Origin of the sequence: Pseudomonas sp. FJ2-5-13, assembly GCF_029201605.1 — a bacterium.
In the GTDB taxonomy this organism is placed as follows: Bacteria; Pseudomonadota; Gammaproteobacteria; order Pseudomonadales; family Pseudomonadaceae; genus Aquipseudomonas; species Aquipseudomonas lactis.
The window spans coordinates 5,339,138-5,566,911 of record NZ_CP104045.1 but is presented as its reverse complement, the minus strand read 5'-3'; the positions used below and the strand labels follow the sequence as shown (position 1 = coordinate 5,566,911).

The 227,774-nt window shown below is 59.4% G+C and carries 220 protein-coding genes, 7 tRNA genes, 3 rRNA genes and 1 pseudogene (1 of these 231 cut by a window edge); 143 read left to right on the top strand and 88 right to left on the bottom strand.

Features of this window, described 5'->3' with window-relative positions:
* Positions 1-8: 8 nt before the first annotated feature.
* Complete coding sequence (gene choX, locus N2A98_RS24740) at positions 9-953, bottom strand: choline ABC transporter substrate-binding protein (protein ID WP_275622760.1); 945 nt, start codon at positions 951-953, stop codon at positions 9-11.
* A gap of 195 nt (positions 954-1,148) precedes the next feature.
* Between choX and N2A98_RS24735 the strand changes: the two genes are divergently transcribed.
* A complete protein-coding gene (locus tag N2A98_RS24735) occupies positions 1,149-2,093 on the top strand; it encodes a GlxA family transcriptional regulator (protein ID WP_275622759.1) in 945 nt (314 codons plus the stop codon).
* 240 nt (positions 2,094-2,333) lie between these two features.
* Positions 2,334-2,762 carry a hypothetical protein gene (locus N2A98_RS24730; RefSeq protein ID WP_047711954.1) on the top strand — a complete coding sequence of 143 codons (429 nt, stop codon included), beginning with the start codon at positions 2,334-2,336 and terminating at the stop codon, positions 2,760-2,762.
* Positions 2,763-2,769: 7 nt separating this feature from the next.
* On the opposite strand, the gene N2A98_RS24725 is transcribed toward N2A98_RS24730, so the two are convergent.
* Both N2A98_RS24725 and N2A98_RS24720 read right to left on the bottom strand, forming a co-directional pair.
* Positions 2,770-3,186, bottom strand: coding sequence for a DUF3010 family protein (locus N2A98_RS24725; RefSeq protein WP_275622758.1), 417 nt, complete (start codon positions 3,184-3,186; stop codon positions 2,770-2,772).
* A 39-nt stretch (positions 3,187-3,225) separates the two neighbouring features.
* Complete coding sequence (locus N2A98_RS24720) at positions 3,226-3,627, bottom strand: lysozyme inhibitor LprI family protein (protein ID WP_014720247.1); 402 nt, start codon at positions 3,625-3,627, stop codon at positions 3,226-3,228.
* A gap of 218 nt (positions 3,628-3,845) precedes the next feature.
* On the opposite strand from N2A98_RS24720, the gene N2A98_RS24715 reads away from it, so the two are divergent.
* The 6 genes from N2A98_RS24715 (at position 3,846) to N2A98_RS24690 (ending at position 11,611) form a co-directional block, all read left to right on the top strand.
* Complete coding sequence (locus tag N2A98_RS24715) at positions 3,846-4,823, top strand: dipeptidase (RefSeq protein WP_014720245.1); 978 nt, start codon at positions 3,846-3,848, stop codon at positions 4,821-4,823.
* Between the two features lie 78 nt (positions 4,824-4,901).
* On the top strand, positions 4,902-5,432 hold the full coding sequence (locus N2A98_RS24710) for a DUF5943 domain-containing protein (RefSeq protein ID WP_008033249.1): 531 nt from the start codon (positions 4,902-4,904) through the stop codon (positions 5,430-5,432).
* A gap of 15 nt (positions 5,433-5,447) precedes the next feature.
* Positions 5,448-7,508 (top strand): dimethylglycine demethylation protein DgcA, encoded by a 2,061-nt coding sequence (gene dgcA, locus N2A98_RS24705; protein ID WP_032894946.1) that lies wholly within the window; start codon positions 5,448-5,450, stop codon positions 7,506-7,508.
* Positions 7,509-7,666: 158 nt separating this feature from the next.
* The gene (dgcB, locus tag N2A98_RS24700; protein WP_044271824.1) at positions 7,667-9,610 is read left to right on the top strand and encodes a dimethylglycine demethylation protein DgcB; all 1,944 of its coding nucleotides are present in this window, start codon (positions 7,667-7,669) and stop codon (positions 9,608-9,610) included.
* Entirely contained in the window at positions 9,610-10,830 is a 1,221-nt protein-coding gene (locus N2A98_RS24695) for an electron transfer flavoprotein subunit alpha/FixB family protein (protein WP_275622757.1), read from the top strand. The genes dgcB and N2A98_RS24695 overlap by 1 nt, the downstream gene beginning before the upstream one ends.
* 4 nt (positions 10,831-10,834) lie before the next feature.
* The gene (locus tag N2A98_RS24690) at positions 10,835-11,611 is read left to right on the top strand and encodes an electron transfer flavoprotein subunit beta (RefSeq protein WP_171905458.1); all 777 of its coding nucleotides are present in this window, start codon (positions 10,835-10,837) and stop codon (positions 11,609-11,611) included.
* Between the two features lie 841 nt (positions 11,612-12,452).
* Here the strand turns inward: N2A98_RS24690 and gbcA are convergent.
* Entirely contained in the window at positions 12,453-13,748 is a 1,296-nt protein-coding gene (gene gbcA / locus N2A98_RS24685; RefSeq protein WP_032894948.1) for a glycine-betaine demethylase subunit GbcA, read from the bottom strand.
* A 282-nt stretch (positions 13,749-14,030) separates the two neighbouring features.
* On the opposite strand from gbcA, the gene gbcB reads away from it, so the two are divergent.
* Positions 14,031-15,131, top strand: a complete 1,101-nt coding sequence (gene gbcB / locus N2A98_RS24680; protein WP_014720237.1) for a glycine-betaine demethylase subunit GbcB — start codon at positions 14,031-14,033, stop codon at positions 15,129-15,131.
* 3 nt (positions 15,132-15,134) lie between these two features.
* On the opposite strand, the gene N2A98_RS24675 is transcribed toward gbcB, so the two are convergent.
* The gene (locus N2A98_RS24675) at positions 15,135-15,950 is read right to left on the bottom strand and encodes a nitrilase-related carbon-nitrogen hydrolase (protein ID WP_057710280.1); all 816 of its coding nucleotides are present in this window, start codon (positions 15,948-15,950) and stop codon (positions 15,135-15,137) included.
* A 2-nt stretch (positions 15,951-15,952) separates the two neighbouring features.
* The gene (locus tag N2A98_RS24670) at positions 15,953-17,383 is read right to left on the bottom strand and encodes a cytosine permease (RefSeq protein WP_047712264.1); all 1,431 of its coding nucleotides are present in this window, start codon (positions 17,381-17,383) and stop codon (positions 15,953-15,955) included.
* A 282-nt stretch (positions 17,384-17,665) separates the two neighbouring features.
* Between N2A98_RS24670 and N2A98_RS24665 the strand changes: the two genes are divergently transcribed.
* A complete protein-coding gene (locus tag N2A98_RS24665) occupies positions 17,666-19,483 on the top strand; it encodes an FAD-dependent oxidoreductase (protein WP_047711949.1) in 1,818 nt (605 codons plus the stop codon).
* A 70-nt stretch (positions 19,484-19,553) separates the two neighbouring features.
* Here the strand turns inward: N2A98_RS24665 and N2A98_RS24660 are convergent, their stop codons facing one another.
* Positions 19,554-19,754: a hypothetical protein gene (locus N2A98_RS24660; RefSeq protein ID WP_044271814.1), complete on the bottom strand. Its 201-nt coding sequence runs from the start codon at positions 19,752-19,754 to the stop codon at positions 19,554-19,556.
* Between the two features lie 193 nt (positions 19,755-19,947).
* Entirely contained in the window at positions 19,948-20,988 is a 1,041-nt protein-coding gene (locus N2A98_RS24655) for a low specificity L-threonine aldolase (RefSeq protein ID WP_003194862.1), read from the bottom strand.
* 90 nt (positions 20,989-21,078) lie between these two features.
* On the opposite strand from N2A98_RS24655, the gene N2A98_RS24650 reads away from it, so the two are divergent.
* From N2A98_RS24650 to fdhA, 8 genes are all read left to right on the top strand, one after another.
* Positions 21,079-21,807, top strand: a complete 729-nt coding sequence (locus tag N2A98_RS24650; RefSeq protein WP_078803964.1) for a TraX family protein — start codon at positions 21,079-21,081, stop codon at positions 21,805-21,807.
* Positions 21,808-22,043: 236 nt separating this feature from the next.
* Positions 22,044-23,297 (top strand): serine hydroxymethyltransferase, encoded by a 1,254-nt coding sequence (glyA, locus tag N2A98_RS24645; RefSeq protein ID WP_003194857.1) that lies wholly within the window; start codon positions 22,044-22,046, stop codon positions 23,295-23,297.
* 22 nt (positions 23,298-23,319) lie between these two features.
* Entirely contained in the window at positions 23,320-24,570 is a 1,251-nt protein-coding gene (locus N2A98_RS24640; protein WP_003176546.1) for a sarcosine oxidase subunit beta, read from the top strand.
* 15 nt (positions 24,571-24,585) lie between these two features.
* Positions 24,586-24,888 (top strand): sarcosine oxidase subunit delta, encoded by a 303-nt coding sequence (locus N2A98_RS24635; protein ID WP_003194855.1) that lies wholly within the window; start codon positions 24,586-24,588, stop codon positions 24,886-24,888.
* Positions 24,885-27,902: a sarcosine oxidase subunit alpha gene (locus N2A98_RS24630; protein WP_078803962.1), complete on the top strand. Its 3,018-nt coding sequence runs from the start codon at positions 24,885-24,887 to the stop codon at positions 27,900-27,902. Before N2A98_RS24635 ends, N2A98_RS24630 begins: the two co-directional genes overlap by 4 nt.
* 124 nt (positions 27,903-28,026) lie before the next feature.
* Positions 28,027-28,659: a sarcosine oxidase subunit gamma family protein gene (soxG, locus tag N2A98_RS24625; RefSeq protein ID WP_047711947.1), complete on the top strand. Its 633-nt coding sequence runs from the start codon at positions 28,027-28,029 to the stop codon at positions 28,657-28,659.
* 161 nt (positions 28,660-28,820) lie between these two features.
* Positions 28,821-29,678 carry a formyltetrahydrofolate deformylase gene (gene purU, locus N2A98_RS24620; RefSeq protein ID WP_044271799.1) on the top strand — a complete coding sequence of 286 codons (858 nt, stop codon included), beginning with the start codon at positions 28,821-28,823 and terminating at the stop codon, positions 29,676-29,678.
* Positions 29,679-29,861: 183 nt separating this feature from the next.
* The gene (gene fdhA / locus N2A98_RS24615) at positions 29,862-31,061 is read left to right on the top strand and encodes a formaldehyde dehydrogenase, glutathione-independent (RefSeq protein ID WP_003194849.1); all 1,200 of its coding nucleotides are present in this window, start codon (positions 29,862-29,864) and stop codon (positions 31,059-31,061) included.
* Positions 31,062-31,197: 136 nt separating this feature from the next.
* On the opposite strand, the gene N2A98_RS24610 is transcribed toward fdhA, so the two are convergent.
* Both N2A98_RS24610 and N2A98_RS24605 read right to left on the bottom strand, forming a co-directional pair.
* Positions 31,198-31,701 (bottom strand): hypothetical protein, encoded by a 504-nt coding sequence (locus tag N2A98_RS24610; protein ID WP_125970773.1) that lies wholly within the window; start codon positions 31,699-31,701, stop codon positions 31,198-31,200.
* Positions 31,702-31,922: 221 nt separating this feature from the next.
* Entirely contained in the window at positions 31,923-32,381 is a 459-nt protein-coding gene (locus N2A98_RS24605; RefSeq protein ID WP_044271796.1) for an anti-sigma factor, read from the bottom strand.
* A 136-nt stretch (positions 32,382-32,517) separates the two neighbouring features.
* On the opposite strand from N2A98_RS24605, the gene N2A98_RS24600 reads away from it, so the two are divergent.
* Positions 32,518-33,090, top strand: a complete 573-nt coding sequence (locus tag N2A98_RS24600) for a DUF2780 domain-containing protein (protein WP_044271793.1) — start codon at positions 32,518-32,520, stop codon at positions 33,088-33,090.
* Here the strand turns inward: N2A98_RS24600 and N2A98_RS24595 are convergent.
* The gene (locus N2A98_RS24595; protein ID WP_044271786.1) at positions 33,087-33,974 is read right to left on the bottom strand and encodes an acyltransferase; all 888 of its coding nucleotides are present in this window, start codon (positions 33,972-33,974) and stop codon (positions 33,087-33,089) included. The two genes, N2A98_RS24600 and N2A98_RS24595, sit on opposite strands and share 4 nt — an antisense overlap.
* A gap of 171 nt (positions 33,975-34,145) precedes the next feature.
* On the opposite strand from N2A98_RS24595, the gene N2A98_RS24590 reads away from it, so the two are divergent.
* From N2A98_RS24590 to N2A98_RS27195, 5 genes are read left to right on the top strand one after another with little or no spacing between them, the layout of a single operon-like run.
* Positions 34,146-34,646, top strand: a complete 501-nt coding sequence (locus N2A98_RS24590) for an ATP-dependent zinc protease (protein ID WP_275622756.1) — start codon at positions 34,146-34,148, stop codon at positions 34,644-34,646.
* A gap of 8 nt (positions 34,647-34,654) precedes the next feature.
* Positions 34,655-35,323 carry a two-component system response regulator CreB gene (gene creB, locus N2A98_RS24585; RefSeq protein WP_078803961.1) on the top strand — a complete coding sequence of 223 codons (669 nt, stop codon included), beginning with the start codon at positions 34,655-34,657 and terminating at the stop codon, positions 35,321-35,323.
* Positions 35,323-36,762: a two-component system sensor histidine kinase CreC gene (gene creC, locus N2A98_RS24580; protein WP_275622755.1), complete on the top strand. Its 1,440-nt coding sequence runs from the start codon at positions 35,323-35,325 to the stop codon at positions 36,760-36,762. The genes creB and creC overlap by 1 nt, the downstream gene beginning before the upstream one ends.
* A gap of 51 nt (positions 36,763-36,813) precedes the next feature.
* Positions 36,814-38,163, top strand: coding sequence for a cell envelope integrity protein CreD (gene creD / locus N2A98_RS24575; RefSeq protein ID WP_044271781.1), 1,350 nt, complete (start codon positions 36,814-36,816; stop codon positions 38,161-38,163).
* On the top strand, positions 38,160-38,342 hold the full coding sequence (locus tag N2A98_RS27195) for a hypothetical protein (protein ID WP_044271779.1): 183 nt from the start codon (positions 38,160-38,162) through the stop codon (positions 38,340-38,342). Before creD ends, N2A98_RS27195 begins: the two co-directional genes overlap by 4 nt.
* On the opposite strand, the gene N2A98_RS24565 is transcribed toward N2A98_RS27195, so the two are convergent.
* The 8 genes from N2A98_RS24565 to N2A98_RS24530 all read right to left on the bottom strand — a co-directional run bounded on the left by N2A98_RS24565 (position 38,327) and on the right by N2A98_RS24530 (position 47,757).
* The gene (locus tag N2A98_RS24565; RefSeq protein WP_275622754.1) at positions 38,327-38,956 is read right to left on the bottom strand and encodes a glutathione S-transferase family protein; all 630 of its coding nucleotides are present in this window, start codon (positions 38,954-38,956) and stop codon (positions 38,327-38,329) included. The genes N2A98_RS27195 and N2A98_RS24565 overlap by 16 nt on opposite strands.
* A 106-nt stretch (positions 38,957-39,062) precedes the next feature.
* Positions 39,063-39,233, bottom strand: coding sequence for a hypothetical protein (locus N2A98_RS24560; RefSeq protein ID WP_177345144.1), 171 nt, complete (start codon positions 39,231-39,233; stop codon positions 39,063-39,065).
* A complete protein-coding gene (locus N2A98_RS24555; protein ID WP_047711941.1) occupies positions 39,230-40,333 on the bottom strand; it encodes a PepSY-associated TM helix domain-containing protein in 1,104 nt (367 codons plus the stop codon). Before N2A98_RS24555 ends, N2A98_RS24560 begins: the two co-directional genes overlap by 4 nt.
* 62 nt (positions 40,334-40,395) lie before the next feature.
* Positions 40,396-42,825: a TonB-dependent siderophore receptor gene (locus N2A98_RS24550; protein WP_275622753.1), complete on the bottom strand. Its 2,430-nt coding sequence runs from the start codon at positions 42,823-42,825 to the stop codon at positions 40,396-40,398.
* 721 nt (positions 42,826-43,546) lie between these two features.
* The gene (locus tag N2A98_RS24545; protein WP_275622752.1) at positions 43,547-44,515 is read right to left on the bottom strand and encodes a FecR family protein; all 969 of its coding nucleotides are present in this window, start codon (positions 44,513-44,515) and stop codon (positions 43,547-43,549) included.
* On the bottom strand, positions 44,512-45,030 hold the full coding sequence (locus tag N2A98_RS24540) for an RNA polymerase sigma factor (protein WP_003194824.1): 519 nt from the start codon (positions 45,028-45,030) through the stop codon (positions 44,512-44,514). Before N2A98_RS24540 ends, N2A98_RS24545 begins: the two co-directional genes overlap by 4 nt.
* Before the next feature lie 100 nt (positions 45,031-45,130).
* Positions 45,131-45,838: a 3'-5' exonuclease gene (locus N2A98_RS24535; protein ID WP_044271768.1), complete on the bottom strand. Its 708-nt coding sequence runs from the start codon at positions 45,836-45,838 to the stop codon at positions 45,131-45,133.
* Positions 45,835-47,757, bottom strand: a complete 1,923-nt coding sequence (locus N2A98_RS24530; protein ID WP_044272105.1) for a putative nucleotidyltransferase substrate binding domain-containing protein — start codon at positions 47,755-47,757, stop codon at positions 45,835-45,837. The genes N2A98_RS24535 and N2A98_RS24530 overlap by 4 nt, the downstream gene beginning before the upstream one ends.
* Positions 47,758-48,003: 246 nt before the next feature.
* Between N2A98_RS24530 and N2A98_RS24525 the strand changes: the two genes are divergently transcribed.
* Positions 48,004-48,450, top strand: coding sequence for a response regulator (locus N2A98_RS24525; protein ID WP_044271766.1), 447 nt, complete (start codon positions 48,004-48,006; stop codon positions 48,448-48,450).
* 172 nt (positions 48,451-48,622) lie between these two features.
* On the opposite strand, the gene N2A98_RS24520 is transcribed toward N2A98_RS24525, so the two are convergent.
* The gene (locus N2A98_RS24520) at positions 48,623-50,800 is read right to left on the bottom strand and encodes a malate synthase G (RefSeq protein WP_275622751.1); all 2,178 of its coding nucleotides are present in this window, start codon (positions 50,798-50,800) and stop codon (positions 48,623-48,625) included.
* Between the two features lie 139 nt (positions 50,801-50,939).
* Positions 50,940-51,164 carry a hypothetical protein gene (locus tag N2A98_RS24515; RefSeq protein WP_155717306.1) on the bottom strand — a complete coding sequence of 75 codons (225 nt, stop codon included), beginning with the start codon at positions 51,162-51,164 and terminating at the stop codon, positions 50,940-50,942.
* Here N2A98_RS24515 and N2A98_RS24510 point away from each other — a divergent pair.
* Positions 51,163-51,675 carry an ACT domain-containing protein gene (locus tag N2A98_RS24510; protein WP_044271762.1) on the top strand — a complete coding sequence of 171 codons (513 nt, stop codon included), beginning with the start codon at positions 51,163-51,165 and terminating at the stop codon, positions 51,673-51,675. The genes N2A98_RS24515 and N2A98_RS24510 overlap by 2 nt on opposite strands.
* A 222-nt stretch (positions 51,676-51,897) precedes the next feature.
* Here N2A98_RS24510 and rarD read toward each other — a convergent pair whose 3' ends face one another.
* Positions 51,898-52,782 (bottom strand): EamA family transporter RarD, encoded by an 885-nt coding sequence (gene rarD / locus N2A98_RS24505; RefSeq protein ID WP_153475052.1) that lies wholly within the window; start codon positions 52,780-52,782, stop codon positions 51,898-51,900.
* Positions 52,783-52,868: 86 nt separating this feature from the next.
* On the opposite strand from rarD, the pseudogene N2A98_RS24500 reads away from it, so the two are divergent.
* Positions 52,869-52,955, top strand: a pseudogene (locus tag N2A98_RS24500) (outer membrane lipoprotein carrier protein LolA); the annotation flags it as partial.
* 17 nt (positions 52,956-52,972) lie between these two features.
* Here N2A98_RS24500 and N2A98_RS24495 read toward each other — a convergent pair.
* The 4 genes from N2A98_RS24495 to N2A98_RS24480 all read right to left on the bottom strand — a co-directional run bounded on the left by N2A98_RS24495 (position 52,973) and on the right by N2A98_RS24480 (position 57,647).
* Positions 52,973-53,947, bottom strand: coding sequence for a serine/threonine protein kinase (locus N2A98_RS24495; protein ID WP_003194811.1), 975 nt, complete (start codon positions 53,945-53,947; stop codon positions 52,973-52,975).
* A gap of 161 nt (positions 53,948-54,108) precedes the next feature.
* A complete protein-coding gene (locus N2A98_RS24490) occupies positions 54,109-56,007 on the bottom strand; it encodes a PhoX family phosphatase (protein ID WP_275622750.1) in 1,899 nt (632 codons plus the stop codon).
* Between the two features lie 79 nt (positions 56,008-56,086).
* Positions 56,087-56,851: a TOBE domain-containing protein gene (locus N2A98_RS24485; RefSeq protein ID WP_069557414.1), complete on the bottom strand. Its 765-nt coding sequence runs from the start codon at positions 56,849-56,851 to the stop codon at positions 56,087-56,089.
* A gap of 58 nt (positions 56,852-56,909) precedes the next feature.
* Complete coding sequence (locus tag N2A98_RS24480) at positions 56,910-57,647, bottom strand: ComF family protein (protein WP_275622749.1); 738 nt, start codon at positions 57,645-57,647, stop codon at positions 56,910-56,912.
* Positions 57,648-57,739: 92 nt separating this feature from the next.
* Between N2A98_RS24480 and bioB the strand changes: the two genes are divergently transcribed.
* The 10 genes from bioB (at position 57,740) to N2A98_RS24430 (ending at position 70,246) form a co-directional block, all read left to right on the top strand.
* On the top strand, positions 57,740-58,795 hold the full coding sequence (gene bioB, locus N2A98_RS24475; protein WP_014720209.1) for a biotin synthase BioB: 1,056 nt from the start codon (positions 57,740-57,742) through the stop codon (positions 58,793-58,795).
* Positions 58,796-58,941: 146 nt separating this feature from the next.
* A complete protein-coding gene (gene bioF, locus N2A98_RS24470; RefSeq protein WP_275622748.1) occupies positions 58,942-60,123 on the top strand; it encodes an 8-amino-7-oxononanoate synthase in 1,182 nt (393 codons plus the stop codon).
* Complete coding sequence (locus tag N2A98_RS24465; RefSeq protein ID WP_032894997.1) at positions 60,116-60,847, top strand: alpha/beta fold hydrolase; 732 nt, start codon at positions 60,116-60,118, stop codon at positions 60,845-60,847. The genes bioF and N2A98_RS24465 overlap by 8 nt, the downstream gene beginning before the upstream one ends.
* Positions 60,840-61,652, top strand: coding sequence for a malonyl-ACP O-methyltransferase BioC (bioC, locus tag N2A98_RS24460; RefSeq protein WP_275622747.1), 813 nt, complete (start codon positions 60,840-60,842; stop codon positions 61,650-61,652). The genes N2A98_RS24465 and bioC overlap by 8 nt, the downstream gene beginning before the upstream one ends.
* Positions 61,649-62,329, top strand: coding sequence for a dethiobiotin synthase (gene bioD / locus N2A98_RS24455; RefSeq protein ID WP_275622746.1), 681 nt, complete (start codon positions 61,649-61,651; stop codon positions 62,327-62,329). Before bioC ends, bioD begins: the two co-directional genes overlap by 4 nt.
* A 107-nt stretch (positions 62,330-62,436) precedes the next feature.
* Complete coding sequence (locus N2A98_RS24450) at positions 62,437-62,718, top strand: hypothetical protein (protein ID WP_044271747.1); 282 nt, start codon at positions 62,437-62,439, stop codon at positions 62,716-62,718.
* A 323-nt stretch (positions 62,719-63,041) separates the two neighbouring features.
* Positions 63,042-64,847: a phenylacyl-CoA dehydrogenase gene (locus N2A98_RS24445; RefSeq protein WP_020302163.1), complete on the top strand. Its 1,806-nt coding sequence runs from the start codon at positions 63,042-63,044 to the stop codon at positions 64,845-64,847.
* 221 nt (positions 64,848-65,068) lie between these two features.
* Positions 65,069-66,358, top strand: coding sequence for a GGDEF domain-containing protein (locus N2A98_RS24440; protein ID WP_003194787.1), 1,290 nt, complete (start codon positions 65,069-65,071; stop codon positions 66,356-66,358).
* A 90-nt stretch (positions 66,359-66,448) separates the two neighbouring features.
* Positions 66,449-68,218 (top strand): acyl-CoA dehydrogenase C-terminal domain-containing protein, encoded by a 1,770-nt coding sequence (locus N2A98_RS24435; protein WP_275622745.1) that lies wholly within the window; start codon positions 66,449-66,451, stop codon positions 68,216-68,218.
* Positions 68,219-68,467: 249 nt separating this feature from the next.
* Positions 68,468-70,246 (top strand): acyl-CoA dehydrogenase C-terminal domain-containing protein, encoded by a 1,779-nt coding sequence (locus N2A98_RS24430; protein ID WP_044271741.1) that lies wholly within the window; start codon positions 68,468-68,470, stop codon positions 70,244-70,246.
* Positions 70,247-70,472: 226 nt separating this feature from the next.
* On the opposite strand, the gene N2A98_RS24425 is transcribed toward N2A98_RS24430, so the two are convergent.
* A complete protein-coding gene (locus tag N2A98_RS24425) occupies positions 70,473-71,372 on the bottom strand; it encodes a LysR family transcriptional regulator (protein ID WP_032895007.1) in 900 nt (299 codons plus the stop codon).
* Between the two features lie 209 nt (positions 71,373-71,581).
* Between N2A98_RS24425 and N2A98_RS24420 the strand changes: the two genes are divergently transcribed.
* From N2A98_RS24420 to N2A98_RS24410, 3 genes are all read left to right on the top strand, one after another.
* A complete protein-coding gene (locus N2A98_RS24420) occupies positions 71,582-72,844 on the top strand; it encodes an aminotransferase class III-fold pyridoxal phosphate-dependent enzyme (protein WP_275622744.1) in 1,263 nt (420 codons plus the stop codon).
* Between the two features lie 242 nt (positions 72,845-73,086).
* Positions 73,087-73,404 (top strand): DNA-binding transcriptional regulator, encoded by a 318-nt coding sequence (locus tag N2A98_RS24415; protein WP_275622743.1) that lies wholly within the window; start codon positions 73,087-73,089, stop codon positions 73,402-73,404.
* Positions 73,405-73,497: 93 nt separating this feature from the next.
* A complete protein-coding gene (locus N2A98_RS24410) occupies positions 73,498-73,656 on the top strand; it encodes a YqaE/Pmp3 family membrane protein (RefSeq protein WP_003194776.1) in 159 nt (52 codons plus the stop codon).
* 5 nt (positions 73,657-73,661) lie between these two features.
* Here the strand turns inward: N2A98_RS24410 and pqqE are convergent, their stop codons facing one another.
* From pqqE to rpsU, 14 genes are all read right to left on the bottom strand, one after another.
* Positions 73,662-74,813 (bottom strand): pyrroloquinoline quinone biosynthesis protein PqqE, encoded by a 1,152-nt coding sequence (gene pqqE / locus N2A98_RS24405; RefSeq protein ID WP_014720196.1) that lies wholly within the window; start codon positions 74,811-74,813, stop codon positions 73,662-73,664.
* A complete protein-coding gene (pqqD, locus tag N2A98_RS24400; RefSeq protein ID WP_044271736.1) occupies positions 74,785-75,060 on the bottom strand; it encodes a pyrroloquinoline quinone biosynthesis peptide chaperone PqqD in 276 nt (91 codons plus the stop codon). The genes pqqE and pqqD overlap by 29 nt, the downstream gene beginning before the upstream one ends.
* Positions 75,057-75,809 carry a pyrroloquinoline-quinone synthase PqqC gene (gene pqqC / locus N2A98_RS24395; RefSeq protein WP_003194770.1) on the bottom strand — a complete coding sequence of 251 codons (753 nt, stop codon included), beginning with the start codon at positions 75,807-75,809 and terminating at the stop codon, positions 75,057-75,059. Before pqqC ends, pqqD begins: the two co-directional genes overlap by 4 nt.
* An 11-nt stretch (positions 75,810-75,820) precedes the next feature.
* Complete coding sequence (gene pqqB, locus N2A98_RS24390) at positions 75,821-76,732, bottom strand: pyrroloquinoline quinone biosynthesis protein PqqB (RefSeq protein ID WP_014720194.1); 912 nt, start codon at positions 76,730-76,732, stop codon at positions 75,821-75,823.
* A gap of 71 nt (positions 76,733-76,803) precedes the next feature.
* Entirely contained in the window at positions 76,804-76,878 is a 75-nt protein-coding gene (pqqA, locus tag N2A98_RS24385; RefSeq protein WP_003194766.1) for a pyrroloquinoline quinone precursor peptide PqqA, read from the bottom strand.
* A gap of 158 nt (positions 76,879-77,036) precedes the next feature.
* A complete protein-coding gene (pqqF, locus tag N2A98_RS24380) occupies positions 77,037-79,406 on the bottom strand; it encodes a pyrroloquinoline quinone biosynthesis protein PqqF (protein WP_275622742.1) in 2,370 nt (789 codons plus the stop codon).
* A 48-nt stretch (positions 79,407-79,454) separates the two neighbouring features.
* The gene (locus N2A98_RS24375; RefSeq protein WP_047711926.1) at positions 79,455-80,249 is read right to left on the bottom strand and encodes a carbon-nitrogen hydrolase family protein; all 795 of its coding nucleotides are present in this window, start codon (positions 80,247-80,249) and stop codon (positions 79,455-79,457) included.
* Between the two features lie 10 nt (positions 80,250-80,259).
* The gene (locus tag N2A98_RS24370; RefSeq protein WP_047711925.1) at positions 80,260-81,963 is read right to left on the bottom strand and encodes an NAD(P)/FAD-dependent oxidoreductase; all 1,704 of its coding nucleotides are present in this window, start codon (positions 81,961-81,963) and stop codon (positions 80,260-80,262) included.
* Positions 81,964-82,110: 147 nt separating this feature from the next.
* Entirely contained in the window at positions 82,111-82,557 is a 447-nt protein-coding gene (locus tag N2A98_RS24365; protein WP_003194755.1) for an Lrp/AsnC family transcriptional regulator, read from the bottom strand.
* Positions 82,558-82,669: 112 nt separating this feature from the next.
* A tRNA-Ile gene (locus N2A98_RS24360) sits at positions 82,670-82,746 on the bottom strand.
* Positions 82,747-82,761: 15 nt separating this feature from the next.
* Entirely contained in the window at positions 82,762-86,505 is a 3,744-nt protein-coding gene (locus tag N2A98_RS24355) for a bifunctional diguanylate cyclase/phosphodiesterase (RefSeq protein ID WP_275622741.1), read from the bottom strand.
* 135 nt (positions 86,506-86,640) lie between these two features.
* Complete coding sequence (gene rpoD / locus N2A98_RS24350) at positions 86,641-88,488, bottom strand: RNA polymerase sigma factor RpoD (protein ID WP_003194751.1); 1,848 nt, start codon at positions 88,486-88,488, stop codon at positions 86,641-86,643.
* Positions 88,489-88,555: 67 nt separating this feature from the next.
* Positions 88,556-90,526, bottom strand: a complete 1,971-nt coding sequence (gene dnaG / locus N2A98_RS24345) for a DNA primase (protein WP_032895025.1) — start codon at positions 90,524-90,526, stop codon at positions 88,556-88,558.
* Between the two features lie 442 nt (positions 90,527-90,968).
* Entirely contained in the window at positions 90,969-91,184 is a 216-nt protein-coding gene (gene rpsU / locus N2A98_RS24340; protein WP_002551877.1) for a 30S ribosomal protein S21, read from the bottom strand.
* Positions 91,185-91,387: 203 nt separating this feature from the next.
* Here rpsU and tsaD point away from each other — a divergent pair, with 203 nt between their 5' ends.
* Complete coding sequence (gene tsaD / locus N2A98_RS24335; RefSeq protein ID WP_003194748.1) at positions 91,388-92,413, top strand: tRNA (adenosine(37)-N6)-threonylcarbamoyltransferase complex transferase subunit TsaD; 1,026 nt, start codon at positions 91,388-91,390, stop codon at positions 92,411-92,413.
* A gap of 31 nt (positions 92,414-92,444) precedes the next feature.
* Here the strand turns inward: tsaD and plsY are convergent, their stop codons facing one another.
* On the bottom strand, positions 92,445-93,014 hold the full coding sequence (gene plsY, locus N2A98_RS24330) for a glycerol-3-phosphate 1-O-acyltransferase PlsY (RefSeq protein ID WP_047711922.1): 570 nt from the start codon (positions 93,012-93,014) through the stop codon (positions 92,445-92,447).
* 74 nt (positions 93,015-93,088) lie between these two features.
* Here plsY and folB point away from each other — a divergent pair, with 74 nt between their 5' ends.
* Positions 93,089-93,442 (top strand): dihydroneopterin aldolase, encoded by a 354-nt coding sequence (gene folB / locus N2A98_RS24325; RefSeq protein WP_032895029.1) that lies wholly within the window; start codon positions 93,089-93,091, stop codon positions 93,440-93,442.
* Complete coding sequence (folK, locus tag N2A98_RS24320) at positions 93,433-93,951, top strand: 2-amino-4-hydroxy-6-hydroxymethyldihydropteridine diphosphokinase (RefSeq protein WP_044269459.1); 519 nt, start codon at positions 93,433-93,435, stop codon at positions 93,949-93,951. The genes folB and folK overlap by 10 nt, the downstream gene beginning before the upstream one ends.
* A gap of 72 nt (positions 93,952-94,023) precedes the next feature.
* On the opposite strand, the gene N2A98_RS24315 is transcribed toward folK, so the two are convergent.
* The 11 genes from N2A98_RS24315 to N2A98_RS24265 all read right to left on the bottom strand — a co-directional run bounded on the left by N2A98_RS24315 (position 94,024) and on the right by N2A98_RS24265 (position 108,145).
* A complete protein-coding gene (locus tag N2A98_RS24315) occupies positions 94,024-95,256 on the bottom strand; it encodes a multifunctional CCA addition/repair protein (RefSeq protein ID WP_044269457.1) in 1,233 nt (410 codons plus the stop codon).
* A gap of 63 nt (positions 95,257-95,319) precedes the next feature.
* Positions 95,320-96,885 (bottom strand): SpoVR family protein, encoded by a 1,566-nt coding sequence (locus tag N2A98_RS24310; RefSeq protein ID WP_003194736.1) that lies wholly within the window; start codon positions 96,883-96,885, stop codon positions 95,320-95,322.
* Positions 96,882-98,153, bottom strand: a complete 1,272-nt coding sequence (locus N2A98_RS24305) for a YeaH/YhbH family protein (protein ID WP_003194735.1) — start codon at positions 98,151-98,153, stop codon at positions 96,882-96,884. Before N2A98_RS24305 ends, N2A98_RS24310 begins: the two co-directional genes overlap by 4 nt.
* A 113-nt stretch (positions 98,154-98,266) precedes the next feature.
* The gene (locus N2A98_RS24300; protein ID WP_003194732.1) at positions 98,267-100,189 is read right to left on the bottom strand and encodes a PrkA family serine protein kinase; all 1,923 of its coding nucleotides are present in this window, start codon (positions 100,187-100,189) and stop codon (positions 98,267-98,269) included.
* A gap of 285 nt (positions 100,190-100,474) precedes the next feature.
* Positions 100,475-100,804 (bottom strand): thiosulfate sulfurtransferase GlpE, encoded by a 330-nt coding sequence (gene glpE / locus N2A98_RS24295; RefSeq protein ID WP_032895035.1) that lies wholly within the window; start codon positions 100,802-100,804, stop codon positions 100,475-100,477.
* A gap of 9 nt (positions 100,805-100,813) precedes the next feature.
* Entirely contained in the window at positions 100,814-101,665 is an 852-nt protein-coding gene (locus tag N2A98_RS24290) for a symmetrical bis(5'-nucleosyl)-tetraphosphatase (protein ID WP_057710300.1), read from the bottom strand.
* On the bottom strand, positions 101,665-102,045 hold the full coding sequence (apaG, locus tag N2A98_RS24285) for a Co2+/Mg2+ efflux protein ApaG (protein WP_044269452.1): 381 nt from the start codon (positions 102,043-102,045) through the stop codon (positions 101,665-101,667). The genes N2A98_RS24290 and apaG overlap by 1 nt, the downstream gene beginning before the upstream one ends.
* A 212-nt stretch (positions 102,046-102,257) precedes the next feature.
* A complete protein-coding gene (gene rsmA, locus N2A98_RS24280) occupies positions 102,258-103,070 on the bottom strand; it encodes a 16S rRNA (adenine(1518)-N(6)/adenine(1519)-N(6))-dimethyltransferase RsmA (RefSeq protein ID WP_003194724.1) in 813 nt (270 codons plus the stop codon).
* Positions 103,067-104,056: a 4-hydroxythreonine-4-phosphate dehydrogenase PdxA gene (pdxA, locus tag N2A98_RS24275; protein WP_003194722.1), complete on the bottom strand. Its 990-nt coding sequence runs from the start codon at positions 104,054-104,056 to the stop codon at positions 103,067-103,069. Before pdxA ends, rsmA begins: the two co-directional genes overlap by 4 nt.
* Entirely contained in the window at positions 104,053-105,387 is a 1,335-nt protein-coding gene (locus N2A98_RS24270; RefSeq protein ID WP_138762894.1) for a peptidylprolyl isomerase, read from the bottom strand. Before N2A98_RS24270 ends, pdxA begins: the two co-directional genes overlap by 4 nt.
* A complete protein-coding gene (locus N2A98_RS24265; RefSeq protein ID WP_137204218.1) occupies positions 105,368-108,145 on the bottom strand; it encodes an LPS-assembly protein LptD in 2,778 nt (925 codons plus the stop codon). The genes N2A98_RS24270 and N2A98_RS24265 overlap by 20 nt, the downstream gene beginning before the upstream one ends.
* Positions 108,146-108,275: 130 nt before the next feature.
* Between N2A98_RS24265 and N2A98_RS24260 the strand changes: the two genes are divergently transcribed.
* The 3 genes from N2A98_RS24260 to N2A98_RS24250 are packed head-to-tail and all read left to right on the top strand — an operon-like array spanning position 108,276 to position 110,741.
* Positions 108,276-109,301, top strand: a complete 1,026-nt coding sequence (locus N2A98_RS24260; protein ID WP_275622740.1) for a phosphotransferase — start codon at positions 108,276-108,278, stop codon at positions 109,299-109,301.
* Positions 109,298-109,972: an N-acetylmuramate alpha-1-phosphate uridylyltransferase MurU gene (gene murU / locus N2A98_RS24255; protein ID WP_275622739.1), complete on the top strand. Its 675-nt coding sequence runs from the start codon at positions 109,298-109,300 to the stop codon at positions 109,970-109,972. The genes N2A98_RS24260 and murU overlap by 4 nt, the downstream gene beginning before the upstream one ends.
* A gap of 1 nt (position 109,973) precedes the next feature.
* Positions 109,974-110,741: a TerB family tellurite resistance protein gene (locus N2A98_RS24250; protein WP_047711911.1), complete on the top strand. Its 768-nt coding sequence runs from the start codon at positions 109,974-109,976 to the stop codon at positions 110,739-110,741.
* Positions 110,742-110,817: 76 nt separating this feature from the next.
* Here the strand turns inward: N2A98_RS24250 and N2A98_RS24245 are convergent, their stop codons facing one another.
* Positions 110,818-111,792 carry an alpha/beta hydrolase family protein gene (locus tag N2A98_RS24245; protein ID WP_078803929.1) on the bottom strand — a complete coding sequence of 325 codons (975 nt, stop codon included), beginning with the start codon at positions 111,790-111,792 and terminating at the stop codon, positions 110,818-110,820.
* A gap of 213 nt (positions 111,793-112,005) precedes the next feature.
* On the opposite strand from N2A98_RS24245, the gene N2A98_RS24240 reads away from it, so the two are divergent.
* From N2A98_RS24240 to trpE, 4 genes are all read left to right on the top strand, one after another.
* Positions 112,006-113,154 carry an iron-containing alcohol dehydrogenase gene (locus tag N2A98_RS24240; protein ID WP_032895048.1) on the top strand — a complete coding sequence of 383 codons (1,149 nt, stop codon included), beginning with the start codon at positions 112,006-112,008 and terminating at the stop codon, positions 113,152-113,154.
* Between the two features lie 84 nt (positions 113,155-113,238).
* Complete coding sequence (rpe, locus tag N2A98_RS24235; RefSeq protein WP_003194703.1) at positions 113,239-113,913, top strand: ribulose-phosphate 3-epimerase; 675 nt, start codon at positions 113,239-113,241, stop codon at positions 113,911-113,913.
* On the top strand, positions 113,910-114,728 hold the full coding sequence (locus N2A98_RS24230; protein WP_044269436.1) for a phosphoglycolate phosphatase: 819 nt from the start codon (positions 113,910-113,912) through the stop codon (positions 114,726-114,728). Before rpe ends, N2A98_RS24230 begins: the two co-directional genes overlap by 4 nt.
* Before the next feature lie 69 nt (positions 114,729-114,797).
* Positions 114,798-116,279: an anthranilate synthase component I gene (gene trpE, locus N2A98_RS24225; protein WP_153475065.1), complete on the top strand. Its 1,482-nt coding sequence runs from the start codon at positions 114,798-114,800 to the stop codon at positions 116,277-116,279.
* 132 nt (positions 116,280-116,411) lie between these two features.
* Here the strand turns inward: trpE and estP are convergent, their stop codons facing one another.
* On the bottom strand, positions 116,412-118,334 hold the full coding sequence (estP, locus tag N2A98_RS24220; protein WP_275622738.1) for an esterase EstP: 1,923 nt from the start codon (positions 118,332-118,334) through the stop codon (positions 116,412-116,414).
* Between the two features lie 412 nt (positions 118,335-118,746).
* On the opposite strand from estP, the gene N2A98_RS24215 reads away from it, so the two are divergent.
* The 4 genes from N2A98_RS24215 to N2A98_RS24200 all read left to right on the top strand — a co-directional run bounded on the left by N2A98_RS24215 (position 118,747) and on the right by N2A98_RS24200 (position 122,064).
* Positions 118,747-119,340 carry an aminodeoxychorismate/anthranilate synthase component II gene (locus N2A98_RS24215; protein ID WP_044269431.1) on the top strand — a complete coding sequence of 198 codons (594 nt, stop codon included), beginning with the start codon at positions 118,747-118,749 and terminating at the stop codon, positions 119,338-119,340.
* Positions 119,341-119,349: 9 nt separating this feature from the next.
* Positions 119,350-120,399 carry an anthranilate phosphoribosyltransferase gene (gene trpD, locus N2A98_RS24210; protein ID WP_003194694.1) on the top strand — a complete coding sequence of 350 codons (1,050 nt, stop codon included), beginning with the start codon at positions 119,350-119,352 and terminating at the stop codon, positions 120,397-120,399.
* Positions 120,396-121,232 (top strand): indole-3-glycerol phosphate synthase TrpC, encoded by an 837-nt coding sequence (gene trpC, locus N2A98_RS24205; protein ID WP_275622737.1) that lies wholly within the window; start codon positions 120,396-120,398, stop codon positions 121,230-121,232. The genes trpD and trpC overlap by 4 nt, the downstream gene beginning before the upstream one ends.
* Positions 121,233-121,368: 136 nt before the next feature.
* Entirely contained in the window at positions 121,369-122,064 is a 696-nt protein-coding gene (locus N2A98_RS24200; RefSeq protein ID WP_044269428.1) for a lipoate--protein ligase family protein, read from the top strand.
* On the opposite strand, the gene crp is transcribed toward N2A98_RS24200, so the two are convergent.
* The gene (crp, locus tag N2A98_RS24195; protein ID WP_044269426.1) at positions 122,061-122,705 is read right to left on the bottom strand and encodes a cAMP-activated global transcriptional regulator CRP; all 645 of its coding nucleotides are present in this window, start codon (positions 122,703-122,705) and stop codon (positions 122,061-122,063) included. The genes N2A98_RS24200 and crp overlap by 4 nt on opposite strands.
* Positions 122,706-122,951: 246 nt before the next feature.
* Here crp and N2A98_RS24190 point away from each other — a divergent pair, with 246 nt between their 5' ends.
* The gene (locus tag N2A98_RS24190; RefSeq protein ID WP_003194686.1) at positions 122,952-123,374 is read left to right on the top strand and encodes an OsmC family protein; all 423 of its coding nucleotides are present in this window, start codon (positions 122,952-122,954) and stop codon (positions 123,372-123,374) included.
* Positions 123,375-123,420: 46 nt separating this feature from the next.
* On the opposite strand, the gene coq7 is transcribed toward N2A98_RS24190, so the two are convergent.
* The 6 genes from coq7 to hemJ form a co-directional block, all read right to left on the bottom strand.
* Complete coding sequence (gene coq7, locus N2A98_RS24185) at positions 123,421-124,068, bottom strand: 2-polyprenyl-3-methyl-6-methoxy-1,4-benzoquinone monooxygenase (RefSeq protein ID WP_003194684.1); 648 nt, start codon at positions 124,066-124,068, stop codon at positions 123,421-123,423.
* A gap of 85 nt (positions 124,069-124,153) precedes the next feature.
* A complete protein-coding gene (locus N2A98_RS24180; RefSeq protein ID WP_003194682.1) occupies positions 124,154-124,492 on the bottom strand; it encodes a histidine triad nucleotide-binding protein in 339 nt (112 codons plus the stop codon).
* A 44-nt stretch (positions 124,493-124,536) separates the two neighbouring features.
* On the bottom strand, positions 124,537-125,325 hold the full coding sequence (locus N2A98_RS24175) for an SDR family oxidoreductase (RefSeq protein ID WP_275622736.1): 789 nt from the start codon (positions 125,323-125,325) through the stop codon (positions 124,537-124,539).
* 61 nt (positions 125,326-125,386) lie between these two features.
* On the bottom strand, positions 125,387-126,343 hold the full coding sequence (locus tag N2A98_RS24170) for a DUF805 domain-containing protein (protein ID WP_044269424.1): 957 nt from the start codon (positions 126,341-126,343) through the stop codon (positions 125,387-125,389).
* A 68-nt stretch (positions 126,344-126,411) separates the two neighbouring features.
* Positions 126,412-127,374 (bottom strand): nitronate monooxygenase family protein, encoded by a 963-nt coding sequence (locus N2A98_RS24165; RefSeq protein ID WP_275622735.1) that lies wholly within the window; start codon positions 127,372-127,374, stop codon positions 126,412-126,414.
* Between the two features lie 24 nt (positions 127,375-127,398).
* Positions 127,399-127,827 carry a protoporphyrinogen oxidase HemJ gene (gene hemJ / locus N2A98_RS24160; RefSeq protein ID WP_003194674.1) on the bottom strand — a complete coding sequence of 143 codons (429 nt, stop codon included), beginning with the start codon at positions 127,825-127,827 and terminating at the stop codon, positions 127,399-127,401.
* A 134-nt stretch (positions 127,828-127,961) separates the two neighbouring features.
* Here hemJ and argC point away from each other — a divergent pair, with 134 nt between their 5' ends.
* Complete coding sequence (gene argC, locus N2A98_RS24155) at positions 127,962-128,996, top strand: N-acetyl-gamma-glutamyl-phosphate reductase (RefSeq protein WP_044269421.1); 1,035 nt, start codon at positions 127,962-127,964, stop codon at positions 128,994-128,996.
* Positions 128,997-129,161: 165 nt separating this feature from the next.
* Entirely contained in the window at positions 129,162-129,512 is a 351-nt protein-coding gene (erpA, locus tag N2A98_RS24150) for an iron-sulfur cluster insertion protein ErpA (protein ID WP_003176443.1), read from the top strand.
* Between the two features lie 64 nt (positions 129,513-129,576).
* Here erpA and N2A98_RS24145 read toward each other — a convergent pair whose 3' ends face one another.
* Positions 129,577-130,668, bottom strand: a complete 1,092-nt coding sequence (locus N2A98_RS24145) for an anhydro-N-acetylmuramic acid kinase (protein ID WP_275622734.1) — start codon at positions 130,666-130,668, stop codon at positions 129,577-129,579.
* 3 nt (positions 130,669-130,671) lie between these two features.
* Complete coding sequence (locus N2A98_RS24140; protein ID WP_044269419.1) at positions 130,672-132,084, bottom strand: peptidoglycan DD-metalloendopeptidase family protein; 1,413 nt, start codon at positions 132,082-132,084, stop codon at positions 130,672-130,674.
* A gap of 209 nt (positions 132,085-132,293) precedes the next feature.
* Between N2A98_RS24140 and tyrS the strand changes: the two genes are divergently transcribed.
* From tyrS to bfr, 55 genes are all read left to right on the top strand, one after another.
* A complete protein-coding gene (gene tyrS / locus N2A98_RS24135; protein ID WP_003194666.1) occupies positions 132,294-133,493 on the top strand; it encodes a tyrosine--tRNA ligase in 1,200 nt (399 codons plus the stop codon).
* Between the two features lie 495 nt (positions 133,494-133,988).
* Positions 133,989-135,525, top strand: a 16S ribosomal RNA gene (locus N2A98_RS24130).
* A gap of 81 nt (positions 135,526-135,606) precedes the next feature.
* Positions 135,607-135,683 (top strand) — tRNA-Ile (locus tag N2A98_RS24125).
* A gap of 30 nt (positions 135,684-135,713) precedes the next feature.
* A tRNA-Ala gene (locus N2A98_RS24120) sits at positions 135,714-135,789 on the top strand.
* A gap of 247 nt (positions 135,790-136,036) precedes the next feature.
* Positions 136,037-138,928, top strand: a 23S ribosomal RNA gene (locus N2A98_RS24115).
* 158 nt (positions 138,929-139,086) lie between these two features.
* Positions 139,087-139,202 (top strand): 5S ribosomal RNA (rrf, locus tag N2A98_RS24110).
* Together the 16S, 23S and 5S rRNA genes with 2 tRNA genes alongside form the textbook arrangement of a ribosomal RNA operon.
* A gap of 145 nt (positions 139,203-139,347) precedes the next feature.
* On the top strand, positions 139,348-140,307 hold the full coding sequence (gene birA, locus N2A98_RS24105; protein WP_078803924.1) for a bifunctional biotin--[acetyl-CoA-carboxylase] ligase/biotin operon repressor BirA: 960 nt from the start codon (positions 139,348-139,350) through the stop codon (positions 140,305-140,307).
* Positions 140,297-141,046, top strand: a complete 750-nt coding sequence (locus N2A98_RS24100) for a pantothenate kinase (protein WP_275622733.1) — start codon at positions 140,297-140,299, stop codon at positions 141,044-141,046. The genes birA and N2A98_RS24100 overlap by 11 nt, the downstream gene beginning before the upstream one ends.
* 7 nt (positions 141,047-141,053) lie before the next feature.
* Positions 141,054-141,500 carry a hypothetical protein gene (locus N2A98_RS24095; protein ID WP_044269400.1) on the top strand — a complete coding sequence of 149 codons (447 nt, stop codon included), beginning with the start codon at positions 141,054-141,056 and terminating at the stop codon, positions 141,498-141,500.
* A gap of 142 nt (positions 141,501-141,642) precedes the next feature.
* Positions 141,643-141,727: transfer RNA gene (locus tag N2A98_RS24090), tRNA-Tyr, on the top strand.
* Positions 141,728-141,751: 24 nt separating this feature from the next.
* Positions 141,752-141,825: transfer RNA gene (locus N2A98_RS24085), tRNA-Gly, on the top strand.
* 26 nt (positions 141,826-141,851) lie between these two features.
* Positions 141,852-141,927: transfer RNA gene (locus N2A98_RS24080), tRNA-Thr, on the top strand.
* A 143-nt stretch (positions 141,928-142,070) separates the two neighbouring features.
* Positions 142,071-142,146: transfer RNA gene (locus N2A98_RS24075), tRNA-Trp, on the top strand.
* Between the two features lie 45 nt (positions 142,147-142,191).
* Complete coding sequence (gene secE, locus N2A98_RS24070) at positions 142,192-142,560, top strand: preprotein translocase subunit SecE (protein ID WP_003194658.1); 369 nt, start codon at positions 142,192-142,194, stop codon at positions 142,558-142,560.
* 9 nt (positions 142,561-142,569) lie between these two features.
* Positions 142,570-143,103, top strand: a complete 534-nt coding sequence (gene nusG, locus N2A98_RS24065) for a transcription termination/antitermination protein NusG (protein ID WP_003176436.1) — start codon at positions 142,570-142,572, stop codon at positions 143,101-143,103.
* Positions 143,104-143,219: 116 nt separating this feature from the next.
* Positions 143,220-143,651, top strand: coding sequence for a 50S ribosomal protein L11 (rplK, locus tag N2A98_RS24060; protein ID WP_003176435.1), 432 nt, complete (start codon positions 143,220-143,222; stop codon positions 143,649-143,651).
* Positions 143,651-144,346 (top strand): 50S ribosomal protein L1, encoded by a 696-nt coding sequence (gene rplA, locus N2A98_RS24055; protein WP_003176434.1) that lies wholly within the window; start codon positions 143,651-143,653, stop codon positions 144,344-144,346. The genes rplK and rplA overlap by 1 nt, the downstream gene beginning before the upstream one ends.
* 199 nt (positions 144,347-144,545) lie before the next feature.
* Positions 144,546-145,046 carry a 50S ribosomal protein L10 gene (gene rplJ, locus N2A98_RS24050; RefSeq protein ID WP_003176433.1) on the top strand — a complete coding sequence of 167 codons (501 nt, stop codon included), beginning with the start codon at positions 144,546-144,548 and terminating at the stop codon, positions 145,044-145,046.
* A gap of 78 nt (positions 145,047-145,124) precedes the next feature.
* Positions 145,125-145,490: a 50S ribosomal protein L7/L12 gene (gene rplL / locus N2A98_RS24045; RefSeq protein WP_003176432.1), complete on the top strand. Its 366-nt coding sequence runs from the start codon at positions 145,125-145,127 to the stop codon at positions 145,488-145,490.
* A gap of 219 nt (positions 145,491-145,709) precedes the next feature.
* Complete coding sequence (rpoB, locus tag N2A98_RS24040; protein WP_010206926.1) at positions 145,710-149,783, top strand: DNA-directed RNA polymerase subunit beta; 4,074 nt, start codon at positions 145,710-145,712, stop codon at positions 149,781-149,783.
* A 64-nt stretch (positions 149,784-149,847) separates the two neighbouring features.
* The gene (gene rpoC, locus N2A98_RS24035; protein ID WP_003194653.1) at positions 149,848-154,047 is read left to right on the top strand and encodes a DNA-directed RNA polymerase subunit beta'; all 4,200 of its coding nucleotides are present in this window, start codon (positions 149,848-149,850) and stop codon (positions 154,045-154,047) included.
* Positions 154,048-154,263: 216 nt separating this feature from the next.
* Positions 154,264-154,635, top strand: a complete 372-nt coding sequence (gene rpsL, locus N2A98_RS24030; RefSeq protein WP_002555494.1) for a 30S ribosomal protein S12 — start codon at positions 154,264-154,266, stop codon at positions 154,633-154,635.
* A gap of 118 nt (positions 154,636-154,753) precedes the next feature.
* A complete protein-coding gene (gene rpsG, locus N2A98_RS24025) occupies positions 154,754-155,224 on the top strand; it encodes a 30S ribosomal protein S7 (protein WP_002555493.1) in 471 nt (156 codons plus the stop codon).
* Between the two features lie 30 nt (positions 155,225-155,254).
* Positions 155,255-157,360, top strand: coding sequence for an elongation factor G (fusA, locus tag N2A98_RS24020; protein WP_003194651.1), 2,106 nt, complete (start codon positions 155,255-155,257; stop codon positions 157,358-157,360).
* Positions 157,361-157,390: 30 nt separating this feature from the next.
* The gene (tuf, locus tag N2A98_RS24015) at positions 157,391-158,584 is read left to right on the top strand and encodes an elongation factor Tu (protein ID WP_003176426.1); all 1,194 of its coding nucleotides are present in this window, start codon (positions 157,391-157,393) and stop codon (positions 158,582-158,584) included.
* 157 nt (positions 158,585-158,741) lie between these two features.
* Complete coding sequence (gene rpsJ, locus N2A98_RS24010) at positions 158,742-159,053, top strand: 30S ribosomal protein S10 (protein WP_003186070.1); 312 nt, start codon at positions 158,742-158,744, stop codon at positions 159,051-159,053.
* 81 nt (positions 159,054-159,134) lie between these two features.
* Positions 159,135-159,770, top strand: coding sequence for a 50S ribosomal protein L3 (gene rplC, locus N2A98_RS24005; RefSeq protein ID WP_003194649.1), 636 nt, complete (start codon positions 159,135-159,137; stop codon positions 159,768-159,770).
* A 12-nt stretch (positions 159,771-159,782) separates the two neighbouring features.
* Positions 159,783-160,385 carry a 50S ribosomal protein L4 gene (gene rplD / locus N2A98_RS24000; RefSeq protein ID WP_003176424.1) on the top strand — a complete coding sequence of 201 codons (603 nt, stop codon included), beginning with the start codon at positions 159,783-159,785 and terminating at the stop codon, positions 160,383-160,385.
* Positions 160,382-160,681 carry a 50S ribosomal protein L23 gene (gene rplW / locus N2A98_RS23995; protein WP_002555488.1) on the top strand — a complete coding sequence of 100 codons (300 nt, stop codon included), beginning with the start codon at positions 160,382-160,384 and terminating at the stop codon, positions 160,679-160,681. Before rplD ends, rplW begins: the two co-directional genes overlap by 4 nt.
* A gap of 14 nt (positions 160,682-160,695) precedes the next feature.
* Positions 160,696-161,520 carry a 50S ribosomal protein L2 gene (gene rplB / locus N2A98_RS23990; protein ID WP_003186055.1) on the top strand — a complete coding sequence of 275 codons (825 nt, stop codon included), beginning with the start codon at positions 160,696-160,698 and terminating at the stop codon, positions 161,518-161,520.
* Positions 161,521-161,536: 16 nt separating this feature from the next.
* Positions 161,537-161,812 (top strand): 30S ribosomal protein S19, encoded by a 276-nt coding sequence (gene rpsS, locus N2A98_RS23985; RefSeq protein ID WP_002555486.1) that lies wholly within the window; start codon positions 161,537-161,539, stop codon positions 161,810-161,812.
* A gap of 11 nt (positions 161,813-161,823) precedes the next feature.
* Complete coding sequence (rplV, locus tag N2A98_RS23980; protein WP_003103908.1) at positions 161,824-162,156, top strand: 50S ribosomal protein L22; 333 nt, start codon at positions 161,824-161,826, stop codon at positions 162,154-162,156.
* 13 nt (positions 162,157-162,169) lie between these two features.
* Positions 162,170-162,856 carry a 30S ribosomal protein S3 gene (gene rpsC, locus N2A98_RS23975; protein WP_003176422.1) on the top strand — a complete coding sequence of 229 codons (687 nt, stop codon included), beginning with the start codon at positions 162,170-162,172 and terminating at the stop codon, positions 162,854-162,856.
* Positions 162,857-162,868: 12 nt separating this feature from the next.
* A complete protein-coding gene (gene rplP / locus N2A98_RS23970; RefSeq protein WP_003176421.1) occupies positions 162,869-163,282 on the top strand; it encodes a 50S ribosomal protein L16 in 414 nt (137 codons plus the stop codon).
* A complete protein-coding gene (gene rpmC, locus N2A98_RS23965) occupies positions 163,282-163,473 on the top strand; it encodes a 50S ribosomal protein L29 (protein ID WP_002555481.1) in 192 nt (63 codons plus the stop codon). The genes rplP and rpmC overlap by 1 nt, the downstream gene beginning before the upstream one ends.
* 2 nt (positions 163,474-163,475) lie before the next feature.
* Entirely contained in the window at positions 163,476-163,742 is a 267-nt protein-coding gene (gene rpsQ / locus N2A98_RS23960; protein WP_003194644.1) for a 30S ribosomal protein S17, read from the top strand.
* A 23-nt stretch (positions 163,743-163,765) separates the two neighbouring features.
* The gene (rplN, locus tag N2A98_RS23955; protein WP_002555479.1) at positions 163,766-164,134 is read left to right on the top strand and encodes a 50S ribosomal protein L14; all 369 of its coding nucleotides are present in this window, start codon (positions 163,766-163,768) and stop codon (positions 164,132-164,134) included.
* Positions 164,135-164,145: 11 nt separating this feature from the next.
* Positions 164,146-164,460 (top strand): 50S ribosomal protein L24, encoded by a 315-nt coding sequence (gene rplX / locus N2A98_RS23950; RefSeq protein WP_003176416.1) that lies wholly within the window; start codon positions 164,146-164,148, stop codon positions 164,458-164,460.
* Between the two features lie 22 nt (positions 164,461-164,482).
* Positions 164,483-165,022, top strand: coding sequence for a 50S ribosomal protein L5 (gene rplE / locus N2A98_RS23945; protein ID WP_003194642.1), 540 nt, complete (start codon positions 164,483-164,485; stop codon positions 165,020-165,022).
* Between the two features lie 13 nt (positions 165,023-165,035).
* Complete coding sequence (gene rpsN, locus N2A98_RS23940) at positions 165,036-165,341, top strand: 30S ribosomal protein S14 (protein WP_003176414.1); 306 nt, start codon at positions 165,036-165,038, stop codon at positions 165,339-165,341.
* A 208-nt stretch (positions 165,342-165,549) separates the two neighbouring features.
* The gene (gene rpsH, locus N2A98_RS23935; protein WP_003176413.1) at positions 165,550-165,942 is read left to right on the top strand and encodes a 30S ribosomal protein S8; all 393 of its coding nucleotides are present in this window, start codon (positions 165,550-165,552) and stop codon (positions 165,940-165,942) included.
* Positions 165,943-165,954: 12 nt separating this feature from the next.
* Positions 165,955-166,488: a 50S ribosomal protein L6 gene (rplF, locus tag N2A98_RS23930; protein WP_003194640.1), complete on the top strand. Its 534-nt coding sequence runs from the start codon at positions 165,955-165,957 to the stop codon at positions 166,486-166,488.
* Positions 166,489-166,498: 10 nt separating this feature from the next.
* Positions 166,499-166,849 carry a 50S ribosomal protein L18 gene (rplR, locus tag N2A98_RS23925; protein WP_003186037.1) on the top strand — a complete coding sequence of 117 codons (351 nt, stop codon included), beginning with the start codon at positions 166,499-166,501 and terminating at the stop codon, positions 166,847-166,849.
* Positions 166,850-166,852: 3 nt separating this feature from the next.
* Positions 166,853-167,353: a 30S ribosomal protein S5 gene (rpsE, locus tag N2A98_RS23920; protein ID WP_003176409.1), complete on the top strand. Its 501-nt coding sequence runs from the start codon at positions 166,853-166,855 to the stop codon at positions 167,351-167,353.
* A gap of 2 nt (positions 167,354-167,355) precedes the next feature.
* A complete protein-coding gene (rpmD, locus tag N2A98_RS23915) occupies positions 167,356-167,532 on the top strand; it encodes a 50S ribosomal protein L30 (RefSeq protein ID WP_003176408.1) in 177 nt (58 codons plus the stop codon).
* A gap of 3 nt (positions 167,533-167,535) precedes the next feature.
* The gene (gene rplO, locus N2A98_RS23910) at positions 167,536-167,973 is read left to right on the top strand and encodes a 50S ribosomal protein L15 (protein ID WP_003176407.1); all 438 of its coding nucleotides are present in this window, start codon (positions 167,536-167,538) and stop codon (positions 167,971-167,973) included.
* On the top strand, positions 167,974-169,302 hold the full coding sequence (gene secY / locus N2A98_RS23905) for a preprotein translocase subunit SecY (RefSeq protein ID WP_003194637.1): 1,329 nt from the start codon (positions 167,974-167,976) through the stop codon (positions 169,300-169,302). It begins immediately after the preceding gene.
* Between the two features lie 28 nt (positions 169,303-169,330).
* A complete protein-coding gene (rpmJ, locus tag N2A98_RS23900) occupies positions 169,331-169,447 on the top strand; it encodes a 50S ribosomal protein L36 (protein WP_002555468.1) in 117 nt (38 codons plus the stop codon).
* Positions 169,448-169,576: 129 nt separating this feature from the next.
* The gene (gene rpsM, locus N2A98_RS23895) at positions 169,577-169,933 is read left to right on the top strand and encodes a 30S ribosomal protein S13 (protein ID WP_003194635.1); all 357 of its coding nucleotides are present in this window, start codon (positions 169,577-169,579) and stop codon (positions 169,931-169,933) included.
* Positions 169,934-169,963: 30 nt separating this feature from the next.
* A complete protein-coding gene (rpsK, locus tag N2A98_RS23890; protein ID WP_002555466.1) occupies positions 169,964-170,353 on the top strand; it encodes a 30S ribosomal protein S11 in 390 nt (129 codons plus the stop codon).
* A gap of 18 nt (positions 170,354-170,371) precedes the next feature.
* Positions 170,372-170,992 carry a 30S ribosomal protein S4 gene (rpsD, locus tag N2A98_RS23885; RefSeq protein ID WP_003176404.1) on the top strand — a complete coding sequence of 207 codons (621 nt, stop codon included), beginning with the start codon at positions 170,372-170,374 and terminating at the stop codon, positions 170,990-170,992.
* 22 nt (positions 170,993-171,014) lie between these two features.
* The gene (gene rpoA, locus N2A98_RS23880) at positions 171,015-172,016 is read left to right on the top strand and encodes a DNA-directed RNA polymerase subunit alpha (protein ID WP_003176403.1); all 1,002 of its coding nucleotides are present in this window, start codon (positions 171,015-171,017) and stop codon (positions 172,014-172,016) included.
* Between the two features lie 41 nt (positions 172,017-172,057).
* Positions 172,058-172,444, top strand: coding sequence for a 50S ribosomal protein L17 (gene rplQ / locus N2A98_RS23875; RefSeq protein WP_003176402.1), 387 nt, complete (start codon positions 172,058-172,060; stop codon positions 172,442-172,444).
* Between the two features lie 237 nt (positions 172,445-172,681).
* Positions 172,682-174,130: a catalase gene (locus N2A98_RS23870; RefSeq protein WP_047711897.1), complete on the top strand. Its 1,449-nt coding sequence runs from the start codon at positions 172,682-172,684 to the stop codon at positions 174,128-174,130.
* Positions 174,131-174,285: 155 nt separating this feature from the next.
* Positions 174,286-174,750, top strand: a complete 465-nt coding sequence (gene bfr, locus N2A98_RS23865; RefSeq protein ID WP_003176400.1) for a bacterioferritin — start codon at positions 174,286-174,288, stop codon at positions 174,748-174,750.
* 65 nt (positions 174,751-174,815) lie between these two features.
* On the opposite strand, the gene uvrA is transcribed toward bfr, so the two are convergent.
* Entirely contained in the window at positions 174,816-177,650 is a 2,835-nt protein-coding gene (gene uvrA, locus N2A98_RS23860) for an excinuclease ABC subunit UvrA (RefSeq protein WP_003194630.1), read from the bottom strand.
* Positions 177,651-177,828: 178 nt separating this feature from the next.
* Here uvrA and N2A98_RS23855 point away from each other — a divergent pair, with 178 nt between their 5' ends.
* From N2A98_RS23855 to tam, 3 genes are all read left to right on the top strand, one after another.
* Positions 177,829-179,223 (top strand): MFS transporter, encoded by a 1,395-nt coding sequence (locus N2A98_RS23855; RefSeq protein WP_034133877.1) that lies wholly within the window; start codon positions 177,829-177,831, stop codon positions 179,221-179,223.
* Between the two features lie 9 nt (positions 179,224-179,232).
* Positions 179,233-179,748, top strand: coding sequence for a single-stranded DNA-binding protein (locus tag N2A98_RS23850; protein WP_003194626.1), 516 nt, complete (start codon positions 179,233-179,235; stop codon positions 179,746-179,748).
* A 185-nt stretch (positions 179,749-179,933) separates the two neighbouring features.
* On the top strand, positions 179,934-180,695 hold the full coding sequence (gene tam, locus N2A98_RS23845; protein ID WP_044269386.1) for a trans-aconitate 2-methyltransferase: 762 nt from the start codon (positions 179,934-179,936) through the stop codon (positions 180,693-180,695).
* Positions 180,696-180,716: 21 nt separating this feature from the next.
* Here the strand turns inward: tam and N2A98_RS23840 are convergent, their stop codons facing one another.
* Positions 180,717-181,280, bottom strand: a complete 564-nt coding sequence (locus N2A98_RS23840; protein WP_275622732.1) for a cysteine hydrolase family protein — start codon at positions 181,278-181,280, stop codon at positions 180,717-180,719.
* A gap of 96 nt (positions 181,281-181,376) precedes the next feature.
* Between N2A98_RS23840 and N2A98_RS23835 the strand changes: the two genes are divergently transcribed.
* From N2A98_RS23835 to N2A98_RS23825, 3 genes are all read left to right on the top strand, one after another.
* Positions 181,377-182,348: a GlxA family transcriptional regulator gene (locus tag N2A98_RS23835; protein ID WP_044269383.1), complete on the top strand. Its 972-nt coding sequence runs from the start codon at positions 181,377-181,379 to the stop codon at positions 182,346-182,348.
* 168 nt (positions 182,349-182,516) lie between these two features.
* Entirely contained in the window at positions 182,517-183,626 is a 1,110-nt protein-coding gene (locus N2A98_RS23830; RefSeq protein WP_044269381.1) for a DUF3182 family protein, read from the top strand.
* Positions 183,616-184,371, top strand: coding sequence for an alpha/beta fold hydrolase (locus tag N2A98_RS23825; RefSeq protein ID WP_003194616.1), 756 nt, complete (start codon positions 183,616-183,618; stop codon positions 184,369-184,371). The genes N2A98_RS23830 and N2A98_RS23825 overlap by 11 nt, the downstream gene beginning before the upstream one ends.
* Before the next feature lie 112 nt (positions 184,372-184,483).
* Here N2A98_RS23825 and N2A98_RS23820 read toward each other — a convergent pair whose 3' ends face one another.
* Genes N2A98_RS23820 through N2A98_RS23805 form a run of 4 tightly spaced genes read right to left on the bottom strand, consistent with a single transcriptional unit; the run spans position 184,484 to position 188,397 of the window.
* Positions 184,484-185,449, bottom strand: a complete 966-nt coding sequence (locus N2A98_RS23820) for a lysylphosphatidylglycerol synthase domain-containing protein (protein WP_003194614.1) — start codon at positions 185,447-185,449, stop codon at positions 184,484-184,486.
* Complete coding sequence (gene clsB, locus N2A98_RS23815; protein ID WP_078803921.1) at positions 185,439-186,701, bottom strand: cardiolipin synthase ClsB; 1,263 nt, start codon at positions 186,699-186,701, stop codon at positions 185,439-185,441. Before clsB ends, N2A98_RS23820 begins: the two co-directional genes overlap by 11 nt.
* A complete protein-coding gene (locus tag N2A98_RS23810; RefSeq protein ID WP_047711885.1) occupies positions 186,698-187,474 on the bottom strand; it encodes an endonuclease/exonuclease/phosphatase family protein in 777 nt (258 codons plus the stop codon). The genes clsB and N2A98_RS23810 overlap by 4 nt, the downstream gene beginning before the upstream one ends.
* Complete coding sequence (locus tag N2A98_RS23805; protein WP_275622731.1) at positions 187,471-188,397, bottom strand: DUF72 domain-containing protein; 927 nt, start codon at positions 188,395-188,397, stop codon at positions 187,471-187,473. Before N2A98_RS23805 ends, N2A98_RS23810 begins: the two co-directional genes overlap by 4 nt.
* A gap of 188 nt (positions 188,398-188,585) precedes the next feature.
* Between N2A98_RS23805 and N2A98_RS23800 the strand changes: the two genes are divergently transcribed.
* Positions 188,586-190,670, top strand: coding sequence for a mechanosensitive ion channel domain-containing protein (locus N2A98_RS23800; RefSeq protein ID WP_047711884.1), 2,085 nt, complete (start codon positions 188,586-188,588; stop codon positions 190,668-190,670).
* Positions 190,671-190,782: 112 nt separating this feature from the next.
* Positions 190,783-191,667, top strand: coding sequence for a sugar nucleotide-binding protein (locus N2A98_RS23795; protein ID WP_032897752.1), 885 nt, complete (start codon positions 190,783-190,785; stop codon positions 191,665-191,667).
* Positions 191,668-191,831: 164 nt separating this feature from the next.
* On the opposite strand, the gene N2A98_RS23790 is transcribed toward N2A98_RS23795, so the two are convergent.
* The 5 genes from N2A98_RS23790 to N2A98_RS23770 all read right to left on the bottom strand — a co-directional run bounded on the left by N2A98_RS23790 (position 191,832) and on the right by N2A98_RS23770 (position 196,488).
* On the bottom strand, positions 191,832-192,530 hold the full coding sequence (locus tag N2A98_RS23790; RefSeq protein WP_014720136.1) for an OmpW family outer membrane protein: 699 nt from the start codon (positions 192,528-192,530) through the stop codon (positions 191,832-191,834).
* A gap of 700 nt (positions 192,531-193,230) precedes the next feature.
* Positions 193,231-193,752 (bottom strand): DUF3299 domain-containing protein, encoded by a 522-nt coding sequence (locus tag N2A98_RS23785; protein WP_032895087.1) that lies wholly within the window; start codon positions 193,750-193,752, stop codon positions 193,231-193,233.
* 11 nt (positions 193,753-193,763) lie between these two features.
* A complete protein-coding gene (locus N2A98_RS23780; protein WP_044269071.1) occupies positions 193,764-195,029 on the bottom strand; it encodes an ABC transporter permease in 1,266 nt (421 codons plus the stop codon).
* A gap of 1 nt (position 195,030) precedes the next feature.
* Positions 195,031-195,741 (bottom strand): ABC transporter ATP-binding protein, encoded by a 711-nt coding sequence (locus tag N2A98_RS23775; RefSeq protein WP_044269070.1) that lies wholly within the window; start codon positions 195,739-195,741, stop codon positions 195,031-195,033.
* A 147-nt stretch (positions 195,742-195,888) separates the two neighbouring features.
* Positions 195,889-196,488, bottom strand: coding sequence for a DUF2796 domain-containing protein (locus tag N2A98_RS23770; RefSeq protein ID WP_078803919.1), 600 nt, complete (start codon positions 196,486-196,488; stop codon positions 195,889-195,891).
* Positions 196,489-196,617: 129 nt separating this feature from the next.
* Between N2A98_RS23770 and N2A98_RS23765 the strand changes: the two genes are divergently transcribed.
* Entirely contained in the window at positions 196,618-196,962 is a 345-nt protein-coding gene (locus tag N2A98_RS23765) for a hypothetical protein (RefSeq protein WP_044269065.1), read from the top strand.
* Positions 196,963-197,065: 103 nt separating this feature from the next.
* On the opposite strand, the gene trxA is transcribed toward N2A98_RS23765, so the two are convergent.
* The 3 genes from trxA to N2A98_RS23750 form a co-directional block, all read right to left on the bottom strand.
* A complete protein-coding gene (gene trxA / locus N2A98_RS23760; RefSeq protein ID WP_275622730.1) occupies positions 197,066-197,938 on the bottom strand; it encodes a thioredoxin in 873 nt (290 codons plus the stop codon).
* Positions 197,939-198,578: 640 nt separating this feature from the next.
* Complete coding sequence (locus tag N2A98_RS23755; RefSeq protein ID WP_044269058.1) at positions 198,579-199,235, bottom strand: 50S ribosomal protein L11 methyltransferase; 657 nt, start codon at positions 199,233-199,235, stop codon at positions 198,579-198,581.
* Positions 199,232-199,687, bottom strand: coding sequence for a YbaY family lipoprotein (locus N2A98_RS23750; RefSeq protein ID WP_003194586.1), 456 nt, complete (start codon positions 199,685-199,687; stop codon positions 199,232-199,234). Before N2A98_RS23750 ends, N2A98_RS23755 begins: the two co-directional genes overlap by 4 nt.
* Before the next feature lie 139 nt (positions 199,688-199,826).
* Here N2A98_RS23750 and nrdR point away from each other — a divergent pair, with 139 nt between their 5' ends.
* From nrdR to N2A98_RS23695, 11 genes are all read left to right on the top strand, one after another.
* Positions 199,827-200,291 carry a transcriptional regulator NrdR gene (gene nrdR / locus N2A98_RS23745; RefSeq protein ID WP_019818855.1) on the top strand — a complete coding sequence of 155 codons (465 nt, stop codon included), beginning with the start codon at positions 199,827-199,829 and terminating at the stop codon, positions 200,289-200,291.
* Positions 200,288-201,415, top strand: a complete 1,128-nt coding sequence (gene ribD, locus N2A98_RS23740) for a bifunctional diaminohydroxyphosphoribosylaminopyrimidine deaminase/5-amino-6-(5-phosphoribosylamino)uracil reductase RibD (protein WP_275622729.1) — start codon at positions 200,288-200,290, stop codon at positions 201,413-201,415. The genes nrdR and ribD overlap by 4 nt, the downstream gene beginning before the upstream one ends.
* A gap of 48 nt (positions 201,416-201,463) precedes the next feature.
* Positions 201,464-202,126 (top strand): riboflavin synthase, encoded by a 663-nt coding sequence (locus N2A98_RS23735; protein WP_044269053.1) that lies wholly within the window; start codon positions 201,464-201,466, stop codon positions 202,124-202,126.
* A gap of 15 nt (positions 202,127-202,141) precedes the next feature.
* Positions 202,142-203,233, top strand: a complete 1,092-nt coding sequence (gene ribBA / locus N2A98_RS23730) for a bifunctional 3,4-dihydroxy-2-butanone-4-phosphate synthase/GTP cyclohydrolase II (RefSeq protein WP_003194579.1) — start codon at positions 202,142-202,144, stop codon at positions 203,231-203,233.
* Positions 203,234-203,321: 88 nt separating this feature from the next.
* Positions 203,322-203,798 carry a 6,7-dimethyl-8-ribityllumazine synthase gene (gene ribE, locus N2A98_RS23725; protein ID WP_003194576.1) on the top strand — a complete coding sequence of 159 codons (477 nt, stop codon included), beginning with the start codon at positions 203,322-203,324 and terminating at the stop codon, positions 203,796-203,798.
* Positions 203,795-204,295 (top strand): transcription antitermination factor NusB, encoded by a 501-nt coding sequence (nusB, locus tag N2A98_RS23720; protein ID WP_275622728.1) that lies wholly within the window; start codon positions 203,795-203,797, stop codon positions 204,293-204,295. The genes ribE and nusB overlap by 4 nt, the downstream gene beginning before the upstream one ends.
* A gap of 18 nt (positions 204,296-204,313) precedes the next feature.
* Entirely contained in the window at positions 204,314-205,279 is a 966-nt protein-coding gene (thiL, locus tag N2A98_RS23715) for a thiamine-phosphate kinase (protein ID WP_078803915.1), read from the top strand.
* 54 nt (positions 205,280-205,333) lie between these two features.
* The gene (locus N2A98_RS23710; RefSeq protein WP_275622727.1) at positions 205,334-206,056 is read left to right on the top strand and encodes a transporter substrate-binding domain-containing protein; all 723 of its coding nucleotides are present in this window, start codon (positions 205,334-205,336) and stop codon (positions 206,054-206,056) included.
* A gap of 129 nt (positions 206,057-206,185) precedes the next feature.
* A complete protein-coding gene (gene ribA / locus N2A98_RS23705) occupies positions 206,186-206,803 on the top strand; it encodes a GTP cyclohydrolase II (RefSeq protein ID WP_003194569.1) in 618 nt (205 codons plus the stop codon).
* On the top strand, positions 206,800-207,219 hold the full coding sequence (locus N2A98_RS23700) for a hypothetical protein (protein ID WP_044269046.1): 420 nt from the start codon (positions 206,800-206,802) through the stop codon (positions 207,217-207,219). Before ribA ends, N2A98_RS23700 begins: the two co-directional genes overlap by 4 nt.
* Positions 207,216-208,001, top strand: coding sequence for a cobalamin-binding protein (locus N2A98_RS23695; RefSeq protein ID WP_047711877.1), 786 nt, complete (start codon positions 207,216-207,218; stop codon positions 207,999-208,001). Before N2A98_RS23700 ends, N2A98_RS23695 begins: the two co-directional genes overlap by 4 nt.
* A 90-nt stretch (positions 208,002-208,091) precedes the next feature.
* Here the strand turns inward: N2A98_RS23695 and N2A98_RS23690 are convergent, their stop codons facing one another.
* From N2A98_RS23690 to N2A98_RS23660, 7 genes are all read right to left on the bottom strand, one after another.
* A complete protein-coding gene (locus N2A98_RS23690) occupies positions 208,092-209,966 on the bottom strand; it encodes a TonB-dependent receptor (RefSeq protein ID WP_047711876.1) in 1,875 nt (624 codons plus the stop codon).
* 137 nt (positions 209,967-210,103) lie between these two features.
* Positions 210,104-212,002 carry a 1-deoxy-D-xylulose-5-phosphate synthase gene (dxs, locus tag N2A98_RS23685; RefSeq protein ID WP_275622726.1) on the bottom strand — a complete coding sequence of 633 codons (1,899 nt, stop codon included), beginning with the start codon at positions 212,000-212,002 and terminating at the stop codon, positions 210,104-210,106.
* Between the two features lie 110 nt (positions 212,003-212,112).
* Positions 212,113-213,000: a (2E,6E)-farnesyl diphosphate synthase gene (ispA, locus tag N2A98_RS23680; RefSeq protein ID WP_044269038.1), complete on the bottom strand. Its 888-nt coding sequence runs from the start codon at positions 212,998-213,000 to the stop codon at positions 212,113-212,115.
* Positions 212,997-213,239 carry an exodeoxyribonuclease VII small subunit gene (locus N2A98_RS23675; protein WP_003194556.1) on the bottom strand — a complete coding sequence of 81 codons (243 nt, stop codon included), beginning with the start codon at positions 213,237-213,239 and terminating at the stop codon, positions 212,997-212,999. The genes ispA and N2A98_RS23675 overlap by 4 nt, the downstream gene beginning before the upstream one ends.
* Positions 213,240-213,312: 73 nt before the next feature.
* Positions 213,313-214,452, bottom strand: coding sequence for a Fic family protein (locus N2A98_RS23670; RefSeq protein ID WP_044269036.1), 1,140 nt, complete (start codon positions 214,450-214,452; stop codon positions 213,313-213,315).
* A gap of 147 nt (positions 214,453-214,599) precedes the next feature.
* Positions 214,600-214,980 (bottom strand): MerR family transcriptional regulator, encoded by a 381-nt coding sequence (locus N2A98_RS23665; protein ID WP_078803910.1) that lies wholly within the window; start codon positions 214,978-214,980, stop codon positions 214,600-214,602.
* Positions 214,919-215,563 (bottom strand): NAD(P)H-dependent oxidoreductase, encoded by a 645-nt coding sequence (locus N2A98_RS23660; protein ID WP_275622725.1) that lies wholly within the window; start codon positions 215,561-215,563, stop codon positions 214,919-214,921. The genes N2A98_RS23665 and N2A98_RS23660 overlap by 62 nt, the downstream gene beginning before the upstream one ends.
* A gap of 172 nt (positions 215,564-215,735) precedes the next feature.
* Between N2A98_RS23660 and N2A98_RS23655 the strand changes: the two genes are divergently transcribed.
* The 10 genes from N2A98_RS23655 (at position 215,736) to N2A98_RS23610 (ending at position 224,078) form a co-directional block, all read left to right on the top strand.
* Positions 215,736-216,767: a PDDEXK nuclease domain-containing protein gene (locus tag N2A98_RS23655; protein ID WP_047711873.1), complete on the top strand. Its 1,032-nt coding sequence runs from the start codon at positions 215,736-215,738 to the stop codon at positions 216,765-216,767.
* Between the two features lie 228 nt (positions 216,768-216,995).
* On the top strand, positions 216,996-217,577 hold the full coding sequence (locus N2A98_RS23650; RefSeq protein WP_032895109.1) for a YjfI family protein: 582 nt from the start codon (positions 216,996-216,998) through the stop codon (positions 217,575-217,577).
* A gap of 17 nt (positions 217,578-217,594) precedes the next feature.
* Entirely contained in the window at positions 217,595-218,293 is a 699-nt protein-coding gene (locus N2A98_RS23645) for a PspA/IM30 family protein (RefSeq protein ID WP_057975573.1), read from the top strand.
* A gap of 169 nt (positions 218,294-218,462) precedes the next feature.
* A complete protein-coding gene (locus N2A98_RS23640) occupies positions 218,463-219,023 on the top strand; it encodes a rhomboid family intramembrane serine protease (RefSeq protein WP_044269027.1) in 561 nt (186 codons plus the stop codon).
* A 72-nt stretch (positions 219,024-219,095) separates the two neighbouring features.
* Positions 219,096-220,130 carry an ion channel gene (locus tag N2A98_RS23635; RefSeq protein WP_275622724.1) on the top strand — a complete coding sequence of 345 codons (1,035 nt, stop codon included), beginning with the start codon at positions 219,096-219,098 and terminating at the stop codon, positions 220,128-220,130.
* Positions 220,117-220,791 carry a DUF2491 family protein gene (locus N2A98_RS23630; protein WP_275622723.1) on the top strand — a complete coding sequence of 225 codons (675 nt, stop codon included), beginning with the start codon at positions 220,117-220,119 and terminating at the stop codon, positions 220,789-220,791. The genes N2A98_RS23635 and N2A98_RS23630 overlap by 14 nt, the downstream gene beginning before the upstream one ends.
* Before the next feature lie 15 nt (positions 220,792-220,806).
* Positions 220,807-221,235: a DUF350 domain-containing protein gene (locus tag N2A98_RS23625; RefSeq protein WP_003194539.1), complete on the top strand. Its 429-nt coding sequence runs from the start codon at positions 220,807-220,809 to the stop codon at positions 221,233-221,235.
* An 18-nt stretch (positions 221,236-221,253) separates the two neighbouring features.
* On the top strand, positions 221,254-221,964 hold the full coding sequence (locus tag N2A98_RS23620; protein ID WP_275622722.1) for a DUF1190 domain-containing protein: 711 nt from the start codon (positions 221,254-221,256) through the stop codon (positions 221,962-221,964).
* An 11-nt stretch (positions 221,965-221,975) separates the two neighbouring features.
* A complete protein-coding gene (locus tag N2A98_RS23615; RefSeq protein WP_078803906.1) occupies positions 221,976-223,133 on the top strand; it encodes a glutathionylspermidine synthase family protein in 1,158 nt (385 codons plus the stop codon).
* A 180-nt stretch (positions 223,134-223,313) separates the two neighbouring features.
* Positions 223,314-224,078: a type IV toxin-antitoxin system AbiEi family antitoxin gene (locus N2A98_RS23610; RefSeq protein ID WP_044269015.1), complete on the top strand. Its 765-nt coding sequence runs from the start codon at positions 223,314-223,316 to the stop codon at positions 224,076-224,078.
* Between the two features lie 192 nt (positions 224,079-224,270).
* On the opposite strand, the gene ycaC is transcribed toward N2A98_RS23610, so the two are convergent.
* A complete protein-coding gene (gene ycaC / locus N2A98_RS23605; protein ID WP_069557506.1) occupies positions 224,271-224,903 on the bottom strand; it encodes an isochorismate family cysteine hydrolase YcaC in 633 nt (210 codons plus the stop codon).
* A 505-nt stretch (positions 224,904-225,408) separates the two neighbouring features.
* Here ycaC and N2A98_RS23600 point away from each other — a divergent pair.
* Positions 225,409-225,645: a hypothetical protein gene (locus tag N2A98_RS23600; RefSeq protein WP_275622721.1), complete on the top strand. Its 237-nt coding sequence runs from the start codon at positions 225,409-225,411 to the stop codon at positions 225,643-225,645.
* Between the two features lie 64 nt (positions 225,646-225,709).
* Here N2A98_RS23600 and N2A98_RS23595 read toward each other — a convergent pair whose 3' ends face one another.
* Positions 225,710-226,831 carry a Fic family protein gene (locus N2A98_RS23595; RefSeq protein ID WP_047712259.1) on the bottom strand — a complete coding sequence of 374 codons (1,122 nt, stop codon included), beginning with the start codon at positions 226,829-226,831 and terminating at the stop codon, positions 225,710-225,712.
* A gap of 545 nt (positions 226,832-227,376) precedes the next feature.
* Positions 227,377-227,774: the 3' portion of a S24 family peptidase gene (locus N2A98_RS23590; RefSeq protein ID WP_044269006.1), read on the bottom strand. 373 nt of this gene lie beyond the right edge of the window; the window shows 398 of its 771 coding nt (coding positions 374-771); its start codon lies off the right edge, out of view — the gene reads right to left on this strand; it ends in the stop codon at positions 227,377-227,379.

The window sequence follows — 227,774 nt, the reverse complement described above, 5'->3', positions numbered from 1 at the left end:
GCAAAACGTTATTTGCTGGTCAGTTGCAGGTTGGTCGCGGCGGGTTTGCCGTCGAAAGTGGTGACGCCATCGAGCCAGCGCTGCCGGTCTTGAGGGTGATCCTTGAGCCACTGCCGTGCGGACTCCAAGGCGTCCTTGTGATCCAGCAGCGGCTGCATCATCCGGCTCTCGTCGGCGGCGGTGAATGTCAGGTTGGTCAATAGCTTATGCACGTTGGGGCACTGTTCGGCGTAGGCCGGCGCGGTCACGGTCCACACGGTGGCCATGCCTTCGTTCGGGCCCAGGGCGTCTTCGCTGCCGGAGAGGTAAGTCATCGCCACATTGACGTTCATCGGGTGCGGCGCCCAACCAAAGAACACCACGGCTTCCTTGCGGCGCACGGCACGGTCCACGGCCGCCAACATGCCGGCTTCGCTGGACTCCACCAACTGGAACTTGCCCAGGCCGAACTGGTTCTTGGCGATCATCGCCTTGATCTGGGTATTGGCGCCCGAGCCCGGCTCGATGCCATAAATCTTGCCGCCCAGCTCTTTCTCGAACCTGGCGATGTCGGCAAAGGTTTTCAGGCCCTTGTCGGCCAGGTAAGTCGGCACTGCGAGGGTGGCGCGGGCGTCTTTCAGGCTGGCTTTGTCGAGGACTTTGACTTGCTTGGCGTCGACGAACGGCGTGATGGTCTGGGTCATCAGCGGGTTCCAGTAACCCAGAAACAGGTCCAGGCGCTGGTCGCGGATGCCGGCAAAGATGATTTGCTGAGAGGCGCTGGTTTGTTTGGTCTTGTAGCCGAGGCCATCGAGCAGCACCTGGGCCATGGCGCTGGTGGCGATGACGTCAGTCCAGTTCACCACGCCCATGCGCACGTTCTGGCAAGCAGGGGCATCCGCTGCCATGACAGGGGTGCTCAAAATAGCGCTGGCGCTGAGTGCAAGTACGCAGCGGCTGATCAGTCGGTTCATGGGTGGAGCCCTCGGCAGGTCGTTATTGTGGGTGCCGGCGTCTTGGTGCGCCGTGGGATCACGTTACGCAGCTTGGCGCCCCGCAAAGCGCACGGCGGCGACTCGCTCTTGCACTGCAGCGACCTGTGCTCTTGAATGGCCGGTTGAACTGGCGTATCACAGTGACCACGCTGCCCGTCCGACGAGAGCGCCACCATGTCCCAGGATGTCTATTTCTTGCTGATGCCGGGTTTCTCGGCCCTCGGTTTTATCTCCGCACTGGAACCGTTGCGGGTGGCCAACCGCTTTCGCGGCGAGCTGTACCGCTGGCACATCTTGAGTGCCGATGGCGGCGCTGTGCTGGCGAGCAACGGCATGTCGGTCAACGCCGACGCCGCGCTTGAGCCGCTGAAAAAAGGCGCGACTTTACTGGTGGTGGCCGGCTTCGAGCCCCTGCAGTTCGCCACGCCCGCCCTGGAGCATTGGCTACGCCGCCTCGACCATGAGGGTGTGACGCTCGGTGCCATCGACACCGGCGCCTGCGTGCTGGCCGAGGCGGGCCTGCTTGACGGCCACCGCCTGACCTTGCACTGGGAAGCCATCGACGCCTTCAAGGAAGCCTATCCGCACCTGAGCGTGACCCAGGAACTGTTCGAAATCGACCGGCGCCGCATCACCTGCGCCGGCGGCACGGCTTCCATCGACCTGATGCTCGACCTCATCGCCCAGGCCCACGGCCCGGAGCTGGCTATCCAGGTTTCCGAGCAATTCGTACTAAGCCGCATCCGCCCACGCAAAGACCACCAGCGCATGCAGATCGTCACGCGCTACGGCATCAATAACAAGAAGCTGGTGCACGTGATCGGCGAAATGGAACAGCACACCGAACCGCCCCTGAGCACCTTGGCCCTGGCCGAAACAATCAAGGTCACCCGACGCCAACTGGAGCGGCTGTTTCGCCTGCACCTCAACGACACCCCCAGTAACTTCTACCTTGGCCTGCGCCTGGAAAAAGCTCGCAAACTGCTGCGCCAGAGCGACATGAGCGTGCTGGAAGTGAGTATTGCGTGCGGGTTTGAGTCACCGTCGTATTTCACGCGAAGTTATCGAGCCAGGTTCGCCAAATGCCCTAGGGAGGACCGGCGACGGGAGGTGGTTTAAGCGTTGGTGCAGATTCAAGGTGGGAGCTGGCTTGCCTGCGATGGCGGCGGGTCAGCACTGCATATGCCAACTGATACATCGCAATCGCAGGCAAGCCAGCTCCCACATGGATAAGTAGTTTTGTGTCAGAAAGCGCATGTGGTGGTGTGGGAATATTCTTGTTTTGCAAGGTTGCGGGCGATTACTGGAAACGGACTGCTAACGTTCAAAGGGTTCCTTACGTAACCATAAGAGGTTGGCATGCTGAAAAAACTAATCACTCTGATCGCACTCGCGTCCACCCCAGTGTGGGCCGCTCAGGCGCCAGCGCCTTTCACGGGCGCCGATTACAGCGGGCGTTATGAATGCACTGGCCAGGACAAACATATCGGCAACTTCAAAGGCGTTGTCGACATGAAACTCGACGCCAAGCAAAGCACTGGCAAATATGCGGCCTACACCTTCACTCTGACCCTGGAAGACAAGTCCCGCTATGAAGGCATGGCCGCCGGGACTGCCGATACCCTGGGTATCTACTTCGCCCATACCGACCCTGCCTTGAAAGACTTTGGTGTGGGTGTCGCCCAAGTAACACCCACCCCGGAAGGCAAGGTGTCCTTCGTCAAGTATTACTACGGCCCAGAATACGAAGGCGGCGGGCACGGCCTGGAGCACTGCGTCAAAAGCTGACGCGCAGTTATTTCTTCATCAGGCCTGAGCAGGCTGTTTTATAGGCTTCGTGCTGGTACTTGTTGAGCGTCGCGGGCAGATCAAAGGTGTGCTTCTTGTTCTGTGCATTGATGGTCTGCGGCGACAGCAGCGTCACCTCCACCCCTTCCAGCAATTGAAACACCCCTTCAATCTTGAACGTCGTCGGCCCACCGGCGAACTCGCCTTTTTTGCTGCGCTTCTTAATGGCAATGCGCGTGATGCCGTTGGCCTGGACGAATGCTTTTGCCTGGGCGGCAAAGGCTTTGACGTTGGCCGCTTCGTCGTCATCGTCGAGGGCGATTTTCTTGGTGGCCAGGGCGACGTGGGTCAGCGCCTGGTTGTCCAGGGAGGCGACGGCGATGATGGCTTCGCTGCCTTTGATTTCGATGCCGCAGAGAGTCATGAGTAGCCTTGATCAAAAGAGAAGTGGCGCGATTGTCGCTTATTCCTGGCCAATCGACTCCAAAAACTCCGACCGCTCATCACTCATCCGCGCCAGGCAGTCGTTGTGCGCAATGGCATAGGCCTTGGTGCCGGTTACCGCCGGGAAGGTGTCCACTGCACAATCGGCGTCGCGCAGTTTTTCCCATTTTTGCTGGGCATCCTTCAGACGGGCGGTAATGTCCGCCAGTTTGGTCTTGTCGCTGCCGTAGGTCGAACCCATGCGCTCCAGCAACCCCTGATAGTTATCCTTGAGCAATTGCTCGGCGGTGGTTTTGTTGTAGGTGGCGCATTCCAGGGTTTGCTGGTCGTTCTCGATGCCGTCGCACGGCGTGCTGTCGGTGTCTTCGGCCGCGTGGGCGGTGGTTGCGATGAGTGCCAAAGCCAGGAAAATCGATTTCATTGCGCCGTCTCATATCAGGTGATGAGGAATTCTGGCTCAAGCGTAAGACAAAGAACAGCCGACCGTGGGGCCTGTCTTCGCAGCCTTTGTCGCGGATTGACGCTTTCGGCAATTCCCCTGTCGTTTTTGCACCCGGCTCCGTCGGTGCCTGGGCATATGCTGGCCCCAAAGCGCCGGCAGACGATTCGGCGCATGAATCGCCAATAAGGGGACGCCTGATGAGCCCAGCCGAGTTGCACGCCGACAGCATCGTTATCGACGGTCTGATTATTGCCAAGTGGAACCGCGACCTGTTCGAAGACATGCGCAAAGGTGGCCTCACCGCCGCCAATTGCACGGTGTCGGTGTGGGAAGGCTTCCAGGCCACGATCAACAACATCGTTGCCAGCCAGACCCTGATCCGCGAAAACAGCGACTTGGTGATCCCGGTGAAAACCACCGCCGACATCCGCCGCGCCAAGGAGCAGGGCAAGACCGGCATCATCTTCGGCTTCCAGAATGCCCATGCCTTTGAGGACCAGCTCGGCTATGTCGAGATCTTCAAGCAGCTCGGCGTGGGCGTGGTGCAGATGTGCTACAACACCCAGAACCTGGTGGGCACCGGTTGCTATGAGCGCGATGGCGGCCTCTCGGGTTTCGGGCGTGAGATCGTCGGCGAGATGAACCGCGTCGGCATCATGTGCGACCTGTCCCACGTCGGCTCCAAGACCAGCGAAGAGGTCATCCTCGAATCGAAAAAGCCGGTGTGCTACTCCCACTGCCTGCCGTCCGGGCTTAAAGAGCACCCGCGCAACAAGTCCGATGAAGAGCTGAAGTTCATCGCCGACCATGGCGGTTTTGTCGGCGTGACCATGTTTGCGCCGTTCCTTGCCAAGGGCATCGACTCGACCATCGACGACTACGCCGAAGCCATCGAATACACCATGAACATCGTCGGCGAAGACGCGATCGGCATCGGCACCGACTTCACCCAGGGCCATGGCCAGGATTTCTTCGAAATGCTCACCCATGACAAGGGTTACGCCCGCCGCCTGACCAGCTTCGGCAAGATCATCAACCCGCTGGGCATCCGCACCGTGGGCGAGTTCCCCAACCTCACCGAGACCCTGCTCAAGCGCGGCCACAGCGAGCGCGTGGTGCGCAAGATCATGGGCGAGAACTGGGTCAACGTACTCAAGGACGTCTGGGGCGAATAAGCCACTGCTCGCTTAATCCTTCACCCGCCGCCATCCGCGCGGCGGGCATCAAAACGAATTTTCTGGAGTTAAGTTTCCATGGCCAAGATCGCCCCGCAATTGCCTATCGAAGTCGACAGCGAAACCGGTGTCTGGACCTCCGACGCCCTGCCGATGCTGTACGTGCCACGCCATTTCTTCGTCAACAACCATATGGGCATCGAAGAAGTGCTGGGCGCTGACGCCTACGCCGAGATCCTCTACAAGGCTGGCTACAAGTCCGCTTGGCACTGGTGTGAAAAAGAAGCTGAATGCCATGGCCTGGAAGGCGTTGCGGTGTTCGAACACTACATGAAGCGCCTGTCGCAACGCGGTTGGGGCCTGTTCAAGATCCAGGACATCGACCTGGATAAAGGCACCGCCAGCGTCAAGCTGGAACACTCGGCGTTCGTCTATGTGTACGGCAAGGTCGGTCGCAAGGTGGACTACATGTTCACCGGCTGGTTTGCCGGCGCCATGGACCAGATCCTGCAAGCGCGTGGCAGCAAGATCCGCACTGTCGCCGAACAAGTCTACGGAGGCTCCGAAGAGGGCCACGATGATGGTTTGTTCACCGTCAAACCGTTGTAAGCCGAGGACCGTGCCATGGCTTTCGAAGCAATGTTCCAGCCGATCCAGATCGGCAAACTGACCATCCGCAACCGCGTGCTCAGCACTGCGCATGCCGAGGTGTATGCCACCGACGGCGGCATGACGACCGACCGCTATGTGAAGTACTACGAAGAGAAAGCCAAGGGCGGTATTGGCCTGGCGATCTGCGGCGGCTCCTCGGTGGTGGCCATCGACAGCCCGCAGGAATGGTGGGCGTCGGTGAACCTGTCCACCGACCGCATCATCCCGCACTTTCAGAACCTGGCCGATGCCATGCACAAGCATGGCGCCAAGATCATGATCCAGATTACCCACATGGGCCGGCGCTCGCGGTGGGACGGCTTCAACTGGCCAACCCTGATGTCGCCGTCCGGCGTGCGTGAGCCGGTGCACCGTGCCACCTGCAAGACCATCGAGCCGGAAGAGATCTGGCGTGTGATTGGCAACTATGCCCAGGCTGCGCGCCGGGCCAAGGCCGGTGGCCTGGACGGGGTGGAATTGTCGGCCGTGCACCAGCACATGATCGACCAGTTCTGGAGCCCGCGGGTCAACAAGCGTACCGACGAATGGGGCGGCACTTTCGAGGGCCGCATGAAGTTCGGCCTGGAAGTGTTGAAGGCCGTGCGTGCCGAAGTGGGTGACGACTTCTGCGTGGGCATGCGCCTGTGCGGCGACGAGTTCCACCCGGACGGCTTGTCCCACGAGGACATGAAGCAGATCGCCAAGTACTACGACGACACTGGCATGCTCGATTTCATCGGTGTGGTGGGCTCGGGTTGCGACACCCACAACACCCTGGCCAACGTCATCCCGAACATGAGCTACCCGCCGGAGCCGTTCCTGCACCTGGCGGCCGGCATCAAGGAAGTGGTCAAGGTGCCGGTGCTGCACGCGCAGAACATCAAGGACCCGAACCAGGCCACGCGCATTCTGGAAGGCGGCTATGTGGACATGGTCGGCATGACCCGTGCGCACATCGCCGACCCGCACCTGATCGCCAAGATCAAGATGGGCCAGATCGACCAGATCAAGCAGTGCGTGGGCGCCAACTACTGCATCGACCGCCAGTACCAGGGCCTGGATGTGTTGTGCATCCAGAACGCTGCGACCTCCCGTGAATACATGGGCGTGCCGCACATCATCGAGAAGTCCACCGGGCCCAAGCGCAAGGTGGTTGTAGTGGGGGCCGGCCCGGCCGGGATGGAAGCCGCGCGCGTGGCGGCTGAACGTGGCCACGACGTGACGCTGTTCGAGAAAAAAGAGTTTATCGGCGGGCAAATCACCACGGCATCGAAAGCGCCGCAGCGTGACCAGATCGCCGGTATCACCCGTTGGTATCAACTGGAACTGGCACGTTTGAAAGTCGACCTGCGCCTGGGTGTTGCAGCCGATGCCGAGACCATCCTGGACGTGCGTCCGGACGTGGTGGTGCTGGCGGTGGGCGGGCACCCGTTCATCGAGCAGAACGAACACTGGGGCGCCGCCGAAGGCTTGGTAGTGAGCAGTTGGGACGTGCTCGACGGCAAGGTGGCGCCGGGCAAGAACGTGCTGGTGTACGACACCATCTGTGAATTCACCGGCATGTCGGTGGCCGACTTCTTGGCCGACAAAGGCAGCCAGGTGGAAATCGTCACCGACGACATCAAGCCGGGCGTGGCGATCGGCGGTACGTCGTTCCCCACGTACTACCGCAGCATGTACCCCAAGGAAGTGATCATGACCGGCGACATGATGCTGGAAAAGGTCTACCGCGAGGGCGACAAGCTGGTGGCCGTGCTGGAGAACGAATACACCGGCGCCAAAGAGGAGCGGGTGGTCGACCAGGTGGTGGTGGAGAACGGCGTGCGTCCGGACGAGGCCATTTACTACGGGCTCAAGGAAGGTTCGCGCAACAAGGGCCAGATCGACGTTGAAGCCTTGTTTGCGATCAAGCCGCAGCCCTGCTTGAGCGAAGCGGGCGAGGGGTACTTGCTGTTCCGCATTGGTGACTGTGTGGCCCAGCGCAATACCCACGCCGCCATCTATGACGCCCTGCGCTTGTGCAAGGATTTCTGACGAGGTGAACTCGGTCAAATGTGGGAGCGGGCTTGCTCGCGAAGGCGGTGTATCAGGCACTGGATGCATCGACTGACACGCCGTCTTCGCGAGCAAGCCCGCTCCCACATTCAGGGCCAGTTTCACAGTAGACCTGTGTGGTCTTCGGGAGCTTCACCATGCTGAATACCCTTCTTCCCATCCTGCTCTTTGCCGCCCTGGGCCTCGCCGTCCTCGGCGCACTGCGCCGGGTGAACATGTGGCGCCGTGGCCGAGCATCCAAAGTCGACCTGCTCGGTGGCCTGCTGGCCATGCCCAAGCGTTACATGGTCGACCTGCACCACGTGGTCGCCCGTGACAAATACATCGCCAACACCCACGTTGCGACGGCGCTGGGCTTTGTGCTGTCGGCGCTGCTGGCGATTGTGGTGCACGGCTTCGGCCTGCAGAGCCGCATCCTTGGCTATGCGCTGCTGCTGGCGTCGACATTGATGTTTGTCGGCGCGATCTTCATGTACCTGCGCCGCCGCAATCCGCCTGCGCGCCTGTCCAAAGGCCCGTGGATGCGCCTGCCGAAAAGCCTGATGGCCTTCTCGGTGAGCTTCTTCCTGGTGACCTTGCCGGTGGCCGGGATTCTGCCCGCTGACTTCGGCGGCTGGTTGCTCGCGGCATTGCTGAGCGTGGGCGTGTTGTGGGGCGTGTCCGAAATGTTCTTCGGCATGACCTGGGGCGGGCCGATGAAACACGCCTTCGCAGGTGCCCTGCACCTGGCCTGGCACCGCCGCGCCGAACGCTTTGGCGGTGGCCGCTCCACCGGGTTGAAACCGTTGGATCTGAGCGATAAAACCGCACCGCTGGGCGTGGAAAAGCCCAAGGACTTCACCTGGAACCAACTGCTTGGCTTTGACGCCTGCGTGCAGTGCGGCAAGTGCGAAGCGGCGTGCCCGGCGTTTGCCGCCGGCCAGCCATTGAACCCGAAAAAACTCATCCAGGACATGGTGGTCGGCCTGGCCGGTGGCACCGATGCCAAGTTCGCCGGCAGCCCGTACCCCGGCAAACCGGTGGGCGAACACGGCGGCAACCCGCACCAGCCGATCGTCAACGGCCTGGTGGACGCCGAGACCCTGTGGTCGTGCACCACCTGCCGCGCATGCGTGGAAGAGTGCCCGATGATGATCGAGCACGTGGACGCCATCGTCGACATGCGCCGCCATCTCACCCTGGAAAAAGGCGCTACGCCGAACAAGGGCGCCGAAGTCCTGGAAAACCTGATCGCTACTGACAACCCTGGCGGCTTTGCCCCCGGTGGTCGCCTGAACTGGGCGGCTGACCTGAACCTGCCGCTGCTCAGCGACAATGGCAGTTGCGATGTGCTGTTCTGGGTCGGCGATGGTGCCTTCGACATGCGTAACCAACGTACCCTGCGCGCGTTCGTCAAAGTGCTCAAGGCCGCCAAGGTCGACTTCGCCGTGCTTGGCCTGGAAGAACGCGACAGCGGTGACGTGGCGCGCCGCCTCGGCGATGAAGCGACATTCCAGCTGCTGGCCACGCGCAATATCCAGACCCTGGCCAAGTACAGCTTCAAGCGTATCGTCACCTGCGACCCGCACAGTTTCCATGTGCTGAAAAACGAATACGGTGCCTTCAACGGCAACTACCGGGTGCAGCACCACAGCACCTTCATGGCCGAGCTGATTGGCGAGGGCGCGCTGAACCTGGGCCAGCACAAAGGCAACAGCGTGACCTACCACGACCCGTGCTACCTAGGCCGCTACAACGGTGAATACGAGGCGCCGCGCCAAGTGCTGCGGGCGTTGGGTATCGAGGTCAAGGAAATGCAACGCTCGGGCTTCCGTTCACGCTGCTGCGGTGGCGGCGGCGGCGCGCCGATCACCGACATTCCCGGTAAGCAACGCATTCCCGATATGCGCATGGACGACATCCGCGAAACCGGTGCCGAACTGGTGGCCGTGGGTTGCCCGCAATGCACCGCGATGCTGGAAGGCGTGGTCGAACCACGGCCGTTGATCAAAGACATCGCCGAGCTGGTCGCCGACGCGTTGCTTGAAGACGCCGCGCCAGCCAAAGCCCCCCTCAAGCGTGAACCTGCGGAGGTGCACTGATGAGCGACATTATCCGCCGCGACCCACGGGCCGAATGGATCGCCCGTAACCGCCTGCACCCGTTGCACGCGGCCATGCAGCCGGTGCAACACAATTGGATGGGCCCCAACGGCATCATTCGCAAAAACGTGCATGGTGTCGGTTTTATCGGCCCCAACGGCATCAAGCGCATCGACCGCAGTGGTGCCCAGCAGGGCGGCGCGGCCAAGCGTACCGCGGCAGTGGAAGTGCAGTTGCCGCTGCATCAGGTGCCGGTCCCGGCGTTCTACATCAACGTGGTGCCAGACATGGTCGGCGGCCGCCTGAGCAGCCACGACCGCGACCTGCTTGGCCTGGCGCGCCAACTGGCCGGCAGTGACGGCGCGGTGTTGGCGGTGGTGTTCGGTGAACACAAGGAAAGCGCCTTTGCCACCGCCGGCGTCGACCGACTGCTGGTGCTGGAGGGGCATGAATTCGAAGGTTATGCACCGGAGCAACGCGTGCAGGGTTTGCGTGCTGTGGATAACCAATTCAGCCCGCGCCACTGGCTGCTGCCAGACAGCCGCAGCGGTGGTGGCGAACTGGGGCGACGTTTTGCCGCCAACCTCAAGGAACGCCCGGCAACGCGGGTGTGGCAGATCAAGGGTGATGAATGCATCGGCCGGGCCGGTGCCGGCCAGGAAGACCTGGCGCGACCGTTGCCCCGTATGATCCTCGCCGCCGCCGAATGTGCCGATCCGGTCAGCGAGACCCGCCACGAAGTCTTGCCCGTGGAGTTATCCACAGGCCTGGCGCGCAGTTTGCCGCGTATCGAAGACCTCGGCGCGGTGGCGGTCGACCCGGCAGCGATTCCGATGGCCGAGGCCGAGTTCATTTTCTCCGGTGGCAACGGTGTGAAGGACTGGGCGCTGTTCCACCAGACCGCTGCGGCTCTGGGCGCCACGGAAGGCGCCTCGCGGGTGGCGGTGGATGATGGCTTCATGGCGCGTGATCGCCAGGTCGGCGCCAGCGGTACCTGGGTCACTGCGCGGGTGTACGTAGCCGTCGGGATTTCCGGGGCGATCCAGCACCTGCAAGGCATTGGTGCCTGCGACAAGGTGGTGGCAATCAACCTCGACCCAGGGTGCGACATGATCAAGCGTGCCGACCTGTCGGTGATCGGCGAAAGCGCCGCGATACTCAACGCTTTGATCGCAGCGGTCGAAACCTACCGCAACGGCGCCAAGCGCGATGCAGCCTGAGGATATGACCATGACGAACACTGTATTCAGCCTGGTGTCCATCGGCGCTCACCCCACCTCCGGGCGCCCACGCCGCGCCGAGCAGGACGCGCGCGCGGTCGAGCTGGGGCTGCAACTGGCTGGGGATAGGTTGCAGGTACTGCACGCGGGTGATGTCAGCGAACCGACCCTGCGCAGCTACCTGGGCATGGGCCTGCCGCAACTGCAGGTACTCGAACAGCCGGCGGGCGCCGATGCGTTGCCGGTGCTCAGCGAGTATCTGCGCGACGCGGGCGCCCAAGTGGTACTGACCGGAAGCCAGGCAGAAACCGGCGAAGGTTCGGGGATGCTGCCGTTCCTGTTGGCCGAACAACTGGGCTGGCCGCTGATTGTGGGGCTGGCGCAGGTGGAGTCCATCGACGCCGGCGTAGCCCTGGTGCTGCAGGCGTTGCCTCGCGGCCAGCGGCGGCGCTTGAAGGTGCGCCTGCCGTTTCTCGCCACTGTGGATAACGCCGCGCCCAAGCCACGCCAGAGCGCCTACGGCCCGGCGCAACGGGGTGAACTGGCCGCCCATGACGTCGAGATTGAACAGGATGAGTTATTCACAGGCGCACTGCTGCAACCGGCCAAGCCACGGCCCAAGCGCCTCAAGGTGATCAAGGCCAAGAGTGGTGCCGACCGTATGAAGGCCGCAACGGCCAAGGCCAGTGGCGGCGGTGGGCAGGTGCTCAAGGGCGTGAGCGCTGAAGAGGGCGCGCAAGCGATTCTCAAGCTTCTGGTAGAAGAGGGCGTCGTACGCTGAACCCTGACCACCACCAAACCTTGTGGGAGCTGGCTTGCCTGCGATAGCGGTAGGTCAGCAACCCATGCATCCGTTGACGTATTGCAATCGCGGGCAAGCCGCTTCCACATTTTCCTGCTTTATCTTGGGCTTACCCACAATGCCTGTTGATCCGCCTGTGGATAACCTGTTCGCGGGTGTCCACAAGCCCGGCATATCAAGCTCTGCAGCCCTCTGTACGAAAAACAACCAACCTAACTTGCGGTTTTTGCTCGGGTTTTCACCGTCTTGAGGCCTCGACTTGCCCCCAAAGTCTGTTGGCGCTTTTGTGGATAAGATGTTCGCTATCCGCTACAAGCCTTATAAAACGTGGCTTTCGAGGGGTTGGTCAATAATTGATCAAATCTCACATATTCGCCGTTTAAACGGCTGGATATCCCCGATTCATGAGGGTTTCAAGGGCTTTTCCACAACCCGAACAAAGTTGCCCCCAAAGTCTGTTGGTGCATCTGTGGATAAGGTGTTCGCTTACCGCTACAAGCCACGCTAATCAAGGCTCTTGGAGGATTGATCAATAAATGAGCTGCTCAAGATAAAACCCGCAAGTTTGAATAAGTCACGGATTTTCTTGATTTAATTTGCGTGCGCGGCGCACTTGCCCACAATTGCTGTGGGTGGCTCTGTGGATAAGTTGTTGGGGAAAGGCTGGAGGGCAGGGCGCTAGCGCTCTGCGAGAAGGGTGATCAAATTTTGATCACTCTGAGGTCAGTGTGGGAGCGTGCTTGCTCGCGAATACGGTGTGTCAGCCACTACATGTGCAAGCTGATACACCGTATTCGCGAGCAAGCCCGCTCCCACATTTTTATTCGTGTGCTGCCACACCTTTGAGGTACGGCGCCGGAGCAGCGCCCAGGTTGCTCAACATGCGCTCGCTGTACCAATCCACAAAATTAACCACGCCAAACTCATAGGTCTTGGAGTAAGGGCCTGGCTGGTAGGCGGTAGAGTTGATCCCGCGCTGGTTCTCTTCGGCCAGGCGGCGGTCTTGGTCGTTGGTGGCGTCCCACACCTGGCGCATGCGCTCCACGTCGTAGTCCACGCCTTCCACGGCGTCCTTGTGCACGATCCACTTGGTGGTGACCATGGTTTCCTGGGCGCTGATCGGCCACACGGTGAACACAATGATGTGGTCGCCCATGCAGTGGTTCCAGGAGTGGGGCAGGTGCAGGATGCGCATCGAGCCCAGATCCGGGTTCTTGATGCGGCCCATGAGCTTGGCGCAGCCTTGTTTGCCATCCAGGGTCATCGACACAGTGCCCTTGAGCAGCGGCATGCGCACAATGCGGTTACGCAGGCCGAAGCTGGCGTGGGCGTAAGGGATCTTTTCGGCATCCCAGGCGGCAGCGGAAGCGGCCACGTGATCCTTGAACGCCTGGTCGGCGCGCGGGTCGGTAACGTCGTCCCACTCCAGCAGGGTTTTCAGCAGTTCGGGGTGTGACGCGTTGCAGTGGTAGCACTCGCGGTTGTTTTCCAGCACCAGCTTCCAGTTGGCTTTTTCGAACAAGGTGGTCTGGATCGCCACCTTGGTGTTCTCCATGTCGTAGGGTTCCATGTAATGGCTGAGCGTCGACAGGAAGTCATCGATGGCCGGTGGGTTTTCGGCCAGGCTGATAAAGATGTAGCCACCAGCAGTCTTCACGTTCACCGGCTTCAAACCGTACTGCTTCATGTCGAAATCGGCGCCCATCTCGGTGCCGGCGAACAGCAGGCGGCCGTCCAGCTCGTAGGTCCACTGGTGGTAGTGGCAGACCAATTTGGCGACCTTGCCCTTGTCGCTGGTGCACAAGCGTGAGCCACGGTGGCGGCAGACGTTGTGGAACGCATGCACCACGCCGTCGGCCCCCCGGATCACGATGATCGGGTTCTTGCCCACTTGCAGGGTGAGGTAGTTGCCCTTGGTGGGGATTTCGCAGGTCATGCCGGCGATCAACCACTCTTTCTGGAAGATCTCCTGCATATCGATATCGAACAGCCGCTCATCAGAGTAAAACGGCTGCGGCAGCGAAAAAGTGCGCTCGCGCTCTTGCAGCATTTGCGCGGTGGCCTTGCGTGCGGGTTCCAGCGGATCGCCCAAGCTTAAGGTTGCGGTGACGTCCATCGTGTGTGTCCTCATGGCCATTCTGTGTGGCCGGCGAATAGTGGCTACGGTTGGTGCTGTGCAAGGCGTAAAGAACGCGTCTTTGTTGGGAGCGAGTGTGGGCCCGGCGTCACGTCGAACCTTATCCATGGGCGACATGGCCCAATCTGATCCCGACGCGCAAGCCCCTGTCTTTGGGGGCTGGTCGCCGTAAGTATGTGAATGTCGCAGATAGGTAAATGGGTGGTTCTCGCGTTACGCAGAATCGCCACCATAAGGCCGACGTCGGCGGTGGAGAACAACATGTCCAATAATTTCCTGAATCCGGTAACCACCCAGACCTGGGCCAATGGTCGGCACATCGTCCGCTGCGTCAAAGTCATCCAGGAAACCTGGGATGTGCGCACCTTCTGCTTTATGGCCGATCAGCCGATCCTGTTCTTTTTCAAGCCGGGGCAATTCGTCACCCTGGAGCTGGAAATCGAAGGCCAGCCGATCATGCGCTCGTACACGATTTCCAGCTCACCGTCGGTGCCTTACAGCTTTTCGGTGACCATCAAGCGCGTACCCGGCGGCCGGGTTTCCAACTGGCTGCACGATACGTTGCACGAAGGCCAGGAGTTGGCCGTACACGGCCCGGTCGGGCTGTTCAATGCCATCGACTTCCCAAGCCCGAAAGTGCTGTACCTCAGCGGTGGGGTCGGGATTACGCCGGTGATGTCCATGGCACGCTGGTTCTACGACACCAACGCCAACGTCGACATGACCTTTATCCACAGCGCCCGCTCGCCCAAGGACATCATCTATCACCGCGAGCTGGAGCACATGGCGTCGCGGATCGACAACTTCAGCCTGCACCTGATTTGCGAAAAACACGGCCTGGGCGAGCCCTGGGCCGGGTATCGCGGCTACCTGAACCACAAGATGCTGGAGCTGATGGTGCCGGACTTCCTGGAGCGCGAAGTGTTCTGCTGCGGCCCTACGCCGTACATGAACGCAGTGAAGCGTTTGCTGGAAGTCGCCGGTTTCGACATGACCCGTTATCACGAAGAATCCTTTGGCGCGACGCCACCGGAAGCCCGTGCCGATGCGGTGGAGCAAGCCGAGCAAGCGGCGGATGCGCCGGAGATCGACCTGGCGGACCTGCATCAGGTGGAATTTATCGCGTCGGGCAAGAGCATTCGCGTGGCGCCGGGGGAAACCGTGCACGCCGCGGCCGCCAAGCTCGGCCTGCTGATCCCCAAGGCCTGCGGCATGGGCATCTGCGGTACGTGCAAGGTGATGAAGCTGGGCGGCGAGGTGGAGATGGAGCACAACGGCGGGATTACCGAAGAGGACGAAGCCGAAGGCTACATCCTATCGTGCTGCAGTGTGCCCAAGGGTGACGTGCGGATTGAGTTCTGAGGGTCAGTACAAGCCCGGTCGGCGGTCTTGGTGAACGTGGTTATGCTCGCTGATAAACTTGTTCCTGGCCTCTGCCAGTGGCAACTGAGCGACTAACCGCTGTTCGCGTTGGTGGGAGGCTGCGCCAGCCAATGGGTAGCCGTCGGCATCGACGATGGTCGAGCCGCCAACCCAGTTGACGCCGCGCTCCTCGCCGTAGCGGTCGCAGGCGGCAATGAACATGCGATTGACGGCAGCGTTGGCTTGGAGGCGGACAATTTCTCCCGGCCGCTCGCCAGCCGGACGCGGACCCTCTGGCCAGTTCACCGGAGCGCATAGCAGGTCGGCGCCGGCCAAGGCTGCAAGGCGGACCCACTCCGGCAGTTCGAGGTCGTAGCAAACCATTGTGGCGATCCGCCCGACTTGGGTGTCGACGACAGGAGGCGGTTCGGTGCCCGGCGTGAAGATCAGCTTTTCCCGATTCCATAAGTGGCCTTTGCGATACACCGTCAGCCGGCCTGCGGGTTGGACCAGCGCAACGCTATTGGCGACTCGCCCAGCGCTCAGACGCTCACAGAAACCGGCGACGATGATGATATCCAGTTCATTGGCCAGGGCACGCCATAGGCTCAGCGTTGGGCCGTCATCGGCCTCGGAGGCCGCATACGCCTCCTCGCGATTATCGAAGGCGTACCCGCTTTGCATCAGTTCCGGCAGAACGATGACTTGCACCGCGAGGGCGCTTGCGTCACGGATCGCGCTCTCACTGAGCGCCCTGTTGTAATCAAGGTCGCCAATACGGGGCGCCAGTTGATGGCAAGCAACCGTTGCCAATGTCATGGCTATTTCCTCTCTAACAGGCGTTCACTGGCCTTGATGGCACGGGCCTCGCGGGCGTGGTCGATGCCGCGGGCCATGATGCAGTAGGTGGTGGCCGACACGACCAGGCCCACCACGAATGCAATGTCAGCTCCGCCCAGCCACAGTGCCGCCGGCCCTTGGTAAAAGCCCAGGGACATGAACGGGATCATCGCCGCGATGCCCAGGAAATAAGCGGTGAGCCCTGTACTTGACCAGCGGCGGTAGATGCCGGCTGGGTTAAACAGATCGCTGATTGCGTAGCGCCCTTTTCGTACTGCGTAGAAATCCGCCAGGTTCACCGCCGTCCAGGGCACGAGGAAATACAACATCAGGAGTACGAAGTTATTGAAGCTGTGCAGATAGCTTTGCGGGATGCTCAGGGCGATTCCAAAAATCACGGCGGCCACTAGGCTGATGCCAATGATTCGACTTTTCAGGCGAGGCTTTATCGAGATGAACCCATCAATGGCACTGATCCCGGTGAGCATCGCGCCATAGCAGTTGACCGCCATGATGCCGACCAGCGCGGGTACTGCGATCAGCACGGTAAAGGTGCCAAATCCCGGAAGCAATTGATTGCCCACGGCCTGCACGCTGCCGATGGCATCGGGTGAGGGCAGCGCCGAGGCGAGAAAGGCTCCCAGCGACATCAGCCACAGCGCCGAGCCGGCAGCGCCCAGGTACGTCCAGCCAATGACACTGCGCGACGGCGTGTTATAGGGCAGGTAGCGCGAGTAGTCCGAGACGTAGACTGCATAGCTGATCTGGTAGCCCGCCGCGGCTGAAAGCTGAATCAGAAACGCCGACCAGGAAAAATGAGCGTCGACCACCGCCGTGTCGGCCTGCAAGGTCATCACGGCAGCCACCGTCAGGACCGCGAACACGCTGATCATCACGTAGGTCAGCCAGCGTTGCACGGTGTGCAACAGGTCATGGCCGATCACAGCGATCACCACGGCCAGGATGATCATCAAGGCATACCACGGTGTCCGATTGCCGGGCAGCACGGTATTAATGGCGTCGGTGGCGAGAATCACGTTGAACACGTTAAAACCGATGTACACGAAGACCACCGCGATAAAGGGCACGATTGCCCCGCGCAAGCCGAATTGCGCCCGCGACTGAATCATCTGCGGCAAGCCCATGCGCGGCCCCTGGTTGGCGTGGAAGGCCATCGCGAACGTGCCAAGGCACACGCCGATGACAATCGCCAGGATGGCGTAGACCAGGCTCAACCCCAAGGCTGCGCCGGTAAACCCGGTGACCATGGTAGTGAGTACGAAGTTACCGGTGAACCAGAACGGCGCTTGATGCCAGACTTTGCCGTGGCGTTCATTGCGCGGCACATAGTCAATGGAACGGGTTTCTATTTTCAGCGCGGGACGGGGAGCTGCCGCTTGGTCGCAGGGCATGTTCATAGGTTTCACGATCTGTTTTTATTGAGTGATCGATGAAGAGTCTTACAAGCAAATGTACGATTGAATCGGTATTTGCAAATAATCACTTCAGAAATCTCTGAACTGAGTGCGCAAAACCTTGCAGAAGTGAGGATTGGCTGATATCGGACTTTCTTATTCCCAAGCGATATAGAGACAATTCCTACAATCTTCTACGCTGATGAACGAACGCGTCGTTGTCGCCCTTCGTAATAGAGCAGTAGGTGGACGTCCTTTATCCAGCCAAGGATGCTCGACATGTCTGCTATCCCTTCTCGTAGTAAAGGCGCGGCGCGCTTACTGACCGATGATGTCACCGCGCTTATCCCCGATTTTCCTTTTCACTACGCCCGGTTCCTCAATCAGGCTGCCAGCAACGGGACGGCGTTGGCGCAGGTTTCCAACAGTGCCCACGGCAGCAAGGTCTTGATCGTGGGGGCTGGCGTCGCCGGCCTTGTCGCGGCTTATGAAGCCCTGCGCATGGGTTTGCATCCCGTGGTCGTGGAGGCCAGTCATCGCATGGGTGGGCGACTCTATTCCTATGTAGTGGGCGACCCACAAGACCCGGCCAACAGTGTTATCTGCGAAATGGGGGCCATGCGTTTTCCCGTTTCTGGCAAGGCGCTGATGCACTATTTCGACAAGGTCGGCATGACCGCCAACTCGGCGGATTTTCCCAACCCAGGCTCGGCTGCAACTCTCAGTACGGTGGTCGACTATCAACACAAACAGGTCTATTACGAAGGCAAGAATTTGCCCGATGAATACCTGGAAATCGAGCGTAAGTTGTTTGAGGTTTTTCTGGAACAGGCCCCGATCCATTTCACTGAAATGGAAGCGGCAATGTCCGAGGGCAGCCTTGACCAGGCGAAGATCAAGACGTTGTGGAATGCGATTCTGGATGCAGGTTGGGACAATCTCAGCTTTTTTGCCGCCATGGTGGAACAGGCCGGTTGGAGTCGGGAGGACATCGACCTGTTTGGCCAGATCGGGTTTGGGACGGGAGGGTGGAATACCGACTATCCGAACTGCTTTCTAGAGGTGTTACGGGTGTTGTACACCGGCCTGGATACCAACCACAAGTTGATGTACGACGGCTCTACCGAACTGCCTTGTCGGTTATGGGCGCGCAGCCCGGATGCGATGGGCGACAGCATGGCCCACTGGCCTTCGGGCACTACCGTCGCAAGCCTGAGCGCTCAAGTCATTCCCCAGGTTTTCGGGCAGGAGGTGCGGCAGATCATAAGGCGCCAAGACGGCGAGTTCGACGTGTACATCTTTGATCATAACCAGGGGGGCGAACGTCAATACACCTTCCCTGCCGTGATCTACACACCCCAGAAGCGGATTCTCGACAAATTTCGCTATATGAGCGGCATCGATCATTTCAACGCCATGAATAGCCTGCTGTCCGTCAAGGAATGGGAAGCGGTGATGTACACCCACTACATGCAGTCGGCCAAAATATTCGCCCAGACCAAGCGACCTTTCTGGACCGATATCGGGGTGGACCATCAGTACAAGATGAGTGTGACCTTGTCGGACCGGATTACCCGTGGCACTTACCTGTTGGATTACGCGGCGAGTCAAGGCGCCTACAAGGGCAGCGGAATGTTTTTGTCTTACACCTGGAACGACGACAGCCTCAAGTTCATGGGGGATCGCACGACGCCGTTGCCTTCCCATGCTGCACTATGTTCGACCTTGTTGGACTCGGTGTATGCCCACCACCAACTGGACCTTGCAGCGGAGTTCGGCATGACCGATCCCTTTGTGGAAATCAACTGGGAAGAGCAGCCGTTTTTTCTTTGTGCTTTCAAGATGAATCTGCCGGGGCAGTACGAATACCAGCGCCTGTTGTTTTCGCAGTTCATGAACGGTGTGCATAGTGGGAACCCGGATGGGTTCATTATTGCTGGAGATGATGTGTCTTTCACTGGCGGTTGGGCAGAGGGCGCGGTGACGACAGCCCTGAACGCGGTTAATAAACTGGCGGTAAGGTTCGGTGGCGGCACCTTTGTTGGTAACCGTGGCCCCATTGATGAATGGGTGGCGCTTCAGCCAAAGGCATTGTAGGAGCGAGCTGAGGGCTGCTTCGGTACCGCGCCGGAGGTCATGAGGCTCCGACGCGGTCCTCAGTTAATGATTACTGAGCGTAGACCTGCACCACAAAGTGTTGGCCAGATGCTGTCAGTTCATAGACTTTGTCGTAGATCCTGAGCGTCCTGGATGGCTCGCGGATGGTGTCGCCGACTTTGGCGCTTTTCCTGAACTCATCCCAGTCGATAACAGTGGTGGTGGTAGTACCATTGTTCAGCACGGTGTTCACGTTGCTTTGATATTCCATGATTAAGCTCTCCATTGATTTACCTTTGCCGCCGATTATTCGGCTGGCGGTGAAACCCGAAAGGGGGCAGATATCGCTGCGTTTTCCTTGCGGGTAACAAGAGGCTAGACAATAAAAACGAGCTGTATTGCTGTCAGAAATATCAAAAAACAGTCTCGGCGATCGGCCAGTACGGACTGGCCGAATTCGTACGTTAAGCGTTCATGACTTCCCGAATATCGGCAGCCAATTCCCTTACACGCTCTTCCTCGGTATCCCACGCACACATGAAGCGCGCACCGCCTTTGCCGATGAAGGTGTAGAAGCGCCAGCCCTTGGCGGTCAGCGCTGCAATCGCGGGTTCCGAGAGTTGCAGGAACACGCCGTTGGCCTGCACCGGGAACATCAATTCCACGCCGGGAATATCCGCCACCAGGCTGCTCAGCAATTGCGCGCAATGGTTGGCGTGGCGTGCATGCTTGAGCCAGGCGTCGTTTTCCAGCAGGCCCACCCATGGCGCCGAGAGAAAGCGCATTTTCGACGCCAACTGACCGGCCTGTTTGCAGCGGTAGTCAAAGTCTTCAGCCAGTTTGTGATTGAAGAACAGGATGGCTTCACCCACCGCCATGCCGTTTTTGGTACCGCCAAAGCACAGCACGTCCACGCCGGCTTTCCAGGTCAGGTCGGCCGGTGAGCAACCCAGGAATGCACAGGCATTGGCGAAGCGTGCGCCGTCCATGTGCAGGTTCAGGCCCAGCTCCTTGCAGGTGGCGCTGATGGCGCGGATTTCTTCGGGGGTGTACACGCTGCCGACTTCGGTGGCCTGGGTCAGGGTGACTACGCGGGGTTTGGGGTAGTGGATATCCTGGCGCTTGAGGGCGATCTCACGGATCGACTCCGGGGTCAGCTTGCCGTTTTCGGTGCGGGCGACGAGCAGTTTGGAGCCGTTGGAGAAAAACTCCGGCGCGCCGCATTCGTCGGTCTCGACGTGGGCGGTTTCCGAGCAAATCACGCTATGGTAGCTCTGGCACAACGAGGACAGCGCCAGGGAGTTGGCGGCCGTGCCGTTGAAGGCGAAGAACACCTCGCAGTCGGTCTCGAACAGATTGCGGAAACCGTCGGCGGCGCGGTGGGTCCATTCATCATCGCCGTAGGCGCGTTGATGGCCCTGGTTGGCTTGTTCCATGGCGGCCCAGGCTTCCGGGCAGATGCCGGAATAGTTGTCACTGGCAAATTGTTGGCTCTTGTCGGTCATGGCCCGTTCCTGTGGTCGATGTTGGTGCGCACTTTACCCAAGATTGCCGGGGGCGCGCACGCACTGTAAATGCAAAGTCGTTGGGGAATTATGCACGGTACTCAAACCCTGCCTGTCGGACCTGTCCGAGATGGCGCTTTGGATCTGCTCAAGTGGCTGGCGCTGTTGAGTATGGTGCTCGATCATCTGCGCTATGTGGGACTGAGCCTGGATGGGCTATACGTGCCGGGGCGCCTGGCGTTTCCGTGGTTTTGCCTGGCGATTGCGGCCAATTTGCATCGCGTCCGTTACGCCCCGGTGACCGGCCATTGGCGCTACTTGGGTTGGTTGCTGCTGTTCAGCGTGATCAGCGAGGTGCCGTATCGGCTATTTATCGAGGACGCCGATACGTTGAATGTGCTGCCGACCTTGGCGTTAGGTTTGCTGGTTGCCCGAGGATGGCAGCAAAAGGCGCTTTTTGATCGAGGATTAGCGCTGATAGCACTCAGTATCGCGGCGGTGTTTGCGACACATTTGATGTTCGGTTTTTTCGGCGTGTTACTGCCCTTGGCGATGTTGCTGGTGTTCAGTCGCCCTTGGTATTTCAGTGTGCTTCCAGGCTTGGTTTGTGTGGCTGCCAACCAATGGCAGATTTTGCTTGATCGCGGCACGCCGGTGGCGCTGTTGGGGTTGGCAGCATGCCTGATTGCGCCATTGGTGGGTTTGGTCTTGTTGCGACATGCCAAAAATGTCTCGCCACCAGCGATGCGGCGTTGGGCCTATGCCTTATATCCACTGCATTTCTTGCTGCTGCTACTTATCCGCCAGATCATCGCCTAACCCCTGTGGGAGCTGGCTTGCCTGCGATGCAGACACCTCGGTCTGCCAGTTGCACCGCAGCGATGCCATCGCAGGCAAGCCAGCTCCCACACAAGCGTTTGCACATTCTTCGGTCCATGTCGTAAACGCACCTTTGCGTGGCGTGCGCAGGCATTTGGCCCGCACGCGCCAGCCCTACCATCGCATCAAAGGGCCCTGCGAGGGCCTCAACAATACGAAAGGCTGGGAGAGACGCGATGTTCAGCAAACAAGACCAGATCCAGGGATATGACGACGCACTGCTGGCGGCGATGAATGCCGAGGAGCAGCGCCAGGAAGATCATATCGAGCTGATCGCGTCGGAGAACTACACCAGCAAGCGCGTGATGGAAGCTCAAGGCAGCGGCCTCACCAACAAATACGCCGAAGGCTACCCGGGCAAGCGCTACTACGGTGGCTGCGAGCATGTGGACAAGGTCGAAGCCCTGGCCATCGAACGCGCCAAGCAGCTGTTCGGTGCCGATTACGCCAACGTGCAGCCGCACTCCGGTTCCTCGGCCAACAGCGCCGTGTACCTGGCGCTGATCAATGCCGGCGACACCATCCTGGGCATGAGCCTGGCCCACGGCGGTCACCTGACCCACGGCGCTAAAGTGTCGTCCTCGGGCAAGCTGTACAACGCGGTGCAATACGGCATCAACACCGACACCGGCTTGATCGACTACGACGAAGTCGAGCGCCTGGCGGTCGAGCATAAGCCGAAGATGGTCGTGGCGGGCTTCTCGGCCTACTCCAAAACCCTGGATTTCCCACGCTTTCGTCAGATCGCCGACAAAGTAGGCGCGCTGTTGTTCGTCGACATGGCCCACGTTGCCGGCCTGGTTGCCGCTGGCCTGTACCCCAACCCGCTGCCCTACGCCGACGTGGTCACCACCACCACCCACAAAACCCTGCGCGGTCCACGGGGCGGCCTGATTCTGGCCAAGGCCAACGAAGAAATCGAAAAGAAACTCAACGCCGCGGTATTCCCCGGCGCCCAGGGCGGCCCGCTGATGCACGTGATCGCCGGCAAGGCCGTGTGCTTCAAGGAAGCGCTGGAGCCTGGCTTCAAGGCTTACCAGCAGCAAGTGATCGATAACGCCCAGGCCATGGCCGAAGTGTTCATCAAGCGTGGCTACGACGTGGTCTCCGGCGGCACCGACAACCACCTGTTCCTGGTCAGCCTGATCCGCCAGGGCCTCACCGGCAAAGAGGCGGATGCCGCTCTGGGGCGCGCCCACATCACCGTCAACAAGAACGCGGTGCCGAATGACCCGCAGTCGCCGTTCGTGACCTCGGGCCTGCGCATCGGTACCCCGGCGGTGACCACCCGTGGCTTCAAAGTGCCGCAGTGCGTAGAGCTGGCCGGCTGGATCTGCGACATCCTCGACAACCTCGGCGACGCCGATGTCGAGGCTAACGTGGCCAAGCACGTGTCTGCCCTGTGCGCTGATTTCCCGGTTTATCGCTGAGCGCGGTTTTGGAGTAATGACTATGCAACGCTACTCAGGCTTCGGCCTCTTCAAGCACTCCCTCAGCCATCACGAAAACTGGCAGAAGATGTGGCGCACGCCGACCCCTAAAAAGGTCTATGACGTAGTGATCGTCGGCGGCGGCGGGCATGGTCTAGCGACCGCCTATTACTTGGCCAAGGAGCACGGCATCACCAACGTGGCCGTGGTCGAGAAAGGCTGGCTGGGCGGCGGTAACACCGCGCGCAACACCACCATCGTGCGTTCCAACTACCTGTGGGACGAGTCGGCGCACCTGTACGAACACGCCATGAAACTCTGGGAAGGTTTGTCCCAGGACCTGAACTACAACGTGATGTTCTCCCAGCGTGGCGTGTACAACCTGTGCCACACCCTGCAGGACATCCGTGATTCCGAACGTCGTGTGAGCGCCAACCGCCTCAACGGCGTGGACGGCGAACTGCTGAATGCCCAGCAAGTGGCCGACGAAATCCCGTATTTGGATTGCTCGAAGAACACCCGTTACCCCGTACTCGGCGCCACCGTGCAACGGCGCGGCGGCGTGGCCCGTCACGATGCTGTGGCCTGGGGCTTTGCCCGTGCCGCCGATGCCTTGGGCGTGGACTTGATCCAGCAGACCGAAGTGATCGGTTTTCGCAAAGAAAACGGCGTGTGCATCGGTGTGGAAACCAACAAGGGCTTTATCGGCGCCAAGCGCGTCGGTGTGGTCACTGCCGGTAACTCCGGGCATATGGCCTCGCTGGCGGGCTTTCGCCTGCCGATCGAATCCCACCCGCTGCAAGCCCTGGTGTCGGAGCCGATCAAGCCGATTATCGACAGCGTGATCATGTCCAACGCCGTGCACGGTTACATCAGCCAGTCCGACAAGGGCGACCTGGTGATCGGCGCCGGTATCGACGGCTACAACGGCTACGGCCAGCGTGGCTCGTACCCGGTGATCGAACACACCATCCAGGCCATCGTCGAGATGTTCCCGGTGCTGTCGCGGGTGCGCATGAACCGCCAGTGGGGCGGCATCGTCGACACCACGCCGGATGCCTGCCCGATCATCTCCAAGACCCCGGTACCGAACATGTTCTTCAACTGCGGTTGGGGTACGGGCGGCTTCAAGGCCACCCCAGGCTCAGGCAACGTGTTTGCCGCCAGCCTGGCCAAGGGTGAAATGCACCCACTGGCCGCCCCTTTTTCCATCGACCGTTTCCACAACGGTGCGCTGATCGACGAACACGGCGCTGCGGCCGTCGCCCACTAACAGGAGAAATTCCCTATGTTGCATATCTTCTGTCCTCACTGTGGCGAACTGCGCTCCGAAGAGGAATTCCACGCGTCCGGCCAAGCGCACATCCCGCGCCCGTTGGATCCGAATGCCTGCACCGACGAGCAGTGGGGCGACTACATGTTCTTTCGCGACAACCCGCGCGGCCTGCACCACGAACTGTGGATCCATGCCGCCGGTTGCCGCCAGTATTTCAACGCCACCCGCGACACCGTCACCTACGAAATTCTTGAAACCTACAAGATCGGTGAGAAGCCTCAGTTCACCGCCAAGGCCTCTGGAGAGAAGGTATGAGCCAGATCAATCGCCTGTCCAACGGTGGCCGCATCGACCGTAATAAAGTCCTGACGTTTACGTTCAACGGTCAGAGCTACAAAGGCTTTGAAGGCGACACCCTGGCCGCAGCCCTGCTGGCCAACGGCGTCGACATCATTGGCCGCAGCTTCAAGTACTCGCGCCCACGGGGCATCTTTGCCGCAGGCGCCGAAGAGCCGAACGCGGTGCTGCAGATCGGCGCCACCGAAGCCACGCAGATCCCCAACGTGCGCGCCACCCAACAGGCGCTGTACCAGGGCTTGGTTGCTACCAGCACCAACGGCTGGCCGAGCGTGAACAACGACATGATGGGGATTCTCGGCAAGGTCGGCGGCAAGCTGATGCCGCCGGGTTTCTACTACAAAACCTTCATGTACCCGCAATCGTTCTGGATGACCTACGAGAAGTACATCCGCAAGGCGGCGGGCCTTGGCCGTTCGCCCACCGAGAACGATCCGGACACCTACGACAACTTCAACCGTCATTGCGACGTGCTGGTGGTCGGTGCAGGCCCATCCGGCCTGGCAGCGGCACTGGCGGCGGCGCGCAGCGGTGCCCGCGTGATCATCGCCGACGAGCAAGAGGAATTTGGTGGCTCGCTGCTTGATTCCCGTGAAAGCCTCGACGGCAAGCCCGCCACTGAATGGGTCGCCGGCGTCATTGCCGAATTGAAAGCCCTGCCGGACGTGGTGCTGCTGCCCCGCGCCACCGTCAACGGCTACCACGACCATAACTTCCTGACCATTCACGAACGCCTGACCGACCACCTGGGTGACCGTGCGCCGATTGGCGTGGTGCGTCAGCGTATCCACCGCGTACGTGCCAAGCGGGTGGTGCTGGCTACTGGTGCGTGCGAGCGTCCGCTGGTGTATGGCAACAACGATGTGCCGGGCAATATGCTCGCAGGTGCGGTGTCAACCTACGTGCGTCGTTATGGCGTGGCACCGGGTAAAAAGCTGGTGCTGTCGACCAACAACGACCATGCCTACCGCGTAGCGCTGGACTGGTTCGATGCGGGCCTCACCGTTGTCGCGGTGGCCGATGCGCGTCACAACCCACGCGGTGCACTGGTGGAAGAAGCCCGCGCCAAAGGCATTCGCATCCTCACCGGCAGTGCCGTGATCGAGGCCCGTGGCAGTAAGCACGTGACCGGCGCTCGCGTGGCAGCCATCGACGTCAAGGCGCATAAAGTCACCAGCCCCGGCGAGTGGCTGGACTGCGACCTGGTCGCCAGCTCCGGCGGTTACAGCCCGGTGGTGCACCTGGCCTCGCACCTGGGCGGCAAGCCGACCTGGCGTGAAGATATCCTCGGGTTTGTACCGGGCGAAGCACCGCAAAAACGCGTGTGCGTGGGCGGCATCAACGGTGTCTACGGCCTTGGCGATTCCCTCGCCGATGGCTTTGAAGGCGGCGTGCGTGCGGCCAGCGAAGCCGGTTTTGCCCCGGTTGAAGGCACGCTGCCAAAAGCCTTGAGCCGTCTGGAAGAACCAACCCTGGCGCTGTTCCAGGTGCCCCACGAAAAAGCCACTGCACGGGCGCCCAAGCAATTTGTCGACCTGCAGAACGACGTGACCGCCGCCGCCATCGAACTGGCCACCCGCGAAGGTTTCGAGTCGGTGGAGCACGTCAAACGCTATACCGCGCTGGGCTTCGGCACCGACCAGGGCAAGCTGGGTAACGTCAACGGCCTGGCCATCGCGGCCCGTTCGCTGAACGTGACTATCCCGCAGATGGGCACCACCATGTTCCGTCCCAACTACACGCCGGTGACGTTCGGCGCCGTAGCGGGCCGTCACTGTGGGCATATCTTCGAGCCGGTACGCTACACCGCGCTGCAAGCCTGGCACGTCAAGAACGGCGCCGAGTTTGAAGACGTCGGCCAGTGGAAACGCCCGTGGTATTTCCCGCGTAACGGTGAAGACCTGCACGCCGCGGTGAAACGCGAATGCCTGGCGGTGCGTGACAGCGTCGGCCTGCTGGACGCCTCCACCCTCGGCAAGATCGACATTCAGGGCCCGGATGCCCGCGAGTTCCTCAACCGTATCTACAGCAACGCCTGGACCAAGCTCGACGTGGGCAAGGCGCGCTACGGCCTGATGTGCAAGGAAGATGGCATGGTCTTCGACGACGGCGTGACTGCCTGTCTGGCCGACAACCACTTCCTGATGACCACCACCACTGGCGGTGCTGCCCGCGTGTTGCAGTGGCTGGAAATCTACCAGCAGACCGAATGGCCGGACCTCAAGGTGTACTTCACCTCGGTCACCGACCATTGGGCAACCATGACCTTGTCGGGCCCCAACAGCCGCAAGCTGCTCAGTGAAGTCACCGACATCGACCTGGACAAGGACGGCTTCCCGTTCATGACCTGGAAAGAAGGCCTGGTGGGCGGCGTGCCGGCGCGGGTGTTCCGTATCTCGTTTACCGGTGAGCTGTCGTATGAAGTCAACGTGCAAGCCGACTACGCCATGGGCGTGCTGGAAAAAATCGTCGAGGCCGGCAAAAAGTACAACCTGACCCCGTACGGCACCGAGACCATGCACGTACTGCGCGCCGAGAAGGGCTTCATCATCGTTGGGCAAGACACCGACGGCTCGATGACCCCGGACGACCTGAACATGGGCTGGTGCGTCGGCCGTACCAAACCGTTCTCGTGGATTGGCTGGCGCGGGATGAACCGTGAAGACTGTGTGCGCGAAGAGCGCAAGCAGTTGGTGGGGCTCAAGCCGATTGATCCGAATGTGTGGCTGCCGGAAGGCGCGCAGTTGGTGTTCGATCCGAAGCAGACGATCCCGATGAAGATGGTGGGTCACGTTACCTCAAGTTATGCGCATAACTCCCTGGGCTATTCGTTTGCCATGGGTGTGGTGAAGGGCGGCTTGAAGCGCATCGGCGAGCGGGTGTTCTCGCCGCAAGCGGATGGCAGCGTGATCGAGGCCGAGATTGTTTCATCGGTGTTCTTTGACCCGAAAGGCGATCGCCAGAACATCTGATCGACCGAGTCGCCTGCATCGCAGGCAAGCCGGCTCCCACATTTGGAATGTATTGTCCTGTGGGAACCGGGCTTGCCCGCGATGAGGCCAGAACAGTCACCACAGAATTCAGAACAGGTGCTTTATGACAGCAGCCAATGTTTACCAACAACGCCCCACCACCGGTGCCAAGGCCGAGTCGTCGCTGCACCATGCCGACCTCGCCAGCCTGGTGGGCAAGGGCCGCAAGAACGCCGGCGTGACCGTGCGTGAAAAGAAACTCCTCGGCCACCTGACTATTCGCGGTGATGGCCATGATGCTGCCTTCGCCGCTGGCGTACACAAGGCGGTTGGCATCGAACTGCCCGGCCCCTTGAGCGTGGTCGTCAACGGTGAAACCAGCCTGCAGTGGCTCGGCCCGGATGAGTGGCTGTTGATCGTGCCGAGCGGTGAAGAGTTTGCCGCCGAGCAAAATCTGCGCGCTGCCCTGGGCGACCTGCATATCCAGATCGTCAACGTCAGCGGCGGCCAGCAGATTCTTGAACTGAGCGGCCCGAATGTGCGCGACGTGCTGATGAAGTCCACCAGCTACGACGTGCACCCCAACAACTTCCCGGTCGGCAAGGCCGTGGGTACGGTGTTTGCCAAGTCGCAACTGGTGATCCGTCATACCAGCGACGACACCTGGGAGCTGCTGATCCGTCGCAGCTTCTCGGATTACTGGTGGTTGTGGCTGCAGGATGCCTCGGCCGAATTCGGCCTGAGCGTCCAAGCCTGACATGGCGCTCGCGCTGTCTCACCCCTTCACTGTAGGAGCGAGCTTGCTCGCGAAAAACTCAAAGACGCCGCGTTCATTCAGCATGCACGCATCATCGTTGGCGTTCTTCGCGAGCAAGCTCGCTCCTACAGTAGATAGCGTTGTTTGAGGAGTTATTCGTAATGAGCCGCGCCCCTGATACATGGATTTTGACCGCCGACTGCCCCAGCGTGCTCGGCACGGTGGACGCGGTCACCCGCTATCTGTTCGAACAGGGCTGCTACGTCACCGAGCACCATTCGTTCGATGACCGCCTTTCGGGCCGGTTTTTCATTCGTGTGGAGTTCCGCCAGCCCGATGGCTTCGACGAGCAAGCCTTTCGCGCAGGCCTGGCGAGCCGTGGCGAAGCGTTTGGCATGATCTTCGAACTGACGGCGCCGAACTACCGGCCCAAAGTGGTGATCATGGTCTCCAAGGCCGATCACTGCCTCAACGACCTGCTGTATCGCCAGCGCATCGGCCAGTTGTCGATGGATGTGGTCGCGGTGGTGTCCAACCACCCTGATCTGAAACCGTTGGCCGACTGGCACCAGATTCCCTACTACCATTTCCCCCTGGACCCCAACGACAAACCGTCCCAGGAGCGTCAGGTGTGGCAGGTGATTGAAGACACCGGCGCCGAATTGGTGATCCTTGCGCGCTACATGCAAGTGCTGTCACCGGAGCTGTGCCGCAAGCTGGACGGCAAGGCCATCAACATTCATCACTCGTTGCTGCCGGGCTTCAAGGGCGCCAAGCCGTATCACCAGGCGTACAACAAGGGCGTGAAACTGGTGGGCGCCACGGCGCATTACATCAACAACGATCTGGATGAAGGGCCGATCATCGCCCAAGGCGTGGAAGTGGTGGATCACAGCCACTATCCCGAAGACTTGATTGCCAAGGGGCGCGATATCGAAGGGCTCACATTGGCGCGGGCGGTGGGGTATCACATCGAGCGGCGGGTGTTTTTGAATGCCAATCGCACCGTCGTTCTCTAGATCGCTATCGCAGGCAAGCCAGCTCCCACATTCCTGGATGTGTGAACCCGATCCACGGTGGGAGCTGGCTTGCCTGCGATGAGGCCCTTACAAGCAACACAAGAAACAGCATCTGTACCCGAGCACTTAACGCGCTGCCCCAAGGGCAACGCAGTTCCATAAAAACAACAGCGAGGTGAAAGCATGTCTGGTAATCGTGGTGTCGTGTATCTCGGCAACGGCAAGGTCGAAGTACAGAAAATCGACTATCCCAAAATGCAGGACCCCCGTGGCAGGAAGATTGAGCACGGCGTCATCCTGCGCGTGGTCTCCACCAACATCTGCGGCTCCGACCAACACATGGTGCGCGGCCGCACCACGGCCCAGACCGGCCTGGTGCTGGGGCATGAAATCACCGGTGAAGTGATCGAGAAGGGCAGCGACGTCGAGAACCTGAAAATCGGTGACCTGGTGTCCGTGCCCTTCAATGTGGCGTGCGGCCGCTGCCGCTCCTGCAAGGAACAACACACCGGCGTCTGCCTGACCGTCAACCCGGCCCGTGCCGGTGGTGCCTACGGCTACGTGGACATGGGCGACTGGACCGGCGGCCAGGCCGAGTACGTGCTGGTGCCGTATGCCGACTTCAACCTGCTGAAACTGCCGGACCGCGACAAGGCCATGGAGAAAATCCGTGACCTGACCTGCCTCTCCGACATCCTGCCCACCGGCTATCACGGCGCCGTTACGGCCGGCGTTGGCCCAGGCAGCACCGTGTACATCGCTGGCGCCGGCCCGGTCGGCCTGGCCGCTGCCGCCTCCGCTCGTTTGCTGGGTGCAGCGGTGGTGATCATCGGTGACGTCAACTCAATCCGCCTGGCCCACGCCAAGGCCCAGGGTTTTGAAGTGGTCGACCTGTCCACCGACACCCCCCTGCACGAACAAATAGCCGCGCTATTGGGCGAGCCCGAAGTGGACTGCGCCGTTGACTGCGTGGGCTTTGAAGCACGCGGCCACGGCCACGATGGCGTCAAGGCCGAAGCCCCGGCCACGGTGCTCAACTCGCTGATGGGCGTGGTGCGCGTGGCGGGCAAGATCGGTATCCCAGGCCTGTATGTGACCGAGGACCCAGGTGCGGTCGATGCCGCCGCGAAAATGGGTAGCCTGAGCATTCGCTTTGGCTTGGGTTGGGCCAAATCCCACAGCTTCCACACCGGGCAGACGCCAGTGATGAAGTACAACCGCCAACTGATGCAGGCGATCATGTGGGACCGTATCAACATTGCCGAGATCGTCGGCGTGCAGGTGATCAGCCTGGATGACGCGCCACGCGGGTATGGCGAGTTCGATGCGGGTGTGCCGAAGAAGTTTGTGATTGATCCGCATAGTTTGTTTAGTGCAGCTTGAGTTCAAGATAAAAGGGCGGCCAATGGCCGCCCTGCTGCATTATTTGAAAGCTAGAACTTTCGTAGTGAGGTAAGGCGCGTTTAGCGGTTCTGAATTCTCCACGCATAACCCATGCTTAGAGGTCTGGTAGTCGTATTTATTTAAAAGAGCAACTTGTATGGGTGCAGTACTTGTTGATCGTGCCGGCTGTATTAGTGGTGGTTTCATTTTCCCAAGTGCCAGCATCCGGTTTAGGTAGCTCGCCGACACGTTTGACCAGTCGGATTCGAGCGTCATCTCCCGCGCCAACATAATCACATCTGATGTAGGCGACAGTTGTGCCCGGACTTTCTGTTTCATTGGGATCCTCCGATCCCTCTGTGCTTGAAATTACCCGTTGCGCCAGTGTGACCCTGTCAAAGTGTAGCCCTGCATTCAGGTAAGACTTATCTGCGTCGGGTGCGCCGGGCTGATTGGAGCCTTTCCAATTACCAAACTGGTATTTGTAGGTTCCGTTGTCCAGGGAGCCATTGACCTGACTTAGATCTGGACAGCTTTCCGCCGACGCGTAAGTGGTTCCAAGTAACGCAGCCAGCGATATAAAACCTGACAGGCAGAAGAGGCTCAGAGAAGGCTGTTTTTTGAATGTTGAAGGGTTCATCCTTGTTTGCTCCAGTGCTTGAAGGAGTCTCCATCATCAATATTTAATTTGATATGAGCTACTGTGAATGTTGACAGGTTTTTAGATTCATTTTTTATGCGGTCTATAATCAAATTGAATAAGTATTCAAGATGTCTGATCGTGTGGTGGGCGATTTACAGGTGACGTTGGAGCGGGCAAGCCCGCTCCGACAGTTTGATCCGAGTTTGCGTAGCCGAGGATTAGCGAATTGCCAGTGCCCCTTGATACACCGTAGGGCCGGTTGGCTGCTTACTCACTGAGCCACCTTTGGTTTCAGAACTTACCATCAACTCCACGGGTTGTTTGATGGTTTCCTGCTGGCGCGGATTCAGGCCAATGATACCTTTGCCATCCTCGGGCAACAGGCCAAGGGACACCGGTGTGCCGTCTTTGGGAATCGCCCAGAGTTCAAGGCTTTGGTCCGGTGCTGGCGCCGTGGAGGCAATCGGTTCTACTTCCAGGTAATCCTTGTGGGCCATGATCTGTGCGGCTGGCTGCTGGGTCGTGGTCACCAACGTTGCCGCGGATTTGACGCTGTCCTGGGTGTAGAGCGCGCCGCCGATACCGGCAACCACCACCACGCAGGCGCCGATGAACAGGCGAGGGCGGCTCCAGAACGCAGGCTTGTGCTCAATCACTGGGGGTTGGATCGCAGTCATAAGTCTCTTCTCGACAAATTTTGTAGTCAGTTCATGGACCCGCTTATCCTCGATGGGTTCCTGAGGGGCTCCGGAACAACCGACGGGTTACCCAGTCCAACGCCTGCGTTTACCCCTATACCCAGAGGTTGTTTCGATGAAGATTTCACGCGGTTTTGCCCTGTCCTGCCTGTTGACCGTGGCCGCCGGCCCGGTGTTCGCCGCGGGTTTCAGCCTTGGCGATGCAGCCAACGCCATTTCCGGCATGCAGGGTGGCAACAACAAGGCCGCTGCCGCCGCGCCTACCTCGGAGACGGCTGACCTGCTGACGGCCCTGACCTCGCAACTGAACATCACCCCCGAGCAAGCGGTGGGCGGCACGGGCGCCATGTTGGGCCTGGCAAAAAACAAACTCAGCGGCAACGACTTCTCGCAGCTCAGTAGCAGCGTGCCGGGCCTCGAGCAGTTGTCAGGTAATAACGCATTGGGCAGCCTCGGTGCCTTGAGCGGGATGCTCGGCCAAACCGGCGGCAGCAAGACCAGCGGCCTGGACGGCCTGTTGGGTAACGTGAAAAGCACCAACGACTTGAACACCGCCTTCAGTGCCCTGGGCATGGACAGCGGCATGATCGGCCAGTTTGCCCCGGTGATCCTGAAATATCTGGGCGGTGAGGGTGCCAGCAGCTCCGTGCTGGGCAAATTGGCTCAGGCCTGGGGCACGGGCAGCTAAAGAGGCTCCTCGCGCAGTTGTTCGATGCGCGCATCCTTTTCCATCCAGAGCTGGTTGACCCAGTTCTGGACGGTCTGGCGAAACGCGGGATCATTCTCGTAATCCCCTTGCCACAACGCCGGGTCCAGCTCGCGGGTGCGGATATCCACGATCACCGTCGGCACCGCGCCGCTGATCAAGTCCCAGAACCCCGGAATCTTTTGCTGCGGGTACACCACGGTCACGTCGAGGATCGCGTCCAACTGTTCGCCCATCGCCGCCAGCACAAAGGCCACGCCGCCCGCCTTGGGCTTGAGCAACCGGTTATACGGTGAAGCCTGTTGCGTGCGCTTGGCCTCGTTGAACCGCGTGCCCTCCAGGTAATTGACCACGGTGACCGGCTGGCGCTTGAACAGCTCGCACGCTTGCTTGGTGATCTTCAAATCCTGCCCCGCCAGCTCCGGGTGCTTGGCCAGGAACGCCTTGGTGTAGCGCTTCATGAAGGGGTAATCCAGCGCCCACCAGGCCAGGCCGAGGAAGGGCACCCAGATCAGTTCTTTTTTCAGGAAGAACTTGAAGAACGGTGTGCGCCGGTTCAATGCCTGGATCAGTGCGGGAATGTCGACCCAGGATTGGTGGTTGCTGATCACCAGGTAAGAGGTATCGCCGCGCAGGTCCTCGCCACCGCGAATATCCCATTGGGTGGGGATGCACGCGGCGAAGATCAGCTTGTCGATCTCGGCCCAGGTCTCGGCGATCCACATTACCGCCCAGGACGCATAGTCACGCGAGCGGCCCGGTGCCACCAGCTTGAGCAGGGCGAAGACCATCAAGGGGCCGATCAGGATCAGCGTGTTGAGTAACAGCAGCAGTGTAACCAAACAGCCGGTGAGCAGGCGGCGCATAAGCAACTCTTGGAATTCTGTGGGCGGGCCATGATAAGCAAGGTGAGTCTAGAGGCCAAATCGCAAAATGCCCGACGAATGTTTCACACTGCGCGCGATATGCTCGGTCATCCAACTAAGTGCCGTGTTTGCGGTCTAGACTCCGCCCACTTCTTTCGAGGAAATCCTGCCGTGAAATTACTCCTTGCCGCGTTCGCCCTGGTTGCTGTGCCTGTCATGGCGGCCGAGCCGACCCTTTACGGTCGCTACGAATACATCCAGTTGCCGGAGATCGGCCAGACCTTCAAGGCCAAGATGGACACCGGCGCACTGACCGCCTCGCTGTCGGCGCGTGACATCGAAACCTTTCAGCGCGACGGCGATGACTGGGTGCGCTTCCGCCTCGGCGGCGAAGACGCAGGTAACAAGGTGTATGAGCATATGGTGTCGCGCATCAGCAAGATCAAGAGCCGCGCCGACGAAGATGATGACAAGGACGAAGCCAGCGTGGCCAAGCGCCCGGTGATCGACCTGGAAATGTGCCTGGGCGACGTCAAGCGCACCGTCGAGGTCAACCTTACTGACCGCAGCAGTTTCAACTACCCACTGCTGATTGGCGCCAAGGCCCTGCGTGAGTTTGGTGCTGCGGTAAACCCGGCGCGTCGTTACACTGCCGACAAACCGGACTGCTGATTGAACCCATGCCGCACATCCTGATTGTCGAAGACGAAGCGGCGATAGCCGACACGCTGATCTTTGCCCTGCAAGGCGAAGGCTTCACCACCACCTGGCTGACGCTCGGCCAGGCGGCGCTGGAGCATCAGCGCCAGACCCCGGCCGATCTGATCATTCTCGACATCGGCCTGCCGGACATCACCGGCTTTGAAACCTGCAAGCAATTGCGCCGCTTCAGTGAAGTGCCGGTGATGTTCCTCAGCGCACGGGATGCGGAGATCGACCGGGTGGTAGGGCTGGAGATCGGTGCCGACGATTATGTGGTCAAGCCTTTCAGCCCGCGGGAAGTGGCGGCGAGGGTCAGGGCGATTCTCAAGCGGGTCGGCCCGGGTGTGGCGCCAACCCTGTTCCAAGTGGATCTGGAACGCATGCAGATTCTTTATCGCGGCCAACCCTTGAGCCTCACGCGGCATGAGTTCCGCCTGCTGCAAAGCCTGCTGGAACAACCCGAGCGTGTGCTCAGTCGCGAGCAACTGCTGGACGCGGTGGGCGTACCCTTTGATGCCGGTTACGAGCGCAATATCGACAGCCATATCAAAAGCCTGCGCAGCAAGCTTCGGAGTGTGGCGGCGGACGCCGAGCCGATCCAGACCCATCGTGGCCTTGGCTATAGCTACAGCCCGAGCCACAGCTGATGCGCCTGGGGCTGCGGATTTTCCTGGTGTATGCGCTGTTTATCGGCCTGACCGGCTACTTCGTGCTCAACACCGTGATGAAGGAAATCCGCCCCGGCGTGCGCCAGTCCACCGAAGAAACCCTGGTGGACACCGCCAACCTGTTGGCCGAGATCCTGCGCGAGGACGTGAAGAACGGCACCCTCGGCCAGAGTCATTGGCCAGCGCTGCTCAAGGCCTATGGCAACCGTCAACCGGGTGCGGTGATCTGGGGGTTGCCGAAAAACCAGGTCAACCATCGCATCTACGTGACCGACGCCAAGGGCAGGGTATTGCTCGACTCCAGCGGTGAAGCGGTGGGCCAGGACTATTCGAAATGGAACGACGTGTACCTGACCCTGCGTGGCGAATACGGTGCGCGCTCCACCCGCAGTGACGCGGACGACGCCACCTCATCGGTGATGCACGTGGGGGCGCCGATTCGCGATAACGGCCAGATCATCGGTGTGGTCACGGTGGCCAAGCCCAACAGTTCGTTGCAACCCTACGTGGATCGCACTGAGCGGCGCCTGCTGTGGTACGGCGCTGGGCTGGTCACCCTGGGGCTGCTGCTGGGCGCGCTATTGTCCTGGTGGCTGACGGCGGCCCTCAGACGCCTTACCGCCTATGCCGAAGCCGTGAGCGAGGGCCGCCGCGCCGAGTTGCCGCATTATCGCGGCGGCGAGCTCAAGCAGTTATCCACCGCCGTGGAACACATGCGCACGCAGCTGGAAGGCAAGGCTTACGTAGAGCGCTACGTGCACACCCTGACCCATGAATTGAAAAGCCCGTTGGCGGCGATTCGCGGCGCGGCGGAGCTGTTGCAGGGCGATATGAACCGCGAGCAGCAGCAGCGGTTTGTCGGCAATATCGACAGCGAAAGCGCGCGCCTGCAACAGTTGATCGAACGCCTGTTGAACCTGGCCCAGGTGGAGCAGCGCCAGGGTCTGGAAGAGCAGTCGAGCGTTCCTTTGGCAGCGCTGGTTGAGGATGTGCTCAAGGCTCAATGTGCACGGATCGAAGGCGCCGGCTTGCACGTCGAACAGGCCATCGCCGCTGATGTGAAGGTGTTTGGCGAACCCTTCCTGCTGCGCCAGGCCTTGGGTAACCTGCTCGACAACGCTCTGGATTTCACCCCGTCCGGCGGCACGCTGAGGTTCAGTGCCCAGGTGCGGCATCACGAGGTGCAGGTCAGCCTGTTCAACCAGGCGCAGGCGATTCCCGATTACGCCTTGCCGCGCCTGAGCGAGCGCTTCTACTCGCTGCCGCGCCCGGCCAGCGGGCGCAAAAGTACGGGCCTGGGGCTCAACTTTGTCGAAGAAGTGATGAAGCTGCACGGCGGTACCCTGCAAATCGGCAACGTACCCGGCGGCGTGCAAGCGGTGCTGCATCTCCACACAGTCTCCACATTGCCCACATAAATCCCCCATATCGGCTGGGCAGACTCTCCCCATCAAAACAGGGAGAGACCCATGAACCGCAACCTGCTTTTCAAACTGGGCGCGATTGCGCTGCTGATCCTGCTGTTGCTGATTCCATTGCTGATGATCAACGGCATCATCAGCGACCGCCAGCAACTGCGCGACGGCGTATTGATGGACATTGCCAGAAGCTCAAGCTTTGCCCAGCGCCTCACCGGGCCGGTGATGGTGGTGCCGTATCGCAAGACCGTGCGTGAGTGGAAGCTCAATGAGAAGCTCAACAAACGCTACGAAGAAACCCGTGAAGAACGCGGCCGTCTGTATTTCCTGCCGGACCGTTTTGAGCTCGACGGCAAGGTGCAAACCGAACTGCGCTCGCGGGGGATCTACCAGGCGCGGTTGTTCCATGCCGACAACCGTATCAGCGGGCGTTTCGAGTTGCCTGCGCAGTTGGGGATCACCGAAGACTTTGCAGACTACCGCTTTGAACCGGCGTTTCTGGCGGTGGGCATCAGTGATATTCGCGGCATTGAAAACGCACTGAAGCTGGAACTGGGTGAGCAGCGGCTGGAGTTCTCTCCGGGTTCCCAAGTCGATTGGCTGGGCGAGGGTGTGCATGTGACGCTGCCCGAGCAAGAGAGCAAGAAACCCGCCGTGGTGGAGTTCGCCTTCGATCTGCGCCTGCAAGGCACCGAGCAACTGCAAGTGGTGCCCGTGGGCAAGATCAGCCAGGTGTCACTGGCGTCCAACTGGCCGCACCCGAGCTTTATCGGCAACTTTCTGCCAGCTCAACGTGAGGTCACCGACGAGGGTTTCAGCGCCAATTGGCAGACGACATTCTTCTCCACCAACCTGGAACAAGCCCTGCAGAACTGCCTGGACGGGCAAGGCTGTGAAAACTTCAGCAACCGCAGCTTTGGCGTGAACTTCATCGACCCGGTAGACCAGTACCTCAAGAGCGACCGGGCGATCAAATATGCGCTGTTGTTTATCGCCCTGACCTTTGCCGGCTTCTTCCTCTTCGAGGTGCTCAAGAGTCTGGCGGTGCACCCGATCCAGTACGCCTTGGTGGGCGTCGCCCTGGCGTTCTTCTATCTGCTGTTGTTGTCGTTGTCCGAGCATCTGGGCTTTGCCCTGGCCTACCTGATATCCGCCAGCGCCTGTGTGCTGTTGATTGGCTTCTACGTGTGCCATGTGCTGCGCAGCGTTGCCCACGGCCTGGGGTTTTCGGCCGGGCTGGCAGCGTTGTATGGCTTGCTGTACGGGTTGCTCAGTGCCGAGGATTACGCGCTGTTGATGGGCTCGCTGTTGCTGTTTGGCCTGTTGGGCACCGTGATGGTGCTGACACGCAAGCTGGATTGGTATGGGGTCGGTAAACGCAAGGTGGAGCAAGGGCAATGATCGGACTGCGCGAAGACCAGCAAATGAAAGCGAAGATGGTCAACTTTCTCACCAACGCCACCTTCCACTGCAGGAGCGAGCTTGCTCGCGAAGAACGCAAGAACACCGCGTTTAACCAGACGACCCGCGTTATCGTTGACGATTTTCGCGAGCAACCGCGCTCCTACAGAGGCGGCTGAGTCTGCTGCATCGAAGGCCGCTGGCTGACCTCGGCGTACCAGGCGGCGAGCCTTGGGTTGTCGGTGCGCCATTGCAGATCCGGGTGGCGAAAGTCGATATAGCCCAGGGCACAGGCCACGCTGATGGCGGCGATGTCGAAGTGGCTGGCCAGTTCGGCAATGGCGTCCCGCTCCAGTTCGGCGAGGGCGCGGCGGATCTTGTTGCGCTGTTCATCTAGCCAGGGCGCCCAGTGTTTTTCTGGCGGGCGCATGGCGGTCTCGTAACGCACCAGCACGGCGGCATCCATGATGCCGTCAGCCATCGAGGCCAGGGTCAGGCGCCGCCAGCGGGCCGAGCCGTCTCGGGGGATCAGCGGGTTGCCGACATGCTGGTGGTCGAAGTAATCGAGGATCACCCGGCTGTCGTGCAGTACCGAACCGTCGGCCAGGCGCAGGGCCGGGATCTTGCCGGTGGGGTTGCCTTGCACCACCTCGGCGTCCGGGGTGACCGGTGTGGGCATGCAGGCGTGCAGGGCTACGCGGTCCTGTTGGCCGGTCTCGATCAGCAGCACGCGGACTTTGCGCACGAATGGCGAAGCGGAGTTGTGGAACAAGGTCATGCTGGGCGCGGACATGGGCATTCCTCTGTAGGAGCGAGCTTGCTCGCGAATAACGCCAACGATAACGCAGCTCACCGGGTTTAACGCGGTGCTCTCGGGTTTTTCGCGAGCAAGCTCGCTCCTACAGGAGTTTGTAGACGGCAATGGTCGCGGGTATGCCCAACCCGATCCAACTCAATGAATCCCACCACCCATCGCCCAGCAGCGCTGCAAATAACCCGGCGGCACTGAGCAGGCCAATCCCCAGGGGTATGGCAAACACCTTCCAGAAATTCGACTGCCGCGGCTTCATACCCTGGCCGCCTTGCGCCGTACGATCCATAAGTAAATGCCGCTCACCAGCACGATGATGGTCAACACATCCAGCACCGCCCACAGGACCTTCATCGGCATGCCGCCGTAATCACCAAAATGCAGGGGTTGGGACATGCCCATGGCGTCCATGTACCACGGCCGTTCGGCGATGGCGGTGACGGCAAGGGTGCTGGCGTCGATCAGTACCGGTGTCAGCAAATGGGAGGTCAAGTGGGTGCTGCCCTTCATGAACACAGCGTAGTGATGTTCGCTGGAAAAGCGCGTGCCGGGGAAGGCGATAAAGTCTGGCTCCATACCCGGTGCGGCCTTGGCGGCAATGCTCAACAGCTCGGTGGCGGGTGCGCGCTGGGTCAGCGGCGGGGCGTTCTTGTAGGGTTCGATCATGGCGCTGAGGCTGTCCTGGCGCCAGGCGGCGATGATCAGGTCGGCGCAGGCGCTGATCACGCCGGTAACACCCACCACCAGCGCCCAGGTCAAGGTGACCACGCCGATCAGGTTGTGCAGGTCGAGCCAGCGCAGGCGAGTGGACTTGTCCTGGCGCACGGTGGCGAACTTCAAGCGGCGCATGAACGGCAGGTACAACACCGTGCCCGAGATAATCGCCAGCACAAACAGAATGCCCATGAACGCCAGCAACAACTTGCCCGCCAGCCCGGCAAACATATCCACATGCAGGCGCAGCAGGAACAGGGTGAAGCCCCCATTGGCAGACGGCATTTCGACGGTTTCGCCAGTGCGGGCATCGAGCATGAAGGTGTGCGACGAGTTCGGCTCCGTGCCGGCGGTGGCCGCCATGATCGCGATCACGCCGTTGTTGTCGTCTTCGTCCCAGGCCAGGTACTGCATGGCCTCGCCGGGGCGATGGGCCTGGGCTTTGGCTACAAGCTGCTCGAGGTTGAGCCGGGGCGTATCGGCAGGCATCTGTGCCAGTTCGGGCTCATTGCCCAGCAGGTGGTCGATCTCGTGGTGAAACACCAACGGCAGGCCGGTGAGAGCGAGCAGTAGCAGGAATACGGTGCAGATCAGGCTGGTCCAGGTGTGGATGAAGGACCAGCGGCGGATGGTTTTGCTTTTCATTGTCTAGCCTTCAGATGCACCAAAGCCGCCCTGTTGGGCGGCCTGGTGGTTAGCTCAGCTGATTACCACTGGTAGGTGGCGCTGGCGACTACGCTGCGTTGGTCGCCGAAGTAGCAATAGGAGCCATCACAGGTGGAAATGTAGTCCTTGTTGAACAGGTTGGTCGCGTTCACTTTTACCGAGGCGCCCTTGAGGCTGTTGTCCAGGCGGCCGAGGTCGTAGTGCACCGCGCCGTCGAAGACGGTGTAGGCGTTGGCCTTGCCGGCCCAGGTATTGGCCTGGTCGCCGTAGGTGTTGCCGGTGTAGCGGGCGCCGAAGCCGATACCGAAACCGTCGAGCGCGCCGGTGTGCCAGGTGTAGTCGGTCCACAAGGACGCTTGTTGGTTAGGCATCAGTTGCAGGCGGTTGCCTTTGAACTCGCCTTTTTGCACTTCGGATTTGGCCAACGTGTAGGCGGCGATCACTTTGAGGTTTTCGGTCACGTCAGATACGGCTTCCAGCTCCAGGCCTTTGACTTTCACTTCGCCGGTCTGGTCGGTGACAGACACACCACCGGACTGGAAGCTGCTGACCAGAACGTTCTTCTGGGTCAGGTCATACAGCGCGGCACTGAGTAGCGTGTTCGAACCCGGCGGTTGGTACTTGATCCCCAATTCCCACTGCTCGCCTTCGGTGGGTTTATAGGACTCTGTAGGAGAGGCACTGGCGTTGCTCGCCGGCTGGAAAGATTCGGCGTAGGAGATATACGGTACGAAGCCCGAGTCGAACACATAGCTCAGTGCCGCGTTCCCGCTGAAATTCTTGCTGCGGTCAGTATTGGTCGCGTCGCTTTTGTTGAAGTACGTGGTGCCCTGGTGCACCCAGTCTTCACGGCCCCCCAGGGTCAGGCGCCAGTTATCAAGAGCCATCTGGTCCTGGACGTAGAGACCGGTCTGGACGGTTTTCTGATTGTAGTCGTAGAAAGCGCCGGAGCGTGCGGGGCGTTCAACTGGCGTGGTGTTGACCGGGTTGAAGATGTTGACTCGTCCGGCCTGCCCGTAAATCGACAGGTACGAGGTATCGGTACGCTGGTGGTCAAGCCCGAGTAGAAGGGTGTGGGTGACGTCGCCGGTGGAGAAGTCGGCCTGAAAGTTGTTATCTACCGCCAATTGTCCGATGTTCTCGTCCACGTTGGTCGAAGAACGGTCCATATTGCCTTCGGCGTCGACCGGTGCCCAGCCAAAGGCGCCCACGGTCAATTGTTGGAACGACAATTCTGATTTGGTGTAACGCAGATTCTGTTTGAACTGCCAGGTATCGTTGAAGCGGTGCTCGAATGCGTAGCCGAGTGCGTAATAGGTACGGTCGTAGAACTCGTAGTCTGGATCGCCCAGGTTTTTATGATGCGAAACGTCACCCAGTGGCGACTTGATCTTGGTGCCGACTATCGGCAGGAATTGGCTGGTCGCCCCGGTATCGTCACGGGTGAACTGTGACAGCAAGGTCAGCTTGGTATCGGTGTCGATATTCCAGGTCAAGCTCGGTGCGATGTTGTAGCGCTTGTTGTCGATGTGATCGACCTGGGTACCGGCATCGCGCACGACACCGCCAACGCTGTAGAGAAACTGGCCCTCATCATCGATCTTGCCAGTGCTTTCGAAATTGATCTGGCGGTGGTTGTCACTGCCGTATTGCACCTGGATAGCACTGCTCTGTTCGGCGCTGGGACGGCGGCTGACCATGTCCAGCAAGCCACCAGGTGGAGTTTGACCATAAACCGATGAAGCCGGGCCGCGCAGCAGGGCGAGGCGATCGAGGTTCCAGGTTTCGGCTTTTGGGTTGGCGTACACGCCACGGGGCAGTGGCAGGCCGTCGAGGAATTGGGTGGGTTCAAAGCCGCGCACACGCATCCAGTCGTAACGGGTGTCGCTGCCGTAGCTGGCGGACACAATGCCGGGCATGTACTTGACCGCATCGTCGAGGTTCTGCACGTTACGGTCCTGCATCTGCTCGCGGGTGGCAACCGAGATCGAGCGTGGTGCCTCAACCAGCGCGGTATCGGTTTTGGTGCCGGCGGCGGTGCGCTTTGCTACATATCCTTCCACCGGCCCCCAAGCGCTTTCATAGCTGCCTTGGCCGGTGATGTTGGTGGTCGGCAAGGCAACGACGCCCTCCGGAACCGGCATCAGGGTGTAAGTGCCCGCACTGCTTTGTTCCAACTGCAACCCCGTTCCCCGCAAGGCCTCACGCAACGCGCCCTGCGCATCGAACTGGCCTTTGACCGGCGCCGAGGTCTTGCCGGCGGCGAGTGCGGGGTTGAGGGTCAGCGCCAGGCCGGCCTGGCTGGCGATCTGGTTCAGTGTGCTGGCCAGGGGCGCAGCCGGCAGGTTGTAGGCGCGCACGCTGGACGCTTGTTCTGCGGCATACAGCGTGGTGCTGGCGAGCGGGGCGCTGAGGGCGATCGCCACGGCTAACAGGCTGGGGCGCAACAAGGTGTCTAGCGTGCGGGACATACGGGCGGCTCCTGAATGGAAATATTTCTCAATTGCCTAGGTGCCGAGCGAGAATCGAAAAGTGATAGGGCCAAGTGAAAAAATTTTACTGAGGTGTGCTTGAGGGCCTCATCGCAGCATAGGTATCTACACAACTTCGGCACGACGCTATTGCTCCCTTGAGGATTAGACAGCCGACGCCTATCTACCTGACACACCACGATCAAACTGTGGGAGCGGGCTTGCTCGCGAAGGCGGCCTGACAGCCGACACAGTTATACCGAGTACATATCCATTTCTGCGGTAACGGCCACTTAGGGTTCCGCCCTGACGGCGGCTCACTTTTGAAAAGAGCCCAAAAGTAAGCAAAAGGCTCTTGCCCCACCACTCGGCACCTCGCTTAGGCTCGGTGTGCCCGTAATCCGACAGCGATTTGGGGGGCCGCCGCCACGCGCCATCCATGGCGCGGGGCGGCTAAACCGGCATCCCTGCCGGTTTACCCCCCAAATCCCTGTCGAATTCCGGCCAGCGTGGTTTAACGGGGCGCCTAAGATCAAAAGCAGATCAAGATCAAGAGCGACTCGCTTCGCATCGTGGTTACCGTCGGCAGCTACAGGCTACAAAGTTGTGTAGATACCTATGCTCATCGCAGGCAAGCCAGCTCCCACAGTTGATGGTGTTCGCAGTTCAAAATGTGGGAGCTGGCTTGCCTGCGATAGCAATCGCCCAGGCACTGCAGGACCTAAGGCTTACCCTTGACGGTCACCCACCACGGCGTGTGCTGCGCGATCTGCACCGGCAAGGTCGGCAACAGCGCATTCAATGCCAACGTGGTGTCGTGCAGCGGGAAACTGCCGGTGATGCGCAGGTCGGCCACGGACTTATCCACACCCAGGTAGCCGGTGCGATAGCGCGCCAATTCCTCGATCACATCCCCCAGCCGGGCGTTGTCGACCACCAGCATGCCGCGGGTCCAGGCATCGGTTGCCGGGGTGACGGCCAGCAGCGGGCCAAGGCCGTCGCTGCGCATCAGCACCTGCTGGCCCGCCTTGAACACCTGTTCCTGGTGCAACGCCTCGGGCTGGGCGGCCACGGCTGACTGCAACACACTCAGGCGCGTGGCATCGTCTTCGCGTTTGACGATAAACCGAGTGCCCAGCGCCCGCAGGCTGCCGTCGCGGGTTTGCACGTAGAACGGGCGCGAATCGTCGTGGCCGGTCTCGACGAGAATTTCGCCTGCCTGCAACACGATCAAGCGGCGTGTTTCGTCGAAGCGCACATCAATGGCGCTGTGGGTGTTGAGGTTTATTCGCGTGCCGTCCGCCAGCTTCAGCGTGCGCTGCTCACCGGTAGCAGTGCGCTGGTCGGCCAGCCAATAGTGGATAGGTACGTAACGCTCACCGGCAAACAGCGCCAGGCCGCACACCAGCACGATACTGGCCAGGCCCCGGCCCAGTTTGCGCACGCGCTGGCGAATGCCGTGGCGCGACTGCAGCAGCGCCGCCCGGGCCGGGCCCGAGGCCACGCTGAAACGCTGGTCGAGCATGCCCAACTGGCGCCAGGCGCGCGCATGTTCCTCATCGCTGGCCAGCCACTTGCTGAACTCTTCCCGTTCCACCGCGCTGCTGTCGCCCGAGTCGAGGGACAGTTGCCAGGCAATCGCGGCATCCAGCACGCGCGACGACACCGGTTTGGAGCCGATGGCGGTCACGACGGCTCGCCATACAGTGCGATGTAGCACTGGCGAATGCCCTGGGCCAGGTATTGGCGCACGCGGGGCACTGACACGCCCAGGCGCTGGGCGATTTCAGCGTGGCCCAGGCCGTCGAGGCGGTTATAGAGGAACGCGGCGCGGGCCTTGCTCGACAGTTTGCCGAGCAGGCGGTCGATGGCCTTGAGGTCTTCGAGGATCAGTTGCTGGGCTTCCGGCGAAGGCTGCTCGCTTTCCGGGATCAGCATCAATTCGGTGAGGTAGGCCTGCTCCAAAGCTGCACGACGGAAGTAGTCGAACAGCAAACCCTTGGCGATGGCCACCAGGAACGCCCGCGGTTCGCGGGGCTCGCGCAACTCATCACGGCCCAGCAGGCGCATGAAGGTGTCCTGGCTCAGGTCTTCGGCACGACTCGGGCACGCCACATTGCGTCGCAGCCAAGCCAACAGCCAGCCACGGTGGTCGCGATATAACGCACCAACAAGCTCACTGCGTGGGGTCTGGACCGACGACAAGGCATCACCGAATAAACAAGAGGTTTAAACTAACGAGAATTATTCGCGATTGTCGCAGAGGCGTGGGGTGGGCGCAATTGGCGTCTGTCGGGAGATGAGATTAAAACGATGGCGCCTGTTTGCGCCGTTTCCATTGGGCCAAACGCGCTTGCAGCGCCTGGGGCGTGTCGATCTGTTGCTGCCGCGCACGGCTGAACAGGATCAGCATCAGCTCCGCCGTCGCCAATGCATCGGCGCTGGCGTGATGGCGTTCGCCGGCCTGTAGCCTGAAGTGGTTGAGCCAATCATCCAGGCCGGCCTCGCGGATATGCGCCTCTGGGCACAACAACGGGGCCAGGTCAGCCACATCCAGGAATGGATGGGCCAGGCGATACCCCAGGCTGTCCTTGAGCGCCCGGCACAGCATGTGTTGATCAAACGGGGCATGAAAAGCCAGCAGAGGGCTGTCGCCCACGAACGCCATGAAATCCAGCAACGCTTCGGCCGGGTCGCTGCCGGCGGCGATTGCACTGGGCCCCAGCCCGTGGATCAGCACACTGGGGCTGAGCTTGGTGTCGGTGCGTTGCAGCGTGCGTTCGAACAGCTGGGAAAAATCCACCGCACCGTCTTCGATGACCACGGCGCCGATCGACAGCACCTGGTCGCGGTGAAGGTTCAGGCCGCTGGTTTCCAGGTCCACCACCACCCAGCGCTGGCTGCGCATTGGGCCGTTGCCCAGCTCGGCGGGCTTGGGTAACTGCTCCAGGCGCTGCTGTTGCGCAGCGTTGAGCCCAGGCTTTTTGGCGCGCAGCCAGCCAAACAAACTCACAGCTGATACCGCAAGCTCAGGCTGCTTTGCAGGCGTTGGGCCTGGCGCAGGGACTCACGCAGGATGCGCCTGTCCAGGTGGTTGAGGCTGTCGGGGTCGACGCGGTTGGAATAGGGCAGGTTCTCGCGGGTCTGCAATTGATGCTGCTGCATGCGGGTCTGCTGGATAAAGTGGTAGGCCTCTTCATAGGCGGCGCCATCCAGGGGCTCGATCACGGCCTTGTCCACCAATTGGCGCAGGCGTTCCAGGGTGTTGTTGGCGTGGATGCCATGGGCCAGGGCCAACAGGCGCGCGCCGTCTACAAAGGGCGTGAGGCCCTGCACCTTGAGGTCGAGGGTGGCTTTTTCGCCATTTTTGCGGGTCAGCACGAACTCGCGGAAACGCCCCACCGGCGGGCGGCGCAGCAGTGCGTTCTCGGCCAACATACGTTGGAACAAGCGGTTATCCGCCACCTGATCGAGAATGCCCTGGCGCAGTTGTTCGCAACCGCGCTCGTCGCCCCACACCACGCGCAAGTCAAAATAGATGCTTGAGCCCAGCAGGTTTTCTGGCGTCGCCTCACGAATGAACGCGCCGAAGCGCCGCGCCCACTCCACGCGGGACAAGCACAGCTCGGGGTTGCCGGCCATGATATTGCCCTTGCACAGGCTGAAGCCGCACAGCGCCAGGCTTTGGTTGATGTGCTGCGCCAGAGGCAGCAAGCGGCCACGAAAGTCGGCGGCTTCGACGGCGTCCTTGGCCTCGAACAGGATGCCGTTGTCCTGGTCGGTGTACAGCGTTTGTTCGCGGCGGCCTTCGCTGCCAAAACACAGCCAACTGAAAGGCACGCCGGGGTCGCCTTTTTCCGCGAGGGTCAGCTCGATCACCCGGCACACGGTGTGGTCGTTGAGCAGCGTGATGATGTGGGTGATCTGGGTGGACGACGCGCCATGGGCGAGCATGCGCTCCACCAACTGGCCGATTTCACCGCGAATCGCCACCAGGTTTTCCACCCGGGGAGCGTTGCGGATGGTGCGGGCCAGGTGCACCAGGTCCACGCGCTGCAAGGAGAACAAGTCACGCTCGGAGACCACGCCACACAGGCGCTGGTCTTGCACCAGGCACACATGGGCGATATGCCGCTCGGTCATGGCGATAGCTGCGTCGAATGCGCTGTGCTCCGGGCTCAAGTAAAACGGTGCCTGGGTCATGTGCCCGGCAATGCTCTGGCTGAAGTCGCTGGTGCCATCGGCGACCACCTGGCGCAGATCGCGCAGGGTGAAGATGCCCAGGGGCGCCTTGTGTTCGTTGACGATCACAATGCTGCCGACCTGCTGTTCGTGCATCAAGGTCACCGCTTCGCGCAACGGCGTGTGCGGGCTGCAGGTGACCGGGTGGCGCATGGCCAATTCACCCAGGCGGGTATTCAAGGAGTATTGGGTGCCGAGGGTTTCCACGGCTTTTTGCTGTACCTGCTGGTTGACCTGGTCGAGCAGGCTGCTGACCCCGCGCAAGGCGAAATCACGAAACGGGCTGGACAGCGCGAACAGCTTGATAAAGGCCGGCTTGTTCAGTTGCAGGCAAAAGGTGTCTTCAGCGGCTTTGTGTTCTGTGCGGGTCGCGCGTTCACCCAGCAAGGCGGCGAGGGGGAAGCATTCGCCGGTGGCGATTTCAAAGGTGGTGTCCGCCGAGTCTGGGCGCTCGCCCACGACCCGCCCCTGTTTGACGATATAAAAATGCTCGACCGGGCCACCCGACGGTTTGAGGATGCTGTCGCCAGGGCCGTAGAAACGCAGCTGGCACTGTTCCACCAGGAAGGCCAGGTGCGCCTGTTCCATCTGGTTGAACGGCGGGAAGCGTTGCAGGAATTGCAGGGTGCCGTGGATGTTCTGCAACACCGCGGTTTTACCCGCCTGTGCGAATGCATCAGCTTTACTCATAACAGTGACCGCAGTGTTTTTGTCGTTATCGTGCTGCATGGTCGACTCCTGCGCGGTGGGTGCCCATTGGACGTAAGTCTAGGTCGAGGAATACCGCGCAAAACTAGGGAAAAACCTTACATGACAATCGTCCAAAACCCGTAGAACGCCCACTAGGCAAACTTTCCGACGAAGTGCACATTGATCGCCCTTCCGCAGATGTCTGACGAGTGTGCTGGGAGATTGATGAGAACTGCTGAGAAACGTATGTCCGACCACGATATTTTGAGTGATGCCGAGCGCGAGGCGCTGAGCGCCGTGATGCTGGAGCCCGACTTACCCCCCCAACGCGTATTGATCGTGGACGACGACAAGGACGCGCGTGAACTGTTGGCGGAAATCCTTGGGCTCGACGGTATTCGCTGCATGACAGCCGAAAGTGGCGAGGCAGCGTGGGAGTTGTTGAAGACGCACAGTTCCATCGGTTTGTTGATCACCGACCTGCGCATGGCGCCCAGCAATGGCCTGGAATTGATCCGCCAGGTGCGTGAGTCCACCCGTGCGGCGTTGCCGATCATCATCATGTCGGGGGACGCGGAAGCGCCGGATGTGATTGATGCGATGCATTTGAGCGTGGTGGATTTCTTGCTCAAGCCGATTGATAGCGTGAAGTTGGCGAAGTTGGTGAAGCGGGAGTTGGGGATGGTTGCCTGATTCTTGTGGTGAGTGTGATGGCCTCTTCGCGAGCAAGCCCGCTCCCACATTCGACCGCATTCTTACCCGACTGAATGCAGTCGAATGTGGGAGCGGGCTTGCTCGCGAAGGCGTCAGTACATTCGACCTAAGAACTAAAAAGCCCCGATCTTTCGATCAGGGCTTTTTTCATTTACAGGCCGTTCTTGGCCTTGAACTCCCGACGCCTGCGATGCAATACCGGCTCGGTATAGCCATTAGGCTGCTTGGTCCCTTCAATCACCAACTCCACCGCTGCCTGGAACGCGATGTTGCTGTCGAAATCCGGAGCCAGTGGGCGGTACAACGCATCCCCGGCATTCTGACGGTCTACCACCGGCGCCATGCGCTTGAGGCTTTCCATCACTTGGGCTTCGTTGACGATGCCGTGGCGCAGCCAGTTGGCGATGTGCTGGCTGGAAATACGCAGGGTGGCGCGGTCTTCCATCAGGCCGACATCGTTGATGTCCGGCACTTTGGAGCAGCCCACACCCTGGTCGATCCAGCGCACCACATAGCCAAGGATGCCCTGGGCGTTGTTGTCCAGTTCGTTGCGGATCTCTTCTTCGGACCAATCGGTATTGCTGGCCAAAGGAATGGTGAGAATATCGTCCACCGAAGCGCGCTCGCGCTTGGCCAGTTCGGCCTGGCGGGCAAACACATCGACCTTGTGGTAGTGCAACGCATGCAAGGCCGCGGCGGTTGGCGAAGGTACCCAGGCGGTGTTGGCGCCGGCCAGTGGGTGAGCGATTTTCTGTTCGAGCATCGCCGCCATCAGGTCGGGCATGGCCCACATGCCCTTACCGATCTGTGCACGACCTTGCAGGCCAGTGCTCAGGCCGATATCGACGTTCCAGTTCTCATAGGCGCCGATCCATTTTTCTGCCTTCATGGCCGCCTTGCGCACCATCGCGCCGGCTTCCATGGAGGTGTGGATTTCATCGCCGGTGCGGTCGAGGAAACCGGTGTTGATAAACACCACACGCTCGCTGGCCGCCTTGATGCAGGCCTTGAGGTTGACCGTGGTGCGGCGCTCCTCGTCCATGATCCCGACCTTGAGGGTGTTGCGCGCCAGGTTCAGCACCTCTTCGATGCGACCGAACAGTTCGTTGGTGAACGCGGCTTCTTCCGGGCCGTGCATCTTCGGTTTCACGATGTACACAGAACCGGTGCGGCTGTTCTTGCGGGTGTTGTTGCCGTTGAGGCTGTGGATCGCCGCCAGGCTGGTGATCAGGCCGTCGAGGATGCCTTCGGGCACTTCGTTGCCGTCTTTATCGAGGATCGCATCGATGGTCATCAAGTGGCCAACGTTGCGCACGAACAACAGCGAACGGCCGTGCAGGGTCACGTCGCTGCCATCCACGCCGGTGTAGACGCGGTCAGGGTTCATGGTGCGGGTGAAGGTCTGGCCACCCTTGGCCACTTCTTCGGCCAGGTCGCCCTTCATCAGGCCGAGCCAGTTGCGGTAGATCACCACTTTGTCGTCGGCGTCCACAGCGGCCACGGAGTCTTCGCAGTCCATGATGGTGGTCAGCGCGGCTTCCATCAGCACGTCTTTGACGCCGGCAGCGTCGGTCTGGCCGACTGGGGTGCTGGCGTCGATCTGGATTTCGAAGTGCAGGCCATTGTGCTTGAGCAAGATTGCAATCGGCTCGGCCGCAGGGCCCTGGAAACCGATCAACTGGGCATCGTCACGCAGGCCGCTGTTGCTGCCGCCTTTGAGGCTGACGATCAGCTTGCCATCGACGATCTTGTAGCCGGTGGAATCGACGTGGCTGCCGGCGCTGAGCGGTGCGGCTTCGTCGAGGAAGGCGCGGGCGAAGGCAATGACCTTGTCGCCACGTACTTTGTTGTAGCCCTTGCCCTTCTCGGCGCCGTTGGCTTCGCTGATGGCGTCGGTGCCATACAGCGCGTCGTACAGCGAGCCCCAGCGCGCATTCGAGGCATTGAGGGCGAAACGGGCATTCATCACCGGCACGACCAGCTGTGGGCCGGCCATGCGTGCGATCTCGTCATCGACGTTTTGGGTCGAGGCCTGGAAGTCTGCGGCTTCTGGCAGCAGGTAGCCGATGTCTTGCAGGAAGGCTTTGTAGGCCACCAGGTCATGGGCCTGGCCTGCGTGGGTCTGGTGCCAGGTATCGATCCGCGCCTGGAAGTCGTCGCGTTTGGCGAGTAGGGCTTTGTTCTTCGGGGCCAGGTCATGGATGACCTTGTCGGCACCGGCCCAGAACTGGTCGGCAGTGATGCCGGTACCGGGAATGGCTTCGTTGTTCACGAAGTCGAACAGGACTTTGGCGACCTGCAGGCCACCGACTTGAACGTGTTCAGTCATTGCTTGCCTCACTCTGCGGAGCTTATGCGCTTTTTCAGATTTTCATTATGTAGTGCACGGTTGGGCATACTACATGATGACTTGCGGTTGTGAAAATTAGACTAAATACGTCGTTTAGCGACCCACTTTGGTCGTACGGTCACAGCGGAGAACCGGATGTTCTCAAAAAACTATTAGATTGTTCCAGATAAATATCAAAATGGTACACGATTTGTCTTCCAGCGACCGCGCGTCCACTTTGTAGGAGCGAGCTTGCTCGCGAAAAACCTGAGAGCACCGCAAGTGTCAGTTTTTTCGCGTTATCGTTGACGACCTTCGCGAGCAAGCTCGCTCCTACAGGAATAGCACCGAGGTATTTCGCCATGGACCATCTTGTACTCACTATTATCGCCGCCGACAAACCCGGCCTGGTTGAACGCATCGCGCAGAACATTGCCAGCCATGGTGGTAACTGGCTGGAAAGCCGCATGGCGCACATGGCCGGGCAGTTTGCCGGGATTCTGCGGGTCAGTGTGCCGAGCGAGCAGCGCCAGGCATTGGTGGGATCGTTGGAGGATTTATCCACCCACGGCATTCGCGTGTTGGTGGGTGAGGGCAGCAGCGGCCAGGCATCGGCGTCCAAGCCTATCCTGATGACCCTGGTGGGCAATGATCGCTCGGGCATCGTGCGCGAGATCACCGCGCTGTTGAGCCAGCAGGGTGTCAACCTGGAACGCCTGAGCACCGATGTGCGCCCGGCGCCCATGAGTGGTGATCCGCTGTTCAACGCCGAGGCGTTGTTGCAAGTGCCGGCCACGCTGTCGTTGGAAACCTTGCAAGAGGCTTTGGAAACCTTGGCCGATGACTTGATGGTGGAGTTACGTCAGGAGGAGTAACGATCCACAGGGTTATGCATCGAAATCTTGCATGGGCCTGTGGATAACCTGTAGAGACCCGACGCCAGGCCACGCCCGCCGGGCATCTGCGCAAGTTGAGCAAAAAACGAGCAGTTTCAAGGGCTTGTGCACAAATGGCGGGGATCAGGTTGTGGATAACCTTGGGGTGGAACGCTGCAAGCCACGAATGCTGTGGCTTGCAGAGGTTTGTACGTTATTTGATCAGCGTTTGCGCACGGTCATCCAGGCATCCAGGCTGTACACCACCAGCCCGGCCCAGATAAAGGCGAAGGCGATCAACGTGCTCGGCGCCAGGTGTTCACCGAACAACAGCACGGCTTCGAGCAACACCAGCGTCGGCGCCACGTACTGCAAAAAGCCCAGGGCGGTGTAGGGCAAATGCCGTGCAGCGGCGTTGAAGCACACCAGGGGAATCAGCGTCACCGGGCCTGCGGCCACCAGCCACCAGGCCTCGGAGGTGCTCCAGAACGCCAGTTGCGCGCTGTGGGCGGTCGGGTTGAACAGCAACCAGGCGATGGCAATGGGTACCAGCATCCAGGTTTCCACCACCAGCCCTGGCAGCGCCTTGACCGGCGCCTGCTTGCGGATCAAACCGTAGAAACCGAACGTCAGCGCCAGCGCCAGCGACACCCACGGCAGGCTACCAACCTGCCACACCTGCTGCGCCACACCCGCCGCAGCCAACCCGACAGCCACCCATTGCAAACGGCGCAGGCGCTCGCCGAGGATCAGCATGCCCAGCAGCACATTTACCAGCGGGTTGATGTAGTAACCCAGGCTCGCTTCGAGCATGCGCCCGGTGTTTACCGACCACACATAGGTCAGCCAGTTAGCGGCGATCAACGAACCACTGAGGGCCAGGATCGCCAGGCGCTGGGGGTTGTCGCGCAGCTCGCGAAACCAGCCGGGGTGTTTCCACACCATCAGCAACAGCCCACCGAACAGTGCCGACCACAACACACGGTGCACGATGATCTCGGCGGCAGGCACGCTGGCGATGGCTTTGAAGTAGAGCGGGAACAGACCCCAGATGACATAGGCGCTCAGGCCCAGGATGTACCCCTTGCGAGGGTTGGCGGCTTGCATTGCAGAATCCTTGCTTAGGCAGCTAACAAAGCGCAATTGTAAGGATATTTGTCAGACAATGGGCGCCGCTTTTTGTAGGAGCGCGCTTGCTCGCGAAGATCGTCAACGATAATGCGGCAGGCCTGTCACCCAATGGCGCTCTCGGGTTTTTCGCGAGCAAGCTCGCTCCTACAGGAGAGCGTCGTGTTGCTCAGAAGAGCTTCAGCGGTTCTTCATTGAGCGCCGACAGTTGTTCGCGCAATGCCAGCACCTGATCACCCCAATACCGCTCGCTGCCAAACCACGGAAAGCTATGGGGGAATGCGGGGTCGTCCCAGCGTCGCGCCAGCCAGGCACTGTAGTGCATCAGGCGCAGGGCGCGCAGCGGTTCGATCAGCGCCAGTTCGCGCGGGTCGAAGTCGTGGAATTCCTGGTAGCCATCCATCAGCTCCGAGAGCTGGCCCAGGCATTCCTGGCGGTCGCCAGCCAGCATCATCCACAGGTCTTGCACCGCCGGGCCCATGCGGCAGTCATCCAGGTCGACGATATGGAACATTTCGTCGCGGCACATCATGTTGCCGGGGTGGCAGTCACCGTGCATGCGGATGTTCTTGTGCGGCGTGGCCTTGTAAACCTCTTCCACACGCTTGAGCAGGTCGCGGGCTACGGACTCATAGGCCGGCAACAGGCTTTTGGGAATGAAGTTGCCTTCAAGCAGGGTGGTAAGGGAGTCGTGACCGAAATTCTTCACCCCCAGGGCTTCGCGGTGTTCGAACGGGCGGGTGGAGCCCACCGCGTGCAAACGACCGAGCAGTTGCCCAAGCCGATAAAGCTGATCGAGGTTGCCAGGCTCCGGCGCGCGGCCGCCACGGCGGGGGAACAGGGTGAAGCGGAAACCTGCGTGTTCGAACAGGCTCTCGCCGTTGTGGACCAACGGGGCGACCACCGGTACATCGCACTCGGCCAGTTCGAAGGTGAAGCGGTGTTCTTCCAGGATCGCCTCGTTGGTCCAGCGCTGGGGGCGATAGAACTTGGCGATCAGTGGTTCGGCGTCTTCAATGCCCACTTGGTACACGCGGTTTTCGTAGCTGTTGAGCGCCAGAACTCGCGCGTCGCTGAGGAAACCGATGCTTTCGACGGCGTCGAGCACCAGGTCTGGGGTGAGTGTTTCAAACGGGTGGGCCATGCGAACTCCTGCGCGCAGCAGGGCGCCGCGTCCGGCCGGGTATGGTAACAGCATAGATAGGCGGTGGCTGTGCGGACGCCTTCGCAGGCAAGCCAGCTCCCACACTGGCATGTATTTACACATCGAGATGTGGGAGCTGGCTTGCCTGCGATAGCGGCCTATCAGGCGCCTACGATCCCGCCGTCATCCCGCCGAATCGCCATCACCGAGGAGCGCGGCTTGCCGTTGGGCAGGTGTTCCGGCCAGGTCGAACCACCGGTTTCCCCTGGGTGCTGAATGCCCACGAACAGCGTCTTCTGGTCCGGCGAAAAACTGATCCCCGTCACTTCACACGCCACCGGCCCCACCATGAAACGACGGATTTCACCGGTGCTCGGGTCGCCACACAGCATCTGGTTATTGCCCATGCCCGCAAAGTCGCCGGCGTTGCTGTAGTCGCCATCGGTGAGGATCCACAGGCGCCCGGCTTTGTCGAAGCCCAGGCCGTCGGGGCTGTTGAACATGTTTTGCGGGTTGATGTTGGACGAGCCGCCCTTGGGGTTGCCGGCATGTACGCCGGGGTTGCCGGCCACCACGAACAGGTCCCAAGTGAAGTCCGTGGCACCGTGGTTATCGGCGTCGGCTTTCCAGCGCAGGATCTGGCCGTAGACGTTCTTCTCCCGTGGGTTGGGGCCGCCCACCGGCTGGCCCTCTTCGCCGCGCTTGGCGTTGTTGGTCAGGGTGCAGTAGACCTGGCCGTCGGTGGGGCTGACCACGATCCATTCCGGGCGGTCCATGCGTGTGGCTTTCACCACGCTGGCGGCCAGGCGCGCGTGAATCAGCACCTCGGCCTGGTTGGCGAACCCGCTGCTGGCGTCGATGCCGTTTTTGCCATGGGTGAGTTCAACCCACTGGCCTTTGCCCTTGGGGTGGTCGGCGTTACCGTCGCCCGCGTCGAAGATCGCCACGTACAAGGTGCCGTGGTCGAGCAGGTCTTTGTTGGCCTTGGGGTTGTTGTGGTTGATCTGGTCGCGGCTGACGAACTTGTAGATGAATTCACCACGCTCATCGTCGCCCATGTACACCACGGCGCGGCCGTCACGGGTTTCGGCGAGGGCTGCGTTCTCGTGCTTGAAGCGGCCCAGGGCCGTGCGCTTGACCGGGGTGGATTGCGGATCGAACGGGTCGATTTCCACCACCCAGCCATGGCGATTGAGTTCGTTGGGGTTCTTGGCCATGTCAAAGCGCGGGTCGTGCTGATGCCAGTTGATGTCCTTGCTGGCGGCCACCACGCCGTAGCGCTTCTGCCCGGCGTCGAAGGTTTGCTGCGGGTTGCTGCTGCCAAAGCAATCGGTGAAGTTTTCTTCGCAGGTCAGGTAAGTGCCCCACGGCGTCTTGCCGTTAGCGCAGTTCTGGAACGTGCCGAGGACTTTTTTGCCGGTCTTGTCGGCGCTGGTTTTCAGCCAATTATGGCCGGCAGCAGGGCCACTCAAGCGGAGCGGTGAATTGCCGTGGATGCGTCGGTTGTAGCGCGAGTCCTGGACGAACTGCCAAGTGTCACCCTGGCGGCGTACTTCGATCACCGACACGCCTTCGCTGGCCAGGGCCTTGCGCACGTCTTCGGCCGATTGCGGCGCGCCGCCGTGGGCGTAGAGGTAGCGGTAGTTGGTGTATTCGTTGTTGATCGCCATCAGCGCGCGGTTGTCGTCGCCGGAGAATGGAAACAGGCTCATGCCGTCGTTGTTGTCGCCGAACTGTTGTTCCTGGGCCTTGGCGGTGCCATGGCCGGACGGGTCGAAGGCTGGGGCGTGCTTGTGCAGGGGCTGGCCCCAACTGATCAGCACCGAAGCGCTGTAGCCCGGTGGCAGGGTGATGGTGTCGCTGGTGGCGGCGGCGATGCTGGTGAACCCCAGCAGCGGGCTGGCGGAAGCGGCATTCACCGCCAGGGCGCTACGGCTCAGCAGGTTACCGCCAAGGAACATCGCGGCGCCGCACAAGGCGCCTGCGCCGATAAAGCGACGGCGGGTCAGGCCCACCATCTGTTCAAGGTCGGTGGCTTGGTTTTCTTCTAATAGGCTCATCACAGGCTCCTTAAGGTTTTTGCAGACACCTTAAGCAGCGCTTGTGACCGAATTGTTGCAGCTTGAAGACGTGGGCCCGTTACACCGGGGTGCCGAGCAATACATGGCTGGGTGCAAACTGCACGCGGATCGGCTGGCCCTGCGCTGCGTCGATGGCCTTGAGTGCGACGGGCTGCGCCAGTGCGCACAACACTTGGCCGTTGGGCAGGGCGATACGCACCTCGCTGGGGCCGTCTTCGGCGGCGAGAATGGTCTCGATCACACCGCTCATGCAATTGTGTCCAAGTGTTTCGGTTTGCCCCTCCGCCAATAATTCAAGCCATCCGGCCTTGATCAGTGCGACCACTTCCACACCAGTCTGCAGTTCCAGGCGCAGGGTGCTGTCGTGGGTGATCTGTGCATCCAGATGCAGGCCGCCAGCCAATTGCAGGCGGATCATGTCGTTGTGGCCATGGCTCTCTATGGCGCTGACTTGGCCGTGCAACTGGTTGCGCGCGCTGGTGCGCAGCATCAAGCGGCCCAGCAGGTTGAAGTCGCTGGCCGCTTCGTCCGAGCCAAGGATCTCGGCCTGAAGCAGTTGCAGACGCTGATAAAGGCGCAGCACCCGCTCTCCTTCTTGCGTCAGTTTGGCGCCGCCACCGCCCTTGCCACCGACGCTGCGTTGCACCAGCGGTTTTTGCGCCAGATTGTTCAGCTCGTCAATGGCGTCCCAGGCGGCCTTGTAACTCAACCCGGCACTCTTGGCCGCACGGGTGATGGAACCCTGCTCGGCGATGTGCCCCAGCAAGGCAATACGCTGAGGGCGGCGGATGATGTGTTGGTTGAGAGGGCTGGGCACAGACATGGCAGATACGCTTGGGTGAGATGCGCCGACGTTGCCGCGCTGGCGCGGGGGAGTCAAGTCAGCTGCCGGGCTTGGGCGTACGGGCCAGGCAATACACGTCCACCTGGCGGGCGCCGGCGTTTATCAACAAGCGCGCCAGGCTGTGGGCCGTGGCGCCGGTGGTGAGGACGTCGTCTACCAGCGCCAGATGTTGCCCGGCAACCTGGATGCCGGGGGCCAGGGCGAAGGCGTTGAGCAGGTTGCGTTTGCGGGTCTTGGCATCGAGGTCTTGCTGCGCCACGGTTTCATGGGGGCGCAGCAGCGCATGTTCATCAACGGGAATATCTAGGGCGTGACTGAGCCAGCGGGCCAGCATCAACGCTTGATTAAAGCCGCGTTCGCGCAGGCGTTTACGCGCCATGGGCACGGGCAGCAGGCAGTCGGGGCGCTCCAGTTCGGCGTTATCGAGGCGATGTTGCAAGTGCTGCCCCAGCAGGCGCGCCAACAGATGCCCCAGCGGCCAACGCGCCTGATGCTTGAAGCGGCTGACCAGGGTATCCACGGGAAAACTGTAGGTCCATGGCGCGACCACTTGGTGAAAGGCCGGAGGCTGTTTTTGGCACTGGCCGCAGATCAACCCATCCATGGGCAAGGGCAGTGCGCAGCGCTCGCATTGGTCCATCAGCCATGGCAACTCTGTTTCGCAGGCGCTGCACACGGCCCCGGCTGATTCGGTGCTCTCATCGCAAATCAGACAGGGTTGTATGCTTTTTAACCAGATGTAAACTTGGTGATTGTACTCAGGTTGACAGTGCATGAATCTTCCTTAAATATGCCGAGCATCCGTGTCGTGCCTGTGGGTATTGCCCTACCCACAGCGCTTGCCAAAGCATAATCAAGGAATCGCCCATGAGCGCCAGCACCTCTGCCACCCTGCGTCACGATTGGTCTTTAGCTGAAGTCAAAGCCCTGTTCGTGCAGCCCTTCAACGACCTGTTGTTCCAGGCGCAGACCGTGCACCGCGCGCATTTCGACGCCAACCGCGTGCAGGTCTCGACCCTGCTGTCGATCAAGACCGGCGCCTGCCCGGAAGATTGCAAATATTGTCCGCAGTCAGGCCACTACAACACTGGCCTGGAAAAAGAGAAGCTGATGGAGGTGCAGAAGGTCCTCGAGGAGGCCGCTCGCGCCAAGGCCATCGGTTCGACGCGTTTCTGCATGGGCGCGGCGTGGAAACACCCATCGGCCAAAGACATGCCCTATGTGCTGGAAATGGTCAAAGGCGTGAAGGCCATGGGCCTGGAAACTTGCATGACCCTCGGTCGCCTCGACCAGGACCAGACCGAAGCCCTGGCCCAGGCCGGCCTGGACTACTACAACCACAACCTCGACACGTCGCCGGAGTTCTACGGCTCGATCATCACTACCCGCACCTACAGCGAGCGCCTGCAAACCCTGGCGTATGTGCGTGATTCGGGGATGAAGATCTGCTCGGGCGGCATCCTCGGCATGGGCGAATCTCTCGATGACCGCGCCAACTTGCTGATCCAACTGGCCAACCTGCCGGAGCATCCGGAATCGGTACCGATCAACATGCTGGTGAAGGTAGCGGGTACGCCGTTGGAAAACGCCGATGACATCGACCCCTTCGATTTCATCCGCATGCTGGCGGTGGCGCGCATCCTGATGCCGCAGTCCCACGTGCGCCTGTCGGCCGGCCGCGAAGCCATGAACGAGCAGATGCAGGCCCTGGCGTTTTTTGCCGGCGCCAACTCGATCTTCTACGGCGACAAACTGCTGACCACCGCCAACCCCCAGGCTGACAAAGACATGCAACTGTTCGCACGCCTGGGCATCTTGCCCGAAGCCCGTGAAGAGCATGCCGACGAAGTGCACCAGGCGGCGATCGAGCAGGCGTTGGTGGAGCAAAAGAGCAGCGAGCAGTTCTACAACGCTGTGGTGTAACCACCTTTGGAATGCATCCCAGTGTAGGAGCTGGCTTGCCTGCGGTGACGGCGGCACTTTCAGCGTAGAAGTGTCAGAAGGACCGCTATCGCAGGCAAGCCAGCTCCCACATTGGACGCAGTTGAACCTGTTAAATCGAGGCCAGCATGTCTTTCGATCTCGCCGCGCGCCTCGCTGCCCGCCGTGCCGACCATCTTTACCGCCAGCGCCCCTTGCTGCAGAGCCCCCAAGGCCCGCAGGTGGTGGTGGACGGGCAACCGTTGTTGGCCTTCTGCAATAACGATTACCTGGGCCTTGCCAATCACCCGCAAGTGATCGAAGCCTGGCGCGCCGGTGCGTCCCGTTGGGGCGTGGGCGGTGGCGCTTCGCATTTGGTGGTGGGCCACGCCACGCCGCACCATGAGCTGGAAGAAGCCCTGGCTGACTTGACCGGTCGCCCGCGTGCCTTGCTGTTCACCACCGGCTACATGGCCAACCTCGGCGCGGTCACGGCGCTGGTGGGGCAGGGCGATACGGTACTGGAAGACCGGCTTAACCACGCGTCTTTGCTGGATGCCGGCTTGCTGTCCGGTGCGCGTTTCAACCGCTACTTGCATAACGACGTGGGCAGCCTGGCCAAGCGCCTGGAGAAAGCCACCGGCAATACCTTGGTGGTCACCGACGGTGTGTTCAGCATGGACGGCGACCTTGCCGACCTGCCCGCGCTGGCCCGTGAAACCCGGGCCAAAGGGGCCTGGCTGATGGTGGATGACGCCCATGGCTTCGGCCCGCTGGGCGCCAATGGCGGCGGTATCGTCGAGCATTTCGGCTTGAGCCAGGACGACGTGCCCGTGCTGGTTGGCACCTTGGGCAAAGCGTTCGGCACTGCCGGGGCCTTCGTGGCCGGCAGTGAGGACTTGATCGAGAGCCTGATCCAATTCGCCCGTCCGTATATCTACACCACCAGCCAGCCACCGGCACTGGCCTGCGCCACCCTCAAAAGCCTGGAACTGCTGCGCAGCGAACAGTGGCGACGCGAGCACCTCAACGCGTTGATCCGCCAGTTCCGTCGCGGCGCCGAGCAGATAGGCCTGGCGTTGATGGACAGCTTTACGCCGATCCAACCGATCCTGATTGGCGACAGCGCCCGGGCACTGCGCCTGTCGCAGATGCTGCGCGAGCGCGGCCTGATGGTGACTGCCATTCGCCCACCGACCGTGCCGGCCGGCAGTGCCCGTCTGCGGGTGACATTGACGGCGGCCCACAGCGAAGCGCAGGTGCAGCTACTGTTAGAAGGGTTGCAAGCGTGTTTTCGCTCATTAGGCGACTCGGAGTCTGGCCATGCGTAATCGACTGATCCTGCTACCGGGCTGGGGCCTGGGTGTGTCACCGCTGGAACCGTTGGCCGCCGCGTTGCATGGCCTGAACGAGCACTTGCAGGTACAGATCGAACCCTTGCCGGCGCTTGAGGCCAGCGAACTCGGTGAATGGCTCGACGAACTCGATGCGACGCTGCCGGACAACGCCTGGCTTGGGGGCTGGTCGCTGGGCGGCATGCTCGCGTCCGAGTTGGCGGCGCGCCGTGGCGAGCGGTGCTGCGGTTTGCTGACCCTGGCGAGCAACCCGTGTTTCGTCGCCCATGATGGCTGGCCTCACGGGATGCCTGCCGAAACCTTCGATGCATTTCTGGCCGGCTGTCACGCTGATTCCCAAGTCACGCTCAAGCGTTTTGGCCTGTTGTGTGCCAAGGGGGCCGAGGACCCACGCGGTTTGTCGCGCTTATTGGTCAGCGGTGCGCCGAATACCTCCCCCAGCGTCTTGATGCCCGGCCTGGAACTGCTGGCCCAACTGGATACGCGGGCGGCCTTGCAGGCTTTTCGCGGCCCACAGTTGCACCTGTTTGCCGGCCTGGATGAGCTGGTGCCTGCCGAAGCCGCCAGCGACCTGCTGGCCTTGCTTCCCGATGTGGAAATCGGCCTGATTGAACAGGCCGGTCACGCGTTTCTTCTGGAGGACCCTCACGGAGTAGCCGGGGCTATCCAGGCTTTTTTGCATGAGTGTGTTGATGACTGACCTATCCCACCCGCCCTTGCCTGGGGGCTTGCCGGACAAGCGCCAGGTCGCGGCCTCGTTCTCCCGTGCGGCGGCCAGTTACGACAGCGTCGCCGAGTTGCAGCGTGCGGTCGGGCATGAACTGCTCGGCCGCTTGCCGCACGGTCTGGTGCCCCAGCGTTGGCTGGACATGGGCTGCGGCACGGGTTACTTCAGCCGCGTATTGGGCGAGCGTTTGCCCGGGAGCCAAGGTGTGGCGCTGGACATTGCCGAGGGCATGCTCAACCACGCGCGTCCGCTGGGTGGCGCCGCGCACTTTATAGCCGGTGATGCAGAACGCTTGCCGCTTGTAGCTGACGGCTTCGAGCTGCTCTTCTCCAGCCTCGCGGTGCAGTGGTGTGCCCATTTTGATGCGGTGCTCAGCGAAGCCCAGCGTGTGCTGCGACCAGGTGGCGTGCTGGCCTTTGCCAGCCTGTGCGTGGGCACCCTGGATGAGTTACGCGAAAGTTGGCGGGCGGCGGACGGCCTGGTCCACGTCAATCGCTTCCGCACCTTCGAGGCTTATCAGCAACTGTGTGCAGCCAGTGGTTTGCGCGTGATCAGCCTGGAGCGACAGCCCCATGTGTTGCATTACCCGGATGTGCGCAGCCTGACCCATGAGCTCAAGGCATTGGGCGCCCACAACCTCAACCCAGGCCGCCCGGGAGGGTTGACGGGCCGTGCGCGGATTGTCGCGCTGGTAGAGGCCTACGAGCAGTTCCGCCAGGCCCAGGGCCTGCCCGCCACTTACCAAGTGGTGTATGCCGTACTGGAGAAACCGCTATGAGCGCCGCGTACTTCATCACCGGTACAGACACCGATGTTGGCAAGACCACCATCGCCGCCGGCCTGTTGCATGCCGCCAGGCTCGCCGGCAAAAGCACGGCCGCCGGAAAGCCGGTGGCGTCGGGCTGCCAACTGACGGCCAAGGGGTTGCGCAATGCCGATGCGTTGGCGCTGCTGGCCGAGTGTTCCGTGCCGCTCAGTTATGCCGAGGTCAACCCGGTGGCCTTCGAGCCGGCTATCGCGCCGCATCTGGCGGCGCGCGAGGCGGGCGTCGGGCTCACGGTGCAATCGCTGCTCAAACCGATGCAGCAGATCCTGGCACGGGGCGCGGACTTCACTTTGATCGAAGGGGCGGGCGGTTGGTGCGTGCCCTTGGCCGACCAGGCCAACCTGTCGGACCTGGCCATGGCGCTCAAACTGCCTGTGATCCTGGTGGTAGGCGTGCGCCTGGGGTGCATCAGCCACGCGTTGCTCACCGCCGAAGCCATCGCACGGGATGGCTTGCCGCTGGCGGGCTGGGTGGCAAATATCATCGACCCCAAGACCTCCCGTCTGGAAGAAAACCTCGCCACCCTGGCTGAGCGCCTGCCCGCGCCTTGCCTGGGGCGAGTGCCGAAACTCAAACATGCCGGGGCCGCCGCAGTGGCCGAGTATCTGGAGCTGGACCTGCTTGACTGATTTTGGCTATCGCTAAGGCAATATGCCATTAGTGTTTTTGACGGGCCTTTTGCCAGGATGTCTGGTTCAATCGGGCTTCACGATTTTCTCAAAGGCAGGCTTACGCCATGGACATCTCTGGAAGCAGCGCGTTTTATTCGGGCCTGAGCAGCATTCAGACCGGGCAGAACCGTGTCGACCAGGCGGCCGGCAAGATTGCCAGCGCCGCGACCACCCAGCCATCGGCCGCGCAAAGCGACCGTCTGCAAGCCAATGACCGCGCCCAAGCGTCCAACTCGGCAAGCAACATGGTGGAAATGGCCCAGGGCAAGTTTCAAGTCGAGCTGGGGGCGAAAGTCGCCAAGGCTTCGGATGAAATGCTCGGTACGTTGATCGATACCTACGCTTAACGTCTCTATCGCACGCCCGCTCTCCTGTGGGAGCTGGCTTGCCTGCGATAGCATCAACGCGTACTGCCTGATACACCCTGGCGCCTGCATCGCAGGCAAGCCAGCTCCCACAATCGTTCTGCGACATTCTGTTCGTCCTTAAAACATGAGGCATCTCGCCTCAGGCCTTACCGCGCCTGACGCTGACCCGCGTCAAGACAAACGGCATCTGGCCGACGCTTGACAACCCTGGGTCGTAAACGTATGTTTCAAACACCTGTTTGACCGCCATAACAAATCCACGCGGTTGTTCATCCCAGTTACATCAGCAGAGGTTTATCGCTATGCCTGACTACAAGGCCCCCTTGCGTGATATTCGCTTCGTTCGTGACGAACTGCTCGGTTATGAAGCGCACTATCAGAGCCTGCCGGCTTGCCAGGACGCTACCCCGGACATGGTCGACGCCATCCTCGAAGAAGGCGCCAAGTTCTGTGAGCAAGTACTGGCACCGTTGAACCGCGTGGGCGACATCGAAGGGTGTACCTGGAGTGAGTCAGGCGTTAAGACCCCAGCAGGTTTCAAAGAAGCCTACAAACAATTCGTCGAAGGCGGCTGGCCAAGCCTGGCCCACGACGTGGAGCACGGTGGCCAAGGCCTGCCGGAATCCCTGGGCCTGGCTGTGAGCGAAATGGTCGGCGAAGCCAACTGGTCGTGGGGCATGTACCCTGGCCTGTCCCATGGCGCGATGAACACCATTTCCGAGCACGGCACCCCCGAGCAGCAAGACGCTTACCTGACCAAGCTGGTGTCGGGCGAATGGACCGGCACCATGTGCCTGACCGAGCCACACTGCGGCACCGACCTGGGCATGCTGCGCACCAAGGCCGAGCCTCAGGCTGACGGTTCCTACAAAGTCTCCGGTACCAAGATCTTCATCTCGGCCGGCGAACACGACATGGCCGACAACATCGTCCACATCGTACTGGCCCGTCTGCCGGACGCACCGGCTGGCACCAAAGGCATCTCGCTGTTTATCGTGCCCAAGTTCCTGCCCAATGCCGATGGCTCGGTGGGCGAGCGCAACGCGGTCACCTGTGGTTCCCTGGAACACAAGATGGGCATCCACGGCAACGCCACCTGCGTGATGAACTTCGACGCGGCCACCGGTTTCCTGATCGGCCCGGCGAACAAAGGCCTGAACTGCATGTTCACCTTTATGAACACCGCTCGCCTGGGCACCGCGCTGCAAGGCCTGGCCCACGCCGAGATCGGCTTCCAGGGCGGCTTGAAATATGCGCGTGATCGCCTGCAAATGCGCTCCCTGACCGGCCCGAAAGCACCGGACAAAGCCGCTGACCCGATCATCGTGCACCCTGACGTACGCCGCATGCTGCTGACCATGAAAGCCTTCGCCGAAGGTAACCGTGCGATGGTGTACTTCACCGCCAAGCAAGTGGACATCGTCAAGTACGGCACCGACGACGAAGCCAAGAAGCAGGCCGATGCCCTGTTGGCCTTCATGACCCCGATCGCCAAGGCGTTCATGACCGAAGTCGGTTTTGAATCGGCCAACCACGGCGTGCAGATCTACGGTGGCCACGGCTTTATCGCTGAGTGGGGCATGGAGCAGAACGTTCGCGACAGCCGCATTTCGATGCTGTACGAAGGCACCACCGGCATTCAGGCGCTGGACCTGCTCGGCCGTAAAGTGCTGATGACCCAAGGCGAAGCGCTCAAGGGCTTCACCAAGATCGTGCACAAGTTCTGCCAGGCCAACGAAGGCAACGAAGCGGTCAAAGAGTTCGTTGCACCGCTGGCGGCACTGAACAAAGAGTGGGGCGAGTTGACCATGAAGGTCGGCATGGCCGCGATGAAAGACCGTGAAGAAGTCGGCGCCGCTTCGGTGGACTACCTGATGTACTCCGGTTACGCGTGCCTGGCTTACTTCTGGGCCGACATGGCACGCCTGGCCGCCGAGAAACTGGCCGCTGGCACCAGCGAAGAGGCGTTCTACACCGCCAAGTTGCAGACGGCGCGCTTCTACTTCCAGCGCATCCTGCCGCGTACCCGCACCCACGTGGCGACCATGCTGTCGGGCGCCAACAACCTGATGGACATGAAAGAAGAAGACTTCGGCCTGGCTTACTAAGCCTTACCGGGCTCTTCTAAAAACCGCCGCCTCCTTCGGGACGCGGCGGTTTTTTTGCGCTCCTACAAAAGGCGCGCATAAAAAACCGCAGTGATGCACTCAGGGATTGCGGTGAGCTGCCGTTACAGTGATGGCAATGTGATACATGCCCGGTCGGTTGTGCTTAACTGACCGCTTAGAGGCACAGTGCCATTATTTGTTTGCGGGTCGGAGTTTTACCCTTGTCACGCGTGTCCGCTGTACGTTTCAGCCATTTCCTACCTTCGCTGCTGCTGTTGCTGGCCGGGCTTTCGGCTGCGTACGTCAAGGACCTCAGCGTCTTCTTCACCTCGCTGTTCAACGTGCTGCCCACCCTGGTCCTGTTGCTTGGCGGTGCCTATTGCGCGGTGTATCGACGCCAGCGTGAGCTGTTCCTGATGGTCACGGTGTACGTCGCCTATTTCCTGCTGGATACCCAGACCGACTTCTACCGTGACAACGGCCGCGTGCGTGAAGACGCTGCGGTGGTGTTCCACCTGTGCTGCCTGCTGTTGCCCTTGCTGTTCAGCATCTATGCGCTATGGCAGGAAAAGACCCATCTGTTCCGTGACTTCGTCGCCCGCTGCGCGGTGCTGCTGGCGGTGGGCAGTGTGGCGCTGGCCTTGGAGCAGAGTTTTCCCCAGGCCTTGCTGGGCTGGTTGGCGGAGATTCGCTGGCCGATGCTGCACGGCGCGTGGATGAGCCTGATCCAACTCTCGTACCCGATGTTCCTGATCGGCTTTCTCACTCTGGCCGCCCAATACTGGTACCAGCCGCGCCCGCTGCACGCCGCACAACTGGTGGGGCTGCTGGGGATGTTCTGGATGTTGCCGCAAACGTTCATCTTGCCGTTCACCCTCAACATCATGTGCAGCCAGGTGATGCTGATGATCGCTGCGGGGGTGGCGCACGAGGCGTATCAAATGGCGTTCCGTGATGAACTCACCGGCTTGCCGGGGCGACGTGCGCTCAACGAGCGCATGCAGCGGCTGGGGCGTAACTATGTGCTGGCGATGAGCGACGTCGATCACTTCAAGCGTTTCAATGACACCCACGGCCACGACGTGGGCGACCAGGTGCTGCGCCTGGTGGCGAGCAAGCTGTCCAAGGTCAACGGTGGTGGGCGGGCCTACCGTTACGGCGGTGAAGAGTTTGCCGTGGTGTTTGCCGGCAAGACTTTGGATGAGTGCATGCCGCACCTGGAGGAGATCCGCGAGATCATCGCCAGCTACGACATCAAGTTGCGCAACCCGGACCGCCCCCAGGACGACCATCAAGGCCGCCAACGCCGTGCGGGCAGCGGAGCATCCAGTGTGTCGGTGACGGTAAGCATCGGCGTGGCCGAGCGCCAGGCCGAGCAGCGTAGCCCCGACGAGGTGCTCAAGTCCGCCGACCAGGCGCTGTATGCCGCCAAGGGGGCGGGGCGTAATTGTGTGGTCGCGGCCGGGCAAACCCGCCGTGGCGCGGTGCGCATGCAAAGCGCTGCCGGTTGAGTAATGGCGCTGTATTCAGCAGCGCTACAGTGATTGTCCACGGCCATGGCCGGCAGTAGGTTAACCCTATCTGCTGCCGGAGACATTGCCATGCCTGAGTACAAAGCTCCCCTGCGCGACATGCGCTTTCTGATCGACACCGTATTCGATTTCCACGGCCACTATGCGGCCCTGGGTGCCACGGATGCCAGCCCGGACATGGTCAGTGCGATCCTCGAAGAAGGCGCCAGATTCTGCGAAAACGTACTCGCGCCGCTCAATCGCAGCGGCGATGAAGAGGGCTGCCATTTCGATAATGGCGTGGTGACCACGCCCAAAGGCTTCAAGCAAGCCTTTGCCCAGTATGTTGAGGGTGGCTGGCATGGCGTGGCGGCAGACCCGGCCTACGGGGGCCAGGGCCTGCCCCATTCCCTGGGCCTGGTGCTGAGCGAGATGATCGGCTCCAGCAACACCTCCTGGGGCATGTACCCGGGCCTGACCCACGGCGCGATGTCGGCCATCCACGCTCACGGCACCGACGAACAGAAAGCCACCTACCTGAGCAAACTCACCGCCGGCGAATGGACCGGCACCATGTGCCTGACCGAAGCCCACTGCGGCACCGACCTGGGCTTGATCAAGACCCGCGCCGTGCCACAGGCGGACGGCAGTTACGCGGTCACCGGCAGCAAGATCTTCATCTCGGCCGGCGAGCACGACATGAGCGCCAATATCATCCACCTGGTGCTGGCCAAGCTGCCGGGCGCGCCGGCGGGCACCAAGGGCATCTCATTGTTTATCGTGCCCAAGTTCCATGCCGACTCCGGCGAGCGCAATGCGGTGCACTGCGGCTCCATCGAACACAAGATGGGCATCAAGGCCTCGGCCACCTGCGTGTTGAACTTCGATGGCGCCAAGGGCTTTTTGATTGGCGAGGCGAACAAGGGCCTCAACTGCATGTTCACGATGATGAACCACGCGCGCCTGGGCACCGGCATGCAGGGCCTGTGCAACGGCGAGGCGAGCTTCCAGGGCGCGATCAAGTACGCCAACGACCGTTTGCAGATGCGCTCGCTGACCGGTGCCAAGGCCCCGGAGAAAGCCGCCGACCCGATCATCGTGCACGCCGATGTCCGTCGCATGTTGCTGACCATGAAAGCCTTCAACGAAGGCAACCGCGCCTTGACCTATTTCACCGCGCAACTGCTCGATACCGCGCACCTGGGCAGCGACGCCGGCCAACGCCAGGAAGCCGAGGACCTGTTGGCCTTCCTCACGCCGATCTGCAAAGCCTTCATGACCGAAACCGGCCTGGAGGTGACCAACCACGGCATGCAGGTATTCGGTGGCCATGGCTATATTCGTGAGTGGGGCATGGAGCAACTGGCCCGTGACGCACGGATTGCCCCGATCTATGAAGGCACCAACGGCATCCAGGCTCTGGACCTGCTCGGACGCAAGGTGCTGGGCAGCCAGGGCAAGTTGCTGCGTGGGTTTACCAAAATTGTGCATAAGTTCTGCGCGGCCAATGCCGAGCATGCGCAGCTCAAGGCCCATGTGGCGCAACTCAATGAGCTGAACCAGCAATGGGGCGAACTGACCCTGAAGGTCGGCACGGCGGCGATGAAAAACCCTGATGAAGTGGGCGCGGCGGCGGTGGATTACCTGATGTACAGCGGTTACATCATCCTTGCCTACTTGTGGTTGCGCATGGCGATCGCAGCGCAAGCCCAGGATGACCCAGGGTTTGCCCAGGCGAAGCTTGCGACCTGCGACTTTTATTTCAAGCGCCTGTTGCCGCGTACGGCCATGCACCGTGCTGCGGTGGAGGCGGGGAGCGAATGCCTGATGAGCTTACCGGCGCAGGCCTTTGCACTGTAGAGGTCACTGATTGCTCGGGGTCAAAATGTGGGAGCGGGCTTGCTCGCGAATGCGCTGGTACAGTCAAAGATGTAGCGACTGACACGCCGCATTCGCGAGCAAGCCCGCTCCCACAATGGTTTGTATGTGACTTATAAGTACTTAATGGTCACGAACGGACCCTATGTGTCTTAAAAGTTGTTCGGGTACACTCGACGGCTGTAAAACCGATCCTATCGAATCACTTTTCACGTTCTCACGAGGTTTGCCATGGCTGATTACAAAGCGCCGTTGCGTGATATGCGCTTCGTCCTCAACGAAGTTTTTGAGGTCGCTAATACTTGGGCCCAGTTACCGGCATTGGCAGACAGCGTTGACGCCGAAACCGTCGAGGCGATCCTGGAGGAGGCCGGCAAAGTCACCGCCAAATCCATCGCCCCACTCAGCCGCGGCGGCGATGAGCAAGGCTGCCATTGGGCAGGCGGCGCCGTCACGACGCCCGACGGTTTCCCCCAAGCCTATAGCACCTATGCCGAAGGCGGCTGGGTAGGCGTGGGCGGCGACCCGACCTACGGCGGCATGGGCATGCCCAAGGCGGTGTCGGCGCAGGTTGAAGAAATGATCAACTCGTCGAGCCTGGCCTTCGGCCTGTACCCGATGTTGACCTCCGGCGCCTGTGTCTCCATCAACACCCACGCCAGTGAAGCACTCAAGGCCACCTACCTGCCGAAGATGTATTCCGGTGAGTGGGCCGGTTCCATGTGCCTGACGGAAGCCCATGCCGGTACCGACCTGGGGATGATCCGCACCAAGGCCGAGCCTCAGGCGGACGGCTCCTACAAGGTCAGCGGCACCAAGATCTTCATCACCGGCGGCGAGCACGACCTCACCGACAACATCATCCACCTGGTGCTGGCCAAACTGCCGGACGCACCGGCCGGGCCCAAGGGCATCTCGTTGTTCCTGGTACCGAAGTTTTTGGTGAATGCCGATGGCAGCCTGGGCGCGCGTAACCCGGTGAACTGCGGTTCCATTGAGCACAAGATGGGTATCCAGGCCTCCGCCACCTGTGTGATGAACTTCGACGAAGCCGTGGGCTACTTGGTTGGTGAGCCCAACCGTGGCTTGGCGGCGATGTTCACCATGATGAACTATGAGCGACTGGGTGTTGGCATTCAGGGCTTGGCATCGGGCGAGCGCTCCTATCAGAACGCGATTGAATATGCCCGCGACCGTCTGCAAAGCCGTTCCCCGCTAGGCGCGCAGGCCAAGGACAAGCCGGCAGACCCGATCATCGTGCATCCGGATGTGCGTCGCATGTTGCTGACCATGAAGGCGGCGAACGAAGGCGGCCGGGCGTTCTCCACCTACGTGGCGACGCAGTTGGACATTGCCAAGTTCAGTGACGATGCCCAGGCCCGCGAACGTGCCGATAACCTGGTGGCGTTGCTGACCCCGGTTGCCAAGGCGTTCCTCACCGACCTGGGCCTGGAAACCACCGTACTCGGCCAGCAGGTGTTTGGTGGCCACGGTTACATCCGCGAGTGGGGCCAGGAGCAACTGGTGCGTGACGTGCGCATCACGCAGATCTACGAAGGCACCAACGGCATTCAGGCCCTGGACCTGATGGGCCGCAAGATCGTCGGTAGCGGCGGTGCGTTCTATACCTTGTTCGCCGATGAGATCCGCCAGTTCATCGCCGCATCGGGCCCTGAGTTGGCCGAGTTCACCACGCCGCTGAGTGCGGCTGTGGATAACCTGGATGAGCTGACGGCCTGGGTGCTGGACCGCGCCAAGAGCAACGCCAATGAAATCGGCGCGGCCTCGGTGGAATACCTGCATGCGTTCGGCTACATGGCCTATGCCTATATGTGGGCGCGCATGGCCAAGGCGGCGTTGGGCAAAGAGGGTGAGGAGGATTTCTACGCCAGCAAACTGGGAACTGCACGCTTCTACTTTGCCCGTCTGTTGCCGCGTATCCACTCGTTGAGTGCGTCGGTAAAAGCCGGTAGCGAATCACTGTTCCTGATGGATGAAGCCCTGTTTTAAGGGCGCGGAGGGCGTGTAAGCATTCTCTTACATGACGTGCTGCTAATCGTCCTCTATCGCCACATTGGATCCACGGCTAATCTACTTCACATGGACGTCGCGCAGGAAGCGCAAAGCAACAACACGGACACGTAGGATTCTGCCAGGATGGCGGAGTGAAATGGATGTCAGGGAAACAGTCTGCAAAGCCCCGCTTCGGCGGGGTTTTCTTTTGCCCGCGAAAAAGTCAGGCGCTTGCCGGCGGGGCATTCATCACGTCTTCCAGCAGGGTGCGCAGCAACGCCACCGTCGCCTGCTGGCGTTGCACATCGCGGCATACCAGCCCGACTTTCAGCGCTACCCTGGGCTCGCTCAAGGGTTTCCACAGCAGCGCCTTGCTGTTGTGTTCGTCCTGGGAGCGCCCAGGCAGCACCGTCGCCAAGCGGGTGTGAGGCAGGCTGTCGAGAATGCCCACCATGGTATTGAGCTCCGCCTGCACTTGCGGGCGCCGCCCGAGGTTGGACAGTTGGCCTTGCCAGATCTGCCGAACCTGAAACTCTTCCCCCAGCAGCAACATCGGTAATTCGGCGGCTTGTTTGAGCGAGACTTTCTTGAACTCGCGCAAGGGGTGGTCTTCAGGAATCACTACCTTCAACTCGTCTTCATACAGCAGCACGCCATGCAGGCCTGGCTGGCGGGGTGGCAGGTAGCTGATGCCAATATCGAGTGAGCCATTGAGCAACCGCCGCTCAATCTCAAGCCCGGTCAGCTCGTAGATCTGCACCACTAGATGGGGCTGGGCTTTGCGCACGCGCTCAAGCATCTGTGGTACCAGGCTGGTGTGCACGGTTTGCAGCACGCCGATGGCCAGGGTGCGCATGGCTTGGCCCTTGAAATTGCGCAGCGCCTCCACGGCTTGCTGCATGCCATCAATCAGCGGCAATGCGTGGTTGTATAAGGTGTGGGCCGCCAGGGTCGGCAACAGGCGCTTGCTGCTGCGTTCGAACAGGCTGACGTCGAGGTTCTGTTCCAGTTGGCGAATCTGTTGCGACAACGCTGGCTGGGAGATGGACAGACGCTCCGCGGCACGGCCTACGTGGCCTTCCTCATACACCGCGACGAAATAACGCAGTTGCTTGAAATCCATAAGGTTTGCTTATCGAAAAAGCTGGAAAATCGAAATGGCCGCTGGCCCCCGAGGCGCCTAGTCTAGCGCCTATTCGCAGGGCTTACAGGGCCGGATCGGACAATGAACAGCGTTTTTGTTGATAGCGTTTACATAGGCAAGGCAAAAAATCTGAAGGCCTCATTGGCAGGCGGCATCGACCAAGGTCAGGTTGCCAACGGAGGTGAAGTGTGAACTTGTTCCGTCGCTCTGCGCCGAGTCTGGATGACCTGGTTGTGCATGCCCCGCGTGCAGAGGTTTCCAGCCAGTGCCTGATGCCCACTGTGGCGCGCCCGCCCCAAGTATTTGTGCAGGGGCACGGCTCCTGGCTTTCGGACGCTGACGACCGCGCCTATCTGGATTTCAGTCAAGGCGGCGGCGCCAACAGCCTGGGCCACAGTCCCCAGGCCGTGCGCGACGCCATTGCCGAACAGATGCTCACCGTGATCAACCCCGGCCTGGGCTTGCACAACCGCGCGCAACTGGACCTCGTCGACCGTCTGTGCCACCACACCGGCAGCGACCAGGCCTATTTGCTCAACAGCGGTGCCGAAGCCTGTGAAGCGGCCATCAGGTTGGCACGCAAGTGGGGCCAACTGCATCGCGGTGGCGCTTACCACATCATCACCGTAAGCAACGGCTGTCATGGCCGTAGCTTGGGGGCGATGTCGGCGTCGGATGTGGCCTGCGAAAACCGTTTCGAACCGCAGTTGCCAGGTTTCAGCCAGGTGCCGTTCAACGATCTGCCGGCCCTGCATGCAGCGGTGGATGCGCAGACCGTCGCTATCATGCTGGAGCCGATACAAAGCGGCGGCGGTGTCATCCCCGCGACCGAACATTACCTCAAGGGCGTCGAACGCCTGTGTCGTGAGCTGGGGATCCTGCTGATCTTCGACGAAGTGCAAACCGGCGTGGGCCGCTGCGGCAGCTTGCTGGCCGAACAGCAATACGGCGTGCGCGCCGACATCATTGCCCTTGGCAAAGGCCTCGGCGGTGGCGTGCCCCTGGCGGCGCTGCTGGCGCGTGGCACGGCCTGTTGCTTCGAACCGGGCGAGCTGGACGGTACGCATCATGGCAATGCGCTGATGGCATCTGCGGGTATCGCGGTACTCGACGCTGTATTGGCGAACGGCTTTCTCGAGCACCTACGCGAATCCGGCTTGTACCTCGCAGAAGGCCTTGCCCGGCTGGCCTACCGTTACGGCCATGGGCCCTTGCGCGGCAACGGGCTGCTTTGGGGCCTGACACTGTCGGACGATTGCGCCGCAGCAGTGGTCAAGGCCGCGCTGCACGAAGGTCTGATTCTCACCGCCTCACAACCTGACTGCCTGCGCTTTACCCCTGCGCTGAACATCAGCAAAACCCACATCGACGAAATGCTGCTGCGGCTTGCCCGTGCTTTTTCTCGGGTGCGTACCGCCCAAGTGCAATGCCGCAAGGGCATCGCTGTTTGACCCCAGTTTCCTGAACCGTCTCGCGGCATACGCGGCGCCTCCAGCCTGATTCTTTTGGCTGGGGGCGTTTTTTTGTCTGGGTAATTTCTAGTGTGAAAACGTTGATTGAGTCTCTCTGGAAACAGTGTTTTTTTAGCGGGCGTCGGCAAGGACTGCCGATGGGGTACGACGTGCTCGACTTTCAATCTATACCACTGGGTGGTATGTTTTTATGAGACTCAAGGAGTTTGTGAAGATACATCATGACCAAAAAGTATAAAAGCGAGGCGTTTGAGTCCATTCACGAGTCAGCCAAAGCGCTTCATGCTATCGGAGCCATCAGCAAAACCACTCTACGAGAATATGATGAGGCATGTTTATCCATACCAGACCAAATCCCTGCCGAACAGATCAAGCAACTACGGGAAAGCAGCCATGTCAGCCAACCTGTATTCGCCCGCTACCTGAACACCAGCGCGTCCACGGTCAAAAAATGGGAGTCGGGAGAGAAACGGCCCAGTGGCATGGCGCTCAAGTTATTGAGCATCGTGCAAAAACATGGCCTGGAGATCCTGGCCTGAGATGGCCCAACGCCAGAATCCACTGAACCCTCACGAACCGCCAAGGTCGATTAGCTACACGGCTCACACGAGCCGATTTTCTGGAGCTGACCCATGGACATCATTCGTATCATCATCGCCATTCTGCTGCCGCCATTGGGTGTGTTCCTGCAAGTAGGCTTCGGCGGTGCCTTCTGGCTGAATATCCTGCTGACCCTGTGCGGTTACTTCCCTGGCATCATCCACGCGGTGTACATCATCGCCAAGCGTTGAGGCCCTCAGCCTTTTGCAATGAGCCTTGAGTTGCGCTCATTGCGAAAGGCCAGTTGCTCAATGGTCTGGGTGGCCTGTTCGGCCTCTTCCCGCGCCTGAAGGATGATGCCGTGCTGCTCGGATTTGCTGCATACCGGGTCGGCGTTGCTGGCGTCACCGGTGAGCATGAAGGCCTGGCAACGGCAGCCGCCGAAGTCCTTTTCTTTTTCGTCGCATGAACGGCACGGCTCGGGCATCCAGTCGTAGCCACGAAAGCGATTGAAGCCAAACGAGTCGTACCAGATGTGCTGCATGCTGTGGTCGCGCACATTGGGAAACTGCACCGGCATCTGCCTTGCGCCGTGACAAGGCAGGGCGGTGCCGTCCGGTGTGACGGTCAGGAAGATGCTGCCCCAGCCGTTCATGCAGGCTTTGGGGCGCTCTTCGTAATAGTCCGGTGTCACGAAGATCAGCTTGCACGGGTGGCCTTCGGCTTCCAGCTTGGCGCGGTATTCATTGGTGATGCGTTCGGCGCGCACCAACTGCTCGCGGGTGGGCAGCAAGCCGACGCGATTGAGCTGCGCCCAACCGTAGAACTGGCAGGTGGCGAGCTCGACGAAATCCGCTTCCAGCGCAATGCACAGTTCGATGATGCGGTCGATCTTGTCGATATTGTGCCGATGGGTCACGAAGTTCAGCACCATCGGGTAGCCGTGGGCTTTTACCGCTCGGGCCATTTCCAGTTTTTGCGCGAAGGCTTTTTTCGAGCCGGCCAGCAGGTTGTTTACCTGCTCGTCACTGGCCTGGAAGCTGATCTGGATATGGTCCAGGCCGGCTTTCTTGAAGTCGCTGATTTTTTGCTCGGTGAGGCCAATGCCAGAGGTGATCAGGTTGGTGTAGAAACCCAGCTTGCGCGCCTCACCGATCAGTTCGGCCAGGTCCTGGCGCACCAGCGGCTCACCGCCGGAAAATCCCAACTGTGCAGCACCCATTTCACGGGCTTCGCGAAATACCTTGATCCATTGTTCGGTGCTCAGCTCCTTGCCCTGCTCGGCGAAATCCAGTGGGTTGGAGCAATACGGGCACTGCAGCGGGCAGCGATAGGTCAACTCGGCCAGCAGCCACAGCGGCAGGCCGATGGCTGGCTTTTCAGGCAAGGGTGATCCAGTGCTCAGCACGGGCGACCTCCATGAATTGCTCGATGTCTTCACCCAGCTCTGGCACACCGGGGAACTGCTTGTCCAGCTCGGCAATGATGGCCGCCACGTCGCGCTCTCCGTCGATCAGGCCACCGATCAAGGCGGCGCTGTCGTTGAGCTTGATCATGCCTTCGGGGTAGAGCAACACGTGGCCTTTTTGCGCCGGCTCGTATTGGAAGCGGTAGCCCGGGCGCCAGTTCGGGGTGTTGCTGCGATCAAAGCTCATAGGGTGATCCCTTTATGCCATACCCGCTGCTCGGTCACGCTGTGATAGGGCGGGCGTTTGAGTTCGTAGGCCATGCTCATGGCGTCCAGCATGCTCCACAGGATGTCCAGTTTGAACTGGAGGATTTCCAGCATGCGCTCCTGCCCCTCGCGGGTGGTGTAGTGCTGCAGGGTGATCGCCAAGCCGTGTTCCACATCGCGACGGGCCTGGCCCAGGCGTGTGCGGAAGTACTCGTAACCGGCCGGGTCGATCCACGGGTAATGCTGGGGCCAGCTGTCGAGGCGCGACTGGTGGATTTGCGGCGCGAACAGCTCGGTCAGCGAGCTGCTGGCGGCTTCTTGCCAACTGGCGCGGCGGGCGAAGTTGACATAGGCGTCCACGGCGAAGCGTACGCCGGGCAGCACTAACTCCTGGGAACGCAATTGGTCGGGGTCCAGACCCACAGCCTGGCCCAGGCGCAGCCAGGCTTCGATACCGCCGTCTTCACCGGGCGCGCCGTCATGGTCGAGCAGGCGCTGAATCCATTCGCGACGGATTTCACGGTCTGGGCAGTTGGCCAGGATCGCCGCGTCTTTCAGCGGGATATTCACCTGATAGTAGAAGCGATTGGCGACCCAGCCCTGGATCTGCTCACGGCTGGCGCGGCCTTCGTACATCGCCACATGGTAGGGGTGATGGATATGGTAGAAGGCGCCCTTGGCGCGCAGGGCCGCTTCGAACTCAGCCTTGCTCAACGGTGTGTCGGTCATTTCGATCGCTCCTACAATTCAATGCTCATGCCGTCGTAAGCCACTTCGACATTGCGCCGCACCAGCTCCGCTCGCTCGGGAGAGTCTTCATCGAGGATCGGGTTAGTGTTGTTGATGTGGATAAGCACTTTGCGCTGCTTGGGCAGTTGCTCGAGCACTTCAAGCATGCCGCCGGGGCCGTTCTGGGCCAGGTGGCCCATCTCACGCCCGGTGCGGGTGCCGACCCCACGGCGCTGCATCTCATCGTCGTCCCACATCGTGCCGTCGACCAGCAGGCAGTCACTGCCGGCCATGATATCCAACAGCGGCGCGTCGACCTTGCCCAGCCCAGGGGCGTAGAACAGTTTGCCGCCGGTACGCAGGTCTTCGACGATCAGGCCGATGTTGTCACCGGGGTGCGGGTCGAAGCGGTGCGGCGAATAGGGCGGTGCGGCGCTGCGCAACGGCAGCGGGGTGAAGCGCAGGTTGGGGCAGGCCGGGATGGTGAAGCTGGCGTCCAGCTCGATGCGGTTCCAGGCCAGGCCACCATTCCAGTGGGTCAGCATGGTGAACAACGGGAAGCCTGTGCTCAGGTCTTCGTGGACCATGTCGGTGCACCACACTTGATGCGGGCAGCCTTCGCGCAGACTCAGCAGGCCGGTGGTGTGGTCGATCTGACTGTCCATCAGGATGATTGCGCTGATGCCGGTATCGCGCAGGGCGCGGCCCGGTTGCATGGGCGCAAAGCCCTGGAGTTGCGCGCGGATATCCGGCGAGGCATTGCAGAGCACCCAGTTCACGCCGTCGTCGGAGATCGCGATGGACGACTGGGTACGCGCGTGGGCCCGCAGGCTGCCATCACGAAAACCTGCGCAGTTCACGCAGTTGCAGTTCCACTGCGGGAAGCCACCGCCGGCGGCGGAACCTAGAATCTGGACAAACATGATCGCTCCATCAAGCACAGCTCAAAACAAAAACGCCCCGGGCGAACCGAGGCGTTGTATCACTCAGCCAATCAACGGCTGGCGAAGTACATGGTGACTTCGAAACCAATACGCAGATCAGTGTAAGCAGGTTTGGACCAGGTCATATTCTTACTCCTATCAAGGGATGGGACGTTCACTACCAAGTAATACATATAGTCCACCTCCCATTGGAGATGTTCAGATATTGCTGCGCAATGTTACGCAATTTTATTCAAGTTAGCGCTGTCTCGGTGGAGAAAGCCTGTTGCAGGGTTGGCAATGATCACGGCGCTGCTTGCCAGTCGTCGTTGATACGCGGCCCGTTGGCCACGCAGCGCCAGCCGCCTGCTGCGTCATTGAGTTGGTGCGCGGCGTGCTGCACATCCTCGCGTGTGCGCTGTTGAATCAACTGTTGAAGCTGATCCAGATAACCCGACGAATGACCTGCCAGGTGCGCATGCCAGAGCAACTCGGCAGCTTCGTTGATGGGCAGCGTCTGGGCCGAGAACTGCTGCGCGAGGGCCTGGTTACCCAAGTCGGGGCAGCGCTCGATCAACGACGGCAGTTGCCTCAGGAAGGCCTGCAACTGTTCGACGATGCCGTCCAGGGAAGTGCTGGGCGATTGCACCCCAAACAGCAGGCCGGTTTGGCCGTTGATTGGTCGGATGCCGCTGAACACGGCGTAGCCGATTTGCAATTCGACTCTCAGGCGCTGGTAGAACGGCCCCTGGAGCACATGCGCGAGCAAGCGCCAGTTGGCTTCATCGGCGAGAGATCGCGTCGGTGCTGGGCAAAATAGCAGTAGCGCCGCCTCGCTGGATTCGGTGTTGACTGCGTGCCAGCGCTTTTGTCCGTCAAGGGCCTGAGGTGTGAAAGGCTGAGTTGCCGGTTGCCCAGGCAACCGGGTCGCTGCGGCTTTGATCGCCGCTTCACAGGCGGCGGGCAGACCTGCGCCCAGCCCCTGCCAGCGTGCTGTGGCCCAGGACGCTGTCGTCCCCTGAGGCTCGGGTTGAACACCGGCACAGCAAGCAGGCAACGCCTTGAGCAGTTCCCGGATGGCGATCATCGGCGCGGGAGCGGGCGACGGTTCATCCGAGCCACTCAGGCACCGGGCCAACGCTTCGAGCACCGCCGGCATGGGCTCGTGGAGGCCGTGCATCTTCACCTGCCAGTCAGTGGCGATCGTTTCGCAAGACAACTCGACGCCCGCCTGCCGTGCCTGTTCGCACAACGGCCGCAACAGGCTTTCCAGCCCGGTGGGTACCGCCGAGTCAAACCGCCAGTGCAGGTACAGCGCGCCTTCGCCCGTGTCATCCGCCAACGCCTGGCTGAAGGTCAGCGCCGACAGCTCCCGTCGGCCCCGTGAGCGATCCTGGGCAAAGGTACGCAAGCCACGATGGGCGCTGGTTTGGCCGCGAATCAGGCCGGCGCGTTCTTCCTTGGCGGGCGCACGAAGCAAAGGATTGTTAGGCGGCAGTTGCCAAGGGTGCCGGGAGGCGGGCAGGTGCAGTGAATCGAGCATGGCCTTGAGGGCAGCGGTGCCTTGTTCCGACAGGTCGTGGGCGTCGTTGCGCGCCAAGGCCAGGGCGCCTTGGACCTGTTGCTGGCGAGCATTGAGCAAGGCGAATTCTTCGCGTAACGCTGTCCAGTCGCTGTGTGCGAAGAAACTCAGCCAGTCGTGCAGTAACTCTTCGATCTGCGTGGCCGGTTCGCGCTCGCTGCCGAGAGTGAAGTGGATATCCAGCACGGCTTGATCCGCAAACTGGTACAGCACGGACGCCTGCAGCGCGATGGCCAGTCGTTGTGCTTGCAGTTCGGCGAACAGCCCGCCGGGGGCCGAGGCGTTGAGCCAGGTGCAGAGAAACGCCAGCGCTTCCCGTGGCGCGTTACAGGTAATGACTTGATGCAGGTGTTGGCCGGCGACGTGTTGATAGCGGCGTGCCGAGCCTTGCATCAAGGCCGGTGGAGCGGCCTGCGGGTGCAATGGCCCGGGTGTCAGTTGGTCACTGAACTGCTGGGCCATGGCCTGCAGGTCTGTCAGCGATTGTGGGCCGGCAAGGCTCAAAGTCATCTGCCCGCTTTGATAAAAGTGTGCGTGGAACCCGCGCAAGGCTTGCTGAAAGGCCTCGCTTTCCACCGGCAGGCTGTCGCGGTTGCCGGCATGAAAACCGCGCAACGGATGATCCGCTGCCAAGCCTTGCAGCAGCGCCACTTGTTGTTGGGCCTGGGCATCCTGGGACCAGGCGATGAACTCCGCGTCGAGCACTTCGCGCTCACGCTGTTGATCGTCGAGGTTCAGGCGTGGGTGTGTCAGCATATCCGCCAACCGCATCAGCCCGTCTGCAAATACCGGCACCGGCAGTTCAAAGAAAAACTCGGTGATGCGCTCACGGGTGCTGGCATTGATCTGCCCACCGTGTCGCTGCACGTAGGCCATCAGCCCTTCGCCGGCTGGAAAACGCTCGGTACCGAGAAACAACAAGTGCTCAAGAAAGTGCGCCAGCCCAGGCCAAGCCAATGGCACGTCATGGCTGCCGGCAGCCACCTGTAAAACGGCGGCGCAGCGCTTCAAGCGTGGCGCATGGCGCAGGCAAACCCGCAGGCCATTGGCGAGGGTCAGGTGAACGGGATGAGGGTGAACCGGCGCAGGCATGGGCACTTCCGAGGCGTGGGAAGTGCCTATGCTAGCAAACCCAATGGGTCAGGGCTTGTGCAGTGCGCCGTAGAGTTCGGCGCGACGGTCTTGCAGGTAGTGGTTGGCGGCTCGGGCGTCGAATATCGATTGGCGCTCCAGGGTGCCGACGATCAAGGCTTCATCCAGGCCGGCCTGGGCAATTCGCTGGCCGTCCGGCGCGGCAATGCTGCTTTGCCCGCAGTAGTGAATCTCGCCTTCGTGCCCGCAGTAGTTGGCATAGGCCACGAAACATTGGTTTTCAAAGGCTCGCGCCCGTACGGTGACGTCGGCAACAAAGTCGAACGGCACCATATTGGCGGTGGGCACCAGGATCAGTTCGGCACCGGCCAGGGCCAGGCGCCGGGTGTTTTCCGGAAACTCCAGGTCGTAGCAAATCAGCATGCCCACCTTCCACCCGTTCAATTCCACCACCGGGAAATCATCGGGGCCGGCGCTGAACATCGAGTGATCAAGATCGCCAAACAGGTGGGTCTTACGGTAGTTGCACAGGCGCTTGCCGTGGGCGTCGATCAACTGCACGGCGTTGTAGATCTGGCCGTCCTCGGCCCGCTCCGGGTAGCCATACAGAATCGCCAGCCCGGCACCCTGCGCCAGTTCGGCAATTGCCTGCGCCGACGGCCCATCCTGTGCCTCGGCCAGTGCGCCAACGGCTTCGGCGCCAATGTTATAGCCGCTGAGGAACATCTCTGGCAGCACCAGCACATCGGCGCCGTGTGCCTCATGGGCCAACCGGTGCAGGCGCTGCAGGTTAGCGGCCACATCCAGCGGCAGTGGCGGGCATTGGTACAAGGCGACACGCATGCTCAACTCCTTATTCTGCCAGGGCAATGGGCCCTATTTCATCGAACACGTCGCCCGGGCCTGGGTTCTGCGGGTGGGTGCTGCCTCCAAAGTGGTTCATGATCCCCCACACCGCGTTGAGCGAGGTTTGTACCGCGCCTTCGACCCAGGCAGGCGTCCACGATACATCATCACCGGCGATGAAGATCCCGCGTTGTTCGGCAGGCATATCCTTTTGCATGAAGTGCGCATACATCCGCTGGTTGTAGCGATAGTGGCCGGGCAAGGCGCCTTTGAAAGCCCCGAGGAAATGCGGATCGGCCTCCCAGGATACGGTGATCGGGTCGCCGATGATGCGCGCCTTGATGTCGACTTTGGGGTAGATCTTCTTCAGTGCATCCAGGGCCAGTTTCACCCGCTTGTCGATAGGCTGGGGCAGCATCTTCAGCGCGTCGCTCATCCACGAGTAGGACAGGCAGATCACCCCCGGCTTGTCGTCGCCGTTATCGAACAGGTAGGTGCCACGGGTCAGGCGGTCGGTGAGGGTCATGCTCATCAGGTCGCGACCGGTTTGTGGGTCTTTGTCTTTCCAGAATGGGCGGTCAACCATCACGAAGGTTTTCGAGGACTGCATGTAGCGAGTACGATCCAGGGCCATCCACATTTTTTGTGAGAACAGGGTTTCATCGCATTCGATCTGGGTGGTCAGCAGCCAGCTTTGGCAGGTGGTCAGCACCGCCGCGTATTCGCGGGTGTCGCCGTAGTTGTCGGTAACGGCGAAACGGCCATCGGCGGCGTGGGCGATGCGCTTCACGCCGGCCCGTGGCGCACCTCTATGCAGCGAGCTCAGGCTGGTACCGGCCGGCCAGTGGGCGCAGCGTTCCGGCACATGGCGCCAGATGCCCATGGGCACTTGGGCCACGCCACCGACGATCAGATGTTGATGATCATCGCAGTTGGTCATCACCACACGGAAGATTTCCAGCATGGAGTTGGGGAAGTCAGAGTCCCAGCCGCCGGTACCGAAACCGACCTGGCCAAACACCTCGCGGTGGTGGAACGACAATTTGGCGAAGGCTTTGGAGGTGGCGACGAAGTCGTAGAAGGTACGGTCATCCCACAGCGGCACGAGCTTGTTCCACAGCTCCTTGAGCCGCGGCACGTCGCGGTCGCGGATCGCCTGCTGGATATCGCCGAACTGTGAACCGGCTTCCAGAGCGTCGGCCCAGGCATCGGCCACTTCCTGAAACAGTGCAGGTAAATCGGAGAGTTTTTGCGCGTAGTGAGTCTGGCCTTCCAGATCGATCACAGTGCTGCCGGACGCCGGCGTCAGCGGGTTGGGAAAGGGCTTGGTCTCCAGTCCCAGTTTGTCCACGTAATGGTAGAACGCCGTGGACGACACCGGGAACCGCATGCCGCCCAGCTCGGCGATGATGCCTTCGGCGCCTTCAAAGGCCTGCGAGCGCAAGCGACCGCCCATCTTCGAGGCTTCGTACACAACGGGCTTGAGCCCCAGCTTCATCAACTCGTAGGCCGCAACCAGGCCCGCGATCCCGGCACCGACGATCGCCACTTCGGCGCCATGGTTAACCGCAGGAATACTGCCCAGCCCGGCGGGGTGTTCGATCCAGTCATCAAAGGCAAACGGGAAATCGGGGCCGAAGATAGTGATGGGTTTCTTGCCGTCGCCCGGGTGGCGATTGGGCTTGCTGAGGGTGCTGGACGGAATGCTCATGGCTGACCTTACTGACGGCTCGGCGGGAGGAGGGCCCGTTGAGTATAGGAAAAGATGGCAGCCAGTTTAGGGAGCGTTGCGCTCGTTAATAAGACGCAATGTGTCGTCGTATTGCGTTAGTTTTAGTCAATATGACGAGAATCGCGATCAGATTGGTTGTCCGCGATCCAATTTGTTACTGAGGATGATCGAGGTGGTGGTTTTCTCCACACCGTCGACACTGCCGATCTGGTCCAGCAATTGGTCCAGTTGCTCCGGCGAATCGGTGCGCAGCCAAGCCACGTAATCGAACTCCCCGCTCACCGCGCACAACTGCTGCACTTGCGCCATGGCGCTCAGCCTGCGCAACACCTCTTTGCCCGAACGGGGTTGCACGGTAATGCCCACGTAAGCCTGCAACCCACCATCCGCAACGCGCTGGCCCAGGCGCACGCCGTAACCGGTGATGACCTGGGTTTTCTCCAGGCGTGCCAGACGCGACGTGACGGTGGTACGCGCGATGCCCAACTGCCGGGCGAGCATGGCCACGCTTTCACGGGCGTTGAGCTGCAGGGCGGCGATCAGTTGGCGGTCGATTTCGTCTAGGGCGGGCAAGGGGGAGCTCCAGTGCGAGAGGGCAGTGAGCAGGCATGTTACAGGCTTGGCCCTGCGGAAAAAATCAATCGGCCAGATACGCAAAAGCCGCGCAATGCGCGGCTTTCTTGTGTGGTGGGCCCAGTAGGACTCGAACCTACGACCAAGGGATTATGAGTCCCCTGCTCTAACCAACTGAGCTATAGGCCCTCAGTAGGTCGCGGATTATAACGATGGTTTGTTCACTGTGCCATCCGAAAAATCCTCATGCCGTGTACGAAGGAAGCTGGCGGCAAAAAGCTCCGGCGGCAGGGGCAGGCTGACGATGTAGCCTTGCATCTGTTCACACCCCTCGCTTGCGAGGAATGCTTGTTGTGCCGGGGTCTCCACGCCTTCGGCGATGATGGTGAATTGCATGCTGTGGCCCAGGGCGATGATGGCGCGCACGATGGCTGCATCGTGAGGGTCGTCGGGCAAGCCGCGGACGAAGGATTGGTCGATCTTGAGGAAGTCCAGAGGCAGGCGTTTGAGGTAGCTGAGGGATGAATAACCGGTGCCGAAATCATCGATCGCCAATTGGACGCCCAGGCGCTTGAGTTGGTGCAACACCGCCAGTGCCTCTTCGGCTTGGCTCATGATGAAGTTTTCGGTGATTTCCAGTTGCAGGCAGCCGGGTTCGAGGCGGTAATCGCGCAGCAGTTGTTCGATGCGTGACAGCAGGTTGGGGTGACGCAGTTGCGCGCCTGCGAGGTTGACCGACAGGGGGCCGAAGTCCTCGAAAGCCGCTTGCCAGGCGTGCAGTTGTCGGCAGGCCTGTTCCAGTACCCAGTCGCCGATTTGCAGGATCGTGCCGTTCTCTTCGGCCAGGGCGATAAAGTGCTCGGGCGGGACCTCGCCCAGCGTCGGGTGATGCCAGCGGATCAAGGCTTCGGCGCCGATCAGTTGTTGGGTGATCAGGCTGCGTTTGGGTTGGTAATACAGACTCAACTCTTCACGTTCGATGGCGCGGCGCAGTTCGTGCTCCAGCGCTACGCGTTCATTGGCTTGGGCAGTCAGGTCGCGGGTATAGCGCTCGACCCGGTTACGCCCCTTGGCTTTGGAGCGATACATTGCGGCGTCGGCATTTTTGACCAGGGTCGCCACGTCGGTGCCGTCCTGTGGATACAGGCTGGTGCCGATACTGGCGCTGATAAAGAACTCATGCTCGCCGGCCTGGAAGGGCGGGGTAAAGCAATCGAGCAGTTTGTTCGCCAAGTGCTGAGCGTCGCTGGCCTGTTGCAAACCGGGCAGCAGGATGATGAATTCGTCGCCGCCCAAGCGAGCAACGGTGTCCACGTCCCGCAACTGCTCCTTGAGGCGTACGGCGATGTCTTTGAGCAGCAGGTCGCCGACCGGGTGGCCGAGGCTGTCGTTGATGTGTTTGAACCGGTCGAGGTCGAGAAACAGCACCGCGCCCTGCTTGCCACTTTCCTGCTGGCCGTTGAGGGCGGCTTGCAGCCGGTTTTCGAACAGCGTGCGATTGGGCAGGCCGGTCAATGGGTCGTGGTGGGCCTGATAGTCGAGGCGTGCCTGGGCCAGCTTGAGGCTGGAGATGTCGGCGAACACGGCAACGAAGTGCGTGACCAATTGTTCGCGGTTACGCACGGCGCTGATGGTCAGCCAACTCGGATACACCTCGCCGTTCTTGCGGCGGTTGGAGATTTCGCCTTGCCAGTGGCCGTGGGTCGTCAACTGGTGCCACATCGCCGCATAGAACGCGCTGTCATGCAGGCCGGAGGCAAGCAGGCGCGGGGTATGACCAAGGGCTTCACCCTCGCTATAGCCGGTTATCTCAGTGAAGGCGCGGTTGACGGCGCTGATGTTCTGCCGTGTGTCGGTGATCAAGACACCTTCGGCGGTACTTTCGAACACCGTGGCGGCCTGCTGCAGTTTTTCCTGCATCAACTGGCGTTCGGTGATGTCCCGGGCGATGGTCAGCATGCAATCTTCGTCGCCAATCGGCAGCGGGCGGCTGGACACTTCGCACAGGCGAATCTGGCCGTCGGCACGACGGATATGGCAGATGAAATCGCGGACAAAACCGTCGCGCTGCATCAATTCGAGCATGTGCTTGCGTTCGTTGAGGTCGACCCAGATGCCCAGGTCCAGGGCTGATTGGTCGAGTGAAGAGGCGCTGGTGAAGCCGGTCAGGTGGCTGAAACCCTCGTTTACTTCGATCAGCAGGCCGTCGCTCTGGCGGCTCAGCAGCAAGCCATCTGGGGAGGCATGGAAGGCTTTGGCAAACTTTTCTTCGGAGGTTTGCAGTCGCTGTTGGGTTTCCTTGAGCTGGGTGATGTCCCGCACCACCACCACCAAGGCTTCGGTGGTGTCGAGTTGGAACGGCTCGGCTGAGATCAGCCCGGTAAAGGCCTGGCCATTGCTGCGCAGAAAGGGCATTTCCAGGTTGCGGATGCTGGTGGTCTGTACCCGTTGCAGCAAATCCGGGCCGCCCCCTTGAATGCCCCATATATTCAGGTCGGGGGCGGTTTTGCCCACCACCTCGTCGGCGCGTAGACCAATCTGGTCCTCGAATGCCTTGTTGACCTCCAGCAAGCAGCCATCAGACAACCGGGCAATCACCAGAATGTCGGGGCACTGCTGAAACACCGAGGCAAATTTCTGCTCGGACAGTTGCAGGGCTTCTTCGGTGCGCTTGGCTTCGCTGATGTCGATCATCAGGCCGCGCAGCACCGGCTCATGGCCGTGTTCGATCAGGCTGACAATGTCACGTACCCACAGGCAGCGGCCATCAGCGGTGATGACTCGGTAATCAATACTGTGATCGCGGTTTGCACGGGTTTCCCGATAGCAATAGGCCTCGGCGCGAGTCAGGTCGGCGGGGTGGATGATGTTGCGCCAGAAACCTGGAATCAGCCAATGAGCGCGGGGATAGCCGAGCAGGTCTTCGGCATGGGGTGACACGTAGCTGTAGGTGAAATCGCTGATGCTTGCTTCCCAGGCGATGGCGGACAAGCTCTCCACCAGGCCGCGATAGTGGTACTCGCTGCTTCGCAGTTCTTGCTCAAGGGCGACCCGGCGGGAAATTTCCGAGCTGAGCCGGCGATTGATCCGAATGACGATTGCCAGCACCGTACTCAATAGCAGCACCGCTGGCAGGCCGTACGTGAGCAGGTCAGCCCAGAAGGTGCGGTGATCGGTGAAACTACCGACCCAGTGTTGCTGGATCGCATCAGTTTCGGCTGAGCTGAGGTCGGCGAGGACTTTGTCCAGGATGCCCACCAGGATTTTTTCATCCCGCGGCACGCCCATTGCCAGTTGGTAGCGGTAGGGCGTTTCGCCGCTGACGTACAGGCCGTCGAGCTTGAGTTGGCGCAGGCTCCAGACGCTGGAGGCCAGGTCGCCGACTACGGCATCCACTTCATCGGTGGCCAGGGCTTGCAGCGTCGAACTGACGTTGGGCATCGCCACCAGATTCAGGTCCGGATGGTGGGTACGCAGCAGTTCATGGGGCGCGTAGTTTTCCACTACGGCAATTTTCAGCCCGTACAAATCCTTGAGGCTGCGTGGTTTTGCGCCGCCTTCATGGGCCAGGATGACAATGGGGAAGTCGAGATAGGGGCGTGTAAAGGCCAGGAAATTCTGGCGTTCGGGGGTGGACATGATGCCAGGCAGCAGGTCGAGCTGGTTATTGCGGGCTTGTTCAAGCACCGCGGTCCAGTTAACTGGTTCGATCAGTTTGATTCGAACGCCCAGACGGTCTTGGAGTAAGCGTACGTAATCGGCAGCCAGGCCCTCATATCGGCCATTTTCATCGCGATATTCAAACGGTGGCCAGGACGCGTCCACGCCGAGGCGCAGCTCCTGATGGTCCGCCAACCAGCTACGCTCATCATCCGTAAGAGTCAACGCGCCAGCCGTTGCGGTCCAGGTCAGCAGCGACAGCAGTATCACGGTCGGCAATCTGGGCATAACGGTCTCGTTATGGCACGGGGAATGTCTCGAGTGTAGACGGGCATTGCGGGGGCGGGGTGATGCGGGGCAGTTAATCTGTGGAAAGCGGTCGGTAGAAAGCAAAACCCCCGGCCTGGGCCGGGGGTTCTGGTATCACTCGTCGAGGAAGGAGCGCAGATGCTCGCTTCGCGTCGGGTGGCGCAACTTGCGCAGCGCCTTGGCTTCGATCTGGCGGATCCGCTCGCGGGTCACGTCAAACTGCTTACCGACTTCCTCAAGGGTGTGGTCGGTATTCATGTCGATGCCGAAACGCATGCGCAGTACCTTGGCTTCACGGGCAGTGAGGCCGGACAGTACGTCGCGAGTCGCTTCTTTCAAGCTCTCAACAGTGGCGACATCGATTGGCGACTGCATGGTCGAGTCTTCGATGAAGTCACCCAGATGGGAGTCTTCGTCATCACCAATCGGCGTTTCCATGGAGATCGGCTCTTTAGCGATCTTCAATACCTTGCGGATTTTATCCTCAGGCATTTCCATGCGTTCGCCCAGCTCTTCCGGGGTCGGTTCGCGACCCATTTCCTGCAACATCTGCCGGGAAATGCGGTTGAGCTTGTTGATGGTCTCGATCATGTGCACCGGAATACGGATGGTGCGGGCCTGGTCGGCGATCGAGCGAGTGATCGCCTGACGGATCCACCAGGTGGCATAAGTCGAGAACTTGTAGCCGCGACGGTATTCGAACTTGTCCACCGCCTTCATCAAGCCGATGTTGCCTTCCTGGATCAGATCAAGGAATTGCAGGCCACGGTTGGTGTACTTCTTGGCGATGGAGATCACCAGACGCAAGTTCGCTTCAACCATCTCTTTCTTCGCGCGGCGGGCCTTGGCCTCACCGATCGACATGCGACGGTTGATGTCTTTGATTTCCGCAATCGTCAGGCCAGTTTCGGTCTCAAGCGCGGTCAGCTTCTGTTGGCAACGGATGATATCGGGCTGCAGGCGGCCGATGGCTTCGGCGTATTTCGCCTTGCCCTTGGCCAGTGCGTCGCTCCAGCTTTCGTCAACTTCGTTGCCCGGGAACTGGCGCAGGAAATCGGTACGCGGCATGCGCGCATCACGCACACAGAGCTGCATGATCGCACGCTCTTGGGCACGCAGGCGCTCAAGGGCACTGCGAACACGCTCAACCAGGCCTTCGAACTGCTTGGGCACCAGCTTGATCGGCATGAACAGCTCAGCCAGGGCCACCAGCTCGGCAATCGCCTGCTTGTTGCCACGACCGTGCTTTTTCAGGGCCTTGCGGGTGATTTCCATTTGATCGGAAACCGCACCGAAGCGCTGGGCAGCGATAACCGGGTCTGGACCGCTTTCGGCTTCTTCTTCGTCGTCGCTGCTTTCAGCTTCGTCGTCGTCGGTGTCGTCGTCCGCTTTTGCGGCTTTCGCATCAACAGGCGGCGGCACTTCGGCGGCAGGCGGCGCAATGCCGTCGTCCGGGTCGATATAACCGCTCAGGACGTCGGACAGGCGGCCACCTTCGGTGGTGACGCGGGTGTACTCGGAGAGAATGTGGTCAACCGTGCCAGGGAAGTGCGCAATAGCGCCCATCACTTCACGGATGCCCTCTTCGATACGCTTGGCGATTTCGATTTCGCCTTCGCGTGTCAGCAGCTCGACGGTACCCATTTCGCGCATATACATGCGCACCGGGTCTGTCGTGCGGCCGATATCGGTCTCTACTGCAGCCAGCGCGGCAGCAGCTTCCTCAGCGGCGGCCTCGTCGGTATCAGCGTCGGCCAGCATAAGGGAATCCTTATCTGGCGCGACTTCGAATACGTTGATCCCCATGTCGTTAATCATGCGGATGATGTCTTCCACCTGCTCAGGATCTGAAATATCCTCAGGCAGGTGGTCGTTGACCTCCGCGTAAGTCAGGTAACCCTGCTCACGACCAAGAAGTATCAACTCTTTGATACGAGACTGCTGTTGCGCTTTTCCGGACATAACACCCTATCCACTGAAGGTCTTGGCGGGCAAAAAACAAGCCGAGGATTATACCCGAGCTATGACCTCACACGCCAGCTGAGGTCGGGTTTGATGCGTAAACATTCTGTTTTAAGAGGTCGCGCATCTGTTTTGCTATCTGAATTTGCTCTTCAGCCGATAATCCCGGCTGCCTCGCTCTCTTGATAAGTTCATCGAGGGTCTGAGTGTGTTGACCCGCGGATAACCTATTAATGGTGTCTAAAAACTGTTGTTCAAGGTTGTCGCCGTCAATTAGCCACTCCTTTTCCGCCAGTGCCCGCAATAAACGGCCCTGTTCCGTGCCATGCCAGCGAGCCATCAACTGAATTGAGTTTAGCTTAGGGTTTTTCTGCACGGCTTCGATCAGTGCGATAAGTACCTGAGCGTAGGTGTTGCTCTCGTTGGCAAAGTGGTCGGCACTTTCAACCTTGCCGGCCAATTGCGGGTGGTGAATCAGTGTGCGCAGTGCAATCAGTGTGGGGGCTTCCACCGCTACGGGTGTGCGTGGCGCGTAGGCTTCATCGCGATCACCGCGTTTGCCGTTTTTGCTCCAGGGCTTTTTGTCCCACTTCTTGCCGCCGGCGCCCGGCTTCTTCGGCGTCCATTCCTGCTGGGGCGCGAAGGCCTCCTGAGGTTGATGAAAGTCAGCGTAGTCCGGCATGGCGTCGTAATCCATGCCGGGGTCGTAGGCTGGCGGCGCATCCTGCGGGGCGCTGTGCACCAGCTGGCTTACGGCTTCGCCGCTCAAACCGGTGATCTCCAGCAGGCGCTGGCGCATCAGTGTGCGCAAGTTGGCGCCCGGGACTTTATCGATCAGGGGCGCCGCGAGGGTGGCCATATGGGCCTTGCCTTCGAGGGAGCGCGGGTCGGCCTCTTCGGTCAGTTGCTGAAAAAAATAATCCGCCAGCGGCTGCGCATGTTGATTGATGCGTGCGCGGAACGCGTCGGTACCTTCCGAACGCACCAGGGTGTCCGGGTCTTCGCCTTCGGGCAGGAACAGGAAGCGAGCGCGACGCCCATCCTGCAGGCTCGACAGCGTGGCTTCGAGCGCGCGCCAGGCGGCGTTGCGGCCAGCCTGGTCGCCGTCGAAGCAAAACAGCACGCTGGGCACGACGCGAAACAGGCGCTTCAAATGTTCTTCGCTGGTGGCGGTGCCGAGGGTGGCGACCGCGTTGCGCAGGCCTTGTTGGGCGAGGGCGATCACGTCCATATAGCCTTCAACCACGATGATCTCGTCGAGGTTGCGGTTGTTCTTGCGCGCTTCGAACAGGCCGTAGAGTTCCTGGCCCTTGTGGAATACCGGGGTCTCCGGAGAGTTCAGGTACTTGGGCTTGTCGTCCCCGAGTACGCGGCCGCCAAAGGCGATGATACGGCCACGGCTGTCGCGTATCGGGAACATCACGCGGTCGCGGAAGCGGTCATAGCGCTTGCCGGTCTCGGCGTTTTCCACCAGCAGGCCGGCATCGATCATGGCCTTTTGCTGGAGGGTGTCGCTGCTCAGGTGCTTATACAGGTTGTCCCAGCCCGGCGGGGCGAAGCCGAGACCAAAATCCCGAGCGATTTCGCCGGTGAGGCCGCGCCCTTTGAGGTAATCGACAGCGGCCTTGCGCTGCGGATGGCTCTTGAGTGCCTGGCGGTAAAAGTCGGCAGCGGCGGTCAGTAGCGGGTACAGCGGCGAATCGGTGGGTTGCCGGGGTTTGTGCGGGCGACCACTTTCTTCGCGGGGCACTTCCATGCCGGCGGCTTTCGCCAGGTCCTCGACAGCCTGGGGGAAGTCCAGGTTGTCGTGGTCCATCAGGAAGCCCAGGGCGTTCCCGCCTGCGCCGCAACCGAAGCAGTAATAAAACTGTTTGTCGGGGCTGACGCTGAACGATGGGGTTTTTTCTTTATGGAACGGGCAGCAGGCGGTGTAGTTTTTGCCGGCTTTTTTCAGCTGTACGCGTGAGCTGACAACATCGACGATGTCGGTGCGGTTCAGAAGGTCGTCAATAAAGCTCTGGGGAATCAGCCCGGCCATGGCGTTCTCGTCATCACTGCGTGTAAATGAGGGCCCGTGACGTGTTCAAGCGCACGTATGGCGTGCTTGATCATCATCGTCTGCATGGGTCATCAGGAAGTGTATCTGCCGAATATTCACTGAGGGTAGTTTCTGATCAGTCTTCGGCATGGAAATGTTGCCCGGGCGTCCGGTCTTGGCCAATGGCGGCCTCGGAAACGCATCGATGGGCACAGCCGACACGGTTGATCGTCTGTTTGAAGAATAGGTGTGCTCGTCAGTAGCCTTGTTAGGCTCGTCAGAAGAGACGTGCACCGCTGGCAAAAGAGCCAGCCCTGACGTGTGAAGCAGTGTCTCGGTCGCGTGTGCGGCGTCGACGGTGAAGCATCAAGCGATATCCGCAAATGCCAACAGCCCGGCTGAGGGCCGGGCTTGGCAGAAGCTTGCTACGAACGTCTGTGTATTAGTACAGACGAACGGCGCGGCGCTGTTCGCGCTGAACTTTCTTAGCGTGACGCTTAACAGCGGCTGCTGCTTTGCGCTTACGCTCAGAAGTTGGCTTCTCATAAAATTCGCGGCTACGAACTTCAGCCAGAACACCGGCTTTTTCGCAGGAGCGCTTGAAACGACGCAGAGCTACGTCGAAGGGTTCGTTCTCTTTTACTTTGACGGCTGGCATCCAGAGCTACCTTCTTTCATTACCGGGAATCAACGTTCTCGTCGCAAAAAATTCGCGGCTGAGGTCGTCGGTTTTTAAGGGTTGCGGATGTTAACCCCTCATTGCCCGGAATGCAAAGCCTCTGATCGAAAACCGCTAGTCGGGAGGGGGAGTGGCGACTATTATGCGCGCCTTCGAATTCAGCCTCTACAAGGCGCAAACCCATGCTAGTACTGGGACTTGAAACCTCCTGCGACGAAACCGGAGTCGCACTATACGACAGTGAACGCGGGCTTTTGGCCGATGCACTGTTCAGTCAGATCGACCTGCATCGCGCCTATGGCGGCGTGGTGCCGGAGCTTGCCAGCCGCGATCACGTCAAGCGCATGCTGCCGCTGATCCGCCAGGTGCTGGATGAGGCCGGCTGTGTGGCAACCGAGATCGATGCCATCGCCTACACGGCAGGGCCCGGATTGGTCGGAGCCCTGCTGGTTGGGGCCTCTTGCGCCCAGGCGCTGGCCTTTGCCTGGGGCATTCCTGCCCTCGGCGTGCACCATATGGAAGGCCATTTATTGGCGCCCATGCTGGAAAAAACACCGCCAGAGTTCCCGTTCGTCGCTTTGTTGGTTTCGGGGGGGCATACGCAGCTGGTTCAGGTGGATGGGATCGGCCAATACACGCTGTTGGGCGAGTCGCTGGACGATGCTGCCGGCGAAGCGTTCGACAAAACCGCGAAGATGATGGGGCTTAATTATCCTGGCGGTCCGGAAATCGCTCGCCTGGCTGAGAACGGCGTTGCCGGTCGCTACACCTTCCCGCGGCCGATGTGTGATCGTCCTGGCTTGATGTTCAGTTTCAGCGGCTTGAAAACCTCTGCCTTGAACACCTGGCAGCAGAGCGTCAGCGCCGGGGACGACGGCCAACAAGCCCGTTGCGACATCGCGCTGGCGTTCCAGCAGGCTGTGGTGGAGACTTTGACCATCAAGTGCAAGCGCGCCCTGAAACAGGCGGGCATGAAGCGGCTGGTGATCGCAGGTGGCGTCAGTGCCAACAAGGCGTTGCGCAGTTCCCTGGAAAAGATGCTCGGCGACATGAATGGCAATGTGTTCTACGCACGCCCTGAGTTCTGCACTGACAACGGCGCGATGATCGCCTACGCCGGTTGCCAGCGCTTGCAGGCCGGGCAGCACGAAAGCCTGGCGATCAGCGTGCAGGCGCGCTGGCCGATGGAGCAATTGCCGCCGTTGTAAGGTTCAAGGGCGCCGGGCCCAGGCGGGGTATTTAAAAATGCCGTTCGCGCCCGGCAAACAGGTCGCGTAGATTGCCGCGGTGACGCCAGACGATCAGCAGTGTCAGTACGCTCATCGGCACCAGTGCTTGCGGTTCCTGCCAGGCCAGCAGCGGTAGGGTCAGTGGCGTAGCAATCAGCGCGGCCAGCGAGCTGGTGCGGGTCAGGTAGAACGTCAGTAGCCAGGCGAGCATGGCCAGTAACGCCGCAGGGAGGTAAATGCCCAGCAGCATGCCGGCCGCCGTGGCGACGCCCTTGCCGCCGCGAAAGCGGAAGTACAACGGGAACAGGTGGCCCAAGACGGCACATAGGCCCACCCAGGCTTGCTGTTGCAAGCTAAGGCCGACGAGGCTGGCGATCAGCACGGGCAGCAGGCCCTTGCACAGGTCGCCCAGCAAGGTCAGGACGGCGAGTTTCTTGCCGGCCAGGCGCAACATATTGGTGGCGCCGGCATTGCCTGAGCCACTCATTCGCGGGTCGGGATTTCCCGTCAAGCGGCTGAGCAAAATGGCGAAGGACAGCGAGCCGAGCAGGTAGGCGAAAATCGCCAGTGACCAAAACATGCTAACTATTCCGGGCGAGGACGCCCTGATTCTAACGGGGCATCGCGCCCTTGTCGTGCTGCGGAGAAAAGTGCTTGGACAGAGTGTTTATCGAAGGCCTGGAAGTCGACACCGTGATCGGGGCTTACGACTGGGAGCGCGGAATCCGGCAATGCCTGCGCTTGGACCTGAGCTTCGCCTGGGATAATCGCCCAGCCGCGGCCGGTGATGACCTGACCCTGGCACTGGATTACGCCAGGGTGTCTGCGCGTATCCAGGCCTTTGCCGAGCAGTCCCAGTACCAGTTGGTGGAAACCTTTGCCGAGCGCCTGGCCGAAGTGCTGATGAGTGAATTCCAGATTCCCTGGCTGCACCTCAAGTTGACCAAGCCCGGCGCGGTACCGGCTGCCAAGGGCGTGGGCGTGGAGATCGAGCGCGGATGTCGTTGACTCAGGTTTACCTCGGGCTTGGCAGCAATATCGAGCGCGAGGCTCGTTTATGCGCCGGCTTGGATGCGTTGGCGGGCTTTTTGACGGATATGCGCTGTTCAGCGGTGTTCGAAAGCCAGCCGGTGGGTATCAAGAGCGGGCCGTTTTTCAATCTGGTGGTGTCGGCTTATACCGACCTGCCGTTGATGGAATTGGATCGCCGCTTGAAATCCATCGAGGCCGACAATGGCCGCTACGCGCCCGACCGCAAAGGCCTGCCGCTGGATATCGATGTGTTGTTGTATGGCGATCTGGTGGGCGATTTTGATGGCTTGGTCCTGCCGCGAGCCGAAATTCTGAAAAACGCCTTTGTGTTGTGGCCGCTGTCGATGATGGCGCCGCAGCGTATGCATCCTGAGGCCGGCAAGACGATGGCCCAGTTGTGGCGAGACGCGCAGATTGATCAGGTGCTGGCACCTGTGGCGTTCGAGTGGCAGGGGCAGCCACTCACGCCGCTAGCTCTTTTGTAGGCGCCGAGCTTGCTCGCGAAAAACCTGAGGGCGCTACGTCATCGTTGAGGTTCTTCGCGAGCAAGCTCGCTCCTACAGGGGCTTTTGCTGTTCCTTGTAGGCTTTCAATGCGTTTAGTCGTTCGCGCTTGAGCGCCTCGCCCAGTTCGGGGCCTTTGAAGCCTTTTTCCAGCAGTGGCGCTACCGGCACTTCGCGTGCGGCCTTTGCCGCTGCGCGCAAATAATCGGCCTGTGGATAACTGCGTTGCTCAAAACCCTGGCGGCCCCGAGCGTCCATTTCGCAGGCCGCCACGAACTCTTCAAAGCGTTGCGGCCGACGGTACACGTCGAAGCTTTGCAGCAACTCCAGCAATGTCGAGGCCTTGAGCTCCAGCGCACGATGCCCATGGGTATGATATTGCCCCACCAGCAGGGCCAACTCCTGGCAATCCTTCGGCACCTTGAAACGCTCGTTCACCGCTTTGATCAGCTTCAGGCCGCGTTGCTCGTGGGCAATATGCTGCGGCAACTTATCCACAGGCGTCAGGCCTTTGCCCAAATCATGCAGCAGGCAGGCCCAGCGCACGCTCAGCGGTTGCTTGTGCAGGGCGGCCTGCTCCAGCACGCTCAAGGTGTGCACGCCGGTGTCTATTTCCGGGTGATGCGCTGCGGGCTGCGGCACGCCGAACAGCGCATTCACTTCCGGCATCAAGGTTTTCAGCGCGTCGCAGTCACGCAGCACTTGGATGAATACCTGGGGTTGAGCTTCCATCAGCGCCCGTGAGATTTCCTTCCAGCTGCGCTCGGGGGTAAGGGCCTCCAGCTCGCCGGACTCACTGAGTTGGCGCATTAACGCCAGGGTCTCAGGGGCGACTGTGAAGCCCAGAGGCGCATAGCGCGCGGCGAAGCGTGCAACGCGCAAGACGCGGAGGGGATCTTCGGCGAACGCGGGAGAAACATGCCGCAATATACGCGCTTCAAGGTCGCGTTGGCCGTGGTAAGGGTCAGTCAGATTACCTTCGTCGTCCTCCGCCATGGCATTGATGGTCAGGTCACGCCGGATCAGGTCTTCTTCCAGCGTAACGTCGGGGCTCGCATGGAATATAAAGCCGCCGTAACCCCGGCCATTCTTGCGTTCGGTGCGAGCGAGGGCGTATTCGTCACCGTTCTTCGGGTCGAGAAATACCGGGAAATCAGCGCCCACCGGTTTATAACCTTTGGCGAGCATCTCTTCGGCCGTCGCGCCAACGACGACGCGGTCTATATCGGTGACCTCGATGCCCAGAAGGCGATCACGTACGGCGCCGCCGACTTTGTAGATTTTCATGAAAAAGCCTCCATTAGCGGCACAGGATAACGCCTGAGCCTGGCCAATGGAGGCTTTGCTGTTTCAGAGATGAACGACGGCCATGTCCAAGCGGCCGTAGTCGTTGTCGTTATGATCGCTGCGCGGTGGCACATGGTGGGTTTTCATCACCTGGTCGCCCTGCAGGGTTTCCAGATGAATATCAAAACCCCAGAGCCGATGCAGGTGCTTGAGCACTTCCTCGGTGGATTCGCCCAAGGGTTTGCGGTCGTGCTGCTGGTGACGCAGGGTCAGCGAACGGTCGCCACGCACGTCGATGCTGTAGATCTGCACGTTAGGCTCGCGGTTACCCAGGTTGTATTGCGCGGCCAGGGTTTCGCGAATGATGCGGTAGCCGGGTTCGTCGTGGATGGCAGGCACCACCAGGTCATCCTTGAGGTCGTCGTCCAGGATGCTGAACAGCTTGAGGTCGCGAATCACCTGGGGCGACAGGTACTGCAGGATAAAACTCTCATCCTTGAAGCTGCTCATGGCGAACTTGATGGTCGATAGCCAGTCGCTGCCGGCGATTTCCGGGAACCAGCGGCGGTCTTCCTCTGTGGGGTGCTCGCACATACGGCGAATATCGCGATACATGGCAAAACCCAGCGCATAGGGGTTGATGCCGTTGTAATACGGGCTATCGAAGCCTGGTTGGAAGACCACGCTGGTGTGGGACGTGAGGAACTCCATCATAAAGCCGTCAGTGACCAGGCCTTCGTCGTACAGGTCGTTCATCAGGGTGTAATGCCAGAAGGTAGCCCAGCCTTCGTTCATCACCTGGGTTTGGCGCTGGGGATAAAAATATTGCGCGATCTTGCGTACGATGCGCACGATTTCACGCTGCCAGGGTTCCAGCAGCGGTGCGTGTTTTTCCAGGAAGTACAGGATGTTTTCCTGCGGTTCGGCGGGGAAGCGTGCATTGTCCTTGTCGCTGTTCTTGTCGGCGCGCTTGGGGATGGTGCGCCACAGGTCGTTGATCTGTTTCTGCAGGTGCTCCTCGCGTTCCTTCTGGCGCAGGCGCTCCTCTTCGGCGGAAATAGGATAGGGGCGCTTATAGCGATCGACCCCGTAATTCATCAGCGCATGGCAGGAGTCCAACAGGTCTTCCACCGCATCGATACCGTGGCGCTCCTCGCACTGCATGATGTATTGCTTGGCGAACACCAGGTAATCGATGATCGAACTGGCATCGGTCCAGGTGCGAAACAGGTAGTTGCCCTTGAAGAAACTGTTATGCCCATAGCAGGCATGGGCCACTACCAGCGCCTGCATGCAGATGGTGTTTTCTTCCATCAGGTACGCGATGCACGGGTCGGAGTTGATCACGATCTCGTAGGCCAGGCCCATCTGGCCACGGGTGTAGGACTTCTCGGTGCTGAGGAAGTGTTTCCCGTAGGACCAATGGTGATAGCCCAGCGGCATGCCCACCGAGGCATAGGCATCCATCATCTGTTCAGCGGTGATGACTTCTATCTGGTTGGGGTAGGTGTCCAGGGCATAACCTGCCGCGATGCGGCTGATTTCCCGGTCATAGGCCTGGATCAGTTCAAAGGTCCACTCGGAGCCGGTGGAAATGGGTTGGCGCTTGTTCTCTTTTTTGGCGGTCATGTCACTAACCTGCGCTGGAAGAGTTCACGGAAGACCGGGTAGATATCGCCGGCCGAGACCAGTTGCTGCTGGGCGAACGTATCGGCAAAGGCTTCGCCGATGCGCTCGTATTCGAACCACAGGGCCTGGTGCTCACGGGGGGTGATTTCGACGTAAGTGTAGTACTGCACGAACGGCATGATCTGGTTGATCAAAATATCCCGGCAGATCGGCGAGTCGTCGTTCCAGTTATCGCCGTCTGAGGCTTGGGCGGCGTAGATGTTCCACTCGTTGGCGGGGTAGCGCTCGGCCATGATCTCCTGCATCAGCTTCAGTGCACTGGAAACGATGGTGCCGCCGGTCTCCCGCGAGTAGAAAAACTCCTCTTCGTCCACTTCCCGGGCGCTGGTGTGATGGCGGATGAACACTACGTCAATCTTGTCGTAGTTCCGTTTCAGAAACAGGTAAAGCAGGATAAAGAAGCGCTTGGCGATGTCCTTGGTGGCCTGGGTCATGGAGCCGGAAACGTCCATCAGGCAGAACATCACCGCCTTGGAGCTGGGGTTGGGTTGCTTGACCAGCAGGTTGTACTTCAAGTCAAAGGTATCGAGGAACGGCACGCGGTGAATGCGCGCGCTGAGTTTTTCGATTTCGGCCTCAATTTCCTGGATATCGCCGAAGTTGTCCGGTTCTTCGCGCTTCAAGCGTGCCAACTCTTCCTTGGCCTGCTTGAGTTTGGCGCGGCTGCTACCGGACAGGGCGATGCGCCGGGCATGGGCTGAACGCAGGGTACGGATGATATTGATGCGCGAAGGGTTGCCCTCGTTGCTGATGCCTGCGCGTACGGTCTTGAAGGTGTCGGTGCCGGTGAGGTTGCGCTTGACCAGGTTGGGCAGTTCCAGGTCTTCGAACATGAATTCGAGAAATTCTTCCTGGGTGATCTGGAACACGAATTCATCCATGCCTTCGCCAGAGTTGCCGGCCTTGCCCGGGCCTTTGCCACCGCCGCCGCCTTGTGGGCGCTGGATATGTTCGCCGGTGGTGAATTCCTTGTTGCCGGGGTGTACCACGGTCTGTTTGCCGCCGCGACCATGGTGAAGCACCGGTTCATCGATGTCCCTGCCGGGAATGCTGATTTGTTCGCCATGCTCCATGTCGGTGATGGAACGGCGGCTGACGGCCTCTTCTACCGCCTTTTTGATGTGGTCACGGTAACGCCGCAGGAAACGCTGACGGTTTACCGTGCTCTTGTTCTTGCCATTGAGGCGTCGGTCGATCACATAGCTCATAGGGAGCCCTCCGGGCAGCTTCACGTTACAAGCTTCAAGCCGCGAGCTGGAAGCTTAGGGACAAGCGGTCGCATGCCAGGCCGGATGCCTGGCAGTGCGCGCTTGCCGCTGCCTTACTGCGATTTGCGAACCCGCAGGTACCACTCGGAGAGCAGCCGTACCTGTTTGTCGGTGTAGCCTCGCTCGACCATGCGTGTGACGAAGTCGTTGTGTTTTTGCTGATCCTCCTTGCTGGCCTTGGCGTTGAAGCTGATAACGGGCAGCAGGTCCTCGGTGTTGGAGAACATTTTCTTCTCGATGACCACCCGCAGCTTCTCGTAGCTGAGCCAAGTGGGGTTCTTGCCGTTGTTGTTGGCACGGGCACGCAGTACGAAGTTGACGATTTCGTTGCGGAAATCCTTCGGATTGCTGATGCCGGCGGGTTTCTCGATCTTTTCCAGCTCTTCGTTGAGGGCCACGCGGTTGAGGATTTCGCCGGTTTCCGGGTCGCGGTATTCCTGGTCCTGAATCCAGAAGTCGGCGTACAGCACGTAGCGGTCGAAGATGTTCTGGCCGTACTCGCTGTAAGACTCCAGGTAAGCGGTCTGGATTTCCTTGCCGATGAACTCGATGTAGCGCGGCGCCAGGTATTCCTTGAGGAAGCGCAGGTAGCGCTCACGGGTTTCGGCTTGGAACTGCTCCTGTTCAATCTGCTGCTCAAGCACATAGAGCAAGTGCACCGGGTTGGCGGCGATCTCGTGAGGGTCGAAGTTGAAAACTTTGGACAGGATCTTGAACGCAAAGCGCGTCGACAGACCGTTCATGCCCTCGTCCACACCGGCTGTGTCACGGTACTCCTGGATCGACTTGGCCTTGGGATCGGTGTCCTTGAGGTTTTCGCCATCGTAGACGCGCATCTTCGAATAGATATTGGAGTTCTCCGGCTCCTTGAGGCGCGACAGCACGGTGAACTGGGCAAGCATCTTCAAGGTGTCGGGCGCGCAATGGGCCTTGGCCAGGGAACTGTTGAACAGCAGTTTGTCGTAGATCTTGATTTCGTCGCTGACCCGCAGGCAGTACGGCACCTTGACGATATAGATCCGGTCGATGAAGGCTTCGTTGTTCTTGTTGTTGCGGAAGGTATGCCATTCCGATTCGTTGGAGTGGGCCAGCAGGATCCCGGTAAACGGAATCGCCCCCAGGCCTTCAGTACTGTTGTAGTTGCCTTCCTGGGTAGCGGTGAGCAGTGGGTGCAGCACCTTGATCGGTGCCTTGAACATCTCCACGAACTCCATCAGGCCCTGGTTGGCCCGGCACAATGCGCCCGAATAGCTGTAGGCATCGGCATCGTTCTGCGGGAATTCTTCCAGTTTGCGGATATCGACCTTACCCACCAGTGCCGAAATGTCCTGGTTGTTTTCATCGCCGGGTTCGGTCTTGGCCACGCCGATCTGGTTGAGGATCGACGGGTAGAGTTTCACCACGCGGAACTGGCTGATATCACCACCGAACTCGGCCAGGCGCTTGGTGGCCCAGGGCGACATGATGGTGTTGAGGTAGCGCCGCGGTATGCCAAAGTCTTCCTCCAGGATTGCGCCATCTTCCGTGGCGTTGAACAGGCCCAGGGGCGACTCGAAGACGGGCGAGCCCTTGATCGCATAGAAGGGCACCTTCTCGATCAATTGCTTGAGCTTTTCCGCCAGGGACGACTTGCCGCCGCCGACCGGGCCGAGCAGATAGAGGATCTGCTTCTTCTCTTCCAGGCCTTGGGCGGCATGGCGGAAGTAGGAAACGATCTGGTCGATGCATTCTTCCATCCCATGGAAGTCTTCAAAGGCCGGATAGCGGCGGATCACCTTGTTGGAAAATATCCGCGACAGGCGCGAATTATTGGCGGTTTCCACCAGTTCTGGCTCGCCAATCGCCAGTAGCAGGCGTTCGGCGGCAGAGGCGTAGGTGCTGCGGTCCTGTTTGCACAGCTCGAGATACTCCTGAAGCGTGAGTTCTTCCTGCTGTGTGGACGCGAAGCGTTGTTGGAAGTGGCTAAAGATACTCATGACGTCGTCACCTCGCTCGATACGTGGAGCCGACGCCGGATCAATCAGTCGATGCTGGCAGTCATTGACGCACGCCAATGGCTGTTTTCCCCCCAGAACACCCTGAAACGCTACCGATGACCCGTACGCCGGTGTACCGGCTCTCCCCTGATTCGGATGGCCTGCGCTTAAGGATAGTTCGGAATCCGGGAGGTCAAGGCGCGATGCGCAATTAGTTTGGCTGCGCCGTTCGTCAGAAACGGCGCAAGCCCAAGCGTCACGCGGGGTAGCGGGGTGTGAAAAAAATTATTGCGAATCGCCTGAAGAAATTTCCGCAGGAAAGGTCGCACGCCACAGCTCAAACCCGCCGTCCAGGCTATAGACGTCGGAGAAACCCTGGCTGATCAGATACGCGGCTGCGCTCTGGCTGGAATTGCCGTGGTAGCAGGCGACGATCAGCGGCGCATCGAGGTCAGCGGCGCGGATGAAGTCGGCGATGTTGACGTTGTCCAAATGCTGGGCGCCGGTGATGTGAGCGGCGGCATAAGTAGGCTGGTCGCGGATGTCGACGACTACAGCACCTTGCTCACGCAGGGCCTGGGCTTCTTGGGGAGGGATACGTTTGAATTCGGTCATGGCGGGCTCCTAGGGCTTGGCGGCGGCCGTCTGGGTAATGGAAAGGGGCGATTCGCACTGGCAGTCGAGACGTTCGCCCGTGTCGATGTTCATCAGGGTCATGGCACCGCCCCACACGCAACCGGTGTCGAGGGCGAACACGCCGGGCTCATCGCATTTGCCTTCCAGCGCGGCCCAGTGGCCAAAGATGATCTTTGTGTCACGGGTCTTGCGTTCCTTGTAGGCGAACCAGGGCTTGTAGCCGGGAAGGGCGGTGTCGGCGCCTTCCTTGCTCTTGAGGTCCAGTTTGCCTTCGGCCGTGCAGAAGCGCATCCGCGTAAAGTAGTTGGTGATGACTCGCAGGCGGGCCACGCCCGTGAGGTCGTTGTCCCACTTCACCGGGTCGTTGCCGTACATGCCGTCGAGGTAAGCGGTGTACAGGTTGTCATCGGCCAACGCAGTTTCAACTTCGGCAGCGCATTTGAGGGCTTTTTTCAACGTCCACTGGGGCGGGATACCGGCATGCACCAAGGCCATGTTGCGGCCTTCATCGTAGTGCATGAGTTTTTGCCGGCGCAGCCAGTCGAGCAATTGAGCACGGTCTGGGGCTTCGAGGATTTCCCGCAGGGTGTCGCCTTTTTTGAGGCGCTCGATATTGTTGCCGGCCGCAAGCAAGTGCAGGTCATGGTTGCCCAGCACGCAGACCAGAGAATCACGCAGGCTATAGAGGTAGCGCAGGGTTTCCAGGGACTGCGGGCCGCGGTTGACCAAGTCGCCTACCAGCCACAGGCGATCATTTGCCGGGTCGAAGGCTACGCGCTCCAGCAGGCGCTTGAGAGGGTCCAGGCAGCCTTGCAGGTCGCCGACCGCGTACGTCGCCATCAGTGCAGGGCTCCTGGTACGGCCAGGCGGAAGGGCTTGATGATTGCATCGAACAGTTGGCCGTCGGTGGCCTTCATCTGATACGAGCCTTGCATGGTGCCGACCTTGGAAGTCATCACCGTGCCGCTGCTATAAGTGTGGCTGGTGCCGGCGTCGATCAACGGCTGTTGGCCGACAACGCCTGCCCCGCGCACTTCCTCAACCTGGCCGTCGCCATCGGTGATGATCCAGTGGCGCGACAGCAGCTTGGCCGGCACCAGCCCGTTGTTCTTCACTGTAATGGTGTAGGCAAAGGCGAAGCGGTTATGTTCGGGTTGCGATTGGTCCGCCAGGAAGCGGGTGACGACGCTGACGTCGATCTGATAACGAGGATCGGACATGCAAGAGGCCTTAAAAGCGAAGGACAGCAGATGCGGGTCAGTCTAGGCCAAGAGGAGGGCACTAGGCCAGACATGCTGTCTGGGCTCTTGAAACGCGGTTAAAACCTGTGGGAGCGGGCTTGCTCGCGAATGCGGTGTATCAGTGACGAAAATGTTGACTGACACACCGCATTCGCGAGCAAGCCCGCTCCCACATTGGAGGGTGTTGAACCTTATTCCGCTGTTGGCGCTGGCTGGATGGCAAGCTGGTCAGCCAGGCGCACGAACGCGGCCAGGTCCAGTTGCTCGGGGCGCAGGCCGCCGTCGACGCCGGCGGCTTCGATCTCGGCGTTGCTCAGCAGGGCCTTGAGGGTGTTACGCAGGGTCTTGCGGCGTTGGTTAAACGCTTCGCGTACCACACGCTCCAGCAGTTTGTGATCCTTGGCCGGGTGCGGCAGCACGGCATGCGGCACCAGGCGCACGATGGCTGAATCGACCTTCGGCGGTGGGTTGAACGCGCCCGGGCCGACGTTGAACAGGTGCTCTACGCGGCAGTGATACTGGACCATGATCGACAAGCGGCCCCAGTCACCACCGCCAGGGCCCGCGGCCAGGCGCTCCACCACTTCCTTTTGCAGCATGAAGTGCATGTCGCGGATGATCCCTGCGTTGTTCAGCAGGTGGAAAATCAGCGGCGTGGAAATGTTGTAGGGCAGGTTGCCGACTACCCGCAGGCTGTTAGGCGCAGCGTTAAGGCTATTGAAGTCGAACTTCAGCGCGTCGCCCTGGTGCAGGTTGAAGTTGGCTTTGCCAGCGAACTGCTGGTTGAGGATCGGGATCAAGTCCTTGTCCAGTTCCACCACGTCCAGTTGCCCACCGCTGGCCAGCAAGCCTTGGGTCAGCGCGCCCTGGCCCGGACCGATTTCCAGCAGGCGGTCTTCAGGCTTGGCATGAATGGAGCGCAGGATGCGATCGATCACGCCAGCGTCGTGCAGGAAGTTTTGCCCGAAGCGCTTGCGCGCCCGGTGTTGGTAATGCTCAGTCATATACGGGTCTCGGCCATCTGATAGGCGGTTTCCAGGGCCACGTGCAGGCTGCCGGTATCGATCTTGCCGCTGCCTGCGAGGTCCAGGGCAGTGCCATGGTCGACGGAGGTGCGGATAATCGGCAGGCCCAGTGTCACGTTGACTGCGGCGCCGAAGCCTTTGTATTTCAGCACGGGCAGCCCCTGGTCGTGGTACATCGCCAGCACTGCGTCGCAGTGCTCCAGATATTTGGGGGTAAACAGAGTGTCTGCAGGCAATGGGCCGCGTAGGTCCATGCCTTCTTGGCGCAGGCGCTCTAATGTCGGTTCAATGATGTCGATTTCTTCATGGCCCAAGTGGCCGCCTTCACCGGCGTGGGGGTTGAGCCCACAGACCAGGATGCGCGGTTGGGCAATGCCGAATTTGTGTTGCAGGTCGCTGTGCAGGATGCGCGTGACACGCTCCACACGCTCGGCAGTGATGGCATCGGCGATTTCACGCAGCGGCAAGTGGGTGGTCACCAGGGCCACGCGCAGGCCGCGGGTGGCGAGCATCATCACTACTTGGGCGGTATGGGTCAGTTCGGCGAGGAATTCGGTATGGCCGGAAAAGGCAATGCCGGATTCGTTGATCACGCCTTTGTGCACGGGGGCGGTGATCATGCCGGCAAAGTCGCCGTCGATGCAGCCTTGGCCCGCACGGGTCAGCGTCTCTAGCACAAATGCCGCGTTGGCCGTGTTCAACTGCCCGGCCACCACCTTGGCCTGCAGCGGGGTGTCCCACACATACAGGCTACCGGCGGGGGCCGGCAGGTCGGGCCAGTTGCCCGGCGCCACGTCCAGCAGGTTGACGGCCACACCCAGCTGCGCGGCCCGCTCAAGGAGCAGGTCGCGGCTGGTAATGGCAATCAGGGGGTGTGGCTGGGGTTGCGAGGCGAGCAGCAGGCACAGGTCTGGACCAATGCCGGCTGGCTCGCCGGGTGTCACCGCGAAACGCTGGGGTTTCACTGGGGTGCCTGGTCGGTGCCTGTTTGCTCGGCGCCTGGCAGCTTGTTCTCTACATACGCTTCGTCACGGATCTGACGCAGCCAGGTTTGCAGCTCTTCGTCGTATTTGCGGTTACGCAACACGGTCAGGGCTTGTTGCTCGCGGGCCTGGGTGGTGTTGTCCGTGGCGCGACGGCCAAGCACTTCCAGGACATGCCAGCCGTACTGAGTCTTGAAGGGCTTGGACAATACGCCTTGTGGCGTCTCGGCCATAACCTGCTGGAACTCAGGCACCAGGGCTTTCGGGTCGATCCAGTTCAGGTCGCCACCGTTAAGGGCAGAACCTGGATCTTCCGAGAAGCTTTTGGCCAGGGTGGCGAAGTCTTCACCGCTTTCAATGCGGTCATAGATCTTCTGTGCCAGTTCCTTGGTTTGGGCCTCGGTGCGGATTTCGCTCGGTTTGACCAGGATGTGACGAACATGGACTTCGTCTTTCAACGAAGTTTCGCCGCCGCGGCGTTCCAGCAACTTCAGGATGATGAAACCACCCGGAGTGCGTGCTGGCTGGGTAATGCCGCCGACTTCCATAGCGCTCAATTCGCGATCAAACGGAGGTGGCAATTGAGCGGCTTTACGCCAGCCCATGTCACCGCCTTCAAGGGCGTTGTCGCTGCCGGACTGAGCAATAGCCATCTGGGCAAAGTCTGCACCCGCTTTCAGACGCTCGTAGATCGCCTGGGTTTTAGCGGCGGCAGCATTGAGCTGCTCAGAGTTGGCTGCGTCCGGGGTAGGAATCAGGATATTGGCCAAGTGCAGTTCTTCGGAGAGCTGCATCTTGCCCAGGTCCGAGGCCAGGAAGTTCTTCACTTCCTGCTCGGACACCTGAACCCGCTCGGCCACACGGCGCTGGCGCACACGGCTGATGATCATTTCACGCTTGATCTGGTCACGGGCGTCCTCATAGGACAAGCCATCGTGAGCCAGGGCGGCGCGGAACTGATCAATGCTCATGTTGTTACGCTGAGCAATGGTGCCAACGGCCTGGTTCAGTTCTTCGTCCGAAATACGGATGCCGGAACGGTCGCCAATCTGCAATTGCAGGTTTTCGACGATCAGACGCTCCAGCACCTGGGGTTCCAGGACGCTGCTCGGTGGCACACCACCGCCACGCTTGGCGATGGTTTGCTGAACTTCCTTGACCCGTTGGTCCAGCTGGCTCTGCATGATCACGTCGTTGTCGACGATGGCCGCGACTTTATCCAGCTGTTGAACCGCGGCGTGTGCCGAAACAGTACCCAGGAACAGCGCGCCCAGCACTAGCGGGCGCAAACACTCAGAAAGCTTTGTCTTCACGTTCACGATAACCTTCAATGCCTTTGTCGAGGAAGCTCTCTACCTTGGCGCCGGTCAGGCCGCCGAGTCCTTTAAGGACGATCTGGAAGAAGAGCCCGTGGTCACCCTTTTCGTTCTGAGGGGCGATCTGCGTATATTCGTCGTTGGAAACCCAGTAACGGTTGATGACGCGCAGTTTCCAGCAGCAGTTGTCGTACTCGAAACCGCCGAAGGCTTCCAGGGTGCGGTTGCGGGCATAGTCGTACTGCCAGCGGGTGATCAGGTTCCACTGGGGAATGATCGGCCACATCATCGAGAAGTCGTGTTGTTGGATTTTGTAGTAATCCTTCACGTAGTTCTCTTGGCCCGGGCTGCCAAAGTCACCGCCGAACTGCCATTTGCCGGTCAGCTGGTTGTAGACAACCTGGTCGTTGCGATAGCGGTAGCCCAGGTTGACGACCTTGTTCGGGTTGTCTTCCGGCTGATAGTGGAACATCGCGCTGCCGGAGCGAGGGCTATGGCTTTCGGTATCCCAGTTGTAGTCGGCCGTGGCGCGCCAGTCGCGGTTGAAGCGGAACTCGTACTCCAGTGCGACAGGAGATACGTTCGAGTGAGCGTCATCACGTGTCTTGGCGTCGATGCCAGGCAATTGAACTTCACGATCCTTGAAGTACACCGCTTGGCCGATGGAAGCGCGTTGACGTTCGAAACCGTTCTCTTCAATCCATCGGCTGGTGAGACCAAAGGACAGCTTGTTCTCGTCGCCGATACGGTCGGAGCCGCTGAAGCGGTTATCCCGGAACAGCGAGGAGTAGCTGAACGAGTTCTCGCTGGTGTCGAAGACAGGAATCTCGGTCTGGTCTTTATTCGGTACGTAGAGGTAGAACGCACGAGGTTCGAGGGTCTGGTTGTAGTCTTTACCGAACCAATTGGTTTTACGGTCGAAGTACAGGCCGCTGTCGATGCTGGCGATAGGTACTGCACGATCCTGTGAGCTTTCGAAGGTTTGACCTCCGGCAGCCATTTGGCTCTTGCCCGTACCATCAAGGTCAAGATCGTACTTGGTATAAACGTACTTCAACTTCGGCGTCAAGAAGCCGTAGGACCAGTTCATCGGATAAGAAACAGCTGGCGCAAGGTTCAGACGAGTGCCGTTTGCACGGGTCAAGCCAGTAACGTTGGTATCGAGGCGACGCGAAACCAAGCCGTTTTCGTCGGTAAAGTTACCGTTCTCCAAGTCTCGATCAAAGCGTACGGCTTCGGTTTCATAACTGAAGTCCAGGCCGCCCGGATGAAATGGCAGTTGGCCATTCAGCGTGAGCTGCGGCAACCGGTCATACGGTGTGATTTGAGTGATTGTCGCCAGCTGATAAGCCTGGACATTCAAGCGGGCTTGATAAGAGTCGCCCCGATACGTCAAAGATCCCTGCTGGTTCAGAGCATCCTGGCTCTCAACCCCTTCCTCAAACGACTTCAAATCCTGGAAGTAATAAGGATCGCTGATCCGGGTGTAATCCACCTGCGACGTCAGACGCGAATCCAACCCACCCTTATGCTGCCAATTGAGCATATAGCGGGTCTTTTCGTAATCGGTCTGGTTCTTCCGCTCATCGTTATCATCGTTGAGGTAAGCCCCACCAAACTGCCCTTCACTCGACTTGGTCAGATAGCGGAATTCGCCCTCCATCAACAAGCCACGCTTGGTCATGTATTGCGGGTACAACGTGGCATCGTAGTTCGGTGCCAGGTTGAAGTAGTACGGCGTTACCAGCGTAAAGCCAGTCTCGCTACCGGTGCTGAAGCTCGGCGGCAGGAAACCGGATTGGCGACGGTCGTCGATCGGGAAGTAGATGTACGGGGTGTACAGGATCGGGATGTTCTTGACCCGCAACGTCGCGTTGGTCGCCGTACCGAAACCGGTGGCCGGGTTCAACGTGATGTTGTTGCCCTTGAGCTGCCAGGCGTTGCTGTCCGGCTCGCAGGTGGTGTACGTACCGTCCTTGAGACGGATGATCGCGTTCTCTGCACGCTTGGCGTACAGCGCGTTACCGCGAATGCGCGACTTATGCATCACGTATTCGGCGTTGTCGATCTGGGCAGCACCGGTGTCGAGCTGGACCTGGGCGTGGTCACCCACGATCAGGGCGCCGTTGTCGCGCAGGCGCACTTTGCCGTTCAGTTCGCCACGGTTCTCGGCCTGGTACAGGCTGGCTTCGTCCGCCTCCAGTTGCATGCTGCCTTGGCGCATGACCACGTCACCGGCCAGGGTAGCGACCTGCTGCTCCTGCTCGTAACGCGAGGCCTTGGCGCCGATGAAGGTCGGTGCATCGCTCTTGTTCGTCTTGTCGTTCATGCCAGGACGAGTCGGCTCGATGTACGCGCCGCCGCAGTAAGGGCCGGTTTCGGCCAACTGTGCTGCAGTCAGCTTGTCGCGAGGTACCCAGTCCAGGTGGCTGTAGTCGGCACTGCGCGAACGCAGGCCACGGCCCTTGGACTCGGTGACCAGCATGGTCTTGGGCTCGGCGTCGACGCTGCCGCCAGCTTTGCCTTGCGGCGTGCTGTTGGCCGAGCTGACGGCAGCGCCGTCATGCACCGGGCGCGGTGGCAATGGGGCGGCGGCCGTCTTCGGCGCGCAATCCCAGGCACCCGAAGCAGAGACTGAGCAGTCATACTGTTCCGCGGCGACCACGAATGAGGTGGCGAAAGGTTGCAAGGCCAGCAGACTGCCGGTTACCAGCAACGGAAATTTTCTACGAAACGCGGGGGATTTCAATGCCATCTTATTAGTCCGGGCTTCCTGCGTGCCATCTGCCCGCGGTTTGGGCCGCACGCCTCTCGATGGTCTGAAAAAGATGCGTGATAATAAAGCATGCCCCGCTTGACGGCTAGCGCCGTCGGAGACCCTTGTAATGCCCGAGCACGATCTACGTTTACAACAGCTGGAAGTCTGGCTGGATGAGCAGTTGCCGATCCTCTTCAACGCTCAGGACTGGGGCCCCGTGCCCCCGGCCACATTGACCGCGGCCAGCAGCGACGCGAGTTTCAGGCGTTACTTCCGATGGGAGGGCGGTGCCCATACGTTCGTCGTCATGGACGCGCCACCCCCCCAGGAAAACTGCAAACCTTTCGTCGATATCGCGCATTTGCTCGCGAAATCGGGAATAAATGTGCCAAAAATTTATGCAGAAGATTTGCCCCGAGGCTTTCTTTTGCTCAATGACCTGGGCACAAAAACCTATTTGGACGTGATTGACGGTGAAAACGCCGACCAATTATTTGCCGATGCTATCGACGCGCTGTTGGCTTTCCAGCAATTGCCGATGGATGCGCCGTTGCCCAGCTATGACGTGGCCTTATTGCGTCGCGAGCTGGAATTGTTCCCGGAATGGTACGTGCGTCGTCACCTGGGCATCGACCTCGATGCTGAGCAACAGGCCCTTTGGCAACGCGCCAGCCAGCAGTTGATCGACAGCGCCCTGGCCCAGCCCAAGGTGCTGGTGCACCGCGACTACATGCCGCGCAACCTGATGATCAGTGAGCCGAGCCCTGGCGTGCTGGATTTCCAGGACGCGGTCTACGGGCCGGTGACCTACGACATTACCTGCCTGTTCAAGGACGCCTTCCTCAGTTGGCCCCAGGCCCGCGTGCGCGAATGGCAGCGTGGCTATTGGCAGCGTGCCGGGCAGCTGGGGATTCCCGTGCAGGACGGCTTTGAAGAGTTCCTGCGTGCCAGCGACCTGATGGGCGTGCAGCGTCACCTCAAGGTCATCGGCATCTTTTCGCGTATCTGCCATCGCGACGGCAAGCCACGCTACCTGGCCGACGTGCCGCGTTTCTTTGCTTATATAGAAGCGGTGCTGGCCGACCGACCTGAGTTGAGTGACCTGGGCGAGTTACTCGCCAGCCTGCGCGAACCTGTCGAGGCCAGCGTATGAAGGCGATGATCCTGGCGGCGGGAAAGGGCGAACGCATGCGTCCGCTCACCCTGCATACGCCCAAGCCGCTGGTGCAAGCCGGCGGCAAGCGGCTGATCGAGTATCACCTTGAAGCCTTGGCGAAGGCCGGCTTTACCGAGATCGTGATCAACCACGCATGGCTTGGTCAGCAGATTGAAAACTACTTGGGCGACGGCGCCCAGTTTGGTCTGCGCATCAGCTACTCGCCAGAGGGTGAACCGCTGGAAACGGGGGGCGGGATATTCCAGGCGTTGCCGCTGCTGGGTGACGAACCGTTTCTGGTGGTCAATGGCGATATCTGGACGGACTACGATTTCACCCAGCTCAAGCAGCCGATCCGGGGCCTGGCGCACTTGGTGATGGTCGACAACCCTGCGCACCACCCGTCGGGCGGGGATTTCTACCTGGATCACGGCGTGCTTCATGATGCCGCGCCCGGTGCCGATAACCTGACCTTCAGTGGCATTTCAGTGCTCGACCCTAAATTGTTCGCGGGTTGCAGCGCCGGTGCCTTCAAACTGGCCCCGCTGTTGCGCGAGGCCATGGCCAAAGGTTTGGTAACGGGGGAGCACATGGCAGGACGCTGGGTGGATGTAGGGACACTGGAGCGACTGGCCCAGGTCGAAACCTTGCTGACAGCGGGGCAGTAGGATGTTGTGGCCAGGGACGCTGATCGGCGCCGGGGCTGGCTTTGCCATTGCCAGTATTCCGGGGGCTTTGTTGGGGGCATTGCTGGGGCAGGCGCTGGACCGCCGCCTGCAATTGCACAGTTGGGCGCAACTGCGTGAACGCCTGGGTGGGCGCCCGGCCTTGCGCAACGATGAACTGTTGTTTGTGCTGCTGGGGCGCTTGGCCAAGAGTAATGGCCGGGTAGTCGATGGGCATATCCAGCAAGCGCGCCAGGAAATGCGCGCACTGGACATGACTGAGCCGGCCCAGCGCCGCGCGATCAGCGCCTTCAACCGTGGCAAGTCCGGCAGCGACCGGGTGCGCAGTTACCTGCGGGTGCTCAAGACGCAGCCCCATGCGGCGGAAGGCGTGCTGCGCGCCTGTTGGCGCATGGCGTGGGCGGACGGTCGGGCGGATGCTGCCGAGCGCGACTTGATCGACCAGTGGGGCAAGTGGTTGGGCTGGACGCCGCAACAGCTACAGGCATTGGCGAGCGATTACGCACCGGAGCGCAAGCCACTGGCCAATCGTGGCGGTGCCTATCAGGAGGCATTGCGTATTTTGGGGGTGACGGCAACCACTGAGCCTTCGGTGATCAAGCGCGCCTACCGCCGCCTGCTCAGCCGCCACCATCCGGACAAGATCGCCGGCACGGGTGCCAGCCCCGCGCAAGTGCGTGAGGCGACCGAGCGAACCCGTGAATTGCATAACGCCTATGCGTTGATTCGTGAGCGTCGGGATTTTCGCTGAGGCCATCGCCACTCAACTTTATGTGGCAGTGGCAAGCCCTAATTGTAGGAGCGATGTTGCCCCCGATAGCGGAGTGTCAGTCTGCGCCGCCCTGCGGGCTCAACCACCCGCGAACCCTGCGGTACAACTGCTCTTGCTGCGCCGCGCTATTACCGGGCAACGCCGTGAGCGACACCTGCTTATAGCCGTCATTCTTCGAGCGCTTGGCTGCCTGAAGTCGTTCCTGAGCGTTTTTGCGATCCTGAGCGCCCTCTTGATAGAACACATCCGCCGTGGGCACCTTCAAAGCCGGCGCCAGTTGCTGCAGGTCCGGTTGGCGAGCCGCAGGCGTCTTGCCGGCTACCATCACCAACCTCTGCACTTGAGAAGGTTGTTTCTCGCTCAGGTAGCGTGCCGCCCACCAGGCGCCGGTGCCATGGCCGAGCAACACCACGCTGCGGGCGTTTTGGGTCTGGGCGAAGGCGACGGCGGCGTCGATACGGTCGAAGATGCGCTTGGCGTCGGTCTTGTCCTGCTCATCCGCCCCTGGCACCACCGCCGGGTCAGTGCCTTCGGCCTCGGCACTGGCGGCCTGTTCGACCGGCTTGGCTGCGGTGCTGCCTTCCTTGCTGCTGGTATCGACCGTCGCTGTCGGCGGTTCGATGACCCGTGGCGGCAGGGTGTCCACACTGACATCAGGCAGTGACAGGCTGAGGCTGCCCCAGGCGGCGTTCGGCAGCTTGCGCCGCAGAGGCGCGATGGCCTGCGGCCAGTCCGCGTTCTCCCCAGCACCTGGTATGAGGATCACCACACCCTCGGCTTCGGCGCTGTTGGCAGGTTTCCACAGCGCCAGGAACGAATCGCTACCCGCCTGCAATTGCTGTTGCTCCTGCTGCGGCACCTGGCGCTCGAGCGCATTGGCTTCTTGCTGGCTACGCTCGGGTAAGGGCTGGCGTTCAGCCGGCTTTTCGATGGCAGGCGAGGGCGCATCCTCGGCCTGGACAGGCAGTGCGCTGGTAAACAGAAGTGACAGGCACCATGCTGGCAGTGCCGAACGGTGAAGAAAAAGCATCGTTGATTCCCGGCCAGAAGTGATTCCAGCAGCCTAATGGGTTGGTCGGTATTTGTCAGGGGTATGAGGCGCGGTTCTCGCTACCAACAGGCTATCGGCGGTTTGCACGCTGCCTTGATGGGCGTGGCGCGACCATTCAACCAATGAATGGCAGACAACACGCCAGGGGCGGCTATTCTTGTGCCAGCCCATCATTCATAAGAGGCCGCGCACATGAGTACTTCCTCATTCAAGATCGCCCACAAACTGCTGACCGGCGCAGGTGCCATAGAACAACTGGCTGCCGAACTCACGCGCCTGGATGTGGATAACCCGCTGATCGTCACCGACGCCGCGTTGGTCCAGTCCGGCACCGTGGCGCTGGCCCTGGAGCACCTGGGCGATCGAGCCTACGAAATTTTCGACCGCGTGCTGCCCGACCCGGAGATTGCCATCGTCGAAGACTGCATGCGTGCTTACCGCGAAGGCGGGCATGACGGCCTGATCGGTGTGGGTGGCGGTAGTGCCATCGACATCGCCAAGAGCGTGGCGGCCTATGCCGGTTATCACGGCGCGCTGGCGGACCTGTTCGGCGTTGATCAGGTGCCGCGCAAAGGCCCGCCGTTGATCGCCATCCCCACCACGGCCGGCACCGGCTCGGAGGTGACCAATGTAGCGATACTGTCCGACAAGGCGGCACAGCTGAAAAAAGGCATCGTCAGCGATTACTTGCTGCCGGATGTCGCGCTGATCAGCCCGCAAATGACCCTGACCTGCCCACGCGGTGTCACGGCCGCCAGTGGCGTGGACGCCTTGGTGCATGCCATCGAGTCCTACCTGTCGCTGAATGCTTCGCCGATTACCGACGCCTTGGCCATCGGTGCGATCAAATTGATTGCCAGCGCGTTGCCCAAGGCTTACGCCAACCCGGCGAACCTGCAGGCCCGTGACGACATGGCCACCGCCAGCCTGATGGCCGGCATGGCCTTTGGCAACGCGGGCGTCGGTGCCGTGCATGCGCTGGCGTACCCGTTGGGTGGGCGCTTCAACATTGCCCATGGCGTAAGCAACGCGCTGTTGTTGCCGTATGTCATGCACTGGAACAAGTTGGCCTGCGTCGAGCGCATGCAGGACATTGCCCAGGCCATGGGCGTCAATATCGCCGGGCTGAGCGTGAATGACGCTGCCGACCAGGCGGTAGAGGCGATGACACGACTGTGTGCGGCAGTGGAGATCCCGTCCGGCCTGCGCAGTTTCGGCGTGCCCGAGGACGCCATCCCGGCCATGGCCAGCGAAGCTGCAGGCATTGAACGCTTGATGCGCAACAACCCGCGCAAGCTCAGCGCCGCCGATATCGAAAAAATCTACCGGGCAGCTTACTAACCGTTGAGATAGGTCACGGTGCGCGCAGCAAAGCATGAGGTATACAATGCGCGCCATCGTGATTTAGCTCAAAAAAGGTGCGTCATGCAGCCCTTCGTCATTGCTCCATCGATTCTCTCTGCCGACTTCGCCCGCCTGGGTGAGGAAGTGGACAAGGTGTTGGCCGCCGGTGCCGACTTCGTGCACTTCGATGTCATGGACAACCACTACGTACCCAACCTGACCATCGGCCCGATGGTGTGCGCCGCATTGCGCAAGTACGGCATCACCGCGCCGATTGATGCGCACCTGATGGTCAGCCCCGTGGACCGTATCGTCGGTGACTTCATCGAGGCGGGTGCGACTTACATCACCTTCCACCCGGAAGCCACATTGCACGTTGACCGCACCTTGCAACTGATCCGCGAAGGCGGCTGCAAGGCAGGCCTGGTATTCAACCCGGCCACGCCGCTGAGCGTGCTTGAGTACGTGATGGACAAGGTCGACATGGTCTTGCTGATGAGCGTCAACCCAGGTTTCGGCGGGCAGAAGTTTATCCCTGGCACCTTGAACAAGCTGCGTGAGGCCCGTGCGCTGATCGATGCGTCGGGGCGTGACATCCGCCTGGAGATCGACGGCGGGGTCAACGTCAACAATATCCGTGAGATCGCCGCAGCGGGTGCCGATACTTTCGTGGCCGGCTCGGCGATCTTCAACGCCCCGGACTACCAGGCCGTCATCGACAAGATGCGTGCCGAACTGGCGCTGGCGCGTCCATGAGCGGTTTTGAGCAGTTGTTCCCCGGCAAATTGCCACGGCTGGTGATGTTCGATCTGGACGGTACCTTGATCGACTCGGTACCCGACCTGGCGGCCGCGGTGGACCAGATGCTGCTCAAACTGGGGCGCAAGCCGGCGGGGATCGAGTCGGTGCGCGAATGGGTTGGCAATGGCGCGCCGATGTTGGTGCGCCGGGCCTTGGCCAACGACATCGATGCCACGGGCGTGGATGAGGTTGAGGCGGAACATGCCTTGGAGCTGTTCAATGCCGCTTATGAAAGCAGCCACGAACTGACCGTGGTTTACCCCGGTGTGCGCGACACCCTCAAGTGGTTGAGCAAGCAGGGCGTGGAAATGGCCCTGATCACCAACAAGCCGGAGCGCTTCGTTGCGCCGTTGTTGGACCAGATGAAAATCGGTCGCTACTTCCGCTGGATCATCGGCGGCGATACCTTGCCGCAGAAAAAGCCCGACCCGGCGGCCCTGTTTTTCGTGATGAAAATGGCCAATATCCCGGCGTCTCAATCGCTGTTTGTCGGCGATTCGCGCAGTGATGTGCTGGCGGCGAAAGCGGCGGGCGTGCAATGCGTGGCCTTGAGTTATGGTTACAACCATGGCCGGCCGATTGCGGAAGAGTCCCCCGCGCTGGTCATTGATGACCTGCGACTGCTAATCCCCGGTTGCTTGGGCGCTGGCGCTGAGATAACGTTGCCCGACATTGATTCGTCCCCTTCTGGAAATTCCATCGTGGTGGTCACTCGCAAACTCTGGATGAAAGTCATCAAGGCCCTGGCCCGCTGGCGTTGGCGCGCCTGACTGATCCTGGCCGCGTGTGCGGCACGTTTGCCTACCTGACCGTTTGACCCTCACACCACGAGGCACCTCATGACCCGCGAAGAATTCCTGCGTTTGGCCGCTGCCGGCTATAACCGTATCCCCATGGCTTGCGAAACCCTGGCCGACTTCGATACGCCGCTGTCGATCTACCTGAAGCTGGCCGACGAGCCCAACTCTTACCTGCTCGAGTCGGTACAGGGTGGGGAGAAGTGGGGCCGTTACTCGATCATTGGCCTGCCATGCCGCACGGTGCTGCGGGTACACGACCATCATGTGAGCATCACCCATGATGGCGTGGAGATCGAAAGCCACGATGTAGAAGACCCGCTGGCCTTTGTCGAAACCTTCAAGGCGCGCTACAACGTGCCGACCATCGCTGGCCTGCCGCGCTTCAATGGCGGCCTGGTGGGGTACTTCGGCTATGACTGCGTGCGCTATGTGGAGAAGCGCCTGGGCAAATGCCCGAACCCGGACCCGCTGGGCGTGCCGGATATTTTGCTGATGGTGTCCGACGCGGTGGTGGTGTTCGACAACCTCGCCGGCAAGATGCATGCGATTGTCCTCGCCGACCCCGCCCAGGCTGATGCCTTCGAACAAGGCCAGGCCAACCTGGAAGCGTTGCTGGAAAAACTCCGCCAGCCGATCACCCCGCGTCGCGGCCTCGACCTCAGCCGTCCACCGGCGACCGACCCGGTGTTCCGCTCAAGCTTTACCCAGGATGACTACGAGCGCGCCGTCGATACCATCAAGGAATACATCCTTGCCGGTGATTGCATGCAAGTGGTGCCGTCGCAACGCATGTCCATCGACTTCAAGGCGGCGCCGATTGACCTGTACCGCGCACTGCGTTGCTTCAACCCCACGCCCTATATGTACTTCTTCAACTTCGGCGACTTCCACGTCGTGGGCAGTTCGCCGGAAGTGCTGGTGCGGGTTGAAGACAACCTGATCACCGTGCGCCCGATTGCCGGTACGCGCCCCCGTGGCGCGACCGAAGAAGCCGACGTGGCGCTGGAAGAAGACCTGCTCAGCGACGAAAAGGAAATCGCCGAACACCTGATGCTGATCGACTTGGGGCGCAACGACACCGGACGTGTTTCGGAAATCGGCTCGGTGAAACTGACTGAGAAGATGGTCATCGAGCGGTATTCCAATGTGATGCATATCGTGTCCAACGTCACCGGCGAGCTGAAGGCCGGGCTGACGGCGATGGACGCCCTGCGGGCGATTTTGCCGGCGGGCACCTTGTCGGGGGCGCCGAAGATCCGTGCGATGGAAATCATCGACGAACTGGAGCCGGTCAAGCGTGGTGTCTATGGCGGCGCCGTCGGGTATTTCGCCTGGAACGGTAATATGGACACCGCCATTGCGATCCGTACGGCGGTGATCAAGGATGGCGAACTGCATGTGCAGGCGGGTGGCGGGATTGTGGCGGACTCGGTGCCGGCCCTTGAGTGGGAAGAAACCCTGAACAAGCGTCGGGCGATGTTCCGTGCCGTGGCACTGGCAGAGCAAACCCCACAAGACTAAAGCTGGAATAAAAAATGTGGGAGCGGGCTTGCTCGCGAATACAGAGTGTCAGTCGATACATGTGTGACTGATACACCGTATTCGCGAGCAAGCCCGCTCCCACATTAGTTTTTCACCGGTCTTGGGATTTGTTTAGAAATCCAGACTGACCCCGACATTGACCCCTTGCTGGGTCAAATTGTCGTCCTTCCTCAGGTTATACGCCGCCCGCAACGCCAGGTCCTGAGTCAGCTTGTGGCTGACACCCAGGCTCAAACGGTCAGAGTTGCTGCGAGGCGTATACCCGTCCAGCTTGAAGTCGATTCCCTGCACGCTGTTGAGCGAAATGTTCACCTTCTGGGTGTCATTTTCAAACTCATGCTCGTGGGCCACTTCGCCAAAAACTTGAGTTTGTGGCGTGATGCGGTAGTTGCCTTGCAGGCCGATGCCCAGGCGCTTGGAGTCGCGTTGTTGATCATCAAAGGTCAGGGCGGTGGAGCGGCTGCTTTTCTCAGAGTAGCCATTGACTTCAACCCGCGCGTAGTCGGCGCTGATGAAGGGCGACAGGTGCCAGTCGCTGCCCGGTGCGGCGATGTCATACCCCACGCGGCCGCTCAGGGCCCAGAGCCAACCATCGGTATCACCTTTCTCCGAACCTTCGCTGACGCCCAGGGCGAACTTGCGCTTGAGGCTGTCGAAGTCCAGCTTGCCGCCGGTCAATGCAGCATCGGCCCACCAGTGATTTTGCTGGTACTGAGCGAAAGCCGTGCCCATATAGCTGTTGAGCTTGTAGTCCGAATCATTGGCACCGGCTTCGAGTGTCTGCCGATACAGGCCGGCGGCAACGCCCACGCGCCAGTTTTCATCGAGCCGGTAGCTGCCACCGATATTCAGGTTATAGCCGCTGCCGTCGCCACTGGCCGAGCTGCTTTGATCATCGAAATCCAGGCGTTGGCCGCCACCGGCGACTATGGCGCGCCATTGGCCGACGGCTTGCCAACCGCCGTTGTCTGCTTGCCATTGGTTGCGCAGCTCGTCTTGGTGGGCGCGCAAGGTGCCTTGGGCCATTTCCGGCAGCAAGGTCAGCTCCCACGGCGCGGCGAGTAGCGAATAGGCGTAGTCGGCAATCAAGCGTTGCCCGGCCACGGTAGGGTGGACCGAGTCGTTGTAGATCAATTTGGTCGGGTCCGGGTTGGTGCCACCGATGCCGTAGGTAGGGTTGGCGGTGCAACTGTTACCGCTGAAGCAGGTGCCCGTCAGATTCTGCCCGGTGGCGAGGCCGAAGCGGGCCGGATCGGCGAAAGCCTCGTTCAACAACAGCGGGATGTTCAGCGGGATAACCTGCGCATCCACTTGTGACAGGCGCTGTACCAGGGACTGGTTGAAAATATTACTCAGGGCCGAAGTCGCTGCTTGCTGTGGGGTGCCATTGATGGCCGGCGTCAGCCCCAGGTCGGGTAGCATCCAGACCATGATGTAGCGCGCGCCGGCTTGTTGCAGGGCCTGGGCGCTGTCCGCCAGCCTGCCACCGGCGGCGACCGCTTGAGCGGGGCTGAGGACCCGGCCCTGCAGGAAGTCATTGCCGCCCCCGGAAAGAAAGTAAAGCGCGTTCGGGTCGGCTCTCCCGCCATTAGCCGGCAGATAGCCCTGCCGGCTGCGCAATACAGTTCCGCCCCCGGGGTTGCCTGGGGGAATCGCAGCATTGGAGACTGAGGTAATGGAGTCGAGGATATTGTCGGTGCGGTAGCCACCCACTGCCCAGTTGTTTCCGTCTGGCAAACCCTGGGCTGCGCGAACCGGTGAGGTGGAGGCATTCAGGTCGTTGGGAGCGACGCCCAGTTTTGCGCCCAGCAGGGTCGAGGAGACCAGGCCATATTCGCCCTGGAAGTTCGCCCCGGTTCGGTTGGTAAAACGTAATGTGGCGCCGGCCGAACCGTCGGGAAACTGGCCCGCATCCGCCAGGCTGTCACCGAAAACCACCATGGTTGAATAAGGTGACGGGGCTGCGAACGCCTGGGCGCAGGCCAATGACAGGAGGCAGCCGGCAAGGGGCGCGTAAAACGCTGGTCTGAGCATGCAAGATTCCATTCGGTTGTTTTTATGTTGGAGGTGAAACACTAGCAAAATTTTTGGCATTTTTTGTAAGGAAAACCGGAATCCGCCTACGTTGCGCCCCCGTATTTGCGGCTCCATATTGCACCGCTGGCGAGCCTACGTTACTGTGCCTGAACGTATGAATGAGACCCTCCCCGTGTTGATCATCAGCAAACTCTTGATGCGAGTAGTCAAGGCACACGCCCGTTGGCGTTGGCGCGCCTGACATTTTTCTCTGCCGGCCTGGCCGGACCTGTACCGATTTGCCTTCTTCACCCGTTATCTGACGCCCCTTGCCAACTCCCCCTGGCAACCGGAACGTGCGTCTGGCAGCGGGTCACGCTCTTGGAAGGTGGTCATTTGAAATCAGTGAATTCAAGAGGTTTGAACCCACATGTTGCTGATGATTGATAACTACGACTCCTTTACCTACAACGTTGTGCAGTACCTGGGAGAACTGGGTGCCGAGGTCAAGGTGGTGCGCAACGATGAACTTACTGTTGCCGAAATCGCCGCGTTGAACCCCGAGCGCATCGTCGTCTCACCTGGCCCATGCACGCCGACCGAGGCGGGTATCTCTCTGGAAGCCATCCAGTATTTCGCCGGCAAGCTGCCGATCCTGGGCGTCTGCCTGGGCCATCAGTCCATCGGACAGGCGTTTGGCGGTGATGTGGTGCGCGCGCGCGAGGTCATGCACGGCAAGACCAGCCCGGTGTTCCATCGCGACCTGGGTGTGTTCCAAGGCCTGAACCTGCCGGTGACCGTGACCCGTTACCACTCACTGGTGGTCAAGCGTGAGACCTTGCCCGAATGCCTGGAGCTGACCGCCTGGACCCAACTGGAAGACGGCTCGGTCGACGAGATCATGGGCCTGCGTCACAAGACACTGAACATCGAAGGGGTGCAATTTCACCCTGAATCAATCCTGACCGAGCAGGGCTACGAGCTGTTCGCCAACTTTCTCAAGCAGAGCGGCGGCACGCGCTAAGGACTTTTCATGGATATCAAGACTGCCCTGAGCCGTATCGTCGGCCATCTGGACCTGAGCACCGCGGAAATGAGCGATGTGATGCGCGAGATCATGACCGGTCAATGCACCGATGCTCAGATCGGCGCTTTTATGATGGCGATGCGCATGAAGAGCGAAAGCATCGACGAAATCGTCGGTGCGGTGTCGGTGATGCGTGAGCTGGCGGACAAGGTCGAACTCAAGACCCTCGACGGCGTCGTCGATGTAGTGGGCACCGGCGGTGACGGTGCGAATATTTTCAACGTATCGACCGCCTCATCCTTTGTGGTGGCCGCCGCTGGTTGCACCGTCGCCAAGCACGGTAACCGTGCAGTGTCTGGCAAGAGCGGCAGTGCCGACTTGCTGGAAGCGGCCGGTATTTACCTGAACCTCACGCCGGTGCAAGTAGCGCGCTGCATTGACAGCGTTGGCATCGGCTTCATGTTTGCCCAGTCCCATCACGGCGCGATGAAGCACGCTGCCGGCCCGCGCAAGGACCTTGGCCTGCGTACCCTGTTCAACATGCTCGGCCCGCTTACGAATCCGGCCGGTGTGAAGCATCAGGTGGTAGGGGTGTTCAGCCAGGCGCTGTGCCGGCCGCTGGCCGAAGTCTTGCAGCGTTTGGGCAGCAAGCATGTGCTGGTAGTGCATTCCAAGGATGGCCTCGACGAATTCAGCCTGGCGGCGCCGACCTTCGTGGCGGAGCTGAAGAATGACGAGGTCACCGAATATTGGGTCGAACCCGAAGACCTGGGCATGAAAAGCCAGAGCCTACACGGCCTGGCGGTGGAAAGCCCGGCGGCTTCGTTGGAGTTGATTCGTGATGCCCTGGGGCGTCGCAAGACCGAAAACGGTCAGAAAGCTGCGGAAATGATTGTGCTCAATGCTGGCGCAGCCCTTTACGCCGCCGACCATGCCTATAGTCTCAAGGAAGGTGTCGCCTTGGCCCACGATGCGCTGCACACCGGCCTGGCTCGCGAGAAGCTCGAAGAGCTGGGAGCATTCACCGCCGTATTCAAGATGGAGAATGAAGGATGAGTGTGCCAACCGTTCTGGAAAAGATCCTGGCCCGCAAGGCTGAAGAAGTGGCCGAGCGCCGCGCCCGTGTGAGCCTGGCCGAGTTGGAAGCGCAGGTGAAAGCCGCCGATACGCCACGCGGCTTTGCCAATGCCTTGATCGCTCAGGCCAAGCTCAAGCAGCCGGCCGTGATCGCCGAGGTCAAAAAGGCTTCGCCGAGCAAAGGGGTGATTCGCGAACACTTCGTACCTGCTGAAATCGCCGCCAGTTACGAGAAGGGTGGAGCGACCTGCCTGTCTGTGCTGACCGATATCGACTACTTCCAGGGTTCCGACCTGTTCCTGCAACAGGCTCGCGCCGCGTGCAAGTTGCCGGTGATCCGCAAGGATTTCATGGTTGACCCATACCAAATCGTCGAAGCCCGAGCCTTGGGTGCCGACTGCGTGTTGCTGATTGTTTCCGCGTTGGATGACGTGAAGATGGTCGAGCTGGCGGCCGTGGCCAAAAGCGTCGGCTTGGATGTATTGGTCGAAGTGCACGACGGCGACGAGTTGGAGCGCGCATTGAAGACTCTCGACACACCGCTGGTGGGCGTCAACAACCGTAACCTGCATACCTTCGACGTCAGCCTGGAAACCACTCTGGACCTGCTGCCGCGTATCCCTCGCGATCGTCTGGTGATTACCGAAAGTGGCATCGTCAACCGCGCCGATGTGGAACTGATGGAAATCAGTGGCGTGTACTCGTTCCTGGTGGGCGAGACGTTTATGCGCGCCGAGAACCCAGGGGCGGAATTGCAGCGCTTGTTCTTCCCGGAGCGCGGTACGACGATCAGCGGTTCGACACTAGACTGATTTGAAATACGCTCGGAACTGTAGGAGCTGGCCTGCGATAGCGGCGGGTCAGCCAACCTCTGTGTAGCTGACCCACCGCTATCGCAGGCAAGCCAGCTCCCACATTGGGTTTTGTGTTTATTCAGGTAGGTGTTCGATGCTCCAGCCCGTGATCATGACTGTCGAAGCTGGCCTTGCCGCCGAGCAAGACCTATTGGCAGCCGTTTGCGCGGGTGAGCAGGCGTTCGGATTGCTGTTCTGGCAGCCCAGTGACCAAGCGCTGGTCATGCCGCGCCGTTTGAGCCGATTGCCGGCATTCGAGGCGGCGAGCCAGGTCTCGGCCGATGCGGGTTGGCCGGTGTTGCTGCGTGAAACCGGCGGTGAGCCGGTGCCGCAGTCCGGCGCCACGGTCAATATCGCCCTGGTCTATGCCCCGCCGCGCAGTGAAGGCGACCAAGGGCGTATCGAAACCGGCTATCAGCGCTTGTGCCAACCGATCTGTGATCTGTTGATCGAGTTGGGCGGTAATGCGTCCGTCGGCGAAATTGACGGTGCCTTTTGCGACGGTCGTTACAACGTCAACCTTGATGGCCGCAAAATGGTGGGCACTGCCCAGCGTTGGCGACAAAGCGGTGGCCGCCCGGTCGGATTGGTGCATGGGGCGATGTTGCTGGAGAACGATCGTGAGCAACTGATTGCGGCGGTCAATCGCTTCAATCAAGCCTGCGGCTTGGAGCAGCGAGTTCGCGCCGACAGCCATATCGCACTGCACGAAGCGTTTCCCGCGCCGGATGCTATCAGTCGGCTCGACACGCTGTACCGTCAGATGCTGGCTGGTTTCCTGCCGGTTTAACGGGTGCCGAACACCACCATCGTCTTGCCTTTGACGTGCACCAGATTGCGTTCTTCCAAGTCCTTGAGCACGCGGCCGACCATTTCCCGCGAACACCCGACAATACGTCCGATCTCCTGGCGCGTGACTTTGATCTGCATGCCGTCGGGATGGGTCATGGCATCGGGTTGCTTGCATAACTCCAGCAGGCAGCGAGCGACGCGACCGGTGACATCAAAGAACGCCAGGTCGCCGACCTTGCGCGTGGTATCGCGCAAGCGCTGGGCAATCTGACCGCTCAGGGCATACAAGATATCCGGATCATGCTGGGCCAGTTCGCGAAATTTCGAATAGCTGATCTCGGCCACTTCGCACTCAACTTTGGCCCTTACCCAAGCGCTGCGTTCCTGCTCTTTGCCTGCTTGTTCAAACAGGCCCAGCTCCCCGAAGAAATCCCCGGTGTTGAGGTAGGCAATGATCATCTCACGGCCATCTTCATCCTCGATCAGGATGGTGACCGAGCCCTTGATAATGAAGAACAGGGTTTCTGAACGCTCGCCAGCGCAGATGATGTTGTGCTTGGCCGGATGACGCCGGCGCTGGCAATGCAACAGCAGTTTGTCGAGGTTCTTGATCTTGGGTGTGGGAGTAAGAGCAACCATGGTTGTATCCCGAAAAGACTGCGCGGTGTAGTTGGCGTTGTTTTTATCCAGCGGCCTCTCATTGATAGACGCTGTACAAGTCATGGCAATGCGCCATTCATTTGGCGCCAGCTTACCAGACACCTTCTGTCACGATTAGCCAATTTATCGGGCAAACGCTGTCATTTATCGAATTTATGCAGGGCGCTGCTGTTTCAAAGCCCTGTGCTAAGCTGGCGACCCTTTTTTAGCAGTGGAGTCTGGGCGATGAAGGCACGCATCCAATGGGCGGGCGAAGCCATGTTCCTCGGTGAGTCGGGCAGCGGCCATGTGGTGGTCATGGACGGTCCGCCGGAAGCCGGCGGGCGTAACCTGGGTGTACGCCCGATGGAAATGTTACTGCTGGGTGTGGGCGGTTGCAGCAACTTCGATGTGGTCAGCATCTTGAAGAAGTCGCGCCAGGCCGTGGAAAGCTGCGAAGCCTTCCTGGAAGCCGAGCGCGCCACTGAAGACCCCAAGGTTTTTACCAAGATCCATATGCATTTCGTGGTCAAGGGCCGGGCGCTGAAAGAAGCCCAGGTCAAGCGTGCCATCGAGCTGTCGGCCGAGAAGTACTGCTCAGCATCGATCATGCTGGGGGCGGCGGGCGTAGTCATTACCCACGACTACGAAATCATCGAGTTGGGTTGATTGCAGCAGGCAAAAGAAAGGGCGCTTTGGGCGCCCTTTTTTCGGTTCAGATTCGATAGGTGCTTTTGGTCATGACCTTGGCCAACAGGCTCATGCCGAACCGTACCGGGGCTGGAAAGCGGAAGCCGCCCGCGTCCAGCGCGCTTTCTGCATGGTGTTCTTCATCGATGCGCATCTGCTCAAGAATGGCCCGGGACTTTTCGTCTTCGGCCGGCAGTTGCTCCAGGTGTTCATCCAGGTGTTTGCACACCTGATGTTCTGTCGCGGCCACAAACCCCAGGCTGACTTTGTCGCTGATCAGCCCGGCAGCCGCGCCGATACCAAACGACAAGCCATAGAACAGTGGGTTGAGCACGCTGGGATGGCTGCCCAACTGGCGGATGCGTTGTTCGCACCAGGCCAGGTGGTCGATCTCTTCCTCGGCAGCGTGCTCCATCGCCGTGCGTACCTGTGGCAACTTGGCGGTCAGCGCCTGGCCCTGGTACAGCGCCTGGGCACAGACTTCACCGGTATGGTTGATGCGCATCAGGCCGGCCACGTGACGGGTGTCGGTCTCGCTCAGCTGTACATCCGGCTGCACGATGGCGGGCGATGGACGGTAAGGTTGGCCGCTGAACGGCAGCAGGGTGCGCATGGCCATGTCGGCTTGCAGCAACAGACGGTCAATCGGCGAGTAGTGACGTTGGGTAGTCATGCTGACCTCCGGGAAGAATCTCGGCGGCCAGTTTACCGCAAGAGAGCGTCCAGCGTTTGTGCTGAGTCAATTTGCCCTTGTGCACTCAGCCTGGTGGCCAGTTCATCTGGCGCTGACCCAGCACGTGCATATGGATGTGATAAACGGTTTGCCCGCCGTCTTCATTGCAATTCATCACCACGCGAAAGCCTTTTTCGCAGCCTTGTTCCACGGCCAGGCGTTGAGCAGTGAACAGGATATGGCCGGCCAGCGCCTTATCGTCCTCGGTCAGGTCATTGAGGGTACGAATGGGCTTTTTCGGGATAACCAGAAAATGCACCGGCGCCTGTGGGGCGATATCGTGAAAAGCCAGGACCTGGTCATCTTCATAGATGATCTTCGCCGGTATTTCTCTGTTGATGATCTTGGTGAACAGAGTATCCACAGCTGTATCTCCATTGTGAACGTGAGGTGAGTGTACGCAGGCCATCAGCGTGGGCAATAGGCCTTGTTGATGGCGCCGGCAATTCTGCGGGTCAGCCAGCGCGGGCTCAGGCGTGGGCTGAACGTCAGCCAACGGTTGCGGCGCCCGGGAATGATGATGGCTTTGTTCTTTTCCAGTGCGCGTACGGTGTAGAGCGCGACTTCTTCCGGGCTCATCAGTTGCTGGCTGCGGTCGAGTTTCGCCGTATCCATCTGTGCGGTGCCGAAGAATGCGGTGCGCGTGGGGCCGGGGCACAGCACTGAAACCTTGATGCCGCAGGTTTTCAATTCTTCGCGCAACCCTTCGGAAAAGTGCAGCACGTAGGCTTTGCTGGCGTAGTAGCTGCTCATCCACGGCCCAGGCTGGAAGGCGGCGACCGAGGCCACATTGAGGATTTGCCCGCCGCCATGCAGGGCCATGGCATTGCCCAGTGCGTGGCACATGCGGGTCAGGGCCAGGATGTTGACTTCGATGAGATCCTGCTCGGTCATCCAGTCCTGGGCCAGGAACGGCCCGCTGGTGCCGATGCCGGCGCAGTTGACCAGCAGGTCGATCTGCCGCTCACCCTCTTCGAGCTCCAGCAAAAAGCCGGACAAACGCAGCGGTTCGCCCAGGTCACAGGCACGAAACAGCACCTCGACGCCGAAGCGTTGGGTCAATTCCAATGCAATGCTTTCCAACTGATCACGCTGGCGGGCCACCAGAATCAAGCTGCGGCCGCGCCGTGCCAAGGCTTCGGCCAATGCCAGGCCGATGCCGCTGGAGGCGCCGGTGATCAGAGCGTAACGGGTCATGCCTTTCTCCATCGCAACGCCACCGGCCTATGACAGTGCGTCACAGGCGGCGGGCGTTTCTTCACTGTTCTGGAGAGTCTACAGGTTCGGCTGCGTCGTCAGCACTTTGCGCTGCGGCTTCATCAACGATAACGCTTTGATCGGCGTCTGCATCGGAGGTGATGGAGCTGCTTTCGTAGCTGCTGTCCATGTTGGCTTCAAGCTGGTCCAGATAGCCGTTCATGCCCAGGGTGACGACAATGATGAGCATCAAAGGGATAAACGCCAGCCACAGCGAGGCCAGTATTTTCACCGCAGTGGAGTTGCGTGGTGGTGGCGCGCCGTATTGGTTGGCGCCCGTGTTGCCTGGCAATACCAGCAACAGCAGAGGGAACACACTGTTCACCAGCGGAACCAGGTTGAGCAGGTACAGCCAGCCAGACCAGCCCAGGTCATGCAGGCGCTGCACGCCGATTTGCACGCTCACCACTACCAGTGCCACAAACAGCGCGAAACCCAGCAGTGAGCCAATAATGATGGCGATGGTTGGCGAGGCTGTCGCCACCGCGAAGCCCACCGTACTGATGATGCCCGCGGCCACCAACATCGCGACGGTCAGCGCCAGCGTCCAGGCCAGGTAGCGCAGGCGCCCGATGCGCCCGTGGATGGTGAACACCTTTAGAGTGGCGAACTCCGGCAGGTCGTCGCCAACGGCAGCGCGTGGTGGTGCATAAGGTGACGCGGCGGCGCGGTCAGCGGTTGACGAGCCTGTCTCGTGGGTTTCTGCCAGGCTGAATGCCACGGGTTGTTCGGCTTCGATGCGTGCGTCCACCCCGGCATTGTGCAGTGCCGTGAGGTAGGTTTCAGCGTCGGAGTGGGACAGGTCGCGTTTGAGCGCGACGGGGCGGCCGGTGAAGAGCTTTTCGATTGCGTCAACATCGCTTTTGAATAACTCGGCGAGGTTCAGCTTGGCGGTGGTGCTTTCGACACCTGGGCGCAAGGCTCCGTCAAACACAATCTTGAAACGGCTGTCGCTCATGCGGGCATCCTTGTCACTTAATCAGGGGGAGTATGCAGGCCTGTCCAATTGGCAGGCCCGGCAGTGGGTCAGCGTGGCCAGCGCAGTTGCGCGGCATGCTCGCGTGCTTTGCGGTATTCGGCATCCAGGCGCGCTATGAGCTCATCCACACTGGGCACATCATTGATCTCACCGACGCCTTGGCCGGCAGACCATACAGTTTTCCACGCTTTGGCCTCATCGCTCAATGGCTTGAGCTTGGAACCGAAGTTGACTTCCCCTTTGCCTTGAAGCGCAGCGAGGTCAAAACCGGCATTTTCCAGGCTCTGGCGCATGAAGCTCGCAGGTACGCCGGAGACAGCAGGAGTGTGCACGATGTCGGCGGCGCGCGATGTGAGCAGCATCTCCTTATAGGCATCCGGTGCCTGGCTTTCGGTGGTGCCGATAAAGCGCGTGCCGAAATAAGCGAGGTCTGCCCCCAGCACCTGGGCGGCAAAAATTTCGTGCCCATGGTTAAGGCAGCCCGCCAGCAGCAGGGTTTTGTCGAAGAACTGGCGAATCTCGGCAATCAGCGAAAAGGGGCTCCAGGTGCCAGCGTGGCCTCCCGCGCCAGCGGCTACGGCAATCAGGCCGTCGACGCCGGCTTCAGCGGCTTTCTCGGCATGGCGTCGGGTAGTGACGTCATGAAATACCAGGCCGCCGTAGCTGTGAACGGCATCTACCAATTCCTTTACCGCACCGAGGCTGGTGATGACGATGGGCACCTTGTGCTCGACGCAGATCGCCAGGTCGGCCTCCAGCCGCGGGTTGCTGTTGTGCACGATCAGGTTCACAGCATAGGGCGCAGGGTTGTCCAACTGCGCCAAGCCCGCTTCGATTTCTTCCAACCAGGCCTTGAATCCACTGCTTTCGCGTTGGTTGAGCGCCGGGAAACTGCCAACTACGCCGTTGCGGCAGCAGGCCAGGACCAGTTGCGGATTGGAGATCAGAAACATCGGCGCGGCCACCACGGGCAGGCGCAGACGTTGTTCCAGCAGAGCGGGCAGCGACATTGGAGGTTCCCCGAGTAATTGAAGTTAGAACGGTTTGACCACGACCAAAATTACGATAGCCAGCAATATCAGAACCGGGACTTCATTGAACCAGCGATAAAAGACATGGCTGCGGGTGTTCTCGCCACGGGCGAAGCGCTTTACCTGTGCGCCGCACATGTGATGGTAGCCAATCAGCAGGACGACCAGGGTCAGCTTGGCGTGGATCCAGGCGCCCGACTGGAAAATGCCGGGGTTGAGGGCCAGCATCCAGATGCCGAAGACCAGTGTGGCAACCATCGCCGGGCCCATGATGCCCCGGTACAACTTGCGCTCCATGATGCTGAAGCGTTCCTTGCTGACGGTGTCTTCGCTTTGGGCGTGGTAGACGAACAGGCGCGGCAGGTAGAACAGCCCGGCAAACCAGCAAACGATGCTGACGATGTGGAAGGCTTTGACCCATAGATAGAGCATTTTAGTTATTCCCAGGTTCACGGTAGCGAAGATAGTAGTGGCTCATGCGCCCGTACGTCACGTTGACGGTTGTCGCAGGACGATACGGCCCCTATTATCGACGGCTTTCCAGTGGGTTCGTTGAGGGCAGGTTTATGGTCAAGGTCGGTATCGTCGGCGGCACGGGTTACACCGGTGTCGAATTGCTGCGTCTGTTGGCTCAGCATCCGCAAGCTGAGGTGGTGGTTATCACTTCCCGATCCGAAGCCGGGCTGGCCGTGGCCGATATGTACCCGAACCTGCGAGGCCACTATGACGGCCTGGCGTTCAGTGTGCCGGACACCAAGACCCTGGGTGCCTGCGACGTGGTGTTCTTCGCCACGCCTCACGGTGTAGCCCATGCGTTGGCCGGTGAGCTGTTGGCGGCCGGTACCAAGGTTATCGACTTGTCGGCAGACTTCCGCCTGCAAGACGCCGATGAGTGGGCCAAGTGGTACGGCCAGCCTCATGGGGCGCCGCAGTTGTTGGAGGAGGCGGTGTACGGCCTGCCGGAAGTCAATCGCGAGCAGATCAAGCAAGCACGCCTGATTGCGGTGCCGGGTTGCTATCCAACAGCCACGCAATTGGGCTTCCTGCCATTGCTGGAAGCTGGTCTGGCGGATGCGTCGCGCCTGATCGCCGACTGCAAGTCGGGCGTCAGTGGTGCGGGCCGTGGCGCAGCGGTCGGTTCTCTGTACTCCGAAACGTCGGAAAGCATGAAAGCCTATGCGGTAAAAGGTCATCGTCACTTGCCGGAAATCCGCCAAGGCCTGCGCCGCGCTGCCGGCCAGGAGGTGGGGCTGACCTTCGTGCCGCACCTGACGCCAATGATCCGCGGGATTCACTCCACGCTGTATGCGACTGTCACCGATCGCTCGGTAGACCTGCAGGCGTTGTTTGAAAAGCGTTATGCCAATGAGCCGTTCGTCGATGTGATGCCGGCCGGCAGCCATCCGGAAACGCGCAGCGTGCGAGGCGCCAATGTGTGCCGTATTGCGGTGCATCGTCCGCAGGATGGCGACCTGGTGGTGGTGTTGTCGGTCATCGATAACCTGGTCAAGGGCGCGTCGGGCCAGGCGGTGCAGAACATGAACATCCTGTTCGGTCTGGACGAGAAGTTGGGCCTGTCCCACGCGGGCATGCTGCCTTAACGCGGGCTTACCGTTGCACAAAAGGCCCGTTGATCGGGCCTTTTGCATTTTTAATGGTCGCTGGGCAGATTGATATACCGTAACAATAGTTGACCGCTTTTCTAGGAGAAGCGGATAATGCCGGTCATTACGCATATGGCGGCGCTACGCCGGGAGATTATCAGCATGAGCGTTGAATCCTTCACCCCCACGGCTTTGCAATTCACCCACGGTGCTGCGCACAAGGTGAAGAGCCTGGTCGATGAAGAGGGTAATGATCGCTTGAAGCTGCGCGTATTTGTTACGGGCGGCGGTTGTTCAGGGTTTCAGTACGGTTTTACCTTCGATGAAGATGTGGCCGATGACGACACCATCGTTGAGCGCGAGGGTGTGAGCCTGGTCGTGGATCCGATGAGCTTCCAATACCTGGCGGGTGCCGAGGTGGATTATCAGGAAGGTCTGGAAGGCTCGCGCTTCGTGATCAAGAACCCTAATGCCACCACGACGTGTGGTTGCGGGTCCTCGTTCTCGATCTGACCGGTAGCAGATACAAAAACGCCGCTTGGCTTTACGGGCCAAGCGGCGTTTTGCTGTCTGGGATTCAGGCGGGGTAGATCGCGCCAAGCACTCGAAGCCCGCGAGCGCCAGTGACGCTGGGGCGATTGGCGGCAATTCCCTCAAGGCAGCAATGGGCCAGCCAGGCGAAGGCCATTGCCTCTACCCAGTCAGGGTCTACGCCGTAGGCCGCTGTAGTGCTGACATGGGTGGAAGGCAGTAGCGCGGTCAGCCGGCTCATCAGTGCCCCGTTATGGGCGCCGCCGCCACAGATCAGCAAGGTTGTTGTGTCAGTTTGGGCGCTTTGCAGGGACTCGACGACGGTCAGGGCCGTCAGCTCCAGCAGGGTGGCCTGTACGTCTTGGGGGTCAAAGGCGGGCAAGCGGCCAAGGTGCTGCTGCAGCCAGGCCAGGTTGAACACCTCTCGGCCCGTGCTTTTCGGGCCTTTGGTCAAGAAAAACGGATCGCTGAGCAACGTGGTGAGCAACTGGGGCTGTACCTTTCCGCTGGTCGCCCATTGCCCGTCCTGATCGAAGTGTTCGCCGCGCTGCAAATGAATCCAGGCATCGAGCAGCACGTTCCCTGGGCCGCAGTCGAAACCGGCGACAGGCTTGCCCGTCTCGATCAGGCTGAGGTTGCTGAACCCGCCGACATTCAATACCGCGCGATTGCCCGTCTGCTCGCCGAACAAGGCTTCATGAAAGGCTGGAACCAATGGGGCGCCTTGGCCGCCGGCAGCGACATCGCGGCTGCGGAAGTCGCTGACGACGGTGATATCTGTCAGTTCGGTGAGAAGGGCAGGGTTGCCGATCTGAACGGTAAAGCCTCGGGCGGGTTCATGGCGAATCGTCTGGCCATGGCTGCCAATCGCCCGAATGTCCTGAGGCCTGAGGTTCTGTTGATCCAGCAGGGTGTGGATGCCTTGAGCGGCAAGCGTTACCCACTGTTGCTGAGCAATTGCTGAGCGGGCGATTTCATCCGGGCCGCTCGCGCATAGGCTCAGCAGCTCTGTGCGCAAGGCGTCAGGCATTGGGATATAGCGGGTGGCGATCAGATTGATCGCCGCACCTTGTTCGATAAGGGCGATATCCAGGCCGTCGAGGCTGGTCCCGGACATCACACCGATATAGAGCGGCATACCTTAACGCTTCGCCGAAGCCAGCAAGGTGGAGCGCTCTTGGTCCATCCGTGCCATCAGCGGCTGGCTCTGCTGCATGAAGCGCGCGCGTTCGGCCTTGGCAATCGGGTCGGCCATCGGCAGCTTCTGGCCCAATGGGTCGACGTGTACGCCGTTGACCTGGAACTCGTAGTGCAAGTGCGGGCCGGTGGAGAGGCCGGTGGTACCGATGTAGCCGATCACTTGGCCTTGTTTCACGTTGCCGCCAGTCTTGACGCCCTTGGCGAACCCTTGCATGTGGCCGTACAGCGTGCGGTAAGTGTTGCCGTGCTGGATGATCACCGTATTGCCGTAACCACCACGGCGCCCCGCCAACAAGACCTTGCCGTCGCCCGCCGCCTTGATTGGCGTGCCACGCGGCGCGGCATAGTCGACGCCCTTGTGTGCGCGAATTTTATTCAGAATTGGATGCTTGCGGCCCATGGAGAAACGCGAGCTAATACGGGCAAAGTCAACGGGTGTACGGATGAAGGCCTTGCGCATGCTGTTGCCATCAGCCGTGTAGTAGCTGCTGTTGCCTTGTTTGTTGGTGTAGCGCACGGCGGTGTAGGTTTTGCCACGGTTTGTGAAGCGTGCAGACAGAATGTTGCCAGTGCCGACTACTTTTCCGTTGGCTACTTTCTGCTCGTAGATCACGTCGAATTCGTCGCCTTGACGGATGTCCTGAGCGAAGTCGATGTCGTAGCCAAATACGCTGGCCATGTCCATGGTCATGCTATGCGACAGGCCCGCACGCGCGGCCGATTGCGACAGGGAGCTGTTGATCACGCCATGTACGTAGGCGGAACGCATGACGGGTTTGGTGGTGATTCGGTTGAATGCGAAGCCTTTGGCGCCTTTGCTCAGGCTGATGCTTTCCAAGTCACTGATGCTGGTGTGCAGGTTGTTCAACTGGCCGTCTGGCGTCAGCTCAAATTCAAGCTTTTGGCCACGTTTGAGCTGAGTGAATTGCTTGGCTTGCTTATCGCTGGCGAGCACGTCATTTACAGCGGCGGCAGGCAACCCAACCTTTTCGAACAGGGTAGAGAGAGTGTCGCCTTTGCCCACGATGACTTCGCGATGCTGGGGATTCTTGGCTGTGGCGGCCGCAGGTGCTTCCTGGGCGGCTTGCTGGGTGTCTTCGGGAGTGCTTTCGATCTGTGCGAAAGGTGATTCAGTTGCAGTGTTTGTGGCTTGTTGTGCGTCGGAAGCGTCTTGATCTTGTGTCAGTTGTTCAACTGGGCTTTCCAGATCAAGGCTCAGGGATGTTCGTTTGGCTTCAACGTCACTGGAAGGGAATACCAGCAGCGCCAGGCTGAGAAGGGCGGCGATACCACTTGCGGCGAGCAGGTGGGTCTTCGGGTAAAGCGGCGGCGCTTTAGACGGTTCAGTGGTCATAGGTAATTTTGACTTTGAAGATGAAATGGAAAAGATGAATGACATGATGAAGATGAAATAACTGTATAAAATATAACCAAATCATCTGTGGCGCAAGCTCGCGAACGCTGGGCTTGCTGAACGGTGTCCGTGCGCAGGGCAAAACTTGTAATTAGTCCCTGATCTTGTATGGTTGGTTCCCTTTTGAATCTGAGCCTTGCGGGTCTGTTATGAAGTCGGTTGAAGAGCAGCTAGCGCTGATAAAACGTGGTGCGGAAGAACTGTTGGTCGAGTCCGAGCTGATCGAAAAGCTCAAGCGTGGCCAGCCCCTGCGTATCAAGGCTGGCTTTGATCCGACTGCGCCGGATCTGCACTTGGGTCATACCGTGCTTATTAATAAGCTGCGTCAGTTCCAGGAACTGGGCCATCAGGTCATCTTCCTTATAGGTGACTTCACCGGGATGATCGGTGATCCAAGCGGCAAGAGCGCTACGCGCCCGCCGCTGACTCGCGAGCAGGTGCTCGATAATGCCGAGACCTATAAAACCCAGGTATTCAAGATCCTTGACCCAGCCAAGACAGAGGTGGCGTTCAACTCCACTTGGATGGACAAAATGGGGCCGGCAGATTTCATTCGCCTGACGTCCCAGTACACCGTGGCGCGCATGCTTGAGCGCGATGACTTCGACAAGCGTTACTCGACCAATCAGCCAATCGCCATCCATGAGTTCCTTTACCCGCTGGTTCAAGGGTACGACTCGGTGGCGCTGCGTGCGGACGTTGAGTTGGGTGGCACTGATCAGAAGTTCAATCTGTTGATGGGGCGTGAATTGCAGCGCGCCTATGGTCAGGAGGCTCAGTGCATTCTGACCATGCCATTGCTGGAAGGCTTGGATGGCGTCAAGAAGATGTCCAAGTCCTTGGGTAACTATGTCGGTATCCAGGAAGCGCCGGGTGTGATGTACGGCAAGCTGGTGTCTATTCCGGACGCGCTGATGTGGCGTTACTTCGAACTGTTGAGCTTCCGCTCGATGGACGAAATCAATGCGCTGCGTGCGGATGTCGAGGCGGGCGCTAATCCTCGGGATGTGAAGATTAAGCTGGCTGAAGAAATCGTTGCACGCTTCCATGGTGAGGAGGCTGCGGCCAGCGCTCACCGTGCGGCAGGTAATCGCATGAAAGATGGCGAGTTGCCTGACGATCTGCCGGAGATTGAGCTGACTGCTGCCGAGGCTATGCCGATTGCGGCTGTGCTTAATAAGGCTGGCCTGGTGAAGAATTCGGCGGTAGCGCGTGATCTCTTGGGTTCGGGCGGTGTGCGTATAGATGGTGAGGTGGTTGATCGCACCTTTATATACGAGCTGGGCGCCACTCACGTTTGTCAGGCGGGTAAGAAGGCATTTGCGCGTATTACGCTCAAATCCGAATAAGTCTGAAATAGGTGTTGACGGCGAATTATATCTGTCTATAATTCGCCCCACTTCCGGCGCAGTCGAAACGGAAAACTCCTTGGTAAACAATGAGTTACGCAGTTATCGACAGCAAGTTGCTTCAGTTCATCGAAGCCAAAAGGAAGTTGAAAAAGAGGTGTTGACAGCAGCGTGTAACGCTGTAGAATTCGCCTCCCGCTTACGAGAGATCGCAAGCGCAAGTGGTTGAAGTTGTTGAAGAATTCTTCGAAAACTTCTGAAAATAACCACTTGACAGCAAATGAGGCTGCTGTAGAATGCGCGCCTCGGTTGAGACGAAAGATCTTAACCAACCGCTCTTTAACAACTGAATCAAGCAATTCGTGTGGGTGCTTGTGGAGTCAGACTGATAGTCAACAAGATTATCAGCATCACAAGTTACTCCGCGAGAAATCAAAGATGTAACCAACGATTGCTGAGCCAAGTTTAGGGTTTCTTAAAAACCCAAAGATGTTTGAACTGAAGAGTTTGATCATGGCTCAGATTGAACGCTGGCGGCAGGCCTAACACATGCAAGTCGAGCGGTAGAGAGAAGCTTGCTTCTCTTGAGAGCGGCGGACGGGTGAGTAATGCCTAGGAATCTGCCTGGTAGTGGGGGATAACGTTCGGAAACGGACGCTAATACCGCATACGTCCTACGGGAGAAAGCAGGGGACCTTCGGGCCTTGCGCTATCAGATGAGCCTAGGTCGGATTAGCTAGTTGGTGAGGTAATGGCTCACCAAGGCGACGATCCGTAACTGGTCTGAGAGGATGATCAGTCACACTGGAACTGAGACACGGTCCAGACTCCTACGGGAGGCAGCAGTGGGGAATATTGGACAATGGGCGAAAGCCTGATCCAGCCATGCCGCGTGTGTGAAGAAGGTCTTCGGATTGTAAAGCACTTTAAGTTGGGAGGAAGGGTTGTAGATTAATACTCTACAATTTTGACGTTACCGACAGAATAAGCACCGGCTAACTCTGTGCCAGCAGCCGCGGTAATACAGAGGGTGCAAGCGTTAATCGGAATTACTGGGCGTAAAGCGCGCGTAGGTGGTTTGTTAAGTTGGATGTGAAATCCCCGGGCTCAACCTGGGAGCTGCATTCAAAACTGACTGACTAGAGTATGGTAGAGGGTGGTGGAATTTCCTGTGTAGCGGTGAAATGCGTAGATATAGGAAGGAACACCAGTGGCGAAGGCGACCACCTGGACTAATACTGACACTGAGGTGCGAAAGCGTGGGGAGCAAACAGGATTAGATACCCTGGTAGTCCACGCCGTAAACGATGTCAACTAGCCGTTGGAAGCCTTGAGCTTTTAGTGGCGCAGCTAACGCATTAAGTTGACCGCCTGGGGAGTACGGCCGCAAGGTTAAAACTCAAATGAATTGACGGGGGCCCGCACAAGCGGTGGAGCATGTGGTTTAATTCGAAGCAACGCGAAGAACCTTACCAGGCCTTGACATCCAATGAACTTTCTAGAGATAGATTGGTGCCTTCGGGAACATTGAGACAGGTGCTGCATGGCTGTCGTCAGCTCGTGTCGTGAGATGTTGGGTTAAGTCCCGTAACGAGCGCAACCCTTGTCCTTAGTTACCAGCACGTAATGGTGGGCACTCTAAGGAGACTGCCGGTGACAAACCGGAGGAAGGTGGGGATGACGTCAAGTCATCATGGCCCTTACGGCCTGGGCTACACACGTGCTACAATGGTCGGTACAGAGGGTTGCCAAGCCGCGAGGTGGAGCTAATCCCATAAAACCGATCGTAGTCCGGATCGCAGTCTGCAACTCGACTGCGTGAAGTCGGAATCGCTAGTAATCGCGAATCAGAATGTCGCGGTGAATACGTTCCCGGGCCTTGTACACACCGCCCGTCACACCATGGGAGTGGGTTGCACCAGAAGTAGCTAGTCTAACCTTCGGGAGGACGGTTACCACGGTGTGATTCATGACTGGGGTGAAGTCGTAACAAGGTAGCCGTAGGGGAACCTGCGGCTGGATCACCTCCTTAATCGACGACATCAGCTGCTCCATAAGTTCCCACACGAATTGCTTGATTCATTGAAGAAGACGAAAGAAGCAGCCCGAAATTGGGTCTGTAGCTCAGTTGGTTAGAGCGCACCCCTGATAAGGGTGAGGTCGGCAGTTCGAATCTGCCCAGACCCACCAATTTTGTGTGGGAAACGCCTGTAGAAATACGGGGCCATAGCTCAGCTGGGAGAGCGCCTGCCTTGCACGCAGGAGGTCAACGGTTCGATCCCGTTTGGCTCCACCACTACTGCTTCTGTTTGTATAAAGCTTAGAAATGAGCATTCCATCGTGGTGATGGTGAATGTTGATTTCTAGTCTTTGACTAGTTCGTTCTTTAAAAATTTGGGTATGTGATAGAAAGATAGACTGAACGTTACTTTCACTGGTAACGGATCAGGCTAAGGTAAAATTTGTGAGTTCTCTTAACTGAGAAATTCGAATTTTCGGCGAATGTCGTCTTCACAGTATAACCAGATTGCTTGGGGTTATATGGTCAAGTGAAGAAGCGCATACGGTGGATGCCTTGGCAGTCAGAGGCGATGAAAGACGTGGTAGCCTGCGAAAAGCTTCGGGGAGTCGGCAAACAGACTTTGATCCGGAGATGTCTGAATGGGGGAACCCAGCCATCATAAGATGGTTATCTTGTACTGAATACATAGGTGCAAGAGGCGAACCAGGGGAACTGAAACATCTAAGTACCCTGAGGAAAAGAAATCAACCGAGATTCCCTTAGTAGTGGCGAGCGAACGGGGACTAGCCCTTAAGTGGCTTTGAGATTAGCGGAACGCTCTGGAAAGTGCGGCCATAGTGGGTGATAGCCCTGTACGCGAAAATCTCTTAGTCATGAAATCGAGTAGGACGGAGCACGAGAAACTTTGTCTGAATATGGGGGGACCATCCTCCAAGGCTAAATACTACTGACTGACCGATAGTGAACTAGTACCGTGAGGGAAAGGCGAAAAGAACCCCGGAGAGGGGAGTGAAATAGATCCTGAAACCGTATGCGTACAAGCAGTGGGAGCCCACTTTGTTGGGTGACTGCGTACCTTTTGTATAATGGGTCAGCGACTTATTTTCAGTGGCGAGCTTAACCGAATAGGGGAGGCGTAGCGAAAGCGAGTCTTAATAGGGCGTCTAGTCGCTGGGAATAGACCCGAAACCGGGCGATCTATCCATGGGCAGGTTGAAGGTTGGGTAACACTAACTGGAGGACCGAACCGACTACCGTTGAAAAGTTAGCGGATGACCTGTGGATCGGAGTGAAAGGCTAATCAAGCTCGGAGATAGCTGGTTCTCCTCGAAAGCTATTTAGGTAGCGCCTCATGTATCACTGTAGGGGGTAGAGCACTGTTTCGGCTAGGGGGTCATCCCGACTTACCAAACCGATGCAAACTCCGAATACCTACAAGTGCCGAGCATGGGAGACACACGGCGGGTGCTAACGTCCGTCGTGAAAAGGGAAACAACCCAGACCGTCAGCTAAGGTCCCAAAGTTATGGTTAAGTGGGAAACGATGTGGGAAGGCTTAGACAGCTAGGAGGTTGGCTTAGAAGCAGCCACCCTTTAAAGAAAGCGTAATAGCTCACTAGTCGAGTCGGCCTGCGCGGAAGATGTAACGGGGCTCAAACCATACACCGAAGCTACGGGTATCACGTAAGTGATGCGGTAGAGGAGCGTTCTGTAAGCCTGTGAAGGTGAGTTGAGAAGCTTGCTGGAGGTATCAGAAGTGCGAATGCTGACATGAGTAACGATAATGGGTGTGAAAAACACCCACGCCGAAAGACCAAGGTTTCCTGCGCAACGTTAATCGACGCAGGGTTAGTCGGTCCCTAAGGCGAGGCTGAAAAGCGTAGTCGATGGAAAACAGGTTAATATTCCTGTACTTCTGGTTATTGCGATGGAGGGACGGAGAAGGCTAGGCCAGCTTGGCGTTGGTTGTCCAAGTTTAAGGTGGTAGGCTGGAATCTTAGGTAAATCCGGGATTCTAAGGCCGAGAGCTGATGACGAGTTAACTTTTAGTTAACGAAGTGGTTGATGCCATGCTTCCAAGAAAAGCTTCTAAGCTTCAGGTAACCAGGAACCGTACCCCAAACCGACACAGGTGGTTGGGTAGAGAATACCAAGGCGCTTGAGAGAACTCGGGTGAAGGAACTAGGCAAAATGGCACCGTAACTTCGGGAGAAGGTGCGCCGGTGAGGGTGAAGGACTTGCTCCGTAAGCTCATGCCGGTCGAAGATACCAGGCCGCTGCGACTGTTTATTAAAAACACAGCACTCTGCAAACACGAAAGTGGACGTATAGGGTGTGACGCCTGCCCGGTGCCGGAAGGTTAATTGATGGGGTTAGCTAACGCGAAGCTCTTGATCGAAGCCCCGGTAAACGGCGGCCGTAACTATAACGGTCCTAAGGTAGCGAAATTCCTTGTCGGGTAAGTTCCGACCTGCACGAATGGCGTAACGATGGCGGCGCTGTCTCCACCCGAGACTCAGTGAAATTGAAATCGCTGTGAAGATGCAGTGTATCCGCGGCTAGACGGAAAGACCCCGTGAACCTTTACTATAGCTTTGCACTGGACTTTGAATTTGCTTGTGTAGGATAGGTGGGAGGCTTTGAAGCGTGGACGCCAGTCTGCGTGGAGCCATCCTTGAAATACCACCCTGGCAACTTTGAGGTTCTAACTCAGGTCCGTTATCCGGATCGAGGACAGTGTATGGTGGGTAGTTTGACTGGGGCGGTCTCCTCCTAAAGAGTAACGGAGGAGTACGAAGGTGCGCTCAGACCGGTCGGAAATCGGTCGTAGAGTATAAAGGCAAAAGCGCGCTTGACTGCGAGACAGACACGTCGAGCAGGTACGAAAGTAGGTCTTAGTGATCCGGTGGTTCTGTATGGAAGGGCCATCGCTCAACGGATAAAAGGTACTCCGGGGATAACAGGCTGATACCGCCCAAGAGTTCATATCGACGGCGGTGTTTGGCACCTCGATGTCGGCTCATCACATCCTGGGGCTGAAGCCGGTCCCAAGGGTATGGCTGTTCGCCATTTAAAGTGGTACGCGAGCTGGGTTTAGAACGTCGTGAGACAGTTCGGTCCCTATCTGCCGTGGACGTTTGAGATTTGAGAGGGGCTGCTCCTAGTACGAGAGGACCGGAGTGGACGAACCTCTGGTGTTCCGGTTGTCACGCCAGTGGCATTGCCGGGTAGCTATGTTCGGAATAGATAACCGCTGAAAGCATCTAAGCGGGAAACTAGCCTCAAGATGAGATCTCACTGGAACCTTGAGTTCCCTGAAGGGCCGTCGAAGACTACGACGTTGATAGGTTGGGTGTGTAAGCGCTGTGAGGCGTTGAGCTAACCAATACTAATTGCCCGTGAGGCTTGACCATATAACACCCAAGCAATTTGACTACTCTAACGAGCATCAGATTGCGGTGTGTGAAGACGAAGATGAACCGAAAGTTCGACGCTCACAAAGCACCGAAAGCTGTCACATACCCAATTTGCTGAAGCGAGGCCAGCTGGCCGCGACTCAGTACCCGAATTTCTTGACGACCATAGAGCATTGGAACCACCTGATCCCATCCCGAACTCAGCAGTGAAACGATGCATCGCCGATGGTAGTGTGGGGTTTCCCCATGTGAGAGTAGGTCATCGTCAAGATTAAATTCCGAAACCCCAATTGCGAAAGCAGTTGGGGTTTTGTTTTGGGCGCTCGAAAATCTCGATCCAGACTGATATCTAGCCTTTCTATGCAATGACCCTGCGCATGGCTATCATGCGTGCCTCATTCTGAGGCGATATGTGCATGCTGACGTTGTTGAAACTTCTGAAAGATGGTCAGTTCCATTCTGGAGAAGCGCTTGGCGCTGCCTTGGGCGTTAGTCGCAGTGCCGTGTGGAAGCAGCTTCAGCATCTTGAGGCAGAATTGAATCTCCCCATTCATAAGGTGCGGGGCCGCGGATATAGATTGGCTGCGCCATTGGTGTTTTTGAATGCGCAGGAGATTTCTTTGGGCGCGGCTTCCTTGGCTTGGCCCGTTCACATTTTCGACTCCATTGATTCCACTAATGCTGAGGCTTTACGTCTTATCGGTGCGGGCAGTGCGGCTCCTTTTGTTGTGCTGGCGGAGCAACAGACGGCGGGTAGGGGGCGACGAGGCCGCAAATGGGTCAGCCCATTTGCGCAAAACGTTTACTACAGCCTTGTATTGCGTATTGAGGGCGGTTTGCGGCAACTGGAAGGGCTGAGTCTGGTGGTGGGGCTGGCAGTCCTGCAGGCTCTGCGTGAGTCGGGTGTGCGGGGCGCAGCTTTGAAGTGGCCAAACGATGTCCTGGTTGGGCAAAAGAAAATCTCAGGCATCTTGCTTGAGTTGGTGGGAGATCCCGCCGATATCTGTCACGTTGTGCTAGGGATAGGTATCAATGTGAATATGCAGAAGGCTGTAGAGGTTGATCAGCAATGGACTTCGATGCAGCTCGAGGCTGGCTCTCCTGTGGATCGTAATCACCTGGTGGCGCGTCTGGGTTTGCAACTACAAGCCTACCTAGATCGACACAAGGCTGCGGGTTTTGCAGGGTTGCAAGACGAATGGGAACAGCATCACGCCTGGCAGGGGAGGTCCGTGTCGCTTATCGCGGGCGTCAATCAGATCGATGGGGTTGTGCTGGGCGTGGATCGTCAGGGCGCCTTGCGTTTGGATGTCGGTGGCGTTGAGAAAATATACAGCGGTGGTGAGTTAAGCCTGAGGTTGCGTGATGATTCTTGAGCTCGACTGTGGAAATAGCTTTATCAAATGGCGTGTTCTTGAGTCGAGTGAGGCAACTGTTCGCGCGGAAGGCATCGCAGGTTCGGATATCGCGCTGATCGATAGTTTGGTGGCTTTGCCTGGTCTATTGCTCACGCGTTGTCGGTTGGTGAGTGTTCGCGCGCTTGAGGAGACCGATAAGCTGATAGCTGCCTTGGTAGCGGCATTTGGCGTTGCTGTTTCCTGCGCCACCTCTGCTCAAGAAATGGGCGGAGTGCGCAATGGCTACGACGACTTCCAGCGCCTGGGGATGGATCGATGGCTGGCCATGCTAGGCGCGTTCAAATTGGCGTCAGGTGCATGCTTGGTACTCGACTTTGGTACAGCGGCGACAGCAGATTTTATTGGTCCGGACGGTGGCCACCTGGGTGGGTTTATTTGCCCGGGTATGCCGCTTATGCGTAATCAACTGCGAACCCATACCCGCAAGATACGCTATGACGACGCGGCCGCTGAGCGGGCGCTGGAGCGTCTCTCTCCTGGTCGAACAACCGTAGAGGCTGTCGAGCGTGGTTGTACCCTCATGCTTAGAGGGTTCGTGCTGACCCAGCTCGAGTTGGCGCGAGGCTATTGGGGGGAGGATTTCACGGTCTTCCTCACTGGAGGCGATGCCGAACTGGTCAGGGATGCCGCGCCTCAGGCTCGGCTGGTCCCGGACCTGGTGTTTGTTGGTTTGGCGATGGCGTGTCCTTTGTCTTGAGGTGATTATGCGCTGGCTGTTTTTGCTTTTACTGGTTCTCAATGTTTTCTATTACGTCTGGCATCAGCAAGAGGCGCCATTGCGGGCCAAGGATGTCACGCCCTTGAGTCTCCATCGGGGAGCGCAGCAAGACATTCGCCTCTTGAGTGAGTCGGCAGACACGGTGGCTCGGCGCGATCGAGCGAGGCCGGCCGAGGCGCAAAATACCTGCTTATACATCGGTGGCTTCTCGGATCGACGCCAAGCCTCCTCTCTCGAGCAGAGGCTCACGAGCCTTGATATCAAGGTCAAGGTCCAGTCGCTGAACGCACCGGACGCCTCGGGTTATTGGTTGCGCGTAGCCCCTGAAAGCCGTCGCCTGGCTGACGATCTGCCCTTTGAAAGCCTTGCTAATGAATTCAATGAGTTAAAACATAAAATAATGCTGTGTGAAGGCATTGCAACTCTCGAATAGTTTGCATAGAATGGCGCCCGCTTCGCAGTGAAGACCTTTAAGGGCTACAGTGCAAAGCTACCGTCAATGCAGCTAACCTCATAATTTAAATGAGAAAATGCTTGACAGAAGGTCGGCGTGATGTAAAATGCCGGCTCGCTTAGGAGGGGTTCCCGAGCGGCCAAAGGGATCAGACTGTAAATCTGACGTCTACGACTTCGAAGGTTCGAATCCTTCCCCCTCCACCATTTTTAGCGTGAGCTGCAAGCTCCGCGGGTATAGTTTAGTGGTAGAACCTCAGCCTTCCAAGCTGATGATGCGGGTTCGATTCCCGCTACCCGCTCCAAGTTTGCAGGTTGTGCAAGGTGTTTCGCTCTTGTAGCTCAGTTGGTAGAGCACACCCTTGGTAAGGGTGAGGTCAGCGGTTCAAATCCGCTCAAGAGCTCCATATAACAAGGCAGATATGAAAATATCTGCCTTTGTTTTAACAGCTGCCTCGGCTTGAATGTTGTTCGATGTTTCAGGTCTTGTGGGGTTGGTTGTTGTAAAGTCTTTTTCAGGCCTGCATAATGGTCGGCCTGATTTTGTTTTAGGTCAGTAGCTCAATTGGCAGAGCGACGGTCTCCAAAACCGTAGGTTGGGGGTTCGATTCCCTCCTGACCTGCCAGATTCACGTGGTGTGTCTGGCTTTCTTTTCACAGGATCTTCATAGATGACTCCTAAGGCTGAAGCTCAAAGCTCTCGTTTCGATCTGGTAAAGTGGCTCGCTGTAGTCGCCTTGGTGGTCGTAGGCGTTGTTGGCAATCAGTACTATTCTGCTTCGCCGATCCTGTACCGTGTACTCGCTTTGCTTGCCCTTGCTGCTGTAGCTGCCTTTGTAGGTCTGCAGACTGCCAAAGGCAAGTCCTTCGCGGTACTGGTTAAGGAAGCTCGCACCGAAATCCGTAAAGTCGTTTGGCCGACTCGCCAAGAAACCACGCAGACCACATTGATTGTCGTGGCTGTTGTTCTGGTTATGGCGTTGCTGTTGTGGGGGCTTGATTCCCTGCTCGGCTGGCTTGTTTCCTTGATTGTTGGCTAAGGGTGTCCCGTGGCTAAGCGTTGGTACGTTGTGCATGCTTACTCGGGTTACGAGAAGCATGTTATGCGCTCTTTGCTGGAGCGCGTAAAGCTGGCAGGCATGGAAGATGGCTTCGGCGAAATTCTGGTTCCCACTGAAGAAGTGGTTGAAATGCGGAATGGGCAGAAGCGCAAAAGCGAACGCAAGTTCTTCCCTGGCTACGTGCTGGTACAGATGGACATGAACGAAGGTACTTGGCACTTGGTCAAGGATACCCCTCGCGTCATGGGCTTCATTGGCGGTACTGCCGATAAGCCTGCTCCGATCACCGATAAAGAGGCGGAAGCAATTCTGCGTCGTGTCGCTGACGGTAGCGACAAGCCCAAGCCGAAGACGTTGTTCGAGCCGGGTGAGGTTGTTCGCGTTACAGATGGTCCGTTTGCTGATTTCAACGGTACGGTCGAAGAAGTTAACTACGAAAAGAGCCGGATCCAAGTGGCAGTGCTCATTTTCGGTCGCTCTACTCCGGTAGAGTTGGAGTTCAGCCAGGTCGAGAAGGTCTAGCTGGGCAAGCATCCCAACCCCGCAGCTTCGGCTGTGGGGTTTTGTCGTCACTGGGATAAACGCGCAAGTAACCGGGGAGCCTTTCGAGGCGTTTGAACCCGTAATTGGAGTGCCTCATGGCCAAGAAGATTACCGCTTACATCAAGCTGCAAGTGAAGGCCGCTCAGGCCAACCCTAGCCCACCCGTCGGTCCAGCTCTGGGTCAGCACGGCGTGAACATCATGGAATTCTGCAAGGCCTTCAACGCCCGTACTCAGGGTCTTGAGCCAGGTCTGCCGACTCCAGTGATCATCACTGTATACAGCGACCGTAGCTTCACCTTCGAAACCAAGTCGACCCCGGCTTCGGTTTTGCTGAAGAAAGCTGCCGGTCTGACTAGCGGTTCCGCTCGTCCTAACACCGTTAAGGTTGGCACCGTGACCCGTGCTCAGCTGGAAGAAATCGCGAAAACCAAAAACGCGGATCTGACTGCAGCTGATATGGATGCAGCCGTGCGTACCATCGCCGGTTCTGCTCGTAGCATGGGCCTTAACGTGGAGGGTGTGTAATGGCTAAGCTGACCAAGCGCCAAAAGGCTATCGCCGGCAAAATCGAAGCGGGCAAGTCCTACAACTTCGTAGACGCTGCTGCCCTGCTGACCGAGCTGTCGACTGTCAAGTTCAGCGAGTCTGTTGACGTTGCTGTAAACCTGGGCGTTGACCCACGTAAATCTGACCAGGTCGTTCGTAGCGCTACTGTGCTGCCACACGGTACTGGCAAGACTGTACGTGTTGCTGTCTTCACCCAAGGCCCAGCTGCTGAAGCTGCTCTGGCCGCTGGTGCTGATCGCGTTGGCATGGACGACCTGGCTGCCGAAATGAAAGGCGGCGACCTGAACTATGACGTCGTAATTGCTTCCCCGGATGCAATGCGCGTTGTAGGTCAGTTGGGTCAGATCCTCGGTCCACGTGGCCTGATGCCTAACCCTAAAGTCGGCACCGTAACGCCAGACGTAGCTACCGCGGTTAAAAACGCCAAGGCTGGTCAGGTTCGTTATCGCACCGACAAAAACGGCATCATTCACACCTCCGTTGGCAAAGTCGGCTTCGATGCCGTCAAGCTGAAGGAAAACGTTGAAGCCCTGATCGCTGATCTGAAGCGTATCAAGCCTGCTTCCTCGAAAGGTATCTACGTCAAGCGCGTTACCCTGAGCACCACTATGGGCCCAGGTCTGGTCATCGACCAAGGCTCGCTGGACGTATAAGACATAAATTGGCGCAAGTAATTGCGCCAATTGAAAGATTGGGGTCCCTGCCTGGCGGGGGCTATCCAAGACCGTAGGCGACGCAAGTCTTAAACCAACAAGCCTACGCAGATGGTGCTCCCGGTTCCTTACCGAATCAGACACCAAAACGACATCAGGCCTAGGCCAGATGAAACGGTAACAAGCAGGAGTTAAACCCGTGGCAATTAATCTCGAAGACAAGAAGGCCATCGTCGCTGAAGTCAACGAGGCTGCCAAAGCTGCTCTGTCCGCTGTCGTGGCTGATGCCCGTGGTGTGACAGTAGGCGCTATGACCGGACTCCGTAAAGAGGCTCGTGAAGCTGGCGTATACGTACGTGTTGTACGTAACACCCTGCTCAAGCGCGCCGTTGCTGACACTGAATACAGTGTTCTCAACGACGTGTTCACCGGCCCGACTCTGATCGCGTTCTCTAAAGATCATCCAGGCGCTGCTGCCCGTTTGTTCAAAGAATTCGCCAAGAGTCAGGATAAGTTCGAGATCAAGGCAGCTGCGTTCGAGGGCAAGTTCCTCGCAGCTAACCAAATCGACGTACTGGCAACACTGCCGACCCGTAACGAAGCTATTTCGCAGCTGATGAGCGTGATTCAAGGCGCTACCAGCAAGCTGGCTCGTACTCTGGCTGCAGTTCGCGAGCAAAAAGAAGCTGCCGCAGCCTAAGGCTGAGCAAATTCTCTCGCGTATTTTTGTTTATTTCGATGGCCGCGTAGGCCGTCCCCCAATTCAGGAAATACAGCAATGTCTATCTCCCAAGACGATATCCTCAACGCCGTAGCTGAAATGTCGGTTCTGCAGGTTGTTGAGCTGATCAAAGCTTTCGAAGAAAAATTCGGCGTTTCCGCTGCCGCTGCTTCCGCTGGCCCAGCTGTTGCTGCTGTCGCTGCTGAAGAGCAAACCGAATTCAACGTCATGCTGCTGGAAGCTGGCGAGAAGAAAGTAAACGTGATCAAGGCAGTACGTGAACTGACCGGTCTGGGCCTGAAAGAAGCCAAGGCTGTAGTTGACGGCGCTCCTGCCCAGGTTCTGGAAGCTGTGTCGAAAGACGCCGCTGACAAAGCCAAAGCTACTCTGGAAGAAGCAGGCGCTAAAGTCGAGCTGAAGTAAGCATCGACCTTGCGTCTCCAGCCCAAGCGTTAAGCTGAAGGCTGATGGCTGGTGGCTCTTGCCACCGGCCTTTTTCCGTTCTTGGCTGTCGACTCGGTCGCCGCCATTAACGCGCTGTAGCCACCCGAAGCGGTGGTGCAAACCATGGGGTTTGCAAGATTTTCTGGCTGCTCCCGTCGGAGGGGCCAAACAAGCAGGTGACCAAGCTGGGGAACGCTGATGGCTTACTCATATACTGAGAAAAAACGTATCCGCAAGGACTTTAGCAAGTTGCCGGACGTCATGGATGTCCCGTACCTTCTGGCTATCCAGCTGGATTCGTATCGTGAATTCTTGCAGGCGGGAGCGACCAAAGATCAGTTCCGCGACGTGGGCCTGCATGCGGCCTTCAAATCCGTTTTCCCGATCATCAGCTACTCCGGCAATGCTGCGCTGGAGTACGTCGGTTATCGCCTGGGCGAACCGGCATTTGATGTCAAAGAATGCGTGTTGCGTGGCGTTACGTACGCCGTACCTTTGCGGGTAAAAGTCCGTCTGATCATTTTCGACAAAGAATCGTCGAACAAAGCGATCAAGGACATCAAAGAGCAAGAAGTCTACATGGGCGAAATCCCACTGATGACTGAAAACGGTACCTTCGTAATCAACGGTACCGAGCGTGTAATCGTTTCCCAGCTGCACCGTTCCCCGGGCGTGTTCTTCGACCACGACCGCGGCAAGACGCACAGCTCCGGCAAACTCCTGTACTCCGCGCGGATCATTCCGTACCGCGGTTCGTGGTTGGACTTCGAGTTCGACCCGAAAGACTGCGTGTTCGTGCGTATCGACCGTCGTCGCAAGCTGCCGGCCTCGGTATTGCTGCGCGCGCTCGGTTACACCACTGAGCAGGTGCTGGACGCTTTCTACACCACCAACGTATTCAGCCTGAAGGATGAAACCCTCAAGCTGGAGCTGATCGCTTCGCGTCTGCGTGGTGAAATTGCTGTCCTGGACATCCAGGACGAAAAAGGCAAGGTCATCGTTGAGGCTGGTCGTCGTATCACTGCGCGCCACATCAACCAGATCGAAAAAGCCGGTATCAAAGAGCTGGAAGTGCCACTGGACTACGTCCTGGGTCGTACTACCGCCAAGGTCATCGTTCACCCGGCTACAGGCGAAATCCTGGCTGAGTGCAACACCGAGCTGAACACCGAGATCCTGGCCAAGATCGCCAAGGCCCAGGTTGTTCGCATCGAGACCCTGTACACCAACGATATCGACTGCGGTCCGTTCATCTCCGACACACTGAAGATCGACTCCACCAGCAACCAATTGGAAGCGCTGGTCGAGATCTATCGCATGATGCGTCCTGGTGAGCCACCAACCAAAGACGCTGCCGAAACCCTGTTCAACAACCTGTTCTTCAGCCCTGAGCGCTATGACCTGTCTGCGGTCGGCCGGATGAAGTTCAACCGTCGTATCGGTCGTACCGAGATCGAAGGTTCGGGCGTGCTGTGCAAGGAAGACATCGTCGCGGTATTGAAGACCCTGGTCGACATCCGTAACGGCAAAGGCATCGTCGATGACATCGACCACCTGGGTAACCGTCGTGTTCGCTGCGTAGGCGAAATGGCCGAGAACCAGTTCCGCGTTGGCCTGGTACGTGTTGAGCGTGCGGTCAAAGAGCGTCTGTCGATGGCTGAAAGCGAAGGCCTGATGCCGCAAGACCTGATCAACGCCAAGCCAGTGGCTGCTGCGGTGAAAGAGTTCTTCGGTTCCAGCCAGCTTTCGCAGTTCATGGACCAGAACAACCCGCTCTCCGAGATCACCCACAAGCGCCGTGTTTCTGCACTGGGCCCGGGCGGTCTGACCCGTGAGCGTGCTGGCTTTGAAGTCCGTGACGTACACCCGACGCACTACGGTCGTGTTTGCCCGATCGAAACGCCGGAAGGTCCGAACATCGGTCTGATCAACTCCCTGGCTGCCTATGCGCGCACCAACCAGTACGGCTTCCTCGAAAGCCCGTACCGTGTGGTGAAAGACGCCCTGGTCACCGACGAGATCGTATTCCTGTCCGCCATCGAAGAAGCTGATCACGTGATCGCTCAGGCTTCGGCCACGATGAACGACAAGAAAGTCCTGGTCGACGAGCTGGTAGCTGTTCGTCACTTGAACGAGTTCACCGTCAAGGCGCCGGAAGACGTCACCTTGATGGACGTTTCTCCGAAGCAGGTAGTTTCGGTTGCAGCGTCGCTGATCCCGTTCCTGGAGCACGATGACGCCAACCGTGCGTTGATGGGTTCCAACATGCAGCGTCAAGCTGTACCGACCCTGCGTGCTGACAAGCCGCTGGTGGGTACCGGCATGGAGCGCAACGTAGCGCGTGACTCCGGCGTTTGCGTCGTGGCTCGTCGTGGCGGTGTGATCGACTCCGTTGATGCCAGCCGCATCGTGGTTCGTGTTGCCGATGACGAAGTAGAAACTGGCGAAGCCGGTGTCGACATCTACAACCTGACCAAATACACCCGCTCGAACCAGAATACCTGCATCAACCAGCGTCCGCTGGTGAGCAAGGGTGATCGCGTTCAGCGTAGCGACATCATGGCCGACGGCCCGTCCACCGACATGGGTGAACTGGCTCTGGGTCAGAACATGCGCATCGCGTTCATGGCATGGAACGGCTTCAACTTCGAAGACTCCATCTGCCTGTCCGAGCGTGTGGTTCAAGAAGACCGCTTCACTACGATCCACATTCAGGAACTGACCTGTGTGGCACGTGATACCAAGCTTGGGCCTGAGGAAATCACTGCAGACATCCCGAACGTGGGTGAAGCTGCACTGAACAAGCTGGACGAAGCCGGTATCGTTTATGTAGGTGCTGAAGTTGGCGCTGGCGACATCCTGGTCGGTAAGGTCACTCCGAAAGGCGAGACCCAGCTGACGCCGGAAGAGAAGCTGCTGCGTGCCATCTTCGGTGAAAAAGCCAGCGACGTTAAAGACACCTCCCTGCGTGTACCTACCGGTACCAAGGGTACTGTCATCGACGTACAGGTCTTCACCCGTGACGGCGTTGAGCGTGATGCTCGTGCGCTGTCCATCGAGAAGACCCAGCTCGACGAGATCCGCAAGGACCTGAACGAAGAGTTCCGTATCGTTGAAGGCGCGACTTTCGAACGTCTGCGTTCCGCTCTGGTAGGCCACAAGGCTGAAGGCGGCGCAGGCCTGAAGAAAGGTCAGGACATCACCGACGAAATCCTCGACGGTCTTGAGCACGGCCAGTGGTTCAAACTGCGTATGGCTGAAGACGCTCTGAACGAGCAGCTCGAGAAGGCCCAGGCCTATATCGTTGATCGCCGCCGTCTGCTGGACGACAAGTTCGAAGACAAGAAGCGCAAACTGCAGCAGGGCGATGACCTGGCTCCAGGCGTGCTGAAAATCGTCAAGGTTTACCTGGCAATCCGTCGCCGCATCCAACCGGGCGACAAGATGGCCGGTCGTCACGGTAACAAGGGTGTGGTCTCTGTGATCATGCCGGTTGAAGACATGCCGCACGATGCCAATGGCACCCCGGTCGACGTGGTCCTCAACCCGTTGGGCGTACCTTCGCGTATGAACGTTGGTCAGATCCTTGAAACCCACCTGGGCCTCGCGGCCAAAGGTCTGGGCGAGAAGATCAACCGTATGATCGAAGAGCAGCGCAAGGTCGCAGACCTTCGTAAGTTCCTGCACGAGATCTACAACGAGATCGGCGGTCGCAACGAAGAGCTGGACACCTTCTCCGACCAGGAAATCCTGGATCTGGCGAAGAACCTGCGCGGCGGCGTTCCAATGGCTACCCCGGTGTTCGACGGTGCCAAGGAAAGCGAAATCAAGGCCATGCTGAAACTGGCAGACCTGCCAGAAAGCGGCCAGATGCAGCTGTTCGACGGCCGTACCGGCAACAAGTTCGAGCGCCCGGTTACTGTTGGCTACATGTACATGCTGAAGCTGAACCACTTGGTAGACGACAAGATGCACGCTCGTTCTACCGGTTCGTACAGCCTGGTTACCCAGCAGCCGCTGGGTGGTAAGGCTCAGTTCGGTGGTCAGCGTTTCGGGGAGATGGAGGTCTGGGCACTGGAAGCATACGGTGCTGCATACACTCTGCAAGAAATGCTCACAGTGAAGTCGGACGATGTGAACGGTCGTACCAAGATGTACAAAAACATCGTGGACGGCGATCACCGTATGGAGCCGGGCATGCCCGAGTCCTTCAACGTGTTGATCAAAGAAATTCGTTCCCTCGGCATCGATATCGATCTGGAAACCGAATAACACGTGACGCGAATCGAGAGCGGGGCTGTTTAGCCCGCTCTCTGCTCCGCCAGGAGGAAAGGCCTTGAAAGACCTACTGAATTTGCTGAAAAACCAGGGTCAAGTCGAAGAGTTCGACGCCATCCGTATTGGATTGGCATCGCCTGAGATGATCCGTTCGTGGTCGTTCGGTGAAGTTAAAAAGCCGGAAACCATCAACTACCGTACGTTCAAACCTGAACGTGACGGCCTGTTCTGCGCCAAGATCTTTGGCCCGGTAAAGGATTACGAGTGCCTGTGCGGTAAGTACAAGCGCTTGAAGCACCGTGGTGTGATCTGCGAGAAGTGTGGCGTTGAAGTCGCGCTGGCCAAGGTTCGTCGTGAGCGCATGGCGCACATCGAACTGGCTTCGCCGGTTGCCCACATCTGGTTCCTGAAATCGCTGCCGTCCCGTATCGGCTTGCTGATGGACATGACCCTGCGTGATATCGAACGTGTTCTCTACTTCGAGAGCTATGTCGTTATCGACCCAGGCATGACCACCCTTGAAAAAGGTCAGCTGCTGAACGACGAGCAGTACTTCGAGGCGCTGGAAGAGTTCGGCGACGATTTCGATGCCCGCATGGGTGCCGAAGCTGTCCGCGAACTGCTGCACGCTATCGACCTGGAGCACGAGATTGGTCGTCTGCGCGAAGAGATTCCGCAAACCAACTCCGAAACCAAGATCAAGAAGCTGTCCAAGCGTCTGAAGTTGATGGAAGCCTTCCAGGGTTCCGGCAACTTGCCAGAGTGGATGGTGCTGACCGTTCTGCCGGTTCTGCCGCCAGACCTGCGTCCGCTGGTACCGTTGGACGGTGGTCGTTTCGCGACGTCCGACCTCAACGACCTGTACCGCCGCGTGATCAACCGTAACAACCGCTTGAAGCGCCTGCTTGATCTGTCCGCTCCGGACATCATCGTGCGCAACGAAAAGCGTATGTTGCAAGAAGCGGTCGATGCCCTGCTCGACAACGGTCGTCGTGGCCGCGCTATCACAGGTTCCAACAAGCGTCCTCTGAAATCCCTGGCTGACATGATCAAGGGTAAGCAAGGTCGTTTCCGTCAGAACTTGCTCGGTAAGCGTGTTGACTACTCCGGTCGTTCGGTAATTACCGTAGGCCCGACCCTGCGTCTGCACCAGTGCGGTCTGCCTAAGAAGATGGCACTCGAGCTGTTCAAGCCGTTCATCTTCGGCAAGCTGGAAATGCGCGGTCTCGCGACCACCATCAAAGCGGCCAAGAAAATGGTCGAGCGCGAACTGCCAGAGGTTTGGGACGTTCTTGCTGAAGTGATCCGCGAACACCCGGTTCTCCTCAACCGTGCACCGACCCTTCACCGTCTGGGTATCCAGGCGTTTGAACCTGTACTGATCGAAGGTAAGGCTATCCAGCTGCACCCTCTGGTCTGTGCTGCGTACAACGCCGACTTCGACGGCGACCAAATGGCCGTGCACGTACCGCTGACACTGGAAGCTCAGTTGGAAGCGCGTGCGTTGATGATGTCGACCAACAACATCCTGTCGCCAGCCAACGGTGAGCCAATCATCGTTCCGTCGCAGGACGTTGTATTGGGTCTGTACTACATGACCCGTGAAGCGATCAACGCCAAGGGCGAAGGTCGTGTGTTCGCTGACCTGCAAGAAGTTGACCGTGTGTTCCGTGCCGGCGAAGCCGCACTGCACGCCAAGGTCAAAGTGCGGATCCACGAAACCGTCAACGACCGTGACGGCGGCAGCGTGAGCAACACCCGTATCGTCGACACCACTGTCGGCCGTGCGCTGTTGTACCAGGTTGTGCCAAAAGGTCTGTCGTACGACGTCGTCAACCTGCCGATGAAGAAAAAGGCGATCTCCAAGCTGATCAACCAGTGCTACCGCGTGGTTGGTTTGAAAGAGACCGTTATCTTCGCTGACCAGTTGATGTACACAGGTTTCGCTTACTCGACTATCTCCGGCGTTTCCATCGGCGTTAACGACTTCGTTATCCCGGATGAAAAAGCTCGCATCATCAGTGCTGCCACTGACGAAGTGAAAGAGATCGAGAGCCAGTACGCCTCCGGCCTGGTAACCCAGGGCGAGAAGTACAACAAGGTGATCGACCTTTGGTCCAAGGCGAACGACGAAGTTTCCAAGGCGATGATGGCCAACCTCTCGAAAGAGAAAGTCATCGACCGTCACGGCGACGAAGTTGACCAGGAATCCTTCAACTCGATGTACATGATGGCCGACTCGGGCGCGCGGGGTTCTGCTGCGCAGATCCGTCAGCTCGCCGGTATGCGTGGCCTGATGGCCAAGCCGGACGGTTCCATCATCGAAACGCCGATCACTGCGAACTTCCGTGAAGGTTTGAGCGTACTTCAGTACTTCATCTCCACTCACGGTGCTCGTAAGGGTCTTGCGGATACCGCGTTGAAAACCGCTAACTCCGGTTACCTGACTCGTCGTCTGGTAGACGTTGCACAAGATCTGGTTGTAACCGAGATCGATTGCGGCACCGAGCACGGCCTGCTGATGACTCCGCACATTGAAGGCGGTGACGTTGTAGAGCCACTGGGTGAACGTGTATTGGGTCGTGTTATTGCCCGTGACGTGTTCAAGCCGGGTACCGAGGAAGTTATCGTTCCTGCCGGCACCCTGGTTGACGAGAAGTGGGTCGAGTTCATCGAACTCAACAGCATCGACGAAGTGATCGTTCGCTCGCCGATCAGCTGCGAAACCCGCTACGGCATCTGCGCCAAGTGCTACGGCCGTGACTTGGCTCGTGGTCACCAGGTGAACATCGGTGAAGCGGTCGGCGTTATCGCTGCCCAGTCTATCGGTGAGCCGGGTACCCAGCTGACCATGCGTACGTTCCACATCGGTGGTGCGGCAAGCCGGACCTCCGCAGCCGACAGCGTTCAGGTGAAGAATGGCGGTACCGTCCGCCTGCACAACCTCAAGCATGTTGAGCGAGTGGATGGCCACTTGGTTGCTGTGTCCCGTTCCGGTGAGCTGGCCATCGCTGATGACTACGGTCGTGAGCGTGAGCGTTACAAGCTGCCGTACGGTGCTGTGATTTCGGTTAAAGAAGGTGACAAGGTCGACGCTGGCGCAATCGTGGCCAAGTGGGATCCGCACACTCACCCAATCGTTACCGAAATGAAAGGTACCGTGACCTACGTGGGCATGGAAGAAGGCATCACGATCAAGCGTCAGACTGACGAATTGACCGGTATGACCAACATTGAAGTACTCGACGCCAAAGATCGTCCAGCTGCCGGTAAGGACATCCGTCCTGCCGTGAAGATGGTCGATGACAACGGCAAGGATCTGTTGCTGCCAGGTACTGACGTAATCGCTCAGTACTTCCTGCCAGCCAACGCCCTGGTCGGTGTAGCGGATGGTGCGAAGATCGCGATCGGTGATGTTATCGCGCGTATCCCGCAAGAAACTTCGAAGACCCGTGACATCACCGGTGGTCTGCCGCGTGTTGCCGACTTGTTCGAAGCTCGTCGTCCGAAAGAAGCGTCGATTCTGGCTGAAGTCAGCGGCACCATCGCGTTCGGTAAAGAGACCAAGGGCAAGCGCCGTCTGGTCATTACCCCGAACGACGGTAGCGATCCGTATGAAGAGCTGATTCCGAAGTGGCGTCACCTGAACGTGTTCGAAGGCGAACAGGTAAACCGCGGCGAAGTTATCTCCGACGGTCCGAGCGATCCACACGACATCCTGCGTCTGCTGGGTGTGAGTGCGCTGGCCAAGTACATCGTTAACGAGATCCAGGACGTTTACCGTCTGCAAGGCGTGAAGATCAACGACAAGCACATCGAGACCATCCTGCGTCAGATGCTGCGTAAAGTTGAAATCGCTGAATCCGGCGATTCCAGTTTCATCAAGGGCGACCAGATGGAACTGACTCACGTACTGGTAGAAAACGAGCGCCTGGCGAACGAAGAGAAATTTGTCTCCAAGTTCACTCGCGTGTTGCTGGGTATCACCAAGGCGTCGTTGTCCACTGAGTCGTTCATCTCGGCGGCCTCCTTCCAGGAGACCACTCGCGTACTGACCGAAGCAGCGGTAACCGGCAAGCGCGATTACCTGCGCGGCCTGAAAGAAAACGTAGTCGTGGGTCGTCTGATCCCGGCGGGTACCGGTTTGGCTTATCACAGCGAGCGTAAGCGTCGCCGTGATGCTGACAAGCCGCTGCGCGTAAGCGCCAGTGAAGTGGAAGCTGCACTGACCGAAGCGCTGAACTCAAGCGGTAACTGAGTTCTGCGATAGATGAGTCTGGGCCCTGACACTCCCATTCGTCGGATCGAGGCATTTTTGCCCCGGTTCGACGCGAGGGGAGGTCGGGGCCTTGCCTTGACTGGGGGCAAGATCCTCTTTAGACTCTTGTACCCCTAAATTTGGCGGGAATTCGTTCCTGCCATTTTGCTTTTCTTGCAAGACAATAGCGTCGCAAGACAACAGTGGAGCTAGTAGATGGCAACTATCAACCAGCTGGTACGTCAGCCGCGTAAGCGTATCGTCGAGAAATCCGACGTACCTGCGCTGCAGAACTGCCCGCAACGTCGTGGCGTATGCACCCGTGTGTATACCACCACGCCGAAAAAACCTAACTCGGCACTGCGTAAAGTATGCCGTGTGCGTCTGACCAACGGTTTCGAGGTTTCCTCGTACATCGGCGGTGAAGGCCACAACCTGCAAGAGCACAGCGTGGTACTGATCCGCGGCGGTCGTGTAAAAGACTTGCCAGGTGTTCGTTATCACACCGTACGCGGTTCTTTGGATACTTCCGGCGTTAAAGGTCGTAACCAGGGTCGTTCGAAGTACGGTACCAAGAAGCCTAAGTAGTAGCGGCTTTTTGTAAACCTGAATCATCTTATTTTCTGAGTCGATAAGAGTAAGGTCGGAGGCGTCCCGAAAGGGCACCGATTCCGAGCGAACCTGAAGACCGTTTGAGGGCTTATCCATGCCAAGAAGACGCGTAGCAGCCAAGCGCGAAGTGCTTGACGATCCAAAATACGGAAGCCAAATTCTGGCCAAGTTCATGAACCACGTGATGGAAAGCGGCAAGAAAGCCGTTGCCGAGCGTATCGTTTATGGCGCGCTGGAAAAGGTTAAAGAACGCAAGAACAGCGACCCCCTGGAAATCTTCGAGAAAGCTCTCGACGCCATCGCTCCGCTGGTCGAAGTGAAGTCGCGCCGTGTAGGCGGTGCTACTTACCAGGTTCCGGTTGAAGTTCGCCCGTCCCGTCGTAACGCTCTGGCAATGCGCTGGTTGGTAGACTTCGCCCGTAAGCGCGGCGAGAAGTCTATGGCTCTGCGTTTGGCCGGCGAACTGTTGGACGCTGCTGAAGGTAAAGGTGCTGCTGTTAAGAAGCGTGAAGACGTGCACCGTATGGCTGAAGCCAACAAAGCTTTCTCGCACTACCGCTTCTAATTTTAGCTTCACTAATTTTGCGAGGGCTTTATGGCTCGTACTACTCCGATTAGCCGCTACCGTAACATCGGTATCGTCGCTCACGTGGATGCTGGTAAAACCACCACCACCGAGCGCGTACTGTTTTACACCGGCAAAAGTCACAAAATGGGCGAGGTGCATGACGGCGCCGCGACCACAGACTGGATGGTTCAGGAGCAGGAGCGTGGTATTACCATTACTTCTGCTGCTATTACCGCGTTCTGGAAAGGTTCCGAGAAGCAGTACAAGGACGAGCATCGCTTCAACGTAATCGATACCCCGGGCCACGTAGACTTCACCATTGAAGTTGAGCGTTCCCTGCGCGTACTCGACGGCGCTGTCGTTGTGTTCTGCGGCACCTCGGGTGTTGAGCCTCAGTCGGAAACCGTATGGCGTCAAGCCAACAAGTACGGTGTTCCACGTCTTGTTTATGTAAACAAGATGGACCGTGCTGGTGCCAACTTCCTGCGCGTGATCGGTCAGATCAAGCAGCGTCTGGGTCACACTCCGGTGCCTATCCAGTTGGCTATCGGTTCCGAAGACAACTTCCAGGGTCAGATCGATCTGATCAACATGGAAGCTGTTTACTGGAATGATTCCGACAAAGGTATGGTTCCTGTTCGTAAGCCTATCCCTGAAGAGCTTCAGGAACTGGCTGACGAGTGGCGCAACAACATGGTTGAGGCTGCTGCCGAAGCCAGCGAAGAGCTGATGAACAAATACCTCGAAGGTGAAGAACTCACCAACGTGGAAATCAAGGCCGCTCTGCGTCAGCGTACTATCGCTGGTGAGATCGTCTTGGCTGTTTGCGGTTCCTCGTTCAAGAACAAGGGTGTTCCCCTGGTTCTCGACGCCGTTATCGACTACCTGCCTGCTCCAACCGACATTCCTGCTATCAAGGGTTCCAACCCTGATAACGAGGAAGAAGAAATGGAGCGTCACGCCGATGACAACGAGCCGTTCTCGGCTCTGGCGTTCAAGATCGCTACCGACCCATTCGTGGGTACTTTGACCTTCGTCCGCGTTTACTCGGGCGTGTTGGCCTCCGGCGACGGCGTGATCAACTCGGTTAAAGGCAAGAAAGAGCGCGTGGGTCGTATGGTGCAAATGCACGCAAACGCCCGTGAAGAGATCAAGGAAGTACGCGCTGGTGACATCGCGGCCCTGATCGGCATGAAGGACGTCACCACTGGTGAGACTTTGTGCGACGCTGCCAAGCCAATCATCCTGGTTCGCATGGACTTCCCGGAGCCGGTTATTTCGGTTGCCGTAGAGCCTAAGACCAAGGATGACCAGGAAAAAATGGGTATCGCTCTGGGCAAACTTGCTCAGGAAGATCCATCTTTCCGCGTCAAGACTGATGAAGAGACTGGTCAAACGATCATCTCCGGCATGGGCGAGCTGCACCTGGACATCCTGGTTGACCGGATGCGCCGTGAGTTCAACGTCGAAGCCAACATCGGTAAGCCTCAGGTTTCCTATCGTGAGCGCATCACGAAGAACTGTGAAATCGAAGGCAAGTTCGTTCGTCAGTCCGGCGGTCGTGGTCAGTTCGGTCACTGCTGGATCCGTTTTGCTCCTGCTGACGAAGGTCAGGAAGGTCTGCAATTCGTGAACGAAGTAGTAGGTGGTGTTGTTCCTAAGGAATACATCCCTGCTATCCAGAAGGGTATCGAAGAGCAGATGAAGAACGGTGTTGTTGCCGGCTATCCGCTGATCGGCCTGAAAGCAACCGTTTTTGACGGTTCTTACCACGACGTCGACTCCAACGAGATGGCGTTTAAGGTGGCTGCTTCCATGGCAACCAAGCAACTGGCCCAGAAGGGCGGTGGTGAGTTGCTTGAGCCAATCATGGCGGTAGAAGTTGTTACACCTGAAGACTATATGGGTGATGTCATGGGCGACCTTAACCGTCGTCGCGGCATGATCTTGGGTATGGAAGACACGGTTTCCGGCAAAGTGATTCGCGCCGAGGTTCCGTTGGGCGAGATGTTCGGTTATGCGACCGACGTTCGTTCCATGTCCCAGGGTCGCGCAAGCTACTCTATGGAATTCAAAAAATACAACACAGCTCCGGCGCACATCGCTGAAACTGTATCCAAAAAACAAGGCTGATTCAGTCCTTTAGGCAAGGAGTTAATTGTCGTGGCTAAAGAAAAATTTGATCGTTCCCTACCGCACGTCAACGTTGGCACCATCGGTCACGTTGACCACGGTAAAACCACTCTGACTGCTGCTCTGACTCGCGTTTGCTCCGAAGTATTCGGTTCCGCAATCGTTGATTTCGATAAAATCGACAGCGCGCCAGAAGAGAAAGCTCGTGGTATCACCATCAACACCGCGCACGTTGAATACAACTCGCTGATCCGTCACTACGCTCACGTTGACTGCCCAGGTCACGCTGACTATGTGAAGAACATGATCACCGGTGCTGCCCAGATGGACGGCGCAATCCTGGTTTGCTCGGCCGCTGATGGTCCGATGCCACAAACCCGTGAGCACATCCTGCTGTCCCGTCAGGTTGGCGTTCCGTACATCGTGGTTTACCTGAACAAGGCTGACCTGGTAGACGACGCTGAGCTGCTGGAACTGGTTGAGATGGAAGTGCGCGATCTGCTGAGCACTTACGACTTCCCAGGTGACGACACTCCGATCATCATCGGTTCTGCTCGTATGGCTCTGGAAGGCAAGGACGATAACGAAATGGGCACCACGTCCGTTCGTAAACTGGTTGAGACTCTGGACAGCTACATCCCAGATCCAGTCCGTGTTATCGACAAGCCGTTCCTGATGCCAATCGAAGACGTATTCTCGATCTCCGGTCGCGGTACTGTTGTAACTGGTCGTATCGAGCGCGGTATCGTTAAGGTACAAGATCCACTGGAAATCGTTGGTCTGCGTGACACTACCGTCACCACCTGCACCGGTGTTGAAATGTTCCGTAAGCTGCTCGACGAAGGTCGTGCTGGCGAGAACTGCGGCGTTCTGCTGCGTGGTACCAAGCGTGACGACGTTGAGCGTGGCCAGGTTCTGGTCAAGCCAGGTTCGGTTAAGCCGCACACCAAGTTCGAAGCTGAAGTGTACGTGCTGAGCAAAGAAGAAGGCGGTCGTCACACTCCGTTCTTCAAAGGCTACCGTCCACAGTTCTACTTCCGTACTACTGACGTGACTGGTAACTGCGAACTGCCGGAAGGCGTAGAAATGGTAATGCCAGGCGACAACATCAAAATGGTTGTCACCCTGATCAAAACCATCGCTATGGAAGACGGTCTGCGTTTCGCAATCCGTGAAGGCGGCCGTACCGTTGGTGCTGGCGTTGTAGCTAAAATCATCGAGTAATCTCTCTTTTGAGTGAGCTTTGATGTTTTGAGAAAGCCCCCGCTTAGCGGGGGCTTTTTTATTGGGTTGACACCTATCTAGGGCGTCTATAGAATTGCGCCTCCTTTTAACGGGCGTATTGCGCCCGGTGGGAATAGCAGCCGGAGTCTGAAATCCAATGCAAAATCAGCAAATCCGTATCAGGTTGAAGGCTTTTGACCATCGCCTGATCGACCAATCCACCCAGGAAATCGTGGAAACCGCGAAACGTACTGGTGCTCAAGTGCGTGGTCCAATTCCACTGCCTACCCGTAAAGAGCGGTTCACCGTTCTGGTCTCCCCGCACGTCAACAAAGACGCGCGTGACCAGTACGAGATCCGTACTCATAAGCGCGTACTGGACATCGTCCAGCCAACGGATAAAACCGTTGATGCACTTATGAAGCTCGATCTGGCGGCCGGTGTGGAAGTACAGATCAGCCTCGGCTAAGACTTGGGTCTTAGTCGTGTAACGCTCTGAAATGGGCGGCCATAGCGGGTGAAAGCCCCGTACACTCATGAGGTTTACAACATGACTATTGGTGTAGTCGGTCGTAAATGCGGTATGACCCGTATTTTCACCGAAGAAGGTGTCTCCATTCCGGTCACGGTCATTGAGATCGAACCGAATCGCGTCACCCAGTTCAAAACTGAAGAAACCGATGGCTATCGTGCAGTGCAAGTCACTGTCGGCGAGCGTCGTGCTTCGCGCGTGACTGCTGCTCAAGCAGGTCACTTCGCTAAAGCAAACGTTGCAGCTGGTCGTACTGTCATGGAGTTCCGTCTTGAAGACGGCGACTACCAGGCTGGCGATCTGATCAACGCTGAAATCTTCGCCGCTGGTCAACTGGTTGATGTAACCGGTCAGTCCAAGGGTAAAGGCTTCCAGGGTACGATCAAGCGTTGGAATTTCCGTGGTCAAGACAACACTCACGGTAACTCCGTTTCCCACCGCGTCCCGGGCTCTATTGGCCAGTGCCAGACTCCTGGTCGTGTATTCAAGGGCAAAAAAATGTCCGGTCATATGGGCGCTGAGCGCGTGACCGTGCAGTCCCTCGAAGTAGTGCGCGTCGACGCTGAACGCAATCTGTTGTTGGTCAAGGGTGCTGTTCCTGGCGCTACTGGCGGCAACCTGGTTGTACGTCCAGCGGCCAAGGCTCGCGGTTAAGGGGAAGCTGACATGCAATTAAATGTAAATGACGCTCAAGCGATCGAAGTTTCCGAACTGACATTTGGCGGCGAATTCAACGAGACGCTCGTTCACCAAGCAGTCGTGGCCTACATGGCCGGCGGCCGTCAAGGTAGCAAGCAGCAAAAGACCCGTTCCGACGTACGTGGTGGCGGTAAGCGCCCTTGGCGTCAGAAAGGCACTGGCCGTGCTCGTGCCGGTACTATCCGTAGCCCAATCTGGCGTGGCGGCGGTACCACTTTCGCAGCTCGTCCACAGGATCACTCTCAGAAGCTCAACAAGAAGATGTATCGCGCAGCACTGCGCTCCATCCTTGCTGAACTCGTGCGTACTGATCGTCTGGTCGTGGTTCAGGACTTCGCTGTTGAAAGTCCAAAAACCAAAGATCTGCTGGGCAAACTGAACAACATGAGCCTGACCGACGTTTTGATCGTGTCCGAAGCTGTTGATCAGAACCTGTACCTGGCTGCTCGCAACCTGCCACACGTTGATGTACGTGACGTGCAAGGTTCCGATCCAGTTAGTCTGATCGCATACGACAAGGTGTTGATCACCGTGTCGGCCGTGAAGAAATTCGAGGAGCTGCTGGGATGAACCAGGAACGCGTATTTAAAGTTCTGCTTGGCCCGCACGTTTCCGAAAAGGCTACGGTTCTGGCTGACAAGAAAGGCCAGTTCGTTTTCAAGGTTGCAACTGACGCAACCAAGCTGGAAATCAAGAAGGCCGTCGAAAGCCTGTTCAGCGTGAAAGTAGAGCGTGTTACTACCCTGAATGTTCTGGGTAAGAGCAAGCGCACTGCTCGCGGTCTGGGCAAGCGTAATGACTGGAAGAAGGCAGTTATCTCCCTTCAGCCAGGCCAAGATCTCGATTTCAGCAGCAGTGCTGAGTAAGGAAGGGGTGCATCATGGCAATCGTTAAATGCAAACCGACTTCCCCTGGCCGCCGTTTTGTGGTCAAGGTGGTCAACCAGGAGCTGCATAAAGGCGCTCCTCACGCACCGCTGCTCGAGAAAAAATCGAAGTCTGGTGGTCGTAACAACAATGGTCGCATTACCACTCGTCACATCGGTGGTGGCCATAAGCAGCATTATCGTCTGGTCGACTTCCGTCGCAACGACAAAGATGGCATCGCTGCCACTGTCGAGCGTATCGAATACGATCCAAACCGTACTGCTCACATCGCTCTGCTGCTGTACGCAGATGGCGAGCGTCGCTACATCATCGCCCCTAAAGGCGTGAGTGCTGGCGACCAGCTGATCGCAGGTGCTCTGGCACCGATCAAGCCGGGCAACGCTCTGCAACTGCGTAACATTCCAGTTGGTAGCACCGTACACGGCATCGAATTGAAGCCAGGTAAAGGCGCACAGATCGCTCGTTCCGCTGGTGCTTCGGCTCAGCTGATCGCTCGTGAAGGTGTCTACGTGACCCTGCGTCTGCGTTCTGGTGAGATGCGTAAAGTACTGGCTGAATGCCGTGCGACCCTGGGCGAAGTCTCGAACTCCGAGCACAGCCTGCGTTCGTTGGGTAAAGCTGGTGCCAAACGCTGGCGTGGCGTTCGCCCAACCGTTCGTGGTGTTGCCATGAACCCGGTTGACCACCCACACGGTGGTGGTGAAGGTCGTACCTCTGGTGGTCGTCATCCGGTATCGCCATGGGGCTTCCCGACTAAGGGCGCGAAGACTCGTGGTAATAAGCGTACCGACAAAATGATCGTCCGTCGTCGCAAGTAAATAGAGGGATACGACAGTGCCACGTTCTCTGAAAAAAGGTCCTTTTATTGATCTTCACCTACTGAAGAAGATCGAAGTGGCGGCGGAAAAGAACGATCGCAAACCAGTTAAAACCTGGTCGCGTCGTTCGATGATCCTGCCACAAATGGTCGGTCTGACCATCGCAGTACACAACGGTCGTCAACACGTCCCAGTTCTCGTTAACGAAGACATGGTCGGCCACAAACTGGGCGAGTTTGCCGGTACCCGCACTTATCGTGGGCACGTGGCAGACAAGAAAGCCAAGCGTTAAGGGGTTAGGAAATGGAAGTAGCCGCTAAGTTGTCGGGCGCTCGAATCTCCGCCCAGAAAGCCCGCTTGGTCGCCGACCAGATCCGCGGGAAGAAGGTGGGCGAAGCGCTCAACCTGTTGGCTTTCAGCAGTAAGAAAGCCGCCGAGATCATGAAGAAAGTGCTGGAGTCGGCCGTAGCCAACGCCGAGCATAACGAAGGCGCAGACGTTGATGACCTGAAGGTCAGCACCGTTTTCGTCAACGAAGGGCGTTCGCTGAAGCGCATCATGCCACGTGCCAAAGGCCGTGCTGATCGCATCGTCAAGCGGTCTTGCCATATCACTGTCAAGGTTGCTGACAAGTAACGGAGTCGAAGAGATGGGTCAGAAAGTACATCCCATTGGCATTCGCCTGGGAATCGTCAAGGAGCACACCTCCGTCTGGTACGCAGACGGTCGGACTTATGCGGACTACTTGTTCGCTGATCTGAAGGTGCGTGAGTATCTCCAAGACAAACTAAAAAGCGCGTCCGTAAGCCGTATCGATATCCATCGTCCGGCCCAAACTGCACGTATCACCATCCACACCGCTCGTCCAGGTATCGTTATCGGGAAGAAAGGTGAAGATGTTGAGAAACTGCGTCAGGACCTGACCAAGCAAATGGGTGTGCCTGTGCACATCAATATCGAAGAGATCCGCAAGCCGGAGCTCGACGGTATGCTGGTTGCGCAGAGCGTAGCTCAGCAGCTGGAGCGTCGCGTAATGTTCCGTCGCGCTATGAAGCGCGCCGTACAGAACGCCATGCGCATTGGTGCCAAAGGCATCAAAATCCAAGTGAGCGGTCGTCTCGGCGGTGCTGAAATCGCACGTACTGAATGGTATCGCGAAGGTCGTGTGCCACTGCACACCCTGCGTGCCGACATCGACTATGCCAACTACGAAGCTCACACCACTTACGGTGTGATCGGTGTAAAGGTTTGGATCTTCAAAGGCGAAGTAATTGGTGGTCGCCAAGAAGAACTGAAACCACAAGCACCAGCGCCTCGTAAAAAAGCTGCTAAGTAAGGGGTACGCCAAATGTTGCAACCTAAGCGTACGAAGTTCCGCAAGCAGATGACAGGCCACAACCGTGGTCTGGCTCAGCGCGGTAGCAAAGTCAGCTTCGGCGAGTTCGCGCTGAAGTCTGTAGCTCGTGGTCGTCTCACCGCTCGTCAGATCGAGTCAGCGCGTCGTGCTCTGACCCGTCACGTAAAACGTGGCGGTAAGATCTGGATCCGTGTATTCCCGGACAAGCCGATCTCCAAAAAGCCTCTCGAGGTTCGGATGGGTAAAGGTAAGGGTAACGTGGAATACTGGGTAGCCCAGATTCAGCCAGGCAAAGTCCTGTATGAAATCGAGGGTGTTTCTGAAGAGCTGGCGCGTGAGGCTTTCGCCCTGGCTGCTGCAAAGCTGCCGCTCGCCACCTCCTTTGTTAAACGGACGGTGATGTGATGAAAGCGAATGAACTTCGTGAAAAATCCGCACAGCAGCTGAACGAGCAACTGCTCGGCCTGCTGCGCGACCAGTTCAATCTGCGTATGCAGAAAGCAACTGGCCAGTTGGGGCAGTCTCATCTGCTCTCGCAAGTTAAGCGTGACATCGCTCGCGTGAAGACTGTGCTCAACCAGCAGGCAGGTAAGTGATCATGGCTGAAGCCGAAAAGACTGTCCGTACGCTGACTGGCCGTGTTGTCAGCGACAAGATGGACAAAACCATCACCGTTTTGATCGAGCGTCGCGTTAAGCACCCGATCTACGGTAAATATGTTAAGCGTTCGACTAAGCTGCACGCGCACGACGAAACCAATCAGTGCCACATCGGCGACAAAGTCACTATTCGTGAAACTCGTCCGATGGCCAAGACCAAGTCTTGGGCACTGGTTGATGTTCTCGAACGCGCTGTGGAAGTCTAAGGACTAGGGGTCGGAGAAATTATATGATTCAGACTCAATCCATGCTCGATGTGGCCGATAACAGCGGCGCTCGCCGTGTTATGTGCATCAAGGTGCTGGGTGGCTCCCATCGTCGTTACGCTGGTATCGGTGACATCATCAAAGTTACCGTGAAGGAAGCAATTCCTCGCGGTAAGGTGAAAAAAGGCCAAGTGATGACTGCTGTTGTAGTCCGCACTCGTCACGGCGTACGTCGTGCTGATGGCTCCATTATCCGCTTTGATGGCAACGCTGCTGTTCTTCTGAACAACAAGCAAGAGCCGATCGGCACCCGTATCTTTGGGCCAGTGACCCGTGAACTTCGTACTGAGAAGTTCATGAAGATCGTCTCGCTCGCCCCAGAAGTGCTGTAAGGAGATCCGACATGCAAAAGATTCGTCGTGACGACGAGATCATCGTGATCGCCGGCAAAGACAAAGGTAAGCGCGGTAAGGTGCTTAAGGTTCTCGCTAATAACCGTCTGGTTATCGGTGGTCTGAACCTGGTCAAGCGTCATACCAAGCCTAACCCGATGTCGGGCGTGCAGGGCGGTATCGTCGAGAAAGAAGCTCCGCTGGATGCTTCTAACGTCGCCATCTTCAACGGCGAAACCAACAAGGCTGACCGCGTTGGTTTCAAAGTAGAAGACGGTAAGAAAATTCGTGTCTTCAAGTCGACCCAAAAAGCGGTTGATGCTTGAACACTGCTAGGTAGATTAGACCATGGCACGACTACAAGAGATTTACCGGAAGGAAATCGCCCCTAAGCTTAAGGAAGAACTTAAGCTCGGGAACGTGATGGAAGTTCCGCGCGTCACCAAAATCACCCTGAACATGGGTCTGGGCGAAGCGATCGGCGACAAAAAAGTCATCGAGCACGCTGTTGCCGACCTGGAAAAGATCACCGGTCAGAAAGTCGTTGTGACTTACGCTCGGAAATCCATCGCTGGCTTTAAAGTCCGTGAAGGTTGGCCGATCGGCGTCAAAGTGACTCTGCGCCGTGAGCGTATGTACGAATTCCTGGATCGTCTGCTGTCGATCTCCCTGCCTCGGGTCCGCGACTTCCGCGGCCTGAATGCCAAGTCCTTCGATGGTCGTGGTAACTACAGCATGGGCGTGAAAGAGCAGATCATCTTCCCGGAAATCGACTACGACAAGATCGATGCTCTCCGCGGTCTGGACATCACCCTGACCACCACTGCCAAGAACGATGATGAAGGTCGCGCCCTGTTGCGTGCTTTCAAATTCCCGTTCCGCAACTGATTGGAGTAGGACCATGGCCAAGATGAGCATGAAAAACCGCGAGCTGAAGCGTCAGCTCACGGTTGCCAAGTACGCCAAGAAGCGTGCAGCACTGAAAGCAATCATCGTTGATCTGAACGCAAGTCCAGAAGCGCGTTGGGAAGCTACAGTTGCTCTGCAGAAGCAGCCACGTGACGCAAGCGCTTCGCGCATGCGTAACCGCTGCCGCCTGACCGGTCGTCCACACGGCGTTTACCGCAAGTTCGGCCTCGGCCGTAACAAACTGCGTGAAGCGGCAATGCGTGGTGACGTACCAGGTCTGGTTAAAGCCAGCTGGTAAGTACTTTCAACGTCCGGGTGGTCGGAATCGCAAGATACTGACCACCGGTGACCTTGAATCTGGATCAAGCCCCTTTTGGGGCTTGTTTCATTTCTGGAGTATGTCTAAAATACGCGGCTCGCCTGAGCCCGTGTTTTTTGTGCTCGGAGATTCTCGGCGACATATGTAGCCGCAAGGCTAATTTTTTTGTATTAGGAGCGTCTAGCCCATGAGTATGCAGGACCCGTTAGCGGACATGCTAACTCGTATCCGTAATGCCCAGATGGCTGAAAAGTCCGTCGTAAGCATGCCATCTTCCAAGTTGAAGGTAGCTGTTGCCAAAGTCCTGAAAGACGAAGGCTACATTGCGGGTTATCAGATCAGCAGCGAAATCAAACCACTGCTGTCCATCGAGCTGAAGTACTTCGAAGGCCGTTCGGTCATCGAGGAAGTGAAGCGCGTTAGCCGTCCAGGCCTGCGTCAGTACAAGTCCGCTGAAGATCTGCCGAAAGTTCGTGGCGGTCTGGGCGTGTCTATCGTCTCCACCAACAAAGGTGTGATGACGGATCGTGCTGCGCGCGCTGCCGGTGTCGGCGGCGAAGTTCTTTGCACTGTGTTCTAAGGGGGGATAAGCATGTCTCGCGTCGCTAAGAACCCCGTTAAGCTGCCAGCCGGTGTCGAAGTCAAATTCGCAGGCCAACAGCTTTCGGTGAAGGGTGCCAAGGGTACTCTTGAACTGAACATCCATTCGTCCGTTGAGATCGTTGAAGAAGCTGGTGAGCTGCGTTTCGCTGCTCGCAATGGCGATCAACAAACTCGCGCAATGGCCGGTACCACGCGTGCGTTGGTAAACAACATGGTCCAAGGCGTAAGCCAAGGCTTCGAGCGTAAGCTCCAGCTGGTCGGTGTTGGTTACAAAGCGCAAGCAAAAGGCACGGTTTTGAACCTTGCCCTTGGCTTCTCGCACCCAGTGGATTACGAACTGCCAGCGGGCATCACTGCTGAGACTCCTAGCCAGACCGATATCCTGATCAAGGGCATCGACAAGCAGCTGGTAGGTCAAGTGGCCGCTGAGATCCGCGACTTCCGTCCACCAGAGCCGTACAAAGGCAAAGGTGTGCGCTACGCGGACGAAGTCGTCCGTCGTAAAGAAGCCAAGAAGAAGTAGGGCATAGCAAATGACCGACAAAAAAGTTACTCGACTGCGTCGCGCTCGCAAAGCACGCCTGAAAATGCACGAACTCGAAGTCGTGCGTCTCTGCGTGTTCCGCTCGTCGCAGCACATCTACGCCCAGGTCATCTCGGCCGACGGCAACAAAGTCCTGGCAAGCGCCTCGACTTTGGATAAAGAACTGCGTGATGGTGCCACTGGCAACATCGACGCGGCCACAAAGGTTGGCCAGCTGGTCGCTACGCGTGCTAAGGCCGCTGGCGTCTCGCAAGTGGCTTTCGACCGCTCTGGCTTCAAGTACCACGGTCGCGTGAAAGCGCTGGCTGATGCTGCTCGTGAAGCTGGGCTGGAGTTCTAAGTTATGTCAAATAACGACCAAAAGCGCGACGAAGGCTACATTGAGAAGCTGGTTCAAGTTAACCGCGTAGCCAAAACCGTTAAAGGCGGCCGTATCTTCACTTTCACCGCGTTGACCGTGGTGGGTGATGGTAAAGGGCGTGTTGGCTTCGGCCGTGGCAAGTCACGTGAAGTGCCTGCTGCGATCCAGAAGGCAATGGAAGCTGCTCGTCGCAACATGATCCAAGTTGATCTGAACGGCACCACTCTGCAGTACGCAATGAAGTCCGCTCACGGCGCTTCGAAGGTGTACATGCAGCCTGCTTCTGAAGGTACCGGTATCATCGCTGGCGGCGCTATGCGTGCTGTCCTCGAAGTTGCTGGCGTTCAGAACGTTCTGGCCAAGTGCTACGGCTCGACTAACCCGGTAAACGTGGTTCACGCCACTTTCAAGGGTCTGAAGGCTATGCAATCTCCTGAGTCCATCGCTGCCAAGCGTGGTCTGACTGTCAAGGAGATCTTCTGATCATGGCTACCGTTAAAGTAACGCTGATCAAAAGCATGACCGGCCGCATCCCTAACCACAAATTGTGCGTTAAAGGTTTGGGTCTGCGTCGCATCGGTCACACTGTAGAAGTCCAGGATACTCCCGAGAATCGCGGGATGATCAACAAGGCTTACTACATGCTGCGTGTAGAGGGTTAATCGATGAAACTCAATGATCTGAGTCCAGCGCCGGGTTCCCGTCGCGAAAAGCATCGTCCGGGCCGTGGTATCGGTAGTGGTTTGGGTAAGACCGGTGGCCGTGGCCACAAGGGTCAAACCTCCCGCTCCGGTGGCACCATTGCTCCAGGCTTTGAAGGCGGTCAACAGCCGCTGCATCGTCGCCTGCCTAAGTTCGGTTTCGTATCCCTGAAAGCCATGGACCGCGCAGAAGTGCGTCTGTCCGAGCTGGCTAAAGTGGAAGGCGACATCGTTACTGTGCAGACCCTGAAAGATGCCAACGTGATCAACGTCAACGTACAGCGTGTGAAAATCATGCTGTCCGGTGAAGTGACTCGCGCTGTCACTATCGGCAAGGGAATCGGCGCCACCAAAGGTGCGCGTTCGGCTATCGAAGCAGCTGGCGGCAAGTTCGAGGAATAAATGGCTAAGCAAGGTGCTCTCTCAGCGCTCGGCAAAGGCGGTATGTCTGAACTTTGGGCTCGTCTGCGTTTTCTGTTCCTGGCGATTATCGTCTACCGAATAGGCGCACACATCCCGGTTCCAGGTATCAACCCGGACCGACTCGCAGACCTGTTTCGACAGAATGAGGGGACCATTCTTAGCTTGTTCAACATGTTTTCCGGCGGCGCGCTGGAGCGGATGAGCATCTTTGCACTGGGGATCATGCCGTACATCTCGGCATCGATCATCATGCAGCTGATGACAGCCGTCAGCCCGCAGCTGGAGCAGTTGAAGAAGGAAGGTGAAGCTGGCCGTCGCAAGATTAGCCAGTACACCCGCTACGGCACTGTCGTCCTCGCCCTGGTTCAAGCTATCGGCATGTCCGTTGGCTTGGCCGGGCAGGGCGTTGCGTTCACTGGTGACTTTGGCTTCCATTTCGTCGCAGTATCCACGTTTGTGGCTGGTGCGATGTTCATGATGTGGCTGGGTGAGCAGATTACTGAGCGTGGTGTTGGCAACGGTATCTCGATGTTGATTTTCGCAGGTATCGTCGCCGGTCTTCCGAGAGCAATCGGGCAGTCTTTCGAGTCTGCGCGTCAGGGTGATATCAATATCTTCGCCTTGGTTGCCATCGGTTTGCTGGCAGTAGCGATTATCGGTTTTGTGGTGTTCATTGAGCGTGGCCAGCGTCGTATTGCTGTTCACTACGCCAAGCGTCAGCAGGGCCGTAAGGTCTTTGCTGCGCAGACCAGCCACTTGCCGCTGAAAGTGAATATGGCCGGTGTTATTCCGGCAATTTTCGCGAGCAGCATCTTGCTGTTTCCGGCTTCGTTGGGTACCTGGTTTGGTCAGTCTGAAAATATGGGCTGGCTGCAGGACCTCTCTCAGTCGATCGCTCCTGGTCAGCCGTTGAATATTCTGCTGTTTAGTGCAGGGATTATTTTCTTCTGCTTCTTCTATACGGCGTTGATGTTCAATCCGAAAGACGTAGCGGAAAACCTGAAGAAGTCCGGTGCCTTTATTCCGGGCATCCGTCCAGGTGAGCAGTCGGCACGCTACATTGATGGCGTTCTGACTCGTTTGACCCTGTTCGGTGCTCTATATATGACGGCCGTGTGTCTGTTGCCCCAGTTCCTGGTGGTTGCAGCAAACGTTCCGTTCTACCTTGGCGGGACCTCGTTGCTGATCGTGGTCGTGGTTGTGATGGACTTCATGTCCCAAGTACAATCGCACCTCGTTTCGCACCAGTACGAATCCCTGATGAAGAAAGCCAACCTGAAGGGCTACGGCAGCGGCATGTTGCGCTGAGTACCCCATAAGGTTCGAGGAGTTGGTGATGAAAGTTCGTGCATCGGTGAAAAAGCTGTGCCGTAACTGCAAGATTATTCGCCGCGAAGGTGTTGTTCGAGTAATTTGCAGCGCGGAACCGCGTCACAAACAGCGCCAAGGCTGAGTGTGATCCGCTTGAAGCCCGGCAGCTAGTGCGCTGCCGGGTTGATTATTTGTTATTACAGCGATATTATCTCGCGCCCTATTTCTTGGCTTCCGGGGCGTAGGTAGCTGTCAATTGGAGTCCCACTGAATGGCCCGTATTGCAGGCGTTAACATTCCAGATAACAAGCACACTGTTATCTCGCTGACCTACATCTATGGTGTTGGTCGCACTACTGCGCAGAAAATTTGCGCGGTCGCTGGGGTAAACCCAGCCGCTAAGATCAAGGATCTGAGCGACGAGCAGATTGAACAGCTGCGTGGCGAAGTGGCGAAGTTCACCACTGAAGGTGACCTGCGTCGCGAAATCAACATGAAAATCAAGCGTTTGATGGACCTCGGTTGCTATCGCGGTCTGCGTCATCGTCGTGGTCTTCCAGTACGCGGTCAGCGTACCAAGACTAACGCGCGTACCCGTAAAGGTCCGCGTAAGCCGATCCGCAAGTAATCGCCCCAGCGAATCGACAGGAAAATTATCATGGCAAAACCTGCTGCTCGTCCTCGTAAAAAAGTTAAAAAGACAGTGGTTGATGGCATCGCCCACATCCATGCATCTTTTAACAACACCATCGTGACCATCACCGACCGTCAAGGTAACGCGCTTTCTTGGGCTACCTCCGGTGGTTCGGGTTTCCGCGGTTCCCGCAAGTCCACCCCGTTTGCTGCTCAAGTAGCTGCTGAACGTGCTGGTCAAGCTGCGCTGGAATATGGCCTGAAAAACCTCGACGTTAACGTCAAAGGTCCAGGTCCAGGTCGTGAGTCTGCTGTCCGTGCTTTGAACGGCTGTGGCTATAAGATCGCCAGCATCACCGACGTGACGCCAATCCCGCACAACGGGTGCCGTCCGCCGAAGAAGCGCCGCGTGTAATCCAGGAGATTGTAAAGAATGGCTCGTTACATTGGTCCAAAATGCAAACTCGCTCGTCGCGAAGGCACCGATCTCTTCCTGAAGAGCGGCGTGCGCGCGATCGAATCGAAGTGCAACATTGAAGCAGCACCTGGTATCCACGGCCAACGCCGCGGTCGCCAGTCCGACTACGGCACCCAACTGCGTGAAAAGCAGAAGGTCCGTCGTATCTACGGCGTTCTCGAGCGTCAGTTCAGCGGCTACTACAAAGAAGCTGCTGGCAAGAAAGGTGCAACCGGTGAAAACCTGCTGCAACTGCTCGAATGCCGTCTGGACAACGTTGTATACCGTATGGGCTTTGGTTCGACTCGTGCCGAATCCCGTCAGCTGGTATCGCACAAGTCGATCAGCGTTAACGGTCAGACCGTAAACGTTCCGTCCTACCAGGTTCGTGCTGGTGACGTGGTCGCAGTTCGCGAGAAAGCAAAAAACCAACTTCGCATTGTCCAAGCTCTCGATCTGTGTGCCCAACGTGGCCGCGTAGAATGGGTAGAAGTAGACACTGAGAAGAAGTCGGGCGTTTTCAAGAACGTTCCTGCTCGCAGTGATCTGTCCGCCGACATCAACGAAAGCCTGATTGTCGAGCTCTACTCCAAGTAAGGGCTAGAAAATAGGTGCATCCATGCAGATTTCGGTAAATGAGTTCCTGACACCCCGCCACATTGATGTGCAGGTTGTCAGTCCAACCCGCGCCAAAATTACTCTCGAGCCTCTCGAGCGTGGTTTTGGCCACACCCTGGGCAACGCGCTGCGCCGCATCCTGTTGTCCTCAATGCCCGGCTGTGCAGTAGTCGAGGCCGAGATTGACGGTGTGCTCCACGAGTACAGCGCCATCGAAGGTGTACAGGAAGACGTAATTGAAATCCTGTTGAACCTTAAAGGTCTGGCTATCAAGCTGCACGGCCGTGACGAAGTTACGCTGACCTTGTCGAAGAAGGGTTCGGGGGTGGTTACCGCTGCCGATATTCAGCTGGATCATGATGTCGAGATCGTTAACCCCGATCACGTAATCGCTAACCTGGCGTCTAACGGCGCCCTGAACATGAAGCTCACTGTAGCTCGTGGTCGTGGTTATGAACCGGCCGACTCGCGTCAGAGCGATGAAGACGAAAGCCGCAGCATTGGTCGCTTGCAGCTTGACTCTTCGTTCAGCCCGGTTCGCCGTATCGCATACGTGGTGGAAAACGCCCGTGTCGAACAGCGTACTAACCTGGACAAGCTGGTTATTGATCTGGAAACCAACGGTACCCTGGATCCTGAAGAGGCTATCCGCCGCGCTGCAACCATTCTGCAACAGCAGTTGGCTGCGTTCGTCGACCTCAAAGGTGACAGCGAACCAGTGGTAATCGAGCAGGAAGACGAGATCGATCCGATCCTGCTTCGCCCGGTTGACGATCTGGAACTGACTGTACGTTCGGCTAACTGCCTTAAGGCGGAAAACATTTACTACATCGGTGACCTGATCCAGCGCACCGAAGTAGAACTGTTGAAGACTCCGAACCTGGGCAAGAAATCCTTGACTGAAATCAAGGACGTTCTGGCCTCCCGCGGTCTGTCCCTCGGCATGCGCCTCGACAACTGGCCGCCTGCAAGTCTTAAGAAGGACGACAAGGCGACTGCCTGATCGTCGTAATCACCGAACGTGAGTTTGGTAAGGAATGAACCATGCGTCATCGTAAAAGTGGTCGTCACCTGAGCCGTACCAGCTCGCACCGCAAGGCCATGTTCCAAAACATGGCGGTGTCGCTGTTCGAGCACGAGCTGATCAAAACTACACTGCCGAAAGCTAAAGAACTGCGTCGCGTTGCTGAGCCGCTGATCACTTTGGCCAAGACAGACAGCCTGGCTAACCGCCGTCTGGCTTTCGACCGTACTCGTTCGAAAGCTATCGTTGGTAAGCTCTTCAACGACCTGGGCAAGCGTTACGCTACCCGTGAGGGTGGCTACCTGCGCATCCTCAAGTGCGGTTTCCGCGCTGGCGACAACGCGCCTATGGCGTACGTCGAGTTGGTTGATCGTGCTACTGCCGGCGAAGCTGTAAGCGCCGAGTAAGACGACAAGCTGCAACGAAAAACCGGGCCTAGTGCCCGGTTTTTTGTGCGCGTAACAAAAGCGTGCTGCGTACAAGAATCCTCAAGCGACACGCCTCACTATGAGCGTTGGGTATGTTGGTAGTTATTTTCTATTGAAGCCTACAATTTAATGAATTTGTAGGTGTCATGTGGATGGTCAATACTCCCTCCAAGCCGATTAGCCGGCAGTTCAAAGCCCGACCTGAGGAAGATGCGCATGAGCCAGAATAAAGTCCTTACCACCGCCAGCGGCGCGCCCGTTGCGGACAATCAGAACTCACGTTCCGCCGGCCCACGTGGCCCATTGCTGCTCGACGATTTCCACCTGATCGAGAAGCTTGCTCACTTCAACCGTGAAAATATCCCTGAGCGTCGCGTGCACGCCAAAGGTTCGGGTGCCTTCGGTACCTTCACGGTGACAAAAGACATTACCCAGTACACCAGCGCCAAGTTGTTCGAGTCCGTTGGCAAGCAGACGCCTACGTTCCTGCGTTTTTCCACCGTAGGCGGTGAGCGTGGTTCGGCTGATACTGAGCGCGATCCACGTGGCTTCGCCTTGAAGTTCTACACCGAAGAAGGCAACTGGGACATCGTCGGTAACAACACCCCGGTGTTCTTTATCCGTGACCCGCTGAAATTCCCGGACTTTATCCACACCCAGAAGCGTCTGCCGCAAAGCAACCTGAAAAGCGCACAGATGATGTGGGATTTCTGGTCGCACTCCCCGGAGGCGCTGCACCAAGTCACCATTCTGTTTTCGGACCGTGGCATTCCAGACGGCTACCGTCACATGCACGGTTTCGGCAGCCACACTTACAGCCTGATCAACGCCCAGGGCGAGCGTCATTGGGTGAAGTGGCACTACAAGACCAAGCAAGGCATCAAGAACCTGGCGCCGGCCGAGGCTGCCCGCTTGGCGGGTACTGATCCTGACTACGCCCAGCGCGATCTGTTTGGCGCAATCGAGCGCGGTGACTTCCCCAAGTGGCGCGTGTGCATCCAGATCATGACCGAGGCCCAGGCGAACGCCCATTACGAGAACCCGTTTGACGTGACCAAGACCTGGTCGCAAAAAGAATTCCCGTTGATTGAAGTGGGTGAGTTGGAGCTCAATCGTAATCCGCAGAACTACTTCGCCGAAGTCGAGCAGGCCGCATTTGGCCCAAGCAACATGGTCCCAGGCGTTGGCCTGTCGCCCGACCGTATGCTGCAAGGTCGGGTTTTTGCCTACGCCGATGCGCACCGCTACCGTGTGGGCACCAACCACCAGCAACTGCCGGTGAACGCGCCACGTAGCCCGGTTAACAGCTACCAGCGTGACGGCTCAATGGCTTTTGGCAGCAATGGTGGGGCGGCTCCGAACTACGAGCCAAACAGCTACGCCGACGCACCGAAACAAGCTCCGCAATATGCAGAGCCAGCATTGGCCCTGAGCGGCGCCGCTGATCGCTACGATCATCGCGAAGACACGGACTACTACAGCCACGCCGGTGCGCTGTTCCGTCTGATGAATGACGAGCAAAAAGCGTTGCTCACCAATAACATCGCCGGTGCAATGGGGGGCGTTTCCAGCGACGTGGTCCAGCGTCAACTGCAGCACTTCTATAAAGCCGACCCGGCTTATGGAGAAGCAATCGCAAAGGCACTGGGTGTATCGCTTAACTGACTCTAAACGATAAGCAGAACCGCCCTCATTTGGGCGGTTTTTGCGTTATTTCAGCTACTTTTCTCCGGAAATCTTCACTTTTATGCCGTTTGTCCCGTGACCTTCAAGTCAGCATGGTTCAAACTACAGCCTTTCAAGCAGGGAGATGTAGGGCGATGCAAGGTCACCCCGACGTAATCGATTACCTCAACACGTTGCTGACGGGCGAACTGGCAGCTCGTGACCAATATTTCATCCATTCGCGTATGTACGAAGACTGGGGCTTTACCGAGCTCTACGAGCGTATCAACCACGAAATGGAAGAAGAGGCGCAGCACGCTGATGCCCTGATGCGCCGCATTCTGATGCTCGAAGGCACGCCGCGTATGCGTCCTGATGATCTGGATGTGGGTACCACAGTGCCTGACATGCTCGCTGCCGATCTTCGCCTTGAGTACAAGGTCCGTGCCGCACTCTGCAAGGGCATCGAGCTTTGCGAGCAGCACAACGACTATGTCACCCGGGAAATACTGCGGGTGCAGTTGAATGACACCGAAGAAGATCACACCTACTGGCTGGAAAAGCAGTTGGGCCTGATCAAGCTGATCGGCCTGGAGAATTACCTGCAATCGCAGTTCTGATTCCCGGTTACAAAAAAGCCCCTGTTACTGCAAAGTGACAGGGGCTTTTTATTGGGCCTGAAAAATCAGGCCCGGTCGCGTTCCAGCAACGGTTTCAAGTAGTAACCGGTATGCGACTGCGGCATTTCGGAAACCTGCTCCGGAGTGCCCACTGCGATAATCTGGCCACCCTTCGAACCACCTTCCGGCCCCAGGTCTACCAGCCAGTCGGCAGTCTTGATCACATCAAGGTTGTGCTCGATCACCACCACGGTATTGCCGTGGTCTCGCAGGCGGTGCAGTACGTCCAGCAACTGCTGAATATCCGCGAAGTGCAGGCCGGTGGTCGGCTCGTCGAGGATGTACAAGGTTTTGCCGGTATCGCGCTTGGACAGCTCGCGAGACAGCTTGACCCGCTGCGCCTCGCCACCCGACAGCGTGGTCGCTGATTGCCCCAGCTTGATGTACGACAGGCCCACATCCATCAGCGTCTGCAGCTTGCGCGCCAACGCCGGCACCGCGTCGAAGAACTCGCGAGCTTCCTCGATGGTCATTTCCAGGGTCTCGTGGATGCTCTTGCCCTTGTACTTGATCTCCAGGGTCTCGCGGTTGTAGCGCTTGCTCTTGCACACATCGCACGGCACGTAGATGTCCGGCAGGAAGTGCATCTCCACCTTGATCAGGCCATCGCCCTGGCACGCTTCACAGCGGCCACCCTTGACGTTGAACGAGAACCGACCCGGCCCATAACCCCGTGAGCGCGACTCTGGCACGCCAGCGAACAACTCGCGGATAGGCGTAAACAGCCCGGTGTAGGTGGCTGGGTTTGAACGCGGCGTACGTCCAATCGGGCTCTGGTCGATGTCGACCACCTTGTCCAGATGCTCCAGGCCCTTGATGCTGTCGTGGGCCGCTGCTTCCAGGGTGGTCGCGCCGTTCAGGGCGGTAGCACTCAGGGGGAACAGGGTGTTGTTGATCAGCGTCGACTTGCCCGAACCGGAAACACCGGTCACGCAAGTCAGCAGGCCCAGCGGAATCTCCAGGTCGACATTGCGCAGGTTGTTGCCGCGCGCGCCCTTGAGGTGTAGCGCCATCTTCTTGTTGCGCGGTGTGCGCTTGGCGGGCACTTCAATCTTCACACGGCCGGACAAGTATTTGCCGGTCAGTGAATCAGGATGTGCCATCACCTCGGCAGGCGTGCCTTCAGCAACGATATGGCCACCATGCACGCCCGCGCCGGGGCCGATATCGACCACGTAGTCCGCCAGGCGGATAGCGTCTTCATCATGCTCGACCACGATCACGGTATTGCCGATATCGCGCAGGTGTTTCAGCGTGCCCAGCAGGCGGTCGTTATCCCGTTGGTGCAAGCCAATCGACGGCTCGTCGAGGATATACAGCACGCCTACAAGGCCCGCGCCAATCTGGCTGGCCAGGCGAATACGCTGTGCCTCACCACCAGACAAGGTATCGGCGCTGCGGTCCAGCGACAGATAGTCCAGGCCCACGTTGACTAGGAACTGCAACCGCTCGCGAATTTCCTTGAGGATCTTATCGGCAATTTCTCCACGACGACCGGTCAGCTTCAGCACGCCAAAGTATTCACAGGCATCGCCGATCGGCAGGTTGGTCACTGCCGGCAGGGTCTTCTCGCCCACCCATACATGTCGGGCTTCACGGCGCAGGCGCGTGCCACGGCAATCCGGACATGGCTGCGTACTGAGGAACTTCGCCAGCTCCTCGCGCACGCTCGCCGATTCGGTTTCGCGGTAACGGCGTTCCAGGTTTGGCACGATGCCTTCGAACGGGTGCGAGCGCTTGACGATATCGCCGCGGTCGTTCAGGTATTTGAAGTCGACATTCTGCGAACCGCTGCCATTTAGAATGACCTTCTGCTGGTCTGCCGGGAGTTGGTTGAACGGTACTTCCAGGCTGAACTTGTAGTGGGAGGCCAACGACCCAAGCATCTGGAAGTAGTAGACGTTACGCCTGTCCCATCCACGTATCGCACCCTCGGCCAAGGTCAGTTCGCCATTGACCAGGCGCTTGATATCGAAAAACTGCTTCACACCCAGGCCGTCGCAAGTCGGGCAGGCGCCGGCCGGGTTGTTGAAGGAAAACAGTTTGGGTTCCAGCTCGCTGATGGCATGGCCACAGATCGGGCAGGCGAAGCGTGCGGAGAAGATGATCTCTTCGCCCGGCTCGTCATCCATCGGTGCTACCAGGGCAATGCCATCGGCCAGCTTCAGCGCGGTTTCGAACGATTCCGCCAAACGCTGCTGCAAGTCGGCGCGCACCTTGAATCGGTCGACCACCACATCAATGGAGTGCTTTTTCTGCTTGTCCAGCTTCGGCGCTTCGTCCAGCTCATAGAGCTTGCCGTTGATGCGCGCACGCACGAAGCCCTGGGCACGCAGTTCTTCGAAGACCGACAGGTGTTCGCCCTTGCGCTCGCGAATGACGGGCGCCAGCAGCATCAGCTTGGCGCCTTCGGGCTGGGCCAGCACCAGGTCGACCATCTGGCTGACGGTCTGGGCTTCCAAGGGGATATCGTGGTCCGGGCAACGGGGGATACCCACGCGCGCGTACAGCAGGCGCAGGTAGTCGTAGATCTCGGTAATGGTACCCACGGTAGAGCGCGGGTTGTGGGACGTGGACTTCTGCTCGATGGAAATAGCCGGCGACAGGCCTTCAATGGTGTCGACATCGGGCTTTTCCATCATCGAGAGGAACTGCCGGGCGTAGGCCGACAGCGATTCCACATAGCGACGCTGACCTTCGGCATACAGCGTGTCGAACGCCAGGGACGATTTGCCGGAGCCGGACAAGCCGGTGATGACGATCAGTTTGTCCCGGGGCAGGGTCAGGTCGATGTTCTTCAGGTTGTGGGTTCTAGCCCCACGAATCAGGATCTTGTCCAAGATGGCCTCGCACGGCGGGCGTAAATGATGCCGGAGTATACGGCTAAAGACTGGATGAATATACACTGTCAAAACGCCGCTTGCAGCCTTACATGAAAGCTGCGCGGCAAAGCGCCGCATATACCCTCTCAATCGATGGGACTGGTAGAATCGCCGCCGGTTCACACGAGGTTTTTCCATGCACGATCCCCACAGCGAACGCATGAGTAGCGGCGAGACCCGAGCGGCAAGCGGTCTGGCCCTGGTGTTCGCCTTCCGTATGCTGGGCATGTTTATGGTGTTGCCGGTGCTGGCCACCTATGGGATGGATCTCGCAGGGGCGACCCCCGCCTTGATCGGCCTGGCGATTGGCGCCTATGGCCTGACCCAGGCAATTTTCCAGATCCCGTTCGGGATTATTTCCGACCGCATTGGCCGTCGCCCGGTGATCTATCTCGGGCTGATCGTATTCGCCCTTGGCAGTGTGCTAGCGGCCCAGTCCGATTCGATCTGGGGCGTGATCGCCGGGCGCATCCTGCAGGGCGCCGGTGCGATTTCCGCCGCCGTGATGGCGCTGCTCTCGGACCTGACCCGCGAACAACACCGCACCAAGGCCATGGCGATGATCGGCATGACCATCGGCCTGTCGTTTGCCGTGGCCATGGTGGTCGGCCCCTTGCTCACGCGTGCGTTCGGCTTGCATGGGCTGTTCCTGGCCACGGGCGGCATGGCGTTGTTTGGCATCCTGATCGTGGCGTTTATGGTGCCGCGCTCCACCGGCACCCTGGCGCACCGTGAATCGGGCGTTGCACGCAAGGCGTTGCTGCCGACGCTCAAGCACCCGGACCTGCTGCGTCTGGATTTAGGTATCTTCGTATTACACGCCATGCTGATGTGCAGCTTCGTCGCCTTGCCCCTGGCCCTGGTGGAAAAAGCCGGGCTGCCCAAGGAACAGCACTGGTGGGTCTACCTCACTGCGTTGTTGATTTCGTTCTTCGCCATGATCCCGTTCATCATCTATGGCGAGAAGAAACGCAAAATGAAACGAGTTTTACTCGGCGCCGTCGCGACATTGATGCTCACTGAACTATTCTTCTGGCAGTTCGGCGACAGCCTGCGCGCACTGGTGATCGGCACGGTGGTGTTTTTCACCGCGTTCAACCTGCTCGAAGCGTCGTTGCCGTCGCTGATCAGTAAAGTTTCACCGGCGGGCGGTAAGGGCACGGCCATGGGGGTGTATTCCACCAGCCAGTTCCTGGGCTCCGCGTTGGGCGGCATCATGGGCGGCTGGATGTTCCAGCATGGCGGTTTGTCGGTTGTGTTCCTCGGATGCGCCGCGCTGGCTGCACTTTGGCTGGTCTTTGCTGTTACCATGCGCGAACCTCCCTACGTCACCAGCCTGCGTTTGCCGCTATCGCCCGAGGCGATCCGCGAAGCCGGCCTGGTCGAGCGCCTGAAGGCCGTGGTAGGGGTAACGGATGCAGTGGTGGTCGCTGAAGAGGCGGCCATTTACATCAAATTGGACACCGAATTATTGGATCGCGCGACGCTCGAGCAACTGGTCAACCCAGTGCCGACAGCGCGCCCAGCCTAGGAGAACGTTATGGCCCGTGGGGTTAACAAAGTCATATTGGTCGGTACTTGCGGCCAGGATCCCGAAGTTCGCTACTTGCCTAACGGTAATGCTGTGACCAACCTGAGTCTGGCGACCAGCGAGCAATGGACCGATAAGCAGACCAACGAGCGCAAAGAGAAAACCGAGTGGCACCGCGTGTCGTTGTTCGGCAAGGTCGCAGAGATCGCCGGTGAATACCTGCGCAAAGGTTCGCAGGTGTACATCGAAGGCAAACTGCAAACCCGTGAGTGGGAAAAAGACGGCATCAAGCGTTACACCACCGAAATCGTGGTCGACATGCAAGGCACCATGCAACTGCTGGGCGGCCGTCCACAGGGCGACCAACAGGGCCAGGGCGGCATGTCCAACTCGGCACCGCGCCCACAGCAGTCGCGTCCGCAGCCAAGCCAACAGCCACAGCGTGAGTCGCGCCCAGCGCCACAACAGGCTGCTCCGCAACCGGCTCCGGATTTCGACAGCTTTGATGACGATATCCCGTTCTAAGGTCCAAGACCGACCCTGAACAAACAAAACCCCCGATAGCGAAAGCATCGGGGGTTTTTTATGGGCAATGCCCAGGTGTCGGTGCACGGGATGCCTTTGTGCAAACAGCACACCAACCCCGACATTTGTTCTCATGGCCCACAAGATTTAGGCTGTCGTCACCTCTAGCAAGAAGGAAGGCTGTGATGACCTGGTCCGCCAAGCAGTACACGATGTTCGAACAGCAGCGCACTCGCCCCGTCCGTGACCTGGTGGCAGCCATTCCCAACATCGACGTGACCACCGCCGTCGACCTGGGATGCGGGCCGGGGAACTCCACCGAAGTACTGGCCGAGCGTTTCCCCCAAGCGCACGTCACGGGCATGGACAGCTCCGATGACATGTTGGTAGACGCACGCAAGCGCCTGCCCAGGTTGAACTTCGAGCTGGCAGACATCGGCGCCTGGCATCCGGCGCAACGCTTGGATGTGATCCTGGCCAATGCCTCGCTGCAATGGCTGCCCGACCACGCCACGCTGTACCCGCACTTGGTCCACCAACTGAACCCAGGCGGTACGCTGGCGGTGCAAACCCCGGACAATCTGGACGAGCCCGCCCATCGCCTGGCCCGTGAAGTTGCGGCCGATGGCCCATGGGCGGCAAAGATAGGGGCGGTCAAACACAATGAGCGGCACACCGCCAGTTACTACTACGAACTGCTGAGCAAGCACTGCAGTACCGTGGATGTGTGGCGCACCACCTATCAGCACCCGTTGGCGGACCACGCGGCGGTGGTGGAGTGGTTCAAGGCTTCGGCATTGCGGCCTTTTCTTGCGCCGTTGACCGACGATGAAAAAGCCGCCTTCCTGCAGCAATACCAGGCGCGAATTAGCCAGGCTTATCCAGCCCTAGCTGATGGCACGGTGTTGTTGCCCTTTCCGCGCCTGTTCATCATTGCCACACGCTGAAGCGATCAGCCCGGGTGGCGGTCACGCGGCCGCTGCTGGGGCCTTCAAATATTCCTCTGCCGACACCACACCCGCATAGCCAAAGGCCAGGGAGGCCATGTACGCGCCGTGTACCTGCGCTGCCGGAATCACCTGGCCGTTGAACTCCTGGTCACGGGTCGCGCAGGCATCATGAATCACCGTAACCTTGTAGCCCAGGTCCGCCGCTGCCCGCACCACGGCGTCAACGCACATATGGCTCATGCTGCCCACTACCACCACGTCGGTGATGCTGCGCTGTTCCAGCAGTTCGCGCAGGTTGGTTTGGCGAAACGCATTCACGAAGTGTTTGAGTACCACCGGCTCATCGCCCTCGTTGATTACCTTGGCATGCAAGTGCGCGCCTTCGGAGCCCGGGGTGAAGAAGGGTGCGTCGTCGCCGGCGAACTCATGGCGTACATGGATCACCGCATCGCCTGCTTGCCGAAACGCCTGTAGCACCTGCGCCGCCTTGTCCGCTGCGGCTTCCACGCCGTCGAGCGGCCACTTGCCCTGGGGGAAGTAGTCGTTCTGGATATCGATTAGGATGAGCGCCTGCTTGGCCATGTGTGTTGCCTCGTGATGGGTTGATGGGCCTAGTATCTTATCTGGCGATCACACCGAGAATTGGCTGCACCGACAATAACAGGGGGAAAACTGACAATGGCCGCGCAACGCAGCACTGTCGAGCTGGGTGTGTTGATCTACCAGGGCGCGCAACTCGCCGCAGTCCACGGGCTGACTGACCTGTTCGGGGTCGCCAACCGCATCGCCGCCGAGCATGAATCTGCGCAACTGCCGCTGCTGCGGGTCAGCCACTGGCAGGTAGATGCCCACGGCACGCCCGCGCGCACGTTCGACAGCCATCCCGGCCCCGACCAACCGATGATGGCCGTGCTGGTGCCACCCTCGATTGCCGAGTTCACCGAAGACCAGGCGCCGCCTGCACTGCTGCAATGGCTGCGCCAGCAACATGCGGCCGGCACCGTGCTGGGCGGTGTGTGCATCGGTTCGATCATGCTGGCGCGCAGCGGCTTGTTGGATGGTCGCAGCGCCACCACTCACTGGTCTTCCGCGAAGTCCTTTGCGGCCAGTTACCCGGCGGTGCGCCTGGAAGCGGATAAACCCATTGTCGATGACGGCGACCTGATCACCTCCGCTGGGCTGATGGCCTGGTCCGAACTGGGCCTGCGCCTGGTCGACCGCCTGATGGGCCCGAGCGTTGCAGCCGACACGGCGCGTTTTCTGGTGATCGAACACAGCGCCAGTGCCAGCCAGTGCGGTAGCAACTTTGCGCCGATTCTCAGGCATGGTGATGGTGCGGTTCTCAAGGTCCAGCATTGGCTGCAGGCCAGTGGCGCGGTGGATGTGTCCGTGGCGGCGATGGCGCAGGAGGCCAACCTGGAGGAGCGCACGTTCTTGCGGCGATTTCGCAACGCCACCGGGTTGAAACCCACCGAGTACTGCCAGCACCTGCGGGTCGGCAAGGCACGGCAGATGCTGGAGTTCACCAACGGCACGATCGATCACATTGCCTGGACCGTGGGCTATCAGGACCCCAGCGCCTTTCGCGCCATTTTCAAGAAAATCACCGGGCTGTCCCCCAGCGATTACCGCAACCGTTTTGGGGTTTGAATCGTGCAGAACGCCGCAGGGTTAACTTAGGGTCGTGCAGAATAAAACAGGCTAACGGCCATCACTTCTTGCGCAACTGATTGATTTTACGGCCATCCCCGCAAACCCTATGTTGGCCTGATCCATGCAGCCCTCCTGCTACACAACGGCTGATAGAAAGGGGAACGCATGACCCCCATAAGTCGCAAGAAGCTGGTGGTCGCCCACTCCATGCGAGAAGGCGCGCCCCTGCATGAAATTGAAACCAACCGTGCACTCGCACGCTGGCTGGCGCAGATCCTGGGGCTCAAGTTCGGTGGTAGCTACGACCCGGCCCTGCATGCGGGCCGGGAATTGTACCTGCTGCCCACGCAAACGCTGGTCGGACCTGCCCAAGCGCAACGGCTCAATATCAAAGGGCCACAAGATCTGTGGGGCGGCTATGTCGATCACGCTTTCATCTGCACCAAAGCCATCAGTCACGGCCTGCTGAGTCCCGAGGCCAAGGCGCCCGAAGGCTGGTCGCCGACATTCTGCGAGCGTGTGCGTGACGTGGTGTTGGACGGCGTGAGTGTGTTCGCCCTTGAGGATGCACGGCCTGCCGCGACCCGCTTGCTCTACAGCGGCCCGATTCGTCTGAAACCCGTAAATGCCTGTGCAGGGCGGGGGCAGGAAGTTATCCACAGCCTGGATGAATTCGACGCGATAGTGGCCCGCCCGGAAGCGGCCCGAATGTTCAATCAAGGCGTGGTGCTGGAACAAGACCTGCACGAGGTGGTCACCCATAGTGTGGGCCAGAGTTTTATCGGCGATCACCTCTTCAGCTACTGCGGCGAGCAGCACCTGACGCAAGACGGGCAGGGCGAAGAGGTCTACGGCGGTTCCGATCTGCTGGTCGTCCCCGGTGATTACGCAGCCCTGCTCAAACTGGATCTGCCTGAAGACGTGCGTAAGGCTATCGAACAGGCGCTGGTTTTTGACCGAGCCGCGAATGAAGCCTACCCAAGCTTCTTCGCCTCGCGCCGCAACTACGACATCGCCCAAGGCCTGGACAGCACAGGCCAGCGCCGCAGTGGCGTGCTCGAACAATCCTGGCGCATGGGCGGGGCCAGTAGCGCGGAAGTCGCGGCGCTGCAGAGCTTTATCAACCACCCGGGCCTGAAGGCCATCCGTGTGTCCTCGGTAGAAACCTATGTAGACCAAGCGCTGCCGGCGGATGCCATCGAGGTATACCGAGGCCCGGCCGAGAACAGCGACTTTCTACTCAAGTATGTGACGGTCCAGACTTATGACGGCTAGAAGCGAGAGCATCAGCATTGATATAGACGACGAACAAATGAGCGGGACCTTCCTCAGCCCCAAGTCCAAAGTGCCCGGTGTGTTGTTCGTGCACGGTTGGGGCGGTAGCCAGGAGCGCGACCTGGAGCGAGCCAAAGGTATCGCAGGCCTTGGGTGTGTGTGCCTGACTTTCGACCTGCGTGGCCATGCTGGCACCGGCATCCCCTTGTCCCGCGTCACCCGCGAAGACAACCTGCGCGACCTGCTGGCTGCCTACGACCGCCTACTGTCCCACCCGGCGATCGACACCTCGGCGGTGGCAGTGGTGGGCACCAGTTATGGCGGCTACTTGGCGGCGATCCTCACCTCGTTGCGCCCGGTACGCTGGCTGGCGCTGCGAGTGCCGGCACTGTATCGCGACCAGGAATGGCTCAAGCCCAAGCGCGATTTGGACAAAGCCGACCTGATGGATTACCGCGGCACCCTGGTGCACGCCGAAACCAATCGGGCCCTGCATGCCTGTGCGCAATTTACCGGCGATGTGCTGATTGTCGAGTCGGAAACCGACGACCATGTGCCCCACGCGACCATCATGAGTTACCGTGCGGCGTGCCAGCAGACCCATTCCCTGACCCACCGCATCATCGACGGCGCCGACCATTCCCTGAGCGACCCGGTGTCGCAACAGGCGTACACCTCGATACTGGTGGACTGGATTACCGAGATGGTGGTGGGGGAGCGGTTGAGCATCATTCAGGCCCGATAGTCGTTGCCCTTGTGATCGCTATCGCGGGCAAGCCTGGCACCACCTTGGAATGCATTCCCCTGTGGGAGCCGGGCTTGCCCGCGATAGCGATTCAACAGTCACCACCGCCTCATCAGGCTGTCTTCTTCACTCGCAACGCCTTGGCCTTGGCCTCCACCCCCAAATACATCACCAGTGCAATCAACAACGGGCAAATAAAATAAATGGCCCGGTACGCGATCAGCCCCGCCAGCAAACTCCCCCGTGACGCCTCATGTTGCAATAGCGCAATGAACACCGCCTCCAACACCCCCAACCCGGCCGGGATATGGGTGACCACTCCGGCAATCGCACTGATCAACAGCACCCCCAGCACCAACGGGTAATCCAGTTTGGCCGGCAGCAAGGTGAATATCACTGCGGCCATCAACGACCAGTTCAACGCACCCAGAGCCAGCTGCAAACAGGCCATGCGCAGCGACGGCAAGTTGATCTCGATACCGCGAATCGACCACGCGCGCTTTTTAGAAAACCGGCACGCCGCCAGGTAGCCCAGGCTCGCGAGCACCAATAACACCCCGACCCCTTGCAAGGCGCCGCTGCTGAGCTTCCAGCCCGGCGGCAGGGTCACCAACCCGCTGCTGAACACCACCCCGGCCAACGCCATATAGCCGAACCAATTGGTGGCCAGGCTCAGGCCAAGGATCTTGGCGATATTGCTGGTGCTCACGCCCAGGCGCGAATACAGCCGGTACCGCATGGCAATGCCGCCGACCCAAGCGCTGAGGTTGAGGTTGAACGCGTAGCTGATGATGCCCACCGGCAATATCTGCTTCCAGCGCAGCGGCTGGCGAATGTAGGTGCGGCCGATCAGGTCAAAACAGGCGTAGACAATGAAACTGCACAGCGTCAGCGCGCCGGCGATGAACAATGTGCGCAGCTTGAACTCGCTCAGGGTCTGGAACACTTCGCTCCAGTCGATGCGCCGGGCGAGCAGGGTAAACAACACGATCAGCAGCACGAAGAACGCAATCGTCAGCGGTTTCTTCCAGCGCTTGAACCCAGAGGCTTGCGCTTGGGGGCGGGCTTCAGACGTCATGGGGCGTGGCCTCAAAAGGTTTCAAGCGCGGTTTGTGGGCCGGCAACCAACTGGCCAGTACCGGGAAATGGCGCATCACATGAAACACCAGGAAACCAACGGTCAGGCGCCAGAGCCACAGGCGTGGCTTGCGCTTTTCCGGCATGGTCTGGCAATGATTGTGGGCGAGTGCTTCCAGGCGTTCGTAGAGCTGTTGATTGAAAGCCCGGTCGCGAATCAGCACGTTGGCTTCCAGGTTCAATGCCAGGCTCAGGGGGTCCAGGTTGCTGGAGCCGACGGTGCTCCATTCGTCATCCACCAACGCCACCTTGCCGTGCAGCGGGCGTTGGCAGTATTCGTGAATCACCACGCCATCCTTGAGCAAGTAGTCATAGAGCATGCGCGCGGCCAGTTTCGCCAACAGCACGTCCGGCTGGCCCTGCATGATCAACTGCACCTGCACGCCACGGCGTGCCGCATTACGGATCTCGCGAAGCAGCCGATAGCCGGGGAAGAAGTACGCGTTGGCGATCACCACCCGCTGCCGGGCCTGGCTCAAGGCGTGGATGTACGCGTCTTCGATGTCATCACGATGCTGGATGTTGTCGCGATAGATCAGGCGTACCAGGCCGTCGCCTGGCTCGTTCGTCCAGGGCGAGGGCCGTTGCTGGCGCCGTCGCCAACCGCGACGGCTGCGCACCTGGCGGCCACTTTGGGCGAGGGCGAAATGGTGCAGGTCTGCCACAGCCGGGCCGATCACCTGTACTGAGTAATCCTGCTTGGCTTCGGGGCCGAAATCCGCCAGGTGGTCGGCGGAAAAATTGATCCCGCCGATAAACGCCACGCGGGCGTCCACCACGACGATCTTGCGGTGCAGGCGGCGAAACCAGTTAGTGCGTATGCCGAGCGTCTTGGGCGCCGGGTCGAACATCTGCACCATCACCCCGGCCTCGGCCAACTCCCGCAGGAAGCCCGGGCTCAGTTCGCCGCAGCCAAAACCGTCGAGGCTGACCACCACCTTCACCCCGCGCTTGGCCGCCTCGATGAGGATGCTGTGCAGCTCAAAGCCGACCTTGTCTTCAAAGAGAATAAAGGTCTCCAGCAGGATCTCGCGCTCGGCGCCGCGCAACGCCTCGAATACGGCAGGAAAGTATGCCTCGCCGTTCTCCAGCAACTCCACGCGGTTGCCGCTTTGCCAGCCGTAATCCAGATCCCGCGCCTTGCTGTCATCTGGCGGTTGGTCTGTGGCGATATGGTCTACCGCAACGTTCATAGCTCAACCTCCACCGACAGCGGCACATGGTCTGAAAGATGGGACCAGGGGCGAGTGGTGAGCACGCGCGGGTTGTGCACCTTCAAATTGCGCACATAAATGCGGTCCAGCGGCAGTAGCGGCAGGCGCGCCGGGAAGGTGCGCGCCGGTTTGCCGAGGGTGTGCATGAACACTTCCTGCAAACCGCTTTGACTCAGGTCGGCTTTTTGCCGCCAGTCGTTGAAGTCGCCGGCGACCACCAACGGCGCATCGGCCGGAATCTCGCTGATACGTTGTTCCAGCAACCGCAATTGTTGTTGGCGATGCACCTCGCGCAAGCCCAGGTGGATGCAGATCGCGTGCACCTGCTGACCGCTGCCCGGCAGGCGCAGCACGCAATGCAGCAGGCCGCGGTTTTCATGGCCGCTTTGCGATATGTCGAGGTTGTCATAGCGGATGATCTGAAATTTGGACAGCAGTGCATTGCCATGGTCGCCATGGGGGTACACCGCATTGCGCCCATAGGCAAACTGCGGCCAGATGCTGTCGGCGAGGAACTCATACTGCGGCATTTTTGGCCAGTCGCTGTAACGCTGCGGATGGCGTTCGTGGGTGCCATGGATCTCCTGCAAGAACACCATGTCTGCGCCCACGCTGCGCACCGCTTCACGCAGCTCGGGCAAGATGAAGCGGCGATTCAGTGCGGTGAAACCCTTGTGGATATTGACCGTCAGCACTGTAAAGCGAGTGATGGCGGTGGTCGGCGGGGTGGGGATCAGCTCTGGATGTGTCATGGCAATACTCCTGGTTCCGGCAGCCGGCCAGGTTCGGTGAGCAGGTGTTGGTCCAGCCCGAAACGTTGCAGCAATTGGCGTGCATCGAAGGGCGCGCGAACTTTGATGTCGTTGTCGAAAAAGCAGTACACATCGCGCTGTTTACGCCTGCGGGGTGTGTGGTGCGGGTCGACCAGGTGTGCATCGGCAGGCTGCTTGCCGTGGGCCCAGCGCTCGATCCGGTCACCCCAGCGCTGGAGCGCTTCGGCGCTATAACCGCTGGCGTATAACTGCTTGTCGCCGTGCAAGCGCAGGTACATGAAGTTGGCGGTCACGTCTTCCATGTACGGCCACTTGCCTGCGGTGTCCGCGACCACCAGGGCCACCCCGTGCTTATCCAGCATCTGGATGAACTCCGGCACGGCAAAACTCGTATTGCGAATCTCCACGGCATGGCGCAACGGCTTCTTGGCATAGGCCTTCATGCTCGCCTTGCCGTTAAGACGCGGCTCATGCTGGCGCGCGAGGGCGGCGGCCTGTTGGGTGTCGGCGGGTAATTCAGCCAAAAAGGTTTCAAACAGCGTGGCGTCGAATTTGAAGCTGGGCGGAAACTGCCAGAGGATTGGGCCGAGTTTTTCTTTGAGTTCCAGCACCCCGGAAGCGAAGAAATTCGCCATCGGCTTGTGTACATCGCGCAGGCGCAGGATATGCGTGATGAAACGGGGCGCCTTGACACTGAACATGAAACCTTCAGGCGTATCGGCATACCACTCGGCATAGCGCTTAGGGGTTTGCAGCGCGTAGAACGAGCCGTTGATTTCGATGCTGTTGACGGCGCGTGACGCAAACTGCAACTCGCGTTTCTGGGTCAGCCCTTCGGGGTAGAAATCCCCGCGCCAGGGCGTGTAGCGCCAGCCGGAAATGCCGATGTGAATCGCCGCCATGTGTGCTCCCGTGGTTGGTGGGTGAGGTGACCTCCGTTATGGGATGACTGCGCTATTTGGCTGAAAGTTTCCACATTCCTACAGGCGGTACAGGGTAGGAAAAGATGGGAGGGCATCGCCCATGCGGGGAACGATCAAGGCCTAAACCCGTCAGTTCCTTACAGACCCTGCTGAAGGAGCTCGCTGTTTTGCTGAATCTAAAGACTGCATTACTGCTCGGTGCGTTGCTGCTTTGCGGTAACGGCGCACTGCAAGCCGCAGCGACGGCACCCGCTGCCGAGACGCCGGCCAAGCCGGAATTGCTGGTGCAAGGCGGGCTACTCGGGGCCATCAGTTCCAGCATTGATGACGTGCAAGACAAGCTCGACCTCAACCAGAACCTCATTGACGCCTGGCGCCTGCGGGCCGACCGCGCCGCAGACGAAGTAGGGCGCCTGGTGGACCAGACCACCGCACGCTCGCCGTGGAGCGTGGCCGGCGATTTCCTGCTGTTGTCTGGCGTGTGGGCCGGTGCCTTTGCTGTGCTGACGATGCTGGGGCGCCTGGTTGTGAAACGCGCGAGCCGTCGCCCATTCCTTGCGCGGCGTCAACGGCTGCAAGGCTTGCTGGGCTATGTGGTGCCCTACACGATTCCAGCGCTGATCTGCCTGCCGTTGACCCTTTATGTCAGTCACTTTTTAGCCGCGTCTGTCGGCCGAGCCCTGGCGCTGTGTTTTGCCTACGCCACCAGCAGTGGCATCTTTTCCACCTCGCTGTTGCTGTGCGTCATTGTGATGTTCAACGTCGGGCACAAGCGGCCTGCGGTGCGGATCATTCGTGACTATTGCCCCAAGCCTCTATTCCTGATCGGCTTTCTCGCGGCCCTCAGCGATGCGCTGACCAGCCCGCAAATCGCTCGGCAACTGGGCGGCAATATCACCAGCAGCATCGCTGTGTTTACCGGCCTGTTTGCCGCGGTCATCTTTGGCGTGCTGGTGGTACGCCTGCGTCGCCCGGTGGCCCATTTGATCCGCAACCGGCCGTTGGCCCAGCGCCTCAAGCATCCAGCATTGCAACAGTCGCTGCGGGTGTTTTCCGGGCTCTGGTACTGGCCGATTCTGTTGATGGTGCTGGTCTCGGCGGTCAACCTGATTGGCGCCGGTGACGACAACCAAGAGGCCCTGCGCTGCGCGCTGCTCACCACCTTGTTACTGATCGGTACGGTGTTTCTCAGCACTGTGCTGCAACACCTGTTCAAGTCCCGCAGTCAGGTATCGATCCAACGCAGCAGCGCCTACAAGGAACGCTTCCTGAGTTTGCTGCACGCGATTTTGCGTATCGTCATGGCCATCGCGTTTATCGAGATACTCGGGCGTATCTGGGGTGTCTCGTTGTTCGAATTCGCCCAGCGCAACTCCGTGGGCCGGGCCATCAGTGACTCCCTCAGCAGCATCGGCCTGATCCTGTTGGTGACCTGGCTGTTCTGGGTGGTGCTCGACACCGCGATCCAGGAAGCCCTCAAACCACCGGTGAATAAACGCTCCAGCCGCCAGCCCAGTACCCGGGTCAAAACCATCCTGCCGCTGCTGCGCAATGCGGTGAAGATCATCCTGGTGGTGATCTGCGCGATCACCACCATGGCCAACCTGGGCATCAATGTCGCGCCGTTGCTGGCGGGCGCTGGGGTGGTGGGCTTGGCCATCGGTTTCGGTTCCCAGCAACTGGTGCAGGACGTGATCACCGGCCTGTTCATCATTATCGAAGACACCCTGTCCATCGGCGATTGGGTGGTGCTCGACTCCGGCCACGCCGGCACCGTCGAAGGCCTGACCATCCGCACCCTGCGCCTGCGCGACGGCAAGGGCTTTGTGCATTCTGTGCCGTTCGGGCAGATCAAGGCGGTCACCAACCAGTCCCGTCAATTCGCCTATGCGTTCTTCTCGGTGCAGTTCACCTACGACACCGACGTGGACAAGGCCGTGGAGCTGATCCGCGAAGCCGGCCAGTCGATCCGCGACGATGTGTTCCTCAAGTACAACCTGCAAGGGCCGTTGGAAGTGTTCGGGGTGGACAAGATGGACCTCAATGGCGTGGTGCTCACCGCGCAGTTCCGCACGGTTTCGGGTGGCCAGTACGCGGTCAGCCGTGCGTTTAACCAGCGTCTGAAAAAGCTTGTGGATAACTGTGAGGCGGTGCACTTCGCCCAGACTTATCCACAGCAGCTCTTGCTCGCACCGCGTACGGCGCTGAAACAGGAGGCCGCCGAACCCGACGTCAAGACACTTAATCCGTGACGGTTGCGCTACAAGCCCGCAAAATGCAACGATTCTGGCAATGACCTACGACAGCGCACACACGCCTGTCGATAATAACCATCGTTCCAAACAGACCGGGCCTGCTCAATCTATGCGAATGCGCCTTATGTTACTGGGCGGCGGGAATGCCCTCGGGCAGGCGCTGATTCGCCTCGGTGCGGAGGAAGACATCGGTTTCCTCGCCCCCAAACCGCCCCAAGACGGCTGGGATGCCGCAAGTCTCACCCAATTGCTCGACGACACCCGTCCCGATGCCTTGATCAACCTCGCCTACTATTTCGACTGGTTCCAGGCCGAAGCCGTGAGCGAGTCCCGCTTGGCCGCCCAGGAATTCGCCATCGAACGCCTGGCCGAGCTGTGCCAGCATCACAGCATCACCCTGCTGCAACCGTCCAGCTACCGCGTATTCGATGGCTCCCGCGCCACCGCCTACAGCGAGAAAGACGAGCCGGTGCCCCTGGGCCTGCGCGGCCAGGCGTTGTGGCGCATCGAACAAAGCGTGCGCGCCACGTGCCCGCAGCATGTGCTGCTGCGGTTTGGCTGGCTACTGGATGACAGCGTCGACGGCACGCTCGGGCGCTTCCTGGCCCGGGCTGAAAAACCGGATGAGCTGTTGATGGCCGACGACCGTCGTGGCAACCCGACGCCGGTTGACGACGCCGCACGGGTAATTATCTCGGTGCTCAAGCAACTCGATTGCGCCGCGCCACTGTGGGGCACTTACCACTACGCCGGCCACGAGGCGACCACGCCGTTGGCGCTGGGCCAGGCGATTCTCACTGAAGCGCGCAACTTCCATCCGTTGGCCATCGAGTCCCCCACCGCCCAGGCTCACGCAGCGCGGCCGGATGCGGCGGATGAACCGCAGCATGCGGTGCTGGCCTGCAAGAAAATCCTGCATACCTTCGGCATCAAGCCACGGGCATGGCGGGCAGGCTTGCCGGCGCTACTGGATCGCTTCTACCGCCATAGCTGACACCCCCAAAACCAAAAGTGGGAGGGGACTTATGTGGGAGCTGGCTTGCCTGCGATAGCATCACCTGGGTATCACTGATACACCGAGGTGTCTGCATCGCGGGCAAGCCCGGCTCCCACATAAGCCCCCTCCCACATGGGTTATGCGGTGTGGCTTAACCGGACTTAGAACTTGTAGCCGATACCCACCATGTAAACCATCGGGTCTACATCCACATTGACCTTGGCCCGAGTGCCCTGGCCCAGCGCGTTGTTATCCACAGTCGCTTTGGTGCTGATGTCGATGTAGCGCGCCTGGGCGTTGATCATCCACTTGTCGTTGATCATGTAGTCGGCGCCGATCTGCGCGGCCCAGCCCCAGGAGTTTTCGGCCTTGAAGTTGCTGAAACCGGCCTGTTCGGCACGGCTGCCCACGTGTTCGTCGTAGATCCAGGTGTAGTTGATACCGGCGCCCACATACGGCTGGAACGCAGACTTATGATCCAGCGGGTAGTACACGACGCTCAAGGTCGGCGGCAGGTGTTTCAGGGTGCCGAGCTTGCCGTTGGCGGCGCCCAGGGCGGTGTTCTTGATCTTCACGTCATGCTCGAACGGCGTGGCCGCGAGCAGTTCGATGCCGACGTGGTCGGTGATCATGTAGGCGAAGTTCAAGCCCAATTGGGTGTCGCTGCTCATGGTCGCCTTGCCGCCCAGGTTGGTACCGGCCAATGGGCCCTGGTCAACTTTGACGCTGCTGCTGTCGGCCTTCGGGTTCACGGTGATTGCACCGGCGCGAACCAGAATATCGCCCGCCTGGTGGGCGTGAGCGACGGGGGCGACGAGGGCGAGCGCGAAGAGGGACGCGCCGAGCAGAGACTTGTTCATGGGAGCTCCAAAGGACGTTTAAAAGTTGTACGTCCAATGGTAAAGATCGTTCCGTTCGGTCTTTTGACTCAGCTCAATGAAAGGGTGATCAGTCACTTTTGCCACTGATCTAAACCTTTGGGAGCTGGCTTGCCTGCGATGACGGCCAGCCAGCCGACACTCATCTACCTGACGCCCCACGATCAACCTGTGGGAGCGGGCTTGCTCGCGAAGGCGGCCTGACAGCCGACCGGGATGTTGGATCAGACCGAGTACCTATCCGTTATTTAGGTAACGGCCACTTAGGGTTCCGCCCTGACGGCGGGTCACTTTGGAAAAGCCCCAAAGTAACCAAAGGGCTCTTGCCCCACCACTCGGCACCTCGCTTAGGCTCGGTGTGCCCGTAATCCGCCAGTGATTTGGGGGGCCGCCGCCACGCGCCATCCATGGCGCGGGGCGGCTAAACCGGCATCCCTGCCGGTTTACCCCCCAAATCCCTGTCGAATTCCGGCCAGCGTGGTTTAACGGGGCGCCTAAGATCAAAAGCAGATCAAGATCAAGAGTAGCTCGCTTCGCATCTTGGTTACCGTCCACCGTTACAGCGTTGTGTAGATACCTATGCTGCGATAGCGCTGGTTCCGTTAAAGACTCAGTGACTGATACACCGCCTTCGGGAGCAAGCCCGCACACATTTGGATCTTCGGTGTGTTTGCTGGTGGGGTTATTCTTCGAGCTCGTACATATAAATCTTCTGGGCATCCATCTGGTAACCGGCATCGGCCAATTCGCTGGACGATGGCTTGACCTGCATCGCACCTTCGATCCAGTACGGTTGATACAGCTCATCGAGCTTCACCCCCACCTCGCTTTTCACGTGCACAATCTGGTTCGACGGCGGTGGCGGCACATGGATACAGGCGCCGAAATACGGCACCAGCAGAAACTCCGTGGTGCGGCCTTCTTCGCTGACTTCCAACGGCACGATATACCCCGGCAGGCGAATGTGCTGGCCATCCAGGCTCTGTACCACCGGCGCGTTGGGCATGTCCTGCTTGGCCGCCGGCGCGGCTTCGGCGGACAAGGCATCCGCCATGTTCGACAGGTCGTGCAGCGGCTTCATATTGGGCACTTCTGGTGGCGCATCCGGCGGGATCATCTCCTGCCAGGACAAATCCTTGGGCTGCTCCTGCGCCCAGGCAGGCACGGCCATCAACAACAACAGGGCAAACAGGGCACGACGCATCGAAGCCTTCCTCATAAACGGATGGACAGGCCATCGGCCAAAGATTGGCGGTAGGCGCGCCACGCGGGCACGCTGCCCATCAACAGGGCGGCTGCCAGGATACCGGCGAGCAACGTCCATTCATATTCGCTCGGCCACGACATCGGCAGGTCCAGGCCGTAATTGGCCTGCAAATAACCCCGCGAGGCGGCAATGCACAGGTACAGCAACCCCAGGCCCGCCACCACGCCGGACAAGGCCAGGGCGAAGGCTTCGAAGATCAGCAGCGTTGCGATGTGCCAAGGCCGCGCACCCACCGAGCGCAGGATCGCCATCTCGCGGCGGCGCTCGTTAAGGCTGGTGAGGATCGCCGTGAGCATGCCGATCAAACCGGTCAGCACCACGAACAGCGAGATCACAAACAAGGCTTTTTCGGCAGTGCCCATCATGCTCCACAACTCTTGCAGCGCGACGCCGGGCAGGATCGCCAGCATGGGCTCGCCACGGAATTCATTGATCTGCCGTTGCAAGGCGAAGGTGGAAATCTTGTTGTTCAGGCCGAGCATGAACGCGGTAATGGCTTGCGGCGTGAGGTCCATATTGCGCGCCTGGTCGGCACTGATGCGGCCTTTGCCCTGGGCCGGCACGCCGTTGTGCCAGTCGATATGAATCGCTTCCATGCCGCCGAGGCTGATATGCAGCGTGCGGTCCACTGGCGTGCCGGTGCGCTTGAGAATGCCGACCACCGTGAACGGTTTGTCGTCATGCTTGACCAGGCTGACCACCGCCACGCCATGGGCCAGCACCAGCTTGTCGCCGAGTTTGTAATGCAGGGCCTCGGCCACTTCAGCGCCGAGCACTACCTCGAACGGGTCGGTGGCGAAGGCACGGCCGCTGGCCAGCTCGAGATTTTGCTTGCGCCCGTACTGGTAGTGCTCGAAGTAGGATTCGTTGGTGCCCATCACCCGGTAGCCGCGATGGGAATCGCCAAGGGAAATCGGGATCGCCCATTTCACTTGAGGGCTGGCGGCGAAGTGCTCGTAGCTGTCCCAACGGATGTTGTTGGTGGCGTTGCCAATGCGGAACACCGAGTACAGCAGCAGGTTGACCGAGCCGGAACGGGCGCCGACGATCAGGTCGGTGCCGCTGATGGTGCTGGCGAAACTGTTGCGCGCCTCGACGCGCACACGCTCCACCGCGAGCAGCAAGCAGACGGAAAGCGCGATGGCAAACGCGGTGAGGATCGCGGTAAAGCGGCGGTTAGCCAGGCTGGCCATGGCTAGTCGGAACAGATACATCTCAAACCTCTGCGGGCATGGCGGCGCGATTGAGTTCGGCCAGCGACAGGTTGCGGTCGAACAGCGACGCCAGGCTCTGGTCATGGCTGACAAACAACAGGCTGGCGCCCGCTTCGCGGCATTCGGCGAACAGCAACTGCAGGAAGGCTTCGCGGGCGTCGTAGTCCAGGGCCGAGGTGGGCTCGTCGGCGATCACCAGCTCCGGCTGGCCGATCAGCGCTCGGGCAGCGGCCACCCGTTGTTGTTGGCCGATGGACAGCGAATCGGCACGGCGTTCCAGCAGGCTCGGGTCCTTCAAACCCAGGTGTGCGAGCAAGGTCGCAGCGGCCTGGTCGACGCTGCCGTGACGCTGCTTGGCCCGTTGCGCGCGCAGCTTGGAAAAGTGGCAAGGCAACTCGACGTTCTCGCGCACTGACAGAAACGGCAGCAGGTTGAACTGCTGGAAGATATAGCCGGTGTGGTCCACACGGAAACGGTCACGGGCGCCGGCCGAGAGTTCGGTCAACTCTTGGCCGAGCAGTCGAATGCTGCCCTGGCTGGGCTTCTGCACGCCGCCCAGCAGCCCCAGCAAAGTGGTCTTGCCACTGCCGCTCGGGCCCTTGAGGAACAAGGTTTCCCCGGGTTCCAGGCGGAACGCGGGAATGTCCAGCAACTGCGGGTGACCGGGCCAGTTGAAGCCCAGGTCGGACAGTTCGATTAACGCTTGAGTCATGGGAAGTCAGTGTCGCCTGGTAGTCGAAAATGGCGCCGATCCACTGTGGGAGCTGGCTTGCCTGCGATGGCATCGCGGCAGTGTGCCTGCTGCACCGCGTCGCCTGTATCGCAGGCAAGCCAGCTCTCACATGGACCTTGTTTCAAATCAGAACTTCAGCGTGGCTGCGGTTGCCGTCGCGTCAACACCTTGCTGACCGCTCGGGCCGATCAGTTGTACCTGAATTTTCTGGGTGGCGGGGAAGGTCTTGAACACCTGGCTCAAGTCCAGGTTGCCCAGGGCTGCCGGTGTGGCGCAGGTGAACTGGTAATGGGCGTGGATTTCACTGTGGTCGTGATCATGCTTGTGGGCGGCGGCGCCTTTGCCGTCGGTGGCGTGGTCATCGTCGTCATGCTCGGCTTCCGGTTTGTCACCGAACAACGGGCTGTTGAGTTCCTGGCTGCTGACCACACAACCTGCGGCCTTGGGCAGGTTGAACAGGGCCGATGGATTTTCCAGCTGTTTGCGCACGGCGGCGACCTTGGCCTTGTCGGCGGCGCTGGTGGCTACATGTTCGAAACCCACCAGGTTCATGGCCGGGCTGTCCAGTTCCAGCTCCAGGGCCTGGCCGTCCAGCACGGCATTCAGGCGCCCGACGCCATGTTCATGGGCGCCGAGGCTGCCGTGCTCGTGGTCATGGTCTTCGTGAGCATGAGCGACAGCCAGTGGCAGCAGGGCAAACGGCAAAGCGAGCAGCAAACGGCGCATGAGAGAGCTCCAGGATGAAAGTTTTGTTATGTGATCTTATAACAATTGAGCCGAGAGTTTGACCGCCCGCTTGGTGTTGCGCAAGCTGCGTGGGAGCATGCCCGTCAGAAAAATGCAGGAGTAAGGACGATGTTGCGAATTCGTGGAACCATCGGCGACCTGCCGGTGGACTTGACCTTGGAGCTGGACGACGGCGATTGGGCGCGATTGGGCGCCCAACTGCAGGCCGCGCCAACGCCCAGCGCGCCTACTGCGGCACCGGTCAAACAGAACGAAGACCTGTGGCAGAACGCCCAGGATTTACTGCGCAAGGCCGGGCAACTCAATGGCCTGGAATTGCTCGACCAACTCGAAGGCCTGGCCGGCGATGCCGGGGCGGGCAAGCGCCTGCTGGTGCGCCTGCGCCACAGCGCCAACGTGAAGGTGGCCAGCGGCGGCGACACCCCGCTCTACACCTGGGTCGGCGCTTTGTAGGAGCGAGCTCGCCCGCGAAAAACTCTCAGGTACCACGTTCATCCAGGATGCCCGCGTTATCGTTGTCGTTTTTCGCGAGCAAGCTCGCTCCTACAAGGTTGGGTTAGTACAGCGCGGCAAACAACTTGCGGCGGTACACCGTGACCAGCGGGTGATCATTGCCCAGCAATTCGAACACCTGCAGCAAGGTTTTGTGGGGTAGGCCTTCGCTGTAGCCGCGGTTGCGGATAAACAACTTGAGCAGCCCTTCCAGCGCCGCGTCGTATTGCTGGCGCGCCAGTTGCTGGATCGCCAACTGATAGGCCGCTTCGTCATCCTGCGGGTTTTGCGCCAGGCGGCTTTTCAGCTCGGCGGCGTCCGGCAAGTCCGCAGCCTGGCGCAGGAAGGTGATTTGCGCCTTGGCCCCGGCCAGGGCGGCCTTGTGGTCGTCGCTCTTGACCGCGTCGAGCACGGCCTGGGCTTCACCCAATTCACCGCGCTCAGCCAGGCAACGTGCATACAGGATCAGCGCGGCGGCGTTGGTGTTGTCTTCGCCCAACAACTGCACCAGCAGCGCTTCGGCCTCGCTGATGCGTCCTTCGCTGAACAGCGCCTGAGCCTGCTCCAGCGGGTCCGCCGCAGCCGGTGGTGGCATTTGCACATGGGGCTCCAGCATTGCCCGTACTGCCGACTCTGGCTGTGCCCCGGCAAAACCGTCCACCGGTTGGCCATTCTTGAACAGCACCACCGTCGGCAGGCTTTGAATGCCAAAACGCGCCACGATGTCCTGTTCGGCTTCGCAGTCGACTTTTGCCAGCAGCAACTCGCCCTGATAACTCTCGGCAATCTTCGCCAGCATCGGCATCAGCGCTTTGCAGGGAGCGCACCACTCGGCCCAGAAATCGACCAGTACGGGCTTTTCGAAGGAGTTCTGAATAACGGCCTGGTCGAAGTTGGCGGTGGTGACGTCGAAGATGTACGGCGTGGGCTCACTCATGGGGCATCTCGAATAAAGCGGGAATGGGGGCAACTATAAGGGCTGGCGAGGTTGGCTGAAAGCATCGTGGTAGCGCCCACCTTGAAATGCATCCCTTGTGGGAGCGGGCTTGCCCGCGATGGCCATAGGTATCTACACAACTTCGGTACGACGCTAAGCCTGTGGTGAGGGAGCTTGCTCCCGTGACGACCAGACAGCCGGCGCATATCCATCTGACGCCCCGCGATCCAAATGTGGGAGCGGGCTTGCTCGCGAAGGCGGCCTGGCAGTCAACACGGTTGGATTGTGTACATATCCATTGCTGCGGTAACGGCCACTTAGGGTTCCGCTCTGACAGCGGGTCACTTTGGAAAAGAGCCCCAAAGTAACCAAAGGGCTCTTGCCCCACCACTCGGCACCTCGCTCACGCTCGGTGTGCCCGAACACAGGCTTGAATCCGTGGGCCGCCGCCACGCGCCATCCATGGCGCGGGGCGGCTAACCCGGCGTCCTGCCGGGTTACCCACGAATTCAAGCCTGCGTTCGGCCAGCGTGGTTTAACGGGGCGCCTAAGATCAAAAGCAGATCAAGAGCAGCTCGCTTCGCATCGTGGTTGCCGTCGACTGCTACAGAGTTGTGTAGATACCTATGCCGCGATGGCCTCAAGCGCGCCGCGAATGGTACAGGCTCACCTTACGAAACTCCCAAGGCTCGGCCAGGTCTGGCAGGGTCAAGGCCTCGAGGATCTCCAGCCGCCGGTAATCCGGATGCTGGAAATCCCGTACCCGCGAATCCGCCACCAGCGCTTCGCGGCCACGAGTGAGGAACTGATCCAGCAACGGCAAGTTGGCGCGGTCGTAGAGCACGTCGGCCACCAGAATCAGGTCGAAGCGGTCGGCTTCGGCAAAAAAGTCTGCCGAATAACTCAGCGCCACCTGGTTGAGCTCGGCATTCGCACGGCAAGCGGCCAAGGCCAGTGGGTCCAGGTCGCAGGCCACCACCTCCAGGGCGCCAGCCTTGACGGCAGCGATCCCGGCCACGCCCGAACCTGCGCCGAAATCCAGCACGCGTTTGCCGGCGACCCACTCGGGATGCGCTGCCAGGTAACGCGCCAATGCCAGGCCGCTGGCCCAGCAAAAGCTCCAGTAGGGCGGCTCATGCAGGATGCGCCGGGTTTCTTCCTGGCTGAAGGCGCGGTCCATGTTGTCGGCGTCCAGCAGCCACAACGACAACGCGGTGCCCGGCAATGGGCAGGGCACCAATTGCGCATCGCCAATCAACGCGCTCAAGGCGTGTTGCAGGCCCAGCGGTGGCGTCATGGCGCCTTGACGAGTTGCAGGGGGCCGGTGCTCTGGGTGATCGCCTGGGTGACGCGCACGGCAGGCAGATGCAGGATCAACTGGCCGGACTGGCTGGCGCGGCCGCGCAATTCCACGCGCGCACCGGCCGGGAAGGCTTCAGGGTTAAAGCGCAGGCGGAAGGCCAGGGGTTTGCCGTTGCCGCTCAGTACGCTGCTGGCGAGCAGTTGCTGCGGGCGCGAACGGTCGTCGATCACCAGGAGCGCCATCTCGACTTCGGCACCGGCGGGCACGTTGGTCAGGCTGCCGCTGATTTCGCGCTGATAGGCGGGCAGGGGGCCGAGGTCTTCAATGCCTGGGACTTTTTTCTCTTGCGCCGGGGTGGGTTGAGGCGCGGCCGGCTTGGGGGCTTCGCTGCTGCAGGCGACCAGAAAACTGAACAGGCTGAGTAGAACGAGTGGTCGTAACTGCATGTACGGCTCCAGAAAGGACAAAATCCGTGGCTTAAAAATATGAAACATATAAGCCTGCCTATATACCGTAAAGGCTATGGCTTGTCTTGCCACAGGGATGCGCTACCATGGCCCTCCCATTTTTTGTTGCCTGCCAACCATGCACTGTCCCTTCTGCGGTGCCAACGACACCAAGGTCATCGACTCGCGTCTGGTCGCCGAGGGCGACCAAGTGCGTCGCCGGCGCGAATGCCTGGCCTGTGGTGAACGTTTCACCACCTTCGAAACCGCCGAACTGGTGTTGCCGCGTCTGATCAAGTCCGACGGCAGCCGCCAGCCTTTCGACGAAGAAAAACTGCGCGCCGGTATGCAGCGCGCCCTGGAAAAACGCCCGGTGAGTGTCGAGCGCCTGGAAGCGGCGCTGGTGCATATCAAGCACAAGCTGCGGGCGACCGGCGAGCGCGAGGTCAAGAGCCTGGTGGTCGGTGAGCTGGTGATGGGCGAGCTGCAAAAGCTCGACGAAGTCGCCTATATCCGTTTTGCCTCGGTGTATCGACGCTTCCAGGACCTCAATGAGTTCCGCGAAGAGATCGACCGCCTGGCCCGTGAGCCCTCCAAACAATGACCTCTGAACAGGCTGTGCTCGACGCCCACTACATGGCCCGCGCCCTCGAATTGGCGCGCAAGGGCCTGTACACCACCCACCCCAACCCCCGTGTTGGCTGCGTGATCGTGCGTGACGGGCAGATTGTCGGCGAAGGCTGGCATGAGCGCACCGGCGAACCCCATGCCGAGCCCAATGCCCTGCGCGCCGCGGGCGACAAGGCCCGTGGCGCGACGGTGTACGTGACCCTTGAACCGTGCAGCCATCATGGCCGTACGCCGCCCTGCGCCGATGCGCTGGTGACCGCCGGCGTAGCGCGGGTAGTGGCCGGCATGCAGGACCCGAACCCTGAAGTGGCCGGGCGGGGCATGCAGCGCCTGGCCCAGGCGGGTATCGAGGTGCGCAGCGGTGTGTTGGAAACCCAAGCGCGGGCGCTTAACCCCGGCTTCCTCAAGCGCATGGAGCATGGCCTGCCGTTTGTGCGGGTCAAGCTGGCGATGAGCCTGGACGGCCGCACGGCGATGGCCAGCGGCGAAAGCCAGTGGATCACCGGCCCCGCCGCCCGTGCTGCGGTGCAACGCCTGCGCGCCGAAGCCAGTGTGGTGCTGACCGGTGCCGACACGGTACTGGCCGACGGTGCCCGCTTGACCGTACGCGCCGCCGAACTGGGCCTGGATGAAGCAACCACCGCCCTGGCCATGTCGCGCCCGCCGTTGCGTGTGCTGATCGATGGCCGCCTGCGGGTGCCGCTCAACGCGCCGTTCTTCAAGGCCGGCCCGGCATTGGTCATCACCTGCGTCACCCCAGAGAACCAGTTTCCCCGTGGCCCTGAGTGCCTGGTGGTGCCTGGCGTGGAAGGCCAGGTAGACCTGCGCTCGGCATTGGTCGCCCTGGCTGCCCGTGGCGTCAACGACGTGTTGGTGGAAGCTGGGCCAAGCCTGGCCGGTGCGTTTGCCCAACAAGGCCTGGTGGATGAGTACGTGATATTCATCGCCGGCAAGTTCTTAGGCTCTGCTGCCCGCCCGTTGCTGGACTGGCCGCTTGAGAAGTTGGCCGATGCCCCCCAACTCAAGATCACCGACATGCGCGCTGTGGGCGACGACTGGCGAGTCACTGCCATCCCCGTCCCAGCAGTGAGCGTATAATTCCCGGCCTGCGCTTAAGCGTCAGCCCCTCGTTTTCAGGAGAACGAAATGTTCACCGGCATTATCGAATCCATCGGCAGCATCCGTGCAATGACCCCCAAAGGCGGGGATGTCCGCCTGCTGGTTGAAACCGGCAAGCTGGACCTCGGCGACGTCAAGCTGGGCGACAGCATCGCCGTCAGCGGCGTGTGCCTGACCGTCATCGAGCTGCCGGGCAACGGCTTTGCTGCCGATGTCAGCCGGGAAACCCTGGACTGCACCGCGATGAACGACCTCAAGGCCGGCAGCCCGGTCAACCTGGAAAAAGCCCTGACGCCGACCACCCGCCTGGGCGGTCACCTGGTCAGCGGCCATGTCGACGGTGTCGGCGAAGTGGTCGCGCGCAGCGAAAACGCCCGCGCCGTGGAATTCCGTATCCGCGCGCCCAAAGAGCTGGCCAAGTACATCGCACACAAAGGCTCGATCACCGTCGATGGCACCAGCCTGACCGTGAACGCCGTGAATGGCGCCGAATTTGAACTGACCATCATTCCCCACACCCTCAGCGAAACCATCATGGCCTCGTACCAGCCGGGCCGCCGGGTGAACCTGGAAGTGGACTTGCTTGCCCGTTACCTGGAGCGCCTGTTGCTGGGCGAAAAGGCCGCAGAGCCTGCAGCCGGTAACATCACCGAAAGTTTTCTGGCCGCTAACGGCTACCTGAAATCCTGACCAAGGGGGTGCCGCGTGGCGCTCAATAGCATCGAAGAACTGGTTGAAGACATCCGCCAAGGCAAGATGGTCATCCTCATGGATGACGAAGATCGCGAGAACGAAGGCGATATCATCATGGCCGCCGAGGCGTGCAAGCCCGAGCACATCAACTTCATGGCCAAGCACGCCCGTGGGCTGATCTGCATGCCCATGAGCCGCGAACGCTGCGAATTGCTCAAGCTGCCCCTGATGGCGCCGCGCAATGGCTCGGGTTTTGGCACCAAGTTCACCGTATCCATTGAAGCCACCACGGGCGTCACCACCGGCATTTCCGCCGCTGACCGCGCCCGCACCGTGCAAGCCGCCGCTGCGAAAGACGCCAAGGCCGAAGATATCGTCAGCCCGGGCCACATCTTCCCGCTGATGGCCCAGCCGGGCGGTACCCTGGCCCGTGCCGGCCACACCGAAGCCGCCTGCGATTTGGCGCGCATGGCCGGTTTCGAGCCAAGCGGGGTGATCTGCGAAGTGATGAACGATGATGGCACCATGGCCCGTCGTACTGAACTCGAAGCCTTTGCCGCCGAACACAATCTCAAGATCGGCACCATCGCCGACCTGATTCACTACCGCATGATCCACGAACGTACCGTTCAGCGGATTGCCGAGCAGCCACTGGACAGCGAACTGGGCCAATTCAATTTGGTGACCTACCGTGATTCAGTGGAAGGCGACGTGCACATGGCCCTGACCCTGGGCAACATTTGCGCCGAAGAACCGACCCTGGTACGCGTGCACAACATGGACCCCCTGCGTGACCTGTTGATGGTCAAGCAGCCGGGCCGCTGGAGCCTGCGCGCCGCCATGGCCGCGGTTTCCGAGGCGGGCAGCGGTGTGGTGCTGTTGCTCGGTCACCCGCTGGACGGCGATGTATTGCTGGCGCATATCCGCGAAACCGCTGATGCCGTGCCGGTGAAAAAGCCGACCACCTACAGCATCGTCGGTGCCGGTTCGCAGATCCTGCGCGACCTGGGTGTGCGCAAAATGCGCCTGATGAGCGCACCGATGAAATTTAATGCGATATCCGGATTCGACCTGGAAGTTGTAGAATACGTGCCCTCCGAATAAAGGCCGGCGATTCTTGCCCCTTGTTCGCGGTTAAATCATCACTGAGGGACGCACTTTTCGCGTCCCGGCTCTTTAAGAGATTTGTCGAATGACCCTGAAGACCATCGAAGGTACCTTCATCGCCCCCAAAGGCCGCTATGCCCTGGTGGTTGGCCGCTTCAACAGCTTCGTGGTTGAAAGCCTGGTGAGCGGTGCGGTTGACGCCCTGGTTCGCCACGGTGTGAGCGAGAGCGATATCACCCTTATCCGCGCGCCTGGCGCCTTCGAAATTCCACTGGTTGCGCAAAAAGTTGCTCAGCAGGGTGAATACGCGGCGATCATCGCCCTGGGCGCGGTGATTCGTGGCGGTACCCCGCACTTCGAATACGTGGCCGGCGAATGCACCAAGGGCCTGGCCCAGGTGTCCATGGAGTTCGGCGTGCCAGTCGCTTTCGGCGTACTGACCGTGGATTCCATCGAGCAAGCCATCGAGCGTTCCGGCACCAAGGCCGGTAACAAAGGCGCCGAAGCTGCCTTGTCCGCCCTGGAAATGGTCAGCCTGCTGTCGCAGTTGGAGGCCAAGTGATTTCCGACGAAAGCGATCAGTTCAACCCTCAGGAGCCGCGTCCTGCCGATGCGGGCAAGCCGTCCAAGAGCGAGAAGCGTCGCAAGGCGCGTCAACTTGCGACCCAGGCGCTGTACCAGCGTCACCTGGCGGGCGCTTCGCTGAACGAAATCGAGGCACAGTTTCGCGTCGATAACGATTTCACCTTCGCCGACCAGAGCTACTTCCACGACATCCTTCATGGTGTGCACGCCAACCTGACCGAGATCGACACAGCCTTGGCGCCATGCCTGGACCTGACCATCAAAGAACTCGACCCGGTTGAACTGTGCGTGATGCGTCTGTCCACCTGGGAGCTGCTCAAGCGCGTCGACGTGCCGTACCGCGTCGTGATCAACGAAGGCATCGAACTGGCGAAAGTCTACGGTTCGACCGACGGCCACAAATTCGTCAACGGCGTGCTCGACAAGCTGGCCCCGCGCCTGCGTGAAGCCGAAGTGAAGGAACACAAGCGCTAATCTGCGCTTGAGTCTTCAATGGGTGAGTTTGAGCTGATCCGCACCTACTTCGCCGCTGCGCCCTGTGCGCAAGGCGGCGAAGGCATTGCCCTGGGGATCGGCGACGACTGCGCCTTGCTGGCGCTTCCCGCTGGGGAGCAACTGGCAGTCTCTACCGATACGCTGGTAGCAGGGGTGCATTTTGCCGACCCCTGTGACCCGTTCCTGCTCGGCCAGCGCTCGCTGGCCGTGGCGGTGAGCGACCTGGCCGCCATGGGCGCCCACCCCCTCGCCTTTACCCTTGCCCTGACCACGCCGAGCGTCGAAGCCGATTGGCTGCAACGCTATGCCCAAGGCTTGAACGCCATGGCGCAAAGCTGCGGCGTGGGCCTGGTGGGCGGCGATACCACCCGTGGGCCGCTGAGCCTCACCCTGACCGTGTTCGGCCGCGTGCCGGCTGGCCAGGCCTTGACGCGCAGCGGTGCTCAGCCGGGTGATTTGCTGTGTGTCGGCGGCGAGTTAGGTAATGCCGCTGGCGCGTTGCCGCTGGTATTGGGGCAACGCACGGCTGACGCAGCAATCGCCGAGCCGCTGCTGGCGCATTACTGGTCGCCGCAACCGCAGTTGTCCCTGGGGCTTGCGCTGCGGGGCAAGGCGACAGCGGCCATGGATATCTCCGATGGGCTGCTGGCCGATTGCGGGCATATCGCCAAGGCGTCAGCGGTGCGCCTGGTGGTTGAGCGCCACCGGTTGCCGTTGTCCGAGGCGTTGCTGGCGTTTGTCGGTGAAGACCAGGCTCACGTGGCGGCGTTGAGTGGGGGCGACGACTATGTGCTGGCGTTCACCTTGCCACCGTCCCAGTTGGCACCGTTGCAGGCCGCTGGCTGGCCAGTGCATGTGGTCGGCCGAGTCGAAGCGGGGCAGGGCGTGACGCTGCTCGACGGCGACGGCCAGGACATCACCCCGGCTGTGCGCGGCTACCAGCATTTTCGCCAGACGCCCTAAGCCGGCGCTCTGCGCTACCCTTTATACGATTATCCCGAGTAAGAGGCCGTGACCATGGCTGCATGCCGCTGGCTGCTGATCGTGCTGTGTACCTTCGCTTCCCTGGCCCAGGCGAGCACTCCCGTGCCCGGCAAAATCGTGCTGGCCAGTGAGGAATGGAACGACTACACCAACAAAGATGGCAGCGGCCTGGCCTGGGACGTGTTGCGCCAAGTCTTTGAACCGGCTGGCATCACCGTGCACACCCGCAGCGTGCCCTACACCCGCTCGATTGGCCTGGCCCAGCGTGGTGAGGTGGATGGGTGTGTCGGCACCTATCGCGATGAGGCCAGCGGGGTGCTTTACCCTCGCTGGAACTTCGACGCCGATCACGTCTATGCCCTCGGGCTGGCCACTGCACCCACGCCGACCCTGGCGACCTTGGGCAAGTACCGCCTGGCCTGGGTGCGTGGCTACAAATACGAGGGGTACCTGCCCAACGTGCAGCGCTTCAACCAAATCGAGCGGCGTGACGGCATTCTGCCGATGTTGCAACACGGTCGCGCCGATTTCTATATCGATGCTCTCACCGAAGCCCAATACGTGCTCAGTCAGTCCCAAGACCCGACACCATTCAAGCTCACCCATATCGCTGAATTGCCGCTCTACATAGGTTTTGCCGACACCGAGCGCGGCAGGGCATTGATGGGCGTGTATGACCAGCGTCTGGCCAGCCTGGTCAAGACCGGTGAGTTGAAAGCGATTTTCGAGCGCTGGAAACAGCCGTATCCGTTCTGACGCCCATAGAACTGACTCAAAGGCCAATCGAACCTATTGATCTTTATCAGCGATAATTCAGCTTAAGCGTCTGTAGGAACGTGCTGTTACAATGCCCGCCTCTGTGAAATCTGAAATCAGGAGCACACGGTGCCCGTCGTTTTCGTCGCCGCTTCCAAGCTGCCTACCCCTTTTGCCACGTTCACCATGAACGGCTTTCTTGAAGAAGCCACCGGGCGCGAGCACGTTGTGCTCAGCCTCGGTGACATTACCGATGGGGAGCCGGTGCTGGGGCGTGTGCATTCCGAGTGCCTGACCGGCGATGCGCTGTTCAGCCAGCGCTGTGACTGCGGCTCGCAACTGGAGGCCGCACTGCAGGCCATCGCCCGTGAAGGCCGTGGCGTGTTGCTGTACTTGCGTCAGGAAGGCCGCGGCATTGGCCTGTTGAACAAGATCCGCGCCTACGAACTGCAAGACGGCGGCGCCGATACCGTGGAGGCCAACGAGCGTCTGGGCTTTGCTGCCGACCAGCGCGACTACGCCATCTGCCTGCCGATGCTCGAGCACCTGGGGGTCAAATCCCTGCGCCTGATGACCAACAACCCCCGCAAGGTCAAAGCCTTGACCGAGATGGGCATCACCGTGGCCGAGCGCGTGCCGCTGCACACCGGGCACAACCCGCACAACAAACTCTACCTGGCCACCAAGGCCAGCAAGCTCGACCATATGATGGGCAACGAGCACCAGGGCGAGGTCGACCGCGCGTGACCCGTGGCCAGGTGAAACGGCGCCTGTCCTTCAATTGGTGGCAGTACCTGGCCCTGGCATTGCTGCCTTTGTTTGTGATCAACCTGCTATTTGGTCGTGCTGAATCCTTGTTGCCCGTCTTGGCCATGCCGTTTTTCATCGCCGGCGTGGCCTCGATGTTTCTCAGCCTGCGTTATTTTCATGCTTATAAACACGCACTGATCGCCACCTCCAAAGCCCTTGATACTGCTGAAGAGCCCGCAGCCTGGATCACCCTGGCGGCGCGACGGCGCACGGCCTTGCTGGTGGCCGCGCTGCCTGCCTGGATCGGTGCGCTGGCGGTATTCGTCGGCCTGGAGGCGGTGCCGCTGTTTCTGTTGGCGTTGTCGACGCTGGTGCTGTTCTACCTCTATCGCATACCGCGTCAGTTGGGATGAAGCGCTACTGGCTGGCGCTGCTGCTGGTATTCAGTGCCCAGGGCTGGGCGGTCGAGCGAGTTGTCAGCCTGGCGCCGTCACTGTCTGAAATCGTGCTTGAACTGGGCGCCGACGACTTGCTGGTTGGCGTACTTGATGGTGGTGAGCGCCCGGTGGCGTTGGCGAAGGTGCCCTCGGTCGGGCATTACGGCCAGTTGGACATGGAGCGCCTGCTCAGCCTCAAACCCGACCTGATCCTGCTGTGGCCTGGCAGTGTTGGCCCGGCCCAGCGCGAGCAGCTCCAGCGGTTGAATATCCCGGTGTACGTCGCCGAACCCCATAGCCTTGAACAACTGACCACGCAGGTGCAGGCCATTGCCGAGCAATTGGGCCGCGCTGAGGCAGGGCGAGAGCGTGCTGCACAATTGCGCCAGCGCTTGGCCGAATTACGCCAGCGCTACCAACGGGCTGAGCCGCTGCGGGTGTTCTACCAAGTGTGGAACCAGCCGCTGTACACCGTGGGCGGTGGGCAGATCATCAGCGATGCCCTCAGTGTGTGCGGGGCGCGCAATGTGTTTGATGACCTGAAGTTGCCGGCGCCGCAGGTGAATATCGAGTCGGTGCTGGCGCGTGATCCGGAGGTGATCCTGGTGGGGGATCAGGCTCAGAAGGACGCTTGGAAGGCATGGCCAATGATGGCTGCTCGGGTACGGTTAGTGCCGGACAAGGGCCTGGAGCGGCCGAGTGGGCAGATGTTGGAGGCGGTGGGGCGGTTGTGTCAGGTTTTATCACCTAACCTGTGAAACCGCTATCGCAGGCAAGCCAGCTCCCACAGGGGAATGCATTTCAATTGTGGGAGCTGGCTTGCCTGCGATGACATCGGTGCAGGCCCCTCAGAACTCAGGTGTCCATGTCAGCCCAACCATCCACACCCGACCTTCTTCACGATAATTCTGAGCCTCGCCGAGGTAGCTGTACTTCGCCCGTGCATAAGACTTATCCAGCACGTTATCCACCTTCAGCGACAACGACACCTCCCGGTTCAACGCCCAACTACTGCGCAGCCCCAACAAGGCATAACCGCCCAGACGGTTGCGGTTGGCTTCATCGTCGTAGCTGCTGCTGATCGCCTGCCAGCTGGCGCCGAGACCGAGCTGATCAAATTGTCGGTCCAGATCCAGGTTCACCGTGCGCCGTGCGCGACGTGCCAGGGTGTGGCCGCTGTCACGGTCACGCGGGTCGATAAGCGACAGGCCCAGGTTGCCCTGCCAGCCAAACAGTTCCTGCTTGAGCGCCGCTTCAAAGCCGTTGATCCGCGCCGCCGCCACGTTTTGCGGCTTGCCAGCGTCAAGGATGATCGCGTCGCTCAGATCAGTGCGATACAGCGAGGCTTCCAGGCGTGCGCTGTCGGTCAGTTGGCTGCGCCATTGTAGTTCGTAGCTCTTTGAGGTCTCAGGCTGCAGATTGGGGTTGCTGTACTGCGTGTCGGGGTAATAGAGGTCATTGAAGGTCGGCGCGCGGAAGCCTTCGCTGTAGCTCAGGAGCAGGTCATTGTCAGGGTTGACCGGCACGGTCAGGGTGCCGCTCCAACTGTTCTGGCCGCCGAACTGCTGGTTCTGGTCGCGGCGCAGGCCCAGCTCGGTGGAAAACCACTGGCTCTTGAAACGGTGCTGCACAAAGGCCGCCCGGTTCCAGCGGCTGTTCTCGGTAAAGGTGGTGGAACCGTGGAAACGGTCTTCGTACCAATCGCCGCCGACGATCAGGCTGTTTTGCTCATCCAGGGTCAGGTCGTTCTGCCAATTGACCGAGTCGCGGTAGGTGTTGAATGCACTGTAATCATCGCTGAGGGTATCGCGCTTGGTGTCGCGGTTTTCACTGTGGCCCAGCTCCAGGCGCGACTGCCAGCTGTCATTGAGCTTGGCATCGACATAGCCGCTGGCGCTGCTCACTGTGTAGTCGGTGTAGGGTTTCTGGCCGAGGCTCTGCCCGGTGGCACCGTCGTAGCGGCCATAACTGTTGTCATACTCCGACTTGCCACGGTTATCCAACAGGTTGAAGCCCGCCTCCAGCTCATCGCTGAACGAATGGCTGAGGTTCAGGCTGATCGACTGATTGCGGTAGGCATCATGGTCGCCATCACTGGGAAACGACGCGTGGCTCGCGTTGATACCGGCAGTTTCATCCAGGCTCGCGCCCAGGTTGAAACGCGTGTGTTCATCGCCGCCCGACAGGCCCAGGCTGCGCTCCCAGGTCTGGTTGCTGCCAAACCCCAGTTTCAAGCGCGGCTGCAAGCCTTGCTCGGCATTGCGCCGGGTGAACACCTGAATCACCCCACCAATCGCATCGCTGCCGTAAATCACCGAACGCGAACCGCGCAGCACTTCCACCCGTTCAATCTGATCGACGTTGAGGTATTGCAAGCCGCTGTCGCCGGAGGTGGTGTTGGCGATGCGTTGGCCGTCCACCAGCACCAGGCTCTGCGCCGACTTGGTGCCGCGAATAAAAATCCCCGGCAAACTGCCACGCCCACCGGTTGGCGCAACTTGCACGCCCGGCACGCGGCTGAGCAGGTCGGTGACGCTGGTGGGTTGCAGGCGGTCGATGTCGGCGCGGGTGAATACAGTGTTGGCGGCGCTGCTGTCGTTACGCGCCTGGACTTGGCGGTTGGCGCTGATAACCACGTCGGAGAGCTTCAGGGCCTGGTCGCGGGTGTCGGCGAGCAGGTCGGCGCAGGGGAGCAGTAGCAGGGCAAGGCACAGGCGTTTCATGGGCTGTCCATAGCATTCGAATGTCATGCAAAACCACTGTGGGAGCTGGCTTGCCTGCGATAGCGGTGTATCTGACACATTGTTAGCGAATGTGCCGCCGTCATCGCAGGCAAGCCAGCTCCCACAGTTTGGGCTGATTACAGATTTAGTAGCGCCAAACGCTCGCGGACAGACGCCTCGATACCCGCCTCATCCAGCCCGCACTCAGCCAGCATCTGCGCCGGCTTGGCGTGTTCGACGTACACATCCGGCAAGCCCAGATGCAGCACCGACTTGAGGATATTCTCCCGCGCCAGGAGCTCGCTGACCGCCGCACCGGCGCCGCCCATGATGGCGTTTTCTTCGACGGTCACCAGCAACTCATGGCTGGCGGCAATTTCGCGTACCAGTGTTTCGTCCAGTGGCTTGACGAACCGCATATCGACCACAGTGGCGTCGATCTTCTCGGCGACTTTCAAGGCTTCGGCCAGTTGCACGCCAAACACCAGGAACGCAGTTTTGCTGCCTTGGCGACGCACAATGCCTTTACCGATTTCAATCGGCTCCAGGTCTTTTTCGATCACGGCGTTGGGGCCAGTGCCGCGCGGGTACCGCACAGCGGCCGGGCCGTTGTACAGGTGGCCGGTGCTGAGCATCTTGCGCAGTTCGTTTTCGTCGCTCGGTGTCATCACCAGCATGCCGGGGATGCAACGCAGGTACGACAGGTCGAAGCTGCCCGCATGTGTCGGGCCGTCTTCGCCCACCAGGCCGGCACGGTCGATGGCGAACAGCACGTCGAGGTTCTGTACCGCTACATCGTGAACCAACTGGTCATAACCGCGTTGCAGGAAGGTGGAGTAGATCGCCACCACCGGTTTGGCGCCTTCGCAGGCCATGCCGGCCGCGAAGGTCACGGCGTGTTGCTCGGCAATCGCCACATCGAAGTAACGCAGCGGGAAACGCTCGCTGAACGCCACCAGGTCGGAGCCTTCCTTCATCGCCGGGGTCACACCCACCAGGCGCGGGTCGGCGGCGGCCATGTCGCACAGCCATTCGCCAAACACCCCGGAATACTTCGGCCCGCTGGCCTTTTTCGGCGCGGCGGCGGGGGCATCGAGGGGTTCGAGTTTGGTGATCGCGTGGTAACCAATCGGGTCGACTTCCGCCGGAGCGAAACCTTTGCCTTTCTTGGTGACGATATGCAGGAACTGCGGGCCCTTGAGGTCGCGCATGTTGCGCAACGTGGCGATCAGGGTGGGCAGGTCGTGGCCGTCGATAGGGCCGATGTAGTTCCAGCCCAGCTCTTCGAACAGCGTGCCGGGGACCAGCATGCCCTTGGCATATTCTTCGGTGCGACGCGCGATTTCCCACGCGCCAGGCAGACGCGACAGCACTTTCTTGCTGCCTTCGCGCATGCTGGCATAGGTACGGCTGGAGAGGATCTTCGCCAGGTAATTGGACAGGCCACCCACGTTGCGCGAAATCGACATGTCGTTGTCGTTGAGGATCACCAACATGTTGGCGTCCACTTCCGGCGCATGGTTCAGCGCTTCGAAGGCCATGCCGGCGGTCAGCGCGCCATCACCAATCACCGCAATCGCCTTGCGCTCACTGCCTTGCAGGCGGGCGGCAATCGCCATGCCCAGCGCTGCGCTGATGGAGGTGCTGGAGTGGCCGACGCCAAAGGTGTCGTACTCGCTCTCGGCACGGCGCGGGAAGGCGGCCAGGCCGTCCTTCTGGCGCAGGCTGGCCATGCGCTCGCGACGGCCGGTGAGGATTTTATGCGGATACGCCTGATGGCCCACGTCCCACACCAGCCGGTCGTCCGGGGTGTCGAACACGTAATGCAAGGCGATGGTCAGCTCGATCACGCCCAGCCCGGCGCCAAAATGCCCACCGGTCTGGCCGACCGTGTAGAGCAATTCCAGGCGCAGCTCATCGGCCAGGGTTTCCAGCTCGGCTTCACCCAGTCGACGCAGGCCGTCCGGCGTGGCAGCACGGTCGAGCAGGGGCGTGGACGGGCGTTTGCGGGGAATCTCTTGAAACGTCGTGGGCATCAGGCGAATCGTTATAGGTATAGAAGAGGCGGCAGTTTACCTCAAGCCGTGCAAACTGCCCACGCAGAGCGCCGAACTTGGCCGATATGCGGCGCAAATGGCCGCGGCTGTCAGTGGCGACGTTCGACGATATACCGCGCCAGGTCACGCAGTGGCTCGGCCGCCGCGTCGAAAGGTCGCAGGGCGTCCAGGGCCTGGTCGCGCAGCTCGATGGCATACGCCTTGGCGGCTTGCAGCCCGAGCAACGCAGGATAAGTCGGCTTGTCCCGTGCGATATCGGCGCCTTGGCGTTTACCGAGGGTGGCGGTGTCACTTTCCACGTCGAGAATATCGTCCTGCACCTGGAAGGCCAGGCCGATCGCGCGGGAATAGGTCTGCAGGGCCGCCAAGTGCTCGGCGTCGGCGCGGCCACTGGCCAAGGCGCCTAGATGCACGGCCGCTTCAATCAGCGCTCCGGTTTTGTGGCGGTGCATGTGCTCGAGGGCTTTTTGATCCAGCTTGAGGCTGACCGAGCCCATGTCGATGGCTTGCCCGCCAACCATGCCGGCCGGGCCTGCGGCGTGGGCCAAGGCGGTGACCATGCGCAGGCGGATCTCGGCGTTGACGCTGCTCAAGCGCGGGTCCAGCAATGCGCTGAACGCCAGGCTCTGCAAGCCGTCACCGGCCAGGATCGCATAGGCTTCATCAAAGGCTTTGTGGGTCGTGGGCTGGCCGCGACGCAAATCGTCGTCGTCCATTGCCGGTAAGTCGTCATGCACCAGGGAATAGGCGTGGATCAGCTCCACCGCGCAGGCGGCACCATTGGCTTCTTCGGCAGGCGCGCCCAGGGCTTCACACGCCGCATAGGCCAGCAACGGCCGCACACGCTTGCCACCATTCATGACGCTGTAGCGCATGGCTTCATAGAGGCGAGTCATTTCCGGGCTTGGCGCAACAAACAAGGGCTCCAGCGCCGCATTCACCCGGGCTTGGCTACTGGCCTGATACGCGCTGATCATTCCGGCTGTTCCGCATCGAAAGGTTCTTCGGCCAACTCGCCGTCACGCTCGAGCAACACCTGGACCTTCTGCTCTGCCTGCGCCAGCGCGCTCTGACAGTCGCGGGTCAGGCCGATGCCTTGCTCAAACGCCGTCAACGAGTCTTCCAGCGACAACTCGCCGTTCTCCAGACGCTCGACCAAAGCTTGCAGGTCGGCGAGGGATTGTTCGAAATCGAGTGCAACTTTTTTGCGGGCCATGGCGGCAATTCCGGTAGACGGTAAACCGGCGCGACACTAGCAGACATGGGGGATTGGGGCAAATGAGTGGGGGTTACTCGTAAGGGGGATTGACGTGATAACGCGTACTGCGGCCACCCCCGGGGAGGCGCACCAGGCAGTTTTTCTCCAGCAGGTCTGCCAGGTGCCGCGTCGCAGTGGCCTTGGACACTTTGGCCACCGCTTGGTAATGCGCGGCGCTGATGCCCTGTTCGAAGCCCCGCTCACCACCCTCGAGCAGGCGATTGAGTACCTTGACTTGCTCGACGCAGAGCGAGACGCCACGGTGCTGCTGCCAGAACCGGCTTTTGGCCAACACCCGGTCTATCCGTGTCATCGCCTGTTGCAGGCTGCGCAACAGGGTTTTAAGAAACCATTCCAGCCAGTCGGTGATATCCAGCGTGGCCTTTTGACTGGACTCCAAGGCGGTGTAGTAACCGGCCCGGTCCTCCAGGATGCTGGCCGACATGGCGTAAAAGCGAATGGCGTGGTGTTCGCCTTGGGCCAAGGCCAAGTCAGTGATAGCGCGTGTCAGGCGACCATTGCCGTCATCGAAAGGATGCAAGGTGATGAACCAGAAGTGCGCAACACCTGCACGAACCAATGGATCCAGTTCAGGTTGATTGCGACTGGTTTCGAACCACTCCAGGAAATCCTCCACAGCGTGCTCCAGGCCGTGACGTGGCGGCGCCTCAAAATGCACGGTTGGCCGATCAAGCCTGCCCGACACCACCTGCATCGGCTCATTGCCCCTCAACGCGCCGACGCTGAGCTCGCGTGTGGCAAAGCCTGCCTCAGGCTCTGGGAACAACAAATGGTGCCAATTCATCAGGCGCGCGAGGGTGAACGGCTGCGCAAATTGCTCGGTGGCATCCATCATCAGATCGGCCAGCCCTTCACTGCGGCGGCTGACCTGGCCGTCCTTCGTGGCTTCCAAACCCATTCGTCGTGCCAGGGAGGAGCGCACCGAACCAACGTTCAACTGCTCACCCTCGATGGCCGAAGAGGTCAGGATATTTTGCAGCAGGGCATCCAATTCATTCTGCGCGCTGACTGCCTGGGTGACAGAACCCAGCATGCCCAGTAGCTTGCCTTGGGCCTGCCCACACTCGCGCAGCAAGGCCGCCAGCCGCCCAGGCTGCCAGTGAAAGTGAGGCCAGTCGGTGTGTTGCCAGATCCAGTTCGGATGATCCATGGATGAGTGCCTGGGTGCGTGAGCCGAATAGAGGGTCTATTCGGCTCATTTTGTGAGCCGATTGTGCTGGGTATTCGGCTCATCGTCTAGGAGGCACCGAGCAATGGGCTTGCAAAAGGCGGCGCTAATTCATACGCAAGGGCTACTTCAAATGGCGACGCTACTGAGTGACGAGCAGTCCCCTTGAGCGCCTTTGAGTTGGGTTTCGAACGCAATCAGCCCAGCCTGCATCCGTCGCAATACGGCGATTTGCGCGGCCAGCGTGCGCTTCTTGTCGGCGATGGCTTGTTCAGCCCGGTCCCAAGGAAGCGCATCACCCTCGTACCCCAGCAAAATCTCCTGCAATTCCTTGAGCTTGAACCCCAGCTGTTGCGCGCACTTTATAAACATCAGCCGCTCGACATTCTGCTCGGTATAAACGCGATAACCGCCCTGACGCGCAGGCGCGGGCATCAGCCCGATCGCCTCATAGTGACGAATCGCCTTGATGGTTGTGCCGGACAATTGCGCGGCTTTGCCGATGTACATGAAAACTCCCTTTTTCAAATAGTGCGCTGGCCTGTTTCAGCCACTTGGCCCGCTGCGTCAGCGTAGAGCCCAGTACCGGCCCCAACAGCAGTGTCTTGCTCGTCGTGATGCCACAGAGCGCCAGTGTGGTACGACGCATCTGGTGGATGGCCGGCATGCGATAAACCCAGCGGTAATACCACGGCGGCGTATCGAGGGTCACTAACAAGTGCGCGGTTCGGCCCTTTAACAGCTTGTCTGGGAATGCCTTGCCTGCGCGGTATTTGAAGGCAAAGCCGGGGAGGAAAACGCGGTCGATAAAGCCCTTCATCAGAGCCGGGACTCCGCCCCACCAGACAGGGAAAACCCACGCCAGGTGCTCGGCCCAAAGGATGTCGGATTGGGCACTGAGCAAGTCGGGTTCCAGTGTCTGAGCCTTGGTATAACCATGATTAAGGGTGGGGTCGAAGCTGAGATCACCCAGGCGCAGGACGCGGACTTCGTGGCCGGCCGTTTTAGCGGCGTGGATATAAGTGTGCGCGAGAGCGGAACAAAAACTATCGGCGGACGGGTGGCCAAGAATGACCAGAATGCGCTGACTCATGGTGATAGGTCCTGAAAAGAGCATTCAGGGTAGGGGTTGCCGTATAGGGGAGAGTCAAGGGCCAGCAGGACCTTTCTGTGAGGTGCGCAGGACCCTTCCTGAAGTGCTCATGAACGCTTGTGACAGTAGTGTGGGCTGGCTAGCCTGCCGAAAACACCAGAGTAAAAAAGGCATGAGCGAAACTTCTATCGGGTTGATCGCGCCTCCTGAGGGCTACGGCGATTGGCTGACAGACCTGAAGGGCCGTATCCATCAGGCGCAACAGCGTGCATCAATTGCCGTTAATCGTGAGCTGGTGCTGCTCTACTGGCAGATCGGGCACGATATTTTGATGCGTCAGCACGCTCAAGGTTGGGGTAGCAAAGTGATCGATCGCCTTGCGCAAGATCTGCGGGCGGCCTTTCCTGACATCAAGGGCTTTTCGCCGCGCAATTTGAAGTACATGCGTGCTTTTGCTGAGGCCTGGCCGGATTCGGAATTTGTGCAACAGGCTGCTGCACAATTGCCTTGGGGCCACAACGTGGTGCTGCTCGATAAGCTTCCCGGCCCCGAAACTCGTCGTTGGTACATCATTCAGGCCGTTAAACATAACTGGTCGCGCAACACACTGGTGATGCACATTGAAAACCGCCTGCTGGAGCGCAGTGGCAAGGCCGTCAGCAACTTCGAAAGCCATCTGCCCAAAGCGCAATCCGACCTGGCGCGCGAATCCCTCAAAGACCCGTACCGCTTTGATTTCCTCAGCCTGGGGCTGAATGCGCAAGAGCGCGAGATCGAAAAAGCCCTGATCAAGCACGTCACTGACTTCTTGTTGGAGTTGGGCGCAGGTTTTGCCTTCGTTGGCCGGCAAGTGCTGCTGAATGTAGGCGGCGATGAGTTCTTCATCGACCTGTTGTTCTATCACCTCAAGCTACGTTGCTATGTGGTGATAGAACTCAAAGCGGGCAAATTCAAACCCGAGCACCTGGGCAAACTGAGCTTCTATCTCGCGGCGGTGGATGCCGAGATAAAGCACCCACAGGATGGCCCGACTATCGGCCTCTTGTTGTGCAAGGGTAAAAATGAAGTGGTGGCTGAATATGCACTGCGCGATAACAACCGACCTATTGGTGTGGCGCAATATCAACTGATGGAGTCTTTGCCAGCCGAACTGCAATCGAGCTTGCCTAGCATCGAGCAAATCGAGCGAGAGTTGGCGGGGTAGGCTGGGTCTTTTCGGTGGCTGAAAAATGTAAGGAAAAATCTCACGCGTGAGCTATTGAGTACCTTGCGGAATGCCTGTAGATTTTCTCACGCGTGAGTTTTTCACAGCGAGGTCAGTACCATGAACAGCAGCTCTCCATCGAGCCCATCAGCAGGGCCCGATACCGATTCAGCAAGCCTCAAGGGAGAGCGCTTGAAGCCGCCCGCAAAAAAGCCGTCGAGCTTTTACATGAAGCAGATGCGTGCGGGGCTGGCGGCGGCCGGTTATGTGAAACACGAGACTTGGGTGCTTCCCGAAAACCGAAGCCTGCTCAAGCAAATGGAGAAACAGCTACGCCAACCGATCCTGGCTGGCTCATTCATGTCGGAGAATTTCATGAGCGCAGGTACCAACTGGAATATCGATCGCCTCTTCAGTGCTCTTCAGGCCCTGGATGACGTGACGTCCAATGACATTACGCTTTCTCTCGTCCAAGGCTCCGAGTCCAGCATCAAGCTTGAGATGAACGACTTTGGTGGCTTGCCGATTTACATCGCGGTGGTGGGCGAGCAAATCATTGTGGATACCGTCCTGGTTGACGCTGAGTCCATCAACGACGTGCCGGCCTTCAACGACGCGGTGCTGCGCAGCCGGGAGATGTTCCCGTTGTCGTCCATCGGCATCGAGTCCATGCCGAACGGGCAGGTGGTCTACAACATGTTCGGTGCACTCAGCTCCGACTCCAGCCTGACCAACATCGTGACCGAGGTGAAAACCCTGGTTGATAACGTGCAGCGCGCCAGCGAAGCCTTCGAACGTTTCTTCATTTAATTATTCGGGAAAATCCAATGACTCAGTCCATCTGGAGCAAATTGTTCACCGCGTTGCGTGGCGGCGCCAGCGAAGTCGGCGAATCGATCGTCGACCAACAGGCCCTGCGCATCCTTGACCAGGAAATTCGCGATGCAGACAGCGCCTTGGCCAACGCCAAGCGTGAGCTGGTGAGCATCATGGCCAAGCACAAACTGGCGGCTGATCGCGTTGGCGAGTACGACGCCAAGATCAAAGACCTGGAATCCAAGGCGATGGCCGCTATCCAGGCCAACCGTGAAGACCTCGCCCTGGAAGTGGCCGAAGCCATTTCGACCCTGACCAACGAGCGGGATGTGGAGCAAAAGCAGACCACCGAGTTCGGTGGGTACGCTGAAAGCATGCGCAAAGACATCACCAAGGCCGAGAGCCGCATCAAAAGCCTGCGCCAGCAAGTGGACATGGCCAAGGCTCGCGACAGCGTGCAAAAAGCACAGGTCAGCGCCTCCATTGCCAGCGGCGGTGCCAACGGCAAGCTGGAAACCGCGGTTGGTACGCTCAATCGCTTGCAGGCCAAACAGCAGCAACGTGCCGCTGAGCTGCAAGCCCAGGATGAACTGGCTGATGCGTCAACGGGCACGGACCTGGAGCGCAAACTGCGCGATGCCGGCATCACGCCGAACGAAGGCAGCGCCAATGCGATTCTGGAGCGTCTGAAGCAAAAGTCGGCTGAGTAATAAAGGCAAGTCCAAGCAGCGCAGACCAAAGTGGGGCTTGCTCGCGAAAGCGGTGGGGCAGTCACTGTCAATGTTGACTGAGCCGACGCCTTCGCGAGCAAGCCCGCTCCCACAAGGGGCGGTGTTTCACTGAGCGGCATTGGGCACTTCTTTTCATGTTGAGGTCAGGATGAACGCCTTGAACGGTTTCAAGACAATCGCAGGCCTGGCCCTCTTCATGGTCGCGCTGCAACTGCTCAATGTGGCGACCGGTTACAGCCTCATGGCGTTCGGGCTGATCCCGAGAACGGTGCAGGGCCTGTTCGGTATCCTCACCTCACCGTTTTTGCATGCCTCCTTCGCCCACCTGAGCGCCAACCTGATTGCTTTTTTGGTCTTGGGCTCTTTGGTCATGATCGAAGGGGTCAGCCGGTTCATTGCCGTCAGTGCCATCGTCATTCTGCTGGGCGGCTTGTTGGTCTGGCTGTTTGGTTTTTCAGGCGTACACGTCGGCGCCAGCGGTTGGGTGTTCGGGCTATGGGCCTACCTGCTCTCTCGCGCCTGGTTCCACAGAAGCTGGGGCAACCTGCTAACAGCCGCTGTCGTCGCTTTGCTATATGGCGGCCTGATCGTGGGCTTCCTCCCCCGGCAGGGCATTTCCTTCGAAGGGCATCTGTTTGGCGCGCTCGCTGGATTTATTGCAGCCAAGGTACTTCTATCCAGGCCGCGCAGCGGGTTTAATGCCGGGTGAACGCACTTGAGCATCCAGAAGCCGAGGCGATGCTGTCGTCAGGATTCAAGTACCCAGGGAGCCAGGGGCTAAATGTCGATTTTCCTTTTGTTACGCATGTACGCCTCGTCGCTCTTTCACCGCTTCGGTTGGGCAGGGCTGATCGTTGCCTTGGGTATGCACCTGAGCACGGCTTACCTGGGCCTTGTGTTGCTGGGCGAACAACACCTCACCGCTCCCGCCACGTTTATCTACTTCTATCTCACCACCACACTTACCGTCGGCTATGGCGACCTCGCACCGCAGACCTCGGCGGGGCGAATTTTCGTGGCGGCCTGGGTCATGCTCGGGGGCATTGCGCTGCTCACGGCAGCCATCGGCAAAACCACCAGCAGTGTTATCGATGCATGGAGAAAAGGCATGAAGGGCAAAGGTGATTTCACCGGCAAGGTCGGCCATACCGTGCTGATCGGCTGGGAGGGCGCGTCCAGCGAGCGGGTGATTGAGTTGTTGCTGCAAGACGAAACCTCCAACGACAACTTGATCGTGATCTGCGATTGCAGCCTTGAAGAAAACCCGATGCCGGGCAAAGCAGCGTTCATCCGCGGCGAGAGCCTGTCTTCCACCGCGCTGTTGCTGCGTGCCGGTGTGCCCGGTGCCGAGCGTGTGCTGGTGCGAACCCCGTCTGATGACCTGACGCTGGCCACCGTGCTGGCGGTGAACCAACTACACCCCGTCGGGCATGTGGTCGCCCACTTCAACGAAAGTGAAATCGCCGCACTCGCCAGCTCCTACGCCCCGCGGCTGGAATGCACGTCCAGCATGGCAATCGAAATGCTGGTGCGCGCCTCTCAGGATCCGGGCTCGTCGGTGGTGATCAATGAATTGCTGTGCGTGGGGCAGGGCGCCACCCAGTACCTGATGAAATTGCCCGATGCCTTTGAGGCAACCTTCGGCGAGCTGTACACGCAGATGAAGGAGCGCCACAACGCCACCCTCATCGGCTATCGCGCCCAAGGTGTTCAGCAGGCGTCGATCAACCCGCCCAGTGCCACACAGGTCAAAGGCGGCGAACTCTTCTACATCGCTTCCACTCGGCTTAAGGAAATCTCCCATGGGATGGCTTAAAAAGTTAATGGGGCTTGAGGCCCCAAAAGCCACTACCGACTCGAACCGGACCGCCAGCCCAAGCCTGCCAGCCACCGGCCCGCTTGGCCTGGCACCGGGCAAGGGGGTGATGTTCGACACCACCCTGAAATTGCTGCTCGATGAAAAAACCAACGTGGTGATCCCCGGTTCCCAGGAAATCTGGAGCAACGGCACCATCGACCTCGGCCAGTCCACCTGGCTGTCGCGCTATTACATGAACGACGAAGATTATTGGTTGCAGGTGCACACCACCGGGCAGGTCGCAGGCCAGGTCGAGTCGGTGATTCTGTTCAACTACCTTAATTACGTCACCCTCAGCAGCGAAGCGGAACTGCGCAGGCTGGCGGGCCCACAGAGCCTGATCGGGCTGCCGACTTACACCCACGACGGCGTCGAGTTCTTCCGTGAGTGGGGCAGCGAGGACGGCCAGACCGAACTGGTGGCGATGAGCGAGCAGGTCACCAGCCCAGAAGCCACCTACAGCGTCGAGCACCGTTCGATGCTATACGCCCGCGACACCGGCCTGACCGACCGTCGAGAGTTCCTGCTGTTCTCCGTCGAAGAAGATGCCGAAGGCACCATCAGCCTGAGCACATCCCTGGGCATTTCGCTGTACACCACCGACCTGACTACGCTCTAAAAAAGGAAGCCGTCCATGCTAGAAGCACTCTCCATCTCCCTTAACAAAGCTGCCGTGCTCGGCTTTGTCCTCTATATCCTGGGGGCTGCGGTACTGTTCGCGCTGTTCCAGTTCATCTACACCCGCATCACCCCGCACAAGGAGTTCGAACTGATCCGTGCGGGCAACACCTCCGCAGCGGTCGCCCTGGGCGGTGCCATCGTCGGTTTCGCCATTCCGGCCAGCAACGTGATTGCCTACTCGATCAACGTTCTCGACTTCATCGTCTGGGCCGTGATCGCCGCCGTCGTCCAGCTGCTGGCGTTCCTGCTGACCAGCCTGGTGCTCAAAGGCACGTCCGAGCGCATCAAGAAGGGCGAACTGGCGGCCGGTATCTACGTGGCCGCGGTGGCCATCAGCGTCGGCATGCTGAATGCCGCGTGCATGACGCCCACCTCGAACTGATTGCCCACGGAGCTCCCGATGAAACGAAGCAAGTACGTCCAGCTGTCGCTGGCAGCGTCGGTCGCCATGGCGATATCCGGCTGTGGCCCAACGGAAAAAACCTACGACCTGCAAAAGAAGTACAACTTCCAATCGGTACAGCAATGCGCCGATGAAAAACTTCCGGTAGACGTCTGCTCGGACGCCTACATGACCGCCATGTCCGAGCATCGCCGCATAGCGCCGGTGTACGACAGCCAGGCCGACTGCGACGCCGACTTTGTTGCCGACTGGTGCCAGCAAGACTCCACCGGCAAGTTCATCCCACGCTTGGGCGGCTTCGAACTGACTGCCGAAGGCCAGGTGACACAATCCCAGGTTGATGCTGCCAATGCGCAAGCGGCCAACGCTCAGGCCAGCGGCGGTGGCTCAGGCTTCTCTACCAGCAGCCTGCTGACCGGCCTGCTGATCGGCAACATGCTGAGCAACAACCGCAACAGCTACCGCTCGGAGCCGGTGTACCGCTATCGCGATGATCGCGGCAATTACGGCAACTCGACGCTCAACCAACGCGTGTCCAATGGCGCGACCTTTGGCCGTTCCAACCAGGCCCGGTACGGCAGCAGCAATTACACCAACACGCTGCGTTCTTCACCTAAATCGAGCTCGGTTTCATCGGCCACCTCCCGGGGCGGCTTCGGCAGCAAAGCCAGCGCACGCAGCGGCTGGGGCGGCGGGTCGAGCAGCTAAGGAAACCGGCCATGAAGAAGATCCAATGCGCAGAGCGTCATGACTGGAAACATACCGCCGAGAGTCTCGGCTTCCTGTTCCATACCATCGACGACGAACCCTACTGGGACGAAAGCGCGTACTACCAGTTCACGCTCAAGCAAATCGAGCACGACCTCGAAGACCCGACCACCGAGCTCCATGACATGTGCATGGACCTCGTCGCCCGCGTGGTCCACAGCGAAGAACTGCTTGAGCGCCTGAGCATCCCCGCGCCCTTCTACGACATGATCCGCACCTCATGGCTCGAAGGCCACCCGCACCTGTACGGGCGCATGGACTTCTCCTACAACGGCAGCGGGCCCGCCAAGTTGCTGGAACTCAACTACGACACCCCCACCAGCCTCTACGAGGCCGCGGCATTTCAGTGGGGCTGGCTGGAACAATGCATCGAACGCGGCCTGCTGCCCAAGCACGCCGACCAGTTCAACAGCATCGACACCAAACTGCACCAGGCCTTCGCGCAACTGCAGGTCAACCAGCCGTTCTACTTCGCCTCGATGAAAGACTCGGTCGAAGACAAAGGCACCACCGACTACCTGCGCCTGGTCGCCGAAAAGGTCGGCATCGAATCGCGCCACATCGACATCGAAGACATCGGCCTGACCAGCGAAGGCCGCTTCGTCGACCTTGAAGATCGCTGGATCCCCCACCTGTTCAAACTGCATGCCTGGGAGTTCATCTTCCACGAACCCTTTGGTGCCGCGATTGCCCAGAGCGACACACAGTTCTTCGAGCCCGCGTGGAAATCCATTATTTCCAACAAAGGCATCCTGCCGCTGCTGTGGGAATTCAACAAAGGCCACCCCAACCTGCTCGCGTCCCACCTGGACACCGATCCAAGTAAAGCCGTGCCAAAAGGCTGGGTGCGCAAACCTTTCTTCTCACGGGAAGGCGCCAACATCGAACTGCAAACCGCCGACGGCCTGACTGTAAAAGAAGACGGCCCCTACACGGATGCGCCCTTCATCCTTCAAGAGTTCGCGCCGCTGCCAAAATTTGGTGACAGCTACACGCTGATCGGCTCTTGGGTAATTGGCGACCAGGCCGCCGGCATCGGTGTGCGCGAGGACAATAGCTTGATCACCAAGGACTCAAGCCGGTTTCTGCCGCACTTGATCCTGGATTAAGGAAGTTGATCGTTCCCACGCTCCGCGTGGTAACGCATCCACTGACGCTCCGCGTCACCGCGCCCTGGTATTGACGTACCCATTCACGGCTGCAATCAAAGCTTCGCAAGAATAGTCATACCCAGCATTCTCGTGGTTTAATATTTTTCATATAAATACCCTTATAGGGTGATATTTATCATGAAAATAAACCATCTTCTCGCTGAATGGCCACCGGGCTCCATTGCCACCCAAGCGTGGCTGCACGAACACGGCGTTGGGCCGAGCCTCATTCAAAAGTATCAGCACACGGGTTGGGTAGAGCGTGTGGGGCATGGTGCGTGGAAACGCAGCGGCGACGATCTTGACTGGCACGGCGGTGTCTTCGCACTGCAACAAGACGCAACGGTGCAGATTTGGCCGGGTGGTGCGACGGCGTTGAGCTTGGCCGGTTACAGCCACTACCTGACCTTCGGAAAGCAGACAGTCGATCTATTCGGCGCATCAGAAGCTCTTCTGCCAGGCTGGTTTCGCAAGCACGAATGGGAGGCCCAGGTAAATTTCTACCGAGGTGCGCTCTTTGCGGGGCTGGAAGATATGGCGTTACAAGTTTTCCAAGTGCCGTACCGCCAATTTGCGCTAAAAATCTCCACCCCGGAGCGTGCGGTGCTTGAGCTTATCCATCAAAGCGACGATGAAATGCTGTTCAGCGGTGTGGCCGATGTATTGAGCGGTCTGGCCACACTCAGCCCCAAACGCCTGCAAAAACTGCTTGAAGCGTGCAACTCGATCCGCGTCAAACGTGTGTTCCTGTTGCTGGCACGTAACGCGAACCATGCGTGGTATAGGCGAATAGATCGTTCCAGCATCGACATGGGTAAGGGCAAGCGGCAAATCATCCGGGGCGGTCGACTCGATAAAGAGTTCCTCATTACCGTTCCGGAGCGTTTTGCCAATGCCACTTGATCCACGTTATGCCGCTCAGGCTTGTTTACCTGCCGTGCGATGGAAGCTGCATACCATCAGGTAGATAGCTGTTGCTAAGCGGATAGGCGCTCTGACCAAATTCAAGGCGGTGGTTGGGCAATTGCTGGCCGGGTAAGCCGTGGAATGAAAAAGCCTGCTTTTCAAAGCAGGCTTGTCATACAGCGTGGTGACTTACTTAGATTGGGCAGTCAGCGCCGCATACCCATTCATCAAATTGCGATAGTTAGGAATCCGCTGGGACAACAGATTCCCCAGCCCTTCGATGTCGTTGCGCCAGTCGCGGTGCAACTCACACGCCACCGAGAACCAGTTCATCAACTGTGCACCGGCCTGCGTCATCCGGCTCCACGCCGCTTGCTGCACGGTGGTATTGAACGTGCCCGATGCATCCGTCACCACAAACACCTCAAACCCTTCCGCCAGCGCCGACAGCGTCGGGAACGCCACACACACATCCGTTACTACACCGGCAATGATGATCTGCTTACGCCCGGTGGCCTTGATCGCTTTGACGAAATCCTCGTTGTCCCAGGCATTGATCTGACCGGGGCGAGCGATATACGGCGCGTCCGGGAACATCTCCTTCAGCTCCGGCACCAGCGGGCCGTTAGGGCCTTGCTCGAAACTGGTGGTGAGGATGGTCGGCAAGTTGAAGAACTTGGCCAGGTCAGCCAGGGCCAGCACGTTGTTCTTGAACTCGTTGGGGGAGAAGTCCTGCACCAGGGAGATCAGGCCGGTCTGGTGGTCGACCAGCAGAACAATGGCGTCGTCTTTGTTCAAGCGGTTGTAGGTTGCAGTGCTCATGGTTGAATCCTTTTTTGTTTAGGTTGGTTGGGCGTTGCGTTCAACATGGGCACAGATTAATGGGTGGGTGACGAGGGATAAATCGGGTGGGAGGCGTCTTACTGTCAACTTAAAGTGGACAATGGTTGGCGCCCGATTTCAGGCCTCCGGGTTGCTGTGCAGAACAGGAGTGAATTGCCTGATTTTGAGTAGCCAGCAGGTCCGATCCCTTTCATTTGCAGGACGTTTCCTAGAGAATCCCAACCGCTTGCGCCAGTGGAATTGGGTGACTAGGCTGCTGACCGTCACTGCTAATTCAGTGATCGGGTTTAGTCGCCCGGATTCGATTGGCGCATAAGCAACTCATGAGTCAGGCACCCCATCGCCTGCATCTTATGGTGGCTGTGCGCAGGGCACCTTCGGGTGCGCCGGGTTCCAATCGACCGGTCGACTAACCTGCGTACAGCTGCCACCTTTCGTTTAGTCGCGTAAATGGCAGCTTCAAATTATCGATTGGAGTTTTGCTATGGATAACGTTGTTTCAGATTCGCCGTCGTCAGGTGCAACCAACCCATTCACGGTCAATGAAGAACTGAGCTTCGAGGATGCCTGGGTGCAGGTGGCTGAGCTGCTGCATTGTGCGCTGGCTACATCGCAGGTGATCGGCGAGTCAGTGGCTGCGCCACAGAGGGCGGTAATGCATTTGGTGGAGATGGCGAAGATGGTGGCGGATAGGGCTGTGGAGTGTTTGCAGGCTAGGTGATACAACGTCGCCTGTTCGGTTGTTATCGTCCAGGCGACTCATTCACGATTTCATTAATTTCGGCTCAGAAATAGGGCTTGAATTCGTTGCTGTCGCGAATCAGCAACTGCATCAGCTTTGGATGAATGAACAGTTTTTCCTTTCCGACCTGAACCTCTTGCAGAACATCAATGGAGACCAGCTCTTTGAGGTGGCGAGAAGCAGCCTGGCGCTGAGCGATCTGCTTGTCGACGACGTTGCTAATACGGCAATAGGGCTGCTCAAAAATCACGTCCACCAATTCGCGTGAATAGGTTTTCGGCAGACGCTCGCGAACAAATTGGCTGGTGTGTTCGGACAGGCTGCGAATGGCGGCAATTTTGGCGCTGGTCCAGCGAGCGGTTTCTTCCACGGCAGTGAGCATGTACAGCAGCCAGGGCTCCCAGGCCTGTTCGCGTGTGACATCAAGCAGTAGTCGATAATAATCGGCTCTATGCGCAATGATGAAATGACTAAGGTAGAGAATCGGTAGATTCAACAGACCTTCCTGGATCAGATACAGGGTGTTTAGCACACGCCCGGTACGACCATTGCCATCTGTGAATGGATGAATAGCCTCGAACTGATAGTGCCCGACAGCCATGCGAACCAGCGGGTCGAGGTCTGTCTCGTTGTGTAGAAAACGTTCCCAGTTGGCGAGCAAGTCGCGTAAGCGATCTTCGCCCTCTGGTGGGGTATAGATGATTTCTCCGGTCCGATCATTGGCTAGCTGGACGCCTGGCACTCGACGGATGTCCATGTCTACACCCTTGAGCGTTCGACAGATCTCTACTGCTGTGCCGGTAGAGAGTGGACGTTCAGCCAGAGACTGGAAACCGTTATGTAGAGCCTTGCGGTACCGGAGGGCTTCTTTGGTCGCGGGATCTGCATGATTGGTGCCATCCTGGGCATGCTGAAAGAGTAAATCTGTAGTAGTGACAATACTTTCGATCTCGGAGCTGTCCTTGGCTTCCAGCAGCGGGATCGTATTGATCAGCATCGTTTGGTTAGGAATCAGCTCGGCTGCTTGTTTCAATTCGGCCAAGGCTGCTCGAGCTTCGATGCAGCGTTTGAGGACCGCTCGGGTTTCCAGTTCTGCCTTTGGCGGCAAGGGTGGAAGCTGGTTATAGGGTCTATCCGCCTGCCAAGGCCGCTGGGGGTTAGTCATGGGCGCACGCTCACTAGGACGTCCAATTAAAGGTAAGGCCGCTTTTATAAGCGCCCTTGTCATGTCGCTAGTGTAAGCCCGCGTGCATAACGTGTCGTTTTTTTTGTATTTTTGCGACATATTTTATCCTCGTGTCGCTGTTGGCGACATGTTGGATATCGATCAGGTCGCTGACTATTTGGGTGAAGCAATGAAGAAGGGGTAATACACCTAGATTGCGTCGAGTCATTTTGATATTGCTGGAGCCCACTGGCCTTTGAATGGCTGCCTACTGCACCAGAGACATGTTCAGGGGGGGCAGAGTGGATCTTTAAGGCTACGTGATTGATGTTTAAGGGGGGCATTAAAAAGCCGGCTTGTGGCCGGCTTCTCGGGGACTGCCTCAGCTTGTTTTTGACAAACCTCACCAGCCTTCAAATCGCTCAGCCCACATGGCGTCTGGCTGAATAGTAGGGGCATCCGCGGGAACTCCTCCGCTTCGCCGGCAGGGAATCAGCTAAAAGCGACCCCTGCCAAATGTGCGGCGCATGATACCCACATTCACTTCAGTTGCCCACCTCCGGTTCCGATTTAGAGCCTTCCCAGCCCAGTAGGTGTTCATCCAGGGGGACCGGTGGGCGGCGGTTGTTGAGGGTGGACCACCAGAATACCCAGCCGACGATCTTGAAGCTCTGCTCGAAGCGTTCTTCGTGGTTGAGGTATTCGTCCGGGTGTTCGCTGGCGTTGTGGCTGCGCATGCGCAGGCCGCCGCCAGGGCGGTTGTAGAGGTATTTGATGCGCAGCATACCGTCGTGTTCGACGGCGTAGATTTCACCGTCGATGATTTGGGTGCGGCCTCGGTCGATGGCGAGGGTAGCGCCTTGTTGGATGATGTCGATCATGCTGTTGTCGACCATGTAGGCGCCTATCGCGCGGTCAGGGTTGACGTTGAGTGTTTCCAGGC

Coding starts and splice junctions, on each gene's coding strand:
- choX (WP_275622760.1), bottom strand. CDS start 953: ATGAACCGACTGATCAGCCGCTGCGTACTTGCACTCAGCGCCAGCGCT.
- N2A98_RS24735 (WP_275622759.1), top strand. CDS start 1,149: ATGTCCCAGGATGTCTATTTCTTGCTGATGCCGGGTTTCTCGGCCCTC.
- N2A98_RS24730 (WP_047711954.1), top strand. CDS start 2,334: ATGCTGAAAAAACTAATCACTCTGATCGCACTCGCGTCCACCCCAGTG.
- N2A98_RS24725 (WP_275622758.1), bottom strand. CDS start 3,186: ATGACTCTCTGCGGCATCGAAATCAAAGGCAGCGAAGCCATCATCGCC.
- N2A98_RS24720 (WP_014720247.1), bottom strand. CDS start 3,627: ATGAAATCGATTTTCCTGGCTTTGGCACTCATCGCAACCACCGCCCAC.
- N2A98_RS24715 (WP_014720245.1), top strand. CDS start 3,846: ATGAGCCCAGCCGAGTTGCACGCCGACAGCATCGTTATCGACGGTCTG.
- N2A98_RS24710 (WP_008033249.1), top strand. CDS start 4,902: ATGGCCAAGATCGCCCCGCAATTGCCTATCGAAGTCGACAGCGAAACC.
- dgcA (WP_032894946.1), top strand. CDS start 5,448: ATGGCTTTCGAAGCAATGTTCCAGCCGATCCAGATCGGCAAACTGACC.
- dgcB (WP_044271824.1), top strand. CDS start 7,667: ATGCTGAATACCCTTCTTCCCATCCTGCTCTTTGCCGCCCTGGGCCTC.
- N2A98_RS24695 (WP_275622757.1), top strand. CDS start 9,610: ATGAGCGACATTATCCGCCGCGACCCACGGGCCGAATGGATCGCCCGT.
- N2A98_RS24690 (WP_171905458.1), top strand. CDS start 10,835: ATGACCATGACGAACACTGTATTCAGCCTGGTGTCCATCGGCGCTCAC.
- gbcA (WP_032894948.1), bottom strand. CDS start 13,748: ATGGACGTCACCGCAACCTTAAGCTTGGGCGATCCGCTGGAACCCGCA.
- gbcB (WP_014720237.1), top strand. CDS start 14,031: ATGTCCAATAATTTCCTGAATCCGGTAACCACCCAGACCTGGGCCAAT.
- N2A98_RS24675 (WP_057710280.1), bottom strand. CDS start 15,950: ATGACATTGGCAACGGTTGCTTGCCATCAACTGGCGCCCCGTATTGGC.
- N2A98_RS24670 (WP_047712264.1), bottom strand. CDS start 17,383: ATGCCCTGCGACCAAGCGGCAGCTCCCCGTCCCGCGCTGAAAATAGAA.
- N2A98_RS24665 (WP_047711949.1), top strand. CDS start 17,666: ATGTCTGCTATCCCTTCTCGTAGTAAAGGCGCGGCGCGCTTACTGACC.
- N2A98_RS24660 (WP_044271814.1), bottom strand. CDS start 19,754: ATGGAATATCAAAGCAACGTGAACACCGTGCTGAACAATGGTACTACC.
- N2A98_RS24655 (WP_003194862.1), bottom strand. CDS start 20,988: ATGACCGACAAGAGCCAACAATTTGCCAGTGACAACTATTCCGGCATC.
- N2A98_RS24650 (WP_078803964.1), top strand. CDS start 21,079: ATGCACGGTACTCAAACCCTGCCTGTCGGACCTGTCCGAGATGGCGCT.
- glyA (WP_003194857.1), top strand. CDS start 22,044: ATGTTCAGCAAACAAGACCAGATCCAGGGATATGACGACGCACTGCTG.
- N2A98_RS24640 (WP_003176546.1), top strand. CDS start 23,320: ATGCAACGCTACTCAGGCTTCGGCCTCTTCAAGCACTCCCTCAGCCAT.
- N2A98_RS24635 (WP_003194855.1), top strand. CDS start 24,586: ATGTTGCATATCTTCTGTCCTCACTGTGGCGAACTGCGCTCCGAAGAG.
- N2A98_RS24630 (WP_078803962.1), top strand. CDS start 24,885: ATGAGCCAGATCAATCGCCTGTCCAACGGTGGCCGCATCGACCGTAAT.
- soxG (WP_047711947.1), top strand. CDS start 28,027: ATGACAGCAGCCAATGTTTACCAACAACGCCCCACCACCGGTGCCAAG.
- purU (WP_044271799.1), top strand. CDS start 28,821: ATGAGCCGCGCCCCTGATACATGGATTTTGACCGCCGACTGCCCCAGC.
- fdhA (WP_003194849.1), top strand. CDS start 29,862: ATGTCTGGTAATCGTGGTGTCGTGTATCTCGGCAACGGCAAGGTCGAA.
- N2A98_RS24610 (WP_125970773.1), bottom strand. CDS start 31,701: ATGAACCCTTCAACATTCAAAAAACAGCCTTCTCTGAGCCTCTTCTGC.
- N2A98_RS24605 (WP_044271796.1), bottom strand. CDS start 32,381: ATGACTGCGATCCAACCCCCAGTGATTGAGCACAAGCCTGCGTTCTGG.
- N2A98_RS24600 (WP_044271793.1), top strand. CDS start 32,518: ATGAAGATTTCACGCGGTTTTGCCCTGTCCTGCCTGTTGACCGTGGCC.
- N2A98_RS24595 (WP_044271786.1), bottom strand. CDS start 33,974: ATGCGCCGCCTGCTCACCGGCTGTTTGGTTACACTGCTGCTGTTACTC.
- creB (WP_078803961.1), top strand. CDS start 34,655: ATGCCGCACATCCTGATTGTCGAAGACGAAGCGGCGATAGCCGACACG.
- creC (WP_275622755.1), top strand. CDS start 35,323: ATGCGCCTGGGGCTGCGGATTTTCCTGGTGTATGCGCTGTTTATCGGC.
- creD (WP_044271781.1), top strand. CDS start 36,814: ATGAACCGCAACCTGCTTTTCAAACTGGGCGCGATTGCGCTGCTGATC.
- N2A98_RS27195 (WP_044271779.1), top strand. CDS start 38,160: ATGATCGGACTGCGCGAAGACCAGCAAATGAAAGCGAAGATGGTCAAC.
- N2A98_RS24565 (WP_275622754.1), bottom strand. CDS start 38,956: ATGTCCGCGCCCAGCATGACCTTGTTCCACAACTCCGCTTCGCCATTC.
- N2A98_RS24560 (WP_177345144.1), bottom strand. CDS start 39,233: ATGAAGCCGCGGCAGTCGAATTTCTGGAAGGTGTTTGCCATACCCCTG.
- N2A98_RS24555 (WP_047711941.1), bottom strand. CDS start 40,333: ATGAAAAGCAAAACCATCCGCCGCTGGTCCTTCATCCACACCTGGACC.
- N2A98_RS24550 (WP_275622753.1), bottom strand. CDS start 42,825: ATGTCCCGCACGCTAGACACCTTGTTGCGCCCCAGCCTGTTAGCCGTG.
- N2A98_RS24530 (WP_044272105.1), bottom strand. CDS start 47,757: ATGAGTAAAGCTGATGCATTCGCACAGGCGGGTAAAACCGCGGTGTTG.
- N2A98_RS24525 (WP_044271766.1), top strand. CDS start 48,004: ATGTCCGACCACGATATTTTGAGTGATGCCGAGCGCGAGGCGCTGAGC.
- N2A98_RS24520 (WP_275622751.1), bottom strand. CDS start 50,800: ATGACTGAACACGTTCAAGTCGGTGGCCTGCAGGTCGCCAAAGTCCTG.
- N2A98_RS24510 (WP_044271762.1), top strand. CDS start 51,163: ATGGACCATCTTGTACTCACTATTATCGCCGCCGACAAACCCGGCCTG.
- N2A98_RS24515 (WP_155717306.1), bottom strand. CDS start 51,164: ATGGCGAAATACCTCGGTGCTATTCCTGTAGGAGCGAGCTTGCTCGCG.
- rarD (WP_153475052.1), bottom strand. CDS start 52,782: ATGCAAGCCGCCAACCCTCGCAAGGGGTACATCCTGGGCCTGAGCGCC.
- N2A98_RS24495 (WP_003194811.1), bottom strand. CDS start 53,947: ATGGCCCACCCGTTTGAAACACTCACCCCAGACCTGGTGCTCGACGCC.
- N2A98_RS24490 (WP_275622750.1), bottom strand. CDS start 56,007: ATGAGCCTATTAGAAGAAAACCAAGCCACCGACCTTGAACAGATGGTG.
- N2A98_RS24485 (WP_069557414.1), bottom strand. CDS start 56,851: ATGTCTGTGCCCAGCCCTCTCAACCAACACATCATCCGCCGCCCTCAG.
- N2A98_RS24480 (WP_275622749.1), bottom strand. CDS start 57,647: ATGCACTGTCAACCTGAGTACAATCACCAAGTTTACATCTGGTTAAAA.
- bioB (WP_014720209.1), top strand. CDS start 57,740: ATGAGCGCCAGCACCTCTGCCACCCTGCGTCACGATTGGTCTTTAGCT.
- bioF (WP_275622748.1), top strand. CDS start 58,942: ATGTCTTTCGATCTCGCCGCGCGCCTCGCTGCCCGCCGTGCCGACCAT.
- N2A98_RS24465 (WP_032894997.1), top strand. CDS start 60,116: ATGCGTAATCGACTGATCCTGCTACCGGGCTGGGGCCTGGGTGTGTCA.
- bioC (WP_275622747.1), top strand. CDS start 60,840: ATGACTGACCTATCCCACCCGCCCTTGCCTGGGGGCTTGCCGGACAAG.
- bioD (WP_275622746.1), top strand. CDS start 61,649: ATGAGCGCCGCGTACTTCATCACCGGTACAGACACCGATGTTGGCAAG.
- N2A98_RS24450 (WP_044271747.1), top strand. CDS start 62,437: ATGGACATCTCTGGAAGCAGCGCGTTTTATTCGGGCCTGAGCAGCATT.
- N2A98_RS24445 (WP_020302163.1), top strand. CDS start 63,042: ATGCCTGACTACAAGGCCCCCTTGCGTGATATTCGCTTCGTTCGTGAC.
- N2A98_RS24435 (WP_275622745.1), top strand. CDS start 66,449: ATGCCTGAGTACAAAGCTCCCCTGCGCGACATGCGCTTTCTGATCGAC.
- N2A98_RS24430 (WP_044271741.1), top strand. CDS start 68,468: ATGGCTGATTACAAAGCGCCGTTGCGTGATATGCGCTTCGTCCTCAAC.
- N2A98_RS24425 (WP_032895007.1), bottom strand. CDS start 71,372: ATGGATTTCAAGCAACTGCGTTATTTCGTCGCGGTGTATGAGGAAGGC.
- N2A98_RS24415 (WP_275622743.1), top strand. CDS start 73,087: ATGACCAAAAAGTATAAAAGCGAGGCGTTTGAGTCCATTCACGAGTCA.
- N2A98_RS24410 (WP_003194776.1), top strand. CDS start 73,498: ATGGACATCATTCGTATCATCATCGCCATTCTGCTGCCGCCATTGGGT.
- pqqD (WP_044271736.1), bottom strand. CDS start 75,060: ATGAGCTTTGATCGCAGCAACACCCCGAACTGGCGCCCGGGCTACCGC.
- pqqC (WP_003194770.1), bottom strand. CDS start 75,809: ATGACCGACACACCGTTGAGCAAGGCTGAGTTCGAAGCGGCCCTGCGC.
- pqqB (WP_014720194.1), bottom strand. CDS start 76,732: ATGTTTGTCCAGATTCTAGGTTCCGCCGCCGGCGGTGGCTTCCCGCAG.
- pqqF (WP_275622742.1), bottom strand. CDS start 79,406: ATGCCTGCGCCGGTTCACCCTCATCCCGTTCACCTGACCCTCGCCAAT.
- N2A98_RS24375 (WP_047711926.1), bottom strand. CDS start 80,249: ATGCGTGTCGCCTTGTACCAATGCCCGCCACTGCCGCTGGATGTGGCC.
- N2A98_RS24370 (WP_047711925.1), bottom strand. CDS start 81,963: ATGAGCATTCCGTCCAGCACCCTCAGCAAGCCCAATCGCCACCCGGGC.
- N2A98_RS24355 (WP_275622741.1), bottom strand. CDS start 86,505: ATGCCCAGATTGCCGACCGTGATACTGCTGTCGCTGCTGACCTGGACC.
- rpoD (WP_003194751.1), bottom strand. CDS start 88,488: ATGTCCGGAAAAGCGCAACAGCAGTCTCGTATCAAAGAGTTGATACTT.
- dnaG (WP_032895025.1), bottom strand. CDS start 90,526: ATGGCCGGGCTGATTCCCCAGAGCTTTATTGACGACCTTCTGAACCGC.
- rpsU (WP_002551877.1), bottom strand. CDS start 91,184: ATGCCAGCCGTCAAAGTAAAAGAGAACGAACCCTTCGACGTAGCTCTG.
- tsaD (WP_003194748.1), top strand. CDS start 91,388: ATGCTAGTACTGGGACTTGAAACCTCCTGCGACGAAACCGGAGTCGCA.
- plsY (WP_047711922.1), bottom strand. CDS start 93,014: ATGTTTTGGTCACTGGCGATTTTCGCCTACCTGCTCGGCTCGCTGTCC.
- folK (WP_044269459.1), top strand. CDS start 93,433: ATGTCGTTGACTCAGGTTTACCTCGGGCTTGGCAGCAATATCGAGCGC.
- N2A98_RS24315 (WP_044269457.1), bottom strand. CDS start 95,256: ATGAAAATCTACAAAGTCGGCGGCGCCGTACGTGATCGCCTTCTGGGC.
- N2A98_RS24310 (WP_003194736.1), bottom strand. CDS start 96,885: ATGACCGCCAAAAAAGAGAACAAGCGCCAACCCATTTCCACCGGCTCC.
- N2A98_RS24305 (WP_003194735.1), bottom strand. CDS start 98,153: ATGAGCTATGTGATCGACCGACGCCTCAATGGCAAGAACAAGAGCACG.
- N2A98_RS24300 (WP_003194732.1), bottom strand. CDS start 100,189: ATGAGTATCTTTAGCCACTTCCAACAACGCTTCGCGTCCACACAGCAG.
- glpE (WP_032895035.1), bottom strand. CDS start 100,804: ATGACCGAATTCAAACGTATCCCTCCCCAAGAAGCCCAGGCCCTGCGT.
- N2A98_RS24290 (WP_057710300.1), bottom strand. CDS start 101,665: ATGGCGACGTACGCGGTCGGCGACCTGCAAGGCTGCCTGGACCCTCTC.
- apaG (WP_044269452.1), bottom strand. CDS start 102,045: ATGTCCGATCCTCGTTATCAGATCGACGTCAGCGTCGTCACCCGCTTC.
- rsmA (WP_003194724.1), bottom strand. CDS start 103,070: ATGACTGAGCATTACCAACACCGGGCGCGCAAGCGCTTCGGGCAAAAC.
- N2A98_RS24265 (WP_137204218.1), bottom strand. CDS start 108,145: ATGGCATTGAAATCCCCCGCGTTTCGTAGAAAATTTCCGTTGCTGGTA.
- N2A98_RS24260 (WP_275622740.1), top strand. CDS start 108,276: ATGCCCGAGCACGATCTACGTTTACAACAGCTGGAAGTCTGGCTGGAT.
- murU (WP_275622739.1), top strand. CDS start 109,298: ATGAAGGCGATGATCCTGGCGGCGGGAAAGGGCGAACGCATGCGTCCG.
- N2A98_RS24250 (WP_047711911.1), top strand. CDS start 109,974: ATGTTGTGGCCAGGGACGCTGATCGGCGCCGGGGCTGGCTTTGCCATT.
- N2A98_RS24245 (WP_078803929.1), bottom strand. CDS start 111,792: ATGCTTTTTCTTCACCGTTCGGCACTGCCAGCATGGTGCCTGTCACTT.
- N2A98_RS24240 (WP_032895048.1), top strand. CDS start 112,006: ATGAGTACTTCCTCATTCAAGATCGCCCACAAACTGCTGACCGGCGCA.
- rpe (WP_003194703.1), top strand. CDS start 113,239: ATGCAGCCCTTCGTCATTGCTCCATCGATTCTCTCTGCCGACTTCGCC.
- N2A98_RS24230 (WP_044269436.1), top strand. CDS start 113,910: ATGAGCGGTTTTGAGCAGTTGTTCCCCGGCAAATTGCCACGGCTGGTG.
- trpE (WP_153475065.1), top strand. CDS start 114,798: ATGACCCGCGAAGAATTCCTGCGTTTGGCCGCTGCCGGCTATAACCGT.
- estP (WP_275622738.1), bottom strand. CDS start 118,334: ATGCTCAGACCAGCGTTTTACGCGCCCCTTGCCGGCTGCCTCCTGTCA.
- N2A98_RS24215 (WP_044269431.1), top strand. CDS start 118,747: ATGTTGCTGATGATTGATAACTACGACTCCTTTACCTACAACGTTGTG.
- trpD (WP_003194694.1), top strand. CDS start 119,350: ATGGATATCAAGACTGCCCTGAGCCGTATCGTCGGCCATCTGGACCTG.
- trpC (WP_275622737.1), top strand. CDS start 120,396: ATGAGTGTGCCAACCGTTCTGGAAAAGATCCTGGCCCGCAAGGCTGAA.
- N2A98_RS24200 (WP_044269428.1), top strand. CDS start 121,369: ATGCTCCAGCCCGTGATCATGACTGTCGAAGCTGGCCTTGCCGCCGAG.
- crp (WP_044269426.1), bottom strand. CDS start 122,705: ATGGTTGCTCTTACTCCCACACCCAAGATCAAGAACCTCGACAAACTG.
- N2A98_RS24190 (WP_003194686.1), top strand. CDS start 122,952: ATGAAGGCACGCATCCAATGGGCGGGCGAAGCCATGTTCCTCGGTGAG.
- coq7 (WP_003194684.1), bottom strand. CDS start 124,068: ATGACTACCCAACGTCACTACTCGCCGATTGACCGTCTGTTGCTGCAA.
- N2A98_RS24175 (WP_275622736.1), bottom strand. CDS start 125,325: ATGACCCGTTACGCTCTGATCACCGGCGCCTCCAGCGGCATCGGCCTG.
- N2A98_RS24170 (WP_044269424.1), bottom strand. CDS start 126,343: ATGAGCGACAGCCGTTTCAAGATTGTGTTTGACGGAGCCTTGCGCCCA.
- N2A98_RS24165 (WP_275622735.1), bottom strand. CDS start 127,374: ATGTCGCTGCCCGCTCTGCTGGAACAACGTCTGCGCCTGCCCGTGGTG.
- hemJ (WP_003194674.1), bottom strand. CDS start 127,827: ATGCTCTATCTATGGGTCAAAGCCTTCCACATCGTCAGCATCGTTTGC.
- argC (WP_044269421.1), top strand. CDS start 127,962: ATGGTCAAGGTCGGTATCGTCGGCGGCACGGGTTACACCGGTGTCGAA.
- erpA (WP_003176443.1), top strand. CDS start 129,162: ATGAGCGTTGAATCCTTCACCCCCACGGCTTTGCAATTCACCCACGGT.
- N2A98_RS24145 (WP_275622734.1), bottom strand. CDS start 130,668: ATGCCGCTCTATATCGGTGTGATGTCCGGGACCAGCCTCGACGGCCTG.
- N2A98_RS24140 (WP_044269419.1), bottom strand. CDS start 132,084: ATGACCACTGAACCGTCTAAAGCGCCGCCGCTTTACCCGAAGACCCAC.
- tyrS (WP_003194666.1), top strand. CDS start 132,294: ATGAAGTCGGTTGAAGAGCAGCTAGCGCTGATAAAACGTGGTGCGGAA.
- birA (WP_078803924.1), top strand. CDS start 139,348: ATGCTGACGTTGTTGAAACTTCTGAAAGATGGTCAGTTCCATTCTGGA.
- N2A98_RS24100 (WP_275622733.1), top strand. CDS start 140,297: ATGATTCTTGAGCTCGACTGTGGAAATAGCTTTATCAAATGGCGTGTT.
- N2A98_RS24095 (WP_044269400.1), top strand. CDS start 141,054: ATGCGCTGGCTGTTTTTGCTTTTACTGGTTCTCAATGTTTTCTATTAC.
- secE (WP_003194658.1), top strand. CDS start 142,192: ATGACTCCTAAGGCTGAAGCTCAAAGCTCTCGTTTCGATCTGGTAAAG.
- rplK (WP_003176435.1), top strand. CDS start 143,220: ATGGCCAAGAAGATTACCGCTTACATCAAGCTGCAAGTGAAGGCCGCT.
- rplA (WP_003176434.1), top strand. CDS start 143,651: ATGGCTAAGCTGACCAAGCGCCAAAAGGCTATCGCCGGCAAAATCGAA.
- rplL (WP_003176432.1), top strand. CDS start 145,125: ATGTCTATCTCCCAAGACGATATCCTCAACGCCGTAGCTGAAATGTCG.
- rpoB (WP_010206926.1), top strand. CDS start 145,710: ATGGCTTACTCATATACTGAGAAAAAACGTATCCGCAAGGACTTTAGC.
- rpsL (WP_002555494.1), top strand. CDS start 154,264: ATGGCAACTATCAACCAGCTGGTACGTCAGCCGCGTAAGCGTATCGTC.
- rpsG (WP_002555493.1), top strand. CDS start 154,754: ATGCCAAGAAGACGCGTAGCAGCCAAGCGCGAAGTGCTTGACGATCCA.
- fusA (WP_003194651.1), top strand. CDS start 155,255: ATGGCTCGTACTACTCCGATTAGCCGCTACCGTAACATCGGTATCGTC.
- rpsJ (WP_003186070.1), top strand. CDS start 158,742: ATGCAAAATCAGCAAATCCGTATCAGGTTGAAGGCTTTTGACCATCGC.
- rplC (WP_003194649.1), top strand. CDS start 159,135: ATGACTATTGGTGTAGTCGGTCGTAAATGCGGTATGACCCGTATTTTC.
- rplD (WP_003176424.1), top strand. CDS start 159,783: ATGCAATTAAATGTAAATGACGCTCAAGCGATCGAAGTTTCCGAACTG.
- rplW (WP_002555488.1), top strand. CDS start 160,382: ATGAACCAGGAACGCGTATTTAAAGTTCTGCTTGGCCCGCACGTTTCC.
- rplB (WP_003186055.1), top strand. CDS start 160,696: ATGGCAATCGTTAAATGCAAACCGACTTCCCCTGGCCGCCGTTTTGTG.
- rplV (WP_003103908.1), top strand. CDS start 161,824: ATGGAAGTAGCCGCTAAGTTGTCGGGCGCTCGAATCTCCGCCCAGAAA.
- rpsC (WP_003176422.1), top strand. CDS start 162,170: ATGGGTCAGAAAGTACATCCCATTGGCATTCGCCTGGGAATCGTCAAG.
- rplP (WP_003176421.1), top strand. CDS start 162,869: ATGTTGCAACCTAAGCGTACGAAGTTCCGCAAGCAGATGACAGGCCAC.
- rpmC (WP_002555481.1), top strand. CDS start 163,282: ATGAAAGCGAATGAACTTCGTGAAAAATCCGCACAGCAGCTGAACGAG.
- rpsQ (WP_003194644.1), top strand. CDS start 163,476: ATGGCTGAAGCCGAAAAGACTGTCCGTACGCTGACTGGCCGTGTTGTC.
- rplN (WP_002555479.1), top strand. CDS start 163,766: ATGATTCAGACTCAATCCATGCTCGATGTGGCCGATAACAGCGGCGCT.
- rplX (WP_003176416.1), top strand. CDS start 164,146: ATGCAAAAGATTCGTCGTGACGACGAGATCATCGTGATCGCCGGCAAA.
- rplE (WP_003194642.1), top strand. CDS start 164,483: ATGGCACGACTACAAGAGATTTACCGGAAGGAAATCGCCCCTAAGCTT.
- rpsN (WP_003176414.1), top strand. CDS start 165,036: ATGGCCAAGATGAGCATGAAAAACCGCGAGCTGAAGCGTCAGCTCACG.
- rpsH (WP_003176413.1), top strand. CDS start 165,550: ATGAGTATGCAGGACCCGTTAGCGGACATGCTAACTCGTATCCGTAAT.
- rplF (WP_003194640.1), top strand. CDS start 165,955: ATGTCTCGCGTCGCTAAGAACCCCGTTAAGCTGCCAGCCGGTGTCGAA.
- rplR (WP_003186037.1), top strand. CDS start 166,499: ATGACCGACAAAAAAGTTACTCGACTGCGTCGCGCTCGCAAAGCACGC.
- rpsE (WP_003176409.1), top strand. CDS start 166,853: ATGTCAAATAACGACCAAAAGCGCGACGAAGGCTACATTGAGAAGCTG.
- rpmD (WP_003176408.1), top strand. CDS start 167,356: ATGGCTACCGTTAAAGTAACGCTGATCAAAAGCATGACCGGCCGCATC.
- rplO (WP_003176407.1), top strand. CDS start 167,536: ATGAAACTCAATGATCTGAGTCCAGCGCCGGGTTCCCGTCGCGAAAAG.
- secY (WP_003194637.1), top strand. CDS start 167,974: ATGGCTAAGCAAGGTGCTCTCTCAGCGCTCGGCAAAGGCGGTATGTCT.
- rpmJ (WP_002555468.1), top strand. CDS start 169,331: ATGAAAGTTCGTGCATCGGTGAAAAAGCTGTGCCGTAACTGCAAGATT.
- rpsM (WP_003194635.1), top strand. CDS start 169,577: ATGGCCCGTATTGCAGGCGTTAACATTCCAGATAACAAGCACACTGTT.
- rpsK (WP_002555466.1), top strand. CDS start 169,964: ATGGCAAAACCTGCTGCTCGTCCTCGTAAAAAAGTTAAAAAGACAGTG.
- rpsD (WP_003176404.1), top strand. CDS start 170,372: ATGGCTCGTTACATTGGTCCAAAATGCAAACTCGCTCGTCGCGAAGGC.
- rpoA (WP_003176403.1), top strand. CDS start 171,015: ATGCAGATTTCGGTAAATGAGTTCCTGACACCCCGCCACATTGATGTG.
- rplQ (WP_003176402.1), top strand. CDS start 172,058: ATGCGTCATCGTAAAAGTGGTCGTCACCTGAGCCGTACCAGCTCGCAC.
- N2A98_RS23870 (WP_047711897.1), top strand. CDS start 172,682: ATGAGCCAGAATAAAGTCCTTACCACCGCCAGCGGCGCGCCCGTTGCG.
- bfr (WP_003176400.1), top strand. CDS start 174,286: ATGCAAGGTCACCCCGACGTAATCGATTACCTCAACACGTTGCTGACG.
- N2A98_RS23855 (WP_034133877.1), top strand. CDS start 177,829: ATGCACGATCCCCACAGCGAACGCATGAGTAGCGGCGAGACCCGAGCG.
- N2A98_RS23850 (WP_003194626.1), top strand. CDS start 179,233: ATGGCCCGTGGGGTTAACAAAGTCATATTGGTCGGTACTTGCGGCCAG.
- tam (WP_044269386.1), top strand. CDS start 179,934: ATGACCTGGTCCGCCAAGCAGTACACGATGTTCGAACAGCAGCGCACT.
- N2A98_RS23840 (WP_275622732.1), bottom strand. CDS start 181,280: ATGGCCAAGCAGGCGCTCATCCTAATCGATATCCAGAACGACTACTTC.
- N2A98_RS23835 (WP_044269383.1), top strand. CDS start 181,377: ATGGCCGCGCAACGCAGCACTGTCGAGCTGGGTGTGTTGATCTACCAG.
- N2A98_RS23830 (WP_044269381.1), top strand. CDS start 182,517: ATGACCCCCATAAGTCGCAAGAAGCTGGTGGTCGCCCACTCCATGCGA.
- N2A98_RS23825 (WP_003194616.1), top strand. CDS start 183,616: ATGACGGCTAGAAGCGAGAGCATCAGCATTGATATAGACGACGAACAA.
- N2A98_RS23820 (WP_003194614.1), bottom strand. CDS start 185,449: ATGACGTCTGAAGCCCGCCCCCAAGCGCAAGCCTCTGGGTTCAAGCGC.
- clsB (WP_078803921.1), bottom strand. CDS start 186,701: ATGAACGTTGCGGTAGACCATATCGCCACAGACCAACCGCCAGATGAC.
- N2A98_RS23810 (WP_047711885.1), bottom strand. CDS start 187,474: ATGACACATCCAGAGCTGATCCCCACCCCGCCGACCACCGCCATCACT.
- N2A98_RS23805 (WP_275622731.1), bottom strand. CDS start 188,397: ATGGCGGCGATTCACATCGGCATTTCCGGCTGGCGCTACACGCCCTGG.
- N2A98_RS23795 (WP_032897752.1), top strand. CDS start 190,783: ATGCGAATGCGCCTTATGTTACTGGGCGGCGGGAATGCCCTCGGGCAG.
- N2A98_RS23790 (WP_014720136.1), bottom strand. CDS start 192,530: ATGAACAAGTCTCTGCTCGGCGCGTCCCTCTTCGCGCTCGCCCTCGTC.
- N2A98_RS23785 (WP_032895087.1), bottom strand. CDS start 193,752: ATGCGTCGTGCCCTGTTTGCCCTGTTGTTGTTGATGGCCGTGCCTGCC.
- N2A98_RS23780 (WP_044269071.1), bottom strand. CDS start 195,029: ATGTATCTGTTCCGACTAGCCATGGCCAGCCTGGCTAACCGCCGCTTT.
- N2A98_RS23775 (WP_044269070.1), bottom strand. CDS start 195,741: ATGACTCAAGCGTTAATCGAACTGTCCGACCTGGGCTTCAACTGGCCC.
- N2A98_RS23770 (WP_078803919.1), bottom strand. CDS start 196,488: ATGCGCCGTTTGCTGCTCGCTTTGCCGTTTGCCCTGCTGCCACTGGCT.
- N2A98_RS23765 (WP_044269065.1), top strand. CDS start 196,618: ATGTTGCGAATTCGTGGAACCATCGGCGACCTGCCGGTGGACTTGACC.
- trxA (WP_275622730.1), bottom strand. CDS start 197,938: ATGAGTGAGCCCACGCCGTACATCTTCGACGTCACCACCGCCAACTTC.
- N2A98_RS23755 (WP_044269058.1), bottom strand. CDS start 199,235: ATGACGCCACCGCTGGGCCTGCAACACGCCTTGAGCGCGTTGATTGGC.
- N2A98_RS23750 (WP_003194586.1), bottom strand. CDS start 199,687: ATGCAGTTACGACCACTCGTTCTACTCAGCCTGTTCAGTTTTCTGGTC.
- nrdR (WP_019818855.1), top strand. CDS start 199,827: ATGCACTGTCCCTTCTGCGGTGCCAACGACACCAAGGTCATCGACTCG.
- ribD (WP_275622729.1), top strand. CDS start 200,288: ATGACCTCTGAACAGGCTGTGCTCGACGCCCACTACATGGCCCGCGCC.
- N2A98_RS23735 (WP_044269053.1), top strand. CDS start 201,464: ATGTTCACCGGCATTATCGAATCCATCGGCAGCATCCGTGCAATGACC.
- ribE (WP_003194576.1), top strand. CDS start 203,322: ATGACCCTGAAGACCATCGAAGGTACCTTCATCGCCCCCAAAGGCCGC.
- thiL (WP_078803915.1), top strand. CDS start 204,314: ATGGGTGAGTTTGAGCTGATCCGCACCTACTTCGCCGCTGCGCCCTGT.
- N2A98_RS23710 (WP_275622727.1), top strand. CDS start 205,334: ATGGCTGCATGCCGCTGGCTGCTGATCGTGCTGTGTACCTTCGCTTCC.
- N2A98_RS23695 (WP_047711877.1), top strand. CDS start 207,216: ATGAAGCGCTACTGGCTGGCGCTGCTGCTGGTATTCAGTGCCCAGGGC.
- N2A98_RS23690 (WP_047711876.1), bottom strand. CDS start 209,966: ATGAAACGCCTGTGCCTTGCCCTGCTACTGCTCCCCTGCGCCGACCTG.
- dxs (WP_275622726.1), bottom strand. CDS start 212,002: ATGCCCACGACGTTTCAAGAGATTCCCCGCAAACGCCCGTCCACGCCC.
- ispA (WP_044269038.1), bottom strand. CDS start 213,000: ATGATCAGCGCGTATCAGGCCAGTAGCCAAGCCCGGGTGAATGCGGCG.
- N2A98_RS23675 (WP_003194556.1), bottom strand. CDS start 213,239: ATGGCCCGCAAAAAAGTTGCACTCGATTTCGAACAATCCCTCGCCGAC.
- N2A98_RS23670 (WP_044269036.1), bottom strand. CDS start 214,452: ATGGATCATCCGAACTGGATCTGGCAACACACCGACTGGCCTCACTTT.
- N2A98_RS23665 (WP_078803910.1), bottom strand. CDS start 214,980: ATGTACATCGGCAAAGCCGCGCAATTGTCCGGCACAACCATCAAGGCG.
- N2A98_RS23660 (WP_275622725.1), bottom strand. CDS start 215,563: ATGAGTCAGCGCATTCTGGTCATTCTTGGCCACCCGTCCGCCGATAGT.
- N2A98_RS23655 (WP_047711873.1), top strand. CDS start 215,736: ATGAGCGAAACTTCTATCGGGTTGATCGCGCCTCCTGAGGGCTACGGC.
- N2A98_RS23650 (WP_032895109.1), top strand. CDS start 216,996: ATGAAGCAGATGCGTGCGGGGCTGGCGGCGGCCGGTTATGTGAAACAC.
- N2A98_RS23645 (WP_057975573.1), top strand. CDS start 217,595: ATGACTCAGTCCATCTGGAGCAAATTGTTCACCGCGTTGCGTGGCGGC.
- N2A98_RS23640 (WP_044269027.1), top strand. CDS start 218,463: ATGAACGCCTTGAACGGTTTCAAGACAATCGCAGGCCTGGCCCTCTTC.
- N2A98_RS23635 (WP_275622724.1), top strand. CDS start 219,096: ATGTCGATTTTCCTTTTGTTACGCATGTACGCCTCGTCGCTCTTTCAC.
- N2A98_RS23630 (WP_275622723.1), top strand. CDS start 220,117: ATGGGATGGCTTAAAAAGTTAATGGGGCTTGAGGCCCCAAAAGCCACT.
- N2A98_RS23625 (WP_003194539.1), top strand. CDS start 220,807: ATGCTAGAAGCACTCTCCATCTCCCTTAACAAAGCTGCCGTGCTCGGC.
- N2A98_RS23620 (WP_275622722.1), top strand. CDS start 221,254: ATGAAACGAAGCAAGTACGTCCAGCTGTCGCTGGCAGCGTCGGTCGCC.
- N2A98_RS23615 (WP_078803906.1), top strand. CDS start 221,976: ATGAAGAAGATCCAATGCGCAGAGCGTCATGACTGGAAACATACCGCC.
- N2A98_RS23610 (WP_044269015.1), top strand. CDS start 223,314: ATGAAAATAAACCATCTTCTCGCTGAATGGCCACCGGGCTCCATTGCC.
- ycaC (WP_069557506.1), bottom strand. CDS start 224,903: ATGAGCACTGCAACCTACAACCGCTTGAACAAAGACGACGCCATTGTT.
- N2A98_RS23600 (WP_275622721.1), top strand. CDS start 225,409: ATGGATAACGTTGTTTCAGATTCGCCGTCGTCAGGTGCAACCAACCCA.
- N2A98_RS23595 (WP_047712259.1), bottom strand. CDS start 226,831: ATGACTAACCCCCAGCGGCCTTGGCAGGCGGATAGACCCTATAACCAG.